This window comes from Paraprevotella clara YIT 11840, assembly GCF_000233955.1.
Classification (GTDB): domain Bacteria; phylum Bacteroidota; class Bacteroidia; order Bacteroidales; family Bacteroidaceae; genus Paraprevotella; species Paraprevotella clara.
In genome coordinates this window covers 1-230,686 of the sequence record NZ_JH376591.1, presented here as the reverse complement: position 1 = coordinate 230,686, position 230,686 = coordinate 1, and the positions used below count along the sequence as shown (strand labels likewise).

146 protein-coding genes, 3 tRNA genes, 1 pseudogene and 1 riboswitch (1 of these 151 cut by a window edge) are annotated in these 230,686 nt (G+C 47.0%); of the genes and pseudogenes, 62 read left to right on the top strand and 88 right to left on the bottom strand.

The window, feature by feature from the left end:
- The 12 genes from argH to HMPREF9441_RS04095 form a co-directional block, all read left to right on the top strand.
- On the top strand, positions 1-485 hold the final stretch of the coding sequence (gene argH, locus HMPREF9441_RS04150) for an argininosuccinate lyase (RefSeq protein WP_008618356.1). It extends 856 nt beyond the left edge of the window; 485 of the gene's 1,341 nt are visible here — the last part of the coding sequence; the start codon falls outside the window, past its left edge; its stop codon occupies positions 483-485.
- 41 nt (positions 486-526) lie between these two features.
- Positions 527-1,078 (top strand): hypothetical protein, encoded by a 552-nt coding sequence (locus tag HMPREF9441_RS18565; protein ID WP_050806172.1) that lies wholly within the window; start codon positions 527-529, stop codon positions 1,076-1,078.
- A gap of 70 nt (positions 1,079-1,148) precedes the next feature.
- A tRNA-Gly gene (locus tag HMPREF9441_RS04140) sits at positions 1,149-1,224 on the top strand.
- A 5-nt stretch (positions 1,225-1,229) separates the two neighbouring features.
- Positions 1,230-1,314, top strand: a tRNA-Leu gene (locus HMPREF9441_RS04135).
- Between the two features lie 86 nt (positions 1,315-1,400).
- Positions 1,401-2,411 carry an alpha/beta hydrolase gene (locus HMPREF9441_RS04130; protein WP_008618354.1) on the top strand — a complete coding sequence of 337 codons (1,011 nt, stop codon included), beginning with the start codon at positions 1,401-1,403 and terminating at the stop codon, positions 2,409-2,411.
- Positions 2,412-2,583: 172 nt separating this feature from the next.
- Entirely contained in the window at positions 2,584-5,415 is a 2,832-nt protein-coding gene (locus HMPREF9441_RS04125) for a TonB-dependent receptor (RefSeq protein ID WP_008618353.1), read from the top strand.
- A 38-nt stretch (positions 5,416-5,453) separates the two neighbouring features.
- Positions 5,454-6,671, top strand: a complete 1,218-nt coding sequence (locus HMPREF9441_RS04120; RefSeq protein WP_008618352.1) for a DUF4876 domain-containing protein — start codon at positions 5,454-5,456, stop codon at positions 6,669-6,671.
- 58 nt (positions 6,672-6,729) lie between these two features.
- Positions 6,730-8,325, top strand: a complete 1,596-nt coding sequence (locus HMPREF9441_RS04115) for a DUF6850 family outer membrane beta-barrel protein (RefSeq protein WP_008618350.1) — start codon at positions 6,730-6,732, stop codon at positions 8,323-8,325.
- 11 nt (positions 8,326-8,336) lie between these two features.
- Positions 8,337-10,520, top strand: coding sequence for a HEAT repeat domain-containing protein (locus HMPREF9441_RS04110; protein ID WP_008618348.1), 2,184 nt, complete (start codon positions 8,337-8,339; stop codon positions 10,518-10,520).
- A gap of 22 nt (positions 10,521-10,542) precedes the next feature.
- A complete protein-coding gene (locus HMPREF9441_RS04105; RefSeq protein ID WP_008618346.1) occupies positions 10,543-12,717 on the top strand; it encodes a HEAT repeat domain-containing protein in 2,175 nt (724 codons plus the stop codon).
- Positions 12,707-14,179 (top strand): C1 family peptidase, encoded by a 1,473-nt coding sequence (locus tag HMPREF9441_RS04100; RefSeq protein ID WP_008618336.1) that lies wholly within the window; start codon positions 12,707-12,709, stop codon positions 14,177-14,179. Before HMPREF9441_RS04105 ends, HMPREF9441_RS04100 begins: the two co-directional genes overlap by 11 nt.
- A gap of 27 nt (positions 14,180-14,206) precedes the next feature.
- Complete coding sequence (locus HMPREF9441_RS04095) at positions 14,207-14,575, top strand: HmuY family protein (protein ID WP_008618335.1); 369 nt, start codon at positions 14,207-14,209, stop codon at positions 14,573-14,575.
- Between the two features lie 327 nt (positions 14,576-14,902).
- On the opposite strand, the gene HMPREF9441_RS04090 is transcribed toward HMPREF9441_RS04095, so the two are convergent.
- The 7 genes from HMPREF9441_RS04090 to HMPREF9441_RS04060 are packed head-to-tail and all read right to left on the bottom strand — an operon-like array spanning position 14,903 to position 22,359.
- The gene (locus HMPREF9441_RS04090) at positions 14,903-15,322 is read right to left on the bottom strand and encodes an ATPase (RefSeq protein ID WP_008618333.1); all 420 of its coding nucleotides are present in this window, start codon (positions 15,320-15,322) and stop codon (positions 14,903-14,905) included.
- 31 nt (positions 15,323-15,353) lie between these two features.
- Positions 15,354-17,201: a V-type ATP synthase subunit I gene (locus tag HMPREF9441_RS04085; protein WP_008618332.1), complete on the bottom strand. Its 1,848-nt coding sequence runs from the start codon at positions 17,199-17,201 to the stop codon at positions 15,354-15,356.
- Positions 17,198-17,803 carry a V-type ATP synthase subunit D gene (locus tag HMPREF9441_RS04080; protein ID WP_008618331.1) on the bottom strand — a complete coding sequence of 202 codons (606 nt, stop codon included), beginning with the start codon at positions 17,801-17,803 and terminating at the stop codon, positions 17,198-17,200. Before HMPREF9441_RS04080 ends, HMPREF9441_RS04085 begins: the two co-directional genes overlap by 4 nt.
- An 11-nt stretch (positions 17,804-17,814) precedes the next feature.
- Positions 17,815-19,134: a V-type ATP synthase subunit B gene (locus HMPREF9441_RS04075; RefSeq protein WP_008618330.1), complete on the bottom strand. Its 1,320-nt coding sequence runs from the start codon at positions 19,132-19,134 to the stop codon at positions 17,815-17,817.
- A gap of 15 nt (positions 19,135-19,149) precedes the next feature.
- Positions 19,150-20,901: a V-type ATP synthase subunit A gene (locus HMPREF9441_RS04070; protein WP_008618329.1), complete on the bottom strand. Its 1,752-nt coding sequence runs from the start codon at positions 20,899-20,901 to the stop codon at positions 19,150-19,152.
- A 17-nt stretch (positions 20,902-20,918) separates the two neighbouring features.
- A complete protein-coding gene (locus HMPREF9441_RS04065) occupies positions 20,919-21,761 on the bottom strand; it encodes a DUF2764 family protein (protein WP_008618328.1) in 843 nt (280 codons plus the stop codon).
- A 10-nt stretch (positions 21,762-21,771) separates the two neighbouring features.
- Entirely contained in the window at positions 21,772-22,359 is a 588-nt protein-coding gene (locus HMPREF9441_RS04060) for a hypothetical protein (protein WP_008618327.1), read from the bottom strand.
- Between the two features lie 234 nt (positions 22,360-22,593).
- On the opposite strand from HMPREF9441_RS04060, the gene HMPREF9441_RS04055 reads away from it, so the two are divergent.
- Together HMPREF9441_RS04055 and HMPREF9441_RS04050 are read left to right on the top strand one after the other, a co-directional pair.
- Positions 22,594-23,610 (top strand): hypothetical protein, encoded by a 1,017-nt coding sequence (locus tag HMPREF9441_RS04055; protein WP_008618326.1) that lies wholly within the window; start codon positions 22,594-22,596, stop codon positions 23,608-23,610.
- A 1-nt stretch (position 23,611) separates the two neighbouring features.
- On the top strand, positions 23,612-25,087 hold the full coding sequence (locus tag HMPREF9441_RS04050; protein ID WP_008618325.1) for a lipopolysaccharide biosynthesis protein: 1,476 nt from the start codon (positions 23,612-23,614) through the stop codon (positions 25,085-25,087).
- A 31-nt stretch (positions 25,088-25,118) separates the two neighbouring features.
- On the opposite strand, the gene HMPREF9441_RS19285 is transcribed toward HMPREF9441_RS04050, so the two are convergent.
- The 14 genes and pseudogenes from HMPREF9441_RS19285 to HMPREF9441_RS03990 all read right to left on the bottom strand — a co-directional run bounded on the left by HMPREF9441_RS19285 (position 25,119) and on the right by HMPREF9441_RS03990 (position 43,634).
- Positions 25,119-25,829, bottom strand: coding sequence for a leucine-rich repeat protein (locus tag HMPREF9441_RS19285; RefSeq protein ID WP_407946605.1), 711 nt, complete (start codon positions 25,827-25,829; stop codon positions 25,119-25,121).
- A 267-nt stretch (positions 25,830-26,096) separates the two neighbouring features.
- A pseudogene (locus tag HMPREF9441_RS19280) lies at positions 26,097-27,296 on the bottom strand (leucine-rich repeat protein); the annotation flags it as partial.
- A gap of 275 nt (positions 27,297-27,571) precedes the next feature.
- Positions 27,572-29,077, bottom strand: a complete 1,506-nt coding sequence (locus HMPREF9441_RS04040; RefSeq protein ID WP_008618323.1) for a hypothetical protein — start codon at positions 29,075-29,077, stop codon at positions 27,572-27,574.
- 31 nt (positions 29,078-29,108) lie between these two features.
- Positions 29,109-30,506, bottom strand: coding sequence for a T9SS type A sorting domain-containing protein (locus tag HMPREF9441_RS04035; RefSeq protein WP_008618311.1), 1,398 nt, complete (start codon positions 30,504-30,506; stop codon positions 29,109-29,111).
- 24 nt (positions 30,507-30,530) lie between these two features.
- Entirely contained in the window at positions 30,531-31,892 is a 1,362-nt protein-coding gene (locus HMPREF9441_RS04030) for a DUF4302 domain-containing protein (RefSeq protein WP_008618309.1), read from the bottom strand.
- Positions 31,893-31,908: 16 nt separating this feature from the next.
- The gene (locus tag HMPREF9441_RS04025) at positions 31,909-32,763 is read right to left on the bottom strand and encodes a putative zinc-binding metallopeptidase (RefSeq protein WP_008618307.1); all 855 of its coding nucleotides are present in this window, start codon (positions 32,761-32,763) and stop codon (positions 31,909-31,911) included.
- 39 nt (positions 32,764-32,802) lie between these two features.
- Positions 32,803-34,323: a RagB/SusD family nutrient uptake outer membrane protein gene (locus HMPREF9441_RS04020; RefSeq protein WP_008618306.1), complete on the bottom strand. Its 1,521-nt coding sequence runs from the start codon at positions 34,321-34,323 to the stop codon at positions 32,803-32,805.
- A gap of 21 nt (positions 34,324-34,344) precedes the next feature.
- Positions 34,345-37,905, bottom strand: a complete 3,561-nt coding sequence (locus HMPREF9441_RS04015; protein WP_008618305.1) for a SusC/RagA family TonB-linked outer membrane protein — start codon at positions 37,903-37,905, stop codon at positions 34,345-34,347.
- 30 nt (positions 37,906-37,935) lie between these two features.
- Positions 37,936-39,033: a FecR family protein gene (locus HMPREF9441_RS04010; RefSeq protein WP_008618304.1), complete on the bottom strand. Its 1,098-nt coding sequence runs from the start codon at positions 39,031-39,033 to the stop codon at positions 37,936-37,938.
- Between the two features lie 173 nt (positions 39,034-39,206).
- Entirely contained in the window at positions 39,207-39,821 is a 615-nt protein-coding gene (locus HMPREF9441_RS04005; protein ID WP_008618303.1) for an RNA polymerase sigma-70 factor, read from the bottom strand.
- A gap of 117 nt (positions 39,822-39,938) precedes the next feature.
- Positions 39,939-40,145 carry a hypothetical protein gene (locus HMPREF9441_RS18320; RefSeq protein ID WP_009391936.1) on the bottom strand — a complete coding sequence of 69 codons (207 nt, stop codon included), beginning with the start codon at positions 40,143-40,145 and terminating at the stop codon, positions 39,939-39,941.
- A 91-nt stretch (positions 40,146-40,236) separates the two neighbouring features.
- Positions 40,237-41,826, bottom strand: a complete 1,590-nt coding sequence (locus HMPREF9441_RS04000; RefSeq protein WP_008618302.1) for a Fic family protein — start codon at positions 41,824-41,826, stop codon at positions 40,237-40,239.
- Between the two features lie 135 nt (positions 41,827-41,961).
- The gene (locus tag HMPREF9441_RS03995; protein ID WP_008618301.1) at positions 41,962-42,372 is read right to left on the bottom strand and encodes a hypothetical protein; all 411 of its coding nucleotides are present in this window, start codon (positions 42,370-42,372) and stop codon (positions 41,962-41,964) included.
- 14 nt (positions 42,373-42,386) lie between these two features.
- Positions 42,387-43,634: a T9SS type A sorting domain-containing protein gene (locus HMPREF9441_RS03990; protein WP_244949605.1), complete on the bottom strand. Its 1,248-nt coding sequence runs from the start codon at positions 43,632-43,634 to the stop codon at positions 42,387-42,389.
- 181 nt (positions 43,635-43,815) lie between these two features.
- Here HMPREF9441_RS03990 and HMPREF9441_RS03985 point away from each other — a divergent pair, with 181 nt between their 5' ends.
- From HMPREF9441_RS03985 to HMPREF9441_RS03965, 4 genes are all read left to right on the top strand, one after another.
- Entirely contained in the window at positions 43,816-44,154 is a 339-nt protein-coding gene (locus HMPREF9441_RS03985) for a glycosyltransferase (protein ID WP_008618298.1), read from the top strand.
- Between the two features lie 511 nt (positions 44,155-44,665).
- A complete protein-coding gene (locus HMPREF9441_RS03975) occupies positions 44,666-45,655 on the top strand; it encodes a glycosyltransferase family 8 protein (RefSeq protein WP_008618294.1) in 990 nt (329 codons plus the stop codon).
- The gene (locus tag HMPREF9441_RS03970; protein ID WP_008618293.1) at positions 45,652-46,314 is read left to right on the top strand and encodes a DapH/DapD/GlmU-related protein; all 663 of its coding nucleotides are present in this window, start codon (positions 45,652-45,654) and stop codon (positions 46,312-46,314) included. Before HMPREF9441_RS03975 ends, HMPREF9441_RS03970 begins: the two co-directional genes overlap by 4 nt.
- Entirely contained in the window at positions 46,304-47,419 is a 1,116-nt protein-coding gene (locus HMPREF9441_RS03965; RefSeq protein ID WP_008618291.1) for a glycosyltransferase WbsX family protein, read from the top strand. The genes HMPREF9441_RS03970 and HMPREF9441_RS03965 overlap by 11 nt, the downstream gene beginning before the upstream one ends.
- A gap of 547 nt (positions 47,420-47,966) precedes the next feature.
- Here the strand turns inward: HMPREF9441_RS03965 and HMPREF9441_RS03960 are convergent.
- Positions 47,967-48,803, bottom strand: coding sequence for an Rpn family recombination-promoting nuclease/putative transposase (locus HMPREF9441_RS03960; RefSeq protein ID WP_008618289.1), 837 nt, complete (start codon positions 48,801-48,803; stop codon positions 47,967-47,969).
- 353 nt (positions 48,804-49,156) lie between these two features.
- Between HMPREF9441_RS03960 and HMPREF9441_RS03955 the strand changes: the two genes are divergently transcribed.
- The 7 genes from HMPREF9441_RS03955 to HMPREF9441_RS03925 all read left to right on the top strand — a co-directional run bounded on the left by HMPREF9441_RS03955 (position 49,157) and on the right by HMPREF9441_RS03925 (position 58,236).
- A complete protein-coding gene (locus HMPREF9441_RS03955; RefSeq protein ID WP_008618282.1) occupies positions 49,157-50,224 on the top strand; it encodes a glycosyltransferase family 4 protein in 1,068 nt (355 codons plus the stop codon).
- Positions 50,225-50,406: 182 nt separating this feature from the next.
- Positions 50,407-51,318 carry a glycosyltransferase family protein gene (locus HMPREF9441_RS03950; protein WP_008618278.1) on the top strand — a complete coding sequence of 304 codons (912 nt, stop codon included), beginning with the start codon at positions 50,407-50,409 and terminating at the stop codon, positions 51,316-51,318.
- A gap of 84 nt (positions 51,319-51,402) precedes the next feature.
- Positions 51,403-52,665 (top strand): glycosyltransferase family 4 protein, encoded by a 1,263-nt coding sequence (locus HMPREF9441_RS03945; protein ID WP_008618277.1) that lies wholly within the window; start codon positions 51,403-51,405, stop codon positions 52,663-52,665.
- 20 nt (positions 52,666-52,685) lie between these two features.
- The gene (locus HMPREF9441_RS03940; protein WP_008618274.1) at positions 52,686-53,477 is read left to right on the top strand and encodes a glycosyltransferase family 2 protein; all 792 of its coding nucleotides are present in this window, start codon (positions 52,686-52,688) and stop codon (positions 53,475-53,477) included.
- A gap of 99 nt (positions 53,478-53,576) precedes the next feature.
- Entirely contained in the window at positions 53,577-55,340 is a 1,764-nt protein-coding gene (locus HMPREF9441_RS03935) for a glycoside hydrolase family 43 protein (protein WP_407946601.1), read from the top strand.
- Between the two features lie 6 nt (positions 55,341-55,346).
- Positions 55,347-57,059 (top strand): FG-GAP repeat domain-containing protein, encoded by a 1,713-nt coding sequence (locus tag HMPREF9441_RS03930; protein ID WP_008618270.1) that lies wholly within the window; start codon positions 55,347-55,349, stop codon positions 57,057-57,059.
- Between the two features lie 82 nt (positions 57,060-57,141).
- Complete coding sequence (locus tag HMPREF9441_RS03925; RefSeq protein WP_008618268.1) at positions 57,142-58,236, top strand: acyltransferase; 1,095 nt, start codon at positions 57,142-57,144, stop codon at positions 58,234-58,236.
- 303 nt (positions 58,237-58,539) lie between these two features.
- Here the strand turns inward: HMPREF9441_RS03925 and HMPREF9441_RS03920 are convergent, their stop codons facing one another.
- The 24 genes from HMPREF9441_RS03920 to HMPREF9441_RS03795 all read right to left on the bottom strand — a co-directional run bounded on the left by HMPREF9441_RS03920 (position 58,540) and on the right by HMPREF9441_RS03795 (position 114,960).
- The gene (locus tag HMPREF9441_RS03920; protein ID WP_244949604.1) at positions 58,540-60,957 is read right to left on the bottom strand and encodes an alpha-galactosidase; all 2,418 of its coding nucleotides are present in this window, start codon (positions 60,955-60,957) and stop codon (positions 58,540-58,542) included.
- Positions 60,958-61,100: 143 nt separating this feature from the next.
- Positions 61,101-63,458, bottom strand: a complete 2,358-nt coding sequence (locus HMPREF9441_RS03915; RefSeq protein ID WP_008618264.1) for an FG-GAP repeat domain-containing protein — start codon at positions 63,456-63,458, stop codon at positions 61,101-61,103.
- A 41-nt stretch (positions 63,459-63,499) separates the two neighbouring features.
- Complete coding sequence (locus tag HMPREF9441_RS03910) at positions 63,500-65,056, bottom strand: RagB/SusD family nutrient uptake outer membrane protein (protein WP_008618262.1); 1,557 nt, start codon at positions 65,054-65,056, stop codon at positions 63,500-63,502.
- Positions 65,057-65,237: 181 nt separating this feature from the next.
- Positions 65,238-68,420 (bottom strand): SusC/RagA family TonB-linked outer membrane protein, encoded by a 3,183-nt coding sequence (locus HMPREF9441_RS03905; protein WP_008618259.1) that lies wholly within the window; start codon positions 68,418-68,420, stop codon positions 65,238-65,240.
- A 20-nt stretch (positions 68,421-68,440) separates the two neighbouring features.
- Complete coding sequence (locus HMPREF9441_RS03900) at positions 68,441-70,021, bottom strand: fasciclin domain-containing protein (protein ID WP_008618257.1); 1,581 nt, start codon at positions 70,019-70,021, stop codon at positions 68,441-68,443.
- A gap of 16 nt (positions 70,022-70,037) precedes the next feature.
- Positions 70,038-71,900, bottom strand: coding sequence for a fasciclin domain-containing protein (locus tag HMPREF9441_RS03895; protein ID WP_244949603.1), 1,863 nt, complete (start codon positions 71,898-71,900; stop codon positions 70,038-70,040).
- Between the two features lie 11 nt (positions 71,901-71,911).
- Positions 71,912-73,456: a RagB/SusD family nutrient uptake outer membrane protein gene (locus HMPREF9441_RS03890; protein WP_008618253.1), complete on the bottom strand. Its 1,545-nt coding sequence runs from the start codon at positions 73,454-73,456 to the stop codon at positions 71,912-71,914.
- An 8-nt stretch (positions 73,457-73,464) separates the two neighbouring features.
- Entirely contained in the window at positions 73,465-76,764 is a 3,300-nt protein-coding gene (locus tag HMPREF9441_RS03885; protein WP_008618251.1) for a SusC/RagA family TonB-linked outer membrane protein, read from the bottom strand.
- A gap of 17 nt (positions 76,765-76,781) precedes the next feature.
- Positions 76,782-79,439, bottom strand: a complete 2,658-nt coding sequence (locus HMPREF9441_RS03880) for a hypothetical protein (protein ID WP_008618249.1) — start codon at positions 79,437-79,439, stop codon at positions 76,782-76,784.
- A 1,086-nt stretch (positions 79,440-80,525) separates the two neighbouring features.
- Positions 80,526-81,212, bottom strand: coding sequence for an SGNH/GDSL hydrolase family protein (locus HMPREF9441_RS03870; RefSeq protein ID WP_008618237.1), 687 nt, complete (start codon positions 81,210-81,212; stop codon positions 80,526-80,528).
- A 7-nt stretch (positions 81,213-81,219) separates the two neighbouring features.
- Positions 81,220-83,334 carry an alpha-galactosidase gene (locus HMPREF9441_RS03865; RefSeq protein WP_244949602.1) on the bottom strand — a complete coding sequence of 705 codons (2,115 nt, stop codon included), beginning with the start codon at positions 83,332-83,334 and terminating at the stop codon, positions 81,220-81,222.
- A gap of 25 nt (positions 83,335-83,359) precedes the next feature.
- Positions 83,360-85,762: an alpha-galactosidase gene (locus HMPREF9441_RS03860; protein ID WP_244949601.1), complete on the bottom strand. Its 2,403-nt coding sequence runs from the start codon at positions 85,760-85,762 to the stop codon at positions 83,360-83,362.
- A 152-nt stretch (positions 85,763-85,914) separates the two neighbouring features.
- Complete coding sequence (locus HMPREF9441_RS03855) at positions 85,915-88,185, bottom strand: glycoside hydrolase family 3 N-terminal domain-containing protein (protein ID WP_008618234.1); 2,271 nt, start codon at positions 88,183-88,185, stop codon at positions 85,915-85,917.
- Between the two features lie 257 nt (positions 88,186-88,442).
- A complete protein-coding gene (locus tag HMPREF9441_RS03850) occupies positions 88,443-90,770 on the bottom strand; it encodes an FG-GAP-like repeat-containing protein (protein WP_008618233.1) in 2,328 nt (775 codons plus the stop codon).
- Between the two features lie 105 nt (positions 90,771-90,875).
- The gene (locus tag HMPREF9441_RS03845; protein ID WP_008618232.1) at positions 90,876-93,209 is read right to left on the bottom strand and encodes an FG-GAP repeat domain-containing protein; all 2,334 of its coding nucleotides are present in this window, start codon (positions 93,207-93,209) and stop codon (positions 90,876-90,878) included.
- Between the two features lie 56 nt (positions 93,210-93,265).
- Positions 93,266-95,053: a RagB/SusD family nutrient uptake outer membrane protein gene (locus HMPREF9441_RS03840; RefSeq protein ID WP_244949600.1), complete on the bottom strand. Its 1,788-nt coding sequence runs from the start codon at positions 95,051-95,053 to the stop codon at positions 93,266-93,268.
- 20 nt (positions 95,054-95,073) lie between these two features.
- Positions 95,074-98,262, bottom strand: a complete 3,189-nt coding sequence (locus HMPREF9441_RS03835) for a SusC/RagA family TonB-linked outer membrane protein (protein ID WP_008618230.1) — start codon at positions 98,260-98,262, stop codon at positions 95,074-95,076.
- Positions 98,263-98,290: 28 nt separating this feature from the next.
- Positions 98,291-99,862: a fasciclin domain-containing protein gene (locus HMPREF9441_RS03830; RefSeq protein ID WP_008618229.1), complete on the bottom strand. Its 1,572-nt coding sequence runs from the start codon at positions 99,860-99,862 to the stop codon at positions 98,291-98,293.
- 24 nt (positions 99,863-99,886) lie between these two features.
- On the bottom strand, positions 99,887-101,758 hold the full coding sequence (locus tag HMPREF9441_RS03825) for a fasciclin domain-containing protein (protein WP_008618228.1): 1,872 nt from the start codon (positions 101,756-101,758) through the stop codon (positions 99,887-99,889).
- Between the two features lie 5 nt (positions 101,759-101,763).
- Complete coding sequence (locus tag HMPREF9441_RS03820; protein WP_008618226.1) at positions 101,764-103,326, bottom strand: RagB/SusD family nutrient uptake outer membrane protein; 1,563 nt, start codon at positions 103,324-103,326, stop codon at positions 101,764-101,766.
- Positions 103,327-103,345: 19 nt separating this feature from the next.
- Entirely contained in the window at positions 103,346-106,663 is a 3,318-nt protein-coding gene (locus tag HMPREF9441_RS03815) for a SusC/RagA family TonB-linked outer membrane protein (RefSeq protein ID WP_008618225.1), read from the bottom strand.
- 22 nt (positions 106,664-106,685) lie between these two features.
- The gene (locus HMPREF9441_RS03810) at positions 106,686-109,307 is read right to left on the bottom strand and encodes a fasciclin domain-containing protein (RefSeq protein WP_008618223.1); all 2,622 of its coding nucleotides are present in this window, start codon (positions 109,305-109,307) and stop codon (positions 106,686-106,688) included.
- A gap of 1,031 nt (positions 109,308-110,338) precedes the next feature.
- Entirely contained in the window at positions 110,339-112,564 is a 2,226-nt protein-coding gene (locus HMPREF9441_RS03800; RefSeq protein WP_008618220.1) for a GH92 family glycosyl hydrolase, read from the bottom strand.
- Entirely contained in the window at positions 112,564-114,960 is a 2,397-nt protein-coding gene (locus HMPREF9441_RS03795) for a glycoside hydrolase family 95 protein (protein ID WP_008618219.1), read from the bottom strand. The genes HMPREF9441_RS03800 and HMPREF9441_RS03795 overlap by 1 nt, the downstream gene beginning before the upstream one ends.
- Before the next feature lie 311 nt (positions 114,961-115,271).
- On the opposite strand from HMPREF9441_RS03795, the gene HMPREF9441_RS03790 reads away from it, so the two are divergent.
- The 7 genes from HMPREF9441_RS03790 (at position 115,272) to HMPREF9441_RS03760 (ending at position 130,925) form a co-directional block, all read left to right on the top strand.
- Positions 115,272-119,345 (top strand): hybrid sensor histidine kinase/response regulator transcription factor, encoded by a 4,074-nt coding sequence (locus HMPREF9441_RS03790; protein WP_407946600.1) that lies wholly within the window; start codon positions 115,272-115,274, stop codon positions 119,343-119,345.
- Between the two features lie 168 nt (positions 119,346-119,513).
- Complete coding sequence (locus HMPREF9441_RS03785) at positions 119,514-122,465, top strand: discoidin domain-containing protein (RefSeq protein WP_008618216.1); 2,952 nt, start codon at positions 119,514-119,516, stop codon at positions 122,463-122,465.
- A 61-nt stretch (positions 122,466-122,526) separates the two neighbouring features.
- Positions 122,527-124,518, top strand: coding sequence for a sialate O-acetylesterase (locus HMPREF9441_RS03780; RefSeq protein WP_008618215.1), 1,992 nt, complete (start codon positions 122,527-122,529; stop codon positions 124,516-124,518).
- 34 nt (positions 124,519-124,552) lie between these two features.
- Positions 124,553-126,709 carry an alpha-galactosidase gene (locus HMPREF9441_RS03775; RefSeq protein ID WP_008618214.1) on the top strand — a complete coding sequence of 719 codons (2,157 nt, stop codon included), beginning with the start codon at positions 124,553-124,555 and terminating at the stop codon, positions 126,707-126,709.
- Positions 126,710-126,725: 16 nt separating this feature from the next.
- A complete protein-coding gene (locus HMPREF9441_RS03770; protein WP_008618213.1) occupies positions 126,726-128,930 on the top strand; it encodes an alpha-galactosidase in 2,205 nt (734 codons plus the stop codon).
- A gap of 115 nt (positions 128,931-129,045) precedes the next feature.
- A complete protein-coding gene (locus tag HMPREF9441_RS03765) occupies positions 129,046-129,771 on the top strand; it encodes a DUF1016 N-terminal domain-containing protein (RefSeq protein ID WP_244949599.1) in 726 nt (241 codons plus the stop codon).
- A gap of 131 nt (positions 129,772-129,902) precedes the next feature.
- Positions 129,903-130,925: a porin gene (locus HMPREF9441_RS03760; RefSeq protein WP_008618211.1), complete on the top strand. Its 1,023-nt coding sequence runs from the start codon at positions 129,903-129,905 to the stop codon at positions 130,923-130,925.
- Positions 130,926-131,051: 126 nt separating this feature from the next.
- Here the strand turns inward: HMPREF9441_RS03760 and HMPREF9441_RS03755 are convergent, their stop codons facing one another.
- Positions 131,052-132,581, bottom strand: coding sequence for a bifunctional GNAT family N-acetyltransferase/carbon-nitrogen hydrolase family protein (locus HMPREF9441_RS03755; protein WP_039864912.1), 1,530 nt, complete (start codon positions 132,579-132,581; stop codon positions 131,052-131,054).
- Positions 132,582-132,743: 162 nt separating this feature from the next.
- On the opposite strand from HMPREF9441_RS03755, the gene HMPREF9441_RS17585 reads away from it, so the two are divergent.
- The gene (locus HMPREF9441_RS17585; RefSeq protein WP_008618209.1) at positions 132,744-133,691 is read left to right on the top strand and encodes a LysO family transporter; all 948 of its coding nucleotides are present in this window, start codon (positions 132,744-132,746) and stop codon (positions 133,689-133,691) included.
- 74 nt (positions 133,692-133,765) lie between these two features.
- Here the strand turns inward: HMPREF9441_RS17585 and HMPREF9441_RS03745 are convergent, their stop codons facing one another.
- From HMPREF9441_RS03745 to HMPREF9441_RS03725, 5 genes are read right to left on the bottom strand one after another with little or no spacing between them, the layout of a single operon-like run.
- Positions 133,766-135,613 (bottom strand): T9SS type A sorting domain-containing protein, encoded by a 1,848-nt coding sequence (locus HMPREF9441_RS03745; RefSeq protein ID WP_244949598.1) that lies wholly within the window; start codon positions 135,611-135,613, stop codon positions 133,766-133,768.
- A 28-nt stretch (positions 135,614-135,641) separates the two neighbouring features.
- Positions 135,642-136,361 (bottom strand): T9SS type A sorting domain-containing protein, encoded by a 720-nt coding sequence (locus HMPREF9441_RS03740; RefSeq protein ID WP_008618207.1) that lies wholly within the window; start codon positions 136,359-136,361, stop codon positions 135,642-135,644.
- A 33-nt stretch (positions 136,362-136,394) separates the two neighbouring features.
- Positions 136,395-137,186: an Omp28 family outer membrane lipoprotein gene (locus HMPREF9441_RS03735; protein WP_008618206.1), complete on the bottom strand. Its 792-nt coding sequence runs from the start codon at positions 137,184-137,186 to the stop codon at positions 136,395-136,397.
- Positions 137,187-137,195: 9 nt separating this feature from the next.
- A complete protein-coding gene (locus HMPREF9441_RS03730) occupies positions 137,196-138,860 on the bottom strand; it encodes a DUF6029 family protein (protein WP_008618204.1) in 1,665 nt (554 codons plus the stop codon).
- A gap of 27 nt (positions 138,861-138,887) precedes the next feature.
- On the bottom strand, positions 138,888-139,385 hold the full coding sequence (locus HMPREF9441_RS03725; RefSeq protein ID WP_008618202.1) for a TlpA family protein disulfide reductase: 498 nt from the start codon (positions 139,383-139,385) through the stop codon (positions 138,888-138,890).
- 170 nt (positions 139,386-139,555) lie between these two features.
- Here HMPREF9441_RS03725 and HMPREF9441_RS03720 point away from each other — a divergent pair, with 170 nt between their 5' ends.
- The 6 genes from HMPREF9441_RS03720 to HMPREF9441_RS03695 all read left to right on the top strand — a co-directional run bounded on the left by HMPREF9441_RS03720 (position 139,556) and on the right by HMPREF9441_RS03695 (position 151,726).
- A complete protein-coding gene (locus tag HMPREF9441_RS03720; RefSeq protein WP_008618198.1) occupies positions 139,556-143,347 on the top strand; it encodes an Omp28-related outer membrane protein in 3,792 nt (1,263 codons plus the stop codon).
- Between the two features lie 123 nt (positions 143,348-143,470).
- Complete coding sequence (locus HMPREF9441_RS03715) at positions 143,471-146,806, top strand: SusC/RagA family TonB-linked outer membrane protein (protein WP_008618197.1); 3,336 nt, start codon at positions 143,471-143,473, stop codon at positions 146,804-146,806.
- A gap of 28 nt (positions 146,807-146,834) precedes the next feature.
- Positions 146,835-148,409, top strand: a complete 1,575-nt coding sequence (locus HMPREF9441_RS03710) for a RagB/SusD family nutrient uptake outer membrane protein (protein WP_008618195.1) — start codon at positions 146,835-146,837, stop codon at positions 148,407-148,409.
- Positions 148,410-148,433: 24 nt separating this feature from the next.
- On the top strand, positions 148,434-149,312 hold the full coding sequence (locus HMPREF9441_RS03705; protein ID WP_008618193.1) for a zinc-binding metallopeptidase: 879 nt from the start codon (positions 148,434-148,436) through the stop codon (positions 149,310-149,312).
- Between the two features lie 12 nt (positions 149,313-149,324).
- A complete protein-coding gene (locus tag HMPREF9441_RS03700) occupies positions 149,325-150,683 on the top strand; it encodes a DUF4302 domain-containing protein (RefSeq protein WP_008618192.1) in 1,359 nt (452 codons plus the stop codon).
- 8 nt (positions 150,684-150,691) lie between these two features.
- The gene (locus HMPREF9441_RS03695) at positions 150,692-151,726 is read left to right on the top strand and encodes a BACON domain-containing protein (protein ID WP_244949597.1); all 1,035 of its coding nucleotides are present in this window, start codon (positions 150,692-150,694) and stop codon (positions 151,724-151,726) included.
- 90 nt (positions 151,727-151,816) lie between these two features.
- On the opposite strand, the gene HMPREF9441_RS03690 is transcribed toward HMPREF9441_RS03695, so the two are convergent.
- From HMPREF9441_RS03690 to rpsO, 4 genes are all read right to left on the bottom strand, one after another.
- Positions 151,817-153,598 (bottom strand): M6 family metalloprotease domain-containing protein, encoded by a 1,782-nt coding sequence (locus tag HMPREF9441_RS03690; RefSeq protein ID WP_008618190.1) that lies wholly within the window; start codon positions 153,596-153,598, stop codon positions 151,817-151,819.
- A gap of 157 nt (positions 153,599-153,755) precedes the next feature.
- On the bottom strand, positions 153,756-156,839 hold the full coding sequence (locus HMPREF9441_RS03685; protein WP_008618188.1) for a hypothetical protein: 3,084 nt from the start codon (positions 156,837-156,839) through the stop codon (positions 153,756-153,758).
- 337 nt (positions 156,840-157,176) lie between these two features.
- Complete coding sequence (locus HMPREF9441_RS03680) at positions 157,177-159,717, bottom strand: YfhO family protein (protein WP_008618186.1); 2,541 nt, start codon at positions 159,715-159,717, stop codon at positions 157,177-157,179.
- Between the two features lie 109 nt (positions 159,718-159,826).
- On the bottom strand, positions 159,827-160,096 hold the full coding sequence (rpsO, locus tag HMPREF9441_RS03675; protein WP_008618178.1) for a 30S ribosomal protein S15: 270 nt from the start codon (positions 160,094-160,096) through the stop codon (positions 159,827-159,829).
- A gap of 153 nt (positions 160,097-160,249) precedes the next feature.
- Here rpsO and typA point away from each other — a divergent pair, with 153 nt between their 5' ends.
- Positions 160,250-162,052 (top strand): translational GTPase TypA, encoded by a 1,803-nt coding sequence (gene typA / locus HMPREF9441_RS03670; RefSeq protein ID WP_008618176.1) that lies wholly within the window; start codon positions 160,250-160,252, stop codon positions 162,050-162,052.
- A 262-nt stretch (positions 162,053-162,314) separates the two neighbouring features.
- A complete protein-coding gene (locus tag HMPREF9441_RS03665; RefSeq protein WP_008618172.1) occupies positions 162,315-164,033 on the top strand; it encodes an endonuclease in 1,719 nt (572 codons plus the stop codon).
- A gap of 98 nt (positions 164,034-164,131) precedes the next feature.
- Here HMPREF9441_RS03665 and nrdG read toward each other — a convergent pair whose 3' ends face one another.
- The 7 genes from nrdG to pckA all read right to left on the bottom strand — a co-directional run bounded on the left by nrdG (position 164,132) and on the right by pckA (position 174,006).
- Entirely contained in the window at positions 164,132-164,620 is a 489-nt protein-coding gene (gene nrdG, locus HMPREF9441_RS03660) for an anaerobic ribonucleoside-triphosphate reductase activating protein (protein ID WP_008618171.1), read from the bottom strand.
- A 6-nt stretch (positions 164,621-164,626) separates the two neighbouring features.
- On the bottom strand, positions 164,627-166,840 hold the full coding sequence (locus HMPREF9441_RS03655) for an anaerobic ribonucleoside triphosphate reductase (RefSeq protein ID WP_008618169.1): 2,214 nt from the start codon (positions 166,838-166,840) through the stop codon (positions 164,627-164,629).
- Between the two features lie 129 nt (positions 166,841-166,969).
- Positions 166,970-167,172, bottom strand: a riboswitch (cobalamin riboswitch).
- Between the two features lie 204 nt (positions 167,173-167,376).
- Entirely contained in the window at positions 167,377-168,621 is a 1,245-nt protein-coding gene (locus tag HMPREF9441_RS03645; RefSeq protein ID WP_008618165.1) for a porin family protein, read from the bottom strand.
- The gene (locus HMPREF9441_RS03640; RefSeq protein WP_008618164.1) at positions 168,611-169,177 is read right to left on the bottom strand and encodes an RNA polymerase sigma factor; all 567 of its coding nucleotides are present in this window, start codon (positions 169,175-169,177) and stop codon (positions 168,611-168,613) included. Before HMPREF9441_RS03640 ends, HMPREF9441_RS03645 begins: the two co-directional genes overlap by 11 nt.
- 30 nt (positions 169,178-169,207) lie before the next feature.
- Entirely contained in the window at positions 169,208-169,957 is a 750-nt protein-coding gene (locus HMPREF9441_RS03635; protein ID WP_008618150.1) for a NigD1/NigD2 family lipoprotein, read from the bottom strand.
- Between the two features lie 157 nt (positions 169,958-170,114).
- Positions 170,115-172,223, bottom strand: coding sequence for a protein-disulfide reductase DsbD family protein (locus HMPREF9441_RS03630; protein ID WP_407946604.1), 2,109 nt, complete (start codon positions 172,221-172,223; stop codon positions 170,115-170,117).
- Positions 172,224-172,401: 178 nt separating this feature from the next.
- On the bottom strand, positions 172,402-174,006 hold the full coding sequence (gene pckA / locus HMPREF9441_RS03625; protein ID WP_008618146.1) for a phosphoenolpyruvate carboxykinase (ATP): 1,605 nt from the start codon (positions 174,004-174,006) through the stop codon (positions 172,402-172,404).
- Positions 174,007-174,250: 244 nt separating this feature from the next.
- Between pckA and upp the strand changes: the two genes are divergently transcribed.
- Entirely contained in the window at positions 174,251-174,910 is a 660-nt protein-coding gene (gene upp, locus HMPREF9441_RS03620) for a uracil phosphoribosyltransferase (protein WP_008618145.1), read from the top strand.
- Positions 174,911-175,217: 307 nt separating this feature from the next.
- Here upp and HMPREF9441_RS03615 read toward each other — a convergent pair whose 3' ends face one another.
- Positions 175,218-176,225, bottom strand: a complete 1,008-nt coding sequence (locus HMPREF9441_RS03615) for a 2-oxoacid:ferredoxin oxidoreductase subunit beta (RefSeq protein ID WP_008618138.1) — start codon at positions 176,223-176,225, stop codon at positions 175,218-175,220.
- A 24-nt stretch (positions 176,226-176,249) separates the two neighbouring features.
- Positions 176,250-178,097, bottom strand: a complete 1,848-nt coding sequence (locus HMPREF9441_RS03610; RefSeq protein ID WP_008618136.1) for a 2-oxoacid:acceptor oxidoreductase subunit alpha — start codon at positions 178,095-178,097, stop codon at positions 176,250-176,252.
- Positions 178,098-178,426: 329 nt separating this feature from the next.
- On the opposite strand from HMPREF9441_RS03610, the gene HMPREF9441_RS03605 reads away from it, so the two are divergent.
- A tRNA-Arg gene (locus HMPREF9441_RS03605) sits at positions 178,427-178,498 on the top strand.
- Between the two features lie 6 nt (positions 178,499-178,504).
- On the opposite strand, the gene HMPREF9441_RS03600 is transcribed toward HMPREF9441_RS03605, so the two are convergent.
- The 4 genes from HMPREF9441_RS03600 to HMPREF9441_RS03585 form a co-directional block, all read right to left on the bottom strand.
- A complete protein-coding gene (locus HMPREF9441_RS03600) occupies positions 178,505-180,013 on the bottom strand; it encodes an MGH1-like glycoside hydrolase domain-containing protein (protein WP_008618133.1) in 1,509 nt (502 codons plus the stop codon).
- A 177-nt stretch (positions 180,014-180,190) separates the two neighbouring features.
- Complete coding sequence (gene secDF / locus HMPREF9441_RS03595) at positions 180,191-183,238, bottom strand: protein translocase subunit SecDF (RefSeq protein ID WP_008618132.1); 3,048 nt, start codon at positions 183,236-183,238, stop codon at positions 180,191-180,193.
- 109 nt (positions 183,239-183,347) lie between these two features.
- Positions 183,348-184,436: an endonuclease/exonuclease/phosphatase family protein gene (locus HMPREF9441_RS03590; protein ID WP_008618131.1), complete on the bottom strand. Its 1,089-nt coding sequence runs from the start codon at positions 184,434-184,436 to the stop codon at positions 183,348-183,350.
- 2 nt (positions 184,437-184,438) lie between these two features.
- Complete coding sequence (locus tag HMPREF9441_RS03585) at positions 184,439-185,359, bottom strand: rhomboid family intramembrane serine protease (RefSeq protein WP_008618130.1); 921 nt, start codon at positions 185,357-185,359, stop codon at positions 184,439-184,441.
- 207 nt (positions 185,360-185,566) lie between these two features.
- Here HMPREF9441_RS03585 and HMPREF9441_RS03580 point away from each other — a divergent pair, with 207 nt between their 5' ends.
- From HMPREF9441_RS03580 to HMPREF9441_RS03565, 4 genes are all read left to right on the top strand, one after another.
- Positions 185,567-185,839, top strand: a complete 273-nt coding sequence (locus tag HMPREF9441_RS03580; RefSeq protein ID WP_021979413.1) for an HU family DNA-binding protein — start codon at positions 185,567-185,569, stop codon at positions 185,837-185,839.
- A gap of 102 nt (positions 185,840-185,941) precedes the next feature.
- Positions 185,942-187,741, top strand: a complete 1,800-nt coding sequence (argS, locus tag HMPREF9441_RS03575; RefSeq protein ID WP_008618128.1) for an arginine--tRNA ligase — start codon at positions 185,942-185,944, stop codon at positions 187,739-187,741.
- Positions 187,742-187,757: 16 nt separating this feature from the next.
- Positions 187,758-188,426, top strand: a complete 669-nt coding sequence (locus HMPREF9441_RS03570) for a ribonuclease H1 domain-containing protein (protein WP_008618126.1) — start codon at positions 187,758-187,760, stop codon at positions 188,424-188,426.
- Between the two features lie 35 nt (positions 188,427-188,461).
- Complete coding sequence (locus HMPREF9441_RS03565; RefSeq protein WP_008618118.1) at positions 188,462-190,279, top strand: LTA synthase family protein; 1,818 nt, start codon at positions 188,462-188,464, stop codon at positions 190,277-190,279.
- A 29-nt stretch (positions 190,280-190,308) separates the two neighbouring features.
- Here the strand turns inward: HMPREF9441_RS03565 and HMPREF9441_RS03560 are convergent, their stop codons facing one another.
- The 12 genes from HMPREF9441_RS03560 to HMPREF9441_RS03500 form a co-directional block, all read right to left on the bottom strand.
- Complete coding sequence (locus HMPREF9441_RS03560) at positions 190,309-191,325, bottom strand: inorganic phosphate transporter (RefSeq protein ID WP_008618117.1); 1,017 nt, start codon at positions 191,323-191,325, stop codon at positions 190,309-190,311.
- Positions 191,326-191,341: 16 nt separating this feature from the next.
- A complete protein-coding gene (locus tag HMPREF9441_RS03555) occupies positions 191,342-191,989 on the bottom strand; it encodes a DUF47 domain-containing protein (RefSeq protein ID WP_008618116.1) in 648 nt (215 codons plus the stop codon).
- A 19-nt stretch (positions 191,990-192,008) separates the two neighbouring features.
- Complete coding sequence (locus HMPREF9441_RS03550) at positions 192,009-192,650, bottom strand: DedA family protein (RefSeq protein WP_008618115.1); 642 nt, start codon at positions 192,648-192,650, stop codon at positions 192,009-192,011.
- A 93-nt stretch (positions 192,651-192,743) separates the two neighbouring features.
- A complete protein-coding gene (locus HMPREF9441_RS03545; RefSeq protein ID WP_244949596.1) occupies positions 192,744-193,148 on the bottom strand; it encodes a hypothetical protein in 405 nt (134 codons plus the stop codon).
- A 135-nt stretch (positions 193,149-193,283) separates the two neighbouring features.
- Positions 193,284-194,387: a glycosyltransferase family 2 protein gene (locus tag HMPREF9441_RS03540; protein WP_008618113.1), complete on the bottom strand. Its 1,104-nt coding sequence runs from the start codon at positions 194,385-194,387 to the stop codon at positions 193,284-193,286.
- A 12-nt stretch (positions 194,388-194,399) separates the two neighbouring features.
- The gene (locus tag HMPREF9441_RS03535) at positions 194,400-195,443 is read right to left on the bottom strand and encodes a glycosyltransferase family 2 protein (RefSeq protein ID WP_008618112.1); all 1,044 of its coding nucleotides are present in this window, start codon (positions 195,441-195,443) and stop codon (positions 194,400-194,402) included.
- A 75-nt stretch (positions 195,444-195,518) separates the two neighbouring features.
- On the bottom strand, positions 195,519-197,354 hold the full coding sequence (locus HMPREF9441_RS03530) for an ABC transporter ATP-binding protein (protein ID WP_008618111.1): 1,836 nt from the start codon (positions 197,352-197,354) through the stop codon (positions 195,519-195,521).
- A 749-nt stretch (positions 197,355-198,103) separates the two neighbouring features.
- On the bottom strand, positions 198,104-199,072 hold the full coding sequence (locus HMPREF9441_RS03520; RefSeq protein ID WP_008618109.1) for a glycosyltransferase family 8 protein: 969 nt from the start codon (positions 199,070-199,072) through the stop codon (positions 198,104-198,106).
- Between the two features lie 31 nt (positions 199,073-199,103).
- Positions 199,104-200,180: a glycosyltransferase family 2 protein gene (locus HMPREF9441_RS03515; RefSeq protein WP_008618107.1), complete on the bottom strand. Its 1,077-nt coding sequence runs from the start codon at positions 200,178-200,180 to the stop codon at positions 199,104-199,106.
- 24 nt (positions 200,181-200,204) lie between these two features.
- Positions 200,205-202,118 carry a glycosyltransferase gene (locus tag HMPREF9441_RS03510; RefSeq protein ID WP_008618106.1) on the bottom strand — a complete coding sequence of 638 codons (1,914 nt, stop codon included), beginning with the start codon at positions 202,116-202,118 and terminating at the stop codon, positions 200,205-200,207.
- An 8-nt stretch (positions 202,119-202,126) separates the two neighbouring features.
- On the bottom strand, positions 202,127-203,041 hold the full coding sequence (locus HMPREF9441_RS03505; protein ID WP_407946599.1) for a glycosyltransferase family 2 protein: 915 nt from the start codon (positions 203,039-203,041) through the stop codon (positions 202,127-202,129).
- 9 nt (positions 203,042-203,050) lie between these two features.
- Positions 203,051-203,893 (bottom strand): alpha-1,2-fucosyltransferase, encoded by an 843-nt coding sequence (locus tag HMPREF9441_RS03500; RefSeq protein ID WP_008618094.1) that lies wholly within the window; start codon positions 203,891-203,893, stop codon positions 203,051-203,053.
- Positions 203,894-204,166: 273 nt separating this feature from the next.
- Between HMPREF9441_RS03500 and HMPREF9441_RS03495 the strand changes: the two genes are divergently transcribed.
- Genes HMPREF9441_RS03495 through HMPREF9441_RS03475 form a run of 5 tightly spaced genes read left to right on the top strand, consistent with a single transcriptional unit; the run spans position 204,167 to position 209,017 of the window.
- Positions 204,167-205,177: a glycosyl transferase family 90 gene (locus HMPREF9441_RS03495; RefSeq protein ID WP_008618092.1), complete on the top strand. Its 1,011-nt coding sequence runs from the start codon at positions 204,167-204,169 to the stop codon at positions 205,175-205,177.
- Between the two features lie 16 nt (positions 205,178-205,193).
- Positions 205,194-206,123 carry a glycosyltransferase family 8 protein gene (locus HMPREF9441_RS03490; protein WP_008618091.1) on the top strand — a complete coding sequence of 310 codons (930 nt, stop codon included), beginning with the start codon at positions 205,194-205,196 and terminating at the stop codon, positions 206,121-206,123.
- Positions 206,124-206,154: 31 nt separating this feature from the next.
- On the top strand, positions 206,155-207,042 hold the full coding sequence (locus HMPREF9441_RS03485; RefSeq protein ID WP_008618089.1) for a capsular polysaccharide synthesis protein: 888 nt from the start codon (positions 206,155-206,157) through the stop codon (positions 207,040-207,042).
- 11 nt (positions 207,043-207,053) lie between these two features.
- Positions 207,054-207,950 carry a glycosyltransferase family 2 protein gene (locus HMPREF9441_RS03480; RefSeq protein WP_008618086.1) on the top strand — a complete coding sequence of 299 codons (897 nt, stop codon included), beginning with the start codon at positions 207,054-207,056 and terminating at the stop codon, positions 207,948-207,950.
- Between the two features lie 20 nt (positions 207,951-207,970).
- Positions 207,971-209,017, top strand: a complete 1,047-nt coding sequence (locus tag HMPREF9441_RS03475) for a glycosyltransferase family 2 protein (protein ID WP_008618077.1) — start codon at positions 207,971-207,973, stop codon at positions 209,015-209,017.
- A 12-nt stretch (positions 209,018-209,029) separates the two neighbouring features.
- On the opposite strand, the gene HMPREF9441_RS03470 is transcribed toward HMPREF9441_RS03475, so the two are convergent.
- From HMPREF9441_RS03470 to HMPREF9441_RS03450, 5 genes are read right to left on the bottom strand one after another with little or no spacing between them, the layout of a single operon-like run.
- Positions 209,030-209,929: a glycosyltransferase family 2 protein gene (locus HMPREF9441_RS03470; protein WP_008618075.1), complete on the bottom strand. Its 900-nt coding sequence runs from the start codon at positions 209,927-209,929 to the stop codon at positions 209,030-209,032.
- Positions 209,930-209,937: 8 nt separating this feature from the next.
- Positions 209,938-210,702 carry a lipopolysaccharide kinase InaA family protein gene (locus HMPREF9441_RS03465; RefSeq protein WP_008618074.1) on the bottom strand — a complete coding sequence of 255 codons (765 nt, stop codon included), beginning with the start codon at positions 210,700-210,702 and terminating at the stop codon, positions 209,938-209,940.
- 5 nt (positions 210,703-210,707) lie between these two features.
- A complete protein-coding gene (locus HMPREF9441_RS03460) occupies positions 210,708-211,424 on the bottom strand; it encodes a hypothetical protein (protein ID WP_008618067.1) in 717 nt (238 codons plus the stop codon).
- A gap of 17 nt (positions 211,425-211,441) precedes the next feature.
- Positions 211,442-212,548, bottom strand: coding sequence for a UDP-galactopyranose mutase (gene glf / locus HMPREF9441_RS03455; protein ID WP_008618066.1), 1,107 nt, complete (start codon positions 212,546-212,548; stop codon positions 211,442-211,444).
- Between the two features lie 16 nt (positions 212,549-212,564).
- A complete protein-coding gene (locus tag HMPREF9441_RS03450; protein WP_008618065.1) occupies positions 212,565-213,503 on the bottom strand; it encodes a lysophospholipid acyltransferase family protein in 939 nt (312 codons plus the stop codon).
- 125 nt (positions 213,504-213,628) lie between these two features.
- Here HMPREF9441_RS03450 and HMPREF9441_RS03440 point away from each other — a divergent pair, with 125 nt between their 5' ends.
- The 7 genes from HMPREF9441_RS03440 to HMPREF9441_RS03410 all read left to right on the top strand — a co-directional run bounded on the left by HMPREF9441_RS03440 (position 213,629) and on the right by HMPREF9441_RS03410 (position 221,686).
- The gene (locus tag HMPREF9441_RS03440) at positions 213,629-214,675 is read left to right on the top strand and encodes an NAD(P)-dependent oxidoreductase (RefSeq protein ID WP_172634912.1); all 1,047 of its coding nucleotides are present in this window, start codon (positions 213,629-213,631) and stop codon (positions 214,673-214,675) included.
- 155 nt (positions 214,676-214,830) lie between these two features.
- The gene (locus tag HMPREF9441_RS03435) at positions 214,831-215,067 is read left to right on the top strand and encodes an acyl carrier protein (RefSeq protein ID WP_021979430.1); all 237 of its coding nucleotides are present in this window, start codon (positions 214,831-214,833) and stop codon (positions 215,065-215,067) included.
- Positions 215,068-215,088: 21 nt separating this feature from the next.
- A complete protein-coding gene (fabF, locus tag HMPREF9441_RS03430; RefSeq protein ID WP_008618061.1) occupies positions 215,089-216,354 on the top strand; it encodes a beta-ketoacyl-ACP synthase II in 1,266 nt (421 codons plus the stop codon).
- A 3-nt stretch (positions 216,355-216,357) separates the two neighbouring features.
- A complete protein-coding gene (gene rnc, locus HMPREF9441_RS03425) occupies positions 216,358-217,251 on the top strand; it encodes a ribonuclease III (RefSeq protein WP_008618060.1) in 894 nt (297 codons plus the stop codon).
- 125 nt (positions 217,252-217,376) lie between these two features.
- Positions 217,377-218,906: a GH3 auxin-responsive promoter family protein gene (locus tag HMPREF9441_RS03420; protein ID WP_008618059.1), complete on the top strand. Its 1,530-nt coding sequence runs from the start codon at positions 217,377-217,379 to the stop codon at positions 218,904-218,906.
- A 20-nt stretch (positions 218,907-218,926) separates the two neighbouring features.
- Complete coding sequence (locus HMPREF9441_RS03415) at positions 218,927-220,855, top strand: Ig-like domain-containing protein (RefSeq protein ID WP_008618057.1); 1,929 nt, start codon at positions 218,927-218,929, stop codon at positions 220,853-220,855.
- A 12-nt stretch (positions 220,856-220,867) separates the two neighbouring features.
- Positions 220,868-221,686, top strand: coding sequence for a DUF3108 domain-containing protein (locus HMPREF9441_RS03410; RefSeq protein ID WP_008618056.1), 819 nt, complete (start codon positions 220,868-220,870; stop codon positions 221,684-221,686).
- 89 nt (positions 221,687-221,775) lie between these two features.
- Here HMPREF9441_RS03410 and HMPREF9441_RS03405 read toward each other — a convergent pair whose 3' ends face one another.
- Positions 221,776-222,378, bottom strand: coding sequence for a nitroreductase family protein (locus HMPREF9441_RS03405; protein ID WP_008618054.1), 603 nt, complete (start codon positions 222,376-222,378; stop codon positions 221,776-221,778).
- Positions 222,375-222,995 carry a Crp/Fnr family transcriptional regulator gene (locus HMPREF9441_RS03400; RefSeq protein WP_230315552.1) on the bottom strand — a complete coding sequence of 207 codons (621 nt, stop codon included), beginning with the start codon at positions 222,993-222,995 and terminating at the stop codon, positions 222,375-222,377. The genes HMPREF9441_RS03405 and HMPREF9441_RS03400 overlap by 4 nt, the downstream gene beginning before the upstream one ends.
- 217 nt (positions 222,996-223,212) lie before the next feature.
- Here HMPREF9441_RS03400 and HMPREF9441_RS03395 point away from each other — a divergent pair, with 217 nt between their 5' ends.
- From HMPREF9441_RS03395 to HMPREF9441_RS03380, 3 genes are all read left to right on the top strand, one after another.
- Entirely contained in the window at positions 223,213-224,763 is a 1,551-nt protein-coding gene (locus HMPREF9441_RS03395) for a xylulokinase (protein WP_008618049.1), read from the top strand.
- Positions 224,764-224,807: 44 nt separating this feature from the next.
- Complete coding sequence (gene xylA / locus HMPREF9441_RS03390; RefSeq protein ID WP_008618038.1) at positions 224,808-226,124, top strand: xylose isomerase; 1,317 nt, start codon at positions 224,808-224,810, stop codon at positions 226,122-226,124.
- Positions 226,125-227,228: 1,104 nt separating this feature from the next.
- A complete protein-coding gene (locus HMPREF9441_RS03380) occupies positions 227,229-230,603 on the top strand; it encodes a hypothetical protein (RefSeq protein WP_008618024.1) in 3,375 nt (1,124 codons plus the stop codon).
- Positions 230,604-230,686: the final 83 nt, after the last annotated feature.

The following is a 230,686-nucleotide window of genomic DNA, read 5'->3' as shown; positions in this document are numbered from 1 at the left end:
AAAACCCGGACGTATTCGAACTGACGCGTGCCAAATGCAATAAAATCCAGGCACTGCCCCAACAGATTATACTCATTATGAACAATCTGCCGTGCGGCTACTTCCGCGACCTGCAAATCATCAAGGAAGTCTTCCTGCCCGCTTTCGAAGAACTGAAGGACTGCCTGCGCATGACGGCCTACATTATCAATAAGATACAAGTGAACGAGCATATCCTTGACGACCCGAAATACGACAACATGTTCAGCGTGGAAGAGGTGAACCGGTTGGCCACGGGCGGCATGCCGTTCCGCGATGCTTACAAGAAAGTGGGACTGGACATCGAAGCCGGAAACTTTACCCCCGACAAACGCGTGCACCATACCCACGAAGGAAGTATCGGCAACTTATGCAACGACAAGATACATGAGCTGATGGAACAAGTGTGGAGCGGTTTTAACTTCGCCCGCACCCGTGAAGCGGAAAACCGTCTGCTCGGAAGATAAGAAATACCACAATAAAAGGCAAAAAACTCCGTTTCTTTGATATGAAAAGAATACGGAGTTTTTTTATATTCACGGCATTGCTATGCCTCACGGCCTGCAAGGAGGACGTACAAAACACCTACTCCAACTATCCGGCCTATTTCGTGTACAAAAACGTCAATACTGTACCGCAACTCAACGCGGCCTTGAACAGTTTGGGAGTCTATACGACCATCCGCCGCGACCGCGACCGTTTCCTGTTCACAGACGAAAGCGGACACACCACTCCGGTCAATGCCACTGCCATTGCCGGCAACTCTTCCATTCAAATGGGTATCGCCGGTTTTATTGCCGGCCTGCCCAACATCCCCGAACTGGGCAGCACGACTTCCCTGCCCGTCTGCTACGATTTGGCCTGCCCCAACTGTTATTCCGCCTACAATATATCCCGCGCCCTGCAACTGAAAGAAGGCGGTTATGCCGCATGCGTATCCTGCGGCCGAACTTACAACCTGAACAATCAGGGACAAATCAGTATCGGTGAGGAAGGGGTAAGCCTGTTCCGTTATCGCATCACGTATTCCGGTAACACGATGGTCATCAACAACCGATAAAAAATAAAAGAAAAATTTGGTGTAAACCCCGAAATACGCTATCTTTGCAGCCGTAATACACAAGTCCCCTGCGGAAATAGCTCAGTTGGTAGAGCACGACCTTGCCAAGGTCGGGGTCGCGAGTTCGAGTCTCGTTTTCCGCTCCAAGGTTGCTCGAATGGTGGAATCGGTAGACACGAGGGACTTAAAATCCCTTGGCCATTACGGCTGTGCGGGTTCAAGTCCCGCTTCGAGTACGAAAAAAATCGCAATCATCCGGCAAAGGAATGGTTGCGATTTTTATTTTATACGATAAATAGTAACAAGTCGTTCAAAACAAAAAATGAGAACTATACTTCTGATATGCTTTAGTCTGTTAGGTACTTTACCTACTGTTTACGGCCAAAGCTCCATAGAAAAAGACCGTGATGCGTTCCGTCGCGAAGCCGACCGGTTCTTGTCGGCCATGCCCGACGGGTTACAGGAACAACAGACCCAAGCCATACTGCAAGCCATACAAGGCGACACCGTACCCCTCACTCGTATCCGGGCATCACGTAATATTCCTACTCCTTTACCAACCGACGTGAATGCCATCTATATCACTCCGGCTCTGCGCCTGTACACTCCCGTAAAAAAGAATCAAAGTCCTCTGCCTCTTCTCATTTACCTGCATGGAGGAGGATGGACATTCGGAAGCATTAACAGTTGCGCCCGGTTTTGCCAGACATTAGCCGCCACAGGCAATGTCATCGTGTTGGCAGTAGACTATCGTCTGGCTCCCGAACATCCGTTTCCGGACGGACTGGAGGACTGTATACGTGCCGTAAAATTGGCTCGCAAAAAAGCTTTGGAATGGGGCAGCTCACCGGAACTCATTTCCGTCGGGGGAGACAGTTCGGGAGGCAACTTAGCTTTGTCCGTCTGTCTGCATAACCTGCAAAACGGGATGCCGCCTCTTCGCTCTCTCCTGCTTTTCTACCCGGTGGTATCTGCTTGGAACGATGCATCGCCTTCTTGGAAAACCTATCAAAAGGGAGCGGCATTAGACGGTTCGTTGATGGAGGCCTTCAATCAAGCCTACACGCGCGGTCAGGCCAAACATCCTTTCATATCTCCCTCCCTTTGCCCGGACAGCCTGCTCTCACGTCTGCCCCGACTGCTTCTCGTGGCTGCCGAACGCGACATCTTATGCGACCAAGGGAAAGAATTCACCGACCACGTGAAACGCCTCGGCGTGACAGCGCACCGTGAAGTATTGCCAGGCACTGTCCATCTGTTCATCACCGTACCGGGACAGGATACGGCTTTCCGACATGCCGTGTCTTTGGCTGAAGATTTCCTTCGGCCTTAACGGACTCCCGTTTAAAGATATTTAGCAAATATACTTATTATAAGTTATTCCTGCGTAACGGAATGACTTATATCCGAACAATCCCCCCGATACACAACAAAATATACCGATATTTAAGTATTGACGAACATTCTCGAATGGGATAATTTTGTAACCTCAAAAATTAAACGTCATGTTACAAGGAAAAAATCCCATTCTCGGCATCATCCTACTCTTTTTCTTCTCTCTCCCGTCTTTTGCTCAAAATGCTTCAAATATATTGGAAGGAACCGTGCGCGACATAAAGGGAAAACCTATAGAGTTAGCTACGGTAAGCCTAAACAACGTCATAGGTTCCCATACCGACCGGAACGGACACTATAAGCTGACCCGACTGAAAGAAGGTACCTACCAGTACCGTGTTTCTTTTGTAGGTTATGAAACGGTGATGGGCACGGTGCATATCCAATCCTCAAAAACAAGACTGGATGTCACACTCAAAGAGCTGAGCCTCAACCTTAAGAATGTAACAGTGACGGCACGGCAAGAACAAATGGGTTCTAAATCGCTTATCGGAGAGGACGCCATACGCCACGTACAACCCAAAAGCCTGAACGATTTGTTGCAGCTCGTACCGGGCAACCTGATTGAAAATCCGAATTTGAACAATCTGGGGCAGGCACACATACGCGAAATAGAAGATGACGACAACAATGCCTTAGGCACCTTGGTGGTAGTAGACGGCACCCCTTTAAGCAACGAATCGAACCTGCAAGTGGTATCGCCCAGCAAATTCGGCGCCAATTCCGGCATGCAAAGCGACGGGATGAGCGAACAGACGACAGCCGGAAGAGGCGTGGACCTACGCACCGTCAGTGCCGGAAATATAGAATCAATGGAGGTGATACGCGGTATCCCCTCTGTGGAATACGGTAATCTGACGTCGGGCGTAGTGGTAGTCAAAACCAAGGCGGGACACACGCCTTGGGAAGCCAAGTTCCAAACGGACCCAAACTCCAAACAAGTCTTCGCCGGCAAGGGATTCAACCTCAAAAGGGGCGGAGCTGCAAACTTCAGCGTAGACTGGTCGCAGTCGTGGGCCGATACGCGCAAGCACTACATGGGATACGACCGCATTACGGCCTCAGCCGGATACTCCGCCCAATTCGGGCCGCTTTCCCTTAACGTAAAAGGAGCCTTTTACTCTAACGTGAACAACCGTAAAGACGATCCCCAGTTCGAGGAACAACAAATACATTACAAAAACACCAACGTGGGCGGACGGCTTTCCGTGAGTGGGCGTTACAAGCCTGCCGGAGGCTTTCTCTCTTCGCTGGACTATAATCTCTCAGCTCAAATGTCACGCACGGTAGACAGCCACGACAATTGGGTGAACAATCCCGACGGACTGGTCACGACAGCCCGCGAACCGGGTGTACACGTAGCTCAGATACGTAATGTGGGGTACACATCGGCTTACCGCATCGAGGGCATCCCCGTCAACCTGTATGCCCAAGCTGTGGCAAACAAATACTTGCAAATCTCGGAAAACGACTATGCCAACCTGAAACTCGGCGCAGAATACACTTACGATGCCAACCGGGGTGAAGGATTCACTTACGACGAAAATAACCCACCGCAAGCTCAAGGGGCACAGACTCTCCGTCCACGGAGCTACAAGGACATACCTGCCCAAAGCACCTTGTCGGGTTTTGCCAGCAGCCGTCTGCGTAAGGGGTTGGGCTCCATGGGGCTTATGCTGGAAGCCGGAGTACGCGTCAGCAACATGTTTGTAGACCGGAAACAAAGCGGAGGTATCAGCCACTTCCTCGTAGCCGAGCCTCGTGTCAACGCCACGCTAAACCTGTTGGACAGCCGGAACAATCCTGTTTTCGACCTGCTGGCCCTGACCGGAGGTTTCGGCATCTCCAACAAGATGCCCACACTGATGTACCTCTATCCCGACTATGCCTATTTCGACAATGCCAGCCTGTCTAAATACGGGACGGAAACAAAGGACCGTTTGGGATTGATCACGACGGACGTAGTAAAGAATACGGCTAACCCCGACCTGCGTCCTGCACGCTCCACGAAATGGGAAGCGGGCCTGTCTTTCCGCATCAACAGGATAAAGGGTTTTGCCACCTTCTTCCATGAATTCCACCGGCACGAACTGGGCTTTACGTCGCAACTCATCTGGCAAAACTATGACAAGTACACCGTGCCGGCCACGGCAACCGACCCCGTATTCGATGCCGCAAGCGGCGACGTGACTTACCGCGTGGATGGGACGGAGCATACAGCCCTGCGGACGAAGACCACCGAAATGTACACCTGGAGCCGGGCGGCCAACAGCACGACCACGCACAAGCACGGCATCGAGTACGGACTGGACTTCGGTGAAATCAAGCCCTTGCACACCTCGCTGAACATCAGCGGGGCATGGTTCCATATCAAGCGCAAAAATGAGAACATGCCCCTGAACTATATCAATTCTTCGTTCGACTACGTAGGCGTGCTCCCTTCGGGCGGAGGGAACCTGCGAGACCGGTTCAATTCCACGTTCCGGCTCATCACCCACATCCCGGCCATCAAAATGGTATTCACCACATCGGTACAGGTCGTATGGTACGAAAGCACCCAAACCATCTACGAAGACGAGAACGGAAACAGCCGCTACTATCTCAAGTCTTACGAAGACAAGGATTACTTGGTAGTCGACCCCGTGGGATACTACGACAAACAGGGCCACTACACGGCGTGGAGCCAGGCCGATGCCGACGACGCGGACAAGTCGCGCATCATGTACCGCACACAACCTTACTTGTACGAAAAGGATGTCATCAAGCCTTGGGCGTTGCTGAGCTTCCGTTTTACCAAAGAAATAGGCCGTGTGGCCGAACTGTCCGTCATCGCCAACAACTTCACCAATACCAAGAAGTGGCACACCAATCCGCACAGCCTGGCCAAAACGCAACTATACCCGGACATGTACTTCGGAGCGGAACTGAAGCTGAAACTTTGAGAACACACCTATATATAAACATTTAACAAACAGAAAACATGAGAAAGAAGTTTCTTAAAAATGGCGTCATAGCCATGATGGCCGTATGCGGCCTTGCCTTCGTGTCTTGTAGCGAAGATAACGACGAGGGTATGAAGAGTTACAAACTGACGGTCAGCTATTCCCTTCCGTCGGACGTGGAAGCGTCTAACGTGGAAGAGCTTAAGCTCATTTTGGGTTCGACTGCCAAAAACGACACGTTGTCCTTGGACGCTAACCCGAAAGAGATAGAACTTCCGCAGGGACAGTACAAAGTGACGGTCTCCGGCAAGGTAGCCGATGAAGCCAAGGCCTACCTCAGCGGCAGCACGTCAGTGGACCTTTATGCCAATACCCCGGTGACGGTCAATCTACAGAAAGTCATGCAGTCTTCCTTGATTTTCAAAACGATTCATAACTCTGGCAGTAAACAATATTACATGCACGAGAGTTATTTCGAAATCGTCAACAACTCAGACGAAGTACAGTATCTGGACAATCTCATCCTGACCGCACCTACCGGCAACCAACAAACAGCGAATGCATGGCAGGCCAACGGTTACGAAGACCTCTACGCCTGCGGACAAGGTTCCGTAGTGGCATTCCCCGGAAACGGGCACGACTATCCCCTCCAGCCGGGTGAGAGCGTCCTGATTGCCAACGATGCCACGAACCACAAACTGGCATACGGCGAGGATGCGTCGCAAGCGGCAGACTACGCAAGCTGTCCAGACTTGAGCAATGCCGATTGGGAAATTTATCTGGACTATAATGCCAATGACGTAGATTACGCTGCTCCCAACTTGAAAACAATCTTCTACAACAACCAGTATATGTTTGCCTTCGGTCTGGGCGTATCGGGACGGTCTTACGTACTGGCCAAGTTACCGGAAGGCATGACACCGGAAGCTTATGCGGCATTGGAGTCGAGCGTAATGTACGAACCGGGAACCTCTTCCACTTCTATGAGCTATCTAGTCATCCCCAGCAAATATGTGCTTGACGCAGTAGACATATACGATCCGGAAACCGAGAGCCACTACCCCACATTCTTGCCGCAAGATGATGCCACCGGTGTGAAAGGTAACCCGATGTATTCGGCAAAATGTATCCGCCGGAAAGTGACTAAAATCGAAAACGGACGGCCTTACTATCAGGACACCAACAATTCTGCCGCCGATTTCCTGCGCGACCAGCCGTTGACTCCGGGTGAGACTCCTACAAGTGTTGATGAATAATTATGAAAACTGACAGGGACGGGAGCGAATCCCATCCCTGTTTTAATCCGAAAAGAAAATGAAACGTTACGTCCTGTTACTGTCGTTGAGTTTGGGTTCTCTTGTCCAAATGCATGCGCAATCTTTAGAAGAGTGCCGAAGCGAATGGAATGAAAGTTCGGCTAATGTGTCGGACAATATCCGGTATACCAGCCTGAACCCCTCGCGCATCTCTTTCAATTCCTACAAAAACAAGGGTGTGGCCAAACTGGACTATACGATTGGACGTGGAAGTTACCGACCGGTGGATGAAGGCAGACTATCGAATCACCTCAAGTTTTATATGGGGGGAATTAAAAATCTGGGCAAGGTAGACGTGTCGGGCTTCATCAGTTACCGCAATTTACAAGAGAAAGACAAGAAGTGGAACTCCACCCTTTTTCTCAACCCCGATAACCCATTTGTGCTTTGCGATTCAGTGGCAAGCGACGCTACCACGGAATCTTTTGAAATGGGCATGACGGCCTCTTATGCATGGAATGAATCCTGGAAAGGGGGAATCTCTATCGGATTGACATTAGGAAGCCTGTCCGACCAGACAGACCCTCGCCCCAAAACCAATACCACCGTCCTGCCTATTTACGTAGGAGCAGAGCATCGGTTGAGTTCCCAATGGGCACTGGGTGCTACGGCCGGCATTTCCTTTTATAATTCGGACATCGCCTATACGTTGGTCAATCCACTCAACAGCCACCGCTATTTCCTGATGAAAGGTATGGGGGACTATTACCGAATCTCGTCGAACGACGTGTCGGGCTACCAACGCGCATATAAGGGACTGAATTATACCGGTGCCTTGCAACTTGTATGGGAACCGGAACACAAAAAATACGGGAATTTCACGGAAGTCCGTTATACGCATGTTTCGGAAGAAGCTACAGACGGAGGTTCTTCCTATAAATTTTACGGAGGAGACTACACTTCGGATGAATGGATGCTTCAGAACCGTTTCCTTCTCTCCCCTCACCGTCAGACACGTCACCATCTGGTATTGACGGCATCCTACCATTCCGGAAAAGGTATATGGCGGGACCAGAAAATGATGACAGACACCGAACACGGAAATCTGGTATATTACGAGACGCTCAGCAAATATAAAATTCAGGACGACCAGCGAATGACCGCCGGACTGGAATATCGCTTCGAACGATTGAAAGATGACAAGCAGGATTTCTTCGTAGACGCTTTGGCCGCATTCACATCATCTGCCTACAATCACCAGTTGTCCACCGGAAAAGCCAAACAAACATCTACCTTACTAACCACACAACTGTCTGCAGGCAAGTTCCTGAACATCAAATCCGCAGGTTTGGACTTGTCTGTCCATGGCGGTTACCGTATACCGTTGAGCCGCACTTACGGCAATGGAAACACCAGAACGGCCGATGAAGACATTTCTGCCGTATACACCCGTCCCCAATTCGAGTATGCCACTTCCGGACACGCCTTGATAGGGGCTTTGGCACAAGTAGCTATCCCCCTTCCTAAGAAAATAACTTTAGGCATTTATATATCCACGGATTTCAAGTTCTATACGGACAAGAATGAATATGATGATACTTTCGACGGTACGAACCGTTCGCTTTCTACCGCAGGAGTATATTTGCAATTTTAAGGATTAGTTTTATGAGAAAAAGAAACATCTACTCTATTATCAGCCTGTGGTGCGTGCTCTTCTTTTGCCCTACACTGCACGCCGAACGAAAAGGCTTTGCCGTCGTCATCGACTCCATCAGCTACCAACAGGCTCAACACGAACTGGCTGAATACATCCGGGCATTGGAATCCAAACAACATTTCAAAGTCTATACTGTAGTCGACCGGTGGGGGGTACCGGATTCTATCCGTGCTACTCTCAAAGGTCTGCACGCCCAGCCTCACGAAGCCATCATAGGCGCCGTTTTTATCGGTGACATCCCCATTCCCATGATTCGCGACGCACAGCATCTTTGCAGTGCGTTCAAGATGAGCCAAAAAATGCCTTGGCAAGAATCCTCTGTCCCGTCAGACCGTTATTATGACGACTTCTCGTTGCAATTCGACTTTCTGAAACGCGACAGTACAGCTCCATATTATTACTATTCATTATCGGCACGGGGAAGTCAGCAAGTACACCCCGATTTGTTTTCCGGACGCATCCGTCCCACCGACGGCGATACACCCGGTTCACGTTATACCAAGCTCAAAGCTTACTTGCAGAAAGCAACGGAAGCAAAATTGCATCCCGAACGTATGATGTCCGTCTTTGTCTATACAGGCAGCGGCAGTCTGTCAGAATCCAAAACGGCCCATATTGACGAAATGGCTTCCATGCATGCCCACTTCCCTTCGCTCGCACACCGTCCCAATGCCTACCGCTACATGGACTATTCCGACGAGAAACTCATCAAACAAAAATTGATGAACGCGCTCATGTCGCCGGATCTGAGCGTGGCTTTCATGCACCATCATGGCGATTACGACACACAGTACCTCAGTGCTTGGCCCAAACCCTCAACTGCGGAAGAAGCACGTGAGTACTTGCTGCATTGCTACCGCTCCTCCCTGAACCGTGCCTGGCATTTCGGATACGATACGGACAGTATCAGACGAAATTTACAAAGCCGCGACCAGTTGCCCGATGCTTGGATGGCAGAGCTGGACGACAGCGCTTTGGCAAAGGACGACTCTTTGGAAAGCGCCATGACCAACATTGTGTTGTCTGATTTCGCCCGCTACGCTTTCCGGCCGAATTGCAGAGTAGCCTTCTGGGACGCCTGTTACAACGGTTCCTGGCATCGTGAGAACTGCATTGCCAACGAATACATATTCCAACCGGGAAAGACAATCTGCGGACTGGGAGGTTCTGTCAACGTACTTCAGGACAAGTGGCCGGACCGCTTTGCCGGTCTGCTGGAACAGGGTGTTATGATAGGATTCCTGAACCAACTCAATCCCGATTTGGAAATGCACGTGGTAGGCGACCCGACTTTTGCATTCTTTCCGGAACAAGATCACTCTCTTAATGACCTCATCAGTTCCGGCAAGCAGAAAGATTGGAAAAGGTTGCTCCGCCACAGTCCCCATCCGGATATACAGGCATTGGCCTTGCACCAGTTGCAAGAAAGCAAGGAACTCTCCGACCAACACCTGTTGGAATATCTGAAAACGTCACCCTACGAAAGTGTCCGCCTGGAAGCGTTCTTGCTCCTCCAACAACGGCATTCCGACGACTTTGTCTCTGCCATTGAAAACGCAGCATACGACAATTTCGAATTGCTGCAGCGTTTTGCAGTCAATGCGCTTATCAAAAACGGTGATCCTCGTCTGGCAAATACGTTGGCCGGGAAACTCTGCGACGTAAATACATCGGCGCGAGTGGCATTCAATGCCCTGCAAGGCGCACAGTTCTTTTCCCGACAGAATCTGCTCCCCGCCGTAGAGGACAGACTCCGGCAAGTGGCTCCCTACGTGGTCCAACCCGAAACCTATGCCAAAGGCGTATTGAAAAACGCCGAAAACTATGCCGGAAGATGGGACGAAGAGATTGAAAAGCTGTGTAAAGGAGAAATGTCGCACAAACGTGCTTTGACACAAATCAATTTCATGCGAATCTATTGCCCGCCTTACCTCTTGCCCCAAGTAGCCGGTTATACCGCCACGCTAAAAGACGACGAACTGCTGTTACCGTTGCTCGAGGCTTTGGGATGGCACCGCCAGGCCTATACTTCGGCACAGGTACTCCCCGTAGTGGAAAAACTCATGAAAGACACTTCCCACTCGGAACAAGTGCGCCAAGAAGCTCTGAAAACCTACAAACGATTGAAATAACCCTCATAGAACAAGAAACATAATGAAAAAACTATTATTATCCGTCCTTACTTGTCTGGCTTTTACGGTTCAAATTGCGGCACGTAACGGATTTGCCATCGTCATCGACTCGGTGAGTTATCAGGAAGCACGGCCTGAAGTAGACGCTTATGCCCGCGCCATAGAGCGCCTGCATGGCCTTAAAGTATACACGGTCATCGACCGGTGGCAGGTGCCCGACTCCATCCGTGCCACCCTGAAACATTTGCACGAACAGAAATCCGAACCTATCGTAGGGACTGTTTTCGTGGGCGACATCCCCATCGTCATGGTTCGCGACGCACAGCACCTGACCAGTGCCTTTAAGATGAACCAAAAGAATGACCGCCGCGAGTCGTCTGTCCCTTCAGACCGGTTCTACGATGACTTCGGCCTACAATTCAAGTTTCAGGGTAAGGATGAAGACAAGCCCTATTTTTATTATTCCCTCACTCCCCAAAGCAGCCAGAAAATCTATCCGGACTTGTACAGCGGACGTATCCGGCCTACCGACACGCCCGAAAGCTCCCGCTACCAGAAGCTCAGGGAATATCTGACCAAGGCTGTAAGGGAGAAAGAAAGACAACGGGCGCTCGGACAACTGTTTTTCTTCAGCGGCCACGGGTATATCTCCGAATCCAAAACCGCCCGCATGGACGAGAAAGCGGCTTATTTCGAACATTTTCCCTCATTGGCCGGACGCACCAACCGCATCAGCTATATGGACCACACCGACCACAATCCGGTAAAAGAACATCTGATGAACGAAATGATGCGTACCGACCTGGACCTGGCCATCCTGCACCACCACGGCTATTTCGACACGGAATACCTGAACGGTACGGCTCCCATCCGTACGGTGCGCGAGGCTAAGGAGTTTATCATCCGCAACGTGAGGATGCACGTGGAGGAAGCCCGCGAAAGAGGACGTAATTACGACTCCCTGCGCGTGGTACTGGAGAAACGTTTCGACCTGCCGTCCACCTGGCTCGGCGACAACCCGCTGGCCGACAGCCTGCGCATTGCCGACTCTACTCTTGTAGCTAACGAAGACCTGCATCTGGAGGATTTCAAAATATTCGGCTATCGTCCCAATGTACCCGTCGTAGTGATTGATGCCTGCTTCTGCGGCTCCTTCCACCAGGATGACTGCATAGCGAACGAATACATCTTCCAGCCAGGCTCTACGGTGGCTGTCATAGCCAATACGGTCAATGCCTTGCAAGACAAATGGTACGATCGTTTCATCGGACTGACAGCCCAAGGCGGTTGCGTAGGAGACGTAGTACGCTTTTCCAATCTCCTGGAGTCCCATGTCATCGGCGATCCCACGTTCCGCTTTGCCCCCGTACCCGGAAGTGTGGATGTGGACGGCCTGCTGTTGCAAAATAAGGTTTCTTCTTGGAAAAAGCTGTTGAAAAGCCCTTTGCCGGACGTGCAGTCATTGGCCATCGAACAGTTGAGAAGAGCCGGTGCGCTCTCGTCGGCCGACCTGCTCCGCATCTATCGTGAATCTCCTTACGGCGTAGTCCGCTTAGAAGCGCTGATGGCCCTCTCCGCCACCCCCGACGACCATTTCATTACAGCCGTGACGGAAGCCTCGCAGGATGCCTATGAACTGGTACAGCGCCAAGCGATACGCTTCATCGCCAAAAACGGCGACCGGCGTCTTATTCCGGCCCTCATCCGGCTGTCTATCGCCAATAATACCAGCGACCGTTGCAACTTTAATGTCATGACGGCTCTCGCCTGCTTCCCCAAAGAAGACCTGCTCGCCGAATTCGACCGGCAGTTCGATGCGCCATCCGTACAATACCTCGACAAGAACAACCTCCGCGGTAAAATCAGAAATACCATAGCCCACAGTGCCGACCGTCTGACCACCGACATCGACAAGGTGGTAAAGGGCGAAGCCTCAGAAAAAGACCGGACCTTCACCATCCGTGCCCTGCGCAACACCTTGCCGCACCACAAAGTTCCGGAGTTGTTGGTTTACCTGCAGGACTGCGGAGACGGGAACACTCAAATCTTGCTGCTCGAAGCCTTAGGATGGCACACCGTTTCCTGCCATGCCGCCGACATCGCGGCGACAGCCTTGAAAATGAGTGAAGACGCATCGCTCCCCGATACCGTCCGACAGGAAGCCCTGAAAACCTACCGCCGCATCCATGAAAAGTAAACTCATACCTCTTTTATACATAACCTTGCACCTATGCGCCCAAGGCGCATGGGCGCAAGTCCCCGACGGAAGCGACATGCACCTGCCGCGCACACCTTTCTGCCTGCAAAGCCGGGCAGAAGTACAGTTACCGCCTGCGGTGGACAATTCCACACGGAAATTCTTTCCGCCCATATTGGACCAGATGGGCGGTTCCTGTGCCCAGGCTTCCGGCATAGGTTACATGTTCACTTACGAAATCAACCGCCTGCTCGACCGCGACGCACATGCTTCTGCCGACCATCGCTTCAGCTATCAGTTTTCGTGGAACCTGCTCAATGACGGACAGGACCAGGGCGACTTTGTAGACCAGGGCCTCTACCTGTCTGAGCGTTACGGCATCATGACCGAACAGGACTACGGCATCTCCGGCACCTACCAATTCAAATGGGCCACGGGATATGACAAATACTACAAGGCCCTGCAATACCGCACGCAGGAGGTGCTGACGTTTGCCGACAGTATCCCCCTGATGAAACGCTGGCTCTACGATGCCGGCGACGGCAGCGCGGTGGGCGGTGTACTCACCTTCTCGGCCATGAGCCGCGGATGGGAAATCGACGACGACTACCAGGGTCCCTCGCTCACCGGCTACCGCTCCTTGCTCAAAGGCCTTGCCACGGACGGGGCACACGCCCTCACCATAGCCGGATACGACGACACGGTCGTCTACACCGACGCACAGGGGACACCGCACACGGGAGCCTTCATCGTGGTCAACTCCTGGGGCACCCATAGCCACGACCGCGGACGCTTCTATCTCCCCTACGACTTTTTCCGTGATACCCGCGTGCCCGAACAGCAACTGGGCAGCACGGTGGAAGCCATCCGCGTGCGCATCCACCGCCCCCTCGTAGTCTTCCGCCTCGCGCTCGACTTCTCTTCACGCAACGACCTCTCTTTCGGTCTGGCCACGGAAAGCGACGTAGACGAACGGGGCATCATCGGCTACCACACCTGCCGGGCTTTCTACAACCAAGGGGGAGACTACCCCATGCAGGGGCAATACATGCCCGGAAATATCGAAATAGCCCTGGACCTGACCGAATACATGACGGAAGAAGGGCGCGGCGGCGAAACATTCTACCTCAATATCCTGCGTGGTTTCAGGGGTAAGGTGAAGGGCACGGGGCGCGTCACGGCCCTCTCCATCGTGGACTACCGTGGGGCGCAGCCCGTGGAATACCCCTACCGTGGCACTCTACCAGTGGAGCTGCGCGACGGCAGCAATCCTTTCAGCATCCGAGCCGCAGAAGACGCTCCCGTCTCCGCCTCGGCCTTTCGTTACACCGACGAGGCAGGCAACGTGACCGACCGTACCTTCCTCCTGCGCACGGCCGAAGGCCGGCAGGCCAAGATACGCTTCGCCAACCCCGACACCGGCAGCCAGACCATCACCCTGCGCTACCGAACAACGGAATAACCGGAATAACTTAAAAAGACAGAACGAATGAAAAAACAACTCGCACGCCTGGCGTGCCTCTCCCTTCTCGCGGCAGCCTGTTCCGCCGAGCACCCCCTCGCCACCGGCGGCCCTGCGGCAGACCGCATGGCCGTCATCCCCAACGTAAAGGGCCAATGGACTTACTTTTCGATGGTGACGCATACCGTGGTAGGCACCTGTGCCGTGACCGACACCCTCGCCCAACAGGCCTACGTTGCACGCACGGACTGGGACATCGCCATCGCCGACGGGCGCATACGTACCAACAGCGGTACCTCGGGACCCGGAGACGGAGGCATAGCCCCCTCGCCCTACGACTATGAACATACCGAGCCGGACATGCCGGCCATTTTCCAAACCGATTCAATCCGGTAAATGGAGGACAGAAAAAGGGATTTATAAACAACTCGTATACAACGAGTTGAGAATAGGGAAAAATTGTGCGCCAAAACGAAAATCAATCTGCGGCAAACGAAAAATCAATCTCAAGAGATTGATTTTTCGTTTGCCGCAGGTGGCTGAATTGACTTCCTCCACCTTCTATTCTATCTGGTTTTACACGTTTTGAATCCAAGAGCAGACAAGCGTTACGTCCCGAGCATGGCTCCGGAACCGTATCGCCGCTTTCGAAGTGTTCTAAAAGACATCAGGCCGCGTTCTCAACGAACGCGGCCTGACAATCTTTATCAAATGCTTATTAATTTACACCATCAATGCTGCTACCAAAGCCAAGATGGCATAAAATTCCGGAAGGGCGGCATAAATCATCGTATTGGTCTGCACGTCATGTCCTTGAGCAATGCCCACAATACCGTTCGCACAAATCTGCCCCTGACGGATGCCGGAAATCATACATACCAAACCGACTCCCAAACCGATACCTAACATCAACGGTCCCTCCGTCGTAAAATCACGCCCCATGGACATCAGGAAAGCCACAAAGCCATACAATCCCTGTGTGGCCGGAAGGGCAGACAAAATCATGTAACTGGAAGATTTGGAAGGATTCTTCTTCAACGCCCCTTCGGCAGCATTTCCCGCAATAGTCGTACCGTAACAACTGCCGATACCGGCCAAGGCAAACATCAAGCCCAAACCGATGTAACCTAAAATTTCATTCATAATGTTCTAAATTTTATTTGTGATTAATTGATTATTTGTTTTTTACTATACTGAAAGGCTCGTATACCTCTCCTTTTCCGTCGTAGCCGGAGTTCTTAAAATATTCCACAAAAGTCAGACGAAGCGGGTGCACGAAAGCACTCAAGCAAGACATGGCGATGTTCAACGTATGACCGAACACCAGAATCAGTCCGCAACCCAACCAACCGGGAACTCCGTACAAGGTGTCTCCCGCTCCGTCGCGCACCATAAAGGCCAACTGGTTGAACACACCGCCCAACATACCGCCGGCCAACCCGAGAGCATACAGACGGATATAGGAAAGTACGTCGCCCATCAGCCCAGTAGCCATGTTATACGTGTCCCACAATCCGGCACCGATATTGGCAAAAACATTGCGGTGGAGATTATTCAGCAAATAGATACCGATGGCCGCCACGCTGCCGATCACAAGAAAAGACGTACCCGCCACATTCTCCGAAATCACTTTCATAAAAGAAAGGCCGCCCGTACAGATGAAACCGACGACAAGCAGCAGCCATCCCCAATCAGAGAGCGACTCCTTGAAACCGTAGCGTACCGTAGCACCGATGGCTTTCACCGTCATGGCAATGCAAATGTGCACCACGCCGATAATCAAGGCTAATAGCATTTGTTTGTCATAGCTCGTATCGCCTATCTTACCCACGATCATGAATTGTTTCATCCACTCAGGCACATCTACGTCGAAGAGGCTCACCCCGAAGAACGTACCCAAAACGGCACCGAACACGGTGGTGGCCGCTCCCAGTGTAATCACTAAGTTCATGATACCCTTCAAAGATGGAGAAAGCTTGTGTTTCAGGAAAAATCCCAAAGCAATCAGCACCAATCCGTAACCGGCATCGCCCATGCAGAAAGCAAAGAATAACGTGAAAAACGGGGCGACCAATGGTGTGGGGTCGAACTCCGCATAGTCGGGCATGCCGTACATCTTCGTCAGCACCTCGTACATACGTACGAATGCATTGTTCTTCAATTTAATCGGAGCGTTATCTTCCCTGCGCGCCGCACGTATCTCATAATAGACCTCCTGAGTGGAAAGGAAAGATTTCACTTCGGCTTCTTTGTCTTCCGGAATCCATCCCTGCAACACCATCAAGTGGTTATCGGCCACTTGTTCCGTACCCAAAACCACGCGTTCGAAAGCAATGGAGGTGCGCAATTCATCTTCATAACCACGAAGTCGGCTCACATAGCCTTGCGCCAGCCTACCCATTTCATGTTCTATAGCGGCTATTCCTTCTTCCTTTTCACGTATTTGCTTCCGCAAATCCGCCAATGAGACATGAGGCAGACGCAACCGTTCGGCATCGAGTACCACCTCCTCACCCACCGGCGTAAGGGTCGCGAAATAGACCTTGCCTTTTTCACGGGTTACTTCAGTAGCATAATACAGTTCCGCCCACTCTTCATTGAACGAACGTTCGGGACATACAAAAAATCCCATGGCATAACCGATGTCCGACAACCCCTCGACACGCACCGGATCGAAATCGCCCCAAGGCAACAGCGCAGCCTCATCCTTACGCAAACGCTGGAGTTCCGTTTCCTTCACCCGGCGGGCTTCGTCCATCTCATCCAAATGCAAAAGGATATCTGCCGCACTCCGGTCAGAGGCCAACGGTACATCCGTCGCTTCCATGGCCTCCAGACGGTTTATCCATGCTTTCACATGCTCTGTCTGTTTGAGTTTGGCCTCCAATTCGGATGTAGGCTCTACGGAACCCTCCTGTGCAGTCTGCACGTGCAATACCCCCAGCTCCTGCATCCGCTTCAAGAAAGCTTCATACTCCTTATAGTAAATAAGGAAAGTAAGTTTCTTCATCTTCGTAATCATGCCTCGGCCTCCTTTCTCTTCTCCTGAAGGGTCTTTAATATTTTCTGGGAAGACTTGGACAAGTTTTCCTCATCCTCCATGAAACGTTTGATTTTTCGTAACGCATCCTCATAACCGGGTATCTGCACCTTCTCGAAAAGGTTCACCTTCTGGGTCGTCTTCTTGCGCGAATACTCCAACAGGTCGAGCTTGGCCTGCACGAATTCCCTTTCTATAGCCGTCCGCGCCAGACCGCGCAACAAAGAAATCCCGTCATAATACCACTTAGGACTGCTGAACATACTGAACGGACGCACCTCCAATTCCACACTGTTCAGCACCGGCACCCGTACCCCGGCTATCTTTTTCACGCCCAAATCCACGTCTTTGACCCCAACTATCGTCGGGTCAAATTCGCTCCATAATGCAAACATCGCCTCGTAAGCCTGAATCTGCGCCTCCAGGTTGCGTGCCAGTTCCGCCGCTTCCGCCTTGCACTTCTTCACCTCCATGCGCAACGCACTCTCCTTGTTCTTGATGATAGGCAACGTACGTACGCGCATCTTGAGTTGTTTTTCAAGCTGCTGCAACGATGTTTTGTTATATTGAAATTTTATGGCCATATCCCTCCGATTTATTTCGTCCAGAACTCATCCACCAGTTCCTTCTTGATGTTCACCTCTTCGGGCTTGAAGTACTTGGCAAACAGCCCCCAGGTCACATCGAGCATCTCCGTCGTATTCAGGTTCACGTCGATGGCCAACAGCTTGTCTGCATAATCCTTGGCAAAAGAGAGCGTACGGTTATCGTAGTCCGTCAAGTCGAACCCGTTTTCCATCTTGGTCTTGGCGTTGGCGGCATCCGCATACAAACGTACGGCCGCATTCATCACCTGAGGATGGTCCTTACGGGTTTTCTTACCGGCCACCAACTGTTTCAGGCGGGACAACGAACGGAACGGGTCCACGATGACCTTACCGATATCGCTGTCGCGACGCAAGAAAAGCTGCCCTTCGGTAATATATCCCGTATTGTCCGGCACGGCATGCGTGATGTCGCCCCCGCTCAACGTTGTCACGGCGATAATGGTAATGGAACCACCCGAAGGGAATTGTACGGCTTTCTCGTAAATCTTGGCCAAATCGGAATACAAAGAACCGGGCATGGAGTCCTTCGACGGAATCTGATCCATACGGTTGGACACGATGGCCAACGAGTCGGCGTATGAAGTCATGTCGGTGAGCAACACCAATACCTTTTCATTCTTTTCCACAGCGAAATACTCGGCTGCCGTCAAGGCCATGTCGGGCACCAACAGACGCTCCACCGCAGGGTCTTCGGTCGTATTCATGAAACTGACGATACGGTCGAGCGCACCGGCATTCGAGAACACGTTTTTGAAATAAAGATAGTCGTCGTTCGTCATTCCCATACCGCCCAAAATAATCTTATCGGTCTGTGCACGCAAGGCTACCATGGCCATTACCTGATTGAAAGGTTGATCCGGGTCGGCAAAGAACGGTATCTTCTGGCCGGACACCAACGTGTTGTTCAGGTCGATACCGGCAATACCCGTCGCAATCAGTTCGGACGGCTGCTTGCGGCGCACCGGATTCACCGACGGACCGCCGATTTCCACTTCCACCCCTTCCACTTCCGGTCCTCCGTCGATGGGATTGCCATAGGCATTGAAAAAGCGACCAGCCAGTTGTTCACTCACTTTCAGGGTGGGTGCCTTGCCCATGAACACAACTTCCGCATCCGTAGGGATGCCGCCCGTACCCTCGAAAACTTGCAGCGTCACTTCGTCACCGGCAATCTTCACCACCTGGGCCAGCTTGCCGTCTACCATAGCCAATTCGTCGGCTCCCACGCCCGTAGCCTTCAAGGTACAAGTGGCCTTCGTGATTTGACTGATCTTCGTATATATCTTTTGAAATGCTTTTGTTGCCATAACTTTCCTGATTAATTATTGCCTTTCCGCCACCATCTCACGAATCTGGCGTTTATAGTCTTCGAACTTCTCACTCTTGAATTCCGCGTAGTTCATCTGCTTACACAGGTTGATGAGTTTCTTGAAATAATCCATGACTTCAAGGAAACCGTCGAACTTGTACTCGGCACGGCAAATGTCCACCACCAGATTCAGGATGTCTTCTTGCCGTTCCATCGGTGTCACGGCATCCACCTCGTCGAAAGCATCCTGCTGCAGAATCACGTAGTCGATGACTTCCGACTTCCAGAATATCACGTGATACTCCACAGGTACGCCATCGTCACCCAAGATATTAATCTGCTCGGCAATCTCCTTTCCTCTCAAAAGGCGTGTCTTGAGTTCGTTCACTTTCGCTGTCCATTCGCCATTAATGCGCTTCGATATATATTCTTCAAACTCGGGATATTCGATATACTTGGAATAAGAATCTATCGGGTTCACGGCCGGATAACGTTTCTTGTCCGCACGGTCCTGCTCCAACGCATAAAAGCAACGCGCCACCTTCTTTGTATTTTCCGTCACCGGTTCCTTCAAGTTACCGCCGGCCGGCGACACCGTACCGATGAACGTAATGGAGCCCACTTCGCCGTTGTTCAAGTACACATAGCCTGCACGACCGTAGAAGTTGGAAATGATAGCGGACAAATCCATCGGGAAGGCATCCGGTCCCGGCAGTTCCTCCATACGGTTGGACATCTCGCGCAAAGCCTGTGCCCAACGTGAAGTGGAATCGGCCATCAAGAGGACACGCAATCCCATGGAACGATAGAACTCGGCAATCGTCATGGCCGTATATACCGATGCCTCACGGGCAGCCACAGGCATGTTGGACGTGTTGGCGATAATGATGGTACGTTCCATCAACTTGCGTCCCGTATGCGGGTCCACCAGTTCGGGGAACTCCGTAAAGATCTCCACCACCTCGTTGGCACGCTCCCCGCAGGCGGCAATGATCACGATATCGGCCTCGGCCTGCTTGGAGATGGCGTGCTGAAGCACCGTCTTGCCCGTACCGAACGGCCCCGGAATAAATCCCGTGCCACCCTCTACAATAGGATTCATCGTATCAATGGTACGTACGCCCGTCTCCAACAGTTTGAAAGGACGCGGCTTTTCCTTATAATTGGTCATGGCCACTTTCACCGGCCATTTCTGCACCATGGTTACGGCAATGTCCTCACCGTCCTCTCCCGTCAACACGGCTATCGTGTCTTCGCACAAGTAGTCGCCTTCCGGAACGATGCTTTTCACCGTAGCCATCCCCTCCATGGCTATCGGTGCCATGATTTTCAGGGGCTGGTAGTTTTCCTCCACCTCGCCCAACCAAGCGGAAGCCCCAACCTTGTCTCCGGGTTTCGCAATGGGCTTAAAATGCCATTTTTTGTCTTTATCCAACGGATAAGTGTACTGTCCGCGACGCAGGAATACTCCCTCCATCTTGTCCAAGTCGTTCTGCAAACCGTCGTAGTTCTTGGAAAGCATACCCGGCCCCAGCGTCACCTCGAGCATGTGCCCGGTAAATTCAGCCTCAGCTCCGACTTTCATACCCCGGGTGCTTTCAAACACCTGCACGTATGCGTTCCTACCGACCACCTTAATCACTTCGGCCATCAGACGGTCTCCGCCTGTCGTGATGTAGCAGATCTCATTCTGCGCCACCGGGCCGTCCACTTGAATGGTCACGATATTGGAGATGACTCCAATCACTGTACCTCTTGTTGCCATATCATTATTTTCTTTTTTTATTTCTTAAATTCTTGGGGAATCTCCACCTCGTTCTTCAACTGCTCCACCAGACTGCGGAAGACTTTCCCGCCCCGCTCCTTGTCGATATGCGTCCACCGCTCTATGATGTCCAGCTTAATGAGAAAGGCAAACAGGCGTTCTACTGAAAAATAACAGAAGAAAGTCCTATCTTCCAACCATTCCCATTTCAACAAATCCAGTTTACGTTCTTTCTCTACCGGGTCGGACATCTCATGGATGCGTATCACATCGTCCATATAATCCAGTTCCGTACCCAAACCGAAATCCCGTGCTCCCGAAACGGCCAAAGCTTTCGTCACTACATCGTCGCCTACCAAATAAAAGGCCGGATTGAATCCATACTTCCGGGCCGTAAGGGCTATCAGGATATTGTTCACATTCCGGTTGAATGCAAACCAATCCGCTGTAAAACGATTCTTGAACGTGCCCGCATAACGATAATATGCCGCCAAAAGGACATCTTCCGGCAAGCGTTCCTGTACTTCTTTCAAGGAAGCATACTCTGCCATGAACTCGTAAAAATAAGCAGGCAACACACGGCCTTGCTCATCACCGGTCTTCACCTTCTCCATAGCTTCGGGCCACGCTTCACGCGGAAACATCGCCCGTTCGTCGAACGCCGCCCCGTCTCCTTCGGCCAACCATGCCAACAAATTGCGATGGTCATAACGCAAGAAAAACAAAGCCACCAACTTTTTATCTGTCTCGGAAAGTTGCGGCCAATAGTCCTCTTTGAAGTCTGCCACCGTAAAATTCAGTTTGGCATCATCGGGAGACACATCGGGCATACTTGCCACCAAACCATAATAATTTTTCATGCAGATGGATTTAGAAAAGCATTTCTACCAACTTCGGACGGAGGAATTCCTTGAAATAAGCTGCAAATTCCTCTTCACCGAAATTCACCTTATAAGAACCGTCGGACGGAGATACCGAAAACGCGGCCGCTTTTCCGTTCACTTTCTCTATCTTCACTCCTTTATCCAACAAGTCTTTCGCATGGGCACGGAAGTAAGCGGTAAGCCCGTCGGCATCCGAAGCGGAAATCACCAAATCTTCGCCCGAAGCCCAATTCTTGGCCACAGCCACCATAAAGTTACCCATGAAATCCTTATTGCCCATAAGCTCCTTCACCGTATCCTTTACCAGTTTGTCGGAAACGACATTCACAATCTCCGATTTCAATGCATTCAAAGCCTGCCCCGCATACAGTTTCAATTCTGATTTCGTATTGGCATCCAGCTCCTGAGCCTGCTTACGCGCCTTATCCACGATTTCATCCGCCTCTTTTCGAGCATCCGCCACTAATTTATCGGCTTCGGCCTTTGCTTTTTCCACCAGGCGCATACCTTCGGCATTCCCTTTTTCCACCCCTTCGCGATAAAGCTTATCGGTCAATTCTTGAATCTTTTCCATTGTATTTCTCCGTTTATCTATTCGCTATTTTTTATTTTGTGCACTAAAAGTAGACATATTTTCCGGTATAGCAAAGCCAAGAGAAAGAACATTTTCATCTATTTAAGAAAAACATGTTGAATAGCATAGAAATAGCGAGAAAAAAGACATTACTATTAAATATTATCCACCTTTTTAGGGCTTATACGCAAATAAAGCCTTATCTTAGCTGTATGTTTTTCATAAAGACTGTGCATGAAGCCGTTTAAAAATTACATCGCTACGTGGTTTTACCGCGAGTCACACGAGGAAGCCAGTTACTATCCGCAAGCAGGCGGAAGAGGTGACTCTGCTCTGCTCCATTCTGTGTATATGCAGATACAAGTACCATTTTTCACCACTTTCCGGCATTATAACCCGGAAGCCGAACTGTTATTCTTCACCAACCTTGAAGCAGACCAGCTTCCGCCATTTCTTACGGAACTGTTCCAAAGGACGAGAACGGAAGTCGTCACCCTCCCCTACCGGAACCGTCCCCCAAAAGGATGGTACAAAGCCTGGATGAACCAATTCTATGTATACGACATCTTCAAGGAAATGGAGAGACGCATGCAACCTGGCGACACGTTGTTGGTCTGTGATGCGGACTGCTTATGCCGCACGCCACTGCACAGCCTCTTCCAAAGCATACGCACAGATGGTAGTGCCCTATATGACTTGGGCTGTCCTCAGGGATTCTCCATCAACGGTACCACATTAGCACAAATGGAGGAATTCTACACGTCATGCTATGGCGAACGCCCTTCTTCTCCTATGGCATATTACGGAGGAGAATTCATCGGCTTAAGAACTGACGCTGTGCACGGCGTCAATCGGGAATTTCCGGTTGTATGGCAATTTAACTTCAACTTGCCGGCCGATACGGCACGCCTCCACGAAGAGGCTCATATCTTCAGTGTTTTGGCCGAACGCCTACATCTGCGTTATGCCACAGCCAACCGCTATGTAAAACGTCTTTGGACCACTCCGATATATAATAATGTGTCGCCTGGCGATGAAAAACTGTCCGTATGGCACTTACCGTCCGAGAAGAAATTCGGATTATATCGACTATACCGGATACTCGAACGAGACAAAGGAATCCTCGACGAACAACGTTTTTGGGCAAAAGCAGGAACATACTGCGGTATTCCGCACATCGGCTGGGGGAAAAAAGCATGTGATTTCATCCTTACTCTGAAAGAGAAACTCAAATACCACCCAACTCATTGATATGCCAGAAAAGACGCTCAAAGAAAAGACAGCAAAAGGCCTGATGTGGGGCACCATCAGTAATGGGGCACAATTGGTATTAGGTACTTTGTTCGGTATCTTTCTTGCCCGCATTCTCTCACCGTCGGATTATGGTATGGTGGGTTTGCTAACCGTTTTCTCACAAATTGCTTCCGTATTGCAGGACAGCGGTTTCCGCACAGCTTTGGCCAATCGAAGAGAAATCGTACATGAAGACTACAACGCCGTATTCTGGTTTAACGTAGGAACCAGTTGTGTCATGTACTTGTTACTATTCTTCCTAGCACCCTTAATTACGGAATTTTACCAGCACTCAGATGCTGCGGCTAATCAAGACTTGTCCGAACTTACCCCATTGGCACGTTTCTCGTTCCTTGGCTTCGTGATTGCCAGTTTAGGCACTGCGCATTACGCATACCTATTCCGTACATTGCAAGTCAAGCAGAAAGCGATTATCACAGTGATCAGCCTCACTACGTCCAGCACCATCGGCCTCACTATGGCCTTGAAGGGTTACGCATACTGGGGCTTGGCCACCCAAGGTATAGCTTTCACAACTTGCAACACCATCCTTTTCTGGTATTTCTCAAAATGGCGTCCCACTTTACCGGTATCTTTCCATCCGTTAAAAGAAATGTTCGGTTTCAGCAGTAAGCTGCTGGCCAACGACATTTGCAACAATATCAACGGTAATATCTTATCTGTCATGTTAGGACGTTTCTATGCTGTACACGACGTAGGACTTTACAACCAAGCTAACAAATGGACCAGTATGGTAAGCACAATGGTGCTTGGCACCATAAAAGACGTTGCCCAACCCGTACTGCGTAATGTGGAAACGGAACGAGAGCGCCATAAGCGGGTTTTCCGTAAAATGCTACGTTTCAATGCCTTCATGGTTTTTCCCGCCCTCTTCGGATTAGCCTTGATTTCGCGTGAACTTATCCTCATCACCGTCACAGAGAAATGGTTAGATTGCGTACCCCTCATGCAGATCCTGTGCGCCGGTGCGTTCACCGTACCTATACAATATCTATGTGCCAACCTGGTCATCACCAAAGAGCGCTCGGACTTAGTGCTATGGAACACCGTCGGAATGGGCTTGACACAGATTAGTGCCATATTCTTTTCTTACCCCTATGGCATCCATACCATGGTATGTGTCTATACAGCCATCAATATCGCATGGCTTACGATATGGTTTTATTTCGTCCACCGCGAAATCGGATTACGCCTATGGGAAGCCGTCCTCGATTTGTTTCCTTATGCAGCACTGGCCGCATTGGCAATGGTTGTTACGGCTTTCGTCACCTCACCTATAGAAAATATTTACTTGCTGTTGGGGCTGAAAATCTTCATAGCCGCCTTGCTTTATGGAGGACTGATGTGGTTGTTCGGTTCTGTCACATTCAAGGAATGTATCAGCTACTTATTGAATAAAAAAAGAGCCAGATAAATCCGGCTCTTTTTACATACGAAATATTTTCTTATTTTTTCATCATCTTCTTACCGTTTACAATGTACACACCACGTGGCAAACTTACCTGCCAATCCGTTTCGGGAACATACGTACCCACGTAGCGTCCATCTACGGTATAAACCGTAATCGGCTTTGTCTTGTCATTAACCTTCATCCCCAAAACGCCGCTAGTATCATATTCTATATCGAATTCCGACCATATTTTATGAGCCTCGAACAGTTCATGATTTCGGTCGTTCACTTTCAATGTGACCGACTTCAAATCATCAATACCGCTAAACGTGTTGTTTTTAACAGCCGGTACATCTTGCGTATCGGTATAAGCCGTATAATCAATGAGCTTCAGTCCGGTACAGTCGGCAAACGTATAATTTGCCGGCACAAAACAAGACGGAAGAATCACCTCCTGTAAGGCCGCACATCCTTCAAACGCACTCACCGTACTGCCTAACGACGTACAGCCGCTCAGGTCTGCTTTCTCTATGGCTGTTCCCTTGAAAGCCGCCTCGATGTCTGTTGCCCCAGTCAAGAGGCTCAGGTCGATATCCCTCAATGCTGTACAGCCCTCGAAAGCCTTATTCAGTTTCGTGAAATGTCCCGCTTCTTCTGCTGTTGGCATTATCACTTTCTCCAATGCCGTACAGTTATTAAAGATACCATATTCCTTAAGTCCCTGTCTCCAAAGTGGAGTATTCTCCGCAACCTTAATCCGGCTCATATCCAAAGTAACCAATGTGGCATTCGTCGTGACAAAAAGTCCTCCGTTATTCCCCAATGCCATAGAAAGCAGATTGAATGCATCGCTATCCCATTCTCCAGTCAACGTAACCGTCACGGCCTTCTTCAGGCTCGACGGGATATCCGAAGCGTCCACTACGAAGTCCGTCACCTTCTCCGGTTCCGTGTTGTAGAGATTCAGTTCGCTCCAGTCCTCATCGGCCGAGAACAACTTATAAGCTTCATATTTCAACGAGAGCGTCACGGCCTTCAGGTCATCAATCCCCATAAAGAAAGTTTTGCTCATCTCGGGAACCTCTGTCCCGGCAAAAGCCGTCCAATCAACGTCTTTCAAAGCGGAACAATAAGCAAAAGTATTCTTTCCCATGGGGAAAACCTCCGGCAATATTACCGTGGTCAACGCCTCACATGACTCAAAGGCATCATCCACCGATTCCAGATGGGAAGAAGAGGACAAATCCACTTTCTCCAAAGAAGTGCATCCCTGGAAGGCTTTCTCCAGAGAAACCAGTCCGGCACAACCGCTCAGGTCTATCGTAACCAACTGATCACAGTTTTGAAATGCCATTCCGAAATCCGTAAAGTGTGCAGCTTCTTCCGCCACCGGCATCTTCACTTCCTTCAAAGCCTTGAAGTTACGGAAGATACCATACGCAGACAAGCCTTGCCAGCGCAATGACGTACCTTCTGCAATCCAGGCCGCACTCATGTCCACTTTTTGCAACACCGTATTCTCACTGGTACCGAAAGCAGGATTATCCATCATCGCCATACACAGCAGATTAAAAGCGTTGCTGTCCCATGTTCCTGTCAGAGTCACGGCCGTGGCTTTTTTTAACGAAGACGGAATGTCGGACGCATCCACAGTAAATTCCGTAGACGGTTCAGGATTCAAATCCAATAGGTTCAACTGACTCCATCCCTCATCCGTTTTAAAAAGCACATACTGTGGATGGTTCAATTTCAAAGTCACGCCGGACAGTTCTACTCCGTCCCACATATCTGCATAGAAGACCGGCACTTCGGTTGCCGTACATGCACTCCAATCTATCTCCTGCAAAGCCACACAACCGGAAAAGACCTTAGAAGTAGTTACAAATCCGGCGGGCAACTTCACCTGTGCCAAAGCCGTACAAGCTTCAAATGCCGAAGCCCAAGCATTACTTTTCACCGCTGCTACATTAGTAGAAAGGTCAGCCCCTTTCAGGCTCTCACAAGCATAAAAAGCATTGCTGAATGTAGATACGTTCACGCAACCCGTCAGATCCACCGTCTCTAAAGCATTACAGTTAGCAAAAGCCTTTTCCATAGAAACCAAATGAGCCGCCTCTTCCGCAACGGGCATCACCACTTCTTTCAGAGCCTTGCAACTGCTGAACACCCCATTCGAAGTAAATCCGGCACTCACATACCAAGAAGTTCCGTCTTCAATCACGGCTTCTCCCATATCCACTCGGGTCAGCACCATATTGGAACCTCCAATCGCATTCGTACCCAATGCCATCTTCAATTCGGCAAAAGCAGAAGTCCCCCACGTACCGGTCAACTTCAACGACGCAGCATCCCTTAGCGATGAAGGTATCTCGTCCGCCGGAACGACAATGGCATCTTGTGCGCCCATACCGAGCGCATAAGATGCCATCATAATAAAGGATAAGAATCCCTTTGTCAATCTTTTCATCGTATTTCCATTTTTAATCAACAAAAGATTTCACAGTGCTTTTATTTCACCGCGAACTTATAAGTCACGGGAGCACCATCTATCATAAATTCAGCCACATATACGCCTTGGGATAACGTGGCGACATTCCATGACGTTTCGGAAGCAGCCAAAATCATCACCGCCGCGCCATTCATATCGTATATTCTTCCCGAAGTCAACAGCCCGTCGCTCTGCAAAGCCAGCACTTGACCGTCGAAAGAAACAGCCGCATCCACTTTACCATCTTTCAGGCTTCCCACGCTGGAAACCTCATCCTGCGGACAGTTAATGACGATAGGTTTCAGTTTATAGGCCACTTGCAACTGGTCGTTCGGTGTTTCATCGCCCAATTGTCCTCCACGGTTGCATCCCCAACCCCAAATATCACCGTCGTCGGTCAACATCATCGTATAATTTTGTCCACTGGACATACTCGTAAACTTCAGACTGGATTTCAAAGAAGGATTAACCGGAACCGTCGCAAAAGGAATGTCTTTATTTCCATTTCCCAAACCTTTTCCATCACCCAATGCACCGTCTGCATTGGAACCGAACATCCAGACTTTCTCAATAATACCATCTGTACCGGTAGCCACACTCAACGTATTTTCGCACCCCGATACAGCAAGAACCTCACCCTCGACGGCAGTCACTTGCGTAGGTTTTGTAATCTGAGGCTCTGTTACAACCTCTACCGGATTGCCCTCAGATGTAGATTCCTCTTCTGTCGGAGTATTGAATCCCAACAGGTTGCGAGAATTATCACCCCAAGCCCACAATGTACCGTCTTTCTTCACGGCATAAGCCCGGAACTCGATCACAAGTACTTTTTCCCAATCCGTTTCACTTCCCAAACGAACCGGTGACGATTGCCGACCTTCGTATCCAAACAATTCACCATTCATATTGAGTCCCCAGCCCCACAATGAGCCATCGGTCTTCAATGCCAACACAGACGAAACACCGGCTGCAACCTGTTTCCAATCTGTATCCGTACCTACTTGTACCGGCAGGGTCTGTGCCTGCGTATTACCAATCCCCAACTGTCCGGCAGAGTTCTCGCCCCAAGACCACAACGTTCCGTTTGTTTTGATAGCAAAGGCACTGTAACCCCAAAAACGGGAACAAGCCATATCGGCCCAGTCATTATCCGTACCGATCCGCGTCAATACCTTATGGTCTACACCATCATTTGTTCCTTGCACTCCGTTTGTTGCAGTTCCGGCAGCCCACAAAGAGCCGTCTTCTGCCAAAAAGAAGCCGTATGCTTTCCCGCCAACAGTCTTTTTCCACACACGGTTTCCATCAGCCAAAGTCGGAGTGGCCGTACGTTCCGACACGCCATTTCCGCTCTGCCCCTTTTCGTTCCATCCCCAGGACCATAACGACCCGTCGGAACGGATGCCGTATGTCGTCGCATCACCTGCCGTTACAGATTTCCAAACATAATCCTCTGCACTCACCGTCGCAGTTCCGGCAAACAACGCACAAGCGGCAACGGCACACATTTTAGTAAACTTTTTCATTTTCTCTCCAATTTAATATTAAACATAAACATTACTCGTTACACAACAATTTGGCTGCGCCAGAAACTTTTCCACCCTTCATAAAACGTACCAGATAGATACCTTTAGCCAAATGAACATGCACGTCAGCTTGTCCATTGTCCAACGCGGCGTTCACCACTTTCTCGCCACCTACATTGTACACAACAGCTTGCTCCGCACCTTCCGAACTGAGCGACAAGACACCGTCCTCATATTGGGCTTGTGCCGGTTTCAAGGCTTCCACACCGTGAATACCCACTCCTTCTTCCGTATGTGTGTCTATCACCGGACAAATCATGAAAGACTCACCTAACTGACCACCGTAATAATTAATCGGACGAAGATAATCGTCCTCTCCTTTCAAACGGCAATATGAATTGTGCGCCAACAGATTACCTGCCATAGCTTCATCCATTTCTACCGGTTTCACGTCGATGTACAAGCGGAAATTTTCTTTGGAAGGATCCGTTCCAAAGCCTTCTATCGTCACCAAGAAGAAAGGTTTATCGGAAATCTTCAGCGGCTCGGACAGTTTGAATTCAGCTACAGCAGCCTTTTTCAGTTTCGTATCCGTTGTCTCTTGGATATCATCCATAGATAGCGTAACGGCCTCTAAAGGCAACCCCATCAACTGAACACTACTTTCTCCCGTCAATGGATACCAAATCTGCATCAGCAATTTCGCTCCCTCCTCGTGTTTGGGTATCTCCGGCAGATAAGCCCGTACGCTGGTAATGGAAGCATCCGGATGAGCAATCATGAACAAGTTGCCATACCCCACCAGATTCAGGCTATTGGTTCCTCCTAAATATCCCGTTCCTTCTTGTCCGAACGGACGTTGACCGATTACAGCCGTTGTAGCCGGATCTTTGGCATCCGTACCCAATTGCAACATATTAGAGGTACAAATCTCTCCTTTCCCTCCGACCTTAAGTTTACCAGGTGCCGTATAAGTATAAGTTTGCCCCGCTCCGTCCTTCACTGTCATAGTCGGGAACGGATAGATACCGGACGTATTGTAAACCGCATCAGCATCCTGAGTTTCCAACTCCGTAGCATCCGCACCGGGAATAAACCAATGATAGTCTACAGCCTGCACGGAAGAATTGTCGATATAAGATACGGTTTCCCCTATCGGAGCCCACATATAAGCATCACGGTTAATGACCTTATTAAAAGAAAGGAAATTACAACAGGCATTGTCATCCTGACTAATCATACCCAAATTACGCAAACCGACCGGATAACCATATTCGGCACTTTCGGCACTCCACACCGACGAACGTTTCGCAACCGGAACATTTTCCGGTTCCGCCACGATGGCACGGGTCTTATAATCCACCTGAGCCGAAGCCGGAACAGCCAGCATTCCAGTCAAAGCCCATAATACAAATGTTTGTTTCTTCATATTTTTACTGATAAATTAAATTGATTATTGCTTGATTAAGGTAGGAATCACCATAGCCGGTGAAGGCAAGCCCTGAGGTTCGAGCACCAACCACATTTTTGCATCCGAAGTCGACACGACATAGAACATCCCCTTCCGGGATACCACCGTCACGCCTTTGGAATCGAACAAAATACCCTTGATTTTCTTACAATATATGTTTTTGTTCAATGTATTGGCTGGAGCACCATTACGGATGCCTTCCACAAACTTCACCTCATCAGCATCTTTTATCTCATTCCGTTTCACGGTAAAGTTCCCCCATTCAGGCAAACCGTATTGGTTATTCACCACAAAACTCATGGCATTGAGTACGGTCTGTCCATGTGTACGACCTATTTCCGTCACCGTTTCCTGCGTGTCCACCTGATATTTCAACGTATCTACCGTAGCCTCGGCATTGAAGAAAAACTCCGTACGCTGCCACTCCGGAAAATCTTTTGAAAATTGCAGCAACTGTAAAGTGGCCGCCGCACTCGCACCTTTCATAAGACAATAAGGAACTGCCAACAGTTGTTCTACCGTCTGCCCCAGATTGAAGGGGCTGGAAGCCGCTTCTGTCAATATCACATTACCATCCGTCGTCATAAAAGTCTTTCGCGTATTATCCCATTTCATCTCTGAAACCGCCACTCCGGCAGCTACAACCGGCGAAGCAAAACGAAAACCGTCTGCCGTAAAATCCACCGGCACGTTAAGGGTTTGCTCGTCTGCCGTCATCACATCCAGGCTACGTTTGTCGTTCCCTAAAAACAAAGTAGCGGCATCCTGTCCCCCTACCTGCAAGGTGTGGAAGAAAGTAATATCCTTCCCTCCGTCGATATCCAAGGCCGTTTCCAAACGGACATGCTGAATCTCCCCTTCGGCCGCACGCGAAAGTTTGAAATCATTTCCTGACTTGCGTCCCCTCACGTAAATCGTGTCTTCTGTCACTCGGCACACTATGAATTCAAACTCTCCGCCCTTGCCCGTCCCCAACGGGTACTCCGACGGGTCAGCCAAGTCATGCAGTATGGAATAAGTATCGAATGAAAGCACCGGACCTTCGGCATTGGCTATTTTATAGGTCGATTCGGAAGTCTCCCCTTCGGCATTTTCCATCGTTACACGTCCGTCCTTAAAACGCATTACAAAATTCACCATCGCACTGTTGGTAGGCGTATAATCGAAACGCCAACCATACTCCGAACTCTGCAACATGTCTTCACACTCGGTGATTACCGCTTCGATACGCGATGTCGCATCCCGGTCGAACACGTCATCCACCTCATTCTTGCAACTACCGCACACACAAGCAGCCCATACGACCATCATCATGGACCATCCATGTCTCCTCATTTTCTTCATCGTTCAAGTTTCTTATTTAATTACGTACCGCAGCCTCGATCGCGGCTACCACTTCTTTCTGGAAATCTTTCATATCGACGCCCCAGTTATTTTTCATATAAGCCACCACGATGGCTTCCTTCTTACGCAAAGCTTCTACTGCCGTCGCATTCCCCGCACTCTCTATCATATTGTCCCAGTCCTCCGGAGAATTCGTCAACATGATAGACACCATCTCCGCAAAATCCTCGTCTGCACTTGAAGAAGCATAAGCCGTAATGAAACCTTTGGTCCGCGCCGTTTCGTCGTTCATCTGCATCCATGAAGAAGAATAAGAGGGAGTGATTTTCTCAAACTCTGCATCATATTCTACATTCTGGTGCAAAATATGGGCAAACTCATGGTGCATCACATGGGCATACGACTGAATCTGTTCCAACGTAAAGTTGAAATCGTTCACCGAATACAACACAATCTGCCGTCCGCCTTCGGCCGTACCTTCCGTCGTACTTCCGTCATCATTATAACTGGCACTCCCCACCAAAAGGATTTGCTTGGGTATGTAAGAACGTAAAGTCTGTTGTCCGACTTCCGCCGTGTAAGTATCCACCCACACTTTTTCGATCATCTCCAAAAACGGTTCCACCTGAGATTCACGGGGCGGTACCAAATTCTTCCGCATGTCGTCGGACGACACATCGCCTTGATTCCAACGATACACGACCTCCACATTGTATGGCACCGTATAATGGTCATAAATATACTTGTCCGTCTCGCTCAGCGCATTATAATCGAACTCCGGTACATGTATATTCGACCCACCGAGGTCTTCTTTATCGCAAGCCGTCAGGAAGGACAGGCACAATGCTGCAAATATGATAATCTTTTTCATCTGTTAGCTTTTTTAAATTATAGTTACTACCAAAGTTCCTTACCGGGGATTAGGAACCACCCCATACGAAATAACCTCTTCAGGTATCTGCACTGCACGACGAAGGTCGCGACGTGCCAACACATCCGTGGCTCCCGTCTGATAAGCTTCGTGGGTAATTTCAATATCAAAACGCTTGATGTCGAACCAGCGTCCGCCTTCCATCAGCAACTCCCTGCGACGGAAATCTACCGCACAGTTGACAAAAGCCATTTGCTTCTCACTCATCTGGTTTTCATAGAAAGGATGCAATGGGGCAAACTTCTTATAATAAGTTTCCACCATTAACGAAGTGACAGGCTGAGCTATCGAATCGTAGTTCTTCACCTTATTCGTCAAAAACAACTCGATGTCTTCGCAAGCCTCATCGTAACGTCCGGCCATAGCCAAAGCCTCGATGCGGTCGCACACCACCTCGTCAGTGGTGAAAAGCGGATCCATTACATAATAAATACCACTGTTGGAATTCACTCCGTCGCTCTTCAAATAGGGCTTCCACTTCATCATGGTCAAAGCCTCGCTGGACACATTATATGCTTCGGCACGATAAGCCCAAACCCCGTTCACCACATTATCATTTTGCTGAAATAGCGAGTTATTGACTGTAGTAGAATATCCGTAACGATAGAACGACTGATCCACGGCAAACTGAGATACAGTGGATGCCAACAGCAAATTCGCACTCTCCTGTACCGAAGTGTAGTTTTTCTCCCGATTGGCCGTAGACATCTGAATATATTCATTCCAATTCCGCAACGTCGGGTTATCCCCCAAAGCTTCGTCTGCTGCATCGATAGCTTTCTGCCACTCTCCGACATATAGATAGAAACGGCAGGCAAAAGCCTGGGCAGCCTCACGGGTAAAATGATATTTCGGTGTGTCACCGTATGCCTTATTGGAAATCAGAGGCAAGCCTTCTTCCAAGTCCTTGCGGATTTTGTCGTATGTTTCTTTCACCGACACACGCTCGTAATGCCCGAACACTTCTTTTTCCGGTTCCGTCACGTAAGCCACTCCCATATCGATAGCGGCAAACGCAGGATTATAATGTTGCGCAAACACATTCACCAGCATAAAATGATTGTAGGCCCGGCATAACAACGCCTCTCCTTTCTGTGCGGAACAATCCACGCCTTTGGCCTCCAATTCCGCAATGGCTTCAAGTGCATGATTGGCCGCCGCAATAGCCTGGTAACTGGCCATCCAGAAATAATTCGGGCTGTCCTGATAAGTCATGTCGATGTCCTCCCAATAGAACGCCTGACGGTTAGCCCGATTCCAATCCGGCTGTACATAAGGATCCAATGTATTGCCCCGGTCAGTCACATTGTCCGACATGGATTCGGTGAAAAAGACACAATTGGCATCGGGATAGGCAGAAACCAACAACTCCGATACAGCCTCGGGCGTGTCGATGACCGTACGGTTGTCGGGCACCTCATCCAAAAAGTCGTTACAAGCCGTAGAAAACAAACCGGCACAGAACGCAGCTACATAGCATGATATATATTTATTTCTCATTTTCTTCTGTCTTGCAAATCATTAAAAACTGGTTCGTATAGATAAAGTCAACTGGCGTGGCAAAGGCATGGACACACCTCCGCTCTGGAAGAATTCCGGGTCCTGCCCATTCAGTTTCTTATCGGCATAGATGAGCCACAAATTGGAAGCCACCAACCGTAACTGCAAACGGTTCATGCCGATTGTTTTCATCCACTCCCCATTGAAATCATAAGAAAGAGTGAGTTCCTTCAACCGCAGGAAACCACCGTTGGCTACACGGATATCCGAATAGTTATAGGCATTATAGGCTATATCGAGATTCTCGATGTTGGCATACTGATAGGATGAAGGAATGGCCGGCACATTCGTGTAATGCTCATCGCCCGGCTTCATCCAACGGTTCTTCAGATCCTTCGGCATGGCACTGTAATCACCGTATGAAGCCGAGAAGTCCGGATCCAGGCGCAACTTATTGCCGGCCTGGAAAGTGAAATACAATCCCAACGTCCAAGCTTTATACTTAAATTGGTTATCGAAACCTCCCGTCACGGTTGGGTCCACCGAACCTTCATATTTCAGATAAGCAGGATCTGTACTTTGAAAGTTGATACCCGTAGAAGTCAGTTCGCCTTTCTCGTTGATGAACTGGGGAATCCCTTGTCCATTCAAACCTTTATACTGCAAAGAGAACAGTCCCCGTACAGGATAACCTTCCAACGGGGCACCTTCGGCCACCATCAAGTCGAAAATGCTGGAAGTAGACTCCAGGTTGGTAATCTCGTTATGATTATAAGCGAACGTAAGGTTCGAAGTCCACGAGAAATCCTTGCGCTGAATATTCTTCGTGTTGAGCGTAAATTCCACACCCCACGATTTCATGTCGGCATAATTGGCATATTTCCATTTTTGGCCTCCCATGCCACTGGTACGTATCAAACCGATAAGGTCGAATCCCCGGCGACTGTAAATATCCGTACTCAGACTGATGCGATTGCGCAACACTCCGAAATCGAAACCAAAGTTGAACTCATATTGTTTCTCCCACGTCAAATCCTTATTCTGCAAAGACTCGATATAAATCTGCGATTCTTTATATCCGTCATCGCCGCGGTAAGTAGTAGAGTTACGGAATACAGCCAAAGCGTTGTCTGCAGGTCCCATTGTAGCTGTCAATCCGTATGTGGCACGCAAAGAGAGGGTAGAAACCACATCCTGATGTTTCATAAATTCTTCTTCCAGCATATTCCACGAACCCGACACGTTCCACGTAGGCAACCAACGGGCATCACGCGAACGCCCCAAGCGGTTGGAACCATCCATACGCCCCGTCAGGTTGAATGTGTAACGTCCTTTATAAGAAAAACTTCCGGTAGCAAAGAATGCTACAAAACGGTCATAATACTGTGAAAGACCATAATAGTTATCACCCCCTAACAGCAATTGCTGGATGATGCGATAGTCTACGAAAGGCGTACCGCCACGATCCCATTGGAACCCGTATCCGTTGTTAAAACCGGACTGGCGGTCGGCCGATTTCACTTCGGAACCGGCCATGATATTAAAAGGATGCTCATTGGCAATGAGACGATTATAATTACCAGACACCCTGAAATAGTAACTCTTCAGGATATTGTTCGTCGTGTTGTAGAAACCGCCTTTCGGCATCACGACTTCGGGCACGGCATCCGGATTATCCGGATCACGGTAGAGGAACTTGTTCTTTTCACGGATGGTCGCATCTCCCGCCGCACGGTAAGCCATGGCCAAATTGGAATTCCCCGTAATCTTATGCTCCTGAGTAGATTTTACATAACGGAATGCTCCGATGGCACTCAAGTCCAGCCCCTTGACCGGCTTATAAGTCAGTTCCATCTGATATTTCATGTCGGCCATATCCAAATCTATATAATTGTTCTTGGCCTCATTCAGAATATTGAACGGCGCATAATTCATGATATACGTCTCGTCAGGACTCATCGTACGACTGGTGTTCAGGGCGTAACTGAAAGGGTTGATATCGAAATCGCGCGAATACTCACCGCTCACAGGATCTGCCGTACGGTCCAAAGTACCCGGCGCACGCTGGTTACGTACCGAACCGTTCAGGCTCACCCCTAACGTGAGCCACTTACTGATATCATAACTGGCATTCACATTGGCTGTATAACGACGGACCTTGTCAGACACGCTCCATCCCGGATCGTCGAGAAAGCTCATCGACACGTAATAACGGCTACGGTCGGTTCCCGAAGAAATGCTCACAGAATTGTTGCTTTGGATAGTAGGCCGGAACAATTCCTTAAACCAGTTCGTGTTGCGCATCTCGGCTTTCTGCAAATAAGCCAGACGAGCCGCCTCCGTATTCATAAGTTCTCCCCGGTATATCAAGTCGTTCATCAAATAAAATACCCCGCCGTTCTCCGTACGCGCCATCTTGGAATGGTTGAACCATCCTTTATCTTCCAACTCCATCAGAACAGACATCTGGTCTTTGGAATTCATAATATTATACTGGCGGTAAGAGGGACGAGTACGTACGGTGAACTCACCCGTATAACTGATACTGGCATGACCGTTCTTTCCTTTCTTAGTGTTCACCACAATCACTCCGTTCATGGCACGCGCACCGTACAATGCCGTGGCCGAAGCGTCTTTCAATATCTGGAAATTGTCGATGTCGTCGGGATTCAATCCGGCCACAGCGGAACTGATCAGCGTGGCGGCATTACCGGAAGAAAGATCATCGGCAGAAATCTCCACCACATCCTCCAGCACGACACCGTCCACAACCCAGAGAGGCGTTTGGTTACCATAGATGGAAGAAGCGCCACGCACACGAATCTTCGGCGCGGCACCGAACGTACCGGACACAGACTGTACGCCCACACCGGCCGCCTTACCTTGCAACATCTGGCTCACATCGCCCACACCATCCACTTTCGCTTCCTCACCGGAAATACGGCTGGCCGCACCGGTAAACAGCTTGCGATCGATTTTCTGATAACCGGTCACCACAACCTCATCCAATTTCTTTTCCTTATCACTCATCACGACTTTCATCGGTGTATCTGCCACTGCCAATTCCTGCGGAGCCATACCGACGAAAGTAAATTGTAGCGTTTTGCCGTCCGCTGGTACATTCAGTGTAAATTTACCGTCTATGTCCGTAGCACACATGGCATCCGGATACTCTTTACAACGCACGGCCACTCCCGGAAGCGGTTCGCCCAAGTCGTCCAGCACTACGCCTTCCACTTTTTTCCTCGCCTTCTCACCGTCTTTCTTCGCAGGATATATATTTATCGTCCGATCTTTCACCTCGTATGACAACGGCTGACCGGCCAAAATTTTAGCCAACACTTCATCGACACTCCCGTTCGTTACGTTCAGACTGATTCTTCGCGATAAATCCACATCGCCCACATTCAGCCACAAAGAATAAGACGTCTGGGTATTCAATTGCTCCAAAGCCTCTTTGACGGTCACGTTATTCAGATTCAGCGTCACAGTACCTTGCTGTGCCCAAACCGTTCCCGAACTGCAAAACAGGCTTAAAATCAGAAATCTTTCAAGTAGTTTTTTACGTTTCGCGTTAAACATTTCTCTATTTACTATAATTATTATAAATGATTATTCTCCGATAAAGACCGTGTCGCCTTTGATCTGATAGGAAACCTGTTCGCCTCTCAACATCACGTCCAATATGGCAAAAATGTCTTTCCGGTTCCGGAAATCGCCATAGTATTTTTCCTGCAATATGCCAGGTTTCTTCACTACGATATTCACATGAAACACCCGTTCCAACTCCTGCACAATCTGTTCCATAGACATCTCATCGAAAAACAAGGCTTCCGCTCCTCCCGCATGCTCCGTCATTTCCGTTTCCGCCGTATCCTCGGATATACCCTCATCCCTTTGTCCCACACAAGTCCAAGCTACGTCCGGTGCCGTTTCCACCACCTTCTTCTCCATCACATCCCGATTACGGTCCAACACGACCTGTTCGCACGGCTTCAAGGTTACGGTATGGGGCACACAGCCCGTCACACTCGACACATCCAGACTACCGCGTACCAAAGTGACCTTGGCAAAACGCTCCTCCGGATAGGACTTGAAATTAAAGACCGTCCCCGTCACCCGGACACGAATATCACCGGAACGAATAATAAAAGGTTTATGCTTATCCTTAGCCACTTCAAACATTCCTTCTCCTTCCAACTGAAGTTCGCGGTCGGCCTGCCCGAATCCCGGACTCAGTGTCAGACAACTCCCGGAATTCAGCCAAACTTTGGTTCCATCGGCCAGTATGATCCGTTCTTTCATTCCCTTCGGCACTTTTATCTCTCGCGCACCTCCCTGCACCACTTGTTCTTCTGCCGCTTTATCTTGCTGTTGCCATACAGCCAGTCCGCCTCCCAAAAAGACGACTACCATTGCCGCACAGGCCACTAATTTCCGACTGAAAATCTTGTGAACGAAAAAAAACGGCATATTCTCTCCCTTTATGCTTCTCAGGAAACGCCCGTATGCTTTCTTCCTTTCTTTTTCAAATATAGGTATACGTTGCTGAATGCCCATCCACCGATACAAAAGTATACGGCGCTCGTAATACTTACGGTGCTCTTCATTTGCCGAAACCCATTCGCGCAACACGTCTTCCGCCTCCGGAGACAAGCCTTCCGACCATTGCTTCTCTATCAATAAATCTATATCTCTATTTGTTTCCACTTTGACGCTTTTTTCTTCTAAGACGAAACAAATAGATACAATGGGTAGTATAAAAACAGAAATAATTTATTTATGCTTCAAAAAACAGCATAAACCGCCAAACTTTTCACCGAAAAAGCCATGAAAATTATGATTTAAAACTACAAACCATATTATTCTGACACGCACATTCTTCAATTCAAAGAATGAAGCAGTCTTGAAAGTAACATAAAAGACAATATTTGTAGCAAAATGTAAGCACTCAACTTATCCTGTAACTCCGCATGTGCCCTCTTCAGATGATATTTCACGGTATTCACCGAGATGTGTAACATATCGGCAGCCTCCTGGTAAGTCTTATTCTCCATGCGCACCAGTATAAAAACCCGCCTCCGCTCCTCCGGCATCTCATCAATCGCCCGGTCCAGCAACTCAGCCAATTCATCCGAAATCAATTGCTCGAACAAGTCCTTTTCGTCTGCCATTGCCCCTCCGAACATTCCGTCCAAGGAATCATAATACCCTAAAAAATCCGAATTCTGACGCTGCGTCCTGAGATAGTCGATACATTTGTTGCGCACGGCACGTAAAAGATAAGCACGCAAAGAAGTCGTAATCACCAGTTCGTTTTTCTTTTCCCAAAGGTTCAACAAAACATCCTCCGTCAAAGTCTGGCACATGGCGGAATCGTTCACATAATCCATGGCCACACTGCACATCAAAGCATAATAATCCTTAAAGACTTTCTCAAAAGCCTTTAAATCACCTTCTTTGATGCACTTGATTAACTCATTATCCCCTGTGTCCATGAACAGCTTAATTAAATAAGTCAAATACAAAGATAAAACAAATGATTTTATTTTCCTTATATCTAATTCACAAAAAGTGACTATATACGACAATACCCTAAATTCCACTACACCAAATCATCCTACCTCAGAGGTGGTTACGTGGCAATGTTTGGGCATGCCACGCCTTTCCAATAGTTGTATGAGATAAGGATAACGGTGGGTGACGGAGGGGGGGGGAGAAGACAAATGGAGCGGTAGAGTGGCGTGTATCTTGGAAAACTGATTGACCACCTTATTGAAAGCGGAACGGGCAAAGAGGAATATACCCGTATCTGTAAACATTATTGTTCTGATACGAAAACAAGAAGTCCTTCATAAAGTTTGAGGGGCTTCTTGTTTGATTATAAATACTCCAAATATAATCCCAGTCGAACTATTTTGCTTTCTCGATATTTTTTGCCGCAACATACATTTGGTTACGACTTGTCGGGCTGTCTGGTTCCGTCATTTCCAACAGTCCCGCTTCAATCATCGGGGTGATATAGACATTCATCACGTTCTTCCGGGCTTTCAGCCCCAGATGTTGCATGATGTCAAGCAAAGGCTTGGGTTCTGTACAGAATCTCAGGATTTTCGCTTTTTTCTGCTCCTGCCCGCGGGAAGGTCTTGTACCTTTTTCTTGGGTTGTTTTCTTGGGATGTTTTCTTGGGTTGTTTTCTTGGGTTGTTTTCTTGGGATGTTTCGGTGAATCCTGTTTTCCCAGTCGTAAAGTCAGCACCACATAATCCGGACGTGTCTCCTCTGCAACGGTAGGTAACGGCCAGCCCAGCGATTTCCACCCGCTTACTATCTTATCCACTCCGCTGCCTGCTTTCTCGGCACGGCCAAGCATCATGAACATCTTCTGTAATATAGGATTGCGGCAAATGCTGCGCCCTCCTTCGAAGTATTGCTGTCTGGAAACCAGCATTATGCCCTGGTTCATGAAAACAAGGCTGTCATCAGTACGTTCCACTATGATATGTCCTTGGGCATTTATATCCTGATGGACTATGCAGTTGATAAGAGCTTCTCTTACAGCATCATGAGCGGGCGTTTCTTCCTGGCGTATTCCGTCTTTCATCATGAACGGACGGGGCAGGGGTTGGATTAGACGGTTATATACCCTCATATAGAATTGGTACAGGTTGGCCTCCCACATTCCGTCTGGGTAGATGCGGTGCGTCCATCTTATATTGGGATCATCTGTGGCGATACACTCACGATAGTCCACAAAATAAGTCGGGACACCAGAATTATTGATGATGCTGTCGTATTTACCGAACATTAGGATTCCGGCCAGTGTGAATCCCTCTTTTCCTGTTTCATATTCAGTTGCGTAGGCTCCGACCTTTTTCAGGAAATCCATGTCGCTGATACCTGTCCACGGATGGGTGGGCTGCAGGCTGGCAAGGGTCTGGCGGTACTGGTGCAGGGTTTCAATATCTATATCCCTTTCAAAATTATACCCCACAAGAATACGCCCGTCCTGTGGATGACGATCGTGCTCTGCATCTGCAAACATACGCCTTACTTCTACATCCGTACAGACATAATCACCTTCATGGTTTCTCCTGTAAGTATTGCCGAGCGGATTGTTGTTGATATAGACCGGACGAAGCTCGTAGCTTGCCCGGGGAATCTCACATATAAGGATATACGAGCCGTCAATTTGCTCAATCCTTACGTCAGATTCGTGGGGCAGACATACGCTTACCTTTCCTTTATTGTGGGCACAGTCCCAAAAGTTCTTTTTGTATCGGACGATGGTTTCTTCCGTTAGTCCGTCGAAAAAGAAACGGTTATTTTTTTCCACGACGCCAAATACGATTGTTCCCCCATTGGTATTGGCGAAAGCCGAATAGCTTTCCCAAAAGCTACCGGGAAGACCTCCGCGTGCTGATTTGAACTCAACTTCCGAGGTTTCTCCTTTGCCTATCAGTTCTCTGATAGTATCCTTTGTGTCTGTTAAATTTTTCTCCATAACAAGATTGGATTGGTTTAAGGGCGCAACAGTTCCCTGCGGTTCATGTTCAGTACTTCCGTTATACGGGATATTCCGCTAAAAACGCAAAATACCCCGTCTATTTCATCCGGTTTCCCGAACCGCCAAACATGGTCATAGTGGAGCGATTTCCAACACGCCTCCTTTCTCGCATTCAAAGCCGGCTTCCAATGTGGTCGTATCAGAAGCTTTCATCGTCACGTTTGCTCCAGACTTCACCACGACCTTTCCCTGCGGCTGCGCAGTCGTCACCTTCTCTCCGGCCATAATATTTTCGCCCGTAACGGTATGCGTGGAAGTAAACGTCCGGTTTTGTACATAAACCACCCCGCTATCCTGCACACGAGCCACGTAGGGCCTATAATTATGCTTGTCCACCGAGATATAGCAATCCGACGGGATGTTTTCAAAAGTAGCCGCAGACGCGTTTTCCACGGACGAGAAATAAGTACCATCTTCGGTAGTGGCCGTAATGGTACAAGCCGTCCCCCATAACAAAAAGAACAGATTCATCCAACGTTTCATAAGCACCTCCTTCCTTATTGGGTAATGATCATACGTTTGGTGTCGATCACCTTGCCATCGGCCACCAAAGCATAAAGATACATTCCGGGGGCGAGGCTTCCGGCTTCAAGCGTCACGGAAGACTTGCCACGGCTCTGTAACATCTTTTGATCTATCTGCGTACCGTTCAAATCATAAATGTATAGGAATGCAGACCTCACACTTTCCGGCAACGTATAGCGCACCACTGTCGTTTGCATAAAAGGATTCGGGTCGTTTTGCTCCAATGTCGGGACATCCAATACGTTGCCACCGACACCTGTTTCGCTTCCGTTCCGAGCACGCACATTATAGGTCTGCGTCCCCTGCAATGACACCACCTGGGCACGAAGCTCATTGACAGACTGCACTAAAAGCGGAATCATCTCCGTGTAGTTGATACAAAGGTCGCCTTCCTGACTTTCATAAACCAAGTCTGGATAGACTTCTTTCAGCACCTCGGCATCCAGTCCGTAATGCGTTTTCTCCAATGCTTGTATGTCCGTTACGGAACAGGGAGCGGCAGCCACGGTATCGCCCGACGCAGCAAAAGCCTGCGCCGCTTGTGGTTCGGACAGGTTATACTGCACGGCGGTCAACTGAGAAAGTTTCTCGCCCACCGACATGCTGTTCTCTCCATCGCTTTCCGCTGACAAGGGCACCACCGCCGAACGCCCCATCAAGGCGGAACGGGAAGCGGAAGGTGTCAACACCGTACCATAAAAATTTCCTGTAGTACGGACATCGCCTTGAAAATAACCGGCATAACGTCCGGGAACATTAAGATCTATATTATCCAAAACTCCTACCACAGCCGCACCATTCTGACTGCCTCGCAGATTGCCAAAAACCGCATAATTATAACCACTGGTCGAATTTCCGGATTCACCAAATACACCCCACGCTCGACCTCTACTCAAAGAATTGGATGTATACGCCCTTCCTTTCACCCCCATATAAAACTTCATCCCATCAATTACGTTCTCACCATAAATAGCCATAAGGTCATTAATAGTAACCCCCGTAGTACCATTACGCTTCACATAAACGCCTTGATCATTAGACCGAAAAGCGGCCTTCCATCCCCCGCTTCCAGTAACGCTTTGGTCTCCACCTACCAATAGTGCAGACTGTGCTACTACCGAAGATTGAATTCCCACATTCCCATTGGAATGTACTTTCAACTGTGCAGACATATTGGTAATAGCGAAAACAACGCTTACCAATGCAATTAACTTTTTCATAAGCATTCTTTTTTAAGATTAATACTCGACATCAAATATAACAATATTAACATTAGAGTCCAAGTGAAATTTCATTTTTTTGCAAGACATGTTCAAAAAAACACATTTTCTAAATAAAAAGCATTCAAAACCATCATAAAAACAAAATATTTCATATTTTTGCCCCAGACAAATAAGCCCTATGGGAAAAAAGACAGTATCAGTCGTAATGTGTACATACAATAGAGAAAAATACCTGCGCGAACAAATGGATTCCATCCTCGCGCAAACCTACCCTATCCATGAAATCATCGTTTGCGACGATTGTTCCACAGACGGTACAATGAACATTTTACAAGAATACGCTACAAAATTTCCATTCATCAAAGTACACCGAAATACACGAAATAAAGGATGCAATCAAAACTTTCATGATATATTAGTAGACTATATAGCAATATCCGACCAAGATGATATTTGGTTCCCAAAGAAAATAGGAACGGAAGAAAATTGTCCAAGCATAAGCCACATTCCCCTATAGCTCCTTATGTATATGGAACATATAACTTCTTCAAACTTAGAAACACGGAAAGTTTCAAATGTTTTTACAACAATATTTATGAAAAAACATCTCCAACACACCATCCCATCTTACACCAAATAACTAAGCTATTCAATAGCCACAACCCTTTGGATCTTTTACGGCTTTGTTTCGTTTGTATGAAACATCGCAAACAAATATATCCCCATCCTCACAAGGGTAAAGGGTCTATTTTTGCGCTTCGTGGCTTTTTCTCTCCATTCATTTGTACTTATTATAATATACAATTCTACAATACGGAAACTGAGCACAACTCCCAGTTGAATAAAAAACAGAAATGAAACCTTAGGTTCGTTTCTTACAAAAACGTATATCATATAAAAAAGATACTCCAAAAACTTGGGAAGACAAAAAAGTTTCCATATTTTTGCAAAAGAATGAATCCTAATAACAAAAGGACAAAACATAAAATGGAACAAAGTATTATCCGTTTTTTCTAATAATTCCACAAATGGACAATATGCAAAAAATACCTGTGTTCTTTACTTTTGACGCTAATTACTTGTTAGCAGCAAAGGTTGCCATTCACTCCATGATGAAACATGCCTCACGGCAATATTGGTATGAATTATATGTATTCCATACAACTTTGTCCCCAAAAGCCCAGCAATCTTTACGGAACAGCCTAAAAGAATTTACACATACCGAATTACACTTCATCGATGTCACACAATACAATGAAAAAATCAAAAATTTCGGGACTAAAGCACATTACTCCAAAGAAATTTTCTATAAACTTATTGCAACAGACGTCCTTCCGCAATATGACAGGATTATATGTTCGGACGTAGACGTAGTTTTTACCGGTGATTTCTCTCCCGTATTTTTCATGTTCCCGAACGAAAAATTTTATTATGCCGGTGTCGGACCAGTGGAAAACAGTCGTATGCCTTACTACCGGAAAGACTTCAGTACGACGGAAATGGAAATACTTGAACATGAAATTGCTGCAGGATTCTTACTCATCAACCTTAAAGAATTGCGCAACGACCATAAGCAAGAAGAAATTATCAACTTTTATGTCAACAACTATCCACGACTACGTTTGCCGGAACAAGACTGCATTATTTTAACCTGTTGGCCCTACATCAAATATTTACCGATCGATTATAGCTTGCCTATCTCCTTCTATCGGTTAAACATGAACCAAAGAGATTTTTATCAAGGCAATACCGAATTTGCAGGAGACAAAGCCACTGCACTCGCCAAGTTTAATAAAGGATTGGCACATCCCGTACAAATTCATTATGCAGGTTTCGACAAACCGTGGAATTGTTTCCGGCTCACCCGACGGCAAGACTGGATAAAGGCTATGAAATCCACCCCGGGAGGAATGGTATTATACCTCAAATCGTTACCGCGGAATTTATTGATGCGAACTAAGCGATATAGCCTGAAACGATTCTTACGAAAAACTTATAAAAGAATAACCAACAGATGAATTTCGCCTCAAAAATACCTGTATTACGAAGTTTTGCCCGCGCCTATGCACTTACTAAATTCAAAAAAGAATGGCGCAAACGCAATAAGCAAAACCAAACCGTACCAATGAATACCTTTCCCATGGAATGTGTTGAAGTAGGCAACGGTACATACGGAGAGTTGCATATCTTGAGCTATTTTCCTCCAATAGAGAAATTGACAATAGGAAACTATGTATCATTAGCTTCAAACGTACATTTCATTTTAAGCGGTAACCATCAGACCGAAACGCTATTCACTTATCCCATACGCTCAACCCTTGAAGGCAAACACTGCCAGACAGACAGCCGTAGTAAAGGTCCTATCATAGTTGAGGATGAAGTTTGGATTGGCTACGGAGCAACAATACTATCCGGTGTTACGATTGGCAAAGGAAGTATCATAGCAGCCGGAGCCATTGTGACATCCGACATTCCTCCCTATGCAATTGCTGGAGGCAACCCGGCCCGAATCATCCGTTACCGAGTGCCCGAAGAAATAATTCCAATTATCAAGGATGTCTATTTAAATGATTTGCACCCAACGCAAATAACAACGCTTTTAGATGAGTTATATCGTCCGCTAAAGACCACAGAGGACGCATTACGTATCATAAAATTACTTCAACATGAAACCTAACAATAATCAAAAAGTAAGGGTTATCGCCTTTTATCTGCCGCAGTTCCATCCCACCCCGGAAAACGACAGATGGTGGGGCAAAGGATTCACGGAATGGACCAACGTGGGCAAAGCCAAACCTTTATTCAAAGGACATTACCAGCCACGTGTGCCGGCAGATTTAGGCTACTATGACCTTCGTTTGCCGGAAACACGTCAAGCCCAAGCCGATATGGCACGTGAATATGGCATAGAAGGTTTCTGTTACTGGCATTATTGGTTTGGAAATGGCAAGCAACTATTACAAAGACCATTCAATGAAGTGCTAAATAGCGGGAAACCGGATTTTCCCTTTTGTTTGGCATGGGCCAATCACAGTTGGGAGGACAAACAATTCAACAAAGATGGGGGACATAAAATGTTAATGGAACAACTCTATCCCGGGGATGAAGACTACATTGCACATTTCAATGCTGTGTTACCCGCTTTCCAAGACCCAAGATATATTCGCATACACGGAAATCCAATATTTGTAGTCTACTCTCCTAAAGAAATCCCCAATCCTCCCCACTTTATCGAACTGTGGCAAAAGCTTGCCTCCCAACACGGTTTCCGCATTCACTTTGTAGGACATACCTCTAAAATTGAAGATTTGGCTATGTTTCGCCAATGGGGATTTGATGCTAACGTTTTAATAAGGCTATTTGATGTATTCAAAAAGGATTTTTCTTTGTGGGAGCGCATAAATGCCAAGTTCCAACGTATTGCATTAAAAAAAGGACGTCGTATTGAATATAGCCGTGCCTCTCAATACTTTCAAGGACCTGAGGAACAAGCTAACGACTGTTATCCTACTCTCATTCCTAATTGGGATCACTCTCCCCGATCGGGCCGCTCCGGACATATCCTCATCAACTCAACCCCTGAAAAATTTAAAAAACACATTATAAAATCATTCAACAACATATCACATAAAACAAGAGAAGATCGTATTGTATTCCTCAAATCCTGGAATGAATGGGCTGAAGGGAACTATATGGAACCTGATCTGAAATTCGGAAGAGGATATCTTGAAGCATTAAAAGACGCTATTCAAGATGTATTTTATCTATTGAAAGACAAATGAAAACGGTTTATCTACCATTTCTGTCACAACCTATAAAATTCATCCAAAGCCCCTATATCAATACTTATCGTTTCTATCGGAACAGATCAGGACTCCACCTGAAACCGTACGACACAGACACAATATCCACAGTTGACAGGCCCCAAAGACTCCCAAAAACACTACAACAACTACAGCAGAACGATTTTCCGTTTGGCTGTAAACGATTTCTCATTTTGCGGCAAACGAGAAAAAGAACAGAGGAAGGGCGGATAACACTTCCCTGCCCACCCTTCAAGAAGTTTTCTCGGAAAAGGGTTCGCATCCTTCATATTATTTGTATACCAATAAATTACGGTGAACTTTCTTCTATAACGTCCTTCACCAAAGCTTCACCTCTCCTTCACTCAAAGAGGTATTGTGCACAACCGAATAAACTATAAAACAAGCCATTAAGGTGAACCCTATTGTTTTTGTGCGAAAAAATGAGCTCAAACCATTTTGAAACGGTATATCCATCAACCGAACAACCATATTCACGTCATGAAAACGGAATGAGTTCATCCTATCACAACCCGGCAATCTCGTCCAAGGACAAGCCTGTGGCAAGGCTTATCGTCTCTACCGGAATCAACATCGCTTTCATCCTCCGAGCTACGTCCAACGTTCCTTCCACAAAACCTTCTGCACGACCTTTCTGTTCGGCGAAATCCAACGTGGCCAACTGGTCACGGTACACCTTGATGCTTTCGTCGTATTTCATACGCTCTTCTTTCGACAAAGACGCGATGTCCACTATCTGCTCCAACTTCTCGAACACAGACTTACGAGCCTTGAAAGGCAACCTCTGCAATGTCTCCATATTTTTCAATACATATATCCAACGTTCAAAGTCATTCTCACACTCCGATTCCTCCTTCTTAAAACAAGGCAACTGCAGGAACACGAAACGGAGCTTATCGGAAAACGGCACGTGCGTGTCACGATCCGACAGCACCACGTCCGTACGGAAATTGCCCTCGGAATCCTTCATCTCGAAATTCAGGAAAAAAATACCGTAAACGGCTTTTAAATTGAATTTCCAATTCGCACCGCGTTCGCCCTGCCGCGACATCGCACGACACAAATAATAAATCGCACGCTCACGGATATAAGCCTGCTCGCAGTTCTGCATCTCAACGATGAACTCCTCGCCCGACTCCGTCGTGCAATAAATGTCGTAAATCGTACCACGGTCTCCTTGGAATTCCGGCAACAGCTCCTTGTCTAAGAAACTGATGTCCTTTATTTGCTTCTCGCCTTCCAACAGATTGTTCAGGAAGTCTATCAATAAGTCTTTATGGACGGACTGACCGAAAATCCGCTTGAAGCCCACGTCTGTGAAAGGATTGATGAACCTGCCCATAACACCATGTTTTAACTTTCACAAAGATAAAGAAATATCCTATCTTCCAAGCATAAAAACGGGAAACGAACACATAATTTTTGTTAAGCTTCCATTACCAACAAAAGACAAAGAATGTTAATGCCGACAAACTGAAACTTGTCGCAACAAGAGATTTTATTTATTTTTGTAAACTCTTATAATCGTTGACTGCAAATACATTAGCAGCAGACAGTGATGCGAGGCACTTCTTTGTACAAAAAACAACGGTCTTGGCAGCAACGAATCTATTTGGAAACGGGAATCTGTATAATACAGTTTATGGCAAAGGCCATACGTAGAATCAAACGCACATTGAAAGGGGATTTCGGAACATGAAGATCTATTATTACCACACACGTCCCATAGAGGAAGCATTGAAGGAATGGGAGAAGCATTTGCACCCCGGACATATCCTGTATGGACTTACCCATTTCAACAAATATGGCATCACGCCGATACTCCATCCTTTCCGCCGTTTTTCATCCCGCCTCAAATTATCATTCTACAACTTCTTCGAAATTATACGTTGCAAGGAAACATACGATTTGCTATATGGTACTTCTTTTTACGGTTTAGAGCTTATTATATTTTGCCGCGCTTTGGGATTGTTCCGCAAACCTATCGCCATTTGGCATCACCAAGCCGTAGTCCGCAACCCCAACCCAATAAAGAACATGATTTCACGCTTCTACTACAAAGGTATTGACCAAATGTTCTTTTTCAGCCGAACCTTGATAAACGATTCCCTGCAATCGGGCAAGGTTACTGCCGACCGGTTGCACCTGATACATTGGGGAGCCGACATCGACTTCTATGACTACCTACGCCAACATCTTCCTGCCACAGGCAGTGGGAAACAGGAAAAGGCATTCATCACGACTGGCAAAGAACATCGTGACTTCGCCACATTGCTTAAGGCATTTGCCGAAACAGGGCTTCCCGTCGAAATCTTCACCACTCCGGATCCGGAATATCAAACCCTGCTGAAAGCATACAAGGCATATTCCAATATACAGGTACATTTCACGGTGGGTATTCTCCCCCACATGCTAGCCACGGAAGTTTGCCGTTCAAGATTCGTAGTAATTTGTTGCCAAGACTTTCCTTACACCGTCGGACTGACCACTCTGGTCGAGGCTTTTGCGTTAGGCCTCCCCGTAGTCTGCACCCGTAATCCCAAATTTGAAATGGACATAGAGAAAGAAGGCGTGGGAATCTACGTGGACTACAATGATGTGGAAGGATGGAAACAAGCCATTACATATTTATACACTCACCCCGAAGAAGCCCGACAGATGGGGCATAACGGCCGTAATCTGGCTGAACGGGAATTTAATTTAGAACATTATACTTACGAATTATCTGTGATATTAAAAAATATGGCAAAAACGTATGGTTAATGAATAACATTCACAATGTTTCCTGCCTCCCAAATTGCCATGGTAGGCAACAGCAAACGACAGTCCGCCACTTTACCACAAAAACGAAGGCTCACGATCGGTAAAAATCCGGCCTCCGCACGGCATGAAATCGAAAATAAAACCTTATCTTTGTTTTCAGACTAACACAGGAGGATTAAGTCATGGACACAGCACCGATATTATTATTCGTCTACAACCGCCCCGCACACACCCGGCAAGCCTTAGAGGCCTTGTCGCGCAACACGTTGGCCGCTGCCAGCGACTTGTTCGTCTACTCCGATGCCGCACGTTCGGAAGCCGACTGCGCAGCCGTGGAAGAAGTGAGGCACATCGTAAGGGAAGCCAAAGGTTTCCGGCAAGTACACGTCACGGAACGTGAACAGAATTGGGGACTGGCAAGGAACATCATAGACGGTGTCACCACAATGGTAAACCGGTACGGACGGGTCATCGTATTGGAAGACGACTTGGTCGTGGCTCCGCATTTCCTCCGGTTCATGAACGACGCACTGGATATTTACGCTGACGTCCCCCAAGTAGGACACATACAAGCCTGCGACTTTACCAATGACCCGAGTTTGCCTGACACGTTCCTTATCAAATGGACCGGAAGTTGGGGGTGGGCCACTTGGAAACGCGCCTGGCAGTTCTTTAATCCCGACGGGAAAGCCTTATTGGAAGAGCTCAAACGGAAGAAGCTGACCTACACATTCGACTTTAACGGAAAATACGGATATACACGCATGCTCCGCCGACAAACCGAAGGAAAGAATAATTCTTGGGCCATCAGATGGAATGCCTCTCTTTTTCTCAATGACATCCTGTCGCTCAATGTGGGAAAATCACTTGTACAAAACATCGGGTTCGACGGTAGCGGAACGAATTGCGGTGGCGGAAACCTATACCGGTCAGGGCTTTATATGGAGCCATTACCGGTGGTAAAAATAGAACCGATAGAAGAATGCGCCGAGGCAAGGAAAGCCTACTCACGTTATTATGCCAAGACCAATTCATTCATGGCCAAAGCCATAAGACGAATAAAACGGACATTAAAGGGAGACTTCGGTGCATAAGTCCATGCCTCGAAAAGAATCATAAGATTTATATGACATATATCAGCCATAATCCCTAAATTTGCAGAAACGATTGAAAAACGTATGAGAGTCCTCATTATCAATACATCCGAAAACATAGGAGGGGCGGCCATCGCAGCCAACCGTCTCATGGAAGCCCTGAAAAACAACGGGGTCAAAGCCAAAATGCTGGTGCGCGACAAACGGACGGACCAAATCACGGTGGCCAGCCTGCCCCAGTCTCCCCTGCTGAAAGCCAAATTCGTATGGGAACGCGTCTGTATCTGGAAAGCCAACCGGTTCAAGAAGCACAACCTGTTTCAAGTGGACCTGGCCAACACCGGTACGGACATCACCCCATTACCGGAATTCAAAGAAGCCGATGTCATCCACCTGCATTGGGTAAACCAAGGCTTCCTTTCCCTGAAAGACATACGCCGCATCATAGACAGCGGAAAACCGATCGTGTGGACGATGCACGACCAATGGCCGTTTACCGGCATCTGCCACTACAGCGGAGAGTGCACGAAATACCAAACCGAGTGCCACCACTGCCCCCTGCTTCTGCACGGAGGCGGCACGCATGACCTGTCGGCCAAGGTGTTCCGGCGAAAACAGCAAATGTTGCGCGGAGCACATATCATTTTCGTGGCTTGCAGCCGATGGTTGGAAGGCCTGGCACGCCAAAGTGCGCTTCTGGTCGGGCAGGAGGTGACCTCTATCCCCAATACCATCAACGCTAACATTTTCCACCCGGCCGAACAGGTCAAGGTGCGCCTACAATGCAACCTGCCCATCGACAAGAAGCTGCTGCTTTTCGGTTCGCTCAAGGCCACCGACCCGCGCAAAGGCATAGATTATCTGATGGAAGCCTGCCGCATATTGAAAGAAAAGCATCCCGATTTGGCCACACGCATCGGTATCGTGGTAGTCGGCAACCGTGCCGACCAAATTCGTGCGCTCTTCCCATTCCCGGTCTATGCCATCGACTACGTAAGCGACGAAAAACAAATGGCACGCCTATATAATGCGGTGGACGCATACGTCACGCCTTCGCTGGAGGACAACCTGCCCAATACCATCGTGGAGGCCCTGTCCTGCGGGGTTCCTTGCGTAGGATTCAACGTCGGAGGCATACCGGAAATGATAGACCACCGTAAAAACGGTTATCTGGCCGAAGCACGGAACGCCGAAGACCTGGCCGAAGGCATACGTTTCATACTGGAAACCGCCTCGCGGGAGGAATTGTCCGCCCACGCCGTACACTCGGCCTTGGCGAACTACGGCGAGACCAACGTGGCCTCCAAATATATAGCCGTTTACAAACGTGCATCCGAGAAAAGATAAACCCAGCTCACACAAAAGACATGAACAAAGTTCCTTTCCCAACCGTCACCATTGCCACAGTCACCTACAATGCGGAAAAGACACTGCCATGCACCTTGGAAAGCGTGGCATCCCAGACTTTCTCCCATATCGAACATCTGATTATCGACGGATGTTCCAAAGACCAGACCATGGAACTGATTCACCGGTACGTGGATGCCAATACGGGTAAAACATGCCCGCATGACATCCGGGTCGTCCGCGAACCGGACAAAGGACTTTACGACGCGATGAACAAGGCTCTGGAACATGCCACCGGAGACTATATCGTCTTCCTGAATGCCGGCGACCGGTTGCACAGCCCTGACACCTTACAACAGGTTTTCGGCCATATAGACATGAACGCTTCTCTCCCCGCCATCCTCTACGGCGAAACGGATTGGGTGGACGGGCAAGGACGCTTCATCCGCCACCGCCGTCTGCAAGCACCGAAACAACTGACCTGGAAAAAGTTCCGACACGGCATGTTGGTTTGCCACCAATCGTTTTATGTACGAACGGATTTGGCCCGGCAGGAACTTTACGACCTGAACTTTCGCTTTTCTGCCGACTACGACTGGTGCATACGTTTGTTGAAACGGGCGGAACGTATCAAACAACCGATATATAACACAAGGCTTATCCTTACCGATTACCTGAGTGAAGGACTGACCACACAGCACCATCAGGAATCACTGCGGGAACGTTTCCGCATCATGGCCTCACACTTCGGTTGGACGACTACCCTCATCCAACACGGTTGGTTCGTTATCCGAGCCGCCCTGAAAAGATAAGGATAGATGCCAACCTTACATTTTATGACGTATTTGTAATAGTACGCCCCGGCTCTTGATTGTATTTTTGTGCATTCATTCATAAATTATTATCAACGCATGAAAAATACAATCGCATTTTCTTTATTGTGCTGCAACTTGGCTTTCATGCCGCTCACGGCACAGCAAATGACAGCGTTTGAGAAAGTAGGACAAGGGGAAGAATCCGTACAGGAGTTTTTCCCGGGGGAACACCGGGCACGCCCTGTCATGGGAGCTTACACGGACAGCGAACGCATGGGGCTGTTCTCGGGAGGACAGGATTTAGGCGGATCCTCGGGATGGTACACAGACACACGCTGGGGCGACTTGGGAGACGGGACGTTTGCCAACCCGATACTGAACGGCGACTATTCAGACCCTGATGTCATCCGCGTGGGCCGCAAATACTACATGACATGTTCGGAGTTCCACTTCATGGGCATGAACATTCTGGAATCCGACGACATGGTGAACTGGAAAATCATAGGCCGTATCTTCGACCGGATGGATTTAGACGGCTATTCGGGCATGGACAAATACGGCAATGGAAGTTGGGCACCGGCCTTACGTTATCACGACGGCAAATTCTGGATGTACGTATGTACGCCGAACGAAGGGCTGTTCATGTCCACGGCCACCGACCCGGCAGGCCCGTGGAGTCCGCTCTACCAAGTAAAGAATGTATCGGGCTGGGAAGACCCGTGCCCATTATGGGACGAAGACGGGCAAGCCTACATCGGACGAAGCCAGTTGGGCGGAGGCCCCATCATCATCCATAAAATGAGCGCGGACGGCAAGACATTGCTCGACAATGGCCGGAAAGTGTACGAAGGCCCGACAGCCGAAGGTACGAAACTGTTCCTCAAAGACGGATATTACTACATCAGCATCCCGGAAGGCGGAGTGGGTACGGGATGGCAGACTGTGATGCGTTCCAAAAATATCTACGGTCCTTACGAACAGAAACGCGTACTGGAAATGGGCTCGACCAAAGTGAACGGGCCGCATCAAGGTGCCTTGGTCGACACGCCCGAGGGGGAATGGTGGTTCTACCACTTCCAGTCCACCGAACCGCAGGGACGCGTAGTACACCTCCAACCCGTCACTTGGAAAGACGGATTCCCTGAAATGGGTACGGACTACGACAAGAACGGCATCGGCGAGCCCATGAAAGTCTGCCGCAAGCCTTCCACCGGTGTGGAAACGAAAGCCTATGCTCCGCAAGCCAGCGACGACTTCGAAGCTAAGGAGTTGGGATTGCAATGGCAATTCAACCATAACCCGCACGATGAATACTGGTCGCTGACGGAAAAACCGGGCTGGCTGGCCATCAAATCGCAAAAGGCAGAGAAACTGCGCACGGCCTTCAACCAGTTTACGCAAAAGACCATGGGATACAAAGGCGTGGTCACCGTAAAAATAGACTTCGCGCAACTGACGCCCGGCGGACGGGCCGGTATAGAATGTATCGGCAACAAATTCGTGGGCGGCGGTATCATCATGGAAGACAAGGACGGAACGGCTACTCCCCGGCTTTACATGGAAACGGACGGGACTGCCAAAACCACCTCTTTCAATATATCCTCGGTCATGAACAAGGGCATCTATATCCGTCTGGAAATCGACGCAGTGAACAACAAACATAAATTCTATTACAGCGTGAACAACGAAACATTCATTGAGTTCGGCGACACGTTCGAATCCGGTTCAGGCGACTGGAAAGGCAGCCGTATCGGCCTGTACAGCTACAATACGCAGGAGACCTCCGGCACGGTTTATTTCGATGAGTTTACTTATTTGTTCGACGGCCCCGGCGGGCTTACGTCCACCCAGACAAAATAAAAAGACATGAAAAAGCAATGGTTTATCGGAATGATGGCATGGGTAATGGGATTACCCGCCATAGCCCACGTATGGGATGAACTGGCCATTCTGGCACGTCCCAACAACGAAGGCACATTCACGTTGGAAAAATATAGTTTCCTGCAACCCACGACTTACACGAATGCCGTGTTCTTCGATTTCGACAATGACGAAAACCTCGACTTGCTGATTATGGGGCAGGGAGGAGACTGGAATATCAGCGGAGACATCAAGTTCGTCACGCTCTACCACAACTTGGGTGCCGATGAAGACTTCCGTTTTGAACGCGTACCGGACGCCGGTTTCCTGCAACGCCGCGACGAAGGTTTCTACAATCCGATTTCCACAGGGGATTTCAATCACGACGGCTACACGGACGTGCTCATCATGAGCAACCAAAACGGACGGCACATCGATTTGTATCTCAACGACAAAGGGACGGGGCGCTTCATCCGTCAGGAAATCGACTTTGAAGCTGCCACCAACGGTTCGGTCATGTTCGGAGATTTGAATAACGACGGTTGGCTGGATATCGAGTACTCCGGCTACAGTGACAAGACTTCCACGGCCTTGAAGACCTACATCAACCAACAAAACGGGAGTTTTGCCGACCTCACGCCCGACAATCTCACCGGAGCATTCCAAGGACAATCCACCTTGGCAGACATCAACGGAGACGGGACACTGGACATCATCAGCACCGGAAACGGCGACAACTGGGTCTGTCTGGCTCCCATCTATTATAATACGACAGACGGTTCCGGACATCTGTCTTTCCGCCACGTCCCGGAAACGGAAAGCGGCATTCTCGGCGTAAGCCGTGCCAATCCTCTCGTGGCGGATTTCAATGCAGACGGACGGATGGACATGATTATCAATGGTGAACCGAGCGACGGCAGCGGATTCCGTAACCGGATTTATTACCAAAACGAGGAAGGAAAGTTCACCATGGACACCTCCTACCCCATCGTTCCCGTGAACCAAGACGGCGGTATCAATATGGGAGATTGGAACGGAGACGGCAATATGGATATCATCGTGGGCGGCTACATCGGGACACGCGACGCCAACGCACCAGCCTGTTACTCCTCCCCGTTGCGCGTCTACGAGAACAAACCGGAAAAGAACGGGTTGAAAGGTAATACATTCCCGGATGCCCCGGGCGATGTATCGGCAGAAATGCAAAGTGCCGAACTGGTTATCCGTTGGGGAGACGGTTCGGACAACGAATCGCCGGTTTCGGCCTTGCGTTACAACCTGTTCGTCCGGAACGAAACGACCGGAGAAACGTACTGCCTCATCCCCGCAAACCGGAACACCGGAAAGCTCAAAGTTGGCACGGACTTGCAAACCTCGCTGTCCTCCCGGGTCAAGACCTACCGCATCAAACCCTTCGGAGACGGGAAATATACCGTAGGCGTACAAACCCTGGACCAGTCGTATGCCGGAAGCACTTTCCGGACATGCACCTTGGAAGTTGACACCAGGGTAGCATCCGCATCCCTTCCCGAGCAGTTTAAAATTATCAAGAACGGACACAATATAGAAGTGAAAAGCCCGTTACACGAACAAGTGAAAGTCTACGGCACGGACGGATGCCTCGTCGCGCACGGAACCACAAACGAGACGATAGTGCTTCCGACACACGGCACTTTCCTGGTTTCGGCAGGGACGTACAAAGAAAAAGTCTTATTCTAAGAAACAAACATTATGAACACGGTCCGTATCCGTTCATTCCGGACGGGTACGGGCTTCATTGTCACATTAAAAGCCATAAATCATGAACCACAATGCCACAAGAGCGGAAACCACCCGCATCGTTTTCCTCGATTATCTGCGTGTCCTAGCCTGTCTGATGGTCATTGCCACGCACAGTTGCGACTCTTTCTACATCGGCCCGGGCGGCGTATGGCAATGCGCTTCGGAGAGCGACCGTTTGTGGATCAGTATCATCGACAGCATCATGCGTGCAGCAGTGCCATTATTCGTAATGACCTCTTCCTACTTGCTGTTGCCCCTGAAGGATGACAACACCACTTTCTTCAAACGGCGTTTCATCCGCGTGCTCGTCCCTTTTGCCGTATGGTCGTGCATCTACGCCTTCTGGCCTGTCCTGATGGGAGACCTGCCTGCATCCGAGCTTCCCATGCGCCTGCTCCATCCCATCTGGAACTTTAATGACGACAGCGGACATCTATGGTACATTTACATGCTCATCGGCCTATATCTGTTCATGCCCGTCCTGTCTCCTTGGCTCAAGCAAAGCGGAAAAAAGGCTGAGCTCGCTTTCCTTGCCGTATGGTTTGTATCGTCCTTCCTTGCATATTTAAAAGAAATCGGGGCAGGCGACATGTTCGGCGAATGCTACTGGAACGAGTTCCACAGCTTTTGGTATTTCTCCGGTTTCATCGGCTATCTGGTATTGGCGCATTACATCCGCCACCACCTGCACTGGAATGCCTCGCGAAGCCTCGGCATCGGCCTGCTCTGTTTTCTGGCAGGTTACGCTGTTACCGCAATCCCGTTCTACTACCGCTCGTTCTCCCATGAACTCGTGCAGGAAGTGGAACTGACGTGGCTGTACTGTTCCCCTAACGTCATACTGATGACTTTCGGCGTTTTCATGATGTGCAAAGCCATCCCCGGGCAGAAAGCCCCGTGCTACGGTTTCGTCAACCGGTTGTCGCGCCTGAGTTATGGCGTTTACCTGCTGCACATCATCGTGCTCTACTCCGTCTTTTTCGACATACTGAAGGCCATGGAACTGGGCACACCTTGGTTCATCCTGACGCTGACCCTCTGTACCTTCGCATTGAGCAACCTCATCACATGGCTGCTGTCCAAGCTTCCTTTCGGGAAATACCTTGTAGGATAAATATTCTCTCCATAAGAAAATCAAAGGAGATACGGCGCAATGCCGCATCTCCTTTTTTAATTCTTTTAATGCCATTCAATAGGGTCTTACGAAAATATTGTTTATAAAATCCTGAAAACAATCTTCCCCTTAAATCAAATACCTATTAAACCAATCATTAACCTAATCTCAATATTAACTAACTGCAATGCAAAGAAAGGAAAGATTTAGGAGATTACATAGAAAAAATGGCGCAAAAAATAGCAAAAACACGTATTTTAGCATAAGGTGATGCATATTAAACATTTATACGCCTCTCTTCCCTCAATGAACCATAGCTTTGGCCAACAGCACCTGCCCTTCTTGCAGACAGGCACGCAACAACAGCAGCCCTTTCACCGGAGATAATGCCACGCAAGCATTATATAATCCCCGTACATTCTGAGACTTCAGCAACCGTCCCTGAAGATCGAAAACATCTATTTTTCTCAATGGAGCCGAAGAATCTATATTCATTTCCAATCCACCGTTACTTCCAGGCAGAATATGCACGTCCAACCGGGCATCCTTACCTCCCTCCGACATGGCATCCGCAATCCCGGATCCGGGTTTCTTATGAAAACGGAACACTTTCACATCTTTTGCCGGCACCTTGTAAGAAAGTTCCTCACCGTCCACAACCACAGTTTCACCACTCCACAGTTCCTTCACCGTATCGAAGTCTCCAAGAGCGATATCGAGGCCGGACAAAGGAATACTTCCGGACGACTCCCCGTCGGTATAATTAAATACGGCCACATACAGGTATTCCTCCGTATGATGCATAAAGCAGGTTTCCGCCGCATCCGCATTCCCGTTATGCTCCTTATGTCCATACACAGGCATGAACGAGCGTCCTAAATCGGCCATCTCATTGATATCCTTATTCATCATGATTTCTTGCGCACGGGCACGCGACAAGGCTGCATCTCCATTTCCCGAATCATCATTCAAGGCGAAATTGTCCGCCACCATCATCATTCCGGTTACCGCCCCGCTCGTGAAACGGGCACGGTTCTCTCCCAACGTACAGTTTTTAGGACTTCCCCAGCCCCCGCTACCGACCATGACCAAGTGATCCGGGTCATTATACTGATAAAGCAAGTCGGTCCACCAACCGCCGGAAATGGCATTCATACAGTACTCCGTCTGACCGATATCAGCCCATGTGTCACACCCTACACGGCGGGAATTCCCGTAATGATAAGGGAAAAGAGGCGAAATGGAGAAAGAAAGGAACATCGGCTCGTCTCCCTCATCGACCACCTTCGTCAGATAGCTCAACCCATTATTATAGGCTTCCATGGCCGTCGTCACGCCTTTTGCATAATAAGAATCAGCCTGCACCATACCGTGACTGGTAAAATCCAGTTTCAGGAACCGGAATCCTTGCTTCTTCATTTCCTGAATACGGGTAGAAATCCATGATTTCGTGCCCGGATGGGTCGGGTCCAGACATATGGCTCCTCCCAGACTATAAGGTTCACCGTTCACTTTCAGGAAACAGTCTTCTGCCGTGTACTGGGTGCTTCCCATTTTGTCGCTCCATCCCCACCACCAAGAGAACGGAGTGAAATACAATCCCACCGTCTGACCGTTTTCTCCGCCTTCCTTGCACAACTTTATCCTCTCATCGGTTGACAGATTGTCCCAAGAGTCTATACCGATTATTTGCATGCCTTGACTGTTCACGAAACCATTAGGTTTCAAGACCTCATGATAATAATCCGCTATTTCCACATCCGCGTCGAAAGAATTCTTTTTTTCCAGTACGCCCCAACTTTGCCAACCGAAAGGCGTTCCCTTATCCCACGTATCACGCATCGGCTGGACCATCGTATTGGCACGGGCAAAAGTCTCCATGCCCGTACGCCAATCGTCTGCAAAACCGACAAACATACGGGCTGATGATATTTTAGGCCCTTTCAGCTTACCGTGAGGCAAGACGTCCCGCGTCTCCGACGTAGAAGCACCGGAATAGACTTTCAAGACATTGACCCGCCCATTGTCCGAAGCTTCTACCGATATGGCGTTCTTCCAATGGTCATGGTCTACCGCACCGATTACTATCCCCTCCTTGGTTTCTCCATTGAACCAGGCCGTCACTTCGTAGGAAGTCATCGAAGTGTTCATCTTATACTTATTATAACGTGTCCAGCCGTCATTGTCGAAAGGCACTTTAAGCATACGGTTGTCTTCACTTTCGGAGAAGAGGACATACATCTGACTGACCGATACCGGAGCCAGATAATTGGAACGTATAGCCTCGTCCCCCTCTATGGACAAGTCTGTAATTAAAAAGTCGTTTTCTTCATATACACAAAACCGCTGCACCATCTGCACGTCGTCCCCGTTGTCCGGACGGGTAAAGGTAAACGTATAACTGGTCCCTGTCCCGAACTCGTCATTTACCTTTTCCTCGGTCTGTTTTATGTCGGCAAAAGATGCAGGCGTCACAGTACGCGACTCTCCCGCCACATTGTCGTAGACCGCTTCTGAAGCGGAACGCGTGAAAAGACATTTTCGAGCCGAACCGTCCTCATTTAAAACATTCACCCGGAAAGCGTGGTCGTTTTCGATATATGAAATTTTCCACAAACCGTCCACAATCACAATATCCTCCGCATATCCTTGCGTGAAGTATCCACCAGCTCCCATCAATACCGATAAGCTAAGAATCGGCTTTAATAAAGTATTTCTCATATTTACAAAGTTTAATAATTACATTCAACCGGTCTCTTCTATTTAAATCGGAATAGAGAGAAAAAACGTCCCGGCTATTTTCACAAACGACCGGAACGCACAATCTAAACTAATCTAATGTTAATCAAAAGAAACTATTTTTATTACTTCACGATCTTAACCGCTTTATGGTTTGTCTTTACAACAAACACCCCTCTGCCATTTACTGTAATAGGAGTATTTGTCATTCCCGTAGCCACCTCGGCACCTTGCATATTGTAGATGGCTACCGCAGCAGACTCTGAACTATTCACCGTGATTACATTGCCTTCAATGGCAACCTTCACATCTGTCTGCTTCTCCGGAGCTTGGATACCGGTCTCATACCCGTCTGTCACGGTCACTTCCGTCGTCGTGAAACCACTGGCCAAATAAGCATAGTTCACGGCCTGCACACCCACGGTATAGCTACCGGCCGGCAATTTCTCGAACACATAGAAGCATAAACCTTCATCCATGGAATAGTTTACGGCATACGCGCCGAACATGCTATAAGCCAACTGCTTGCCGGTTTCCGTATTGGCCGGGACCAGCATCCGGACGGCACCCGTCTCGTTGTTGCAGATATACACATTGTGGACTGCCACATTGCCATTGCTCAAATAAGAAGCAGGCCATTTCACCGTCACTTGGCCGTTTTCTGCAGCCTCAGCCGTCACTTCTGTAGGCGCATCCGGATAAACCGGCTCATAATCGGTCTCATTGTAACTGATGATGAAGTTATCCGTGCCGCCTTCATAACCTCCAGCCATGATATCCAGCTTGCCATCATTGTCCACATCACCGAAGTTACCCGGAACAGGATCCGAATCATCCCAAATCCATGTGAAGCCTCCGAAAATGTCGTTACTCCAATAACCTAAATCATACGATGTATAAAGACCTACGCTTCCGCCTTCACTCACTTCAAAAACTCGACACCAATCCCATTTGTTGCCATCGGGTTTCAAGGCGTCGGAATGTCCGCGGTGATATAAGTCCGGCACATCATCACCATTGAAATCCGCATAGAAGAATCCCCGGTTTCCGGCATCCGTCATGCCCACCATAGGCACTGTCTCTTCAACGAAACTGAACACACTACCCTCAGTCGGAGTATTGATAAGGCAGAAAGTCTCATGAATGTCGCCTCTTTTCTTCCCACTGATCCAAAGGTCCAACAAACCGTCCTGATTATAGTCCGTGGCCATCATCACCGTATTGTTAGATCCCCAAGCCGTAAATACATCTGACACTGTCCCCGTAGTCTCGAGTCCCAAATTGGCCAAAACTTCCTGAGCAGCCGGAATCAACTGGTCTGTCACGTCCTTAAACGTACCGTCTTTCTGGTTGTGATAGAAACGGATTTCATCTCCATCTGGTTCTACCCCGACATCCCCCATGGCTGTGCCATCCGCATATCCGGAAACCACGATGTCCAACCAACCGTCATTGTCCATATCGAAAAAGACCACGGAACCATGACTCAAAGGTTTGGCTTTCATGGTAGGCTGATCCTGGAAATACACGCTCTCGATAGGATCGCCTGTTTCCGGATCTTCGCCGGCACCGCTTTCTTCCCACAGCCCGTGACGGTTCACTTCTACATCAAAAGGCAATGGTTCGAACACGTTCATTTCTTCAAAACGTTCGCCGTTTACGTTACGAAGCAACTTCACAAAACGTCCGTCGTATGCATTGCCGGTTATCAAAAGGTCCACATATCCGTCTTTGTCATAATCACCCGTTACGACCGAAGTATAAGCGTTGTCTTCATTAAACCGGTTGTAATCGCCTTTTTTCGGGCTCTCGGAAAATTTAATGGAACTAAGCACTTCGTCTTCCACCACTTCAAATTTACCGTTTCCTAAATTCTTTACCAATATATACCCCTGAAGGTCACCTACTTTTCCGGGATGGAGAATCAGGTAGTCCACTAAACCGTCGGCATTGAAATCAATGGGTTGCGACCCGACGCTCCAAGCCGTCTGCGGCAGACCGTTCTGTGTGCCGACATAGACCTCATTTTTCGTCACAATCGTATCATTCACCGGCTTACCTTCATCATCTACCACCGGTATGATTTCTTCTACAATCTTATTGCCTTCGCCGTCCAATACGAAATCACCACTTTCATCCGTTTTCCATATCGTATCGGTCTTCTGTACGATAGTAGAATCCAACTCGGTTTCCATTATAGGTTCAAAGTCGGCCTGGAACGTCCTTTCTCCCAATCCTTTGGCAAACACAGTACGGGTTTGCCAACTATACGATTGACGCTGGCCGTCCAACCATAAATCATTGACTCCGTCATTATCGAAATCGCCGATTTTGGGAGTACACATACTATTCGCCCAACCATAGTTTTCCCTAAACGTCATATCACGTGTAAATGTGATCGGGTTGTCTTGGGCCTGCACTTCAAAAACTGAAGTCAACAAAGCCGCACTGAACAACATTTGTTTGAAAGTCTCCTTTTTCATAATTACATTTTTTAATTAAACACTGATTATTCTTACATACACTATTTCATGTACCAACGCTCTTCTTCCATCAAGGCCTGCTCCATTCTTTCCGCATTTTCTCCGAAACGTTTGGAAACCTTTTTAGCCATATAAGCCGGATATTGGTTACGATGACGAGCCACCCTCAGCAAATCAAAGAACCTGTTGCCTTCAAAACATGTCTCCGCCGCCATTTCATCCACGATACAGTCTTCCACAAACAAGATGGAATCTTCCAACGTTCCAGTTGAAGTTTCCGTATTGAAATCCGGGATGATATAAAATTCATTATCGTATGGAATACCGTTTCCCCGTCCACGAGTAGCCGTACCTACGTTGTCTGCAAAGATGTCTTCCGTGAAATCCGTGTATATTTCCCCTTTGCGTTCACTCTGTTTAACCCGATTAGGATTTTCAAGCGTCGTGGCATTCAATCCATATTTTAAAACCGCAAAAGCCATCGTCGGTTTTTCCAAACGGTTCAAGGCTTCAGCCAAACGGAGGTAAACATGAGAAACCCGATATAAAGGCAAAGTCCGCTGCAGGTACAATCCCCCCAAAGCCTCATTTTCGGGGTCGCTTCCCGACACTGAAGTATTGTCCATGTTGAAAAATTTACATATATATGTAGCTGCAACATTGTTCAGTGTCATTGAACCATAGGCTGAAGGATAAACCTGACCTCCGGCAAGAATAGCTTGCCCCCGCATGTCTCCATCACAATATCCGGACACCGTCGGCTTTCCTTCTACGCCTACCACATATAAAGCGTTTGACATTTCGTCCACAAAAGATTGCGCCGGAGCAATAAAAGCCTTGTCGTTGTAAGACATGCGGAGCAACAAAGGATGGTAAGCCTTTGCGTCCGAACTGTAAACAAAGGATGATACAACCTCGCTGCTAGCATAAGACAGCCCCGATGTATGTGTAAAATACGAAAAGCCCCTACGGGATATGTCAAGCCATGAATTACGATACATCGATGTCACCATCAGTTCCCGTTCCTTTATCAGCCTGTAATATGCGGTGGCCGCATTCGCATATTGGTTCAAGAACAGGTATAAATCGCCCAAAAGCATGTCCACCGGAATAAATACCTTATCAAGGTTCAAACCATCCACGGAACCGTAGTTCAAATCCCTGACTCCGATATATGGTTTCAAGTCTTCTATCAGAAGCTCTGCCAACTGTTCTTGGTTTTTCTGTGGATAATCCTTCAAACTGGCTTCCAAATCCAAAATCGGAGTTTCAATCCAACTGACTTCGCCACAAAGCAACGCCAATTGCCAATAAGTCCATGCCCTTAACACTTTGATTTGTGCGAATTCAGGTATCATAACTTTATCTTCGTAATCAACCAAAGTCGTATCCATGTGGGCTATCGCGTAATTACAATTATTAATGACCTGATAATAATCATTCATCATCTTATACTGGTTGGAAGCAGAAACCTCAAATTTGGATATTTCCTGAAGGTCCACATCTGCATTGACCGTGGTCTCCATTAAATCGCCACGTAGTTCCCCCATCAGTACATACCTATCTCCTAACTTCTGAATTTGAGCCAGTATCCCCATGATGGAATACAGCGAATCATTGGGAGAATCCAAGCGATTCCCCGACTCAAAAACGACCGAAGTCGAATCTGTCTCAAACATGTCGGAACAAGCCGTAGGTACTAATAACCCTAAGCAAATCCATGCTCCCCAAACCGTCTTCATGTTCTTTATATTCATCTTCATAACCGACATTTTTACATTATAAATTGATATTCACACCCAACTGAAACGATCTGGACTGGGGGGTCAACCCTCCATCAATGCCCTGTTCCAATACAGATGTACTATAAGAAAACTCCGGGTCGACACCCAAATACTTCGTCAACGTACAAACATTGTTCACGGCAGCCCAAACAGAAAGGCTTTGAATAAAATTCTGCCTCATCGGAACATGATAAGTAAGCATCAAACGTTTGAACTTCAGGTAAGAAGCATCTTCGATCCAACGATCCGAGAAACGTGAATTTCCCATAGGGTCGTCATACGTGGCACGAGGAATATCCGTTTGCTGCCCGTTGCCCATCCATCTGTTTTCCATGGAGGAAGACTGGTTATACAAACTCTTTCCCGACTCCAAACTGGCACGCAAAGCATTATAAGCATCATTCCCCAACGAATAAGTAAACAACGCTCCCAGCTCCAGATTCTTCCATTGGAAAGTCAGATCGAAGTTTCCGTAAATGTCCGGATTCGGGTCTCCTATTACCACTCGGTCCTCTTCATTGATAATTCCATCCTTTTTCACATCCACAAAGCGCATATCGCCGGCTTGGAAGGGCACGCGTTGCCCTGAAGAAGAAAGGATGGCCAGACCAGCTTCGGTCGCTTCTTGCGAAGTGGAGTAGACCCCGTCCGTAAGATAACCATAAAATACACCCACCGGGCGACCAACCTCGGTCAGCACTTGTCCGTCACATACTTCGGTAATGAAACTTCCATTTTCCAAGGACGTCACCTCGTTTTTGTAATGTCCGACTGTTGCCCCGATGTTTAATTTAAAGTCACGCATATCCAATGCCCGAACCTTCACGGCGACTTCCAAACCATTATTTTTCATTTCTCCGTCATTGTCCCAGAAATATTCCAGCCCAGCTTCATCATTCAGCGGCCTACGCGTTACCAAATCTTTAGTACGAGAGAAAAAGACATCGGCATTCACAGCCAAACGATTTGAAAACATACTAAAATCCAAGCCGATATTGGTTCTTGCCGTAGTTTCCCATTTCAATTTCTCATTGCCGATATTAGCCAAAACCAAGCCCGTAGCATCCTTAACGAAAGACGTAGAAGTAAAATAACTTCTATTGGCGAAAAGCGGAAGGTTATCGTTGCCCGACATCGTATAAGCCACACGGACTTTGAGATTGTTGATAAAATCCACATTTCGCATGAACTTTTCCGATGAAACCAACCAAGCCCCGGAGACAGACGGGAAATACCCCCAGGAAACACCACATAAATCTAATCCTCCTGCTTCACGGCCAAAACGCGAAGACGTTTCCAAAGACATGCCGACATTGAAAAAGTAACGGTGCCGGTAAGCATAATCCGCATTAAAATACCAGGCCGCATTCCGATCCGTATACTCATATCCGGTCAATGTACGGAGGTCGCTGTTTGTATTGGAAAGCGCAGTCATATAGTCGCTTCCCGTATTATACCCCTGTCCCATGGTATAACGATAATAGGTATTGTAAAAGCGGCCTCCGACACGTGCATTCAAGTCATGCCGCCAGTCCTTCAGAATCTGCCATGCCAAATAACCATCTACAGACATGGATGTCTGCCGGGCCATGAAATTACGCACCTCATTCAACGCCGTTTCGTAAATCTCTCCCCTGTCGGTATACAACGGCTCATTGGAAACACCGTAATCTGGTATAAATAGGTTTTCATTCTCTTTGTCATAAGAAATCCCGAATAAAGCAGCAACCTCCAAGCGGTCCGTTATCTGATAACTCGGCCTTAGGTTCAAATTAAAACGATATTTATCCAACTCGGGAACGTCTTCGCCTGTCAACGCCAAGGGGTTACCGATATTCAATTCGTCGACATCCGTCAAACGCCCGCTGAATGTCCCATTGTCGTTGTACTGCCACGGAGCATACAACGGGGACTTTACCAATGATAGGAAATAAGGTGAACGCATGCCGTCCAACCCTTCAAAAACAGTCCTGCGCCCTGTTTGCGCATAAGAGATGTCGGTCTGGATTTTAAAATCCTCCGTCAATTTGATGTCTGAATTAAAACGTACGTTCAAACGGTTGAAACTCGTCCCGTCTATGTTTCCGTCGTTCTTGGCATATCCCAAGGAGAAACGATAAAGCGCAATATCATCCCCACCGGCAACCGAAATGCCATAGTTTTGGATAAATGACGTCTTGTTGATTTTATCCGTCCATTTCGTATCGTTGTGTACCGCACGGTAAAACGAACGGGTCGGGTCGTCATTGGTAAACTGGAAACCTTCAACTTCATTGCGGTCCATACCGGACATAATATCTGTCGCATAACGCCGATAGGCCGCCGCACCCATCAGAGGCAGACTTCCAAAAGGTGTCTGAAATCCCATAGAAATATTCGCTTCAATCTGGGTGGCCATTTCACGTGCACGTTTCGTGTCTATCAGTACCACACCATTGGCACCCTTAGCTCCCCAGACCGCAGAACCGTTCTTTAAAATCGTGACTTTTTCAATATCCGACGGGTCAAGCAAGGTCAAAGGGTTATTATAATAATTATCCACAGCACTGGCTACTTGATCCTGCATCTGCCATATCACACCGTCCACCACAAACAAAGGTTGGGCAGAAAGGTTCACGGAATTATATCCCCTGATAAAGAACGAGGAACTGCTACCGGGATCCCCCGAGTGGGAAATAGCACGCAACTGACCGTTTAGCAACGACGTCATATCATCGGTCATGCTCAAAGTTCCGGATGTAAACCCATCCACCACGGCTTCACCGTCCGACACAGACATCCCGTCGTCATAGTACGCATGTCCGGATACCGTAAACAATGATACATTGACTTCATTGCGCCCTTTCACCGGTACGACCTGTCTTGAATATCCGGGTGCCTCTACATAAAGCGCCACCGACAAGTCCGGCACTCCAATCTCATAATTTCCGTTCTCATCCGTCATGGCAGAAACATTCAAATTAGGAGTCGTCACACGGGCACCGGCAAATCCTTTTTTCGTCACAGCATCTATTATCCGTCCTTTCACTTTATAGGGCATATCCGTTTTCTCCGTCCTCACCGCAACACTATCATTTTTTCCCATATCCTGTGCTACGGCAAGCTCTGACAACACGATAAATCCCATCACGGCACTTATCACTTTTACTGAATGGTATTTTGATATATTAGTCATCATACTTATGCTTTAATGAGTTTCTAATTATTTTTTGCAGGAACGAATCTGATCCGATCTATCCTAAACCGCCGTACATACTTTACATTCAACTCCGCATTTGTCACATTCGTTTTTATTTCCAACGTCGTTTTCGGTGATATCTCATTCACTTTATCGGCATTGCCTTCATCTAAATACCACATTGCATCGTAAAAATCAGAAGTCGGGAATTGATATGCGCTCCATACTTTCACCGTTTTCATATAGACATCTCCCACGCTGTCTCCTCCGACAATCAGTTCTTCATCATTTTTCCCCTGACGGTTTTCATATTTAGTTCTACCATTTTCTTGTTCCACCTTCATTTTATAAGACAGACAAGTCTTTTCAGTCGCACGACTGTTGCCGTCGATTGCAGGAGGAACGAAATCGACATAAATATCATATTTGGTAGCCAGCACATTGGGAATATCGAATGTCACGCCCGGATTCAATGAAGAACCGGAAACTTCCAAATAACTGTTTTCACTAATCCCCTTTACCACACTGGTTCCGTCAACATCCCGTACATAAGCTGAAGTACCTGAAGCCGTAACCAAACGTCGGTCAAGATCTTCACCTTCCACTATTATAGGCTGATTCCACACACACGTATCATCCAGATGGAGATTCCCGTCAGCCAAAAACATCAAGCCGTTGGAAGCCAACTCCTGCCGGTATCCGGCAAAATAATCTTTTGTACTACGTATGACATTTCCGGTTACAGTGACCAAAGTATCAGCACTTCCGGGGTCTGTTATCCGACCGCCGAAAGTCAATCCATATACAATGGCCTGCCCTGTCTGCACTTTCGTGATAGAATCCGCCACAGCTTCATCGGCATTATAGACTTTGAAATAGGGACTGACTTGCTCATACGCTTTATCCCAAGCCTCATTGTCCGGTAAGATCATGGTATACACAGAATCTTCATCGTGAATCCATCCTATTCCATAATAATAATTCTGCAACAGGCGATTATAGTCCTTAAAAACAGAGTCCTTCTTATTGCTCCCTCCCGAAACATAGATTTTCTCCGAGAACTGGTTTATAAAGTCATATATCTTTGAATAATTCTCTTGAGTGGAAATATACTCCCAGAAATTATAACGATAAGGTATGGTGTCATTCAACTTATGCAAAATTCCGTTTTGTGCCAATATATCCTTCTGCACAATGGATATGCCGTTGAATACATCTGCCGATTCATACGACATGACTTTCCCATCCAACATGTATATGGACTTCCCGACTTCTGTTGCAGTCGAATTGGAATAACGGGCTATATGATTCTTTACCATTCGTTGCAACGCAGCCTCGTCATCCATATCCACAGAAGACAGCGCTTCATCGACTGGAGCCCAAACCGTATAAGTCTGTGTCGAGGTCAGCAAAGAGTCCGCACCTGTCTTCATCAGGATTTGACTAAACTTGGTCAACTGACTATCATTAAGAATCATATCCATTAAACTTACCTCAGGGATGCTTCCGTTCCGGCTGTAATGTTCATCCCAGTCATCGTTACAAGAAACGATTGAACCTCCGATGCCTAATATCAGGCAAATTATACCTTTATATCTCATACGTTCATTTCCTTATTTAATCACGTCCTTCATCCCTAATCATATCCGTAGGAATAAATTCAATATAGTCTAATTGAAAACCACGCCCCTTAAAGTCCACACTCCTTGCACGGAACGTATGTGCTCCATACTCCTCAAAATGGAATTGTCCCACGATGTAACGCAAAGCAAAACTTACATCGCGCATGGGCACATTATCCCATCCTCCATGCCAATACCATAAAGCTTCCGGTGCTTTCATGTATCCCCGGTTGCGCATCATCTTGTCATTCTCGACCCCATCGTCATTGGTTTCACTATCCTTTACCCAACCCACGCGAGGATCGTCTCCGTTGATTCTCAAGTCCACAGGAGTACCTGCAATATTTCCATCCACATACATTTGTCCCATTCCACGCGTACCGCCGGAGTTATAACCGATACGCATTTCATAGTCACCGGGAGGCAGCGGAATCATACGCAATGTAAAATCATAGCTTTCCTGCATCACCAATTCATCTCCTTGGAAATCGGCCCAAGCATCATCCGCTTGAAAAACACAGACTCCGGCATCGTTATAGGTAAAATACTCGCCGCAGAATTCCGGCGTCACCGTATATCCGTTCGTACCTTCCGGACGCGTACTGCCATAGCACTTCCAACGTATATTGTTGTTCGTCAGATGAGGTATGCAAGCAAAGAAGTCGAAACGGATTCTTTCATGCAACACGTCTTTCTCCATGACTTCTTCGTCATATACCAATATGCCGTCTAAAGTATGTATGAAACCGTTGATCGCATCTACGTTACTTTCCTTCTCAATCACCCTTAACGAAGTATTATCGCTGTTTTTGGCATTAAGCCTGTTGCCGGCCTTGATTTTTATCAAACGATAAGTGTACATCGTTTCATAATATTCCGTCCGTTCATCGGCATAATCGGGATTAGTCGTTTCCCCCGTGTATAAAAACGAGTTGGTAGCCATTTGGCGATTCAGCATGTGATAGGCTATAAAACGGTTCAAAGGGTTGTTTTTACTTTTGTAGTTCCCCAAATCTTCCGAACCATAATACGTTCTGGCATAGTTCTCCATGCTGGGAAGATCCGTGATACCGTTCGCTTTCAGAAGCTCATCCGTTTCGCAAAACAGCGTATAACCTAACTTCAGTTTTTCGGGAACAGCCAAGACCAACCCTATGATCTGGTACTTGTCCGTATTAAAGGAATTCACATAATCTTCGTCATAAAGTTCCGTCATTTCATCTGCCCAGCCGGAAGCCTCGTATGCTTCGGCCCAAAGTTCAAATCCACCGTGCGCTCTCAGTGTCTCCAACAAAGTTTTCTCGGAAGGTTCGATAACTTCATCTACAATATGGACTACTCCGTTATGCACTTCGTGATCCCCGCTGATAAGCGTAGACTTCTCATTGACGTAAATACGCCGTTCTTCCCCTTCCTTACCAAAAGAGATAAGCAAATACCGGTCCGACAACGTGGGTTCAGACAATGCGCCTTCTTCAAATTCATCCACCAAGATTTCTTTGGTCGCATTACGTATTACACTATTGTAGACAATCTTTTGCTTCTGCTCCAGACTCATGCCGTCCCATGACAAGCCCTTTTCTGCCAGATATTTATTAATCGCATCATTCGTAGGTGCAAAACAGGTAAAGTGGCCGTACACTTCCAACAAAGCCGTTTCCCCACACTCATCCATCAGTTTATAAAAGAGGGACAACTCTGGAGTCTTCTCACAAAATGAAGCCACAGTCTCTCCCGTAAAGGTGTACATCGCATCTTCCTTGATATCATCGCTGTTGCAGGATGACAATCCGCCGACACCAACAAGCAGCAAACTTAGTGCGCATGCTTTAATGACTGACAAATATCTTTTATCCATATCCATAATTTTCAGTTTTTAGAAATATCTTCAGAAGCCATATAAAACCTATTCTGTACCAATAATGGATTTACCCGAAGTTCCTCTTCATGAATAGGAAGATAAATAGCGTCCTTATCGTCAAGTTTACTTCTCACTGTCGTCTCATCCAAACTCATAGACGTATATTTGCGCATCAAATAAGTATTTACGATATTCGTGGGAGAACCTTCCCTGCGCATACGGCGTACAAGGTCGAAATAGCGTTTCCCTTCAAAAAGGAATTCACGCTGACGTTCGTCGAAGACCAGATTACGGACTTCGGACTGGTTCGTGTATTTTCCTTTCAAACTGCCTTCCTCCAAGTCCGGATGTGCCCGGTCGTAAGTATATGAAACCAAGTCCACAGCCTCCTCCAGATTAGCGGCCCCACCGATTTCAGCCAATGCTTCGGCCTTCATCAAATAAACATCCGGCAGCCTGTAAATAATCCAATTGTTCGACCCGTCGCCGTAACCGAAAATCGGATTTTCATAATCCTGCGCACTACAATAGGCCACATATTTTTTTATGGCATACAAGCCATCGCCAACATATCCTTGTACGTGCCTTAAATCCAATCCGCCGAAGAAATCCGAACCGGCACTCAAATCGTAGGCCGACAACAAGGCATTCACGTCCGTTCCTCCGTAAAAAGTCCGGACCGCTCCGTTCTGCGTATTATTATCGAACTGTAACTCCCAAATGCTTTCATCCGAGTTTCCACTGTAAAACACAGCATTAGAAAAATTGGACGAGGGCAACAAGGTCAGAGGATTATCCCTCGATGCCAATATTTTATCACAGTATGCTATGCAGTTCTCATAATCATTCAACCACAAATACATGTCGGCCAATAAAGCCCAAACAGCCTTCTGCGTCACCCGTCCTTTAGTATAATCGATATTATCCGGATATTCTTTCACCGCAAAGTCTTCTATGGACTTCAAATCGGTAATCAAAGTATCCAAAATACTTTCACACGTAGATTGTGCCACCTCGTAAGTACGCGTATCGTCAAGGTAAGGCTCCTCTACATACGGGACATCATTAAACGCCCGCACCAAAGTAAAATAACAAAAAGCACGTATGGTCTTGGCTTCCGCCAGATACTGTTTCAAATGTTCTTCCGTGAAGTCAGAATCATATTCACGTACCATGGGAGCGTTCTTGATTAACGTATTGCAGATATTAATCACGGTATATACCTCGCTCCATTTTACGTATCCGTTAGCGGCGTTGATATTGGCATTTAAGATATACCCCAAATCGGTATCCGATCCCGTCCCCGGCACAACATTGTCCGAACGAACCTCGCCCCACACGATAAGCCGCCTCATAAAGCCGTCTTCGTTCATCGCCCTGTAACAAGCTCCGACTCCACTCAGTACGTCCTGCTCATCTTTCCAAAAATCCTCTGCCACCATTTCCGACTGAGGCAGCAAAGTAAACCAATCGTCACAAGCCACCGTCATTCCCAAAACAGGAAGCAAGAATAAAGCACGTATTTTCAAAAAAAACTTTTTCATTTCTACCATTTTTTAAGTTAAATGCCCACCGTTAAACCGAAGGTAAAGTAACGAGAACGCGGAGTCCTGTTCTTATCCTCACTCACTCCTATATTATTAGGTGATATTTCCGGGTCTGCTCCCGTATATTTGGTCACGGTCAAGAGATTATTCAAGGTCAAAGACAAGTTCAACGTATTCAGATGAGCCTTTTTCAACATCTTCGGGTCGAAAGAATAGCTCAACGTCAACTGTTTGAAACGTAAGAACGAACCATCTTCCACAAAACGGTCACTGCCCAGATAGTTATAACCGTACTGATAAAGCGCACGAGGAATCTCCGTCATATCGCCATCCTTACGCCAACGCCAGTTCGTAGCGATCGACTGGTTATTGGTGGAGTACATGTTTTCTGCATCCATACGTCCGTAATTGATGATTTTTCCACCTACACGGTAATTGAAAAACATGTTCAATGTCAGGCGTTTCCAACGCAGCGTCGCACCGAATCCTCCGTCAAACTTCGGGTTGGAATTACCCAAGTACACGATGTCCAGTTCGTCGATGGTACCGTCATGATTGATGTCCTCATAAATGGCATCTCCTCCACGGAAACGGTAAGCATTCGAAGTCCCGTAAGCAAAATACATGGGAATGGTTTCTCCCTTGCCGTCCAAGACCACATTTCCATTCTCGTCGCGTACGACCGGAGCCGTGGCGTCCGGATTATCAGGCTGATATTTATCATATTGATATACGCCTTTATACCTGAAGCCATATATGGAACCGAAAGAGTTGTTAATTTGCAACCGGGTCAAGTATCCTCCGTTGGTATAGTTGAAATCCGGGTTATAATTATTCAGCACATTCTCGTCCAATTCAATGATGGTATTCACATAATTGGAGAAGTTCAGGCTTAAGTCCAAAGTCCAGTCTCCACGCTTCACCATGTTATTGGTACTGAATTCCAATTCCCAGCCGTCGTTATCCATCGTTCCCGCATTGACATACGACACCGACCCGAATCCGGTGGAAGAAGGAATCTTCTGGTCCTTAAACAACAAGTCTTCCGTACGGCGATGGTAGACATTGGCCACCAGTTTGTAACGCCAGTCGAACAAGGTCAAGTCCACGCCCAAGTTATAAGAGGTAGAACGCTCCCATTTCAGGTTCGTCAGTTGCAACGAAGAGGGCTTGATAGCGGGCAAATCAATATAATTCGAACCGTAACTGTTATAGCGGCTTAAATATAAATACTCATAATCCGGCCGGTTACCCGTCACACCCCAACCCAAGCGTAAGGCGAACTCAGACATCCAGTTGTCGGCAAAGTCCATGAACTTTTCTTCAGAAATAAGCCACTTTCCGGAAACAGCCGGGAAAAATCCCCACCGGTTGCCGGGACCGAAGCGAGAACTGCCATCCCAACGGGCGGTCAAGTCCAGAATATAACGGTCCAACAGGAAATAATGCCCGCGGAACAGAAACGCCATATTGCGCCCTTCGCTCTTCCCACTGTTAAACGTAGTCAAATGTCCCTCGGAAGTCACATCCGTCCCCACAGTAGAGGCCAAACCATACCGCTCGAACTCCTGATATTGAGAGTTTGATATATCCATCTGCCAACCGGCATACAGCATCAAAGACTGCCGCTCCCCGAGGTCCGGTTGCCAAGTGATATTATGGTCTGTATAAATGGATACGGCCTCAGACTCTTTGCTGTAAGACTTGTTCACGCTTCCGTCATTCCAGTTCTTGGATGTGGTTTCACGTGGCAGGAACTTCGTATCCTTCACGTTCTCCGAGTCGAACTTGACATAACCGGCATAACGCAACTTGGCGGTTTCCGCCGGATCCAGGAAATCATACTGCAAACGCAATGTCGGCATAATACGCATATTCGTCTGTTGGTACGAAGCCAAGTATGCCATCGCTACAGGGTTCTTCAAGTTCTTCTGGTCGTCATTCAACTGCGAGTTTTGTGCGATATTGAAATACACATCCGTGTTGTTCCCATTCTTGTCTTGCCGGAAGACGGATGCGTTCGGCATCTTCTTACGGGCGATGTCCAACAAGTTTCCACCCTCCTCATTGTTCTTGTCATTATCCGTATAAGTGATGGCAAATTCCGTAAAGAACTTCAAACGGGAAGACACGGCATACTCCAAGTTCATCCGGTTGGAAAAACGGTGCAGCTCCTGCCCGATGATGGTACCCGTCTGCTTATAGTATCCGAAAGAAGCCCTGAACTTCGCCTTTTCACCTCCTCCGCTGACCGAAAGGTTATGGTCGTGCGTAAACCCGTATTTGGAAACCTCATCCACCCAATCCGTATTATTGTTGAAGTTCTCGAAGTCCTGGGCTGTTCCGTATGCATCCACAAACTGCGCCTTGTCGTAACTATATTCCGGGATATTGCAATCTTCCTGGTTCCGGTTGAAGTAAGCCTGCTTCATCAGCATCGTATAATCGTCGCCATTCAACAATTTAGTGCCTTCAGGCTGCTCCGACCCGGAGAAACGATAAGAATAACTCACCCGTGTAGGCCCCGTCACACCCTTCTTCGTCGTAATATCAATCACACCATTGGCTCCGCGAGAGCCCCAAATAGCCGCTGCCGCACCGTCTTTCAACACCGTAATCTCTTCTATATCGTCCGGACTGATACACAGCAATGAAGCAAATTGTTCCTGGTCGGCCGAAGCGAAATCAAAAGAAGCGTCGATATTGCTTTCAAACGGGATGCCATTCAACAGAATCAAAGGTTGCGAATTGGAATTGATAGAAGTGATACCCCGGATACGCATCACGGAACCACTGCCCAAGTCTCCTGAGTTCGCCACGATGTCCAGTCCGGCAATACGCCCTTGCAAGGCATCGTCGATGGAAGCCACAGACACCCCTTCGATAGCTTTCGTATTGAACTTCTGCATGGCTCCGGAATATTCCCGTTCCGGTATGGCCAAACCGCCTCCTCCCACGAGTTTGGAGGCTTTTACAGTAACCTCCTTCATGACATTCTGGGATTCCAGTTTCACATCGAATTTGCGTTTGTTCCCTATGGACACAGTCAATTTCTTATACCCGACAAAAGAAAAATTCAAGGAGTTGTTGGGATTCTTGATTTTCAGAGAGAAGTTTCCGTTGAAGTCAGTCAAAGCCGAAGAATAAATACGGCCATTCTTGTCTTGTTCTATCACGGTCGCCCCGATAAACCCCTCGGGTTCGTCTTCTGCATATACCTTTCCGGTCACTATCACACCTCCATTTTGGGCAAGCAGTCCATTGTGACAGAAAAGCAATGCAAACCACAATAATATAGCATATACCTTATTCATAATCTTTTATTTAAAGTCTATTTTTGATAATTAATCGCATGGTCCACCAAATGCAATACGGCTTTTGACGAAGACAAGATTTGAGTGGCCAACGTATAGTCGTTGTTGTTCACGATATAGTCACGGGTCAATACATTATAATCCTCTTGATTCGATGTGATGACTTTGGCCTGCTGTGGACCTCCGCTCCCGTTTTCCGGCTCAAAAGTGATACTGCTGCCGTCACTGCTCGCTTTGACATACACAAAGATTCCCTTATCATCCCGCGCGGCCGTCGGATAAGCCTTGTCTTGGTAAGAAACTCCGCTCACCGGCAACATGCCGTCTATAAAATGGAAGCGCAGGAAATTCAACAAATAGCGTGTCCAATCTGCTTTCACATCCAAATCCGTCTGGGCACTGATTTCGTCCCACGTATGCAGGTCGGGGTCGTCACGGAAAGTCTCTTCCAACGCTGCACGCGTAGGCACCAGCACGGTATAACGGAAATTATTAAAGGAAGTCACTACCGGTCCTATGCCGGACATCTTGCTGTTCTCCCCCTCGGAAGTTTCAAAAATCGGTTCTATATCTTTATAGTCTTCGTTATCGGCCAGGGACAAAAAGACATCGTCATTCCCGACCAACAAATCAAAAAATGCGCGATAATCTTCATTGGCACTCATTGTATAGTAGACCGACTTGAAAGGATCCTGCAAAATCCGGTCTATAAAGAATGTACGGCCATTGTCCATCTCATAGCGTGCCTTTCTATGGTCTTTCTCTAAAGTAACAACCTCTGCCTCAGGCAATCCCATTTCCTGGTCACCTCCTCCTTGGACTTTCACCTGTTCGCCCGTTCCGGAAACCGCAAGCACGGAGCCGCCCTTTGTCAGCACATACGGCAAAGTACCCTCATCGATGAAACCGGAAAGAGGTTCATCGTCATTATCGGCCACCACAATATGCATGTCCAATATGTCTTGCAAGCGGTTAGCGACCTCTTCGGCCCCTTCCGTATCCAGGGCATCCGCCCCGACCGTCCGCAAAAGCGCGCCTTTCGAGCCGTCTTCGTTCGTATCATATACGTCTGCAACCACTTTTCCCATCTTCACATAAAAAGACCAGATTTCCCGCTTGTCAACTCCTTCATTCGCCCAAAGTGCCCATGTGATGGGATCCCGGTAATTCGCCATGGCATCGTCTGTCGGGACAAGCAAGTTATATTGGTTATCCATAGAACGCAGGTAAAGGTGGTATTTCAGGTTGTTCACGTCATCCATATCATCGTTTTTAATGGCTGCGGACATGGTGGTTGTCGTGTCGGCCGTCAACACCGGACCGTACACGGCCTGATAATCCACGGGCGGATAGACTTTGTCCGTCATATACACGATACCGTTGCATGCGATGTATGCCTTTTGTACATCCTCCTCCTTTACAGACATCTCAAAACCGGCATTATCCGTCATGATATCCCAATTATGAGGCAAAGAAGTCAAGAAAGACAAACGCTGATGGTTTTGCAGGAAAACTGAAATCACATTCGTAGGCACCTCGTCCCAGTCTCCGTAAGAATCCCGTAAGAACTGTCCGCGCGACGACTCCCAATAATCTTCCATGGCCGCATCGGAAGGGACGAACATGACTCCCATGTCCGTATTCCCGCCATAAACATTATTCGACGGGTCGAAAGCCAACGTCCCGTAGCCCATAATATCCACTTTTTCATCCGGGTCGGAAGAAAAATCTGTTTGGTTAAAATAACGCTTTACAAACACGGAATCCTCGATACTCCCCGCCCCGTAATAAGCTTTCACGGCATCGTCCACACTCCCGTCATAATACGGATAAGCAAACTTTTCCATCAGACCGGCAAAAGTGTTCATCTCCGCCGTCGAATTGATAACTTCCGACATATTGGGAGCGGGAGCCACTACGTCGTCCGCAATATGCAAATAACCGTTCTTGCAGGTCACATCCTTCCGATTGGACTCCACATGAGCGTCATTCACATAAAATCCCTGAGTATCATAGGGCTTGTCCGTCTCTCCTTTCATGATTACCGCCCAATCGGCTTCTGTCAGGCCGGAAGTCGAAAAGAATTCCGGTGTCCAATATAATACCATTTTAGAACCGTTGTCAGCCAAATAAGCCCCCTTGCGCTCGCGAAAACGGTTCCAAAAAGCAGTCTTCGGCAACGCGGCCGGCTTCACAAAAGAAATACTGTCTAAATAAGAAGCAGACGTTGCACGCCTTAAAGCGATGCCTTCCCCAATCCCCTGGTCGTTTGAAGAAACATTAGCCAGCATGTGACTCAAGTAAGTCATATTCAGCATAGAGGAATTAAATAAATAACGCTTTTCCGAAGCGGACATATTGTGAATCAGTGTCGGCCCGTCGCCTGTAAGTCCCTTTGAAAGGAAGTAACGGGAAAAGGCCTCGTCATTAGCCGGAAACATGGTCTTACTCCCCGTAAGCCTCAAGGTCTCCTTATATCCTAAATCGTTCACCAACGCCAAATAGCAGTCAAACTGTCCGCTCGACTCCAAATATTCATAAATATTGGCACCCAACCAACTCGGTTCCTCATTATCATAAATATAGTCATCCTTGCATGAATTCAACAAAGGAAAGCCTAACACGATGTATAGGCACCACCTCACGACCTGCTTTACATTTCTTTCCGCATGCATCTGTTTAGTATTAGAGATTTATACTTTTTAATATTTCACACCGCCTACTTTTCTTCATTTCGGCAATACAAATTTAGCGGATATTTGGTCATTTGGAAATAGAAAGTTGCATCAAAATTTAAAAAATACAGTTCATAGCAACAACAATCACCCGTATTGGCCCCGTCATAACGCAAATAATACCGTATGAGCATTAAATGTTTCTCTTTTAGTTCTCATGAGTGTGTCATTTACACTTTGCAACAAAAGAGACAGAATCGTTTAACTCTTTTAACGATTCCGTCTCTTTTCATTTTCTTCCGCTCCGGCAAATATATGCGCCGTCTCCTTTATAATCCGCCAGGAAACGCCGGCCATCCACTTTTGATAAAAGCAGAATGGCGGCACTCAAACTTACCCGCCTCCGCGAGGAAGGCAAGCCGTTCGTTTACCGAACGCCCCAGTCCATTCATATCATAACGTCGGATTTTCCGGATTTGGGCAGACAAAAAGAAAGGTAAATTCGATTTATTTACAGCAAGAGAAGCCCGTCATGGAAGCGTTCCACGCATTTTTCAGCATGTTTTAAATACATATTTTGGCATTTCAGCCTGTTTTTCCACCGTTTTTAACTCCAAACGCGTTTCAATCTCAGCCGAACGAAAAATCGCTTGGCTGAAGAAACACTTTTTTTCTCCGCACATCATTCCGGCAACCTCTGTACATCGGCTGAAAAACGGCCTGAAAACGGAAAACGAACGTACCCTCTCGGGACGTTTTTTCTCTATTTGGAACGTTTTCCCCGACAAAAACAAAATATCAGATTGACGGGAAAACATCGACATATACTTGCACTTCAACCGTCCGCATACAGTAAGACCTATCTTCCGACAGACTTCGTGACAGGTCAAATCCGCATATCGCTGACAATACGTTTCCGCCTCCCTACATGAGAATCGCATATTTCCGGAAATCTTCGGAAGAGGGGACGAATACCGAAATCTCGCGCACCGGACATTGACATTCTGACAAAATGAAAATCCGGCCCTTATGCCCCTGAAAGGACATAAGAACCGGACTTTTATAAAAAACGCTTTTAAGACCGTTCTACTTCGTCTTCGGCAAAGCCTCCTCCACGACTTTGGCCACTTGCCGGGCCAAGGCATCGAATCCGGCCTCTACAGGATGCGTGCCGTCTCCCCCGGCATAATATTCGGGATGGTCTGCCACAACGCCCCACAAGTCGTTGACCTCGATACCCTGCGACTTCACATATTCCGTCGCGATGGCATTACGGGCCTTCATACGCTCCGTGATTGGAGCAAAGTCCTTCATCCCTTCACCTTGCCGTACCGGCGTAATCGTGGCCCAAATCAGTTTGGCATCAGGCGCGTACTTCCTGATCAACGCCACATACTCCGGAAAGGCCTCCGCATACTCTTCCTCCGTATAATCGAAGCCATGCAAACCATTGTTGAAATGAATCACGTCGAAATGATTGTGCTTCAGTATGGCCGCCACTTCATCGAGCAAGGCAGGGTCGCCCACACTCTTCGAACCGGAAAGCCGCCCCACGTAGGCTTTGCCTTCCAACAACTTTTCGACTTTGGGGTGATACCCTCTCGTGATGGAATTGCCGAGCAACAGGACGTGAGGCTTGTCCGTCTGGTTGGCCCCCGTCAACCAGACATCGGACCATTCGATGTATTCGCGGGCAATATGTTCCTGTGCCCCGGCGGGAGCACAGAAACCTATAAAACCGAATAGAACGGCCGAAAAAAGTACTTCTCTCATGACGTCCCTACTTTTTTAAGAAACGGTATATCTTGGCGTCTTTTCCGGGTACGGTGTAAGAAAGGCCGTCCTTGCCGACCTTCACATCGTCTCCGCTCCACAATTCCTTGACAGAAGAGAAAGAAGACGGGGAAAGCCCCAAACGCTCCAAAGCCACCTTACCGGCAATCTGGTTGTCTTTATAATTCACAACAGACACATACAAATACTTTTCCGTATCCAAGACGAAACAGTTCTCCGCTCCGTCGCCCTTGTCGTTGTACTCACGATAGCCATACACCGGACGGGCCGAACGGCCGAAATCCGCCATTTCGTTTACGTCCTTGTTCATCAAAATCTTTTGGGCGCGTTCGCGGGAAAGTTTGGCATCCCCACGTCCGGACTTGTCCTCCAAGTTGTAATTGTCCGACACCAATACCATCCCCGACACGGCACCATTGGTGATACGGGCACGGTTCTCGCCTTCCGTTTCCTTATCGGCATCGTTTCCTACCAGCACGAGATGGTCCGGGTCGTTATATTGGTAGAACTCATTCGTCCACCAACCGCCCGACACGGCGTTCAGGCTGTATTCCGACTGTCCGATCTTGCCCCAAGTGTCGCAAGCGATACGGCGTGAGTTCCCGTACTGATAAGGGAATATCGGAGCGATTGAAAGGGCGATGAACATCGGTTCGCCTTTGTCCACCTCGCTGATGAAGTGGGAGAAACCTTCGTTATAAGCCTCCACAGCCGTGGTCACGTCCTTATTATAATAGGAGTCGGCCTGCACCATGCCGTTGCTGGTAAAGTCCACTTTCAAGTATTCAAACCCCTCTTTTTTCTTGTTCTGCACTTCACGGCTGATAAATTCTTTCGTTCCGGGATGCGTGGGGTCGAGGCAATACGCACCGTCCAGCTTGGCCGGTTTACCGTTCACCTTAATCACACATTCATACCCTGTATATTGACTTCCTTCGCAAATCTTCTGATACAACATTGCCTCGTTCCACCACAGACAGAAAGGCGTGACGTACGAGCCAGGCACCTGACCGTTCTTCTTCGCCACTTCCGTGAACTTGGTGCGTTGCTCGCTGTTCATGCCGTCCCAAGCATCGATACTCATGATGTTGATGCCTTGGCTGTTGCAAAATCCATTCGGTTTCAATGTCTCCTTGAAGTATTCGGAAACAGCCACGTCCACATCATAGCTGTTCTTGTCCGACATCACACCCCAGCTCTGCCAGCCAAAGGGTGTACCACGCTTCCATGTCTTACGCATGGGTTGCACCAAAGTATTGGCCCGGGCATACTCCTCCATTCCATTACGCCAATCAGCAAAAGCTCCGATGAACATCAATGCCGAACGCACCTCCGGTCCCCACACCTTCCCGTGCGGCAGCTCGTCGCGCGTTTCTTGGTTCGACACACCGGAGAACACCTTCAACGCTTCCACGCGACTGTCGCCCGAAGCTTTCACCTCCACCGCACTCTTCCAGCGGTTATGCTCCACCGAACCCAGCACGATGCCCCGGCGACTCTCTCCTGCGTAAAGCGCGGAAACCTCGTAAGAGGTCATATCGCCCGTCAAACGGTTCTTATGGTAACGTACGAAACCATCATTGTCGAAAGGCACTTTCAACATGCGGTTCGTCTGCGCCGGAGCGTACAGGTCGTAGGGCGTAGCCACCGCTACGGGCGCAAGGTAGTTGGAACGAAGGGAAGCATCCCCCTTCAATACGACATCCGTCAACACGTAATCCCGTCCCTCATATACGTAAAACTCTTGCGTAAGGGTCACGTCGTCGCCACTGGCAGGCGATGAGAAGACAAACGTATGGCACGTCCCCTTTCCAAAGGCATCGTTCACCGTCCGCTTTTGGTAGTCGGCCTCTGCGCACGAAGCCGAACTGATACGGAAACCGTCCTTACCATGGATGTCGTACGTAGCCTCCGGCACCGACCTCATGAATACGGGCCGGTAAGCCTTCCCGCCGTTATACTCCACATTGAATTGTTTTCCATTCTCTACGTACGTGATGCGCAAATCGCCCGCCTTGATGACCACATCTTCCGCCATAGCCGCCACAGCCGGGAACAGGCATGCGCACCACATTGTGCAAATCACTCCTTTCTTACTCATTTTCATATAATTATATCACAATCTTTTAATATACCAAAGTTTTGCAGACTTCTTTCGTTCCATCAGCATAGTGAATCCTCACCAGAGCCATACCGTTGAAATGTGGCAAGTCCAATTCCACTTGGGTACGACCTGACAAGTCCCTCGTACCGTTCAGACGTCCCTGCATATCATAGACCTCTATGCGATTCATATCTTTACCGGAATAAACCATCAAACGCTTTCCTCCGAGGGGTACGACTTTCGTTCGAGCCATTGCTTCATCTTCCATGTCTTTCACTCCACTGCCTCCCGTTTTCTTAAAGCGGTACACACGTACATCTTTCTCTGGAACACTATACGGTAAGCTCCCGTCCACTTTTACTAATTCATTCGTCCAAAGCTCACGCACTTCGGAAAAAGCATCGGAAGAAATATCCAGTAAATCCAACGGTATACTACCCGAAAGCTCATTTTCCTGATAATTAAACGCCGCTACGTACAGATATTTATCGTTATCGAACATGAAGAAGTTTTCCGCTCCGTCGTAATTTCCATTATATTCCTTACAACCATATACAGGTTTGAAAGAACGTCCCATATCCGCCATCTCGTTAATGTCTTTATTCATCATGACCGTCTGCGCCACTTCACGCGACCGTTCTGCCCAACCTCGACCAGAACGGTCATTCAAACTGAAATTATCAGCCACAAGCAACATGCCCGTCACAGCCCCGGTAGTGAAACGCGCACGGTTTTCACCAATCGTATTGTTCAACTGGTCACCAGTCCCTATAAGCACCAAATGGTCTGGGTCATTGTATTGGAAAAGACGATCGGTCCACCATCCGCCGGATATGGCATTCATACAATATTCCGAATGGCCGATAGCCCCCCACGTGTCACAAGCGACACGCCTTGAATTAGCATACTGATAAGGGAAAAGCGGCGCGATAGAAAAGGCAGCAAACATTGCATATTTATCCATCTGACGCCGAATGTAGTCCATACCCTCGTTATAAGCCGCCACCGCTGTAGTTACTTCGGGATTATAATAAGAGTCTGCCTGTACAATACCACAGTTCACGAAGTCCATTTTCACGTATTTAAAACCGTATGTGGCCTGCGTACGCAAGAAATTTGCCATAGCACTCTTCGTATATGGATGTGTGGGGTCCATACAATAAGCACCATCATACCAAATGGGTTTACCATCCGCTTTGAGTACAACATCCCAACGCGTCCACTTTGTCCCGTCGGCAGCCTGCCCCAAGACATCGTCCCAGTTAGGATTCTCTCCGCTCCACATGGAGAAAGGCGTACTGTAACAACCCACCACTTGGTTCTTCTCCTTGCATTGGTTTATAAAGTTCAAATGTTCAGTATTGCTCATGCCGTCCCCTGCGTCAAGGCTGAATACGATATTCCCTTGATTATTGCAAAAGCCGCCTGGAACCAGCACTTCATGATAATAATCTGAAATCTCCACATCGGTAGCGTATGAGTTTTTCTCAGCCAATACTCCCCAACTCTGCCAACCGAAAGGCGTGCCAAGCGTCCAGCTTTCCGTACGCGGTGCCACAAGATTGTTGGCATCTGCAAATGTCTCCATTCCTGTACGCCAATCATCGAAATAGCCAATCAGCATACGGGCAGAAGTAATCACCGGTCCGTTCACCTTACCATGAGGAATAACATCACGCGTTTCTGAAGTTGACGCACCAGAATATACATGAAGTTCATTCACAGCCCCGTTATTCGACAAGTTGGCAGTGATGGCACTTTTCCACAAATTATGGTCTACTGAGCCCAACACCAAACCTTCCCGACTGCTTCCTTCATACAGAACCGACACCTCGTATGAAGTGACTTCTCCACTCATCTTATATTTTCCATAACGTCCGAAACCGTCATTATCAAACGGCACTTTCAGCATCCGGTTTCCGTCATTGGACATATAAAGCGTATAAGCCGTTCCGACCGAGATCGGAGCCAAATAATTGCTTCGGATAGCAGCATCCCCTTCCAAGGAAAGGTCTGTCAACATATAGTCCTGTCCGGGATAAATATAAAAACGTTGTTTCATCGTCACCCCGTCACCATTCTCAGGAAGACTGAAAGTAAAAGTATAGCACTTGCCCGTTCCAAATTCATCATCCACTGCAGCCTCATCATAAGAGACCTCGGCAAAGGAAGCTGTGGTCACCTCACGCGCCTCCCCTTCGGTATTATCATAACGAGCGGCAGAAGCCGAATGATTCACTACGCACTTCCGCGCAGCACCCTCTTCATTCAGAGCATTAATACGAAAGGCTTTCTCACCTTCCATATAAGTGACTTTCCACATCCCGTCCGTCACGACGATATCGTCGGCTTGCACAGCCATCGGCACAGTCCATAAGGACAATATGAACATTTTCTTTGAAATACGTATCCAATCTATTTTCATTGCTATTCGTTTAAGAGTTAATTTTCCAAGCATTATATTCACGGTCACAAAGAGACTAAAAAAAACAGAAAAACCGCAAGAATTACGGCGCAAAAAATAGAAAAAATGCTTCAGGCCGCTTCCTCAATGGAAAAAGCGGCCTGAAAAGGGAATTATTTCACTACTATCGTCTTCCGGAACACGATATCGTCTGAAGCATGTCCGACTTGTATTTCAAATTCGCCCGGCTCTACCAGACGGTGCAAAGTCTCGTTGTAGAATGCCAATTCATCGATAGGCATCTCCAAACGAACTTCAACCTCACCGCCCGCCGGCACTTCCACTTTCTTGAAAGCCTTCAGTTGCTGAATGGGCATGACCACCGAGCTGAATTTATCACGTACATACAATTGTACGACTTCCTTTCCGTCTCTCCGACCGGTATTCTTCACTTTCAACGTCACACTCAGCTTGCCTTGGCCTGAAAATACCGTATCGCTCAGGTGCACATCGGTATATTCGAAGTCGGTGTAACTCAAACCACGGCCGAAATTCCACAATGCGTAAGGCTTCTCGAAAATATAGTGGCCGTTTGGTTCCTCATAACTTCCACCTTGGTCGAACACTTGCTCGCGGTCGGAAGGATAATAATTATAATAACACGGTGTGTTACCCGTACTGCGAGGGAACGATACATTCAGACGTCCTGAGGGGTTCACTTTGCCCAACAAGACATCGGCCATGGCATTTCCCTGCTGTTCACCGCCATAGAACTGCAATACTACGGCATCGGCATGCTCTTTGGCCCAAGTCATAACCAAGGGTTTACCGGTAATGAGCACTACGACAACAGGCTTACCGGTAGCTTTCACCGCCTTCAGCAGGTCCAACTGCTTGCCGGGCAAATCCAGCGAGGAGAGGTCGAATCCCTCGCCCGAAGTCACGTTCTTTCCTTTCGCGCCCCGACCCAGCCAAACACTACGCGTACCGACTGCCACAATGGCAATATCGCTTTTCCGAGCCAATTCCACTGCTGCGGCAATACCGTCATCCTTTTGACTCCACCAATCGCAACCGTCCAACTGGTTTACCTGCACATCCTTGCCTACGGCCTGTTTCAACCCATCGAAAAGCGTAACACATTCACGATTGTCAAATTCCACCCAACCGTAATCACCTGCCACGCCGTAATTACTATTCGGTCCTAACACGGCAATGGATTTGTATTTTTTCAGGTCGAGCGGCAAAATATCATTCTTATTCTCCAAAAGCACGATGCTTTCGTCTGCCACCTTCTTGGCCAATGCCACATGTGCTTTGCTGCGCACCACCTTGTCCACTTTATCCGGGTCGCCGTAAGGGTCATCGAAAACACCAAGGCGGAACTTGGCAGCCAACACGCGGCGACAAGCGCGGTCTACGTATGCTTCATCCAATATGCCTTTGTTCACTTGGTCTTCCAATGTCTGATAAGCCCAGTCGTACACATCCATATCTATACCTGCTATCAAAGCCTTACGGGCAGCCTCTTCCGAAGTCTCTGCAGCAAAATGGAACGACTTCAGGCGGTCTACCGAGCCCCAATCGGAATATACAAAGCCTTTGAAACCTAATTCCCCACGCAACAAGTCGGTCATGAAATGGGCTGAATGCGCCACGGGTATCCCGTCGTATGCACTATAACATCCCATGATGGACACCGGATCGGCATTCTGGATGACTTTGGCAAACGGATAGGCATAAAGGTTACGCAACTCACGCTCCCCCCCCGGCACGGAGGCACAGTTTAATCCGCCCGTAGGCGTACCGTGCGCCACGAAATGCTTCGGCATGGCTCCTACACCCTCGGCCTGCGAACCACGTACGAAAGCCGTTCCCATCTCACCGATTAGAAAAGGATCCTCGCCAAAGGTTTCCTCTACACGTCCCCAACGCAAATCCCGTGCGATGTCCAACACGGGGCATTGCAACTGGCGAATACCGATGACATGGGATTCACGCCCGATGGCACGGGACATTTCTTCCACTAATTCCGGGTTAAACGTCGAACCCTGTGCAATAGCCTGCGGAAATATCGTGCACCCGTTTTGTGTCACCCCATTGATGCCTTCCACCGTTACCAAGGCCGGAATCCCCAAACGATTCTGCGTAAGCAAATATTCTTGCATTTTATTGAACAATAACGCAGCCTCCTTGGCCGACTTGCTCATTTCATGTACGCTCCCCGGACTTCCTCCCTTATAAGTATTTTCAATGGCATTAATGTCACTCGTAGAGTTGTTCTGCAATTGCAATACTTTTTCATGAAGGGTCATCCGGCGCAGCAAGTCCTCTACCCGTTCCTCTACAGGCAACGAAGCATCTTTGTACCTGGGCTTCTCTTCGGCCACGGACGAAATCGCACCGCATATCAAGAAAGCGGCAAATAAAAACTTCTTTTTCATTCCTTATTCTTTAAAAACTCAAACTATATAATTTTATTCAATATCTTCCGACTACAAAAATAACTCTCACGGAACGTCCCTATGAAATCCATTTACTCCAAAAAACAGCGGTATTGACGCAGGACTGACTTAACAAACAGGACTCCTCGGGCACAATCCGAACTTCCGATAGAAGAAAAGACCCGGAATACCTTCACAGGCGTCCCGGGCCAAACAACCTAACCTAATTCACAGTTAATCACTTAAACTGTGCTTCTTTATTTTACAATCTTAGCAACCTTACTGCCGGATTTCACAACGAACACACCCTTACCGTTTACGGTAATAGCCTCATTCGTCATGCCCCGACCCACCTCGGCACCTTGCATATTGTAAATATTCACTCGTATATCATCGTCAGCCACTACCGTCAGCGCATCGCCATCCAGAGTCACCTTCAAAGCCGCAGAAATAGATATAGATTTTACACCATCCACACCTTCTTCGAGCGTAACATCCGTCGTAACAAACGAAGTAGCCGCATAAGCATAGTTCACGGCTTGCACACCCACTGTATAATCACCTGCCGGTAATTTGTCGAAAGTGTAATATTGATAATCTTCTGCATAAGTAGTAGCATACGTTCCGAACATCTGATAAGCCAACTGTTTACCCGTTTCAAGATTAGCCGGAACCAAAATACGGAACACGCTCCCGTCTTTACTCCGTGCATACACATTGTACATGGCTTTATTTCCATTCCCCATTTCCGAGCGATCCCATTTCAAGGTAATGTAACCTTTTCCTGTTTCCGCTTTTATGATTTCCGGCTCATCGGGCATAATGATTTCCACCCCGTCCGTCACATTATAACTGGGAACCACATCATCGGCTTTGTCTGTCCAATCCGTGCACATAATATCCAGCAGGCCATCTCCGTTCACATCGCCAAAGGCCACATCCATTGTTTGTGTATCACCATCACTTTGAGGTATTCGTGCTCCCCAACATTCTGCCGTCCAATAATCGGCATATTGCGGATTACCGTAAGCACCAACCTGCCCTTCACTCACACTAAACAAACGACTCCATGAATAAGCTTGACCGAATTTTTCGGGAATAGACTCGTCTTGGCAAATTTCGTCACAACAACCACGTTGGTAGAAATCGGGAATGTCATCCCCATTGAAATCGGCATACATAACTCCCAATTTCGCCACCGTATGCGCCGGAAGAATACCTGTAGGCCATTCTTCCACCGAAGCATAATCCTCTCCTAAACCAAACACCAGATAATTCGAGAAACGTGGTCTACCCCCAGCAACAGCCCCATGTATCCATAAATCCATCTTACCATCCTGGTCAAAGTCGGTCGCCAACATCAAACCGGAATCCATTCCCCAAGCCGAAAACACATCCCTCACCTCATATTTAGAATCATGTGCAATACCGACTATATCTAATATATTTTGAGCTGCTTTGACAAATTTGTCCGTCACATCTTGAAATTCCCCGTTTTGTAAGTTACGGTAGAAACGAATTTCATCACCACCGACCTCGACACCGACAGAGGTCTTGTCTTCCGTCCCGTCTGCCCAACCTGTAGCCACGATATCCAACCAACCATCGTTATCGAAATCAATAAACGCCACGGAGCCATGAGATAAGGGCTTAGCTTTCATCGTCGGTTCCTGAGTATAATCCCCCGGAGTTGTTACTCCTGTTTCCGGATCATATACGCCTTCAGACACCTTATAAAGTCCATTCCGATTGGGTTCTATATCAAAAGGAAGAGGATGAAACACATCCATATTCTCAAACCGTTCCCCATTAATGTTGCGGAACAGTTTGACAAAACGTCCTTCAGAAGCCTGACCTGTAACCAGCACATCGGTATAACCGTCACGGTCATAGTCTCCCGTAACCAAAGAAGCATACTGAGAGCCTTCATTAAAAAGAAAATTATCATCCCCAGTATAATTAAAAGCAGCTAAAGCCGCATCTTCCACAATTTCAAACTGCCCGCCGCCTAAGTTTTTTACTAACGTATAACGAGGATTCAACCCAGACATGTTTCCACCTTGATTCAAGGTAATGAAATCTACCAACCCATCGGAATTGAAATCAAAAGGCTGGCTCCCAAAGCCACGAAGCGAAACAGGCAATCCGTTCTTCATGCCTACAAAAGTTTCCGTCACTACGGTATCCATGACGACTTTACCATCTATTATAGAGTCTTTCAATTCATACTTACCGTTTTCTTTGTCAATCCAAACCGTATCTTTAGAATACAGTTTGTTGTACGTAGTGTCATTCTCAAAAATGGCTTCCAAATTACCAGAAAAAGTACCATCCCCATTGGAGCGAGCATACACACCACGGCATGCCCAACCATTCTCACAAGACGTTCCACCGTAATATACATCCATAAAACCGTCATTATCGAAATCAGCCACAATCGGGCATCCCCGATGTACTGGCCATCCTACTTGATCACGAAAATCCCGGTTCTGTTCGAACGTCACAACATCTTGCCCTTGTGTTGCCATCACTCCCCCTATCCAACACAACAAGGCCATCATTCTAAAAAAAGTAGCATTTTTCATGTTTTCTGTATTTTTATTCGTTTAAAGTTATATTCAAAAGCCCCGGACAGCCCTATTCAGGCCGCCCGGGCCTTCACTCACAAAAATCACTATAACCTTGTTCCTTTACTTTACAATCTTAACTGCCTTGCCACCGGCTTTCACTACGAACACACCTTTACCATTTACGATAATAGTTTTATTCGTCATTCCTGAAGCTACCTCAGCACCTTGCATATTATACACATTCACTTGCATATCGTCAACACTCGTCACGACAATGGCATCACCGTTGACTACAACTTGCATACCCCGTGCCACAGCCTGTGAAGCCACACCATCATAATCACTCTCAGACACTGTCACTTCTGTCGTGTTCCATGCCGTAGCCTGATAAGCGTAATTCACAGCCTGTACACCCACAATATATTCACCCATAGGAAGTTTGTCGAACAAATAGGACGCCTCACCATCCTCATTGCCAGTGTTCACATAGCAACCGAACATAGCATAGGACAACTGTTTACCTGTCTCGATATTAGCCGGTACAACCATACGCATCGCACCTGTCTCCTTATTCTGAATATAAACATTGAACATCGCGTCATTACCATTGTTCATCTCTGAAGCTTCCCATTTTACCAATACACGCCCCTTCTCAGCCGTAGCCGTGATTTCACCTATTTCATTAGGAGCCGTAAACTCCACACCTGAGTTATTCCAACTGATGACCTGCTGATCATTACGCCCGTTGTCCGGGCTACCGGTATAATCCGAAGTAAGGAGTTCCATGTTATTGTCATTATCGAAATCTCCGAAATTATTCACACTCGGTTCACTTTTAGCCAAATAACCGCCAAACACCTCATTACTTTCATCATTAAAGAAATAAGTATTATAAGTCGTACTATTATCACTTAAATCCACAAAACGTCCCCAACCGGCAGCTTCCCCCGTGGCAGGATTGACTTTAGAAGTCCATCCATTTGTCATATAATCGGGATAATCATCCCCATTGAGATCAACCCAAATAAAACGATAACAAGAAGCCATCGCGGCTGGAGTTATATCAGTCGGAATTTCCTCCAAACGGAAACCATCCCCATCCGATATGTTTCGCAAACAGTTGGCTTGCTTCAAATCACGCTGGCCTCCCCAACCGTTGGAACAGCCTTGTGTACCTAATTGCATCAAATCTGTACGTCCATCCTGATCGAAGTCCACAGCTACGGTAATACCTTCTTCACATCCCCAGGCACGGAAAACATCAGCCACAGTACCGTCTTTGGTCATACCATAAGCATCCAAGACTTGACTGGCCGCTTCAATTAAAGATGGCGAATTGGTCACATCTTGAAACTCACCATTCTGTAAATTGTGGTAGAAACGGATTTGGTTTCCGCCTTGTTCCACACCCGTAGCCGTCATGTTGTCGCGACCGTCACAATAACCGGTGGTCACAATATCCAACCAACCGTCTCCGTCCAAGTCAATGAATACCACCGACCCGTGAGACATCTGTTTCGGCCGCTTCGTAGGCACTTCCGTATATTCTCCGTCAACTTCGAGCCCCGTATCAGGATCTATCCCTCCTTCCGTCTCTTCAAAAAGCCCCATCTTTGTTGGTTCCTCGTCAAATGGCAACGGATTAAACACTCGCGCTTCTTCGAAATGGTCACCGTTCACATTACGCAACAGCATCGTATAACGTCCTGCAGGACCATTACCACAAAGCAATACGTCCGTAAAGCCATCCTTGTCATAATCACCTGTCACCAATGAACCGTAAGGGGTATTTTCATTAAATTTGTCACCACTCGTATTGGAAGACAAGCCCCCGATAGTCGCAAGCAAAGAATCTTCCAAAACCTCAAATTGCCAATTCCCCTTATTAATCACTAACACATAACCCTGAGATGTACCGGTATCGTTTCCACCAGTATTAAGAATAATGAAGTCCACTAAACCGTCATTATTAAAATCAATAGGCTGACTGCCTTGGCCGAATGCAGTACGCGGTAACCCGTTAGCCATACCCACAAAAGTCTCGTTGACCACCGTATCCATGACCACCTTACCATCGAAAATAGAATCTTGCAATTCATATTCGTTGTTGTCCTTATCTATCCAAATTGTATCCTTGGAATAAACCTTATTATACGTTGTGTCATTCTCAAAGATAGCATCATATACGCCTTCAAACTGACGGTCTCCCAAATTCTTGACCAATACACCACGTGACGACCAACCTTTGTTTTCGGATGTACCGTTTAGATACATATCCATTAATCCGTCGTTGTTAAAGTCGGCCACAAACGCCCGACTCCTGTGGCTTGGCCATCCCCCCATGTCACCCAAAGTGAAATCCGTCTTGAACGACAAAGGGTCTTGTGCTTGCACCTCTTGAAAACTTCCCAATACGGCACAGCCTAATACCATTTTAACTACAAGTTTTTTCATATATATTCTTCTCCTATATTTATAATTCATTTTTTAATGACAAATATACCCCGTCTTTATTTCAGGAACCATACGCTCTCATCCATAAGCCGATCCTGTATGTTACTTCCGCCGTCTTTGAAACGAGCGGCTACTTTTTCGGCCGCATAAGCTGGCCACTGTCCACGATGACGTGCAATACGCATCAAATCGAAGAAACGACTGCCCTCAAAAGCCGTCTCAGCGGCCATCTCATCAATGATACAGTTTTCTACATATTCAATAGAATCAGCTTTGGCAGCAGCTAAACGGACAGGATCTGTAGAAATCGCTTTTCTTTCTACTTCCTCACCCGTTTCCTCATCTGTTTCCGTTACTATATCATACGGTGTATAATCCGGAATGAGATAATCCGAACCGGTATAGCCAATAGCCCGGCCACGACCACGAGTGGCAGTCCCCACATTATTATCATACGTATCTGATGTAAAATCCAAGAACATCTCCCCTGTACGTTCACCTACAGGAATTCTCGAAGCATTGACCAACGTCGTCTTGTTCAACCCGTAAGCCAATATAGCAAAAGCCGTTGCCGGACGACCATAACGGTTAATAGCCTCAGCCAAACGTAAATAAACTTGTGACGCACGGTATACCGGCAAATTACGCACATAACGCAAACCTCCCAAAACCTCATTTTCCGGATCTTCTACCCCACCGGATACGGACAAAGAATAGAATTTATCAATAAGCGCACCCTTATAATCTCCTACACCATTGGTACTGTAAGAGATGGATGCAATAGCACCGTTCGGGGATTCAATCTGTCCACGCAAATCCCCCGTAAAGAATCCCTGTATACGAGTTGCATTCTCGGCAGCATAAAAATGTGACACACGTGACATCCAATTCACAAAAGAAATTGCCGGCACAATCGACGGGACTTCATTGTATGACCAACGTACCAATTGCGGATGGTAAGAATCCGGACGGGAACTGTAAACCAAAGAAGAAAGCAATTCGTTGGAGCCCATATCTATATAAGTTGAAATCCACGCCCCAGATGCACTCCCACGAGCGGCATTATCCCAATAGTAACCATTAGCACCGGTCAGAGTCAATTTACGCTTATCAATAAGGCGATAGTAAGCTGTAGCAGCATCTGCATAACGCCCCAAGAACAAGTATAAATCCCCCAACACCATATCTACCGGGAAAAACATTTTGCGAGAATCAAAATTGTCAATCGTTCCATAATCCAATGCACGGGCACCCACATACGGAGTCAGATCGTCAATGAGCAACTGTGCCAAATCTTCAAGCCCCTTCTGCGGATACTCCTTGAGTGCGGCCTCCAAGCTCAACACGGGTTCTTCAATCCAACTGACTTTCCCAGCAGCCAAGGCCAGTTGCCAATACGTCCAAGCACGGATGACTTTGATTTGCGCATATTCGGGAATCATAACCTTATCTTCGTAAAACACAATATTCGTGTCCATCTTCGCAATGGCATAATTACAATTATTAATGACATTGTAATAATCATAAAACGAGGCATATTCATTACCCGACGAAACACTAAAATTGGAAATCTCCTGAATGTCTACATTGGCATCCGCAGTAGCTTCCATCAAGTCGCCACGTAACTCTCCCAACAACACATAACGGTCGCCCAAACGTTGCACCTGCGAAAGGATACCCAACACAGAATAGAGGGAATCATTTGGAGAATCCAAACGGTTGTCCTCCTCAAAACCCACCGTAGTAGAATCTGTCTCCATCATATCCGTACAGGCCGGGAAAGCTGCCATACAAGCACAAACGACACCCACAGCTTTCATATAGTTTTTGATAAACGTCTTCATATTCACTTTCTTATTTTGCATTATAAATTCAATTTCACCCCAATCTGAAACGAACGAGATTGTGGTGTCAACCCGGCATCCACACCTTGGTAAAGCACAGACTGGTTGTATGAAAATTCAGGATCCGTACCCAAATACTTCGTCAGCGTGCAAAGATTGTTCACTGCAGCCCATACCGATACTCCTTGCAGGAATGAAGTGGAACGTACCGGAACACGGTATGACAACATCAGGCGTTTAAATTTCAAATAGGATGCATCCTCAATCCAACGGTCTGAGAAACGGGCATTCCCCATCGGGTCGTCATAAGTGGCACGAGGAATATCTGTCATTTGGCCATCTGCCATCCAACGGTTCTCCATGGCTATACTTTGGTTGGACAAACTGTTGCCCGACTCCAAGTTGGCACGTAAGGCATTGTAGGCATCATTACCCAAAGAATAAGTAAAAAGTGCTCCCAGTTCCAAATCACGCCAGCGGAAGTTCAAGTTAAAGTTACCATAAATATCCGGATTCGGGTCACCGATGACCACGCGGTCATCTTCCCCGATGATACCGTCTTTGGAATGATCCACAAAACGCATGTCGCCAGCCGAGAACGGAATACGCTGACCCGAAGAAGAAAGAATAGCAAGTCCGGCATCCGCAGCTTCCTGCGCTGTGACATACACCCCGTCGGTCTGATAACCATAAAACACACCTGCCGGCTGTCCTTCCGTAGTCAATACCGTTCCTCCGGCTACTTCCGTAGTGAAACTGCCATTGGGCAAGGACGTAATTTTATTCTTATAATGGCCTACGGTCAACCCTGCATTGAACTTGAAATCTTTCGTATCCACGATACGAGCATTGGCTGCAATCTCAAAGCCCCGGTTCTCCATTTCACCATTATTGTCATAATAATACTGTAAACCAGCTTCTTCGTTCAAAGAGCGGAGCGTCACCAAATCTTTCGTTTTGGAATAGAAATAGTCGATATTCATGTTCAAACGGTTCGCCAAAATGCTAAAATCAAATCCTACGTTAGCCCGGCCAGTGGTTTCCCATCTCAACTTTTCATTCCCGATATTGCTCAATACCACGCCCACAGCATCATTAGCCACCAAAGAAGAAGTGAAATAAGTACGGTTGGCATAAACAGGCAAATTACCGTTACCCGTCATCGTATAGGCCACACGCAACTTCAAATTGTTGATAAAATCCACATTACGCATGAATTTCTCGGAAGAAATGAGCCAAGCTCCACTGACCGACGGGAAATATCCCCACGACACACCGCATAAGTCTATTCCTCCGGCTTCGTTACCGAAACGAGAAGAAGTCTCCATCGACATTCCGATATTCAGGAAATACTTGTTCATAAAACCATAATCCGCATTCAAATACCAAGACATGTTACGATCCATGTATTCCGTCCCGAAAAGATAACGCAAGTCACTCGTCGTATTGGACAAAGCTGTCATATAGTCAGAACCCGTATTGTAGCCCTGACCGTATGTATACTTGAAATAGTCGTTATAAAAACGATAACCCAAGGCTGCGAACAGATTGTGCCGGTATCCTTTCAAAATATCCCATTTCAAATAAGCGTCCAACGAAAGGGAAGTCTGCCGAGCCATAGAACTGCGAACTTCGTTCAATGCCGTAGCATACACTTCACCCAAATCATTGTAAAGCGGCTCATTCGCTACGCCTGCATCCGGAATGAACAAATCTTCATTCTCCTTATCATAAGAGAAACCGAAAAGAGCAGCAGCTTCCAAACGGTCGGTAATCTGGTAAGTCGGACGCAAGTTCAGCGTGAAACGATATTTATCGAGCGTCGGCATATTATCTTTCTCCAACAAAGCCAACGGGTTACCATAATTCAACTCGTCCACATCCGTCAAACGACCGCTTAAAGAACCACTCTCATTATATTGATAAGGAGAATAAAGTGGCGACTTTACCAATGCAAGATAATACGGTGAGCGCATTCGATCCAATCCATCAAAAGTCACCTTATGTCCGGTCTGCGTATAAGCGATGTCGAACAATATCTTAAATTCGTCCGTCAACTTGATGTCTGAATTGAAGCGTACATTCAGGCGATCAAACTTTGTTCCATCTATGTTTCCATTATTTTGAGCATACCCCAAAGAGAAACGGTAAAGAGCTATGTCGTCACCACCCGACACAGAGATACCATAATTTTGGATAAAAGCTGTTTTGTTGATTTCATCCATCCAATCAGTATTATTATGTACAGCACGGTAAAAAGACCGCGAAGGGTCATCATTCGTGAACTGGAAATCTTCCACTTCATGCCGATCCATACCAGACATAACATCAGTGGCATAACGACGGTAGGCATCAGCTCCCATTACTGGCAATGTCTCAAAGGGTGTCTGAAATCCAAAAGAAATGTTAGCATCGATCTTCGTCGCCATCTCTCCGGCACGCTTAGTTTGAATCAACACAACGCCATTTGCTCCTCGTGTGCCCCAAATAGCCGAACCATTCTTCAATACCGTTACCTTATCTATATCTGACGGGTCAAGCAAAGTCAAAGGGTTATTGTAATAACCATCCACAATAGAGATTCCCTCATCCTGCATCTGCCAGACTACACCATCCACCACAAACAAAGGTTGGGAAGAAAGATTTAAAGAATTGTAACCACGCACAAAATAGGAAGCACTTGCCCCAGGCTCACCCGAACGGGCAGACGTACGCATCTGACCGGCCAATAAAGAATTCATATCTTCCGTCATGCTTAACGCGCTTGCCGTAAAACCGTCCACCACAACCCGTCCGTCCGACACGGACATTTCATCGTCATAATAAGAATGCCCCGGTACGGTATAGAGCGACACATTCACTTCTGTACGCCCTTTAACGGCTACCACTTGTCGGGAATATCCCGGCGCATCTACATAAAGCGGTACCCGCAAATCGGGCAATCCTATCTCGTAGTCACCATTTTCATCAGTCATCGCTGATACGTTTACATCAGGAGTTGTAATACGAGCACCGGCAAAGCCCAGCCCCGTCACGGCATCTACTACTCGCCCCTTCACATGGTAAGGCATCTGAACCTTTTCAGTCTGCCCGGTTTTTATCGAGTCTACGTGAGCCGTCTCCTGGCCCTTTAAGGCAAAAGAGAAAAAAGCTAAACCGGCCACAGTTCCCGTAAGTTTCAACAAATAAGAATTAAATATAGAATACATAACTCATCATGCTTTAAGGATTAACAAATCAAGGTACAGGCACAAAACGAATACGGTCTACTCGAAAACGACGACGATATTTCACATTTACCTCCGAAGCTTTCACATTGGTACGAATACGAAGCGTTGTACGCACCTTTACGTCATCTGTGGAATTATTCTCATCCATAAACCACATTCCATCATAATAATTGGCTGCGGGCAACTCCAATGCACTCCAAACTTTCAAAGTCTTCACTTTGTTATCGCCAACGCTGTCCCCGCCGATAATCAAATCCGGATCATCATCATCGTCACGCGATATATTAGAAGTACCATTTCTGTCTGCACGTGGATAAACCAAACGGAACTCCAGCCGCGTTTTTTCCTCGGCCAAAGCAACTCCGTCAATGACAGGTGGAACAAAATCCACATATACGTCATATTTGCCAGCCAAAATCTGAGGAATTTCGAAAGTGACTTCCGCCGTACCTGTAGCATTGGTCACCTCCAAATAACTATTGTTGCTCACGCCTTGCACGGCACTATTTACATCAGTATTGCGCACGTAAGCGCTCGTACTGGTACTCGTAGTCCGCCCATTCAAATACTCAGCTTCCACTAGAATTTCTTTATTCCAAGTACAAGTATCATCCAAAATCAAATCCCCCTCCGCTAAGTACATCAGCCCGTTGGAAGCATCCAGTTTCGTATAAGGTGCAAAATAACGGCTCGTCTGATAAATCACATTTCCAGTAACCGTTACTAAAGAATCCTTTGATGCCGGATCATCGACCTTTCCTCTGAATGTTAAGCCATTCAGAATAGCTTGCCCTGTCTGCACATCGCGAATGGAGTCTGCCACAGCTTCGTTTGCATTATATGTCGTAAAATAAGGACTGATATGAGCATAAGCTTTATCCCAAGCCGCGTTATCCGGCAAAATCATAGTATAGAGCGAGTCCTCATCATCGATATGCCCAATACCATAATAATAAGAATAAAGCATCGGGTTATAATCCACAAACACCGAGTCCGTTCCTACACTAGCTGACGCATCATACCTTTTTTCCACGAAGCGATTGATGAACTCATACACTTTGGAATACTCAGGATAGACAGACAAATATTCATAGAAATTATAACGGTAAGGAATAGTGTCCCTCAACTTATGCAAAACACCATTAATCGCCCGTTCATTACCATCCTCCAAAGATGTTCCATTGAACGACTCTGCATCATCATATGCCATACGCTTACCATTAAGCATATAAATATACTTTCCAGGCTGCGTAGAAGTAGGGTTAGTGTAACGAGCAATATGGTTTTTCACCAAACGTTCCAAGGCAGCTCGGTCTGTCATATCCACATTTATTAGAGCCTCATTTACTGGTGCCCATACCGTGTAGGTTTGATTGGATACAAGCAAACTATCAGTCCCCGTTACCTCCACTATTTGCGTGAAAGTACTTAACGATGCATCATTACGGAGTAAGTCCATCAAGCTGACCTGAGGCACACTACCATTCCGGTCATAGTGCGCATCCCACTCGTCATTACAGGAAACGAACAACGCCATCCCCGATAACAAACAGATGATTCCTTTATTTATTTGTTTCATTTGTTCTTACTTTCTTAATAGTTATTACAAGCGATCCTCATCACGAATCATATCCACCGGGATAAACTCGAAATAGTCAATGGAAAATTCACGACCTGCGAAATCCACACTACGCATACGCAACTTATGTGCCCCATAATCTTGGAAACTATACTGGTTTACAATGTAACGCAAAGCTTTATACCAATCCCTAAGCGGAATGTTATCATGTGCATACCAACAAGATTCTGGTGCCTTCATGTATCCCAAATTACGCATCATCTTATCATTTTCCACTCCATCGTCCGCAGTAGATTCATCGGCCACCCATCCCGTACGGGCATCGCCTTGCACGTCTCCGATTTTTAAATCAACAGGCGTCCCTGTGATAACCCCATCAAAATAGATTTGTCCCATACCACGCCATCCTTCGGCATTATAGCCGATACGGAACTCCCAATTTCCAGGCGGAACTGGCAACAAGCGCAAAGTGAAGTCATAATTGTCCTTCATATTGATTTCGTCACCTTGGAAAGCCGCCCACCCTTGACTTCCCCACATCAGACACGAGCAAGCATCGTTAAATGTAAAATACTCCCCACAATAATCCGGAGTGACCGTATATCCATTTGCATCGGAAATATCCACATTATGCCAACGAATATTATTGTTAGTCAACTGTGGAGGTAATGACATGGCATCGAAACGGATACGTTTGTGCAATACATCATTACGCATTACCGCGTCGTCATACACCAATATATTCTTCAGTGTATGGATGTAACCGTTCAATGCTTCGATGTTGCTATTCGCCTCGTCTATGCCCACATAATCTCCATTGGATTGCTGGTTAATCTTATTACCGGCCTTGATTTCCATGATGCGATAAGTGTACATGGTTTCATAATATTCTACCAATTTATCCGCATACGTCGGATTAATCAATGCTGCCGGCGTATCGAACACCATGTCATTCGTGGCCATCTGACGGTTCAGCAAGTGATAAGCGACGAAACGATGTAACGGATTCTTCTCGCTCCTATAATTACCCAAATCCTCAGAACCGTAATACGTACGAGCATAGTTCTCCAAACTTACCAAAATCTCTTCGCGAGTATTACCCGTAATTCCTGCCTGCCTCAACAATTCATCCGGCTCGCAAAAAGCAGTCCAACCATAACGGCGGCTCGTCGGCACATGCAACTTATAGTCGCCATATTGATACATATCCGACCCATAAGTATTCACATAACTTTCATCATAAAGTTTCTCCATCCCTTCATTCAAACCGGAAGCCTCATAAGCCATAGCCCATATAGTCAGGTTCTCATTATTTTGCATCACCTCCAAAAGAGTCATTTCTGAAGGTTGGATAACCTTGTTCACCACATGGATTACTCCGTTGTGCACTTCCTGATCTAAACGTTCCACACGAGCCTGTCCATTTACCCAAATCTCCCGTCTGTTATCCGTTGAAGTAGTAAACGAAAGAATCAAATGACGCTCAGACAAAGTCATAGAAGACAAAGAACCAGCAACAAACTCCTGTGAAGTATATTCCGCAGTACCTCTGATAACACAGTTGTACACAATCTTTTGCGCTTCCTCGACCGTGATGTCATCCAAGGACCTATTGTTCTCCGATAAATAAGCGGCAATGGCATCATTATTGGGTATAAAACAAGTATAGTGGCCATAAACCTCCAATAAAGCATCTGCCCCACACTTGGTTATCAGTTGGTAAAAGTCCGACAACTCCGGATCGTTCTGGCAAAACGATGCCACCGTCTCGCCCGTAAACGTGTACATGGCATCAGCATCAATATCATCGCTATTGCAAGACATCTGCATGCCAGAGAGGCACAAAACCGCCACCGACCACAGTCCCCACTTGAATAATCTATGTATTTTGTTCATAATCGTCAATTTTTAGAGATATCTTCCGAAGTTTTATAAAATGCATTCTGTTCTAACAAGGAATTCAAACGCAATTCATCCTGATGGATAGGCATATAAATGGCATCAATATCGTTAATTTTGCTGAGCACCGTAGTTTGATTCAAACTCATAGCCACATATTTGCGCAACAAGTACGTATTAACCAAGGCCGTCACACTACCTTCACGACGCGCACGACGTACAATATCGAAATAACGCTTGCCTTCAAAAAGGAATTCACGCTGACGCTCATCGAAAACCAAATCACGAATTACCGATTGCGAAGTGGATGCCGGATACTGAGCCTTCAAACTTCCAGTCTCCAAATCCGGATGTGCCCTATCATAGGTATAAGAAACCATGTCAACAGCCCCGGCAATGTCACCAAGTTCAGCTAAAGCTTCGGCTTTCATCAAATACACATCAGCCAAACGATAAATTATCCAATTGGATTCATTATTTCCATACTGAAAATCATTGGCCTTCACATCCTCAAAATCCGTAGCATAACAATAAGAAGTATATTTCTTAATCATATACAACCCATCCTCTACGTAAGACTGGGCGTGGCGCATATCCAAGCCCCCCCACCAATCCTCTCCATTCTGTCCATCGAAATCAAGTGAAGACAGCAACGGAGAAAGGTTATTGGAACTCCCGTAAAACGTGCTGACCGCCCCATTAGTCGTATTGGGATCGAACTGCAACTCCCAAATACTTTCATCAGAATTTCCCCTTGCAGGCCCAAACACCGTATTAAAATAGGTATCAGCAGGAAGAAGGCTCAACGGATTTGTCGCCGTTGTCAGAATCTTATTACAGTAGTCTACACACTGACGATAGTTCCCCCTCCACAAACTCATGTCAGCCACCAAGGCCCAAATGGCTTTCTGTGTTATGCGTCCGCGATTATATGCTTCGGTATCACCGTAGTCTGACACGGCCACATCCTCCACGGTCTTCAAATCACTTATCAAAGTGTCCAACACATTTTCAAATGAAGTCTGCTCAACTTGAAATCTTTGCGTATCGTCCACATAAGGAGTTTCCATATAAGGTATGTCTTTAAATGTACGTGCCAACGTAAAATAACAGAATGCACGGATACCCTTGGCCTCTGCCAAATAGTGATTCAAGTCCTCCTCCGTAAAATCCGCATCGCGTTCCCTCACCATCGGTGCGTTTTGAATCATGGTATTGCAGTAGTTAATGACCGTATAAAAATCATTCCACTTGCAATAACTATTAGCCTCGTTCAGGTTTGCATTCAATATATACCCTATTTCCGTATCAGTCCCCAAGCCATTTATCACATTGTCTGAACGCAATTCACCCCATACAATCAAACGACGCATAAAGCCGTCTTCTAGCATAGCCCTGTAACAAGCACCTACAGCACTTTTCACATCTTGCTCATCTTTCCAAAAATCCTCAGCCACCATCTCAGACTGCGGCATAATGCCAAACCAGTCATCACAGGAAGCCGTGACACCTAAAAAAGGCAAACTTAGGAAGAAGGCACCTATTTTATATATATACTTTTTCATCTCACATTTATTTTAAAAGTTAAATACCTATGGTCAGGCCAAACGTAAAGTAACGCGAACGTGGCGTACGGTTTTTATCCTCACTCACTCCGATATTATTCGGTGAAATCTCAGGATCCGCCCCTGTATATTTAGTCACAGTAAACATGTTATTCAACGTCAAAGAGAGATTAAGAGTATTCAGATGCGCCTTCTTCAACAATTTAGGATCGAAAGAGTAATTCAATGTCAACTGTTTCAAACGCAAGAAAGAACCATCTTCTACAAAGCGATCACTTCCCAACCAATTATATCCACTCTGGAAAAGAGCACGCGGAATTTCCGTCACATCGCCATCCTTGCGCCAACGCCAGTTCGTGGACACTGATTGATTCTCCGTATTATACATACTCTCGGAATACATTCGTCCGTAATTAATAATCTTACCTCCCACGCGATAGTTGAAGAACACGTTCAATGAAAGACGCTTCCAACGGATGGTCGTCCCGAAACCACCATCAAACTTCGGATTGGAGTTACCCAAATACACGATGTCCAACTCGTCTATCGTACCATCATGGTTAATATCCTCATAGATTGCATCCCCTCCACGGAAACGATACTCATTCGTCGTTCCGTATGCGAAATACATCGGAATGGGGTCACCGGAACCATCTAACACCACGTTACCATTTGCATCACGCACCACTGGTGCCGTAGCATCCGGTTTGTCTGGTTGGTAAGTATCGTATTGGTACACTCCTTTATAACGGAAACCGTAAATGGAACCGAAAGAGTTATTCACCTGGAAACGGTTCAGGTAAGAGCCGTTAGAGTAATTAAAGTCTGCATTGTAATTATGCAACACATTTTCATCCAGATCGATGATGGTATTCACATAGTTCGAGAAGTTCAAGCTCAAATCTACGGACCAATCTCCACGTTTTATCATATTGTTCGTACTGAACTCTATTTCCCAACCATCATTATCCATCGTACCTCCATTAATATAGGATATGGAACCAAATCCTGTTGAAGATGGGATAGACTGGTCTTTAAATAACAAGTCGTCCGTACGACGATGGTACACGTTCGCCACCAAACGGTAACGCCAATCGAAAAGGCTCAAATCCACACCCAGATTGTATGACGTGGAACGTTCCCATTTCAAATCGGTCAATTGCAGAGACGAAGGTTTAATAGCCGGAATGTCGATGTAACTCGTCCCGAAACTACTGTAACGGGCATAATGCAAGTACTCGTAATCAGGACGGTTACCAGTTACACCATAACTTAAACGCAAAGCAAACTCATCCATCCAATCATCTGCAAAATCAAAGAACTTCTCTTCCGAGATAAGCCATTTCACTGATGCAGAAGGGAAGAAGCCCCAACGATTTCCCGGTCCAAAGCGCGTACTACCGTCCCAACGTGCCGTCACATCGAACACGTAACGGTCAAGCAGAAAATAGTGGCCCTGCAAAAGAAAAGCCATATTACGCCCTTCGCTCCGCTCACTCTTGAAAGTGTTCAGGTGTCCCAAGTTCGTAACGTCCGTAGCAGATGTGGAAGCCAGTCCGTAACGTTCAAACTCCTGATTTCTGGAATTGGCCATGTCCATTTCCCACTTGCCATAGAGCATCAAGGAATGTGCATCAGGGAGCTTGGGTTGCCATGTCAAATCATGAGCAGTATAGATAGAAGAAGCTTCACTCTCTTTTCCGTATGCCTTATTCACACTTCCGTCGTTCCAATTCTTTGAAGTAGTTTCACGAGGCAAGAACTTGGTATCTTTCACATTCTCAGAATCGAACTTAATATAACCCGAATAACGAAGCTTGGCTTCTCCAGCCGGGTCTAAGAAATCATATTGTAAGCGTAATGTCGGCATGATACGCATACTTGTCTGCTGATAGGAAGCCAGGTTACCGATAGCTACAGGATTACGCAAATTCTTCTGCGCGTCATCCAATTGAGAATTCTGCGCGATATTGAAGTATACATCCGTATTTTTTCCATTGGCATCCTGTCGGAAAACCGATGCATTCGGCATACGCTTACGGGCGATGTTCAATAAATTATCCTCACCGTACGGATCGTCCGTATAATTCTTGTCATTATCCGTATAAGTGATAGCAAATTCCGCAGAAAACATCATCCGTGAACTTACGTTGTAGTCCAGATTCATACGATTGGAAAAACGGGTCATCTCCTGACCGATAATGGTACCCGTCTGATTATAATAACCGAATGAAGCACGGAATTTGGCCTTATCACCACCACCGCTCACAGAAAGATTGTGGTCGTGGGTAAAACCATGCTTGATCACCTCATCCACCCAGTCTGTATTATTATTAAAGTTCTCAAAATCCTGGGCCGTTCCGTATGCAGAAATAAACTGTGAACGGTCATAGCTGAACTCCGGGATATTACAATCTTGCTGGGCACGATTAAAATAAGCCTGTTTCATGAGCATCGTATAATCATCGCCATTAAGCAATTCCGTACCTTTAGGCTGAGTATAACCTGAAAAACGATAGGAATAGCTTACACGTGTAGGTCCTGTTGCACCCTTCTTTGTCCTGATGTCAATCACACCATTGGCGCCGCGGCTTCCCCAAATAGCAGCCGCCGCACCGTCTTTCAAAACCGTGATTTCCTCGATGTCATCCGGACTGATACATAACAAGGAGGCAAACTCTTCCTGGTCGGCTGAAGCGAAATCAAACGAATCGTCGATATTGCTTTCAAAAGGAATACCGTTCAGCAAGATAAGCGGCTGTGAATTGGAATTGATAGAAGTAATACCACGGATACGCATCACCGTGCCACTACCCAAGTCACCGGAATTGGCCACAATATCCAAACCTGCAATACGTCCCTGCAAGGCATCATCGATAGAAGGTACGGACACCCCTTCGATAGCCTTTGTATTAAACTTCTGCATCGCCCCAGAGTATTCTCGTTCGGGAATAGCCAACGCACCGCCCCCCGTCACTAACTTTGACGCCTTAACCTGTACCTCTTTCAGCACATTCTGTGTCTCTAATTTCACATCAAACTTCCTCTGCGCCCCTATGGGTAGAGTTTTACGTTTATAACCCACAAACGAGAAGTTCAAAGAATGCGACGGGTCTTTCACCTTTAATGAAAAGTTTCCGTTAAAATCCGTCAGGGCAGATGAATATATACGTCCGTTCTTGTCCTGCTCCACAACGGTGGCTCCGATGAAACCATCCGGTTCATCATCGGCATAAACCTTACCGGTGACAATCACGCCACCGCTTTGGGCATAGGCTACCCCGGCCAAAATGCAGAAAGCCAACCACAACACCACTGATTTTATCTTATTTTCCATAACCTGTCTGATTATTATTTGATTAACGATAATCTACTACATGATCTACCAGATGAATGACAGCATGTGAGGAGGCTATGATTTGAGTAGCCGCCTTGTAGTCGCTATTATTTACGATATAATCACGCGTAAACACATTATAATTGCTCTCATCCTCTGTTACCACATGAGCCTGTGTTCCCGTATTTTCAGAAGTAAATGTCAGTTGACTGCCATTTCCCGATACATTCAAATATACAAAATGGTTGTTTTCATCGCGAGCCGCCGTAGCATACGAACCGTTATAAGAAATACCCTCCCCCAAAGGAAGAATGCCATCCACGAAATGGTAACGCAGGAAGTTCAGCAGATAAAGTGTCTTTTCTTTCTTCTTACCCGCATCGGTTTCGGCAGCAATCTGCTCCCAAGTCCACAATTCCGGATCTTCTGCAAAAGCCCTGTCCAAAGCCTCCTTGGTCGGGACTAACACCGTATAACGGAAATTATTAAACGAAGTCACAATAGGACCAAGCCCTGACGAAGAAGTCGTGGCATTCAAATCAAAAATAGGCTCCACATCGTCATCTTCTTCAAAATAAGTCCATACGCGTTCGTCACCTTGCAACAACTGATAGAAAGCCGCATAAGCTTCATGCGTTTCAACATCAGCCATCGTGTAATATACCGACTTATAAGAGTCTTGCAAAATACGGTTTATAAAAAACGTACGCCCATTGGTCATCTCATAACGTGCAGGATCACCATTTTCCAACGCAATTACATGAGCCGAGGGCCATCCCATTTCCACATCTCCAAGCCCTTTGACTGACAGCGCACCGCCAACGCCTTCTGCCTGCAACACGGCACCGCCTTTAGTCAGGAAATAAGGTTGAACACCTTCGTCCAGATAACCGGAAAGAGGCTCCGCCTCATCATTGGCCACAACAATGTGCATGTCTAGCAAATCTTGCAACCGGTCATTTACTTGATTCCGCTCATCCCCCGTTTCATCATCCAACGTACGAAGGAGTTCACCCTTGGCTCCGTCTTCATTCACGGCATACACATCGGCTACGACACGCCCCATGTATACCCGGAACGACCATATTTCGCGATTATCTATTTGTTCATTCGCCCAAATGGCCCATGTGATGGGGTCACGATAGTCCGCCAAGGCTTGATCCGTGGGTACCAACAGATTGTAACGACTGTCAAGCGAACGGAGATAGAAATGGTATTTCAAGTTGTAATCATTATCCACATCATTCTTAATAGCAGGAGACATGATCGTCGTGGAATCGGAAATCAACACCGGTGCATACACGCTTTGGTAATCCACAGGTGCGAAGACCTTGTTGGTCACATAAATCAATCCGTTGTTTGCCGGTATGGTTTTTACTATGTCATTTTCGGTAATGCCCAACTCATAACCCGCATTATCAGCCACGATGTCCCAATTGTGCGGTAATGCACCGCTGAACGAACGTTGTTGGTGATTCTGCAAAAACGCAGAAATTACTTTCGTGTACACACTATCCCACTGCGGAAACTTATCAGCAAGAAATTTACCTTCCTCCGATGTCCAATATTCCTGCATGGCTTCATTCGTAGGAACAAGCATCATGGCCATGTCTGTATTCCCACCGTATGCATGCGAAGCTGGGTCATAAAGCAACGTGCCATAGCCATTGATATCGACCTTTCCCTCCGGATCGGAATTAAAATCCGTTTGGTTGAAATAACGTTTGACAAATACAGTGGAATCCTCGTTAAAAACGCCACCATAGGCGGCTGCCAAGTTAGATTGGACCATGCCGTCATAATAAGGGAAAGAGAACATGTTCAACAATTCAGCAAATTGCGAAACCTCTGGCGTGGAGGTAATAGCTTCCGCCATATTCGGCAAAGGCGTCACCACACCGTCGGCCAGATGCAAATAACCATTCTTACAAGTCACGTCCTTGTTTTGAGCCTGCACATGGATACCATTCACATAGAAACCACTTGCGTCCCAAGGCATCCCCCACCCTTTGGAAATCACGTTCCAATCGGATTCCGTCAAATTTATTCTGGAAAAATACTGTGGCGTAAAGAATACAGACATTCGATTACCGTTATCTGCCAAAAAAGAACCTCCTTTTCTCTCAAAACGCTTCCAGAAACTTGTCTTTGGCATGTCTGCATAAGAAACATAAGGGACAGTGTCAAGGAGAGTCGCTGAGGAAGTCCTACGCACAGCAGTACCTTCGCTCAAACCATCAGCATCAGAAGTAACGTTTGCCAACATATTGCTTAAATATGCCATATTAAGCATCGTAGTATTGAACAAATAGCGTTTTTGTGAGGCCGGAAGACCATGCACAAATTCCGCTCCACTACCATTCATCCCATTGGCTCGGAAATAATTAGCAAACGCCTCGTCTGTGGCAGGGAACAAAGTCTTGCTGCCCGTACGACGCAATGTTTCTTCATAACCCAAATCCTTCACGAGTGCCAAATAATTCGTGTATTGGCCATTCTGTTCCAAATACTCATAGATATTATTACCCAGCCAAGTTGGAGCTTCATCGTCATAGATGTAGTCATCCTTACACGAACCGAGCAAGGACAAGCACACTGCAGCGCAAAGACAAACATTCAGGTCATTAATCTTATGTTTTCTCATATCTCATTATTATTAAACTGCGTATTTATTACTCATTCCTTTTATTCACATCCGTAACAAAAGCACTTAAACTTTCCATGATATCTTCGTTTTAACATTTCAAAACTCTACGATATACACCTATTCAATTTTATCGCAATACAAAAGTAAGCACAAAGAAGCCATACGAATGATAGGAATGCGTCAAAAAAAGAAATTCATGCTTCAAAGCGGCTCATAAAGCACGACGATACACGATTTTATCATTTTTACATGCACAAATAACACTGCACTTTCCTGCCACAGACGTAAAGTGTTTCTTTGACACTTTATAACAAAACCTACAATCGTTTTCGGCTATCTTAACATACTACAATCGTCATGTCGTTGAAGCCACCCTATAGTCCCAAGAAACGTCTGTAGCTTTCCGGCCTCTGAATATAAGTGTCAAAATGCCAAATCTAACGTGCCGAGATTCGCGTATTTCCGTCCGTCGCCGGGAATAAACGGAAATAACGTATTCTCGCGCATTGGCATTTTATCATTTTGGAAACCACAGAGGCGTCTTGACGACATTCTGAAACGTTTCAGGAATATTTGTCCGCACACAAACAAAATAATGAAAGCATCCAAGTGATTCCATAAACATTTTGCATTACTTTTCTTACCGTTTTTTTTCGTCAATTAGATGAAAAAAGGGCGATAACCGAGGGGATATCCTCCATTTTCCAAAGGAAATCTTCATATTCTGCAAAGAGAGTCGAAAAGTTATGCGGCAAATGATTTTTCAATCTAAGCCAAACGAAAAATCATTCGCAGCAGAAAAGTGGTCCGAAAAAAGGAAAAAAGACCGGAATCAGGAGGTTTTGACCCTTATTTTTTGCAATAAAGTCACTTTATCTGACCGTAATTTGAACTTCTCAAGACGAAAAAAACGGCTATCTGACTAACTTTTTGCAATAAAAATGCTGCATCCCGCTACAAAAAGACAGGACGCAGCATTCATACGTTTCAGATGCCCCCACCGCAAGGAAGAGCGCACACCTGTTACACTATCGCAAATTCAACACTTTCCCTTTGGGCCGGGCCACCATCTCAAACTCCAGCGTGCCCCCCTTCATGATGTCGGCATGTTTCAGCACATAACCATCCAATTTATGTCCGTTCAACTTCACGGATTTCACGTAGGCCGCACCGGCTCCGCCTTTACGCTTCACCACGATGGTGAACTTCTTTCCACCGGGCAGCATGACTTCCGCATGATCCACCGTAGGGCTTCCTATCACATACTCTCCCGATGCCGGATTTACCGGATAGAAACCGAGGGCTGAGAAGACATACCAGGCCGACATCTCGCCGCAGTCGTCGTTGCCCGCATAACCGGAAGAAGAGGTATTGTATAAGGTACGCTTGATGTGCTCCACCAACTGTTGGGTCTTGGCCGGCTGACCGGCCATGGCATAAAGATAGGCCACATGATGGCTGGGTTCATTGCCATGGGCATACAGGCCGACAAACCCCGAGGCATTGTCATTTTTCGCCCCGCTCGTTTCGTCCGATGTAAAGAACTCGTCCAAACGCTTGCAGAAAGCGTCTTCACCCCCCGTCAGTTCAATCAAATCCGGAATGTTTTGCGGCACATACCAATAATATTGCCATCCGTTTCCTTCCGTAAAAGGATATCCTCCGTTTGCCCCATATTTATAAGGATCGAAAGGCAATATCCATTCGCCCTTGCTGTTTTTAGGCTGGAAGAATTTCGTCTCGGGATGATGCAGGTTGCGGTAGTAGGCCGAACGCTTCATAAAGAACTCATAGTCCTTGGCCTTATTCAAATGCTTGGCCAACTGCGCCGCACACCAGTCGTCGAAGCTCTGTTCCAACGTGATAGACACCGATTGCGTCTGCAAGTCCTCCGGCATGTAACCGTATTGGTCCCAAACCTCGAAAGGGGAATTGAGATGGGGAGTTGTCAGGCTCATTTTCACAGCCTCATACGCTTTGTCCACGTCGATACCCGGCAGCCCTTTCAAGATGGCATCTACCACGACGGGCACGGCATGGTTGCCAATCATGCAATAATTGTCCTGCCCCCACAACTGCCAAATCGGCAGATACCCGTAATAGTCATATTGGCGTATCATACTGTTCACAAAATCCGTGGAGCGTTCCGGTTCCAGCATCGTGTAAAGCGGATGGGCGGCACGGAAAGTGTCCCACAAAGAAAAAGTGCTGTAATGCACCTGCCCCACGGGCAGGCGGCGCACGGAATAATCCGCAGCCATATACTCCCCATTCGCGTCGGACATCACATTCGGCTGAATCATGGTATGGTAGAGCGCCGTATAGAATATCTCCTTCTCATGCTCCCCGCTTTCTACCTGCATTTTCCCAAGCTCCTTGTTCCAAGCTTCGTATGCCTGCGACTTGATGGCATCGAAAGACTTTCCGTCGGCCTCCGTACGCAGGTTCAGACGGGCATTTTCTATCGAAACCGGTGAGATGGCCAGTTTGCATTCCACCACGTCCTGCCGGCCAAAATCGAAAACAGCCTTAAGGTTCGTGCCGTTCACCACCGCGATATTCTGGTGCGTCCGGTTGTCATTCATCATTTTCGAAGCCACGATGGGTTGGGAGAACTCCGCATAGAAGTAGATTTTACGCAATTTGCCCCAACCGGTGATGATGCGGTAACCCTCGATGGCCGACGGTCCTACCTGCCGTATCTGCGCATTGATGACGCGCCGTCCCCAACTGCCTTTGTTGGCCGAGTGGTCCAGGTCGAGGAATACCTTGGAGGCTTTCTCCTTATTATAATAGGTATAGCGGTGTACGCCTACACGTTGCGTGGCCGTCAACTCGGCATTGATGCTGTCGTCCTGCAGCAGCACACGGTAATAGCCCGGCACGGCATCCTCTTTCTCGTGCGTGAACCTCGACTCCTTACGGTTCTCGTTCATGGGGAGCATGAGGATGTCGATGAAATCCGAAGCACCCGTCCCGCTCAACCGCGTATGCGAAAAGCCGAAAATCGTCTTGTCGTTATAGTCATATCCCGAAGCCTGCCCCCAGTCCGGCGCTTCGCGGGTATCCGGCGAGAGCTGCACCATCCCGAAAGGTACGGTGGCACCCGGATAATTGTTTCCACTCAGGCTCTGCGCCACCGCGCCCGTTCCGATAAAAGGATCCACATAACGGGCCACGTCTTGCGCCGAAACGGCATGCCCCAATCCACAGAGGGCCAAAGCCCACAAATATTGTTTCTTCATAATTTCCATTATTTAAGTTCTATCACATCACCTTTCTTTAAATACGCCACGACGCAACGGTTCCCGTCCAAGTTAGCCGCGAACTTTTTCCCGTTCAGGCGCACCGTATAGTCCTTTCCCGCAGGCACTTGCAAACGGAACAGGTTGTCTGCCGTGGCTTTCAATGAAGCCTTCACCACCCGGCTGTCTTTCCACTCTGCCGACACTTCGGCACCGCCTTTCACACAAAGTCCGGAGAAGCTGCCGTCCTTCCATTCCACCGGCAAGCAAGGCAAAAGCTCCACGTAGCCCTCCTGCGCCTGTACCAGCATCTCGGCCATTCCGGCGGCACCTGCCGCGTTGCCGTCGAAGATGAACACATCGAACGGCGCACCGGCAATGCCTTCGGGCGATATGGTCAGCAAGTTCTCGCGCGCAAAATCCGTCATGAGGATGTTCAGGCTTTCTTCCGCTTTCGCCGCATCTTTCAGACGGGCATAAAAACACACCATATTGGCCCGGCTCCATTCCACGTCTTCCCAGCCTTCGGCTGCCAGACGGTGCTCTATCGTCGTCCTCACCGCTTCGGTCAATTCCGGGTCTTTCTCTTTCGTGATTTGGGCGTATGGATAGAAAGACAACAGGTGTGATGTATGGCGGTGGTTGGGATGAGCCTCTTCGTAGTCCTCATACCATTCGCACAAACCACCGAAACTATTGATGCGGAACGGAGGAAACTTGGCCAAAGCCAGACGCAGGGAGTCGGCAAAAGCCTTGTCCACGCCCAAAATGTCGGAAGCCTGCACGCAAGCCGACATGATTTCATGAGCCAGCACCTTGTCGCAGGTCGTCATCATGGAGGCTCCAAGCTCCCACCCCTGATAGCGGAAAGAATTTTCGGGAGACACGCAGGGACCTGTCACCATATAGCCCGTGTTGGGGTCTTCCACCATGTAGTCCAACAGAAATTCCGCATTGCCTTTCAACAAAGGATAGGCCGTGCGGCGCAGGTAATCCTTGTCCAAAGTGTACTCATATTGCGTCCATAAATGGGTCGCCATCCATGAACCGGCCAACGGGAAGAGTCCCCAGCCCATGCCTTCAGACGGCGCGGTGAATCCCCAAACGTTTGCCACGGTATGTGCCGTCCAACCCTTGCAGCCGTAAACCGTGCGGACGGTCTTGGCACCGTGGTGAGCCAGGTCGGCAATATAGGTAAACAGCGGAGCATTACACTCGGCCAAGTTGCCGACATTGGTCAACCAATAGTTTTGTTCCGTGTTGATATCCAAATGATAATCGCTCGTCCAACACATGTTGCAAGCCAAGTTATCATTGAAGAAACCTTGCAGGGCAATGGGCAACGGCGAGTTTTCACGCGAAGAAGCAATGGTCAGGTAACGACCGTATTGGAAGAACAGGGCCTGCAATCCGGCATCCTTGTTTCCTTCGCAAAGAGCCTTCCACCTGCGGTCCACCGGAATGGATTTTTTGGAATCGTCGGCCAATTTCAATGACACGCGGGCAAACAACGGCGCATAATCCGCCACATGCTCCTCCTTCATCGTCTCGAACGGACGGGCAATGGCTTTCTCTACGGTCTTCTCGCACAATGATTCATATTGTCCGTTCTTGTAATCGGTACGCACATCGGCTACGATGGTCACGGCATCCGCATGCTTCACGCGCACCGTCTCGCCCGTAGCCTCCACCTCGCCGCGGTCTACCTTCACCACGACACGCCCTTGGAAATGCACGCCGCCCGTACCTAATTTGGGGAACAAAGCCTGTCCGTCGAAAACCAGTAGGTTTCCTTCCGTACGCACCTGGGCGGCCGTAATCATCTTCATCCTCATATCAAAAGAAACAGACTGTTTCTTGTCCGCAGTAAAGTGCATCACCACGGCATCCTGAGGGTTGGAGGAGATAAACTCACGTTTGTACTTCGTCCCCCCTTTCTTAAAAGAAACCGTCACCACGGCATTCGTCAGGTCCAACTCACGGCGATAGTCCTCCACGCCTCCCTCTTTTCCGGTATAATCAAACTTGATTTTTAAATCTCCAATCGGCAAATGGGTGCCGAAAGAATGCGGTGTTCCTACCAGTTCTCGACCGGCAATCCCGTTTCCTTCAATCAGTTTGCCCTCGAAAAACAGTTTCCGCAATTCGTCAAGTTTCTCCCTGCCGAAAGGCTTCTCCTGATTCGGGTCATATTCCCCGGCCCACATGCTGGACTCGTTCAGTGCCACCGTCTCTTCGTTCACACCACCAAAGACCATGGCACCCACGCGGCCGTTACCGACAGGCAATGACTTCATCCATTCATCCGCAGGAGCATCATACCATAAACTTGTTTCCTGAGCAGGCGACTGTACCACAGTGACACATGACAGGACACCTAAAATAAATTTCAGTTTCTTTTGCATATCATCGGATTGTTTAGTATTCACAAAAATACGCACTTCATTCCAAATACGTTTTATCCCGTTCTCCTTATTCTAAAAAAAACAGTTCCGCGAAGTCTCAATAAAGCATGACTTATAATGTTTGAAGCATTTGTATCAATCTTTTCTACAAATACTACCTTCCGCAACAAAATCTGTCCGTCCCGAAAAAAGCCACCGTCTTTTATCTCTTACTCTCAACCCAAGAAAAATAAAACGATAAAATATAGAGCTTTTTATCAGGTTTAATCCATATTTTTATTAAATTTGCACGAAATCTAATAGTTCACATCATGAAAAGAACCCTATTTTTATTGTACACTCTTTGCTTATTTTGTATAACACCCGCATTTTCACAAGATTCGCAAGGAAGTTCTTTCATGCACATCAACAGCGAAACCGGATTATCACAAAGCAACGTAAAAACCATCATACAAGACAGTTATGGTTTTATATGGTTCGGGACTAAAAACGGGCTGAACCGTTACGACGGTCAGCGAGTCGTTCAATTCGATTGCAAAGACTATGCCCTTCAGCGTAGCAACCAGAACATTTCAGCCCTATTCGAAGATGACCGGCACATCCTATGGATAGGTACCGACGAAGGAGTCTTTCAATACGATCCGGCAGCCGACGTATTTACGTTCCTGGACGCTCAAACCGATAAAGGGGAGACCATCACCACCTGGATTTCCACCATATTGAAAGACGAGAAAGGAAACATTTGGATATGCGCCCCAAGCCAAGGCGTGTTCCGTTATGATGAAAAGAAACTTTACCGCTATTCCGATTTCCCCAACGGATCTTATCCCCATAACCTCTGTATCTGCGACAATGGGGACATTTATGCCGTGTCATGGTATACCGGACTTCTTAAGTATGATGCCCACAACCAGCACTTCGTCCAGATAAAAGAAGATGCAAAGGGACGCTCGCTGCTGAACCTGGAAATCAACACGCTGAGCCAGCAAGGAGACTTCTTGATTATGAGCATACAAAACGGCGACCTTAAAAAATACGATATCCGGAGAAATACTTTGGAAGACATTACGTTGCAAAGCCTGCGACATACCTTCACACGATTTGCCACCGTATATGGAGATGAGATTTATGCCGGTACGTACGACGGCTTATATGTCATCAATGAAAAAACACAATCCGTCAAGCATTTCAGTCAAGACCTGCTCAACCCTTCCGGTCTGGCCGACAATATCGTGTATTCCGCTTACCGCGACCGCGAAGGAGGTTTGTGGATCGGTACGATGTACGGCGGAGTCAACTATTTGCCCAACAACACTTTCGCCTTTCGTAAGTATCTGCCCGGTTATCAGGAGAATTCCCTGTCCAGCAAGAGGATTCGGGAACTGACCGAAGACGGGCACGGGAACCTTTGGATCGGGACAGAAGATGCCGGACTCAACGTCATGTCGCTCAACGACCATAAAATTTGGCGTTATCCTCTCCCTCAGGCCAACTTCAACACCCACATTACGATTGTAGTCAGTGCTTATGGCGACAATATATATTGCAGTCTCTACAAAGACGGACTGGTAGTCATCGACGACAAAGGTAAATCGACATTCTATAACTACAACGAACTTCACGTAGGCTCTGGCGGATGCAGCATTTACGCGCTTTACATGGACCGTGAAGGAACGCTTTGGGCCGGTTCGGACTTCGGCGTATTTTATGCTCCCAAAGGAACCTTTAAGTTTATAGCCCTCCCGGAACTGAAAGACCAATGGGTGTTCGATATCTTACAGGAAAAGAACGGTACGTTCTGGTTTGCCACGATGGGGAAAGGTGCCTGGAAGTATAATCCCCAAGACAATACATTCAAACATTACACGAATAAGGACGGGGCTTCCAACAAGACCCAATCCCATTCCATCAGTTCCAATTCCATCAGCTCGCTGATGCAGGACAGCAAAGGGAATGTCTGGCTCTCCACCGACCGGGGTGGCCTTTGCCGTTACAATCCGAAGGAAGACAACTTCACAAGATTCTCTGTAGAAGAAGGCATGCCGGACGATGTAGCCTACAAGGTATTGGAAGACGATTACGGCTATCTATGGTTCGGAACCAACAGGGGATTGGTCCGCTTTAAACCCGAAACGAAAGAAATCCGTGTCTTCACCGTACACGACGGCCTGTGCGGCAATCAGTTCAATTACAAGTCGGCGGTAAAAGGCAGCGACGGCAATTTCTATTTCGGCAGTATAGAAGGTTTGATTTCCTTTAATCCCAATATTAAGGAACAGACAGCCCCCGTACCTCCTATTTATATCACGCGCTTCTCCATCTTCAACGAAGAAGTGACGGTGCATACTCCCGACTCTCCTCTCAAACAGAGCATCATCGGGACGGATAAGATTGTATTGCCTTACAATCAGGCCAATATCAGCTTCGATATAGCTTTGCTTTCTTACTCTACGTCACAGACCAATGAATACTTCTATAAACTGGAACCTATCGATAAACAATGGATACGTACGAGAACAGAAAACAGTATATCCTACGCCAATTTGTCGCCGGGCAAATATATTCTGCACCTACGTGCCACCACGAACGAAGGCACACCGGAAAGTACCCAATATGCAACCCGTTCGCTGACCATTGTCATCTTGCCACCCTGGTATGCTTCCACATGGGCATACATCATTTATGCCATATTAGGAATTTGTGCGTTCGGCGGCTGGTTCTACTGGTACCGGAAACACAAGAACGAACAATTCTCCGAACAACAGAAACTGTTTGAAATAGAAAAGGAGAAAGAACTCAATCAGAATAAGGTAGAGTTCTTCACGGAAATAGCACATGAAATCAGAACGCCGTTGACTCTAATCAACGGACCGTTGGAAATCATACAGGAAATGCACATTCAGGACGAAAAACTGAATAAGAACCTGAATGTCATTGCCACAAACACGAAACGGTTGCTTAACTTGGCTTCGCAGTTGCTCGACTTCCAGAAGATGGGCGCCAATAAACTGACCTTAAATTACGAAGTCGTGAACATATCCGAATTACTGCAAGAGACAGTCAACCGTTTCGAGCCGACTTTCACCCATCAACATAAAGAACTGAAAGTAGAGAAGTTCGAAAACGATATCATCGCTTGTATCGACAAGGAGGGTATAACCAAAATCCTGAGCAACCTGCTCAACAACGCCTTGAAATACGGCAACCAGCAGATTTCGGTCAATTTGAGTAAATATGACGGCAACTTCTCGGTCAGCGTATGTAGCGACGGAGCTAAAATACCCGAAGAGAAAGCGGAGCAGATATTCGAGCCGTTCTTCCAAGAGGCAGAGAAAAAGAAAGAAAAACAAGGTGTTGGCATCGGCCTGGCTTTGGCGCGTTCTTTGGCTTTGCTGCATAAGGGGACGCTTATGCTCGACACACGTCAACCCAACAATACGTTCGTTTTGACTATACCTCTCAATATGGAGGATATGATGGCCAACGGAAACAAACCGTTCAGCCAAGCCGACCTTCCGCTCAACGAAACCACTTCGGCTGATGAATACACCAAAGGCAATGTCATCCTCATCGTAGAAGACGAGGAAAGCATACGCAATTTCATGAAAGAAAGGCTTTCGCCGCTCTTCATCGTGGAAACAGCATCTAATGGCAAGGAAGCCCTCGACATCATACGAAAAGAACATATAGACCTCGTCATCAGCGACGTAATGATGCCGGAAATGAACGGTTACGAACTCTGTACCGCCATCAAATCGGACATCAACCTATGCCATATACCTATTATATTCCTTACGGCCAAGAATGACATAGATAGCAAAGTCAAGGGACTGAAGGTAGGTGCCGAAGCCTATATCGAGAAACCGTTCTCCTACGATTATTTGAAGGCACAGATCCTGTCCCTCCTCAATAACCGACAGAAAGAACGCGAGGCTTTCTCCAAACGGCCGTTCTTCCCCGTACAGAATATGCAAATGAGCAAAGAAGACGAAGAGTTCATGAACAAAGTCATCGAAGTCATCAATGCCAACTTGAAAGACGAAACGTTCAACGTAGAACGTATGGCGGAGGAATTGTGCCTAAGCCGTTCAAGCCTGCTACGTAAAATCAAGACACTATTCAACTTGTCTCCGATAGACTTCATCCGACTGATTCGTCTTAAAAAAGCAGCCGAACTCATTCAGGACGGAAAATACCGGGTAGGAGAAATCTGTTATATGGTAGGATTCAGTTCACACTCCTATTTCAGTAAACTTTTCTTCAAACAGTTCGGCATGACGCCTAAGGATTTCGAGAAGCAAATCTCGAATACCCGCAGCAAAGTCCGGAATTCACAAGAAATAAATATAGAAGATTTAATCCAAGGCAATAAGACAAACTCATAAAAAAAGTGGAATGCGTCAAACGTAGTATTTTATGAAGTACTACTTTTAGTCGGATTATTTTTCATCCTTTACATTTGCATGGTTAACTTAATAGTTACAATGCAGTCGATGGAAAATAATCCGACTTTTTTATAAGTAGTCACTAAATAAAATATTCACTGATCTATTATGAGAACAAAAGAACTATTCGGCCTGTTGCTGTGGAGCACGTTCGGCTCATTGCAAGCCTTCGCACAAGTAAGCTATCTGCATAGCGATACTCAGAATGCAGCCTGGACCGTAATGCCCGAAGAAGAAGTAGGAAAAGACATCGGGCCACTTATTCAAAACGGCTATCAACATCCTAAAGCCGTCAAAGCCATCGTGCCGGGCACGGTTTTTACGTCATACGTGACAGCCGGACTGGAAAAAGACCCTAATTTCGGAGACAACATACAGAAAGTCGACCGAAAGAAATACGACCGCAGCTTCTGGTATCGTACGGAATTTAAGATTCCGGCCGATTTCGACAAAGAAATCATCTGGTTAAACTTCGACGGAATTAACCGCAAAGGTCAAATTTACCTGAATGGTAACCATTTAGGAGATTTGGACGGTTTCATGCACCGCGGACATTTCAACGTAACCCAATTAGTAGACCGCAACGGTTCCAACACATTGGCCGTACTGGTCGATATTCCCCGCACTCCTTTGGCCAATCAGGGAAGCCCCAATTACCTTTCCAGCGGCGGATGGGACTGGATGCCCTACGTTCCGGGGCTTAATTCCGGCATCACCGACAAGGTTTGGTTGGAAAATACGGGAAAAAGCACGATTACCGACCCTTGGATGAGGTCGAAACTCGTCTCCCGTTCTCTCGCAGAACTTACCCTTCAAACAGAAGTTACCAATAATGGCGCCTCCCAAAGCAAAACTATGGTAAAAGGTACCATCACTCCGGGTAACATTACTTTCAGTCAGGAAGTAGATTTGCAAGCCGGAGAGACCAAAACCGTCAAATTCGACAAGCGCTACTTTCCCCAAATGGTCGTGAACAACCCTAAACTTTGGTGGCCTAACGGGTACGGCGAGCCTCATCTCTACACTTGCCGTCTGGAGGTAGTCCACGAAGGCAAGACTTCTGAAACCGAAGAATTCCGTTTCGGCATACGCCAATATTCATACGATAAAAAGGATGGCGTATTTCATTTATACATCAACGGCGTCCCGGTCTTCGTAAAAGGGTCTGACTGGGGTATGAGCGAATATATGCTACGCAGCAATCCCGAACATATCCGCACTTGGGTCAAGCTGAATCAAGAAATGAACTTCAACATGATACGAAACTGGCTCGGCTCGGTCACGGAGAAACAGTTCTACGAAAGCTGTGACGAACTCGGCATCATGGTGTGGGATGATTTTTGGATCAACTCCAATCCTAACCTGCCATACGACCTGAATGTCTTCAACAACAACATGATGGAGAAAATCAAACGTTTCCGCAATCATGCCTGTATTGCTGTTTGGTGTGGCGACAACGAAGGCACGCCCGAACCTCCCCTTACGGGATGGATGGCTGAAAACATACGCACGTTCGACGGTGGCGACCGACATTTCCAACCTTGCTCCAACAATGGCGGCCTAAGTGGAAGCGGCCCATGGGATGCCAAAGACCAACGTTGGTACTTCACAGCTTATCCGGACTGCAAGTCGGGTAGCGGCTTCACACGCGGATGGGGCTTCCGCACGGAAATCGGTACGGCAGCAGTCCCCAATTACGAAAGCCTCGTGAAATTCATGCCCGAAAAAGATTTATGGCCCATCAACGACATGTGGAACCTCCACTATTTCGGTCAGATGGCTTTCAACGCCGGACCGGAGCGCCATACGGCGGTCATCGAGAACAGCTACGGCGGAGCGAAGGATGCAAAGGAATTCTGTATGAAGTCACAATGGGTAAGCTATGAAAGCAACAAAGCCCTCTATGAAGGCTGGCTCGACCACATGTGGAACGATGCCACAGGGGTCATGCTTTGGATGAGCGGTGCATCTTATCCCAGCATGGTATGGCAGACTTACGACTACTATTATGACCTGACGGGAGCGTACTTCGGATGCAAACAAGCTTGTGAGCCGGTGCATATCTACTGGAATCCCGTAACCGAAGAAGTGAAAGTGGCCAACACGACCACAAAAGACTACGACGGACTGACGGCCGAAGCCACCGTGTACAACATGGACGGCAAACCTGTAGCCCGCTACAGCGAAAAGGCCACCATCAATTCTACGTCCAACGCCGTAGCACAATGTTTCAAACTCAAATTCAATACCGACCGTGATATTCTCTCATTGGGATGTCCGGCATACGCCTCTTCGACCAACCAAGGCGAACCGGCTTTTGTGACCGATGGCAAAGACGATACCCGTTGGGCAGCAGTCCGTGCCGACAACGAATGGATTTACGTAGACCTCGGCAGTGAAAAGCCGGTAGGCGGCGTGCGTCTGAACTGGGAAGCCGCATACGGCAAATCCTATAAAATACAAGTTTCCAACGACGCTAAGAGCTGGACAGAAGTCTACAAGACCGAAGAAGGACGTGAAGGTATCAACGAAGTGTTTTTCCCGGAAGAAATCAAAGCCCGTTACGTACGTATGTTGGGCATAGAATTAGGCTGGTGGTTCGGTTACTCTTTGTGGAGCATGGATGTATTGAGCGGCACGAAACCGTCTGAAGGGTTGAGCGACGTGCATTTCCTCCGCCTGACCTTAAAAGACAAAGACGGAAAGGTGATTTCCGAAAACAATTACTGGAGAGGTAACGAACGTACGAATTTCAAGGCACTCAACCAACTCCCCGGTGTAAAACTGAACGTATCCTCCAAACTGGCACGAAAAGACGGAAAGGCAACGATACAAGCCACGGTCGGACTGCCCAAATCAGCAGACGCAGTAGCTTTCGGTGTACGTGTACAAGCCGTACGCGCTTCCGACGGCGAACGCTTGCTTCCCGCCCTCATGAACGACAACTATTTCACATTGATGCCGGGCGAGAAGAAGGACATCCAAATCACCTTCGACGAGTCGCTCTTGCAAAACGATTCGTACAAACTGATTGTTGAACCTTACAACAAAAAACTATAAACATTATCCGGGCGGAAGGACATCCTGAAAGACTTCCGTCCGGGTATTTAAACTAAAAAAAATGAAAACGTTTCAAAACATTACACGTCGCATCGGCTTCTGTGCCGTGTTGGCCTGCACGGGTTTGCAAACCCCGTTACAGGCTAAAATCACACTACCTGCCTTTTTCACGGACAACATGATTATCCAGCAGCAGACTACCATGACTTTGTTCGGAAAAGCCAAACCGAACAAGAAGGTTAGCATCGAAACAAGCTGGAACAATCAGCATTATGAAACGAAAGCCGACGCACAAGGAAACTGGCGAGTTGCTGTCTCCACTCCGACAGCCGGAGGTCCTTACCGCATCACATTATCCGACGGGAAAAAGACCGTATTGGAAAATGTCATGGCAGGCGAAGTCTGGTTCTGCTCCGGACAGTCCAACATGGAGATGCCGATAGCGGGATGGGGAAAAATAAAGAACTACGAACAGGAAATCGCTGCTGCCGACTATCCCGGTATCCGGCTGTTTCAGGTGAAGAAACGCACTTCCGTGGCTCCTCTCGATGCTTACCAAGTGGAATCCACCATGGGCGGGTGGAAAGAATGCTCACCGTCCACGGTTCCGGAGTTTTCCGCCGTGGCCTACCTTTATGCCCGTGAACTGCACCAGAAACTGAATGTCCCCGTCGGAGTCATCGACTGTACTTGGGGAGGGACTCCGGCCGAAGCCTGGACTTCTTCCGAATCCCTCAAACAAGTCATGGGATATCAAAAGAAAGTCGGAAAGTTGGAAGCATTAGGTTTCGACCGGGACAAAATCATGGCTGAGTACGGAAAAGAACAAGCATCGTGGAAAGCCGAAATCAGCAAAATAGACAAAGGATACCAAAACGGTAAAGCTTGTTGGGTCGGGGAAAACGTGAACGACAACGACTGGCAGCAAATGGAGCTTCCGGGTTACTGGGAAGGCAAAGGATTACCCAATTTCGACGGCGTGGTTTGGTTCCGCAAGCAAATCGAGGTCCCCGCAGACTGGGCCGGAAAGGACCTACAGTTGAACCCGGGCACCATAGACGATGAAGACATTGTGTATTGGAACGGAGAACAAATCGCCAGTGGCGCAGGCTATAACGTACAGCGTCATTACACCGTACCGGCCCGTCTGGTCAAAGCCGGCAGGAACACCTTGGCCATCAAAGTCAGCGACAACGGCGGCGAAGGCGGCATTGCCGGAAAAGCAGAAGACATGAATCTCAAACTTTCCGACCAGGCTTCCCTGTCTTTGGCCGGAAGCTGGAAATACCGTGTAGGATGCTCCTTGGCCGACATGCCACCGGCACCGATATATCCAGAGCACTCATCTTTCCCGTCCGTACTTTTCAACGGGATGGTTCACCCGTGTCTGGAGTATCCCGTCAAAGGTGTCATCTGGTATCAGGGATGCAACAACGTGGGACGTGCAGAAGAGTATGAAAGCCTATTCCAGACACTTATCACCGACTGGCGCAAGCAGTTCGGACAACCCGACATGCCATTCTATTTCGTACAGTTGGCCAACTATCTGGACCGCAAGCTTGTACAGGCAGACTCACCCTGGGCTGCCCTCCGTGAGGCGCAATCCCAAGCACAACATCTGGCTCACACCGGTATGGCCGCCAATATAGACATCGGCGAAGCACACGACATCCACCCGAAGAACAAGCAAGAAGTGGCACGCCGTCTGGCCGTCATCTCACTGGCCGATACCTACGGACAGAAAATACCCGCCCAAGCACCGGTGTACGACAACTATACGGTAGAAAACGGCAAGGTACGCATTTCGTTCACCATCCCTGCTATCGGCGAACGCTTCGAACAAAACAAAGACATCAAAGGCTTCACCATTGCCGGGCCCGACCATGTGTTCTACCCCGCCGAGGCCTATACGGACGGCGACGAAGTGGTGGTCTACTCACACTATGTCAAAGTGCCGGTAGCCGTCCGTTACGGATGGGCCGACAATCCGGAGTGTACCCTGCGTACACCGACCAACCTTCCGGCAGCACCTTTCCGTACCGACAACTGGTAAATCATCATTCAACAATAAACAAATCTTACAGCTTATGAGAATTAAAGCTATTTTATCTTTATGTCTGTTCACGCTGGCCACAGCAGTTTCAGCAGACGAGTTCATCAAAATCAACACGGACCAAGTCGGTTTGGTACTCCGCGCCGCAGACAACGGCAGGCTTTACCAATCCTATTTGGGCAAACGCCTGGCTAACGAAAGCGATTTGCAGCATTTGCCCAAAGGCAACGAGGCTTATCTGACCCACGGCATGGAGGACTATTTTGAACCGGCCATCGAAGTACACCACAACGATGCCAACCCGTCATTGCTGCTCAAATACGTGTCGCACACGTCCAAGAACGTACAGCCGGGAGTGGACGAAACGGTCATCACCTTGCAGGACGACAAATACCCCGTCACCGTGAAGTTGCATTATGTGGCCTATGCCAAAGAAAACATTATCAAAACCTTCACCGAAATCAGCCATCAGGAAAAGAAACCGCTGAAACTGGAACGCTATGCTTCTGCCATGCTGCACTTCAGCCGGCCGGCCTATTATCTGACGGAGTTTTCAGGAGACTGGATTTATGAGGCCACGATGAGCACCACTCCGCTGAACTTCGGCAAGAAAGTGCTCGACACGAAGTTGGGTGCACGTGCCAACATGTTCACTCCTCCCATGTTCATATTGTCTTTGGACAAAGAATCTTCGGAGAACGAAGGCGAAGTGATTTTAGGAACTTTGGGATGGACGGGCAACTTCCGTTTCACATTCGAAGTGGACAACAAGAAAGACCTTCGCGTCATTGCCGGTATCAACCCGTATTTCTCGGAATACTCGTTGCCCAAAGGCGAAACGTTCCGTACTCCGGACTTCTACTTCACTTACAGCGACTGCGGACGCGGACAGGCCAGCCGCAACTTCCACGACTGGGCACGCAAATACCAGCTCAAGGACGGCCAGGAAGACCGCATGACCCTGCTCAACAACTGGGAAGCCACCTACTTCGACTTCAACGAGGACAAGTTGGTAGAACTGATGGGCGATGCCGTAAAATTGGGCGTGGACATGTTCCTGCTCGACGACGGATGGTTCGGAAACAAATACGAACGCCACAGCGACACCCAAGGATTGGGAGACTGGGACGAGACACAGCACAAGCTGCCTCATGGCATCCAGAAACTGGTGGACGAAGCAGCCAAACGCAACATCAAGTTCGGTATTTGGATAGAGCCGGAAATGGTGAGCCCCAAAAGCGAACTTTACGAAAAGCATAAAGATTGGGTGATTCACCTGCCCAACCGCGATGAGTATTATTTCCGCAACCAGATGGTACTCGACCTGAGCAACCCCGAAGTGCAGGATTTCGTCTTCGGTGTAGTAGACGGGCTGATGACCAAATATCCGGGCATCGCTTATTTCAAGTGGGACTGCAACAGTCCGATTACCAATATCTACTCTCCGTATCTGAAAGACAAGCAGACTCATCTCTATGTGGACTATGTGCGTGGACTGTACAAGGTGCTCGACCGCATCAAGGCCAAATATCCCAAACTGCCGATGATGCTTTGCTCCGGCGGTAGCGGCCGTATCGACTACGAGGCATTGCAGTACTTCACAGAGTTCTGGGCCAGCGACAACACCGACCCCATACAACGCCTGTTCATCCAATACGGTTACTCGTTCTTCTATCCGGCCAAGTCCATGAGCGCCCACGTGACCACATGGAACAAGAACGCGAGCATCAAATTCCGCACGGACGTGGCCATGATGGGCAAGCTCGGTTTCGACATCAAGCTCAGCGACATGAGCGGCGACGACCTTACCTATTGCCAAAGTGCCGTGAAGAACTACAAACGCTTGCGTCCGGCCATCATGGAAGGCGACCTCTACCGTCTGGTATCTCCGTACGACGGTACGCGCAGCCATGCAGCCAACCAGTTTGTCAGCAAAGACAAGAACAAGGCCGTAGTCTTCGCATTCGACGTATATCCCGGCTACGGCGAGAAGATTCTACCCGTACGTCTGGAAGGATTGGATGCCGGCAAACAGTATCGCGTGAAAGAAATCAACCTGATGCCGAACCAAGGCTCATCGCTCGAAGGTAACGACCGTGTATTCTCCGGCGATTACCTGATGAAAGTCGGACTGAACCTCCTCACCGGCAACAAGCTTTACAGCCGCGTGGTGGAAATCACAGCCGAATAAATCTTGAGACAGAAAAATGGAAATCAGAAGTTATATCATAGGGGTAGCCGCTGCGACATGCAGCGCGCTACCTTTTGCGCATAGCCTGGCATGGGAAGGAAATGTGTTGGTCTCCACGCCGCACACGTCCCTGCTTCTGCATGCCGGTGAAGGGCAAGACCTGCGCTTCGCCTACTTCGGCGACCGCATCGAAGAGAGCCAGATACACCAGATTCACGACGCATGGGACGGGCTGAACCGCACGGCATACCCGACTTTCGGCCAGCCGCCCCACCAGATTTTTGCTTTGCAGGCCGTACATGCCGACGGGAACTGGACTACCGACCTGACTGTGGACAAGGTGGAAACCTCTACCCTCGACAACGCCAGACTCACGGCCATCACGCTGAAGGACAAGGTTTATCCTTTCCAAGTGAAACTCTACTACAAAGCTTACAACGACATCGACATGATTGAGACGTGGAGCGAGATTTCACACACGGAAAAGAAAACCGTGGTGCTGAAACGTTTCGACTCCGGACATTTTCTGATACGGCGCGGTGACGTATGGATTTCGCATCTCCATGGCTCATGGGCTTCCGAAACGCACGTGACCACCGAACCGCTCACACCGGGCATCAAAATGATAGAAAACGTAGACGGTGCCCGTAACGGCCATCTCGACCACCCCGAAGTCATGTTCTCGCTCGACGGGAAGCCGCACGAGAACGAAGGGCGTGTCATCGGAGCAGCCCTCTGTTGGAGTGGAAACTACTCCATCCGCATGGTGACGGACAATAATTTCGTACACCGTGTCTTTGCCGGCATCGACAACGAAAGCTCGGAATACAAACTGGCTCCGAAAGAGGTATTCACTACTCCGAAACTGGCTCTCACCTATTCCGGAGAGGGTCTGAGCGGTGCCAGCCGCAACTTCCATCACTGGGCACGCCACGCCGGCATGCTGCACCATGGCGACCAGGTACGTCCCGTGTTGCTCAACAGTTGGGAAGGTGTGTACCTCGATGTCAACGAACCGGCCATGGCCGAGATGATGAAAGACATCGCCGCATTAGGCGGCGAACTGTTCGTCATGGACGACGGATGGTTCGGCGACAAATACCGCCGCGTACAAGACAATTCTTCCTTGGGAGACTGGGTAGTAGACCGGAAGAAACTGCCGAACGGACTTGAGAACCTCATCCAAACGGCTGATCGGAACGGCATCAAATTCGGCATCTGGATAGAGCCGGAAGCCGTAAACAGCAAGAGCGAACTCTTCGAAAAGCATCCCGACTGGGCTTTGCAAGTCAAAGGACGGCCCTTGCAATACGGACGGGGCGGTACACAAATGTTGCTCGACGTATGTAATCCCGAAGTCCAGGATTTCATGTTCGGCATCGTAGACAATTTGCTCGGCAAGCATCCGCAGATTGCCTATATCAAATGGGATGCCAATGTGGAGTTGAAAAACTATGGCTCGACCTATTTGCCCCAAGACAAACAGTCGCACATATACATTGAATACCATCGCGGCTTGAACAAAGTGCTCGAACGCATCCGCGCCAAGTATCCCGACGTGCTGATTCAGGCCTGCGGCGGAGGAGGAGGACGTGCCAGTTACGGTGTCCTGCCCTACTTCGATGAGTTTTGGGTGAGCGACAACACGGATGCCCTCCAGCGTATCTACATGCAATGGGGTACCTCGTACTTCTATCCGTCCAACGCCATGGCACAGCATATCAGTGCCTCGCCCAACCACCAGACGGGACGTATCATCCCTATCAAGTTCCGTTGCGACGTGGCCATGAGCGGGCGGTTGGGTATGGAATTGCAACCCAGCAAGATGACGAAAGAAGAATACCAGCAAACGGCACAAGCCATCAAGGACTACAAGTCCGTACGCGACGTCATCCAGTTAGGCAATCTGTACCGTCTGGTATCCCCGTACGACGACAAAGGCATCGCTTCACTGATGTACACCGACGATACGGAAAACAAAGCCGTATTCTTCGCCTACAAGATGGAACATTTCAATAACCAGGTGATACCTCGCGTTTGCCTTCGGGGATTGGACCCGTCTAAAAACTACCGCGTACGCGAATTGAACGTCAAGACCGGCGGACAACCTTGTTTCCTGAACGGCAAAACGTTCTCCGGTACCCTACTGATGAACACCGGTATCGAGATGCCGCTCGGCAGCGATTACGCCAGTTGCGTACTGGAACTCACTGCGGAGTAAACATTACATCCTTCCACACAGAAGGCTTTCTAAATCTGGAGTTTGTACTTTTCTCAGGGTACAAACTCCTTTTTCATGGCACAACAGGAAAGGAAGACGAAAAATAACGCTATATTTGCAAGTACATCAACATAAGGATGCCATGGACTACAAAGAACTAAGGAACCCAAGCCAACCGGCCGACACACCAGACGGATTTGTCAGCGAAATACGCTCCATCATCGACCAAGCCCGATCTAATGCCGTGCGCAGTGTGGACTTTTGCAGAGTCAGAATGTATTGGAACATCGGTAAACGTATCTTCGAAGAAGAACAGCACGGAAAAGAACGTGCCGATTATGGAACCTACCTCATCAGGAATCTGGCCAAACGCCTCGAACCGGAATATGGCAGTGGGTTTTCGGTGCGGCAACTGGAACGTAGCAGACAATTTTACAGACTTTATCCGATTGCGTCCACAGTGCGGACGCAATTAAACTGGTCGCAATATAAGATGCTAATAGCCATTGCAGATGCAGATAAACGGGAATATTACGAACTCGAAGCTATAAATAACGGTTGGACCGGCCGCGAACTGGAACGCCAAATCAATTCCATGCTCTACGAACGTTTGCTATTGAGCAACGACAAGGAAGCCGTGTTGGCCGTAGCACGTAAGGAACGCATTCCGGAATCTCCCATGGAAATCATCAAAGACCCGATGGTCCTGGAGTTCCTCGGATTGGAACGCCAACCTGCATATTACGAAAAAAACCTTGAGAAAGCCATCATAACCAAACCATACTCGCCAGCCAATATCAGCTCTATTTACCCTCTCAGGAACAACTTATCCGTGAAGTGAACGAAGCCAAGCAACATGTATATTCGGCATCGCAAAGGAAATAAAGCATTAAATATTGTAACACTATCGTAACACGTATGACATCTTGAGTTCATATCGAATACCTACCTTTGTCGCCAAATCAGCACATCATGAAACAAATATCTATTTTAGCTTTAAGCATGCTGCTTGCCCTACCTGCCGCAGCCGACGAAGGAAAAGAAGGAAAAGCCAAAACGGATTACCGACCGGTCGTCCACGGTACGCTACGTGGCAAATACGAGTACCAACCGGAAGAAAAGGCCGGACGCTTTCAAGTGCGCACCGCCCGGGTCAGCATCGAAGGAAAAGTCGCACCTGTGGTGGCCTATAAAGCCGAAATCGACTTGTCCGACGAAGGCAAAATCAAAATGCTGGATGCCTACACCCGGCTTAGCCCGCTGAAAGGCTTCGATTTCACCATCGGACAGATGCGCGTCCCGTTCACTATCGATGCCCACCGTTCACCCCACCAGCAATACTTTGCCAACCGTTCATTCATAGCCAAGCAAGTGGGCAACGTGCGCGACGTGGGAGCCACGCTGGGCTACAAGATAGGAGGTCCGCTGCCCCTCACCCTGCAAGCGGGAATGTTCAACGGTTCGGGCCTGACCGACCAGAAAGATTTCTGGACCAATAACATCAACTATTCCGCCAAAGCACAATGGCAACTGCCCAAAGGCTTTTCCGTCACGCTGAGCGCACAGAAAATCAGACCGGAACACATTTCGGTCAACATGTACGACGGCGGCATTACTTACCAGGCCGGAAGATGGATGATAGAAGCGGAATACTTGTATAAACACTACACCAAAGATGCCTTTCAGGACGTGAACGCCTTCGACGGGTTCATTTGCTATGACCTGCCACTGAAAAAAGTATTCAGCAAAATCTCATTCCTCGGACGCTTCGATTACATGGGCGACCATAGCGACGGTACGGCCAACGAGAACGGACATCTCACACTGACCGATGCCGAACGCAAACGTATCACCGGCGGCATCACCCTGAGCATCGCCAAACCGTTCATTTCGGACATCCGTATCAATTATGAGAAATATTTCTACAACGAGGGTGCCACCCCCAAGGTTTCCGAGCAAGACAAATTCGTCATCGAATTCATGACTCGTTTTTAGCTGTTTATCAACATCTTATAAAGTACAAATCGTTTGGCGCAGAATGAAAAATCATTCTGCGCCAAACGATTTATCAATCTCAGGAGATTGATTTTCCGTTCTCAGCCAATCGTTTTTTCGAGTTCCTTACCTCTTGAAACGTACCTCATAAAGGTCACGCCGGCGGTCTTTCAAATTCCTTACACCACCGTAAGTATGCAACTCGCTCAGAAGGTCCAAATCGACATCGGACACAAGAATCATTTCCGTGTTCGGCGTAGCCTCCGCCCGGCGTCCGTCGGTGGGGAAAGCAAAATCGCACGGAGTAAACACCCCGGATTGCGCATACTGTATATCCATGTTGTGCACGCGCGGCAGGTTGCCTACGCTACCGGCTATCACCACAAAGCACTCGTTCTCGATGGCACGGGCCTGGGCGCAAACCCGTACGCGCGAATAAGCGTTCTGCGTATCCGTCAGATAAGGTACGAAGAGGATTTGCATCCCTTGGTCGGCCATAATGCGCGACAGTTCGGGGAACTCCACATCGTAACAGATCAACACGCCGATTTTGGCACAATCCGTATCGAACGTCTTCAGCATACTGCCCCCAGACAGTCCCCAGCTCTTGGTCTCGTCGGGCGTGACATGTATCTTCTCATACATCTCATAACTGCCGTCGCGACGGCACAGGAAGCCTACGTTATAGAGGTTGCCGTCACGCTGCAAAGGCATACTCCCTGTGATGATATTGATGTTGTAGCTGATGGCCAACTGTAAGAAACGGTCGCGTATCTCATCGGTGTAACCGGCCAATCCGCGAATGGCCTGCGACTCGCTCAGGTTGTTGAACTCCGCCATCAACGGTGCATTGAAATATTCGGGGAAAAGGATGAAATCGCTTTTGTAACCGGAAACGGCGTCTACGAAGAACTCTATCTGTTCGAACAAGTCGTCGATAGTGCGATAGCCACGCATCTGCCATTGCACCAGTCCGACCCTGACCGTGGTTTTGGCCGGAAGCGTCTCTGAGGTTTCGGGCTGATAATAGATATTGTCCCACTGGAGCAGGCAAGCGTAATGTTTGGACTCCTCGTCGTTGGGCAAGTAGTTGGTCATGACCTTACGCACGTGGAAGTCGTTGGAAAGCTGGAAGGTCAGCACGGGGTCGTATATCTCACGTTTGCGCACCTGTTCGATATACTCCTTCGGCCTCATCTTGTCGGCGTATTTATGATAGTTCGGAATACGGCCGCCGAACATGATGGCCTTCAGGTTCAGCTTTTCGCACAGTTCCTTGCGATACTCATACATACGGCGTGCCAAGCGCAGGCCGCGGTAGTCGGGATGGATGAACACCTCGATGCCGTAGAGGATATTCCCCTTGGGATTATGCGTGCTGAACGTCTCATTTCCCGTAACCTTAGCGTATGTATGGTCTCCCTTCACCAAATCATAATCCACGATAATGGAAAGGGCACAACCGATAATCTTGTCATCGGCTACCGTCACCACCTGCCCTTCGGGGAAGATGCGTAACAACGTCTCTATTTGTTCATGGGTCCAAAACACATCGCTGCCGTCCGAATATACACGACGGAACGACTGGGCCAACTGTCCGTAGTCTTCTATCTGGAGCGGGCGTACCTGAATTTTTGTGATACTTTGATTTTCCATTTGTTCGTCATATTTCACGCCCGCAAAGTTACAGCTTATTTCAAGGCCTTGTTCTCCATCCGACGGAAAAGTAAGCCGTTCCTTCATTTTTTATGCGTCCGAAAGCCTGTCACGGAAGAAAACAGCTCTCTTTTTCGGAAAAAATAGCGAACTTTGCAGTCTATGTTTACCGTCATATTCATTTTATGGGGCAGCGCTACGGTGGGATACCTCCTGCGCCGCCACCCAATACCCGGCCTCGAACGGCTGATGACCTATACCGTATGGGGATTGCTCTTCCTGATGGGCGTGGAAGTCGGAGGAAATCCGACGCTGATGCAGGCCTTGGACCGCTTGGGATGGGAAGCCCTTATCCTCACGTTGTGCACAGCCTTAGGGTGTGCCTTGGCAGCGGCAGCATTATGGAGCGAAAGCAGGAGAACGACACCGGCCACCCAAACTCCTACAGTGGAAAAGGATGCCGGCAAAGAACTGCTTTCGCACAAGCACCGCCTCGTGGCATTATGGCATCAACTGGCCGGAAGCTTCACCATCGTAGCGTTTTTCGCGCTCGGATGTGCCTTAGGCGTTTCTCACCGGATACCTTCCCTCCCCGCTGAAGCCGGATTCTACGCCCTGTGTCTCTTACTCATCTGCGTCGGGCTTACCGTCGGGCAAAGCAACGAGATACGCCAAAGCTTACGCCGCATAGACAAACGTCTGATGTGGCTACCGGTTCTGACGATAGTCGGGACATGGGCCGGAGCCGTAGCGACAGCCTGCCTGCTGCAAGGGCGTAGCTTTACCGACTGGCTGGCCATCAGTTCCGGATTCGGTTACTATTCCTTGTCGAGTATCCTCATCACGGAGGCACGCAATGCGGAAATGGGTACCGTTGCCCTTATCTATAATATCCTGAGGGAACTCATGGCCTTGCTCTGCGCTCCGCTGTTCCGGCAGTTTTTCGGTCCGTTGGCTCCCATCAGTGTAGGAGGAGCCACAACGGGGGACACCACTCTTCCGATAATATCCCGCACGTGCGGACAGACCTTCATCCCCCTTTCCATTTATCATGGTCTGACGATCGACTTCACCGTTCCGTTCCTCGTCCCGTTCTTCTGTTCATTATAGTCCACAAAAAACCGGAGGCATATTTCTCAAATGGAAATATGCCTCCGGTTTTTATATGAAATCCGCCAAGCGGGTTATTTCATCACTTTCACGGTCTGGGTATCCTTACCCACAAACTGCAACAGATAAACTCCGTCTGTCAAAGCCGCTGCCGAAATTTCTTCCTTACCGTTACCGGAAAGAACATGACTATCCACTTGCTGACCGGACAAGGTGTACACTTTCACTTGCACGTAGTCCGTAGGATAAGTTACCGTAAACTTACCGTTCGCATAAGAAGCATTGACTTTTCCGGCCGCATTAATCTCACTGATGCTCAAAGCGTCATCGGCTGCGTCACGGTCACCTTGGTAAACCACAATATCACGAGAGAAACCGCGGTCGTCCTTCAAGGTCAGAGTAGCTCTGCGCCCTTCGAGCAACCAGTCCTTGCTCGTGGCTTTCAGACTCATGCTGAAATAGTTCTTGCGGTTAGCATCCGTCCCGGCTTGCACCGGTTGGGTTACGGTAAGCCAGTCACCGTCTGTAGACTCGGAAATTGAAGCGGAAATGGTTGTTCCGGAAGAAGCCGTTCCAAACCAGTCCATCAACAAGTAATTATGGGTCTCACCGTCGATATTGAGTTCCAATTCATCTTGCTGAACGATTGTGGCAGTGGCATCATCTTCGCTCATAATAATATAAGGTGTGGCCACAAACATGTGAATGTCCAAGGACGTGTTGTAGGTAAACTCATATTCTTTTCCTTCGGTGTCCGTAGCGATAAAAACATACTGGCAGAGCTTTCCGGCAAATTCACCGGTAGTCGGTACGTAATAAGCAGTGTTTTTGTCGGGATTCGTGAGTTCCGCACGATTCAACTGATGCATCAAAGCCCACTTTGTCCCGTCTTGCGGGCCGGTAATCATCACATAAAACTCATTCTTCACCAAAGTGGTCGGAGTCTCAGTATTGACATTGATATCCCACAGTCTTAACGAAGAAGTAGACTGATTCAACTCCGGCTTAGCCTGAAAGCTTCGAAGCTTTTTATCTTCTTCGCCCACAACTTCGACCCAGTCGATTTGGAATGTCTTATTCGACAAATCGACCGAAGCCGGTGTCATGACATAAAAGTGTGTACCCCACAACATGATTCCCCCCTCGGTCGGCGCGTCGAACCACTCGACATAGGAAGACTTATACATATTGTCCGCACCGAACAGTACGTTATTCCAAGGATCCGTAGAACTCATTGTCGTATAATAAGTATCCACAAACGGTGTGGCATCGGCATCTACATTGTAGACATAAGCCATCAGAGATGCAGCCACCATTCCGGGTACCTTTTTATGGGTCGTGGCGTCGATATGAGCTCCCAACTGATAGGTTGAATCCGCAGAACCAAGCGTGGCAGTCAGCACCGGCGTATCGAAATAAAAACCGTTGTTCGGGAAGTAAGGACGCATGCTTAAAGAATCTTCCGTATAAGTAGAGCCTCCGAAAGCCCATGAGAATTCGTCGCACAAAGGCGTCGTATTGTGGAACGTCAGTGGACGGTCGATGTAAGCCAACACACCGCCTTCGGCATAGACTGCCTGTCCGTTGCCGTCTTGTCCTAAAGCAATACCGGATACCAAGTTATACACACCCTTATTTACGGCATAGCTCGTGCCGGGTTTCTGATTGTTCGTACCGGAAATACGGGCATTCTTCTGAAAGCGTTGTGAGGACGTAGCATTCATGTGGTTCACATTGACTACTTTTCCTGCCTGCGCTTTGAACGTAGGTAGATTACGGGATGCCACCTGAAGGGGTGAAATTTCTGATTCGGCCTGCATCCGAGTTGATAAAGGAGCTACTTGTTGCAATGACTGAGCCTGTACCGACAATGCTACACAAGCGCAAGCCACAGCCCAACTTCCTTTGAATATTTTATTCATATACATATTGATAATGATTTTTAGCGTTTTACTTGATAATGAATTTGCCGTTCATCTTAGCCTTGCCCTCAACCTGATAAACATACAAACCGGCAGAAAGTTCGTCCAATGCCAAAGTTCCTTCCTGACCGGCCAAAGCAAAGCTCATTACCTTCGCACCGTTCGTTGTATAAATAGAAAGCGTATGGGCTGTATGGTCGGCAAAAACGTAACTCAAAACATTACCTTGTACAGAAATACTTTCAGACTTGCCCTTTGTCTGTTGAACAGACAATGCCGGATCGTTAGTCATGACCAAAGTGAAACTAACCTTATTGGCTTCCTGTCCTTCATACCATGCGGAAACCACAACGTGGGTGGTAGCAATAGCACCAGCCTGCAAAGAACCCGCATTCCAATGGATCTGCATATCTACAACCTCATTCGCTGTCCATTCGCCATTCTTCTGAGCGACATACCCCTTATCGGCATCCGTTGTAACACAAGTGCCATCAATGGCGCAAAGTTCAACGGAAACTTCATCTAAAGACTGAATACTTACATAAACGTTAGCAGCCACATCGCTTGACAGGTCAATCTCCGGTTCGAACTTAGTGACTCCAAAACCCGCCAAAATCTCATTAATATCCCGTGAATAGAATGTCGAACCGTTTTCGATGGCAACCCCATCATGTGAAAAAGTCAACGTTTGAGCCATTCCTGCCATTGCGCAGAAAACAGCCACCAAAGAAGTAAAGAGTTTTTTCATACTTTTATTCCTAATTAAATTAATATTATTTTCTTATTTTACTTCACATTCAGCCGCTTGCATTACACCTTCGGCATCATTATAAACAAAAGCCACCACGGAAAGATTCTCTTTCACCCAGTTGGACTTCACCCTTATACCTCGTTCCAGCGTCTGATGAACATTCTCTTGCAAGGCGACATCTTCACCCCACGTCCCGTTTACACAAGCGCGGAACACATGATTATGCACATAATTCACATCCAGGTTCGGCCCGTTTTGCTGCAAAGCCGTAATGTTACTTTCCGTAATCCAAAGCTGCAACTTACCGTACACCATGGCAGAAGGATTCAACTCTACGGCAATGGCAATACTGTCTTTACCGGGAACCGTATCAGCCGAAAGCTCAATGGCCACCTTAGTATCTTTAGCCAAAGCCTCGCGCACTACCGTTCCCCATTTATCATAATTGCAAAGCCCTCCGCTACGATTGATAATCCCGGTTGGCAAATCGGAAGCTCCCCATTTAGCTGCATAGACGTTTCCTTCCGGTTGCATCAAACCTACGATAGTGGGATATTGCCCCTCCATAATACCGAACACGTCCGTAGCGTGCACACTTACAGCAATCAAAGAGCTGCCGTATTGCGCCTTCAGGCTGTTGATCGTGGCATGTGCTGTGGGACAATTTGAACAAAATTGCCCCGTAAAATCTTCCAAAAGGACATTTCGCTTGGTTTCTACCTGAGGCAAAGAAATATAACGCTCTCCTTCGGACACCTCATCGCAGGCTGTAAACAAGGCGGCAAAGCCTAAAAAGGCTGTATACAATATACTTTTCTTCATGTCTCTTGCTTAAAAATTATAATTGTAAGATACCTGGAAACCACGGCTTGCCGGCACATAACGGCAAACCCCTCCCGAACAGTTGTAGCCCGCCCGCGTACGCCCGTAACCGGCCATTAAACGGTGTGCTTTGTAATTGAATGTCACAGAACCCATATAATAATGAAGGTTCGTTGCTCCATTGTTCCACATGTCGCTCACCGTAAACATGAAGTAAGGCAGAACGGAAAGTTCCAGCAGTCCGTAGGTCCAGTCGCCTTCATCTTGCTTGGTAGCCAGATACTGAGCCTCGGCACGCAAAGTCAGCTTTTTGTTAAACTGGTATTTACCTTCGGCCACAGCAATATTAGACTTAATCGTACCGCCGTGTCCTTCTACCACATCTTTATTGTAACGCTGGTTCATGTACATCAAGTTCAATTTAAAAGCTTTGGTCAGTTTCTTTTCCATCTGCAAATTGATGTCTTGATAGTAAGTTTCTCCACCCACTTTGAAGAATTTGGATTTATAACCGTCCGTTCCGTAAGTGGAGCCATTGAATTCCTCAACCGGGTCTTTGTCCAACGAACGAATATGACTGACATTCAATTTCAATTTAGTTCCATACTTACCGCCTAACGCCGTATTACGCTTGAAACTGTAACCGAATTCACCCTGAAAAGCCCATTCTCCTTTCGCCGCTTGTGTGGCGTAGGGATAAAGAGCAGCCAAAGCATAGGTATGTTGATAGGCAAAGGCCGGCATATTGTTGATAAACACCGAGGTTCCGACCATGGAACGCTGACTGCGGTAAGACATATCCTCGCTGCGCTTCACTTGCACCAAGGCACTGGCTCCTCGTTTGGAATAAGAAGCCGAAAGCATCAGGGCATTACCACGGTGGTAAATATATCCGTTATCGAAAGAAGGGTCCTGGCTTTTCCAGGCATACTCGGCCAACACACTATAGTTTCCTTTTTGGAAGCGCGAACGTACATCGAAAGCACCGACAGTCGTAGGCAAATCCAAGCGATAATTAGTACCGGATACAATGATATCCTCATCTCCTTCCTGTTTGAGGACTCCAGACGCCCCTACCATCCACGTAATACCTTTATCACGCATCTTGCTACTGTATTGCTCCAGATTCATTTCCAAATCGGCACCGCCGACCCAAGCGCCATGTTTCCAATCCCAATACCGACGCTGCAAACCACCGAGAACCTTAAACTGTACTCCCTTCCACGCCGTCACGTTCAACCTCGCTCCACGAAGGGAATTGTCGATACCCAAACTGCGTTCCTCGTAAGTACGGAATATGAAACCGCTTCCGAACTGGTCGTAAAAATCACCGACGGTCACATCAAAACCGAAATCACTTATTCCCTTTAAATAAAGATGAGGTACTCCCCAACCTTTGAAGTCGGCTTCAAAACCGGGCAAGGGGTATTCCGTAAACTCCAAACGGGCACCTGCCTCTACGTTTTTGCTCATCAAACCTAAATCTACATAAGTGTTGGTTAACGCCCAATCGTCATAGCTGCCTGTACCAATCTTTTCATCCTCCTCGGGAACCAGCACATCGCTCTGTATGCTCCCGTGCAAAACGACTTTTCTTTCATGCTCCTGCGCATGTGAAGTAAAGGCCAACAGCCCTGCGCAGAACAAGGCTATCGGCTTTCCATATCCTTTCATTTATACCTTATATATTATAGGTGAAAATCACTTCTCTCCAATCAATTCACGTACCTTTTCAATTAAATGGCTCTCGGCTCCGTCGGTGTAACCGCTACGTGATTCAGCTATTTTGCCCTTACCGTCTATAATAAACACATGGGGAATCATCTGCACACCCATTGCCCGGCGAAACTCACTGTTAGGATCCAACAAAACTTCATATTCCCAGCCTTCTCCATCGACCATCGGCTTCACTTTGTTGATATTCTGTGCCTGGTCGATCGAAACGGCTATCACTTTCATTCCCGTCTCCTCCTGCCAATCGGCATATTGCTCATGTATAGCTTTCAACTCACGGTTACACGGCTTACACCATGTTGCAAAGAAACTGATAACGAAAGGTTTTCCATTATTACTTAATTCTGCAGTATTTACAGTTTTTCCCTCCAAATCTTTCAACTGTACGGAGGGTAACTGTGCATAAGCCCCCAGGCTAACCAAACACAGTGCAACGGCACTCATGAGTTTACTTAATCTCATCATATCCTTATATTTTTTTGCAAAAGTACGTTTTTTCTATAATATAGCCATCTTTTTGCAAGAAAAATATTCTTTTTATACTAAAAAAACGGAATATTTATTGTACTTTTGCGCGTCCTTAGTACAAGTTTATTAAAAAAAATCAAATTATAGTCTATCTAAAATTAGTATTTATGAAAAAAAAATCTTGTTTGGTGTTCCTCTTTCTATTGGGAATACTATGGAATGTACAAGTCCACGCTGACGGCGTGAGCCAACCTACGTTCCATACCTTCAAGTTCACAGACCAAGCTACACTCCAAAACATGTCCGACAATGGGAAATGGGCTGTAGCTTTCGGTACGAACGGTAACAGTGTGGAAGATTTTCCGAAGCTCATAGACTTGGCTACGGACAAGGCTACCGAACTTTTGAGCGAAAGCGGAACCGCATTAGGCAACGGCGCCTACGATGTCAATAACGAGGGAACTCTCGTAGTAGGACGATATGAAGGCAATCCGGCCGTTTGGACCAAAACCAATAACAAATGGACAGTACTTCCTGTTCCTACGGGATGGGACGGTGGTTTAGTTAACGCCATTACTCCCGACGGAAAGTGGGCCATAGGTAGGGCCACCAAAGGTCAGTATGACGAAACTCCCGTACTGTGGGATATGAGTAAAGGCGGTATAATCACAGAAACGCCTAATATCCCGGTAAAAGACATGACCGGACTAGACCAGCACCAAAGCCGCTTTGTAGGCATTTCCGCTGACGGACGTTATATCGTAGGTTGCCTGTCTTTCAGCTATATCCAGCCTATCGCTTGTTGTTATTACGTCTATGATCGGGATAAGCAAACATATAAATTCATCGGATTCGATGTAGATGAGAATTACAAATGGACTCCGTTGGCTCAGAATCTGGCCTTTATCGATGATGCACGTATCAGCAACAACGGAAAGTATATAACGGGTACTGCTTATATGGTAAAAGAAGGAAATGCCGAATACAAAACTCCTTTTCTTTATGACGTCGAAGCCGGTTCTTTCTCTATTTACGACCAGAATCAGGATCAAGGTCTCATCGGACTATGTTGTGATAACGAGGGTCATGTGTTCGGTGCTTCACCTTCAGACAGTCCGGCACGTGAATGGAGCATACGCGTAGGCCAATACTGGTACAGCCTAACCCAAATCCTGAAACAGCATTACAATATAGACTTCAATACAGCTTCGGGGTTTGAAAATAGCGGCACTCCGATTGCCCTTAATGTAGAAGGGACTAAAATCGCCGTTTTCGTCTATAAAGGTGAAAGTTATATACTGGAGATGCCTCAATCGCTCGTTGAACTGACCAATGAAATTGATTTATTGGCCAACTATTCCGTCAGCCCGGAGGAAGGTTCACAATTCTCTGCCCTGAAATCACTAAGCCTCACTTTTGACCGCGACATTGAAGTGACAGGAAAGAGCAGTGCCGTAATCTTAAAAGACGAAAACGGGAACAAAGTAACAAGTTCAGTAACGTTCAAACGTAACGCCAATAACAGCAAAATCGTCGATATTAGTTTCCGTGGCGCAAACCTCGAAGACGGTAAAAAATATACTGTTTCTGTCCCGGCTGGTTCCATCGTTATTAATGGTGATGCCGAGAAGGCCTGCAAGGAAATTAACATTAGCTACACCGGACGGGCCAATAAGCCAGTCGCACCTACTAGCATTGCACCGGTTGACAACTCAACCCTATCATTGTTGAACTTCTCTACGAACCCTATCATCATTAATTTTGATGCAGGAATCGCCTTGACCGACACGGCTTACGCCGCAGTTTACCGCAATAACGAAACAGAGCCGATGTGCGAACTGAAAATGGCTGTGTCCTCTCTCGACAGTAAACAATTAGGCGTGTACCCGTCTGCCGGACAATATTTGTATAAGGGTAATGAGTATTACGTAAAAATCAAGGCAGGATCAGTCACGGACGTTTTAGGTAGCAATCCGAACGAAGCCATCAACCTGCACTACACGGGTAACTATGAACGTGAAATCAACTACGACGATGTAACATTGTTCAAAGACGATTTTAACAACGGTTTGGGCCAATTCCTCTTCTATGAAGGAGATAAACGCGAACCGGTGGAAAGCATGGCCCAATGGGGATTCACTGCGACTACAACTCCTTGGAGCATCGTATGGGATGAGGACAACACCAGCGATTTGGCAGCAGCTTCACATTCCATGTACTCTCCGGCAGGAAAGTCTGACGACTGGATGGTAACAACGCAAATTTTCATTCCGTCTAACCAATGCTATTTAAGATGGGAGTCACAGAGTTATCTCAAGAGTAAAGGAGACCGTTTGAAAATAATGGTTTGGGAATACGACCCCGTATTGAATGCTCTGAACGACGATCTTATCGCTAAATTCAAGAATGAAGGAAAGGTTATTTACGACGAATTTGAAAAACCTGGTGAAGACGAAAACAAATTAGCAGGAGAATGGACTTCCCACATCGTAAAACTGGAAGAGTTTAAAGGCAAAAACGTATATATTGCTTTCGTGAACGAGAACGAAGATCAAAGTGCCATCTTTATAGATAATGTGGAAGTAACCAACGACCAGAAGTTTTTGGTGGGTTTGACCAACGAAACCTCCGTGGTAAACCAAAAAGAAATTAAAATCAGTGGCCGTATCAGTATCAATGCTTTGGAAGATACTTATCAGAGCGTACACATTATCATGAAAGACGCTAATGGTAACGCCATAGATGAAATCAGCGAATCTGGTCTCTCTTTAAAGAATGGTGACAAGTATGACTTTGCTTTCCAAAAAGCTCTCCCGCTAAGCGTAGGCATCGCAAACAAGTTCACATTGGATATCACTTTAGATGATGAAGAAAAAACAACAGGATATTCTATCAAGAATCTGGCTTTCGCACCGACCAAGCGTTTGGTGATAGAAGAATTTACAGGTACGGATTGCCCGAACTGTCCGCTCGGAATTCTGGCTTTGGGCAACATGGAGAAAATGTTTGGCGACCAAATCATCCCCATGGCTATCCACACTTACGATGGCGACATCTACTCGACCAAAGAACTTGAAGAGTATTCCGCGTTCCTGAACTTCAGTGGTGCTCCCAGTGGCGTGGTTAACCGTCAGGGCGGAGCTACCCCCGTTCCTTCTTATCCAATGGCCAGCGTTAAAAACACAGAAGGAAAAGTGAATTATATATTCACAAACGGTTCGGATTTATGGTTAGACCAGGCCGAGAAAGAATTCAAAGTGGCTGCAGATGCCGAACTGAACATCACGGCGAAGTATCAGGACGGCAAAATCGTAGTGCCTTGTACCTATAAATATGCACTGAATGCGACAGATCTAAACGTAAGTTTGTTCATGGCTATTCTGGAAGATAACTTAACCCGTTATCAATGTAACAACTTGGGAGGTACTTCTGACCCGAATCTCGGAGAATGGGGATTGGGCGGCCAGTACGCTGCCAGTGTTGTGGCACCTTACACGTTCAACGATGTAGTTCGCAGCATACCCAGTGCTTACTATGGTGTAAGCGGTCTGATTCCTTCTTCCGTAACAGCCGGTGAGGAGAATACAACTAGCCTGGACTTAAATATCCCGGAAAATGTCATTGACCTCACGAACTGTAAAGTTGTATGTATGATGATCGATGCCAACACGGGAAACATCATCAATGCAGCCAGAGCTGACATCAATACAGACGATTATAATTCCATCGAACAAACAAAAGCAGACGAAAGTATCTCCGTGAATGCTGACAACAACACCATCCACATTAATGCCGGCACAACGGCACAAGTTACAGTGTACAGTGTAGACGGAAGTGTTCTCGACCAAGTTGTTATCGAAGGAGAAGGCAGCCTGAAGCTGCAAGGCCATAAGGGTATCGTCTTGGTTGAGGTAACGACCGAGAATACTCGTGTTGTGAAGAAAGTATTCGTAAAATAACAGCATTCATTTGCTGGTGAAATCAAAAGAGGAGTGTGGTATTAGTGAATGCCACACCCTCTTTTCACCATGTTTTTAATGTGAATTTTCATAATCAATTTATTAAAATAAGTATTTCTTTTCATGAGACAAAAATTACTCATGCTCAGCCTATGGCTGTGCTTTACGGCCAATGCGGTCATGGCGCAAGTAAAAAGTGCGTCTGGAGTAGTTTACTCCGCCGAAGATGGTGAACCGCTCATCGGAGCCAGCGTAAAAGTAAAAGGAACGACCACAGGAATGTCAACTGACTTCGACGGTAAATTTTCGCTAAAGGACCTCCCTGCTGATGCCAAGTTCCTGGAAATTTCCTACATCGGGTTCCTATCTCAAACCGTTGCTATCAAACCGAATCTGAAAATTACTCTGAAGCCAGATAGCAAAGAAATGGAACAAGTGGTCGTTACCGGTATGCAGAAGATGGATAAACGACTTTTCTCGGGAGCCACCGTCAAATTGGATGCAGAGAAAATGAAAATCGACGGTATGGCCGACATCAGTCGGTCGTTGGAAGGCCGTGCCGCCGGTGTATCTGTACAAAACGTATCCGGAACTTTTGGTACTGCACCCAAAATCCGTGTACGCGGTGCTACATCCATTTACGGTAGTAGCAAACCACTGTGGGTCGTGGACGGTGTCATTCAAGAAGATGCAGTTGATGTCGGTGCTGACGCTTTGGCTACCGGAGATGTGGAAACACTCATTAGTTCTTCTATCTCAGGACTGAATGCCGATGATATCGAAAGCTTCCAGATATTGAAAGACGGATCCGCTACTTCTATCTATGGTGCACGTGCTATGGCGGGTGTGATTGTAGTCACGACCAAAAAGGGCAAAGCCGGACAGAGTCGTATCAATTATACCGGTGAATTCACAATGCGAATGAAGCCTAGCTACAAGAACTATAATATCATGAACTCGCAAGACCAAATGGGCGTGTACAAAGAATTGTCTGACAAAGGTTGGTTGAATTTCTCTGGCGACAGTTCCAACGGATTGTACAACGCACCCAACAGTGGTGTATACGGCAAGATGTGGCATTTGATTAATACCTACAATCCCACAACAGGACAGTTTGCACTGGCTAACACTCCGGAAGCCCGCAACGCTTATTTGCAAACAGCGGAAAGACGTAATACCGACTGGTTTGACGAACTGTTCAACACCAATGTCATGCAAAACCACTCTATCAGTGTTTCTTCCGGTACGGAAAAAGCTACTTACTATGCATCTTTGAGCATTATGAACGACCCGGGATGGTATAAACAAAGTAAGGTAAACCGCTATACGGCAAATTTAAATACGACTTTCAATATCAGCAAACAACTTTCGTTGAACCTGCTGAGCAATGCTTCCTATCGCAAGCAGCGTGCTCCCGGTACGGCAGACCAAACCGTAGATGTCGTAAACGGTGAAATAAGCCGTGACTTCGATATCAACCCCTACTCTTACGCCCTGAATACTTCGCGCACTCTTGATCCGAATGAATACTACACGCGTAACTATGCGGATTTCAACATATTCCACGAACTAAACAACAACTATATTGAATTGAACGTTGTGGATCTGAAATTCCAAGGCGAATTGAAATGGAAACCGTTGTCCGAATTGGAGTTCAGCGCATTGGGAGCCATCAAATACAGTACCATTGCTAACGAACAATTCATCAAGGATGATTCAAATCAGGCCAATGCATATCGTGCCATGGGTAATTCCGTTATCCGCGACGAAAACGATAAACTATACACCGACCCAGATAATCCGTATTCATTACCTATCAGTGTATTGCCAGAGGGGGGTATATACAAACGTACCGACTACAAGACCAGAGGTGTAGACTTCCGTGCATCAGCTTCTTGGAACCGTTTGTGGAACGACATTCATTTGACGAATGTATATGCCGGAATGGAAACAAACTCCACAGACTATGACCGCTCTAATTTCAATGGTTGGGGTATGCAGTATGCTATGGGAGAAACTCCATTCTACATCTACCAGTTCTTTAAGCAAGGCATTGAACAAGGAACAAACTATTATTCATTAGGACGTAGTCACTTACGCAGTGCTGCCTTCTTCCTGAATGCCAACTACTCTTATAAATCACGTTATTCAGTTAACGGAACCGTCCGTTACGAAGGTACAAACAGCATGGGTAAAAGCCGTAACGCACGTTGGTTGCCCACATGGAATATATCCGGACGATGGAACTTGGATGAAGAAGTATTCTTCCAGCCCATCAAAAAAATCGTATCTCATGCAGCCCTTAAATTATCTTACTCGTTAACGGGTGACCGCGGACCGGGTTTGTCCAACTCAACGGCCATCATTGCCAGCAGTAGTCCGTTCCGTCCGTTTACTTCCGTACAGGAAAGCGGACTTATACTTTCCACTTTAGGTAATGATGAACTGACGTATGAGAAGAAAACTGAATTCAACCTCGGTATAGATTTAGGATTCCTTGAGAATCGTATCAACGTAGCAATGGACGTATACACACGTGATAACCACGATTTGATCGGAACAACCAGAACACAGGGTGTAGGTGGTGAAATCGCCAAATTCGCAAATATCGCCTCCATGAAGTCACATGGTTTCGAATTAAGCGTTTCCTCAAACAACATCAAAACAAAAGATTTCAGTTGGAACACCGACTTCATCTATTCTATCTATAAAAATGAAGTAACTGATCTCAATGCCATTGCCACAACGATGGACTACGTAAGCGGAACCGGTTTCACAATGGTCGGTTATCCTCACCGTGGATTATTCTCTATCCCATTTGCAGGCTTGGACAGTAACGGTATTCCCATGTTTTATAATGAAAAAGGTGAAATCACCAGTACCGATCTCAGTTTCCAAAGTAGCGATGACTTCTCATGGTTGAAGTATGAAGGACCAACGGAGCCGACTTTTACAGGAAGTCTGGGTAACTCCTTTACTTACAAAAATGTACATTTGAATGTATTCTTTACCTACTCCGGTGGAAATGTCGTTCGTTTAGACCCGGTATTCAGCTACCGTTACAGCGATCTCACGGCCACAACTCGTGAATTCAAGAACCGTTGGATGGTACCGGGAGATGAGAACCGTACTAACGTTCCAACTATTTTAAGCTACCGTCAGTATTATGAAAATGCCGAGTTAAGAAATGCCTACAGTGCCTATAATTACTCTACGGAACGCGTAGCCAAAGGTGGATTCATCCGCTTAAAGGAAATATCCGTAGCTTATGATTTCCCAAAAAAATGGTTGAGTGCACTGAAAGTTTCCAATGTCTCGCTGAAGCTCCAGGCCACAAACTTATGCCTGTTGTACGCCGACAAAAAACTTAACGGCCAGGATCCGGAATTCGTAAATTCTGGCGGTGTTGCCTCACCTGTCCCCAGACAGTTTACCATGACACTCAGATTAGGTTTATAATAACGCATAATTAATAAAAGGAAAGACAATGAAATTCAAATATACAGCAGTTGCATTAACCGCACTGTCACTGACCGTATCTTCTTGTAACGATTTCCTCGACACTATGCCCGACAACCGCACGGAACTAGATACTCCGGAGAAGATCACTAAGATACTGGTCACTGCTTATCCCACTACGAACTGGAACATGATAGCGGAATTCTCATCGGACAACACCGATGACAATGGATCGAAATATACTGATGGACTTACTCCCGTATTAAGTCGGGAAATCTACCAATGGAAAGATACCAAAGAAAGTGGAAATGACTGTCCCAGTGTTCTTTGGAGCAGTTGTTACAAAGCTATTGCTACAGCCAACCATGCTCTGGAAGCCATCGAAAAGCTGGAAAGCGAGAACAATACCGTCAACCTCTCTGCACAACGCGGCGAAGCCCTTTTATGCCGGGCTTACGGGCATTTCGTTTTGAGTTACATATTCTGCGAAGCCTGGAGTGAAAGTAATAAGGATAAAGCTTTAGGAATTCCTTATGCTACGAAACCTGAAACGACTGTAGCCCCGCATTACGAGCGTGGAACGATCGGCGAAACGTACAAAAACATCGAAAAAGACTTGGAAGAAGGACTTCAACTTATAGATGACAATAATTATACGGTTCCCAAATATCATTTCAATCGTAAAGCTGCTTACGCCTTTGCCGCTCGCTTTTATTTGTATTATCAAAAGTATGATCAGGCTATCGAATGCGCCAATATCGCTTTAGGAGACAATGCTGCACTGGTAACACGAGATTGGGGGGCTTTAGGAAAACTTACTCTAAATGACAACTTGCAGCCCGACGCTTATGTAGATGCTGCCAATAAAGCCAATTTGCTCCTCATCACATCACGTTCCTTCTGGGGGTTATACAACGGGCCGCTAACCACGACCAACCGCTATACCCACAATCCTACGATTGCTAAAAACGAGACGTGTATGTCTACTGGCATTTGGGGGGACTGTAGCACTACACTCAAGCAACAAGCAGCCGATTACACCTCCATTCCGAAAGTCATTTTCCGTAAATACCCATTATTTTATATGGAATATACGGATATCAACGCACAAGTAGGATACTATAACGTCGTATCATCCGTATTCAATACCGATGAAACCTTATTGGTACGTGCCGAAGCATATGCTATGAAGAAAGAGTATGCAAAAGCAATTGCTGATATGCAAATCTGGCAAGATGCCTATACTACCTCTAAAGTGCATCTTACCGAAGAGGCTATCAACAAATTCTACGGTAATGTAGCTTACTACACTCCGACCCAACCAACGGTAAAAAAAGAACTGCATCCGGACTTCACGGTCGAAGCAGGTACACAAGAAAACATGATTCATTTCATTCTGCATGCACGACGGATTCAAACACTTCACGACGGATTACGATGGGGAGACATTAAACGTTACGGCATCACAGTTTATCGACGTACGGTAGAAAATCGGGATATCACAGTTACCGACACATTACTGCCCGATGACCCACGTCGCGCGATACAACTTCCAAGTGATGTCATCAGCGCCGATTTACAACCCAATCCGAGAAACAAATAGAAACGACTAAAAAACAAAATAAAAATGAAAAAGTATATAGGTTATCTGTTATTGGCGGGACTGACCCTGACAACGGTGTCGTGTAATGATGACGACCTCGACTCCAACAGCATCTTCAATACAACACCTCCGGCAAGGAACGAATTTGATAATTGGTTGTTGACTAATTATGTAGCTCCTTATAATATAGAAGTAAAATACAAATGGGAAGATATCGAGAGCAATCTGACATACGACTTGGTTCCAGCAGGAATGAAGGAATCCATCAAATTGGCTAAAGTCGTTAAATACGTTTGGCTTGAATCTTACGATGAAGTGGCCGGTATCGAATTCTTACGTACTTATGTGCCTAAACAGATTCTCATGATTGGTTCTGCCGCCTACGATGCCGACACACAAACCGTCATGCTGGGCACAGCCGAAGGCGGTATGAAAGTCATTCTATACAATGTGAATAATATAGACAACTATCTTAATGACCCGGAGCAGTTAAACGCCAGCTATTTCCATGTCATGCACCATGAGTTTACTCACGTCTTGCATCAGACCAAGCCCTATGACCCCGATTTCGAAAAAATCACTGAATCAGACTACATAGGTTCGCAGTGGGCAGAAACTGCCGATACCACGGCTAATAAAAAGGGATTCGTGACAGCTTACGCTATGGATCAACCGGATGAGGATTTTGCAGAAACAATATCCTGCTACATCACTAACGACCAAACTTGGTGGGATAATCTCCTGAAAGGTGCCGGTGAAAAAGGTGCTTCTTTAATTACCCAAAAGTTCGAGATCGCAAAAACTTATCTGCGTGATTCTTGGAATATCGACATCAATCAATTACGCGCCACAGTTCTTCGTCGCTGTAATGAAATTCCGGAACTTGATTTGGAAACCCTTTAATAAAACAAAAGAATGAAAAGATTTAGCATATTGAGTATAGTGGGCTTACTCACCCTTTCGTTGCAATCTTGTTTCTTCAGCGAAGATGACATCTTCGAAGAATCTTCAAATCAACGTATCGAGTCTGCCTTGTCAGAATATCAAACCTTATTAACCGGCGCCTCCAACGGTTGGAAGCTGGAATACTATCCGGGCGGAGAAAATCATGATATAGGAGGGGTTGTACTCCTACTCCGTTTCGAAGGAGAGAACGTAACTATAATGTCCGACAAATCGGTAAAAGGAATGGACGACCCTGATTCTATCCGGGCCGGTGAACAGGTCACATCCAAATTCTCTCTTTTGGCCGATCAAAGCACAGTTCTGTCATTCAGTACCTACAATTCGTTGATTCATTACTGGTCGGAACCTAAAGGCGTTCTTGACGCAGATGGATACGAAGGTGATTTCGAGTTCGTCATTACTGCAGCCACACAAAATGACATTACGCTTAAAGGCAAAAAACACGGTGCTGTGATGCACATGATTCGCATAGCTGATAATGCAGATTGGAATACTTATATATCCAATTGCAACCTCATCCGCAACGAAAGTGCGGAATATGCAACGTTGGTCGGTTTCCGGAATGGCAGCACTGTTATCCCCTCGGCTTATTCTCAAGAAAATGTAATTACGTTCAGCGAGACGGATGCAAACGGTAAAATCAACAAGCGCAAAGTCTCTTTCGCTTATACGGACAAAGGTATACGGCTTTATGCCCCAACAACGGTAAACGGCATAACTTGCGACGAATTCATCTGGAACAACGCAGACAAGTCGTTTACTAGTACCGAAGACACCAATATCCAACTAAAATATGTCCAGCCGACAGATTACATACCCATAGAGTTTTATACCGAACATCAATGGGATTTATCTTACACCTATAACTTCGGGCGAAAAGACACTACCGAAACCGTTACTTTCAGTCGTGTAGGACAAAGCGATACACTACAAACTAAAGTTACATGCGGTGGACTTCAGATCAAACTAAATGCTTTATATAACCATATTACAGGCATGATTGAGTTCCGGACCCAGTATCTGACAGAGGTCGTCCTCACCCTAGAAACAGGAGAATCTATTAATTCTTTCCTGCATTTGTGCCCTTGGAACGATGAAGCCGGTACGATGTATTTGATAGAAAAAGCCGGTATCGTTAGTACAACCACACAAATGGAACCACGAATACTTTCATTTACAGATAACGGACGTACATCTGGTTCAGACTTGAACGGTTTTGTCTTCTATGCTTTCAAGGGAGAAAACCGCGACAGCGAGAAGATAGGCGTATTAGAAACCTACAATAACATCATTCTTACTCAAAAATGACATTTACAATGAAGAAATACATTGCATATTTGCTCATTCCGGTAGCCTGTTTGACAGGTACCGGATGTAGCAACGATGACGAAACAGAAGCTTTCACAGTAATCAAATCTGAAGTCATCTTCCGTGCGACCCCATCCACCGGTTACATCGTAGTATCAAACTCTGGCGACTTTACCGCTGAATCTTCAGCAACTTGGTGTACAACCGAATGCCGAAATGACAGTGTAATCATCAACGCTTCTATCAACAAGAATCTGGAGGGCCGTACTGCCGTCATTACTATCACTTCTGCTAAGGGCGGAGTACAAAAAGTTCCAGTAACGCAATACGGTGCTTATTTCCGGGTAGACAACAACAACGTCTTATATGCCACCGATGAAGAAGTAACTCTGTCTTATACCGTAGAATCAGCCTTTAATTATCATGTGACTCCCTCAGCACAATGGATTAGTTACACATTCACAGACAAAGGTATCAACTTCATTCTGGCTCCTAATACTACGGGACAACCCCGCCGTGCCTATGCAACAATCTATTGCGAAGAAATGGACAAACAATACAAGGTTGAACTGCGCCAATACGATATTGATGACTTCATAGGACAATGGACGGCAACTTACCTCAATCGACGAGGCGAAACAGTAAGTCAACCCATTAATATTACACGAAATGGAAATCAGGTCAGCCTGACTGGATTATATGAAGGAGTGACCATTAATGCTAACACAGACGGACAGACATTCAGTATCCCGACCCATCAGGATTTAGGTACACATGCACTAAACGGTGCCTCTTACCGCTTCTATCTTTTCGGAATGAATGAAGATAAAACTATTTATAGTTCTGAAAATGAAGATAAAATATTGAATTATACATGTACTCCAGATTGGAATGAAGAAGAAGCATTTGTATGCAGATTCGAAGGAGACAGTACTTTTACAGACGGCAAGATAATGAAAGGCATTGCTTTTACCGCTTATACCTTATCCGGAGAGAAAAAGGGAACAGTGGAACAGTTCTATGATCTTAATCTGAAACGCTAAACTATTTCTGTACTTCGAAAAAAATAATATAATAAATCCCGTGCAGTATAGACTGTACGGGATTCATTTGTATTCTGATACTGTGATTTGTTATCTTTCGACAATAATCTTTCTCATTTCGCCATGTACATCCCGCTGTAAATAAATTCCAGGAATCTCAGGCTTCTCTGTTCCCAACCATACTCCATCCAGACGATAATATCCCTCCGAAACGGTTGCAGTATTCTTCGCGGCGACAACACCTGTCAAAATATTATCCTCACTTCCTCCCATAAAATCAAATGATACCGTACCTTTTGCCCGATCGTATGAAATATGAGTCAATGGTTTTTGCAAACCCAAGAAACCCACTTGAACCGTAGCTGCCGGTGTAGAAGAATCTGTAAATTCATCGTTTCCGTTAGGGGAAGGATAAGTATCCCCCGCCAAACTTGAATAATACTTATCTTCATTTACACCAGTTATCAAAGTCGTCAAATCATTATCTGCTCCAACAATCGACACTCGGGGAGGATTCGTATTGTTTACCGTATTATTATACCAAGGCTCCATAGACCTCAAAAAAACATAACTAATCAACAAACCGTGTCCAAAAGCTCCTTTATTCCACCCGCTTTCATCTATTGTCTCCACTATGTAATATTCGGAACTCTCTACATTATTTACTATTTTCAATCCAGTCCCTCCGCGATCCGTACTCTTCCAGTCTTTTACCGTCGTAGCCTCCGTCAATTCTATCGGTGTAATCCAACCCATATAAGCCTTTTCCAACGCACGATAGCCAATAGGCCTGAAGCTATCATCGGTATACGACCCATAATCCATCAACGACCAGGATTCCATTGTGAACACCGAAGAAGACTGCCCATCAGTACGATAAAAGTCCGGCAATCCCAAACAATGACTGAACTCATGGCAAAAGGTTCCGAATCCTTCCACTTTTCCTCTCATCATCTCACTGCTGCATGAATATTGATTAAACTTTACTCCATCTGCTTCCGGAAGTTCCAATCCCCGATTCTCAATTTGGAAAGTATGAGGCCAAATTAAATCTGTCTGCATGGGAAGCGCATGCTGGCCTTCTCCTGCATAAATCACATAAACAGCATCCACCAAACCGTCTTTGTCATTATCGAACACAGACCAATCGGATATTTCGTCTGTCGCCACAGCCTTTTGTATCGCCTCTACAATCATCTGACCGACATTTGCATCTTGACCATTCACATCTGTTCCATACACAGCATACCCTGATTCCAAGGTAACCGGACCAATCACAACAAAATTAGGAGTAAACTTTCCTAAGCTCTGATCTACAAAATACTGATAAGCAGATCCTTTTCCAACTTCCACCTCTTCTTGGGTAGCTGGACGACACAAACGCTCTTCATATCCGGTTTTAGGGTCTGTCTCTGTTAATTTGGTATCGGCAAACTGTACTAATATCACCGGAATCGAAGGAGCCCCCGTATGTGTTGTCATCTCTCCGATACGTTGTTGTGCATTTGATTGATTCCGAATTTCAAAGGCACGAGTATGTATCTTTTCCTGCTCATCTTTCGGATAATTCTTCAGAAATTCCCTTTCTTCCACCTCGCGGCTTAAAGGGTCGTGCGCTATGATTCTCGTCGGCAACGCACTCTTACCATCCGCTCCCCATAAGGTATACACATAGTTTCCTGCCTCATCCTTTATAACCCGAAAACCATCTGTAGTCTCAAAATAAGAAAACCATTCGTCTCCGCGCGGATTCAATGTCAATATCGTACCATCAGCCTGTTGTACCTGAAAAGGTTCCGGCCAAACCGGAATAGCCTGCAATGTCCCGGACAAGGACAAAGCTAAATACATCGAACATAAAAACTTCTTCATAAGATATTTTTTAGCAATAAGTAATTTATTTCTATTAACAAAGACACAACAATTTTCCGAATCTCACTGTGAAAGAATAGAAAAGGAGAAAACAGACGTTCGCCTCTTCTCTCCCTTTCCATATTTACAATGATTTTCTTAAATCGTCGGCTTTAGATTATTTTACCATCATCTTCTTACCGTTCACAATGTACAAACCTTTCTTCAGATTCTTCACGTCTTTGGCATCGCTCGACTTTAAGATAAATTTACCGTCTACAGTATAAACGACTACTCCCTTAGACTCAGTACCAATCGAATGAATACCACTGGCATTAATCGAATAAGTAAACGTCATTTCGTCCGAATTTTCATAGTTTTCACCCAAATAGAAGAATCCTTCAGGAATAACCAACTTATATGTACCTTTCTCTGTCACCTCTTGATCCAATTTAATTGTCACACCAGTATAAGGATCCCAAGGACCGGCACCTTCGGGTAACAACAATTCGCAATCCTCACCCGTTGCCGAAGCTACCACCTCATTCTGAGCATTCAATAATTGAATTGTACCCATACTCGGCACATCTATACCTGATTCACATTCGATAGTAATTTCTTTCAGGCTTTCTACCGTAGAGTTATTCTCTGGCGTAACCGTTATCTTAATCGGCTGGTCGATAGTATACAGCACACTTGTTTCTTTACTGTTTACATTAGACATACCTGTTCCCAATATAAAGTAGTTGGCAGGAATGTGCAAACGATAATTACCGTTATCTGTAATTTCAGTATCCAATGTTAATTTCATTTCCACAGGAACATAGAAGTAATTATCCTCTTGGTCCTCCGGTATAATAGGTTCGATACTCGTTACCGTTGCAACCGGCTCACGTCCGTTCTTATACAAAATGATCTTTTCGGCCGCCATATAAGATTCGCTGATACCACCTTGAAATATCACCTCACCATTGTCGTCCATGATATCTTTACATCCTACTATGATCTCTTTCAAACTTTCCACTTTAGAACCGCTTTCCGGACTCACTTGCAAATCTGGTATACCAATCGTACAATCATAGGCAAAATTCAAATAACTTGTCGCATCTTTACCGGCATTACCTTCAACTAACATTCCGTCTTTATCCACCGGCATAAAGCTCATAGACAATCGAGGCATCATACCCATTTCCATTAATTTTTCCAAGGATGCCTTTACCGTCCATTCCGTACCGTCTTCATTCGACTCGATACTTTCAAATGGATAATTCATTCCCTGACCGTATACTACAAAAGCATTTTCATGATTCAATACTACAGGACCGTCAAAAGTCAACGTAAATTCATTCTGGCTTACGTCTGAAATTACAGTATAATCAGGATCCGGCGTTATTCCTACAAACTTAACCGGACTAAACTTAAATTCCGGAGTTGTACCAGTGTAAGTCACAGTCATAACACCAAGAGCATCTGCACCGTGCTGATAATCGCTCTCCGAAGCATAAGCATTGAAAGTAACTTTATAAGTATGCCCTTCAAAGAAAGTCACACTACGAATTATTTCTGTCCGGAAAGAAACTTTTCCCTCAACCGTCTCTTTCTTCATCGATGTCATCGTCTTAACACAAGCCTGATCAGGATCCTTCGGGTTCTGGTCATCTATTCTAAACCATACATATCCTACACGATCATTCATATTGGTAGACAATTCCAGAAACGAACCAGCTTCTAAAGCCGCGATAGCTGCTCCATCAGCAGGAGACACAGATTCTATCTCAAGCCCTGCCATACTCTTTCCTGACGTTTTATATATTATCGTAAAATCTTCTGAATAATCCGCACCATCGGCCGCTTTCAAATTATTCAAAGAAACTACGACATCTGAATTCTCATCCGCCGCTTTATTCGGCACCGGAATCGTCAATAGTACACCATCTCCGTCTGGAGAGTCTTTTTTCGTAATCTGGCTGATGGGTACAAATACCGTCTCAGGTTTTCCATTCACGCTATAAGTGAAATCTACACCCTCATAAGTAAACGAATCGTCTTCCCGAATCCAAAGTTCTATTGTCGGATAATCATCCAAAGATGTGCCTTCATCTGGTGTAAACTGACGAGCGATATCAAACTCAACAGCTTCTATTGTATAATTAAAAGCATACGAACCTGTGGTACCCTGAGAGGTAGACATGGCATAATTTCCTTCCGCGTCCCTCACATTGCTAACCTTTAAGGAAATGGTTTTATACTGTTCCCACACATCAGCACTGGCATTCGGTAACATATCAGATGGCAAACGACGTTTTCCACGGAGGTCTACAATCAACTGAGTATCTTTCACCTTCACCGGAAGACTTTCCGTATAGACATTTGAACCTTCTATATCGCCATAGAATAATTTTGCCGTAGCATCTTCGCCCATCGAACGGTTGAAAGTCAAAGTAACCAACCCCCTTTCATCAGTAGGCAGGTAATAAGACAGGAAATTCATCTCTTCGGGTGAGTTCGCAACGCTAACCAGCTCGGCAGGCAACGCTCCTGCAATATATTTCACCGTCAGCACGCCATTACCATTGTATTTGTCGCTCTCGTCATTGGCATTACATAATCCAGTTACAGTCAAAACGACTTCATCTCCGGCTTTTACATTACCCTCCTTCAACCATTTATACAACACATCTTTAATGGAAACGGTGAAACCATAATCATGCGTCGAAGCGGTCAAGTTTCCGATTACCGACCCGGAAGACAATGTGCAATTTCCTACTTTTACCATTCTATTGAAAGTGAAGCCTAAGAGGGTATCAATAGAAAGATTCAATGTCGTTCCCTCTTCTTTGGAGAGCGAAAGTAATTCAAGTGGAGTTGCTTTTTCTCCGAAAGTAACGGTCAGTTCTCCTTTACTTAAACCTCGAGTCAAGAAATAATAAGTCTTACCTGACTCAACCTTCACTTCTACAAGTTTTCCCTCATTAACATACTGAGGGGTAGAAGGCAATTCCGTTTCAAAAGTGTTATCTGTATACTGACGACAAAAGTCTCCACCGGTTTGATACAATGATAATTGTCCGTTAGCCGTGGCTACATAAGTAAGATAATAACTGTTGAAAGCTTCAAATTCATACGTCTTACCATTTTCAATGGTTAAATGTAAATCTTCACCAACGGCCCATGACTGAACCGTAGTCCAACAAAAACACATAAGAAGAAAACAAAGCCTATTCAGGCCTCCCTTCCATTTCGTGTAAAGTTTCTCTCTCATACGATCAATTTTAAAATGAATATATTAATAAATTAACTCTTTTCTTTAATCTTGCAAGCTTTTCAGGATTAAAATTATCCTTGAACTGAGTTGCAAAATTATATTTAAATTTTATAAAAACAAAAGAATATGCAGTTTTTTGCTTAAGATGATGTATATTCAGTATAAATATACAATTTATAATCTTGGATATTTCACAAACATGCAGAATTGCAATAATACACATAAAAATATAGCAGGGCACCCAATATAACATTCAGCATTTGTCTATTCACAAGTCGGGCCTGCGAAATATTGGTTTCGCAGGCCCGACCGATAGAAATTATACCCACCGAAGTTAAACTTCGCGATGCTCCCGTCTACGGTTACGCACTATGGCACATCCGGCCAAGCCCAAAAACACCAGCATCAATACCACTAACGACACATTAGCTACTGTCTCTGTCACATGCAGACTCTTCGGATCGAATTTGAAATCCACCGTATGTTTCCCGGGACCGACTTTGATGGCACGCAAGATGTAATCGGCACAAGCTATTTCTACAGGCTGACCGTCTACCGTAGCCTGCCAACCGGGATAATAAATTTCCGAGAATACAACGACTCCGCCGTTTGGTGAATTGACTTCATACGTCAAAGCATTAGCATCGTAAGCAGTCAATTTCACCGTTGACAGTGAGTCTACCGGCTGTCGGCCTTCCGTCCCCCCCAATACATCTTTATATTTTTCAGCCACCAAAGCCGTTTCTTTCGGATTCACCTGATGCAAGCCTAAAATCTCCTCGTCTGCATTGGCTACATAACGCACGTCTTTTACAAACCACCCGTTACCGTAAGCATGGGGGTTAGGCACCGGGAAAGTCTCTCCGCCTTCTTGCCCCATTATGGCATATTTTACATTAAGCATATTCAACACCGGAAAGATCGTATCGCCGTCCACCCGAGTCAAATCGCCCTGCGTAGCTGCGGCAGCACGGGCAAAGCGTCCCATTTCCGGAGCGATATGTTCTTCTATCATCTCCTGATAACGCCGAAGTTTGGCTGCATGATAACCTCCGATACTCTTATGATAATAAGATGTTCTGTTTTCGTTGAACGGGCTTCCCGCCAAATTCATCACACGATAATACTTATCCGGGTCTTGCAGAATCATTTCATCGGTCTGGGTCTTAGCCACCGTATTCACCGTCTGTAGCGGTTCGCTGAACATTCCGTCGTTCAGATAACGCTTATCCACTTGCCACAAATCAAACAGACAAAGCACAAACACGGCACAAACCAACACTCCTCCACCGATTTTCCGAGCATTATAAGCCAACAACAACAACAGCCCTATCGCCACGATGATGAAACTGCGCCAAGAATCGGCCACAACCACCGCCTTACGCATATCATGCAAATTACCGAGGATACCGCCCAACATATCCTGTGGAATATAGCCTTTTCCTGCCGCATCCTGTAACATCGCCATCTCGGACGACGAAATATAGTTTCCGAAAAAGACATCGGGCATCAAAGCAAACAGCAATGCAAAGCCACCGGTCAGGGCAAAGCTTATATACACATATTTCAACTTGGCTTTCAATACTTCCGGTTGTTCCAAAACCGTTTTCAATCCCAGCATGGCCAACAACGGAATCGTAAACTCTGCCACCACCAATATGGACGCCACGGCACGGAACTTGTCATACATCGGAACATAGTCGAGAAAGAAATCCGTAAGTCCCATGAAATTACGCCCCCACGACAACATAACGGAAAAGACGGTAAGCACCAACAGGCACCATTTCATCGGTCCTTTCACCACGAACAAACTCAAGACAAACAGCATCAGTACGAAGGCGCCTACATACACCGGCCCACTCGTTCCCGGCTGTTCGCCCCAATATTGAGTCAGAGCCTGATAGACTGGCGTGTACTGCGGATTAGCTTTCTCCATAGCTTTCTCACTGGCAGTCAATGGTAAAGAAGCCCCTCCCTTTACATTGGGCACAAGCAACGACCATGTCTCCCCGATACCGTAGCTCCACTGCGTGATGTAATCGCGCTCCAGTCCGTCTTTCGTCTGGTTTCCGGGATTCTGTTTGTTCTTGTACGTCAATTCGCTCTTTCCCCGCATGCTTTCCTTACTATATTGGTAAGTATGATAAAGATTGGACGAATTGATGGACACTCCGATGAGACCGGCCACAATCAACATTCCGGTAGCCTTACACCAACCGGCCAATTTCTTTTCCTTCACAGCCCGAATCAGATAAGCCAAAGCCATCAATCCCATTACCGGCAAGAAGTAGTAACTCATCTGCACATGGTTGGACATGATTTGCAAAGCCAGGAAGAAAGCCGTTACTACCCCACCCCACAAATATTTACCACGGTAACATAACACCAAACCGGCTATCGTGGGCGGAATGTAAGCTAAAGCCATGACTTTCCAAATATGCCCGGCACCTATTATAATAAAGAAGTAAGAAGAAAAGGCCCACAGCACAGCGCCCAACGCCGCCATCCAAACCTTGAAATCGAATGCACGAAGCAAGATGTAGAAGCCCAGCAGCATGACGAAGACATACATAACCACACCGGTCATACCCAACTGGTAGATTTTCTGTAATCCCACCAACGTGTCGATAGAATCATAACTCGGCGCCATCTGATAAGTAGGCATTCCTGAAAACAGAGCATTCGTCCAACGGGTGCGTTCTCCCGTGCGTTTCTGATATTCTTGCATCTCTACTCCCGCACCGATACCTCCGCTATGATCATGTCCCGTAAGAACCAGTCCCTCGGTCACCGGCTGGAAAAAATACAAAAAGCCTATCGCGATGAACAACACCACGGCCAACGCATCCGGCAAATAATTCTTTATTTTATTCATGTCTGATATAATAATATAAAATTTAAACTCTGGTTTGCGTGCAAAAATAATAAAAAAAAACCGCCTCCCTATCAGGAAGGCGGTTAAATCTTCAGTGCGGACCGCGAAATTACTTACGCAAGCCCAAAGCCTTGACGATGGCACGATATCTTTCGATATCACGGTCTTTCAGGTAGTTCAACAAAGCGCGACGCTTACCTACCATCATAGTCAAAGCTCTTTCAGTACTATAATCTTTACGGTTCTGCTTCATGTGCTCCGTCAAGTGGGAAATACGGTATGAAAACAATGCAATCTGGCTCTCTGCAGAACCAGTATCAGTGTTAGACTTCCCGTACTGTCCAAAGATTTCTTGCTTTTTAGCTGAGTCTAAATACATAAAATCAAGTTTTTAAAACCATTAATACTCTTAGCGGTTGCAAAGGTACTACATTTTCCTTTCACACCAAAAGTTTTTCCTCTTTTTTTGCCCCTACTCCGCACTTTTCCAATTATTTGTAGTAACTTTGTCCCGTTATTTTAGGTAAAAAGTATGCAGAACATTAGAAACATTGCTATTATTGCCCACGTAGACCATGGAAAGACTACGTTGGTGGACAAGATGCTGCTGGCGGGCAACCTGTTCCGCGAAAATCAGCAGACCGGTGAATTGATGCTGGATAACAACGAACTGGAGCGCGAACGCGGTATCACCATTCTATCCAAGAATGTTTCCATTAATTATAAAGGTACGAAAATCAATATTATCGACACACCGGGACACTCCGACTTCGGCGGCGAAGTGGAACGTGTGCTGAATATGGCCGACGGCTGTATCCTATTAGTAGACGCATTCGAAGGCCCGATGCCTCAGACGCGTTTTGTGTTGCAAAAAGCACTCGAAATAGGTCTGAAGCCCATCGTGGTCATCAACAAAGTGGATAAACCGAACTGCCGTCCCGAAGAAGTGTACGAAATGGTGTTCGACCTCATGTGCGATCTGGACGCGACAGAAGAACAGCTCGATTTCCCCGTGATATACGGGTCGGCTAAAAACAACTGGATGGGCGAGGATTGGAAAACACCGACCGGCGACATCCTCTACCTGCTCGACCAGATTGTAGAGCATATCCCGGCTCCCCAACAATTAGAAGGAACACCGCAGATGCTCATCACCTCGTTGGATTATTCTAACTATACCGGACGTATCGCTGTGGGACGCGTACATCGCGGCACCCTGAAAGAGGGCATGAACATCACCATCTGCCACCGCGACGGTAGTCGGGAGAAAACCAAAATCAAAGAACTGCATACTTTTACCGGTATGGGACGCCAAAGAACAGCCGAAGTTTCTTCGGGAGACATCTGCGCCATCGTCGGTTTGGAAAACTTTGAAATCGGCGATACCCTCTGCGATTATGAAAACCCGGAGCCGTTGCCGACCATTACCATCGACGAACCGACCATGAGTATGCTCTTCACCATCAACGACTCGCCGTTCTTCGGAAAAGAAGGCAAGTTCTGCACCAGCCGCCACATCAACGAACGATTGGAAAAAGAATTGGAAAAGAACCTCGCCTTACGTGTCTCCATGCCAGACGGATACACCGACCGTTGGATCGTGGCAGGACGCGGTGTGCTCCATCTTTCGGTGCTCATCGAAACCATGCGCCGCGAAGGATATGAATTGCAAGTAGGACAACCCCAAGTCATCTACAAGGAAATAGACGGACAGCGTTGCGAACCGATTGAAGAGCTGACCATCAACGTACCCGAAGAGTTCTCCAGCAAGATGATCGATATGGTGACGCGCCGCAAAGGCGAAATGACCTCTATGGAGACACGGGGTGACCGCGTAGACATCGAATTCGACATTCCTTCGCGTGGTATCATCGGTCTACGTACCAATGTACTCACGGCCAGTCAGGGCGAAGCCATCATGGCCCACCGCTTTAAAGAGTACCAACCTTATAAAGGCGACATCAGCCGCCGAAGCAACGGAGTAATGATTGCTCTCGAAAGCGGAACGGCTTTCGCCTACGCCATCAATAACCTGCAAGACCGAGGCAAATTCTTCATCGAACCGCAGGATGCGGTCTACGCCGGGCAAATCGTAGGAGAACATATCCACGAAAACGACTTGGTGGTGAACGTTACCAAGAGCAAACAGTTGACCAACATGCGTGCCTCCGGCTCCGATGAGAAGGCCCGTATCGTTCCGGCCACCATCCTCTCGTTGGAGGAAGCCTTGGAATATATTCGCGAAGACGAGTACGTGGAAGTAACGCCCAAAAGTATGCGCATGCGTAAAATTATTCTCGACCATACGGAACGTAAGCGCGCCAACCGCGACTAAAAAACAAGACCGGACCTCTTCCGGTTAATTCATTATGTGCAAAACGGCTTTTTCAATCCGTTTTGCACATTTTATATGATAGAGCTACAGACAGATTTTCCAAGACTTCACATTCTTAAAAATACCGTTTCAAATAATAGAAATGAAATCTGGGGAAGATTTTCCATACAGCATTTCCTTAAATCATAAAATTTATACGCTCCAAATCCATTCGAAAAGGATAATTTCTGTAAATTAGCAAGCTAATATAAAACAACAAGTCATGAAAAGACTCCTATCTTCCTGGACGCTCCTCTGCGTCCTGTTCCAGTTATGGGCACAAATTCCTGCTGGTTATTACGAGTTTGCGACAGGCACTCACGGTTCCGGACTGAAAACCGCTCTCTTCTCCATTATTACCGAACACACGGAGCGAAGTTACAAAGAGCTCTGGACGGACATGCAAAAAACAGATGTACGTGAAGACGGCAGAGTTTGGGATATGTATTCTTCCAGCTCCGACTTCATCTTCATAGACGACCAATGCGGAACTTATAAAAAGGAAGAGGACTGCTATAACCGGGAACACTCATTCCCCAAAAGCTGGTTCAATGATGACTATCCTATGTATACAGACTTATTCCACTTGTACCCCACAGACGGATATGTGAACAACCAAAGAGGAAACTACCCTTTTGGTGAAACCAATGGCGAGAAATACAAATCGAACGGAGGATTCAGCAAACTCGGGAAAAGCACCGTCAGCGGCTACAGCGACATCGTGTTCGAACCGGCTGATGAATACAAAGGAGATTTCGCACGCTCCTATTTCTATATGGTCACCTGTTACGAAAACCGGATAGCCACTTGGAACAGCGACATGCTGGACGGCAAAAGCTATCCGGGTTTTGCCCAATGGGCACTCGACATGCTGCTGCGTTGGGCTGCGGAAGACCCTGTCAGCGAAAAAGAAACAGCCCGTAACAATAAGGTATATGGCATACAAGGCAACCGCAACCCTTACATCGACTTTCCGGGACTGGAACAATACGTTTGGGGCGAGAAGACCCACGTGGATTTCGATCCGGACAATTATGAAGGCGGCGAAGTGAATCCTCCAGCCACAGACGTGGAAAGCCCCACCTTTACCCCTACATCCGGCAGCGTGGACAAGGGAACCATTGTCACAATCAATACGGCCACGGTGGGCGCTTATATCGTCTACTCCCTGAACGGCGGTAACCTACGTACGGAAGAACCACCCGTCTATGTGGAAATCACCGAACCTACCACCATCGAAGCTTACGCTATGAAAGATGATAAAACGAGCGGGACGGTGAATGCCTCCTACACCCTCATCGACACCACACCGGACGAGGGCATACAAATTTTCCGTAAAGTCACATCGGCGGAAGAACTCCAAACCGGAAACCGTTACTTGATTGTATGCGAGGACAAGTCTACCGCCATGGGAGCCATCCAAAAGGACTTCAGAAGTTCTTGCGGCATTACTTTCGAAGCCAACAAGATACACACAGAGGTAGACCATGAAGGATTGCCTTACCAAATGATTCTCGGCGGAACGGAAGGAGCCTACACCTTGTATGACGCCGCATCGCAAGTTTACCTGTCGCTGACCTCGAACGACAACAAGCTGCACGGCGCGGAATCAACTGAAAGCGACAACGCACAGTGGACCATCACCGTAAGCGGCGAACAAGCTTCCATCCAAAACAACGCTTACAAGAACCGCACCATCCAATACAATGCCTCATCGCCCCGTTTCGCTTGCTACAAAAGCGGACAACAACCGGTGTCCCTCTACGTGAACACGACCTCCGGCAGCGGCATCCCGAACATTACCGCCACAGGTGACTCCCTGGTAGACGTATACACCCTTAATGGACAACTCGTACGCCAAAACGTGCAAGCATCCCAAGCTCTGAAAGGACTGAAAAGAGGCATGTACGTCATCAAAGGAAACAAAGTACTGATAAAGTAAACAACTGTTCTCATACCCATCTATAAACAACCACATCCCGCCACGCTTCCGATAAGAGCGTGGCGGGATGTGTATTAAAATGCAGCCCTATTATTATCTCATTGCGCGTACAAAACGACTTCGCCCTCGCGTAAAGAAGCCTGCACGTCAATCAGACGTTGGTTGCGACTACCGCGAAACAACACGTCACGGTCGCGTAAGGATTCCACGTATGGCCCGTCCACCAACACGTCGATGTATTGCAACAGTTCAGCCTGCCGCCTGTCATGCCGCAACCGTTCGAACTTATAACCGGTATAACACCAGATGTTTTTCCCGGTCTCCCGTTTCACGGCTTCCGCCAGTTCGGCAAACCCTTCAGGCTGGAACATCGGGTCGCCGCCGCTGAACGTCACGTCCGCAAACTCGTCGGCCCGGATGACCTGCATGATTTCTTCCGTCGTCATCAGGGTTCCGGCCTCGATGTCCCACGACTGCGGATTATGGCAGCCGGGACAGGCATTGGGACAACCGGCGGCATACACCGTCGTGCGAAACCCCGGTCCGTCCACCGTCGTGTCCTCAACAATCTTTATGACTGAAATCATCGTCGTTTATCGGTTTTCATGCACTACACGGTCATTCAGTTCAGCCAACTTGGCCTTATTCCAACGGTCGGTCGTCCCGACCAAGTAACCGGTAATGCGTTGCAGACGGTCGATATGCTCACTGCCGCATTTGGGACACACTTTCATCTCCGGTTCGGCATTTTCGTATCCGCAGGCCATGCAACGGTTACGGTTGTGGTTCACCGAGCCATAGCCGATATTATACTTGTCCATCATGTCTACCACGCGCATGATGACTTCCGGATTGTGAGTGGCATCCCCGTCGATTTCCACGTAGAAGATATGGCCGCCCCGCGTCAGGTCGTGATACGGAGCCTCAACTTCGGCCTTATGACGGGCACTGCACTTGTAATACACCGGTACATGATTGGAATTGGTATAATACTCACGGTCGGTAATACCCGGCAAGACACCGAACTGTTTGCGGTCGCCTCGGGTAAACCTTCCGGCCAACCCTTCAGCCGGAGTGGCCAACACGCTGTAATTATGCTGGTAGAGTTCCGAGAACTCGTTGGCACGGTCGCGCATATAGGTCACGATCTTCAGGCCGAGCTGCTGTGCCTCTTCCGACTCTCCATGATGCTTGCCGGTCAAAGCGACCAAGCATTCGGCCAAACCGATGAAACCGATGCCCAACGTCCCTTGGTTAATCACCGGAGCTATCGTATCGTTGGGCTTCAACTTCTCGCATCCCAACCAAAGCGCGCTCATCACCAACGGGAATTGCTTGGCAAAGGCTGTCTTCTGGAACTCCATGCGCTCATGCAACTGACGGGCCGTGATCTCCAGCATGTGGTCGAGCTTGGCAAAGAAACAGGCGATACGTTCTTCTTCATCTGCAATCTCCATGCACTCGATAGCCAGACGCACGATGTTGATGGTTGAAAAAGAAATATTTCCCCGTCCGATAGAGGTCTTCGGCCCGAAACGGTTTTCAAAGACGCGGGTGCGGCAACCCATTGTAGCCGTTTCATACAAGTAACGTTTCGGGTCGTCGGCACGCCACAGTTCATGCCGGTTGAACGTGGCGTCCAAATTGATGAAATTCGGAAAAAAACGACGGGCCGTCACCTTGCAGGCATATTGGTAAAGGTCGTAGTTGCGGTCGGTAGGCAAATAGCTCACCCCCCGCTTCTTTTTCCAGATTTGAATCGGGAAGATAGCCGTTTCGCCGTTGCCCACCCCTTCGTAAGTACTACGCAGGATTTCGCGGATGATGCAACGCCCCTCGGCCGAGGTATCCGTACCGTAGTTCACGGAACTGAACACCACTTGGTTCCCGCCACGGGAATGAATGGTATTCATATTGTGGATAAAGGCTTCCATAGCCTGATGCACCCGGGCCACAGTCTTGTTCATCGCATGCTGGAGGATACGTGCGTCGCCGGTCAGACCGTCCAGAGGACGAGTGACAAAGTCGTCCACTTCCTTATGATATAAATGAGAGTAGTCTTCGGCATTCAACTCCTCCAAGACCTTCACTTCTTCGATGAAACTGGCACGCACGAAAGGAGCCAGATAAAAATCAAGCGCAGGAATAGCCTGACCGCCGTGCATCTCATTCTGTGCCGTTTCCATAGAAATACAGGCCAAAATACTGGCCGTCTCGATACGTTTGGCAGGACGGGACTCCCCGTGTCCGGCAGAGAAACCATGCTTCAGGATGTGGTCGAGCGGATGTTGTACGCACGTCAAGCTTTTGGTGGGATAATAATCCTTGTCATGAATGTGCAGATAGTTGTGCTTGACCGCCTCTTTCACCTCTTCGCTCAACAGGTAGTCGTCTACGAAAGGTTTGGTGGTCTCGCTGGCAAACTTCATCATCATGCCGGCCGGCGTGTCGGCATTCATGTTGGCATTCTCGCGGGTCACGTCGTTGGACTTGATATTGATGATCTCCAAGAACATGTCACGCGTTTTAGCCTTGCGGGCAATGCTGCGCTGGTTACGGTAAGCGATATATTTCTGCGCCACATCCTTACGGCGGCTCTTCATCAGCTCCACCTCCACGGCATCCTGAATCTCTTCCACCGTCATCTGTACCTTTCCACGGTTAGCCACGTGTTCGCATATCAAATGAATCAGCTCTTCATTCTCACCGGCCTCAGTATGTACCATGGCCTTACGTACGGCATCACCGATTTTCCGGGCATTGAACCCCACAATGCGCCCGTCCCTTTTCACAACTGTCTGTATCATATTGCATTTATTTTTCAGGCCGAAAAAATCCCTGCCTCCTTTTCCTAAAAGAAGCCCCGTATCTTCGACACTTAAAAGTTTGTATCTTTCTTATTACGTTCCCGCCGTCGTTCCCTTATCCCCGGAGTCCGTACGGCTATGTCACAGGCAGGTCTTCTGACTTACTCTCGTTTCATGTCCTTCCCGTTTCGCCCGACGAAACAGTGGATGCAGTATGTCATGAAACGCATAAAAGAGTTCACAGCAGCGGGTCTGTCGGGGACTCTCACCCCGTTCCCTTTTCACTCTGTCGGCCGACCGGCAAACAGGGCACCTGAACAATGACAAAGGTACACCTTTTCCTTTTTTCGTGCAAGAGTTTTTGCGGTTTTTATTCTAAAGTTTTCCAATTCAAGAATCCACAAAACAATCAATAATCTAATAAACAGAAGATTATAAACTAAACCCTCGCCCACAAGAAGGCCAAAAGTTTTCCAAAATAAAAACCGAACGTACAAGATTATCAGGCCCAACCTCCGGAAAGGAGAAGCTTTATGTCACAAACCGAGAGAAAACCTAAGTCCGAATTCCAAATTAAAATTCAATGGTTTCTCCTTATAAATATTAGAAACAGAACTTCCATTATCAAAATAGTAACTCACTCCCGGCTCCACATACAAACCTACCACCGACGACAAGTTAAACTGCATCCCGGCACTCGCATTTACAGAACATTGCCAAGGTTTTTCCCTCACAGCCTTATGTGTAGACGACTTTATCCTTCCTCGCCACATATAATCCGTTTCCGAATCTCCATCCACGCACTTCTCAGCCATTCCTCCGGCCGACAGATACAAATCCATCCACCGTTTCTTCCACAAGCTGGCCTTAAAGTTCAAGGGAATCCCTACGTATTGTAAGGATTGCCGTACCTTATAACTATAATCTTCTCCCGAAGAAGAAAGACTTGACGAAAGATAAGTATAAGAAAGACCGCTTTCTATGCCGAATCTTTCATTCAAGGCATAACAAACGGACACACCGAACCTGACGGGTTGTTTATGTTTCATCGGGACAAAGTCATCCACATACGGGTGGGCGGACTTTATACCCGCCACCGGATATTTTCCATATCCCATGGTCTCGGGGTGTTCCCAAGAGGGAATAGCTCCCATCAGGGCAACCCCTCCGTTCCCGTGATTCATCACCGATTTTCCGGGTGTATTGGATGCAAAAAGACTTATGGTCAGTAAATGCGAGCTTTCATTCTTAACCTTCCCGACGTTTGCAACCCACTTAGTATGCCGGTCTATCCCGTCAGGATAAGCTTTCTCCATATACTCAAGAGTGTCTTCAGAAACCGTTTTTTCCCTTTCGGCTACAAGTTCTTTCCTCTCTTCCGTTAAAATCTCCTGACCTTCCTCTGATACGATGGGACGGTCGCAGAAAGTCACCGTATCTTTCCCGAACGGTTTACCACGATATGATTCCTTTTTCACTCTCCGGACTTTTGCCCAAAAGACATCCGACGGCTCCGGAAAAATGTCTTCGGTTTGAATGCGCTTTTCTACAAGAGACGTAAAAACCGGCCGGCATACGTTTCTTCCCAAGGGCACAACGATCGCCAATGCCGCCGCTATCCCGGCCAGGCGAAGCCATACGGTACGCTTTCCACGAGAGGAGGAGAGGGACAGGCGTCGCTCTTCCAAAGCCTTGTTTATCCCGTCCCACAGCCCGTCGGGAGGGGTGGCCTCGTAACCGTCCAGTTTCTTTTGCCATTCATTCAACCATTTATCTTCCATTGACCTGAGCTTTATATCTTTGAACTTCCTTTGCCAACACCGCCTTTGCCCGATGCAGTTGCGAAGCCGATGTACTCTCTTTTATATTCAGCATCGCCGCAATCTCTTTATGGCTTTTCTTTTCGAATACATACAAATTGAAAACAGCCCTATACCCTGCCGGTAAACGGCAAATCATTTCCTGAAGAACTTCAGAAGGAATGTCCTCCGCATCCGGCTCATCCTCTACCGTATCCGGTACGTCCCACCCATCGTCAAGAGATTCCAACTGCCGGTTGCGCTTCAAGAATTTCAATGACTCGTTCACCACAATACGTACCATCCATCCCCGGAGAGAGCCTTCACCCCTCCACTCGAAACCGTGAATGGAAGTGAATATCTTCACGAAACAATCCTGAAGGACGTCTCTCACATCGTCCATACAAGCCACATAACGGGAACATACGGCTGTGAGGCAACCCGCATAGCGACAATATAATAATTTCATCGCTACACGGTCGCCCCGCTGTATATCTCGAACCAAATCCTGTTCGCCTCCGTTTCCGATACGCGTCATTCTGAACGAACGGTTATCTGTCCTCCAACACTATCGTAACATACCTCCTCTTTGCATTTGCTCTATTTGTCTGGCTACGTTTCCTGTCTTTTTTCGGGTACAATAATCGAATTCCGCTGTTCTCCTCCCCCGGAACGACTGCCAAACCAACGTCAGTTTGACCGTACGACCTCCGGTATCGGGAAGCTTCCCTAAATCAAAGGCCACAAGCGCATCGCTTCGCCAACTCCCCGCATCTCCGCAAGCATCGTGACGAAACTCCACCTCATAAGGATTCTCCGGATTACCTCCGGTCAATAAATTCACCTTATGGGCAATCCCCCTATTGCCCCACAAAGTAGAAAAACGCAGCGTCAGATAACCGTCTTCCGCCACAGTCACCCAATCGTCTACGATATCCACCGGGTCATTCCCATACAGCGAATCGTTCACCAAAGCAGAATCCGGAACCGTTTTTTTCGTCAGAATGCTGTCCATCCAGTTTACATAGACCGCACGCGTACAGAAATGCTTTTCCCCATCTACGTCCGTAAAATGAACCAAAGCCCTCACTTCCTTTTCTCCGAAAGGGGAAGAGGACAGATTTACCGGCCAAAGCGTAGTCTCATCGTCCAACTGCAAGAAACAGGAATCCGTTCCGCCCTTGACCGTCACCAAAGCATTCGGACTGAGATAAGGATACCATACATAAACCTCGTCATCATCGTCCGAACAAGACTGAAACAAAACCGGAGCCGCCAACAGGCAGGCCAACACCCATAAGACATGTACTTTCTTCATTTTTCATCCAATTTAAAAATCCGACATTCTGTTTATCAAACCGCGAACCGGCCAAATCCTTGCTCATTCCGATGAAAAATAACGTTAAAAACCAGCCATAAAAATAGGGATGTACCATTTGCATCTGATACATCCCCTGATATTCTCCATACAAGAACTACTTGTTCTTATAATTCTTTAAGCCGGTCTGCAAGAAATCTATATACTTATTGACATCCTCGTCGTACGAATATGACTTGTTCAACGGCTTACCTTCGTTGTCGAGCAATACATAGAACGGCTGGGCATTGGCCCCGAACTTACTGCGTTGCAAATAGCTCCATTTGTCACCTACCGTACGCAAAGTACGTTCCTGACCGTTCTCTGTCACTTTAATAGGTTCCGGCAGCTTGGTCTTCTCATCCACATACAACGTGATTAGCACGTAATCGTTCTGCATGATATCCGCAACCTTCTGGTCGGCCCACACAGCCAGCTCCATCTTGCGGCAGTTCACGCAACCGTATCCGGTAAAGTCTATCATCACGGGCTTACCTTGCCTGCGCGCATATTCCATCCCGGCATCATAATCCATGAACTGAGCCTTCACCTCGTTCTCATAAAGGTTGAAGTCTTGCGTGCTCATCGGAGGCGAAAAGGCACTGATAGCCTTCAGCGGCGCTCCCCACAAACCGGGAACCATGTAAATGGCAAAAGAGAAGGAAACCAAAGCCATAAAGAAACGGGTGACCGACGTACGATGATTGACCACGACATTGCCGGACTCATCATATTCATCTTCATCGTGCGGGAAACGCAGCCAACCGATAAGATAAGCGCCCAACAAAGCAAAAATCACAATCCACAAACTCAGGAAAGCCTCGCGGTCGAGGATATGCCAACCGTAAGCCAAATCTGCCACCGACAAGAACTTCAAGGCAAAAGCCAATTCCAAGAAACCGAGCGTCACCTTCACACAATTCATCCAATTACCGGATTTCGGCATCGTCTTCAGCCAAGCCGGGAACATGGCAAAGAGGGTGAAAGGCAAGGCCAAGGCAATGGCAAAACCCAACATACCGATAGTCGGGGCAAGAATACTGCCCGACGTGGACACTTCTACCAACAGAAAACCGATAATCGGCCCCGTACAAGAAAAAGAAACCAAAGCGAGGGTAAAAGCCATCAGGAAGATGCTCAACAAACCTGTGGTAGATTCGGCCTTATTGTCTACCGCATTGCTCCACGAAGAAGGCAACGTAATTTCAAAAGCACCGAAGAAACTGGCGGCAAACACCAGCAACATCAGGCAGAAAAAGATGTTGAATACCGCATTCGTGGACAGGGCATTCAGGGCACTGGCCCCGAAAATACCGGTAATCACTAAGCCCAAAAGCACATAAATGACCACAATGCTCACACCATACGTCGCCGCATCGCGAATACCTTTTCGTTTGTCTCCCGAACGTTTCAGGAAAAAACTCACGGTCATCGGGATGATCGGCCAGACACAAGGAGTAAGCAAAGCAACCAAACCGCCGAGGAATCCCAACAGAAATATCTTCCACCACGTCTGGCTGGCTGCATTGGAGGCATCTTCACCGAAAGCTGCCAACTCATCAATAACGGGCGTCCAATAGTCGCTTGCCGCCACAGCAGCATTACTACCGGCCACCGCAGAAGGTACGGAATCCGTCACGACCAAACCCGTGGCAACCGTATCGACCCCTCCGATTACGGGCGCATCTGCTTTTTCCTCTTTCTCCACCACCGGCGTATCCGCAGTTTTCTCTTTCTGCTTCTGAGGCTCTGCCACAGCATTGCCGGCCGCAGGCTTTCCGCTTCCGGAGAAAGTAAACTCCACATTGGTGGGAGGCATGCAATTCTCATCGTTACAAGCCCCATAGTTCAGATACCCTTTCACGGAATAAGTAGCGTCCGTAATACGCATTTTCTGCGCGAAAACAGCCGTATTTTCCATATAGCTGACTTCCATCCCGAAAAGATTGTCGTACGCCTTATGCACCTTTCCACGTGCCGTCAGCTTGCCTACCGGCTCCACTCCTTTCTGTTCATCGAAATTAATGGTAGCCGGAGTAGGGCCGCCGTCCGGAATGTCCGTAGAATAGACATGCCAACCCGCTTCCGCCTTTCCGGTAAAAACAATCTCGAATTCAGAGTCAGACAGTTTCTTTTGGGAAACAGAAAAACTTACCGGGTCGTGAAACTGTGCCCAAAGCGGCAAGACCATGACCCATAATAACAGTAATGAGGTTATTTTCTTCATCATCAAGAATAAAGTTTTTAATTGCAAAGATAAAAAAAGTGGGAGGGGTTTAAAAACGAACCGTAAAGAATCTACCTGTTTTTACAGTTTTTTAGTTTTACAACATTCATGCGCCGAAACAAAAAAAGTCTGCCTGAAGAATCCAGACAGACTTTCAATGTTATGCTTTACTGTAAAATTACAACTTCGGACCTGCTGCAACCAAAGCCTTACCGGCTTCGTTACCCGTGAACTTCGCAAAGTTCTTGATGAAACGGGCAGCCAAATCCTCAGCCTTCTTCGTCCACTCTGCAGCGTCAGCGTAAGTGTCGCGAGGATCGAGAATCTTCGGATCAACACCCGGCAACTCCGTAGGAACAACGAAATCGAAGTAAGGAATAGTCTTCGTAGGAGCCTTGTCAATAGAACCGTCCAAGATGGCATCGATGATACCACGAGTATCGCGGATGGAAATACGCTTGCCCGTACCGTTCCAACCCGTGTTCACCAAGTATGCCTTGGCACCTACCTTGTTCATCTTCTTCACGAGCTCTTCTGCATATTTCGTAGGATGCAAGCTCAAGAAAGCAGCACCGAAACAAGCTGAGAACGTCGGAGTCGGTTCAGTGATACCACGTTCCGTACCGGCCAACTTGGCAGTAAAACCAGACAAGAAGTAGTATTGAGCCTGCTGGTCGTTCAAGATAGAAACGGGAGGCAATACACCGAAGGCATCAGCAGACAGGAAGATTACCTGCTTTGCGTGAGGACCCTTGGAAATAGGCTTCACGATATTCTCGATGTGGTAAATAGGATAAGATACACGTGTATTTTCCGTTACGCTCTTATCTGCAAAATCAATCTTGCCGTTAGCATCTACCGTTACATTCTCCAACAAAGCGTCACGTTTGATAGCCTTGTAGATATCGGGCTCGGATTCTTTATCCAGATTGATAACTTTAGCATAGCAACCGCCTTCGTAGTTGAATACGCCTTCGTCGTCCCATCCGTGCTCGTCGTCACCGATTAACTTACGTTTCGGGTCGGTAGACAAAGTCGTCTTACCGGTACCGGACAAACCGAAGAAGATAGCAGAGCTGGTGCCGTCCATGCTGGTGTTGGCAGAGCAGTGCATAGAAGCGATACCGCGCAAAGGATTGAAATAGTTCATCATAGAGAACATACCCTTCTTCATTTCACCACCGTACCAAGTGTTGATGATGACTTGCTCTTTTGAAGTCAAGTTGAAGACTACGGCTGTTTCTGAGTTCAAGCCCAGTTCCTTGTAGTTTTCAACCTTAGTCTTAGAAGCGTTGTAAACCACGAAATCAGGTTCGAAATCCTTCAAATCTTCTTCCGTAGCACGGATAAACATGTTCGTTACGAAGTGAGCCTGCCATGCAACTTCCACGATGAAACGCACTTTCAGGCAAGTAGCCTTGTTAGCGCCGCAGAAACCGTCGACAACAAACAATTTCTTATTTGAAAGCTCCTTCACAGCCAAATCCTTCAATACCTTCCAAGCCTCAGGAGTTACAGGCTTGTTGTCATTCTTATATTCTTCAGAAGTCCACCATACGGTGTTCTCAGAAGTAGCGTCTTTTACGATAAACTTGTCCTTGGGAGAACGACCGGTATAAATACCTGTCATCACATTCACTGCACCCAATTCCGTTACCTGACCTTTTTCAAAACCTTCCAAACCAGCTTTGGTTTCTTCCTGGAACAATACGTCGTATGACGGATTGTGGAGAACCTCAACAGTACCGGTAATACCGTACTTACTCAAATCTAAATTTGCCATTTTCTAAAATAATATTTGGTTAGAAATCAATTCACTATAAAAAAACTTCCTTTTTGCGCTGACAAAATTACAAAGAAATGCGTGCATCTGAAACTTTCGGCATATTATTTTTCTTAATTCAAAAACATTCTTCCGTTAAATTTCCCAAAACCTAAGAACCAAAGCTATATTTGCTACACGGAGTTTACATTTTCAAGAAGTTTTTGTTACTTTTGTTCTCAAGTATATTTAAATCCATCCAAATATGAAAGTAATTAACTTTGCAGAGCAACAAACGGTTGTCAACAGATACATGTCGGAACTCCGGGACGTATGCATACAGAAAGACAGGGCGCGGTTCCGCCGCAATCTGGAAAGAATCGGGGAAGTAATGGCTTACGAAATCAGTAAAACGCTGGATTATTCCGTCAAAGACATACAAACCCCGTTGGGCACGGCGCCCACGCTGTTGTACAACGACCCTATCGTACTGGGAACCATCTTCCGGGCCGGCCTCCCTTTCCATCAAGGCTTCCTGAATGTGTTTGAGGAGGCCGACAACGCATTCGTGTCGGCCTACCGCTTCTACAAAGACAAAGAATGCCACGAAGTGGGCATACATATCGAATATCTGGCCACGCCGGACCTGAACGGCAAAACGCTTATCATCGCCGATCCCATGCTGGCCACGGGCGGAAGCATGGAATTGGGGCTCAAGGCATTCGAGACCAAAGGCATACCGGGAAAAGTGCATTTATGTAGTGCGATAGCCAGCCGGAAGGGCGTGGACTACCTGACGGAAACATTCAAAGACACGGACTATACCTTGTGGTGCGGAGCTATCGACCCGGAGCTGAACGACCACATGTACATCGTCCCGGGACTTGGCGATGCAGGCGATTTGGCCTACGGCGGAAAACTGTAAGAAGTAAAAAAGCATGACGGACGGGGCCTGGCAGAAAGCTGCGCACCGTTCTGCGCCAAACGGTAAATCAATCTCAGGCGAACGATTTTCCAATCTCCTGAGATTGATTTTTCATTTGACGGACAAAAATTTCCGACCTATTGCAGATTGAAAACCAGCACCTTACATAAAAGCAAGCAGATATAACGGATTTTGACAACCGACAGCCCGCCGCCCGCCTATCGAAACAGAAAGACGGAACAAAAAAGGCGGCTGCCCCACGATAAGGAACAGCCGCCTTTTCTTTCCTTTCCCTTTCACGGGGAACTTACTCCTTTACCTCCCAAATATCGTTCGTATAGAGCAGTTCCGTGAAATTGTGATAGGCTTTCTTTTCTTTCACTTCTTCTATCTGCCGGTTGACCGCCTCGTCGTATGTCGGAGCTTCCACATCACGAATCACGCCCAATGCCACCGGAAAATCAGGCCCTTCCATCAGAGCCAACTTCAAGTGCAAGGTGTTGTCCTGGCAATGCGCATCATGCACGAGGATGTCTTTTTCCGTCACGCCGTTCTCTCCTATCTTCACGACCTTCAACCCGAAACCTTCCTGCATCAAGCCGAATTCCTTATTTTCACCGAACAACATCGGCTGGCCGTGTTCCAGATAAATGGCATGCTTGGCACGTCCTTCTTTGGTGTAAACGGTATCGTGCGTCCCGTCGTTGAATATCACGCAGTTTTGCAATATCTCGCACACGGCGGCTCCCTTGTGGGCGTATGCCGCTTTCAGGATTTCCACCGTCCCGGCGGCATCCGTAGCCACGGCACGGGCAAAGAAATGACCACGCGCTCCGAAACATAATTCTGCCGGATTGAACGGGTCTTCCACCGTCCCATAAGGAGAGGATTTACTGACGAATCCTCTCGGAGACGTCGGAGAATACTGCCCTTTCGTGAGACCATAAATCCGGTTGTTCAGCAGAATCATATTGATGTCCACGTTGCGGCGGACGGCATGGATGAAATGGTTACCGCCAATGGCCAGACCGTCGCCGTCACCGGAAATCTGCCACACGGTGATATCCGGATTGGCCACCTTGAAACCGGTGGCAATGGCGGCGGCACGTCCGTGAATCGTCTGCATGGCATACGTATTCATATAATAAGGCAGACGGCTGGAGCAACCGATACCTGAAATCACGGCTGTCTCGTAGGGAGGCACTCCGATTTCGGCCATAGCCTTGTGCAAAGAAGCCAGAAAAAAATGGTCTCCACACCCGGGACACCAACGCGGCAATCCCTTTTTATAATCTTTTGCTGTATATTCGCTCATTTTCTTTTATTCTTCTAAGTTTGACTATTTGTTGTAAATCTCGGTAAAGGCTGCCACCAACTCGCTCACGACAAAAGGCTGGCCTTTCACCTGATTGAACTGATAGGGCACGAAACCGTCTACTTTCATACGCAGATATGCGGCAAATTGCCCTAAGTTCTGCTCGGCTACCACGACTTTCTTATACCGCTTCAGCACTTCCGCCGTATTGGCAGGCAAGGGGTTCAGGTAAGAGAAATGAGCCAAAGCCACTTTCTTGCCTGTAGCCACCATTTCATCCATGGCCGAATGCAAATGGCCGTAAGTACCGCCAAAGCCTACTATCAGCAGTTCGGCATCGTCCACGCATCCCTGCACCTCCACATCAGGCACCGGAATTCGGGCCACTTTCTCTGCACGCAAACGACACATCTTGTCGTGGTTCTCGGGATCGGTGCTGATGGCTCCTGTCCGGCCGTCCTTCTCCAACCCACCGAGAATATGCATATACCCTTCTTGTCCGGGTATGGCCCAGTAACGCACTTGCGTGTCGGGATTACGCATGTACGGCGTGTAGCTCCCGGCCATTTCCGGAGTGACGTAAGGGGGACAAATATCGGGATAATCGTTCAAATCGGGCAGTTTGAAAGCACCGGAACCGTTGGCCACAAAGGCATCGGTGAGCAACACCACCGGCGTCATGTGCTCCAAAGCCATCTTCGAGGCATAATAGGCCGCATCGAAACAATTCGTAGGCGAAGTGGCTGCAATGACCGGCATCGGCGATTCGCCGTTGCGTCCGAAGAGGGCTTGCAACAAATCCGTCTGCTCGCTCTTCGTGGGCAAGCCCGTGGACGGGCCTCCGCGCTGCACGTTCAGTATCACCAACGGCAATTCCGTAATCACGGCCAGATTCATGGCTTCCGATTTCAAACATACGCCAGGTCCCGAAGTAGAAGTCACTGCCAATGCACCGGCAAAAGAAGCACCGATGGAGGAGGCACAACCGGCAATCTCATCCTCGCACTGCACCGTGGTCACGCCCAAACTTTTATGTTTGGACAATTCATGCAGCACGTCCGTAGCCGGCGTAATGGGATACGACCCCAAGAAAAGCCGCTTGCCGGCTTTCTCGGCCGCAGCGATAAATCCGTATGCAGTAGCCTTATTGCCCATGATGTCCATATACTTACCGGGCTTTTTCGTCTTGGATTCCACTTTATAAGTATGGGCCACAGAGGCATGCGTATTTGCCCCGTAATCATATCCGGCCTGGATAACCTTTATATTGGCTTCTGCCACGGCGGGCTTTTTGGCAAATTTCTCACGCAACATATTGAACGCTATCTCCAGGTCGCGGTTGAACAACCAGCACACCAGTCCGAGCGCAAACATGTTACGGCATTTCAAAATAGCTTTGTTTTCCATGCCCGAGTCAGCCAGGCAGGCTTTGACCATCTGGGTGATAGGGGCAGCAATCACATCGTTTTTGATGCCCAACTCTTCTATCGGATTATCCGTCGTGAAAGCGGCCTTCTGCAAATCTTTGGCCTGGAAACAATCGGTGTCGATAATAATACATGCTGTAGATTTGGCATATCTGTACTGGGTCTTTAATGCTGCCGCATTCATCGCCACCAACACATCGCACTTATCGCCCGGTGTGTACACGCGCTGGGCACCAATGTGTACCTGAAAACCGGAAACTCCTGTCAACGACCCCTGCGGAGCCCGGATATCAGCCGGATAATCGGGAAACGTACAAATGTCATTTCCTACCGTCGCCGAGACCGTAGAGAAAATATTCCCGGCCAACTGCATACCGTCGCCGGAATCACCAGAGAAACGGACCACTACCTGGTCCAGCTCTTTTACTTCTAATCTATCAGCCATACTTTTTGTAGCATTTATATGATTACTGTATATTCTTTCTACCTTAGGAATGCAAATATCGCAAAGATATGTTTAAAAACAAAATATTTTGCTGTTAAAAGCATTCCGGAATACAGATTATACTATAAAATCGTAATCTAAAAGCTTATTTATATAGCATTTCATCGTACTTCTCTCACTTTTCAAAAGCATAAAGTTCGCAAAAGCACAGGAAAATGCATAAATATGCAAAGAGAGAAAGGCCGAACCTTTCCCTCTACCTTATGAAAGTTTTGTCCCAAGTATTCGACTTTTTAAGCAGAAACTGTTAACTTTGCAAAACAGAAAGCGCCCCTGTAGTTCAATGGATAGAACTACGGTTTCCTAAACCGCCAATCCGGGTTCGATTCCCGGCGGGGGTACACGGTCTATTTCAAGGTAAAAGCTTGTGTTCCGGCTTTCACTTTGTATTTCTTCCCATTCACTTTCAATACATATTCCTTATCAGACACCACGCGTACGGTATCCCCGTCCGCCACGATGTCAGTATGCACATCGCCGAACCTCAAATTCCGGATACCTTGCTCGCCCCAACCTGTCTTACGCCATTCCACGAGCCGAGCCGTGGCATCTATATTATAAAACCCCAACACGTTCTCAATAAACAAAGAAATAGGCCCCAAGGCAGACCATCCGCAAAAGTCTTGAGCCACCAACGTCAAATTCTCATCGTCCACCCGCTGTCCGGGACGAGCTGCCGACGGAGAATAACATTCCCAAATGGAGTGGGGCTCGAAAGTCTTATAGGTTTCGGACATTTGCGCCAACAAACGGCACGCATTCTCATGTGCCACATCATGATAACCGTAAGTCTCAAGTGCCTTGGTTGACATGTAAGCCAAAGGCAGCCATACACCGCCCCTCCAATAATCTCCTACCGTCCCATTGTAGTCTGCGTCACTCCGCGACACGGACGGCCAAGGGTATTGACCACCGAACTCATCCTCGTCCTGTGCATACTCCACCAAACGCACCGCCTGTTTCCGCCCTGGAACTTCTGCCAACATAGCCCAATACACAGCCGGTGTCCGCACTTTCACAAAGTCGCCCGTGGCCTCCTCTATGTCATAATAAAAACCATCCTCCGCATCCCAATAATACTTATTGAGCAAGTCCTTCTTCACTGCATACTCCCCGGCAAACTCCTTGGCCGTAGACGAGTCGTCCAAGACCTCGGCAATCCTTTCGATATAAAGTGCAGCCAAAGCCTGTTGGGCCAAGGCATCCATCCACAGCATATCCCCGTTGCATCCCCGGCCACGCGGAGTATTGTCCATACCGCTCTGCACGTCGCCCCACAAATACCCTTTCTCCCTCCGTTCCAACATGACCGGCATCTTGGAAAAACGGCTACCGCCCCTCTTCAGTTTCTCAAACCAATAAAAATGGCGTTGTAGGTAACGATTGTCCTCTAATACATATTCCAAACGCCTTTTGTCGCCTGTCATCTTATAGTACTCATACTCCACCCACGCGAAAAAAGGAGGGTTGTCCGGATGCCAAATCTTTAAAGAGACCGGCTCTCCATCCAATATCGTCTTATAGAAGTTATCCAAGCTCTGTATGCCAGGGAATAGCGAAGGCGCATAGCGACAAAAAAGCACCATGAACTCGGTATCCCAAATCCAAATCGTGTCATCCCACAGGTTCTCATCCATATAGGGCGACTGGGGAATCCCGTCCTGATGTTTCACCCGCCCCCAAGCCAAATCCCAAGCTGCCCAATATAAATCCACCAAACCCGGTTCGGGGGAATAAACCGGTTGGGGCAACAAAGACTTGTCCAACCCGCTTCCGGTTTCAGGCTTGGCCTGCACACCCACTGCCATAGCAGACAAAAGGATACCGGAAAACAAAACACTCTTTAATCCCATCATATCACATCTTTTATTTTGAAGGCAAAGAAACCGCCCTTCCGGAACATTACCAAAAAGCTTTGCACCAAAAACAGACGGATATACTCCAGTATCATATACTGAAGACTGTCCGGGCACAAAACAATACAGGGCAAGCCTAAGCCTGCCCTGCATCCAAATAACTTATAAACGAAATCTTTATTTCATTTCCGAATCGTTCTCCTTGATGCGTTGCCCCATAGTCAGGAAAGCTACCGGAGCCGCCATGAAGATGGAAGAACAGGTTCCGATTACCACACCGAGAATCATGGCAAAAGCAAAACTGCGGATACTTTCTCCACCCAAGAAGAAGATACACAACAATACGACCAACGTGGTCAACGAAGTATTGATGGTACGCGTCAATGTCGTATTCAAAGAATCATTGAACAAACGCTGACGGTCGCGGTTCGGATACAGATGGAGGAACTCGCGGATACGGTCGAATACTACCACCTTATCATTAATAGAATAACCGATAGCCGTCAAAATCGCACCGATAAAGGTTTGGTCGATTTCCAAAGAGAATGGCACCCATCCCCAACAAATCGAATACGCTCCGATAATCAACAAGGTATCTACCGTCAAGGCCACAACAGCACCGACCGAGAAAGCCACATTGCGGAAACGCAACAATATGTAAAGGAAGATAGCTATCAAGGCCAATACCACAGAAACAATAGCCCCATAGGTTATGTCTTCTGCCACAGAAGGACCTACCTTTTCCGAACTGATAATAGAACCTCCGGCACGCTCGTCACGGTTGATGAAAGTTTGCAAATCCAAATCCGATGACAACAAACCGCCGCCTTTGAGCGTTTCGAACAGCGTTGCTTCTATCTCGGAATCCACCTCCGTACCTTCTTCGTCAATCCGATAGTTTGTGGATATACGTACCGTCTGATGGTCTGTACCCAAGGCTATAACCTGGATATTGGCATCCCCGAACTTGTTTTGCAATAAGGTGCGGACAGTTTCCGGCTCCACCTGCTTTTCGAACACAACTACGAAGTTACGTCCACCGGTGAAATCAATACCTTTGCTCAAACCGCGTACAAACAAAGATGCGATACCTACCACCAACAAGACCCCGAATATCGTGAAGGATTTCTTATAAGAGCTCATGAACTTGTAATGTGTATCATGCAAGAACTTACGTGAAAGAGACGTCGTAAACGTCAAGTTCATCCATTTCTCCTTATTCAGGAAGTGCTCGTACACGATACGGGTCAGATATACAGCCGTAAAGAAGGATACCAAAATACCGATAATCAACGTCGTGGCAAATCCACGGATAGGACCTGTTCCGAAATTATACAGGATGATACCCGTAATGATAGAAGTCAAGTTGGAGTCGAAGATGGCCGAGAATGCATTGGAATAACCGTCCGAGAGAGCCGCACGCACAGTCTTACCCGCACGCAACTCTTCTTTGGTACGTTCATATATCAACACGTTCGCATCTACCGCCATACCCAAAGAAAGCACCATACCGGCAATACCGGACATGGTCAATGCAGCCTGGAATGAAGTCAAAACCCCCAACGTAAAGAAGAAGTTCAATATCAAAGCGCCGTTGGCTACCATACCGGGGATAAGACCATACATGCCACACATATAGATCATCAACAGGATGAAAGCTATCACAAATGAAGTAATACCTTGGTTGATGGACTCTTGTCCCAACGTAGGACCTACAAACTGTTCGGAAACGATATGTGCAGGAGCCGGCATCTTACCCGTGTTCAGCACGTTGGCAAGGTCACGCGTATCTTCGAGCGTGAAATGTCCCGTAATAGAGGAAACACCACCGGTAATCTCATTCTGCACCGTAGGAGCACTATATACATATCCGTCGAGCACAATGGCGATGGCGCGCTTCACATTTTTCTTGGTCAAAGCTGCCCAACGACGGGCACCATCGGAATTCATCGTCATGCTTACGCACGGACGGCCGTTCTGTTCGTAATCATCCTTGGCTTCTGTCACGACATCACCTTCCAAAGGCGCACGACCATTGCGTTCCGTAATCTTAATCGCATATAACTCGAAAATGTCTCCCATATTACCGCTACCTACAGGCTTCACTCCCCAATAAAGCTTCAGGTCACTGGGCAAGACTTCTTTTGCCACGGCAGAAGTGATATAGCGATTGACGGTAGCCGTATCACGCCAACTGGCATAACCCACTACACATCCCATAGGGCCTTGAGCAAATTGCAGCACAGAAGCCAAAGGATGGTTCTTCATAGCCTGTTCGTCCACAGCAGCCCCAGCCTTCTCTGCCGGAGTTCCGCTATTTCCCTTCAGAGCCGCAGCCAAATCCTTCACAGGAGCTTTCTTCGTAGAATCCGTAGCGTCCACTTTTTCAGCCGGTGTCAATTCAGCCATTGCCGTAGTGTCTGCCTTAGCCGTATCGTTTTCTGCAATCGCAGCATGCTCTGCCGCCAAACGTGTATCCAATGTAGCCAGGAATGGGATAATCTCTTCCGTATTATAGGTTTCCCAAAACTCCAGATTTGCACTACCTTGCAACAATTTACGCACACGTTCCGGTTCTTTCACACCCGGCATCTCCACCATAATACGCCCCATCTGTCCTTCCAATGTCTGGATATTGGGCTGTACCACACCGAAACGGTCGATACGTGTACGGAGCACATTATAAGAATTGTCGATGGCAGACTGCACTTCGGCACGCAACACTTTCTCTACTTCAGAGTCGGAACTCTTGGTCGTTACTTTACCTTTCAACTGCTGCGTAGCAAACAATTCCGCCAAATTTCCATCCGGCGCCAATGCTTTGTACTCTTTCACAAATAAGGTAATAAAATCACTCTGGCTATTCTTAGCCCCTTCCGCAGCCTTCGCTACCGCCTTGTTGAATGCCGGGTCTTCTTTATGGTCGGCCAAAGCCTTTACCACTTCAGGAACAGACACCTCCAGAATGACATTCATACCACCTTTCAGGTCCAAACCCAGACTAATCTCCATTTCGCGACAGTCCTTCAGCGAATAAGCGCCCAACCACACCGGATTGTTCATCACGGAATCCAGATAGTGTGCGCCGGCTTCCTCTCCTTGCGTTTTCGTAATCTCATCCACCTTATTCATTTGATAAGTAGTTACAAATGAAAAAGATAAATAGAACACGCACACAAGGGTCAACAGTAAAGCGAAAACTTTAACAAATCCTTTGTTTTGCATTTTAATTTATTATTATGATGTTATTATTTAATAGCTAATCAGACTACAAAGGCGCAAATATAACGTTTTTTTCACATTAACGCCGCAAGTTAACAGATTTATTTATGCCCTAATCCTCTTTTTTGTGTTTTTTCAAGTAAGTAATCATCGGATAATGGTCAGACCACGGAGCTGTCTTGTCCACATGCGTCTCGTATGTCTGCCAATAGTCGGAAACGAAGATATGATCGATGCGAAAATAGAATCCTTTCTGATTATAAGACAAGCCCAGTCCGTTACCCGATTGACGGAATGCACTTTTCAACCGGGAAGACAGGCGATGGCAAGAATAGGATATGGGAGAGTCATTCAAATCACCGCAAACAATCACAGCCCTTCTCCCTGATTTTTCGACATAGTTCAAAACCGAATCAACCTGCGGTCCGCGCAAACGACTCGCCCCGGCCATCTTCCGAACCAGTTCTCTGGAATTACTTTCCGCATGCCCATTCTCCGGATCTTTAATGATTTCCTTATATTTCATCTTATCCTCTGGTGTCAGCTTATAAGACTCCAAATGGTTGTTCACCAACAATACAGTATCCTGACCGTATAGTAATTCTACGGCAAGACTGCCATTGGTCGTACTTTCATAGGCTATCCGATGTACGGACAATATAGGCAAACGACTATAGACGAATTGAGGCTCAGCCTTTCCATCATGCAGACGACGAATATGATAACCTGCCTTTGCCATGATGCTATCCACATACTCAGATTTAAGATTCTTAGGTGCAACTCCTTCCTGAAGACAGATAATGTCGGCCTCAGAAGCCGCAAGATAATCCAAGATCGGGTACCGTCCTTCTGCATTCTTCTCTCCCCGGGCAAGGAACTCTGTATTATAAGTAAGCAATTTAAGCGCGTCTTCCGGGTGCTTCTCAGGCCAGTTCACCGGACAATAGTCATATATATAGGAAACAGACAGCAACATTCCGACAAAAGGCAACCAAACGTAACGAATGGAAAAAACCAGCCAAAAAAAGATAAAAGCTATATTAAGCAACAATAGCAGCGGAAATCCCAACCCGAATAAAGCCACATGAGAATGAATCGCCGGATTCAATCCGGAACTCAGTCCGCAGGCCCACAACATGAAAGCCGCCATTATGTTTGCACCGATTGACAACTGTATCAATATACGTTTCAATGTATTCATCTTCAACGCTGACTGGCATCAAACAACTTACGTTTTTCTTCCTCTGTCAAACTTGTGTATCCGGATTTACGTACCTTCTCTAAAATATGGTCTATCTCTTCTGCCTCTGCCTTTTTACGGGCGTTATACTCATAATCATCCTTTCGCTCCCCCATAGAGACATTCATTTTAGGCTTCCGATAAGAAGAAAACCGGTCTCGTCCTCCGGCAAACCATTTCTTCAAGCGTTCTGCAGCGGATGTCCGATTGCCATAATATCCTCCACCGCTGTTTCTCCTCCAATACAAGATGAGCAACAAACCGAATATCATTCCTCCGAGATGGGCGAAATGAGCGACTCCGTCACCGGAGTTCCCCAAAGCGGAAAGCAACTCTATGACGGCATAACCTATCACAAAAAACTTGGCTTTAATAGGTACGGGAAGCGGAAAAATAAACAGGCGTTCATTAGGAAACGACATGCCGAAAGCCAACAAAATTCCATAGACTGCACCAGAGGCTCCGATAGTGGTCCAACGATTCAAATAGTCGCCCATGGAAATCACGGTATAGCCGATATTAACCGTATCATACGCTCCCAAGCCTTGCCACAGATACTGTATATATTGCACTCCTTCCTGAACCAAACCGGCACCCAAGCCGCACACGACATAATAAAGCAGGAAGCGACGACCGCCCCAATAAGACTCCATCACCCGACCGAACATCCACACGGCGAACATATTAAAAAGGATATGCGTGACGCCACCATGCATGAACATATACGTAAAGAACTGGTAGAAGTTGAAATCGGGAGCTAAAAAGAAGTGTAGTCCCAGCAAATTATCCAAATCCACACCATAGCGCACTGCTACCAATTTAGCCAAGAAGAACAAAAGATTGATTATAATCAGATTCTTCGTTACGGGAGGCATATTCATCATATTCACACTCTATTTTCATTATTCATTGAGACCGCAAAAATACTAATTTTATTCCATTTCATTTTAAATAATCCCTTCAAGCTTGTGCTTTTTCATAAAAAGAAATATTTTTTCAATGAAAAAGTTTGTTTTAACGGCTAATTTACATACATTTGCATGATAGGATACAAAATAAGCGAATTATTATCTACTAAATTATTTCATCAAATGAACAAAACAGAACTTATCAACGCCATTGCAGAGAACGCAGGCTTGAACAAGGCAGATGCCAAGAAAGCTTTAGACGCAACAATCAGTGCTATCTCTGAAGCATTAAAGAAGGGTGACAAAATCGCACTTGTAGGTTTCGGAACATTCTCCGTGAATGAAAGACCGGCCCGCACGGGTATTAACCCCAGAACGAAAGAGCAAATCACCATTGCAGCCAAGAAAATAGCTAAATTCAAAGCTGGTGCGGAATTAGCTGACGCACTCCAGTAATCAGAATAAATCTATTATGCGGAAAAAAGGGAGAAGCAAACTTTTGCTTCTCCCTTTTATTATGTATCTTTGCAGCCTGAATGATAAGGTAAAAACAAGGTTATGGAGATAGAAAATAAAATCGTATCAGCCGTAGTTCTCGGCATCAAAACTTTATACGGACAGGACATAGCTCCCGAAACGGTGCAACTCCAAAAGACAAAAAAAGAATTTGCAGGGCATCTGACATTAGTCGTTTTCCCTTTTTTAAAAATATCTCGTAAGAAACCGGAAGACACAGCCCAGGAGCTTGGCCATTTCTTGAAAACGGAAATCCCTTCCGTCGTAGCCGATTTCAATGCCGTCAAAGGCTTTCTGAACCTTGTAATCGCTCCGGCCAGTTGGATCGGTCTGCTCACCGATATCCATCAAGATGCACAGTTCGGCCTGACCGAAGCGACCGACCATTCGCCGTTAGTCATGATAGAATACTCTTCCCCCAACACCAACAAGCCTTTGCATTTAGGACATGTCCGCAACAATCTGTTAGGATGCGCCTTGGCCAACATCATGGCAGCCAATGGCAATCGCGTGGTGAAGACCAATATCGTGAACGACCGCGGCATACATATCTGCAAAAGCATGTTGGCGTGGTTGAAATACGGGAACGGTGCCACTCCGGAAAGTACCGGCATCAAAGGCGACCACCTCATCGGAGACTACTATGTGGCTTTTGACAAACACTATAAAGAACAAATCAAGGAGCTTATGGAAGAGGGTATGAGCGAGGAGGAAGCCAAAAATGAAGCCCCGCTCATCAAGGAAGCCCGCGAAATGTTGGTAAAATGGGAAAACAATGATCCGGAAGTCCGTGCCCTTTGGCGTAAAATGAATGAATGGGTCTATGCCGGTTTCGATGTCACCTATAAAGCCCTTGGCGTAAGTTTCGACAAGATATATTATGAATCGGAGACTTACCTCGAAGGTAAAGAGAAAGTTTTGGAAGGGCTTGACAAAGGACTGTTTTTCCGCAAAGAAGACGGTTCCGTATGGGCCGACCTGACTCCGGAAGGATTGGACGAGAAGCTTCTGCTCCGTTCCGACGGAACATCCGTCTACATGACACAAGATATCGGTACAGCCAAACTGCGATTCCGCGACTATCCCATAGACAAAATGATTTACGTGGTAGGTAACGAACAAAACTACCACTTCCAAGTGCTTTCCATCCTGTTGGACAAACTCGGTTTCGAGTGGGGCAAAGACCTTGTACATTTCTCATACGGCATGGTGGAATTACCTAACGGTAAGATGAAAAGCCGCGAAGGTACGGTCGTGGATGCCGACGACCTGGTGGCAGAGATGATAGGCAGCGCACGCAAGATGTCGGAAGACAAAATCAACAAGCTTACGGATTTGAGCGAGGACGAAGCCAATGAGATTGCACGGATTGTCGGTTTGGGAGCCTTGAAATACTTTATATTAAAGGTGGACGCACGAAAGAACATGTTGTTCAATCCGGCTGAAAGCATCGATTTCAACGGAAATACCGGACCGTTCATCCAATATACGTACGCACGTATCCGTTCCATCCTGCGCAAAGCCTCCGAAGCGGGCATCTCCATCCCCGAAACGCTGTCAGCCCAAACGGATTTGAGCGAGAAAGAAATCAGCTTGATTCAAATGCTGGCCGACTTCCCGAACGTAGTAAAACAAGCAGGTTCCGACTATAATCCAAGCTGCATTGCCAACTATTGCTACGACTTGGTGAAAGAATACAACCAATTCTATCACGATTTCAGCATCTTGCATGAAGAGAACGAAAACAAGAAAACGTTCCGTCTGGTACTGTCTGCCGAAATCAGCAAAATCATACGTACGGGCATGGGCTTGTTGGGCATAGAAGTGCCTGAACGCATGTAAAAAAACTCCTCTTGCGATGGGGAAAAAGAAATTCTATGTAGTTTGGCATGGAGTCAGTCCGGGCATTTACACATCCTGGACTGACTGCAAACTGCAAATCAATGGCTTCGAAGGGGCCATTTATAAATCTTTCGACACCCAAGAGGAAGCCGAAAGAGCTTACAACACCTCTCCTTATCTTTATATCCAGAAAAAAAAGACTACCGCTCCGGCAGTTTCCGGAAACACACCGACAGACGTGCCGTCTTATCGGCACGACACCGTGTTACCCCTTCCGCCCGAAGTCCCGGCCGAAGCTTTGGCAGTCGACGCGGCATGCAGTGGTAACCCGGGTCCGATGGAATACCGAGGCGTTTATCTCCGTACGGGCGAAACCGTCTTCCATTTCGGACCGGTGTATGGCACCAATAATATCGGTGAATTTCTGGCCATTGTACATGCCTTGGCTCTGATGGAACAGAAAAATATCCGGATGCCGGTTTTCTCAGACAGCCGAAACGCCATCGGTTGGGTCAAGCAAAAGCGTTGCAAGACCAAGTTGGAACGCAGCCCCCGTACAGAAGCTCTCTATCAAATGATAGAACGGGCTGAAACCTGGCTCAAGACCCACAAAACAGACATCCCCATCCTGAAATGGGAGACGGAACGATGGGGTGAAGTCCCGGCCGATTTCGGCAGAAAATAATCATCTCTACTTGTGTATCCTAAAAAAGAAAAACGATGAAACAACGTATATCTTACCTTATTAATTTGTTTTTAGCCTTCCTGCTGTTCTTTGTGTTGCAGAAAATCGTATTCGTCTATTTGAACGAGCCCTTGCCGGCAGGCGATCTGTTCCAGGTCATCGTCCACGGGTTGGGGTTGGATGCTTCTACAACGGGATACTTGCTCATCTTTCCATTCCTCATCGTATGGCTCAGCATTTGGATGCGTCGCATGAAGACCAAAGCCGTATTACGCCCTTATTTCATCCTTATTGCCATTCTGCTCTCGCTGATTTGTGTGGCAGACACATCACTCTACACATTCTGGAAATTCAAGCTCGACGCCACAATCTTCAATTACATGGATGCTCCCAAACAGGCTATGGCCAGTGTCTCCACCGGCTATGTCGTCATGCGCCTGTTTTGGATTACGGTCTTCTCCGTTCTCTTGTCATGGACTTGCATCCGCCTTACGCCCAAATCATTCCCAGTTTTGCCCATAAACCTGAAAATGCTGCTTCACAATTTCACATACGTACTATTAGGCGGCCTTATCTTTTTGGCCATACGGGGAGGGGTAGGACGTTCTACCATGAATATCGGCAACGCTTATTTCAGTGAAAACACCTACATGAACCATGCCGCCGTAAACCCGGCTTTCAGCCTGATGTACTCTTGGAATAAATCCGAAAACTTCGCCGAGAAATACAATTACTTAGACGAACATAAACGGGCCGCCTGCTATGCACCGCTTTATCCGGCCTCGACAGAAGACTGTACCCGGCAATTGCTACGCGCCACACGTCCCAATATACTCATCATCATCCTTGAAGGATTCGGAGGAGAATATATAGAAGAACTGGGCGGAGCTAAAAACGTGTCACCGAATATAAGCCGACTCATTCGCGAAGGCATCTTTTTCGACAACGTATATGCCAACAGTTTCCGCACCGACCGCGGACTGGTCAGCACGTTAAGCGGGCATATCAGTTACCCCACCACCTCCATTATGAAACTCCCGGCCAAGTCACGCCTTTTGCCCGGTATAGCCCGTACGTTGCAACAAGCAGGATACCAGACGGACTTCCTCTACGGCGGCGACATTAACTTTACCAACATGAGAAGTTATTTCACAACTACGGGCTACCAACATCTGACCAGTGACACGGACTTCAGCCTACAGGAGCGCACTTCAAGTTCCTGGGGCGCGCACGACGAATACACATTCGACCGGCTGTATGAAATGCTCGAATCCCGACCGGCCGACCGACTGTGGCATACCGGATTCCTGACTCTCAGCAGCCACGAACCGTTCGAAGTCCCCTACAACCGGTTAAAAGACAAACGGCAAAACTCTTTTGCCTATACCGATCATTGCTTGGGTGAATTTATCGACCGTCTGAAACAACTTCCGGTGTGGAACAACCTGCTGGTCATCTGCCTGCCCGACCACGGCAGCTCACCCACTTTCAATGTCACGTCGCCCACCTTCTACCACATTCCCATGCTATGGTTAGGCGGAGCCATAAAAGCACCGGCCGTCATCCATACCTTAATGAACCAAAGCGACATGCCCGCCACATTGCTCGGACAACTTGGTTTGCCACATCAAGACTTCAAATACAGCCGCAATATCTTTTCGACATCCTACACCTATCCCTTCGCTTACTCCACGTTCAGCGACGGATTCATGTTCAAGGACAGTACCGGTGTGACCATTTTTGACAATGCAGCCCGAAAACCGGTCTACAACGAACCTGCTCCCGATGGTGCACGTGAAGAAAAAGGTATGGCTATCCTGCAAACCTCATACGACCAATTGGGGGAAAACTGACACGTTTCCCCCAATTGGCAATCCCGCATTTACAGCCATAAAGTCACGCTCCAATAGACAGCAGCAGCCAACAAAGCACTCACGGGAATCGTCAACACCCAAGCTGTCATCAAACTCCTTGTCACGCCCCACCGCACAGCAGAAAGCCTCTTAGTGGCTCCAACGCCGATGATGGCTCCCGTTATCGTATGAGTCGTACTTACCGGAATTTTCAGGTATTCCGTCAGATAAAGCGTAAAAGCACCGGCTGTTTCCGCAATAACCCCTTCAAAAGGTGTCACCTTGGTGATACGCGTTCCCATAGTCCGCACGATTTTCCATCCCCCAGACATAGTACCCAACGAGATGGCCGTGAAACAAGAAAAAGCTACCCAGTCGGGCAAATCTTCTATACTGCGTATTCCCATTCCCAACCCTTCGGAATGACCGGCAATCATGGCTGCCGCAATAATACCCATCACCTTTTGGGAATCGTTCAACCCATGTCCGATGCTGAACAAGGCCGAAGACACGAGTTGCAACTTCTTAAACCACACCTCGGCCGTATGTGGATGCGCTTTCCGGCATGCGTGCAATACGAGAATCGTGAATCCCAATGCCACTATCATACCAATCAAAGGAGCCAGAAAAATAAAAGCCGCAATCTTCAATATGATATCCAACTGTATAGAGCCGAAACCGCTGGCCATGATAGCCGCACCGGCAAAACCACCAATCAACGTATGGGAAGAGGAAGAAGGAATACCTTTCCACCATGTAAACAAATTCCATATAATAGCGGCAATCACACCAGACAGGATAATCGGCAAAGTGATATATTCCTCCATGACCGTCTTCGATACGGTATTGGCTATCCCGAAACCACCGATAACATACTTGGCAATGAAGAAAGCCACAAAATTGAAAGCGGCAGCCCACAACACAGCTTGAAAAGGAGTCAACACCTTAGTAGACACAATGGTAGCAATCGAATTGGCTGCATCATGAAACCCATTGATATAGTCGAACAAGAGAGACAGTACAATGATAATCAATAATAACTCCATGGTTCTTGCCTTTCATTTATACATACTTCACGATCAGATTCTTCAGAATCTTTCCCACATGCTCGGCCGCATCGGTTGTCCGCTCCAGTTCCTGCATGATTTCTTTGATCTTTATCAACTCTATGCTGTCCTTCTCTTCTTCAAAAAGCCTTCGGATAAAAAACTCATAGACATCGTCTGCCTGATTCTCCAAATCATGAAGTTCGACACAAAGCCCCCGCAAACGAGCCGGATTCTTCCGGAACACATTCAATTCTTCCACCGCCTTGCAAATACAAGCTGCCTCTTGCTGTATGAAATGACATAATTCTCTTGCACTATCGCCCAAAACACGGGGATTATAAATATTGATACGCTTGGCACAACTGTTCACGCAGTCTATCACATCATCTATGCCAGAGGCCAGGGCATTGATGTCCTCGCGGTCAAGAGGAGTAATGAACGTCGTTTCCAGTTCGTCAAGCACCTGATGGGTCACCATATCCCCCTTACGTTCGACTTCTTTCACCCGTCTGTAATAAGTCTCCCGTTCTTCCGGTTTGCCCTGTTCCACACTCTCCGTCAGCACATCGGCTGCCTCAGACAGAATATCAGCAAGCTGTTTCAGCAAACAGAAAAAATTAGGTTGCTTCGGTACGAAGCTGTTAAAAAAGGAATTTTTCATAAAATCAAGTGTTTAAATTCTATTTCGTCTTCTTCATTTTCTCTCGCAATACCTCCACTACGGCCGGCAAAATCGAAATTACAATAATAGCCACAATGAGAATTTTCAGATTGCCTTGTACGAAAGGCAAGTCTCCGAAAAAGTAACCCGCATAGCAAAACGATGCCACCCAAAGCCCTCCTCCGACGACATTATACATCATGAAATAGTAATAATGCATACGCCCCATTCCGGCCACAAAAGGAGCAAACGTACGGACAATAGGAACGAAACGGGCTATGATGATTGTTTTCCCTCCGTATTTTTTATAAAATTCATGAGTCTTGTCCAAATAACTTTGCTTGAATATTCTGGAATCCGGATTATGAAACAGTCGTTTTCCCAAAAAGCGCCCTATCATATAATTGCAGGAATCTCCTAAGACCGCAGCTACAAACAATATCAGGAACAATAAATTGACATCGAGCGGAACGGAGGGAACAGCGGCAATGGCGCCCCCCACAAAAAGCAAGGAATCGCCCGGCAAAAAGGGCGTGACCACCAGTCCCGTCTCACAAAAAATAACAGCAAACAATATGGCATAAGTCCACGTATGATACTGCTGCACCATCTCCACCATATAATGGTCGATGTGCAGGATAAAATCTATTATAAAATCCATTACTTTATATCCTTATTACTAATAAAATGAAAACCAGCAGCCGAAAAGCTACCATAAAAAAAGACTTTCTCTGCAATCTCTTACAGGAAAGTCTTAAATAAGGATACGCCTTAACGTATATACAAAATATAATTTGGCATTGCCGGAAAACGATGTATCCGGGAGTTTCTCTCCTCTCTCCGGCAGCCACAAGGCTGCAACCTGCCACACACCATTTTTCCATCCGGCAAAAGCTGTATGTCCTTTGAAAGAACGCGTAGCCTGAATCGAGTGCCCGGTTGGACACGAAAGAAGTGCATAACCGATATCACCCCATCCAAATCCTGCACGTATCTCCTTATCCTGTCCGCAGTATTTCGTATCTGTCTCTCCACCGTCTCCCGCCTCCATTATGGTAGTAGAAGGCATGCAAGCCATATCTCCCTCCGCTGTGGAAAAAGAAAAGTCCCACAGAAAGAGACACAAAGCAAATACCAAATAGGATAAACATTTTGCCATAACCGCTGCAAAGATAGGGATTATTTTTTCATCCGGCAAACGATATGAAGAAAAGGCACACTCAAAATCCGCAGACTGAAAAATCATTCTTCTGCCCCCCGACGATACTTCCTTTTCATGCCAAGAACTTTCGAATCAAACCTTCCGAAACCGATTCACCAAAGAACGGATTGCAAAATAAACATCCAACAGACCAAACAAACGATAGGTAATCAATATGGCCTGAAACTTCTTACTGAATGAAGAGTACTTGACCCGAAGCAGTTCCCTTCCATACAAAGAAGACAAGGCTTTAGCCAACAATCGCCCCCTCACCCTATGCCTTCTGACGATATATTCTTTCTTAATACAAGAAATGAAACGCAAAATAGGACTCGCAATACGGTCGTTGTAAAAGACCGAACGGTCCACATTTCCTTTCACCTCTACATACAAATGGTACAGTTCATCGTCACTCCCTTGCCTTAAAATCCGTTCCAACGGATAATGCTCAATAAAATCAAAGATAAATGCAGGACGCCAACAATGGAATTTATGAGCCAACCGCTCCAACCTGTCATCGACAAGCGCATAAATCTTCCTAATTTCGTCCGGCAAAAGCGCATATTTCTCCTGAATCATCTTTCCGGGAGGATCCATATAAAGATACAAGCACGAAGGCACCAACTTGATGCTGTTGCACTGTAGAATATAATCCAAATTGAACAACAAGTCCTCATACACGACCAAATCGGTACGGAACATAATGCGGTGCTCCCTTAGAATCGAGGTTTTGTAGAATTTTCCCCAAACATACCCATTCCATAAATGCCGAGCGATGAAATCACCCATTGTATCGTCCTTAAAATCCCCCTCGAAATTATAATATATCTCCCCCTTCGGAAGAGTCTTGTATCCTCCTATCACCAAATCGTAACCGAGCCCCTCTTTCAAGACGTCGAAAAAGCCCTCGTCCACGGAGTCGTCCGCGTCGACAAAAGCAGTCCACTCTCCGCACGCCACTTCAAGTCCCAAATTACGTGCTGTACTCACTCCACCATTTTCTTTATGCCACACCCGGACACGGGCATCCTTTGCGGCATAAGTGTCGCAAATTTCCCTGCAACTATCCGGGCTGCCGTCATCTATGAGCAACAACTCAAAATCACGGTTTGTCTGCTTCAAGATACTATCCACACAGTTTCTCAAAGTATCCTCGGCCTTATATACAGGAACAATTACAGATATTAATGGCGCCATTGATACTAATAGTTATTTTACACTGACAAAAGAATGAAATCTAAGTGCATAATCCAACACCACAGCCTTTTCTGTAACCCACCATAACTTTAAATACCATTTTTTAAATAATTTATGGCGTACACGATAGGTTTTTATATGTTTTATCAGCTTCTCGAACTCCGAGTAATCCGAAGAAGAGATTCTCGACTGCATTTTCAGACTGAGGAGGCAGAAATTTACGGCTCCATCAACAAAATAAGCCTGATTCTTTCTCACATGCTTCCCCACGTTTTCCTCGTCCATCTTTTCAAACATAGCCTCTACCATGTGAACGATCTGCATCAGATTCTTTTTCTGGCTCTCCGTATCTACCGACTGCCCCTCCCTTCCCATACGGTAATGGTAAAGATACAAGTCATACACAATAAAGTCTTTCACACGGGAATAGGGCAGAAAACAATACAACGTATCCGTATAATTTATCCCTTCCAGCAAACGGAAATTCATTTCTTTAAGAAGGGATGTCTTATAAGCCATGCCATTCATGCCAAATTCAGCCTCATAGGCATGCGTACGGATATAAAATTCATCCGTCCGATAGACATGATCCTTAAACACGGAGCAGAAAGAATGCTTGATCTCATCCACCTTCTTGTCTTTGTCAAAGATCTCATCCACCCTTAACGTTATCACCAAATCGGTATCACAAGTCTCCAACTTCTGCAAAAACTCCACTAACGCCGAAGTATCGAACCAATCGTCAGCATCCAATATTTTGAAATACTTTCCGGTTGCAATTCCTAATCCGGCATTCACACAAGAGCCATAATGTCCGTTGGCCTTGTCTATGACTTTAATCAAATCAGGCCGTTTCTGTTCATATCGACGAATAATGTCCAAAGACCCGTCCGTGCTGCCGTCATTCACCACTATGACTTCAAGTCTATCACTGACAAGCTCATCGGTCACAGAATCCAGACAGACAGGCAGATATTTTTCCATATTATAGGTTGGTATTACTATGGAAAGTATTTTCCCGCTCCCAGCCTCTTGAACCACCTTATCATTCACCATCTTTTTCACAATAAATTAAAATACAACCTCTTTTTATCCCGACAGCCGCCGCTCTCACGAGTTGAGCCGGATGTGTCAGAGACTTTGCATATCGTTTAGTTTCTTGTAATAGCCGTTCAAGGCTATGAGTTCTTCATGCGTCCCGCGCTCTACAATCTCTCCTTCGTAAAGCACACATATTTCATCCGCATTCTTAATCGTACTAAGCCGGTGCGCAATCGCAATGGTCGTACGCGATTTCATCAAGCGTTCCAACGCCTCTTGTACCAACCGCTCCGACTCCGTATCCAATGCGGAAGTCGCCTCATCCAGTATCAATATCGGCGGATTCTTCAGGATGGCACGGGCTATGCTGACACGCTGCCGCTGCCCGCCCGACAAACGGCCTCCACGGTCGCCGATCATCGTATCATACCCTTTCTCGGATTCCATGATGAAATCGTGCGCGTTGGCTATTTTGGCAGCCTCGATAACCTGCTCCATCGTCGCATTCTCCACGCCGAACGTAATATTATTATAGAACGTATCGTTGAACAGAATGGCTTCTTGGTTCACATTACCGATCAGAGAACGCAAAGCCGGAATAGATACATCCTTCACGTTCTTCCCGTCTATAAGCAAGGCTCCTTCACCCACATCATGATAACGAGGCACTAAATCAACTAAAGTAGACTTTCCGGAACCGGACTGTCCCACCAAGGCCACCGTCTTTCCTTTCTGCACCTTCAGGTTTACATGCTTCAAGACCTGCCGGCCTTCAATATAACTAAAGGAAACGTCACGGAACTCCAGCTCATGCTCAAAGTCTGTCAAAGGCAAGGGCCTTTCCGGCTCCTTGATATGGTTCTCCGCCTTCAAGATCATATCAATACGCTCCATGCTGGCCAAACCCAAAGGAATATTATAAAAAGCCTTGGAGAATTCTTTCAGAGGATTGATGATGCTGTAAAGAATCACCAGATAGAAAATAAACATAGCGGCATCTATCGGGGAATACTGATTCAAAATCAATGCGCCGCCAAACCATAATACGATCACAATCACGCAAGTACCCAAAAACTCGCTCATCGGATGAGCAGAACTCTGACGGATAACCATCGCATTCATGGCATCCCGGAATCCATTGTTGATTTTAGCAAACCGTTCCGACATCTTACGCTCTGCAATGAAGGCCTTGATAATCCGAAGGCCCCCCAAGGTTTCATCCAACTGAGACATGATGTCTCCCCATTGTCCCTGAGCCACCACCGACTGACTTTTCAATTTACGGCTTACCGATCCCATAACCCAACCGGCCAAAGGAAGAATGACAAGCACGAACAATGTCAGTTGCCAACTTACGGTAAACAGCGTAATAAAACAAACGACCAAAGCTATCGGGTTGCGAATCAACATATCAAGCGAACTCGTCAGCGAATTCTCCACCACAGACACATCCGCACTCATTCTGGCGATGATATCCCCCTTGCGTTCCTCCGAGAAAAAGCTCAACGGTAACCTCAACACCTTATTATACACTTCAATACGGATATCACGTACAATTCCTGTACGAAGAGGCACCATCACAGCCGCGGAAGCAAAATACCCGGTAGTTTTCAGTAATGTCATCACAATCAGAATAAGCCCCATGAATATCAACGTAACGAAAGCCCCATTCTGTTCAATAATATAATTAATGAAATAATACCCGTTATTGATTAAGACATCCTTATTCAGATGATGGATATCCATCGGCATATATTCATACTTTGTCGTATCGATCTTAAACAAGATATTCAAAATCGGCACCAAGGCTGCAAACGAAAAAACGTTAAGCCATTGCGATAAAAAATTCAATATGACAGCCCAAGTCAGATATTTACGATAAGGTTTCATATACCGCTTGAGCAAGGAGAAAAATTCTTTAATCATATATATTTCAAATGAATGGATTGGTGCAAAGGTAGGCATTTCTCTCCAAGTGACCAACCACGACGTTATTTTTTATCATATTTTACTCACATTCATCCGGTCTGCATGGCCTATGCGCCACCACCGCCCCACAGCCGGACAACCTAATCCGTGCATCAAGTTTGCAAAATGTCAAAATGACAATCTCACTATCATGAGAATCGCTCATTTCCGTCCGTCGGTCGCCCTGACGGCAAATAACGCAGTCTCACGCGTCCGGCTTTTGACTTTTTGATGCCTTTCGGAAGGAAAACACCGCTTTGCGACATTGCCTCCAACCATTTGCCCGCACGCCTCCCGACTACGTGTCAGAAAATATGCAGCATAAGGTTACATCGTGCTTCCCGTTTTTGGAGCACTACAGCCTGTCAACCAGCATAAAAATCAGCTCCAGACCGTACGTGAACTCCCGTTTTACGCCCGAACATTTCACCATCAACAGACGTCTTCGCCCCGATATGAGGAGAAAAAAAGTGTTTTCTGCGCCAAGTGATTTTTTTCTTTCATGAGATTAATCTTCTGTTATGCCCTTTCTTGCATGAAAAAATATAAAGAAAGATTAAAATATGTCATTACAAGGGGCTCAAAAACATACAGATCACATCTTTTCATTCCGGCCTTGCTACTTTTCTTTGTCATTTTGCTACATTTCGGAATCTTATAAGTATTATCCGGAGCTTTAGAACTTACATTTCGCGCAATAAATACCATCACCTCATCGAGCAGAACCAATACACGACAAAAGCTATTGTTTCGATGACAAAAACAGCCAAAAGGCGGTTGAATCTCCGGATATATTTATGTGAGGTCTTGGAACTTCCTCCGTACAAAGGTGTACATTCTTCCCTCACTTTCTTATAACAGGCTACCGTCCATTTCGTCTTAGCCAAACACTCCAAATAATATGCCGTGAAAGGATGATTGCAATCCTTTTTCCACGGTTTGCCCCCACCTGCAAAATGCACCACAACCGGATGCTCTTTCCATCGCTCCACTTCCTTGAATTTAGAGGCGTGCAACCTGATCCATTGATAATCTCGCGTATACCACAAATCTTGAAAATTATATCCGTATGGGAGGTATTTCACCGTTCCGTGCAGCACCACGTTCAAAGCATCCTGATCCGGAAAAAGGCACTTCTCCGGATGTTCCCGGATGAACTCCACCAACCGACATGCCACATTATGCTTCCGCCAATAGTCCATATTGACCAACAGTACCCCCGAGTTAAAATAAGGCGCACCATACACTCCAATCCTGTTTTGCAAAGTAATGTCATCAGCCTCCTGATCCTCCACCACCGCGCACGCATAGCCTTCAATGTCCGTCCTCCAAAGTTCCTGCAACGAATCGTTTACCAGAATATCGCAATCCATATAAAGCATCTTCTCCTCGTCCGGAAACAAATCCGGCAAAAGGAAACGGTAGTATATGGACTCTCTGAACCTATCGCTCACTTTCAGGCCTTGCAGAATCTCCGGATGAATAGTCTTGACCGTCAGACGTCCGCCATACCTGGCGGCAATCTGTTCCAAACCCTCTACATCTACTTGCGGCAACGATTTCGTTATCACGTAAATATGACAAGGCTGCTCACGGTGGTGCTCAAAAATCGAAACCACACAAGGACCACAGGCCATCATATAATAAGTATCCGTACACAAAGCTATCTTTATCATTCCACTATCTTTTTTGCTTTTATCTATTCCTTCATAATCCTTTCTGAAATACCTCCATCGTCTGCAATGAATACTTGTGGCACACTTTCTCCATCTTACGTTTCCGAAACGTAGCTACAAACTTTCGGTTCAATTCCAAATACCTCCACAAACGTTTATAAACACAACGCCTTGCAATCAAATCCTTACCCCCCAGCTCCATATCTGAGACATAGTCGAATTCATGCAAACACTCCAGCACCCCCCGACAAGCTTCCGAAACGTCGGCTGTTTGCCCCAACAGCCCAAACTCCCGCAAAAGCTTCAGCCCTTTCCGGATATAATAGAGGGCTATTCCGGTTTCCAATCTTTCCGTTCCCCTGATAGCCTTGTCTTTTAATATTTCCAGCTTATATCGGGCAAAAGCTTTATAAGGCGTATAATCGGTATGCATGAGCGACCCGTCGCGTTGGTAGTAATAATAAAGTGGGACACAACACAAAGCCACACTCTCCGCTTCCGGAATGTATTTGTATAACACGAAGGCGTCCTCGAACGGAAAAGTCTCCATCCTATGCCTTACGACGATTTCACGCCTACACAACTTGTTCCACAGTCCTTCATCCATTTGATCATAACTCTTCATCTTACGCATGGCCTCACAAGGCGATAGGCACACAATTTTATCGTCATAAGCCCATGGCGTAGTCAAACGCTGGTGCGCCTCATCATAAAAGTAATGCTGGCAACACGCTACATCCGCCCCCGTCTTTATTATGAGTCCATAAAGCAGTGCTACAAAATCCACATCTACATAATCGTCTGCATCTACGAAACCGACGAATTCACCGGAGGACTTTTCTATAGCCGCCTGCCGCGCATCGCCAGCTCCAGAGTTCCGGGGCATACTGAAAACCTTAAAACGCATGTCTGACGCAGCCATCTTACTGGCTATATCCAGACTCCCGTCTGTGGAACAGTCATCCATAATTATAACCTCTATGTTCCGATAAGTCTGCCTTTCCAATGAACGCAAACAACGCTCCAAATAGGGGGCTACGTTGTACATGGGTACAACCAATGTCACCAACGGCCCTTCCGTGACCGCAAACGAAGGTGTATTTTCCATCCTGATTCCAATAACAATAAATGATTATTTCTTTTTAAACTTCGCGAAAAATAAGGTGGCACCCTTATATAAATCAAAATGATGCAAGCAAAGGAAGCGGCGAAAAGCCAAATAAGGAGACTTCGTCAACAACGGAACGCCGCTTACATTCTTTCTCAAATACTCCATCAAAACCTTTCGCTTCTTGTCGCTCCCGTCTTCGCTTAAAGAACGATCCAGAATGCGTAAATACATGTTGGCCAGAAAGCGGTCGGAATCCTTCCAAAGCCCTAAAGCCTTGGCACGGCTGTGTTTGACATCCAACGCATATAAATAATCATCCCATTGGTTTTGTCGGAAAGCTTTGGTGACAATACTTTTGTGGCGCTCTACATAATGATAGGTTATATCTCCGGCCACATAAACCGTCTTCGCACGTCCGAACACCTCAGGCAACGTCAAAATATCCTCAAACGTCCTGCCCACAGGAAACGAAACTCCGTCGAAAAGCTTCCTCTTATAAAGTTTGTTCCATAAATAATTCTTGATGAGCCGGTCTTGGAATAAAAGTTCCAAAGCCTCCCGCGTACCCCAACATTCATTCTTTCCCACAGCACACTTCTGAATATTTCCACTCTGTAAATGCAAATAATAGCCGCACTGCACAATATCCGCCCCTGAAACAACATAAGCATCGTACAAAAGCGCATACATATCCTGCTCTATCCAATCGTCCGGATCCACAAAACCCAAGAGTTCTCCCGTTGCCACAGATAGACCCAGATTACGCGCCCCGGCAACTCCCTGATTGACAGGATGACGAATCAGCTTGAAACGCGAATCCCCTCCTATTGCAGCTTTACACATGTCATAAGAACCGTCCGTAGAAGCATCGTCCACGAGAATAACTTCTATGTGGCCGTATGTCTGTCCTTGCAAAGAACGGATACATTTCTCTACATATCGTTCCACATTGTAAACCGGTACGACAATACTGATTAACGGAGCGGACCGAGTCTCACTTGTTTTTTCGCCCGAACTACAGTAACGTATATCTATATATTTCTCGCTTTTTATCCCCAAGGTATAAGGCAGGAAGTGGACAAAACGATGCAAACGCACCGCCCACCCGTCATTTTTCTTCTCCACACCGGGAAGCAGGCTCTCGTATTCGAAATACAACTGTCGCAAAGGATGCATGCAGTGGTATTGCCAAGGCTTGCGCCCGGAATAATGCAAAATGGCCGGACGGGTAATCGTTTCGACATAGGGAGGAACCCAACTGGCCGGCTTACCCTTTGGCCTACGGTAGGCGCCCTCTTGGACATTCCATTTCATATCCAACAGCCTTTTACGTTCGTGAAGCAAACTGTTCAGCAAGTCTTGGTCATTATAGACAATCCTGTCCGAATACATGCGATAATGTTCCGCACACAGACGTTCCACCTCATGTGCTCTCCAATACTCCAGATTCAGCAACAAGACCCCTCCGTTGAAATAGTTATAAGACGGTGCATAATGCAAACGACGACAATGCACCGGATTGACGGTAAAGCTATCCGGAACTCCGGCCAAAGCAACTCCCGTAAGGTCTGTCTCCCATAAACCATACAATGAAGATAAAACCAACACATCACAATCCAAATACAAGACCTTGGACACGGACATCGGCAATATGGAAGATAACAGACAACGGAAAAACACGACTTTCGACAAGCGCTGCTTCTCCCATGTCACTTCATAAGCCTTCATCTTTTCTTCCGCCACTTCATAAAAGAACACTTTCGCACCATAAGAGTCGCACAACGCAGAGAAAAAAGCCACATCCTCTTGATGTAGATTCAATCCTATGACATGAAATACTATTTCATACGGGACATTGTTCCGTAAAACCGATACCATCGTTACCGCACAAGGACGAACGAACCGGTTGTCTATGGTAAATGCTATATGCATCATATTAAAAATCAGTTTATCGAATTGAAAACATCACGAATCGTCTCGTCCGCATAAATATATCCACATTTGCACAATTCCTCAAAATGCGGCTTCCCTATCACCCGGTCGTACTCTTCTTCCAGCAAACCTTCTTTATAAAGTCGGTAAAAATACCTCCAATGACGACCGCCATGTCTGCCCTTATGTTCTTTCAATTGTACACCGCCATTCACCATTTTATCCATAAACTGACGACGGCCGCGCACATTATAATGATAAACACGAATCGCCGAGGACTTTGCATATTGAGGCAACATCCTCACCTTATGGTTTCCCATGGATATTTGCAGGTAACCGTCAGTCCGGTGAATTACCTTACGGTTCTGGCGTTCGAACAAGGAATACAACGACAAATCATACGCTTCCAGATCGGTTACAGGCCGCACGGCCTTAGACCATTGCCAAAAAGGTTTGTCTTCTTCGGGATACATGCTTCTCACCTCGCAAGTCAGCACATTGGCACGAGACTTGCTTAACTCTTTTTTCAACGACCCGGAGGGAGCATACCAGAATTCATCCGCGTCTGCATTAATCACCCAATCCGCCCCGAAAGACGTCTTGGCCCTCCATATCATCCGGTCTACCCACTCTTTTTGTTCATAGCCCGTAGCAGTTTCCCTTATCACGTCCACCACCCATCCTTTCCGACGATACTTTTCGATAATTCCGTAGGTTCCGTCTGCCGAATTGTTATCTGTTACAATAAAAGCATCCACTCCCATAGCCTTATGGAACAACAGATTCTTTTCCAATAACTCTTCTTCATTTTTCACCAAAAGCGTCATTATCAACCGGGGAGTGGGAAGTCTCCGGAATGTCCTCGGCAAATCCCGTACGGCACAGACTATTTTATGAAAAATATATCGGTTCACTTTACTCGTCATTTCATTCACTTAACCAATCGAGACCTTCAACCAGCTTTCCGGCACCACGTCCGCACTATCTGTCGTCTGCGTCCAGCGTTCCGGGGCAATCACTATTTTGTCCGGCAACGGATTCAACCACGCTCCCCACCAACTGAAAGTACTATTGCATATAATATGGTGGCGGCAATGGCTCATCAGCATCATGTCCTGCCAACTGTCCTCCCCTTTGTTCCAATCAATGAATTCGGCTTTTATCAATGGCAAATTCTGACGTACCCAATTCAGATCTTCCGAAAAAACATAATAGTGAGGATGTTTCACTCTCTTCTCCAATTCTGCCAACGCATTGAGATAATAAGAACTTTGACAAATACACCCTAACGCCTTCCAGTGTTTTTCCAAAAGATAATCTCCTCTCCTGACATGTATGGACACGGCATGCGGGTCGGCTTTAATCTCCTGCATCGCTCGAAGGCTCCTTCTGCTTGCCCTGCGAATATCGAATACAAAGGCTTCGCGCACTTCCTTTTCTATACCGGCAAAATATTTCTCAGACTGATAAAAGCCTTTAAAATAAATCCATGGCCAATGATACTTACGGGTGTAAGGCACAAGCGAACCACCCTGTTTCCGTTCCAATATAGTCTTAAACAACAAAAACTCTATGATTTTCTTTAAACTCCGGTTGATACAAAATTCCGTTCGGGGAAGATGAAATACTTTATTCATTTCATAACCATAATGAACTTGATAATGAACCATATCCGAAAGGTCTATCCTAACATCCGGAAAAATTGTCTTCATCTTCAAGTACATGGCATAAATGAACATTTGGTTTCCCAAACCACCTGTCATTTTTATCAACCTCATAACCACCTTTATTAAAACTTCATATACTAATAATCGCTCTCTTTTGAAGAGATAAACCGAATATCGTTATCCATTGTTAATCAAAAGATTGGTGTCATTCCGTAACATATTTATCCTCAACAAAAGGCAAAAAAAGCTACCCTCGTATACTTTTTATCCTTTTACTTCTTTGTAATTATCAATTAATTATGTAATTTTGCCGATATTCGGTTTATCTCTTCAAAAGAGATAAACCGTAATTATACCATATTCAAGCAAATGCCTACTTAATGTATGGGAGACAGCATCATTTATAAACTAAAAAGCGGGAAGCCCAACAAATTCCTTAATTTCCTTTCCGGTTTTGCCGGATTAGCCATTCCGGACGCCTTTTTCCGGCAGCGGTTACAAGGACTTCTTGCCCAAGCGCCCAAACATCCCGATTACGACTATATTCGCAAACGCGTGGACTATTACATCAAAACGAACCAACCATTCCACGTCTCAGACACAAACAGGCTCACTCGTGAACGTAGTTGGATTTATTATACCGGACGAATAGGAGACTATACCCGTAAAATGTTCCATACAGCTTACTTTTTCGACCAACACGACGTAACCCGGTGGTTCCCCAAATGTTTCCGTTGGAATTTCTGTCCGGGAGATGTATATTTCACTCCAGACACACCCACGGTTGTCAAAAGTCGGTTGTTGACCGGCGACAATAGTAACTCCGTGATACTAAAGTTGGATAAACTACGCCATTTCATGTTCGTGCGTGACACCATACCCTTCCGGCAGAAGAAAGACATGGCAATCTTTCGGGGAAAAATCCGCCAAAGCCGGGTACGTACAAAATTCTTGGAGATGTTCTTCCACCATCCGATGTTCGACTGCGGCGTGGTAGGACGGAATGAAGGCTGTCCGGATGAATGGATGAGGGAAAAGAAAACCATCCGTGAACATTTGGATTATAAATTCATTATGGCCCTGGAAGGAAACGACGTGGCTTCAAACCTGAAATGGGTCATGTCGTCCAACTCACTGGCCGTCATGACACGTCCGACTTGCGAGACTTGGTTCATGGAAGGGACGCTCGTTGCCGGATACCATTATGTAGAAGTGAAGGAGGATTTCTCGGACTTACCGGAGAAACTGCAATATTATATCGAACATCCGGAACAAGCGGAAGACATTATCCGCCACGCCCATGAATACGTCAGGCAGTTCCAAGACAAAGAACGGGAAAACCTGATTTCGCTGATGGTACTGGACAAATACTTCCGGCTTTCGGGACAACAATAAAATATGAGGAGAGGATATGATGATTCACATAGCTTGCAATATAGACCACAATTATGTGCGACATTGTGCCGTTACTTTGGTCTCTTTATTTGAAAACAACCCGAAAGAGACTTTCACCGTACATATTATTGCACGGGAATTATCGGAAACAGACCGGAACATTTTAACAGCTTTGGCCGGAAAATATAATAATAAAGCCTGTTATTATACACCGGACGCACAAATGCTGGAGGGATTCACCATCCGGGCTACCCACAATCGTTTGTCGCTGGCTGCCTATTACAGATGTTTCCTGTCCGCCCTATTGCCTGAAGACATAGACCGCGTACTGTATTTGGACTGTGATATTGTAATATTAGGAGACATCACCCCACTATGGCGTACGCCTTTAGACGCTCATACGGGAGTAGCCGTAGTGGAAGACACTGGGTGCAAGGAACTGCAGCGTTATGAAATCCTGCAATATCCGGCCGAGGACTCGTATTTCAATTCCGGTGTTCTTCTTATCAACCTCGTATATTGGCGAGAACACCATATCGCCCAAGCTTGCGTCGATTATTACCGCACATATCCGGAACGTATCATATTCAACGACCAAGACCTGTTGAACTGTGTGTTGCATCGGCATAAAACATTAGTGGGCCTGCAATGGAACGTGCAAGACGGATTTTATCGCAACCACCCGGCCATAAGCCCGGAATGGCACAGAACTCATGCCGAAATATTAAGGCATCCGGTCATCCTGCATTACACCAACCGGAAGCCGTGGAACTACGACAGCCAACACCCTTTACGGGATGTTTATTTCCAATATCTGGATCTGACCCCGTGGAAAGGAGAACGCCCGTGGCATAGCGTGAAGAACAGATTCAAACGCTTTTTCCGTTTATTACCTTTTTATATTGGAATGAGAAAAGCCAAATATATCCGATTAGCATCCTTGTAAACCTGAAACCGTCATCCAAAAGACCACCATTATGGGGAAAATAAAAAGATTTTTCAAACATATCGAAAAGTTCTTCGTCAGGCGTAAGCAACAACTCATCATGCACCATCTGCTCTACCACGCAGGAGGTAAGGAATTGATTGCCCGATACACCCGGGATTACCAGCCCGTATACGAACCCATCACAGAAACTTCACCGATATGGACATGCTGGTGGCAGGGCGAAAACGCAATGCCGGATATCGTAAAAGCCTGCTACAACGCCATGCACCGGTTTTCCGACGGGCACCCGGTCATTCTCATTACGGAAAAGAATTATAAGGACTACGTGAACATGCCCGACTATATTATCCGAAAACAACAATCGGGCGAAATTGACCTTACCCACTTCTCGGATATCCTACGCATGATGCTGTTGGCTCAACACGGAGGAATCTGGATGGACAGTACGCTATTGATACCGTCCAAACACCTCGGCACATTTATCCGTCCAGAAGATAAATTCTGGAGCTGCCACCATCATACCCGTTACTACAACATCTCGCAAGGCGGATGGGTCAGCTTTTTCTTGGCTTGCGGAAAAGGTAATATTTTACCCTCATTTATTGCAGATATGCATCTCTGTTATTGGAAGAAACATAAAAAGTTGATTGATTATCTACTCTTAGATTATACATTCGCCATGGCTCGTAAATACATTCCGGCCGTACACGACATGATCGAAAAAGTGCCTATCACAGAAATGGGGCCGTTAGGCAAGTGCCTGAACGAAGAATTCTCGGAAGAAAAATGGAACGAATTCTGTACCCGATATGATTTCCATAAGGTAACTTATAAAATACCTCTTCGCAAAACCACGGCCGAAGGTAAGAAGACCTATTACGGACATATTCTCGAAACTTATCTCTCCCAACCTTAAAAACAATAAACATGAAAGTCAACTGCGTAATAGTCACATATAACCGCCTGGCCTTACTTAAAGAATGCCTGGCAGCCATAGAGAAGCAAACCTATCCGATACACAAGGTAATTGTGATAGACAATTGTTCTACAGACGGTACGGAAGAATACCTGAAAGCATACGCTGTACACCCCCAATTCCAAGTCATCCGTACGGAACAGAATATCGGAGGAGCCGGTGGTTTCTCTTTAGGCGTAAAAACATCTGTTTTAGGTGGAGGAGATTACACATGGATGATGGATGATGACACTATCCCCTCTCCGAAGGCTTTGGAAGCTCTTATGCAAACAGCCACACAGTCCAATGACATCGGATTCGTTTGCAGCAAAGTACTTTGGACCGACAATACCCTTCATCCCCGCAATATACCCGGAGGACTAAAAAAGGACACCATCGAAAACAACGGTATCACGGCCTGCCGCTGCGAAGTCTGTACTTTCGTATCTGTTTTGGTCAGCAGTCGTGCGGTCTACAAGGTTGGCTTGCCCATCAAAGAGTTCTTTATCTGGTTCGATGATATCGAATACACGCTCAGAATCACAAAAGCCGGATTCAAAAATTACTATACAGAACAAAGCATTGTCGTACACAAGACTCCGGACGTGTACGACCCGAATATCGAACAGGCACCGGTCAATATGGCCAAACGTTTTTACTATCAAACACGCAACACCTGCTACTTTAAGCACCGAGAACAACCGAACAAACTCCTGTTCAGACTGTCGATATGGAATAAGCTCCGTATCCTGAAACGAAGAATCAACCGCCGTAAAGACGGACACAAACAAGAATTCTTAGATGCCGTAAAGAAAGGATGCCATGACGGACTGACTTTCTACCCCAAAATAGAATATTTACCTCTATAAGTATACAAAATACAACATAAATGTCACAAGAGCCATATAAACTCCTCACATTGGTGATTCCGACCTACAACATGGAAAAGTATCTCACCAAATGTTTAGAATCCGTAACCGCCCCTTGTATACCTCCGACATTGGAGGTCATTGTTGTAAATGACGGTAGCAAAGACCGTTCCCTGGACATTATGAAAGCCTTTCAGCAAAAAAGGCCGGATATAATCCGCATCATCGACAAAGAAAACGGTCACTACGGTTCGTGCATTAATGCAGGGTTACAAATGGCAAAAGGGAAATATTTCAGACCCTTGGACGCAGACGACTGGATGGATACGGAGGTTTTATCCAAACTTTTAAATGTATTAAAGAATTGCGATACGGACTTGTTTATTACACTCCGTACGGAATATAAGATCGATAAAAATAATCGTCATATCGTGACACATTTCCCCTTCCGCAATGTAGAATACAATAAGATTTATGATATTTCGTCTTTCAACATAAGCGAACATACCTATGGCGATGAATTCAACATGCATAGTATGACCTACAAAACAGAAATCCTAAGACAGGTAAATCTACGCCATATAGAAGGTATATGTTATACCGACTTCCAGTACTGTTTTCTGCCGATAGACCACATCAAGGACTTCATTATATTCGATTTATATCTCTATTATTATTTCATAGGAAGAGAAGAACAATCTACCAGTGTGCAGTCTATAAAGGGGAACTTATCGCACATTTGTAAAGTAATCAATTCCATGATTCATCACTTGGACAGTCAAATTCATCAAAACCCGACCATATTGGCCAACCAAATACATTTTATCGACAAGGCTCTGAATATCTATGTCATCAGTCTCAGATGGCAAAGAAAAATCACAGAACAGAATTATCCGGAAATTTTCAACGTTATCGATGCCGTAGACCGATACCATATCCAAAACCGAATCTTGAACAAACCATATTTCCGCCTTTGGCGGAAGCTGAAAACCCGCAAGGTACTCAACCTAACCCTTACTTTGTACCGCTGGGCGCATATCAGGAAATTCAGAAAGATGGGAATGTAAAAACAAACATCCCTACAAACGTCCCAACCTTTCCCTTATGCCGTCAGTATACGCTTTCCAAAACATCGGAATATCAGTCCACCGATAAGCACCCGAGAAAGGTGCCGAGAAAAAAGCTATTAAAATATAACCGATGACTCCGTTAAAACCTCGAAGATATTTCACAGCCCAATTCTTCCCATAATGATGATTCAAATAAGAAGAATTACGTATCTGATAAAACCGTTTCCATTTTTTCTTCTTATTACGTTCTCCCCACGAGTCGTCCGAGAAAAACTTTTCTTTATCCATCAGAGCCGTAGGAACATACAATATCTTATAACCGGCTGCCACCGTACGCAGACAATAATCCGTATCATCACAGAAAATAAACAAATCTTTGTTGGGAAGCCCGACTAGCCTCACAACCTCACCGCGGACAAACAAACCTTCGAAAGCCGTACCACTGATTTCGACCGGACTATTCACTTCCATCTTGGACAATCGTCCTGAATACATGGATGAAAACGGACGAGTCAAGTTGAAAGATAGAAAATCATTCGTATAAATTCGGCCCTCCAACAGGCGGCGAGGTGCCAAAATCCCTACACCTTCATATCCGGCGTACGCCAATAGCTGCTCCAGACAATCCGGACGCGGAAAAACATCGTCATCCATGCACCAGATCCAATCGGCATCGGCAAGGCGAGCATACTCCATTCCGGTATAAAAACCTCCGGCTCCCCCGACATTGGTCTGATGAATCGTTTTCACATCCTCCTGCTCATCCAACCACGCTCCCGTCCCGTCCGTACTACCGTTGTCCACCACTACAAGGGTTGTAAGCGGTACGGTCTGCCGACGCAAACAAGAGAGATTCCGTTTGAGAAGCTCCAGACGATTATAAGTTACGACAACAGCAATCACATTCATGATACATACTAATATAAGTCGTTTATTTTTCCAGGCTGGGTACTCCGGAAAGCTTGCATCAACTTAAAGCATTCCTCCGCATCGAATCCACGTACAGCAGCATATTCTTCAGCCAACAAACGATGCATGTGCGGCGTAGCCGGAAGACGCTCGAAATTCTTGCATCCTTTTCTCATATCAATCGGACCGATATACATCCGGTTCAAGTCCACTATCTCAATCCGAACCCCTTTGTCTGTCTTTTGGAACAGAATGTTCCCACGTCCGTAATCCTTATGCGCATACCCATGTTCATGCAAAACGGCCGTCACTCTCCCTACCGTACGAACAACCTCGTCTGCATAATCAAAATGCTGATAGAATAAATCATTATAGACGTATGGACAAGTCGATGCCAACGTTACATAATAACTACGGTCGAAAAGCAGTCCTTTGCGTACATTAAGATAACCGACCGGAGCGGGGGTCCCTACCCCGATTTCTTGATACATCCTCGCATGATCGTAAGAACGTTTGGCTTTTGAGGGCCGGAAAACGCCATAAACGAAACGATTGATCAGATTGGGACGGTGAAAAGACTTCACCACCAAGTCAAGTCCTCCATATGTCATTTTCCTCAATTCATTGCGCCCCTTATAAACCACCGTACCTTCACCGGCTGCAAAACGTTCGGGAATGGAGTACATAAAATCCTCCATATTCTGATAATCCGGACAGAGCTCCAACGTCCGATGAGCCAATAAATGACAAAGACCATGCTTAACCCATTTCATCCTATTCAAATTTTATCCAGCCCTTTAGTAAATTTCAACCAATAATATTTCAACGGATTCTTATACTTTAACTGTTTCCACGGACGACTGCCGTGAGGACGATGCCACACTGGAAGGGTCGTAAAAAGGTAATTGCGAAAACCGGCTCTCAATGCCTCATGCGAGATGGTCACGTCATACCAATTCTTTGTCGGGTCAAGCTGCCCAAAATCAAATTGTCCCAAAAACTTCGGTGTCAGCAAAGAACAACAAAAACTACAATGTTTTTTCTCCGGATAAACCTGATTCTCCCGTCCTCGTGCATGAAGATAGGGATAATTAATCAAACCGTCTTCATCCGTAGTCACCGCTGCGGCAATGGCACAATCCGGGCGTTGCACAGCCCCGTCAAACAACCCCTGCAAAGTATTACTCTTCACAACGACATCCGACTCTACAATCAACAGACCGGCATCTACAGCTAAAGCCTCGCGTCGGGCTGTCTGCAACACCAATAAATAATTAGGAGACGGATGATTTGTCAAATCAGACAAGTTAACCAAATTAAAGCCAAGTTCCTTGGACGCCTGTTCCAAACGTAGCGTATTCTCAACTGTACTGAAATCATTATAGACGGTATACGTAAAAGGAACGCTGGTCTCCGAAGACAATACGGCCCTTATCGTTTCAAGCGTGAAATCGATGGAATCCTTTACCGGCGTAATAACCTGCAAACTTTTCATATCATGGTCTCCCGTAATTAACAAAACTGCTGCTTAGCTAATGCCAAAGCTGCAGCTACTGTATCATCCATATCCGCATAGGTGTACTGAGCCAAACGTCCGCCAAATAAAACATTCTCACGCGATACCGCCAGTTCACGATAGGATTTGAATATTTCAGAGTTACGGGCATCATTCACCGGATAATAAGGCTCTTTACCCGGAGCAAATGTATCAGGATATTCGTATGTAATCACCGTAGTGGGCTGAGTTCCGTATTCAAAATGTTTATGCTCAATCACACGTGTATAAGGTACATCCCCGGCCGTATAGTTCACCACAGCATTACCTTGATAGTCCTCTATGTCCAAATGACGATGGTCAAAACGCAGGCTACGGTATTCCAAACGTCCGCATTGATAATTGAAAAATTCATCAATGCAACCGGTGAAAAGAATTTTATCGGCCATAGCATCCCAAGCCTCACGGTTCTCAAAATAGTTCGTGTCCAACCGAACTTCTATACCTTCCAACAAGGCATCTATCAATACGTTATATCCACCTTTCGGTATCCCCTGATAAGCATCGTTAAAATAGTTATTATCGAAAATAAAACGAAAAGGTACGCGCTTAATGATAAAGGCCGGAAGTTCTGTAGCCGGACGTCCCCACTGCTTCTCGGTATACCCTTTGATTAGACAGGTATATATATCTTTTCCACACAATTTCAGAGCTTGTTCTTCCAGATTCGCCGGTTCAGAGATAAATTCATACGCCTTACGCTGTTCAGCTATCTTAGCCTTAGCTTCAGCCGGTGTTTTCACTCCCCACAACTGATAAAAGGTATTCATATTGAAAGGCAAGTTATACAATTTGCCTTCATAATATGCCAATGGAGAATTGGTATAACGATTAAATTCCACCAAACGGTTCACATAATCCCAAACATCTTTATTGTCCGTATGAAAGATATGAGCCCCATACTTATGTACACGAATACCTTCTACATCCTCGCAATATATATTCCCGCCACGATGGGCACGCTTGTCTATCACCAAACAACGTTTCCCTGCCAATTTGGCTTCATGGGCAAATACAGCACCGAATAATCCCGCGCCTACTATCAAATAATCATATCTTTCCATGTATGGTCATATTTAATCATTTTATTGTCGAATCTTGCTGGCGTCTCAGCCATTCTTCCTTGGTACGCTTCCATCTTTTATGCGTCCACAGCCAATATTGCGGAGCTTTCCTGATCATTTGCTCCAATTGTTCCATGAACATAGCTGTCATATCATATTCCGTACGATTTACCTCCGGTATCTCCATCCGTCTGAACGTACACTCATAATAACCTCTGCGGGGACGAATGATATCGGCAAAAAAATAGACCGCTTTTACCTGCCGCCCTATCTGCTCCGCTCCGGTAAAAACAGCGGTTTCACGGTGCAGGAACGGAACAAAGAAATGCATGCTATTCCACTTGGGAAGTTGATCGGATATAAAGCCAATCATGGTAGGACGCTTTTCCCGTTTCAGTTCAATCACACGCCTCAATGTATTTTTCATCGGAATACATTCCCCACCAAACTGGTTTCTCAACTTCAAAAAGAATCTATCCACGGCCTTATTATACAAAGGATGGTAAATCTGCGCACAATGAATAGAAGGAGATATGGTATAGGGTAACGATGCTATCCACTCCCAATTACAATAATGCCCAAGATAAAGGAATATGAAATTATGTCCCTCTTCGTGCACGGCCTGTTCCACCTGCTCCACTCCACGAAATACCATCCGCTTCCTCATTTCCTTTTTCGAGATGGAAGTCAGCTTCAAAGTTTCTACAAAATAATCGCAAAAAAAGTGATAAAATTTCTTTTCTATCCGGATGAGCTCATCCAATGACTTTTCCGGAAAAGATTTCAATAAGTTATCTCTTACTACATCACGCCGATATTTGATACAATAATACATTAACAAATACAGACCATCTGACAGAAAATATAAAATGCAAAAAGGAAGCAAGGATAGCAAATGGCTCAAGCCAAACACTACGTAATACATCAAGTTGGTCCATTTGTCTTGTTTCTCCATACAAATTCCGTATCGACTTTAATGACACAATAAAAAAGTGCCTCTATTTAAAGAATATTGCAAAGCTAAACAAACTTTTTTGAATCGGCAATAATTCTATAATAAAAACTCATTAACTTTGCATCATGAAAATAGTTGTTGACGACAAAATCCCATTTATCCGAGAGGCTATCTCCCAAATCTCCACCGATGTGATTTACAAACCCGGAATAGCCATCAGCCCCGACGACATACATGATGCCGATGCCCTGATTATCAGAACCCGCACTCGTTGCGACGAAGCCCTTCTGAAAAGGAGTAAAGTTTCTTTCATCGCTACCGCTACTATCGGATATGATCACCTTGACATTGAATACCTGAAACGCACTCATATCACATGGACCAACTGTCCCGGTTGCAATGCCAACTCCGTAGGGCAATATATCCATTCATGCCTTTTGCTCTTGGAAAAAGAAAAAGGATACGACCTATCGAAGACTACGGTCGGATTAGTAGGAGTAGGACATGTGGGCCATGCCGTTATCGAAGCTATACGCCCTTTGGGGGTACAAATCCTCCTCAATGACCCACCACAAAAAGAAGCCTTGCGTAAAGCAGGAAAGCCTCATGAGTTTTTTCTGAAAATGGAAGAGCTACAGGAGAAGTGCGACATCATCTCGTTTCATACTCCATTAATCACAAAAGGTCCCTATCCGACTTTCCATTTAGCGAACAAAACATTCTTCAACGCATTGAAAAAGCAACCCATCATTATCAATACAAGCCGGGGGGCTGTCGTGGATAATACGGATGTACTTCAAGCCTTAAAAGATGGTATTATCCGAGATGCTATTATCGATACTTGGGAAAATGAACCGAATATCAATCAAGAACTTCTCAACCTTATATATATAGGAACCCCGCATATCGCAGGTTACTCCGCCGACGGAAAAGCCAATGCCACCCGTATGGCACTCACAGCATTGTGTAACCATTTCCACCTTCCGGTCACTTTCCAAATTCGTGTTCCTCAACTTCCTGAGGAAGAGCTACCGGCCCCCAATCTCACGGAAACAGAACGGGCATTAGTTTTATATAATCCACACGCGGATAGTTTGAAACTCAAGTCCCATCCCACCATGTTTGAAGAATTGAGAGGTAACTACCCATTAAGAAGAGAATTCATAGAATAGGTCTCGTAAAAGAGTATAAATACTGCACATTACATATACTTTTGTGCAAAAAAGAGCAATTTATTTACTTAATTGCTTGCATAAGTGGGAAAAAAAAAGTTCCTTTGCACTTGGATTTACAGAATTACATTAATAATAATCAAAAAATTACAATTATGTCTGAAATTGAATCAAAAGTAAAAGCTATCATCGTTGATAAGTTGGGTGTTGACGAAGCAGAAGTAGTAGCCACAGCAAGTTTCACAAACGATTTAGGTGCTGATTCATTGGATACAGTAGAATTGATCATGGAATTTGAAAAGGAATTCGGTATCAATATTCCCGATGATCAAGCTGAGAAGATCACGACTGTAGGTGACGCTATTAGCTATATCGAAGCTAACGCAAAATAATATTTTCTCTAAACGAAGATAATGGAATTAAAAAGAGTTGTGGTAACAGGTATGGGTGCCGTTACTCCATTGGGAAATACGACCGAGGAAACTTGGAAGAATTTGATTGAGGGAGTAAGTGGTGCCGGACCTATTACACATTTCGATGCTTCCTTGTTCAAGACTCAATTTGCTTGCGAGGTGAAAGATTTCAATGTAGGCAACTACATTGACCGCAAAGAAGCACGCAGAATGGACTTGTACACCCAATATGCCTTGGCTGCAGCCAAAATGGCCGTAGACGATTCCGGCATGGATTTGGAAGCTGTGAACAAAGACCGTATAGGTGTAGTCTTCGGAGTGGGAATCGGTGGAATACACACTTTTGAAGAAGAAGCCGGGGCGTATGCACTCACAGGAAAAGAATTGGGACCAAAATACAATCCTTTCTTCATCCCGAAAATGATTGCAGACATTGCAAGCGGTCATATTTCTATTATGTATGGTTTCCATGGGCCGAACTACACGACCACTTCGGCATGCGCATCTTCTACCAACGCTTTGGCTGACGCATTCAACCTTATCCGTTTGGGCAAGGCTGACATGATCCTCAGCGGCGGCGCGGAAGCAGCTATATGGCCGGCTGGTGTAGGTGGTTTTAATGCCATGAAAGCCCTTTCTACCCGGAATGACGACCCTGAACATGCTTCTCGCCCATTCAGCGCAAGTCGCGACGGTTTCGTTATGGGCGAGGGTGCCGGATGTCTGATTTTGGAAGAATTGGAACACGCCAAAGCACGTGGAGCTAAAATTTACGCTGAAATGGCCGGTGCAGGCATGTCTGCCGATGCCCACCACATTACGGCTTCCCACCCGGAAGGTTTAGGGGCCAAACTGGTTATGGAAAGAGCTCTCGAAGACGCAGAAATGAAACCGGAAGATATTGATTATATCAATGTACACGGTACTTCAACCCATGTCGGAGACATTTCGGAAGCCAAAGCTATCAAAGATGTTTTCGGCTCACACGCTTACGAATTGAATATCAGTTCCACTAAGTCTATGACGGGACATCTGCTCGGTGCTGCCGGTGCTGTAGAAGCAATGGCCAGTGTGATGGCAGTAAAAGAAGATATCATACCTCCCACTATCAACCATGAGGAAGATGACAAAGATGAAGAAATCGACTATAATCTGAACTTCACCTTTAACACTGCTCAGAAACGTACCGTACGTGCCGCTCTAAGCAACACTTTCGGTTTTGGTGGGCACAATGCATGTGTAATCTTTAAGAAATACGCTGAATAAGTTGTGTATCCCAAAGATATCATAGAAAGAATAAAGCTCCCTTTCAGAAAAGATAAGGAGCTTTATTCTTCTTTTTATAAGATATTAGGATTCTACCCGCACCATATCCAATATTACGAACAGGCTTTGCATCATAAGTCCTCATCCATAAAAAAGCAAGGAAGTTGGATTAATAACGAACGGCTGGAATTTTTGGGCGACGCCATTTTGGACGCCGTCGTGGGGGACATTGTCTTCCGCCACTTCAAAGGTAAACGTGAAGGTTTTCTCACTAACACCCGCAGTAAAATCGTACAACGTGAAACATTGAACAGATTGGCTGTGGAGATCGGTTTGGATAAACTTATCATTTCATCCACACATTCTTCCACTCACAACAGTTATATGTGCGGCAATGCTTTTGAGGCCATGGTCGGTGCGATTTATTTGGATCGGGGATATTCCTATTGCATGCGTTTTATTGGCAAACGTATCATGACCCAGTTAATCAATATCGACAAACTGGCCTATAAAGAAGTCAATTTCAAAAGCAAATTGATCGAATGGGGACAAAAGAGGCGAGTTGAAATCACCTTCGACCTGATAGACCAGGCACGGGAAGGAAGCAGTACGCCCGTCTTTACCACCCAAATCACAATCGAAGGAGTAACATGCTGCAAAGGAAGAGGCTATTCTAAAAAAGAGAGCCAGCAATTGGCTGCAAAAGACACGCTGGCACTATTGAGGAAATCCCCCAAACTGGTCGAAAGAATCCTGTCCAACAAAAGACAAAAAGAGGCTTTATCCGAAATGAGCATACAAGACAACGAACAGCAGACCATAACGGTAGTTGCTTCCCCGAAGCTTCAGGTCTCTGTCACGGAATCCCCCGAGTTCAGTATGGTTGGCCGAAGATAATGCAGGCTGAACATAAGGACATAGATAGCGACACACAGTCCATTAAAATCTGTATAAAGTTCGTTATTCTGATAACTTTAAATTATTTTTGCAGAAGAATAAAATGATTCCTGCGGAAATACGACATGAATAAGACGAAGTTAGTCAACTGCTTTCTTTCAGGCAGACGAAAAAGCATATCCAAATATGAAAACCAAACGGAAGAACTGCAATCAAAAGTTCTTCAAAAACTTATCCGTCAAACTATTCATACGGAATGGGGACAGACACATGGATTTGCACAAGTCAATGACTACAACTCATTTACGAAAACCTCTCCGATAAACACTTACGAAGAACTCAAAGGCTACATCGACCGTATGCGACGGGGAGAAAAAGATGTGTTATGGAGCGGAAAGGTTCGGTGGTATGCCAAATCATCCGGAACGACCAATGACAAAAGTAAATTTATTCCGGTCAGTAAAGAATGCCTGCAAGATACACATTACCGTGGCGGAACGGATGCCGTAGCCTTATACCTGGGCCAGAATCCCCGGAGCAGGATGTTCGACGGCAAGGCATTAATACTTGGAGGCAGCCATTCGCCCAATTACAATCTCCCCCATAGCCTGGTGGGAGACCTAAGTGCCATATTAATCGAAAACGTCAGTCCGTTTGTCAACCATTTCCGTATTCCCTCCAAAGAAATCGCATTATTAGGAGACTTCGAAGAGAAACGTGAAAAGATAGCCCGGGCTGCCATCAGAGAAAACGTAACGAACCTGAGTGGTGTTCCGTCGTGGATGTTGTCCGTATTGACTCGCGTCATGGACATTTCCGGCAAAACCCATCTGGAGGACGTATGGCCGGGCATTGAAGTATTCTTTCATGGAGGTGTATCTTTCACGCCTTACCGTGAACAATACCGGCAACTCATCACGCAACCCGGCATGCACTACATGGAAACCTACAATGCCAGCGAGGGATTCTTCGGACTGCAAACGGATTTACAGGACCGTGCCATGCTCTTGATGATTGATTACGGTATCTTCTATGAGTTCATCCCGATGGACGAAATCGACCGCGAAACTCCGAACGTTGTACCGTTATGGGGAGTTGAAACCGGCAAGAACTATGCCGTGGTCATCAGCACTTCGGCCGGTCTATGGAGGTACATGATTGGCGATACCGTGAAATTCACGCAGAAGAACCCTTATAAGTTCATCATCACCGGACGTACAAAATTCTTTATCAACGCTTTCGGTGAAGAACTGATCGTAGACAATGCCGAAAATGGATTGAAAGCTGCTTGCGAAGCCACCAGTGCGCAAATACGGGAATATACGGCAGCCCCCGTTTATATGGATGCCCACGGTAAATGCCGACACCAATGGCTGATAGAATTTGCGAAAGAACCGGAATCGCTCACTGACTTTGCACACATTCTGGATTTGAAATTACAAGAAATCAACTCCGACTATGAGGCCAAACGTTACAAGGACATCACGCTACAGCATCTGGAAATTATCCCGGCGCGTAAGCATCTCTTCGATGACTGGCTGAAATCCAAAGGCAAATTGGGAGGACAGCATAAGATTCCGCGCCTGAGCAATACACGCACATACATCGACGAAATGTTATCCATGAATGATTCCGCAAAACTGGAAGATTTTTAAAAACTCAAAAGAAGCGTAATATGCAAAAAAGACTCACACCATACCCCCTCATCGCTCTCCTCTGCATCCTCATTCTGGCCGCTTGCGCCAGCATCGGAAGCCCGGACGGAGGCCCACGTGACTTCACCCCTCCCAAGGTTGTCAGGTGCCAACCGGCCAATATGTCGGTAAACAACCGGGATAAGAAACTGACGCTCACATTCGACGAGTTTATCGTGCTTGAGAATGCTTCGGAAAAGGTTGTGGTCTCTCCTCCCCAAAAAGAAATGCCGGAAATCAGGACTTCGGGGAAGAGGATACACATCACCCTGAACGACAGCCTTAAAGAAAACACGACTTATACGGTAGACTTCTCCGATGCCATCGTAGACAATAATGAGGGAAATCCCATGGGTAACTTTACATACGCTTTCTCCACCGGTACGGAAATCGATACGATGGAAGTCTCCGGTACATTGTTGGAAGCCGAAAACCTTGAGCCTATCAAAGGCATGTTGGTGGGATTGTATGCCGATTTATCCGACAGTGCTTTTACGACACAATCTTTCACTCGCGTGTCCCGCACCAACAGCCGCGGGCAATTCACCATCAAAGGCGTCGCACCGGGAAAATATCGTATCTACGGTCTGCAGGATATGGACGGAGATTTCCGTTTCAGCCAAAAGGCCGAAAAGATTGCTTTCGATTCCGTCATCATCGAACCGACATGTGCTCCCGATACGCGTCAGGACACGGTTTGGATAGATAGCACGCACATCGACACCATCAAGACCATACCTTACACCCACTTCTATCCGGACAATGTCATTCTCCGGGGATTCACGGAAGACTATCAGGATTTACATCTTTTAAAGACAGAACGTCCCATTCCGGATATGTTCACCATCTATTTTACCGGCCCTTCAGACACCCTGCCGACTTTGAAAGGATTGAATTTCGAAGGCACGGAAGATATGATACTGGAACGTTCCTCAAACAATGACACATTGACCTATTGGATTACGGATACTTTGGTTTCCAATAAAGATACACTCACTTTTAGCCTGACCTATCTGGATACCGATACTTTGGGACAATTAACTTACCGCACGGATACGCTTGATTTGATACCCAAGGTTACCCGTACGCAACAGGTCAAAGAACGACAAAAGAAAATCGAGGAGTGGGAAGACCAGCAAAAGAAGGCCAAACGTCGTCAAAAGGAAAAGTATGTTGCCAAACCCAATCCGTTCTTACGTGAAGACCTCACTTACAAAATGCAGCCGACGGGCGGTATTGCCCCTACACAAAACATCAAGTTCACATTTGCCGAGCCGATAGCCGGGATAGACACCACCGCACTGCATTTCTATAAACAAAAAGACAGTTTATGGCTTGAAGAGCCTTACCTCTTTCTTCCAGTGGAAGGAGACATGCGCAGCTATATGCTGTACGCAGAGTGGCACCCTGGAGACAAATACAAGTTCGAGGCGGACAGCAACGCAGTAACGAGTGTTTTGGGAAAAGTCAGTACAGCCATAAAAAAAGAAATCCCCGTCACTCCGGAAGAAGAATTCAGCTCGCTGTTCATCCGTCTTATCCTGCCAGACACTGCCGCTATCGTACAACTCATGGACAACAGCGACAAGGTAGTACGAAGCGCCAAAGCCGTAAACAACCGGGCAGACTTCTTCTATCTGAAACCGGGCGAATACTACCTGCGCCTTTTCATAGACCGAAACAACGACGGAAAATGGACCACCGGAGACTATACCGCAAACCGTCAGCCGGAAGAAGTTTTCTACTTCCCCAAGCCTTTGACGCTAAGAGCCCGTTGGGAAGTAGAACAAGACTGGGACGTGAAAGGCATTCCATTGAATAAACAGAAGCCGGAAGCCATCACCAAACAAAAACCGGATGCAGACAAAACGGCCAAACTACGTGAAGCTGAAAGAGAACGAAACAGATAAAAATAGGAAACAATGAAAAAAACAACCATACTATGGCTACTATTCTCTTTGATGGGAATCATAGCACTTCCGGCCAGCGCACAATGCACCGCAGAGAATAACGCATTCTCTGCGGGAGAGGACCTTTCATACAAATTATATTTCAACTGGAAATTCATTTGGGTGACTGTCGGAACAGCCAATATGAGCATTAAAAACACAAACTACCAAGACCAAGAAGCTTATCGCTGCCATCTCATCACAAAAGGTAATAAAATGGCAGATAAACTCTTTGTACTACGCGACACCTTGGTCAGTATTGTCAATGACGAGCTGGTTCCTTTTTACTACCGTAAAGGAGCATTAGAAGGCGACCGCTACACAGTAGACGAAGCATGGTACAGTTACCCCGACGGCAAGAATCACATCAAGCAACGCTTCAAAACCCACAAAGACGAAATCCGTCTGAACGACCAGAAAAGCAACGTATGCGTCTACGACATGCTCAGCATGATGCTCCGGGCACGCTCATTCGATGCCTCCGACTACAAAGTAGGACAGAAAATCAAATTCCCTATGGCCGACGGTGGTAAGGTGGAAGAACAAACACTCATCTACCGTGGGAAAAAGAATTTCAAAATGGAAGAAAGTAAAACCAAATACCGCTGCCTCGTATTCTCATTTGTGGAGTACGAAGACGGCAAGGAAAAAGAAGTGGTCACATTCTACATCACCGACGACAAGAACCACTTGCCCGTACGCCTGGACATGTACTTACGTTTCGGAAGCGCCAAAGCTTTCCTCACGGAAGCCAAAGGAGTACGTAATCCGCAAACGGCTATTATTAAATAAACCACTCAAAAACGTTTTGCCCCCTTAAAGAGAAATTAGAAAACCGATAAGATTCTGTAGAACCTTATCGGTTTTTAATTTATATTTCCTCAGCGGAAAACCTTCATGCGATTGTCCACGTCTCCAAAATCCTTGTCTCCCGGTTCACCGGTCGGGACCCCGAAAGGCATTTCCGCTATCAGCATCCAATCTTCAGGCAACTCCCATGTACGGCGGACTTCCTCGTCTATCAAAGGATTATAATGTTGAAGGGAAGCTCCCAATCCCCGTTCTTCCAACATCGCCCAAATGGCAAACTGGTGCATTGCAGAAGTATGTTGGGCCCACGTCGGAAAATTATCCTTGTAAGAAGGAAAAGCATCCTGCAACCCTCTTACCACAGACATGTCTTCAAAATATAACACCGTGCCGTGGCCACTCGCAAAACAACCGTCAATCTTAGCCTCCGTCTTGACAAAAGCCTCGGCCGGAATACGCGCTTTCAAGGTATCTTTCACGATATCCCAAAGTTTTTTGTGCTCGTCGCCCAACAACAACACGATTCTCGTCGATTGTGAGTTGAATGCCGACGGAACGTGTTTCACAGCCTGACGGACCACACGTATGAGCTCTTCGTCCGACACGGGCGAACTGCTTCCTATGGAGTAATAACTACGGCGATGCTCCAACGCCTCTTCAAATGTTCTTTTCATTCTTCTTCTATTTTTTGAATATAACCCGATTTCTTCCCTGCCACATTCGACACCGCCGAACGTACCCGGCTCAACGACTCGGGAGTCATCAGCAGGTAAGACGCCATGTCGTTGACCGAGGCCCTGCCTGCCACCGTAGGGAATTCTCTCAAAAAGCGTTCGTAGCGTTCGCGGGCCGATTCGAAACGCCATGAATCGGCTTTCACCTGATGCAGAATCAGATTGTTTTCCAGAAAATGACGCAACCATTCGGCTATACCTTTATATAATAAGGAAAGCTCCACCAGACCGGCGTACGGTATAAGGCACAACTCGCTGTTTTCCAATGCTTCCATCATCAAGTGCGACGGTTTGTTCTTGAAAATGCTTTCTATACAATAGGCGATGTTGCCCTCGCAAGTGAAATGCTCCGTGATTTCACGCCCGTTTTTGAAATAGAACTGGCGCAACAATCCTTTGCACACATAAAACATGTAATGACATACCTGCCCGTCTTTCACTACCATCTGTTTCTTCCGGACTTTCTGCACGACCAGAATATCCGACAACGCCCGGCGTTCCTCGTCGGACAATGTGGCAAAAGACGGTATCTTGTCTGCGGTCAAACCCTTTTCCATATCCAGCTCTGCATCTTTACAATCCGTATGACGAAGATACGGTTTTTTCATTCAAGTACAAAACGCCCGAAGCCTATAAATCTGATATAAATCAGAAAAACCGCTTTTCCCGTCCCGACACAAGATTTTTTTAACCTCCGGACGAACCGCCGACGGGAAAACTCACTTATATTTGCACCTATCAACAATACCGTTAAACAAAAACACATCTGTTGTTATGTATTTGATAGGATATGACATAGGCAGCTCTTCGGTCAAGGCTTGTGTGGTGGACGCGCAAACCGGAAAGACGTTGAGCACAGCCTTTTACCCCAAGCAGGAAGCTCCCATCCTGAGCCTGAAGGCCGGGTGGGCGGAACAAGAACCCGAATCGTGGTGGAACTACCTGAAAAGTGCCACGGCCGAAGCCATGGCCGCTGCCGCCGAAAAGGCCGGCCGGCCGGTATCTGCCCTGAAAGAAGGGTTGGCCGCCATCGGTATCAGTTACCAGATGCACGGCTTGGTATGCGTAGACCGCACACAAAAAGCCCTACGCCCGGCCATCATTTGGTGCGACTCCCGGGCTGTTCCCTACGGGCAAAAAGCCATGGAAACGTTGGGCGCAGACTTTTGCCTGAGCCACCTGCTGAACTCACCGGGCAACTTCACCGCCAGCAAACTGGCATGGGTGAAGGAACACGAACCGGAGGTATATGAGAAAATAGACAAGGTCATGCTGCCCGGCGACTACATTGCCATGAGGCTGACGGGTACGGCGTGCACCACCGTCTCCGGACTCTCGGAAGGCATGTTCTGGGACTTCAAGCACAACTGCATCTGCAAGGAGCTGATGGAATACTACGGCTTCAGCATGGACCTGATTCCCGAAATACGTCCCACCTTCAGCGAACAGGGACGAGTGACGGAGACCGTAGCCGAAGAGTTAGGCATCAAGTCCGGCATACCCGTGACTTACCGTGCGGGCGACCAACCAAACAATGCCCTTTCGCTCAACGTGTTCAATCCCGGTGAAATCGCTTCTACGGCCGGCACTTCGGGCGTAGTATATGGCGTGAACGGAATGGTGAATTACGACCCGCTCTCGCGTGTCAACACTTTCGCCCACGTCAACCACGCCGCAGGGACTTACAACCGTGCGGCATTCCCCGCTACGGAACAGACGCGCCTCGGCGTATTGCTTTGCATCAACGGCACCGGTATCCTGAATTCATGGGTGCGCCGCAATGTCGTACCCGAAGGATGCAGCTACGAAGAGATGAACCGCATGGCCGAGAGCGTGCCCGTGGGCAGCGAAGGCCTCAGCATCATTCCTTTCGGCAACGGAGCCGAGCGTGTCATGCAAAACAAGGAAACGGGCTGCGCCGTGCATGGCATCAATTTCAATATCCATGGCCGCAACCACATCGTGCGCGCCGCCCAGGAAGGCATTGTCTTCTCTTTCCGCTACGGCATCGACGTGATGAAAGGCATGGGCATGGATGTGAACAAAATCCACGCCGGACAAGCCAACATGTTCCTCAGTCCCCTCTTCCGCAACACATTGGCAGGAGTGACGGGTGCCGTCATCGAGCTGTATGAGACAGACGGCTCCGTAGGTGCGGCCAAAGGAGCGGGCATAGGCGCAGGCATCTACAAAGACAACCGCGAGGCGTTCTCCTCGCTCGAACGGCTGAAGGTCATCGAGCCGGATACCGCCTTGCAACCAGCCTACGAAGAGGCTTACCAACGTTGGTTAAACGTACTCCAAAGCATCGAACAAATCCATTAAATTCAAAATTATTTTCATAAACCTTATTTTAAACGAAGAAAATTATGGCACAGAAAGAGTATTTTCCGGGTATCGGAAAGATTAAATTCGAAGGAAAAGAGAGCAAAAACCCATTGGCATACCGCTATTATGATGCCGAAAAGGTCATCATGGGTAAGAAGATGAAAGACTGGTTGAAATTTGCCATGGCTTGGTGGCACACCCTTTGCGCAGAAGGCGGCGACCAATTCGGTGGCGGCACGAAGACGTTCCCCTGGAACCAGGGTGCCGATGCCCTGACCGTTGCCAAACAGAAGGCTGACGCCGGTTTTGAAATCATGGAGAAACTGGGTATCGAATATTTCTGCTTCCACGACGTGGACCTCATCTCCGAAGGCAATTCCATCGAGGAATATGAAGCCAACATGAAGGCCATCGTGGCTTATATCAAGGAAAAGATGCAGGCTACGGGCATCAAGAACCTTTGGGGTACGGCCAACGTATTCGGACACGAACGCTATATGAACGGTGCAGCCACCAACCCGGATTTCAACGTGGTGGCACGCGCAGCCGTACAAATCAAGAATGCCATCGACGCCACCATCGAACTGGGCGGAAGCAACTACGTGTTCTGGGGCGGACGCGAAGGCTACATGAGCTTGCTGAATACCGACATGAAGCGTGAAAAGGAACATCTGGCACAGATGCTGAAGGCCGCCCGCGACTACGCCCGTGCCAAAGGCTTCAAAGGCACGTTCCTCATCGAGCCGAAACCGATGGAACCGACCAAGCACCAGTACGATGTGGACACGGAAACGGTTATCGGTTTCTTGCGTGCACACGGCTTGGAGAAGGACTTCAAGGTGAACATCGAGGTGAACCATGCCACATTGGCCGGGCACACGTTCGAACACGAACTGGCGTGCGCCGTAGACGCAGGCATGTTGGGTTCCATTGACGCCAACCGTGGTGACTACCAGAACGGATGGGATACCGACCAGTTCCCTATCGACAATTACGAACTTATCCAAGCCATGATGCAAATCATCCGCAACGGCGGCTTCGGCAACGGCGGTACGAACTTCGACGCCAAGACCCGTCGTAACTCTACCGACTTGGAAGACATCTTCATCGCCCACATCGCCGGTATGGATGCCATGGCACGTGCCTTGGAGAACGCCGCCGAACTGTTGGAGAAATCACCCATCAAACAAATGGTAGCCGACCGTTATGCCAGCTTCGATACCGGCAAGGGCAAGGAGTTCGAAGAAGGTAAGCTTTCGCTCGAAGACGTAGTGACATACGCCAAGACCCAAGGCGAACCGGCCCAGACCAGCGGCAAGCAGGAACTCTACGAGGCCATCGTGAATATGTATTGCTAACCCCCGTCCGGGATTTTCCCGCAAACGGACGTTCCACGCGGATGGTTGCCCTGCACCATAGGGCAGTCATCCGCACCTTTTTGCCTTCACCCCAACGGATGCTTAAACATTCATTTTGATTATACATTCCCGTAACGCCGTGCAAAATGATAGTTTTCAGATGTTTTATCCGCACGGCAAAGACAGATGGAATGGACTATTTAAAACGGTATTCCTTAAAAAGGAATTGACGGAACTGCCATATGGGATCATTTCTACCCCATTTTCCCGATTTTTCTCAGCCGAATAGTTTTTCGTTAGGCTGAAAGAGAAATTCTAATCTGCGGCGAACGATTTCTCAGTCCCTGTTTTTTGCCCTGAAAACGCTCTGAAAGTGTCTGTCCGGCCTGTCGAAAACGGCTTTTTCTTTCCCGTTGCTCCATTCCCGAAACGTTAAAACCGGAATCAAAAAGTAAGCGTTTTCCCCGCTGCACTAACTTGAGAGTCCGTTTTGTAAACCGTGTACCGCATACTGCCCCGTGCCTTGTAAGCCATTATGACCGAAACCGTCCCGAATGTCAATACCCCGCCCCCGAAATACTCGTGTTTTCCGCGCTCCCCTCCACCTTGTCCACAAATACGCGAATCTCGCACCTGCCTCTTTAACATTCTGTCAATTTATAAATCCCGGACTTATCGCCTACTCTCTAAAACGGTATTCAATAGCCGAAAGAAGACATTTCATTTCGTGAACATGCCCCTACATGGCTAAATATTTTCAAGCAGAGATGAAAACGGTTTATCTCTTAGGGAGAGATAAACCGATATTGGCAAGAATTTAAGTGTCACCGCTGCAAATGTATGGATTTACAATGATATAAGCAATAAATCGGGACATTTTTTTCGTATTTCTCCTCATAATTTTGTTTTCGTTTGCGTACACAATGTTTGATGATACAATACTCTCTTCTTTATAATTCATTATATATAAACATATTAACACAGACGGTTTATCTCTCCCTAAGAGAGCGACTGAAAAACACGCCGGAAAAACAGCCTCATCACAACCTAAAACGAATACCTATAGAGAGTTTCATATAAAACATTAACTAATTTCTAAATCAAATGAAAAAACAAGTACTAAGTGCATTGGCTTTCTGCTCTGCATTGGGCATCGCACAAGCCCAGACTGATGTCACTAAAGAGTATCTCGTCAATCCGTCTTTTGAGACTTTAAAAGCTGCGGACGGAACAACTGAGGTGGCGGTAAAAACAAAGTTGGAAAACGGTCTGCAAGGATGGGAAGTCGCGACAATGAGTGATTATCAAGTGGAAAGCGAGGCAAGCGGTTCTTCCACAGGTTTCCCCGCCGAGGGCTCACGCAAAATTAAACCGACAGAAGGCACCTATTATTACTTTAACCGCCAAGGTTGGGGCAACAAGGACTCTGAATTGAAAACCACCACTTCGAAAGAATTGCCTGCCGGAACTTATTATGCCGTCATCGACTATAAAGCGGCAGACTATTCCAACAACAACAATGCGAACACTAACGGTACGACCATCGGTATCAAAGTAAACGATGCCGCCTCGAACCTTTTGGGTGAAAATCCTGCCGTCAGACGGGCTTATTCCATGGCAAATGGGGATTCTAATCCGAAGAGCGATGCCTATATGGTCAACGCAGCATGGAATGAATTAGGCACGATGTTCACCGTGACGGAACCCACCATCGTAACCATTTCTCTTGTACAGAATATGAGAAACAACGGACGTTCGGACATCGCTTGGGACAACCTGCGCCTCTATCAAATAGAGAACGTAAGCGAAAACAAGCCCATGGATGTGAGCGGGCTGATTACTACTTCCAACTATTATGCCCTCGGTGGTTGGCATATCGAAGGAGGAAACACATTCCAAGTCAACACTTGGTCTACAGAAGGTGAAGATGACGGAAGCGGCATGACGACTCCTTTCATCCAAGACCACGTAGGAAAAGAAAACAAGGCTGCAAACGCCACCATCAGCCATACAGTCAGCCATCTGATACCGGGTATTTACGAAGTAAGCGGCTTGATTCGTGTACTGAACGAAGCCGGAGGAGATACCCCATCCGGAGCCACACTTTATGCCAACGAAGGTAGCACGAATGCTTGCAACGGAGAGCCTTGTACTAACGGTGTTTACGGCACATACACAGTGAAAGGCACGGTAGGAACAGACGGTGTACTGACTTTCGGTATAAAAGTGGCCAATGCCAATTTCAACTGGGTGTCTTTCAAGAACTTCAAATTGCAATACTTGGGAGCTGCCAGTATAGAACAACTGCAAGCCACACTGAAAGAAAAGATAGAGGAGGCTAAGGCATACGTGGAGAACTGCCCCAAAGGCATTGCAGCCATCGTAAATGCAGCCATCACCCAAGGAAATGATGCCCAAAACAGCGATTCGGAAGACGTGCTGAACAAAGCTATCGCCGCACTGACCCAAGCCATTGCGTTGGCAGAAGAAACAGCACCGGCAACCGAAGCATTCAAAACCCTCATGGCAACCTGCCAAGGCTATGCCAGCCACTCAAGCGCAGAAGAAAACGTAAAACAGGCATTCCAAAAGGCCATGACCGATGCCCAGGCTGCCTTAGATGCGGCCACCAAGACTGAAGCCATCCAAGATGCCACCCAGACCTTGCAGGTAGCATGTGAAACTTACATACTGAATGCGGCACCGGAAGAGGGTTATCCTTTCGACTACACATTCCTCATGAACGAGGCTAATAACTCTGCCAACGGATGGACCAAAAACGTAACCGGAGGTAACATCTATAACTTCCAGTACAAAGAATCTGCAGAAAAGAACAACGGTAACTTGCAGAAGACCGGATTCATGGAAGCTTGGGACGGCAAAAACTACACGGCCACTATCGCCTATACACGCAACGAGCTCCCCAACGGACACTACAAGGTTTCAGCATACGCCTTCACTACGGTTAATGGAAACACCAGTTTCACGGCCAACGACAAGGAAGCAAAAATGGACAATAGTACTGCCTTGTTCACGAATCCTACGATAGAAGATGTCATCGTGGACGAAGGCAAACTGACTGTCGGCTTGAACACAACAGATGCGAATTGGACCGGAATCACCAACATCCAACTGCAATACCTCTCCAAACTGACCGACGCAGAAGCTTCTGCCAAAGCCAAAGAAGCACTCCATGCCAAATTAGAGGAAGCCGGCAGCATGGATACCGAAACCAACGTGGGCACGGAAGCTTTCCAAATCCCGAAAACGGCCATAGATGCATTCGACAAAGTCTTTGAAGAAGCTAACGACATCTACGAATCATCAGAAAAAGTCGATGAGATAGAAGCTGCCACCAAGGCCCTGGAAGAAGCGATGCAAGCTTTGAAGAACCCGACACTCAATGCCCCGAAGGAAGGTGAACTCTTCTGCATCGCCAACATCTCGGAAGGTTTCGGATATAAGAACAACGCCGTGTCTCCGGTTTACAACGAAGCCAAGGCTGAAGACGGAGAATATGACCTGAAATGGTACCACATCGTGGATGCCAACTACGCTCAGGCTCTCAAGTTTACTCCGGTGGAGGGACAAAAGAACCAATACACGATCAGCTTCATCGACGAAGAGGGCAACACCCGCTACTTTAGTACACAAGCCTTAGCCGGATATATGGACGGGGGCAACGTGAGCACACGGCATGATCGCATCCGCGCAACGAAAGAAGCCGAAAAGGCACTACCGTTCGAAATCAGCCTGGCTGGTGAAAGTGTGTACAAACTGAAAAATACCCTCCATGGCAGCAACATCGGAAGTACAAGCGATGACGGCTTCTTCACCACGAACAATCTTTCCGACCTGTCTCTCGTGAAAGCGGAAAAAGCCAACGTGCCCTTGTCCATCACGGCTGCGGGTTGGTGTACACTCATCCTGCCGTTCGACGCAGAAATCCCGGAAGGCTTCGAAGTGTACAGTTGCACGGGTACAGAAGTTCCGGTAGGAACATCCACGGCATTGGTCTTGGAGAAAGCTGAAAGCATCGAGGCACACACGCCGTACATCGTAAAAGGCAAGGACGGGGACACTCACGACTTCTCCGACTACGGTATGGCCCTGCAAGACCAATATGCAGCCGGACTGATGACGGGTACCTTCACACAGCAAAAAGCCGTTGCCAACACTTACGTACTCCAGAACCAAGAGGGTAAAGTAGGATTCTACAAGGTGGCCGCGGGCAGCGAACCCACCATCAAGCCTTACCGTGCCTACATCAATGCCGACGTGGCCGAAGCCAACATCGTGGCTCTGCTTCTCCCGGGCATCGAAACCGGCATCAACGGAATCGTGGCAGAAGACGCCTTGGTGAACGTGTACGACCTCAACGGCATACTTGTACGCGAGAATGTGAAGTTAGGTCAGGCTCTCGAAGGCCTTTCCAAAGGCATCTACATCGTAAACGGTACAAAGAAAGCCGTAAAATAAACCGAACATCTGAAAAACAAAAAACAATGGAAAAGATTATGGAAAAGAGCCAATGTTGTCCTAAACGATTTATAGGTACGATG

Excerpts from the sequence above, each read along its gene's own strand:
- HMPREF9441_RS18565 (WP_050806172.1), top strand. The coding sequence starts at position 527 with ATGAAAAGAATACGGAGTTTTTTTATATTCACGGCATTGCTATGCCTC.
- HMPREF9441_RS04130 (WP_008618354.1), top strand. The coding sequence starts at position 1,401 with ATGAGAACTATACTTCTGATATGCTTTAGTCTGTTAGGTACTTTACCT.
- HMPREF9441_RS04125 (WP_008618353.1), top strand. The coding sequence starts at position 2,584 with ATGTTACAAGGAAAAAATCCCATTCTCGGCATCATCCTACTCTTTTTC.
- HMPREF9441_RS04120 (WP_008618352.1), top strand. The coding sequence starts at position 5,454 with ATGAGAAAGAAGTTTCTTAAAAATGGCGTCATAGCCATGATGGCCGTA.
- HMPREF9441_RS04115 (WP_008618350.1), top strand. The coding sequence starts at position 6,730 with ATGAAACGTTACGTCCTGTTACTGTCGTTGAGTTTGGGTTCTCTTGTC.
- HMPREF9441_RS04110 (WP_008618348.1), top strand. The coding sequence starts at position 8,337 with ATGAGAAAAAGAAACATCTACTCTATTATCAGCCTGTGGTGCGTGCTC.
- HMPREF9441_RS04105 (WP_008618346.1), top strand. The coding sequence starts at position 10,543 with ATGAAAAAACTATTATTATCCGTCCTTACTTGTCTGGCTTTTACGGTT.
- HMPREF9441_RS04100 (WP_008618336.1), top strand. The coding sequence starts at position 12,707 with ATGAAAAGTAAACTCATACCTCTTTTATACATAACCTTGCACCTATGC.
- HMPREF9441_RS04095 (WP_008618335.1), top strand. The coding sequence starts at position 14,207 with ATGAAAAAACAACTCGCACGCCTGGCGTGCCTCTCCCTTCTCGCGGCA.
- HMPREF9441_RS04090 (WP_008618333.1), bottom strand. The coding sequence starts at position 15,322 with ATGAATGAAATTTTAGGTTACATCGGTTTGGGCTTGATGTTTGCCTTG.
- HMPREF9441_RS04085 (WP_008618332.1), bottom strand. The coding sequence starts at position 17,201 with ATGATTACGAAGATGAAGAAACTTACTTTCCTTATTTACTATAAGGAG.
- HMPREF9441_RS04080 (WP_008618331.1), bottom strand. The coding sequence starts at position 17,803 with ATGGCCATAAAATTTCAATATAACAAAACATCGTTGCAGCAGCTTGAA.
- HMPREF9441_RS04075 (WP_008618330.1), bottom strand. The coding sequence starts at position 19,134 with ATGGCAACAAAAGCATTTCAAAAGATATATACGAAGATCAGTCAAATC.
- HMPREF9441_RS04070 (WP_008618329.1), bottom strand. The coding sequence starts at position 20,901 with ATGGCAACAAGAGGTACAGTGATTGGAGTCATCTCCAATATCGTGACC.
- HMPREF9441_RS04065 (WP_008618328.1), bottom strand. The coding sequence starts at position 21,761 with ATGAAAAATTATTATGGTTTGGTGGCAAGTATGCCCGATGTGTCTCCC.
- HMPREF9441_RS04060 (WP_008618327.1), bottom strand. The coding sequence starts at position 22,359 with ATGGAAAAGATTCAAGAATTGACCGATAAGCTTTATCGCGAAGGGGTG.
- HMPREF9441_RS04055 (WP_008618326.1), top strand. The coding sequence starts at position 22,594 with ATGAAGCCGTTTAAAAATTACATCGCTACGTGGTTTTACCGCGAGTCA.
- HMPREF9441_RS04050 (WP_008618325.1), top strand. The coding sequence starts at position 23,612 with ATGCCAGAAAAGACGCTCAAAGAAAAGACAGCAAAAGGCCTGATGTGG.
- HMPREF9441_RS19285 (WP_407946605.1), bottom strand. The coding sequence starts at position 25,829 with ATGAGCCGGATTAAGGTTGCGGAGAATACTCCACTTTGGAGACAGGGA.
- HMPREF9441_RS04040 (WP_008618323.1), bottom strand. The coding sequence starts at position 29,077 with ATGAAAAAGTTTACTAAAATGTGTGCCGTTGCCGCTTGTGCGTTGTTT.
- HMPREF9441_RS04035 (WP_008618311.1), bottom strand. The coding sequence starts at position 30,506 with ATGAAGAAACAAACATTTGTATTATGGGCTTTGACTGGAATGCTGGCT.
- HMPREF9441_RS04030 (WP_008618309.1), bottom strand. The coding sequence starts at position 31,892 with ATGAAGAAAATGAGGAGACATGGATGGTCCATGATGATGGTCGTATGG.
- HMPREF9441_RS04025 (WP_008618307.1), bottom strand. The coding sequence starts at position 32,763 with ATGAAAAAGATTATCATATTTGCAGCATTGTGCCTGTCCTTCCTGACG.
- HMPREF9441_RS04020 (WP_008618306.1), bottom strand. The coding sequence starts at position 34,323 with ATGAGAAATAAATATATATCATGCTATGTAGCTGCGTTCTGTGCCGGT.
- HMPREF9441_RS04015 (WP_008618305.1), bottom strand. The coding sequence starts at position 37,905 with ATGTTTAACGCGAAACGTAAAAAACTACTTGAAAGATTTCTGATTTTA.
- HMPREF9441_RS04005 (WP_008618303.1), bottom strand. The coding sequence starts at position 39,821 with ATGGACACAGGGGATAATGAGTTAATCAAGTGCATCAAAGAAGGTGAT.
- HMPREF9441_RS18320 (WP_009391936.1), bottom strand. The coding sequence starts at position 40,145 with ATGTTTACAGATACGGGTATATTCCTCTTTGCCCGTTCCGCTTTCAAT.
- HMPREF9441_RS04000 (WP_008618302.1), bottom strand. The coding sequence starts at position 41,826 with ATGGAGAAAAATTTAACAGACACAAAGGATACTATCAGAGAACTGATA.
- HMPREF9441_RS03995 (WP_008618301.1), bottom strand. The coding sequence starts at position 42,372 with ATGAAACGTTGGATGAATCTGTTCTTTTTGTTATGGGGGACGGCTTGT.
- HMPREF9441_RS03990 (WP_244949605.1), bottom strand. The coding sequence starts at position 43,634 with ATGAAAAAGTTAATTGCATTGGTAAGCGTTGTTTTCGCTATTACCAAT.
- HMPREF9441_RS03985 (WP_008618298.1), top strand. The coding sequence starts at position 43,816 with ATGGGAAAAAAGACAGTATCAGTCGTAATGTGTACATACAATAGAGAA.
- HMPREF9441_RS03975 (WP_008618294.1), top strand. The coding sequence starts at position 44,666 with ATGGACAATATGCAAAAAATACCTGTGTTCTTTACTTTTGACGCTAAT.
- HMPREF9441_RS03970 (WP_008618293.1), top strand. The coding sequence starts at position 45,652 with ATGAATTTCGCCTCAAAAATACCTGTATTACGAAGTTTTGCCCGCGCC.
- HMPREF9441_RS03965 (WP_008618291.1), top strand. The coding sequence starts at position 46,304 with ATGAAACCTAACAATAATCAAAAAGTAAGGGTTATCGCCTTTTATCTG.
- HMPREF9441_RS03960 (WP_008618289.1), bottom strand. The coding sequence starts at position 48,803 with ATGGGCAGGTTCATCAATCCTTTCACAGACGTGGGCTTCAAGCGGATT.
- HMPREF9441_RS03955 (WP_008618282.1), top strand. The coding sequence starts at position 49,157 with ATGAAGATCTATTATTACCACACACGTCCCATAGAGGAAGCATTGAAG.
- HMPREF9441_RS03950 (WP_008618278.1), top strand. The coding sequence starts at position 50,407 with ATGGACACAGCACCGATATTATTATTCGTCTACAACCGCCCCGCACAC.
- HMPREF9441_RS03945 (WP_008618277.1), top strand. The coding sequence starts at position 51,403 with ATGAGAGTCCTCATTATCAATACATCCGAAAACATAGGAGGGGCGGCC.
- HMPREF9441_RS03940 (WP_008618274.1), top strand. The coding sequence starts at position 52,686 with ATGAACAAAGTTCCTTTCCCAACCGTCACCATTGCCACAGTCACCTAC.
- HMPREF9441_RS03935 (WP_407946601.1), top strand. The coding sequence starts at position 53,577 with ATGAAAAATACAATCGCATTTTCTTTATTGTGCTGCAACTTGGCTTTC.
- HMPREF9441_RS03930 (WP_008618270.1), top strand. The coding sequence starts at position 55,347 with ATGAAAAAGCAATGGTTTATCGGAATGATGGCATGGGTAATGGGATTA.
- HMPREF9441_RS03925 (WP_008618268.1), top strand. The coding sequence starts at position 57,142 with ATGAACCACAATGCCACAAGAGCGGAAACCACCCGCATCGTTTTCCTC.
- HMPREF9441_RS03920 (WP_244949604.1), bottom strand. The coding sequence starts at position 60,957 with ATGAGAAATACTTTATTAAAGCCGATTCTTAGCTTATCGGTATTGATG.
- HMPREF9441_RS03915 (WP_008618264.1), bottom strand. The coding sequence starts at position 63,458 with ATGAAAAAGGAGACTTTCAAACAAATGTTGTTCAGTGCGGCTTTGTTG.
- HMPREF9441_RS03910 (WP_008618262.1), bottom strand. The coding sequence starts at position 65,056 with ATGGGGATACTGGCTCAAATTCAGAAGTTAGGAGATAGGTATGTACTG.
- HMPREF9441_RS03905 (WP_008618259.1), bottom strand. The coding sequence starts at position 68,420 with ATGATGACTAATATATCAAAATACCATTCAGTAAAAGTGATAAGTGCC.
- HMPREF9441_RS03900 (WP_008618257.1), bottom strand. The coding sequence starts at position 70,021 with ATGAGATATAAAGGTATAATTTGCCTGATATTAGGCATCGGAGGTTCA.
- HMPREF9441_RS03895 (WP_244949603.1), bottom strand. The coding sequence starts at position 71,900 with ATGGATAAAAGATATTTGTCAGTCATTAAAGCATGCGCACTAAGTTTG.
- HMPREF9441_RS03890 (WP_008618253.1), bottom strand. The coding sequence starts at position 73,456 with ATGGTAGAAATGAAAAAGTTTTTTTTGAAAATACGTGCTTTATTCTTG.
- HMPREF9441_RS03885 (WP_008618251.1), bottom strand. The coding sequence starts at position 76,764 with ATGAATAAGGTATATGCTATATTATTGTGGTTTGCATTGCTTTTCTGT.
- HMPREF9441_RS03880 (WP_008618249.1), bottom strand. The coding sequence starts at position 79,439 with ATGCATGCGGAAAGAAATGTAAAGCAGGTCGTGAGGTGGTGCCTATAC.
- HMPREF9441_RS03870 (WP_008618237.1), bottom strand. The coding sequence starts at position 81,212 with ATGAGAGAAGTACTTTTTTCGGCCGTTCTATTCGGTTTTATAGGTTTC.
- HMPREF9441_RS03865 (WP_244949602.1), bottom strand. The coding sequence starts at position 83,334 with ATGAGTAAGAAAGGAGTGATTTGCACAATGTGGTGCGCATGCCTGTTC.
- HMPREF9441_RS03860 (WP_244949601.1), bottom strand. The coding sequence starts at position 85,762 with ATGAAAATAGATTGGATACGTATTTCAAAGAAAATGTTCATATTGTCC.
- HMPREF9441_RS03855 (WP_008618234.1), bottom strand. The coding sequence starts at position 88,185 with ATGAAAAAGAAGTTTTTATTTGCCGCTTTCTTGATATGCGGTGCGATT.
- HMPREF9441_RS03850 (WP_008618233.1), bottom strand. The coding sequence starts at position 90,770 with ATGAAAAATGCTACTTTTTTTAGAATGATGGCCTTGTTGTGTTGGATA.
- HMPREF9441_RS03845 (WP_008618232.1), bottom strand. The coding sequence starts at position 93,209 with ATGAAAAAACTTGTAGTTAAAATGGTATTAGGCTGTGCCGTATTGGGA.
- HMPREF9441_RS03840 (WP_244949600.1), bottom strand. The coding sequence starts at position 95,053 with ATGAAGACGTTTATCAAAAACTATATGAAAGCTGTGGGTGTCGTTTGT.
- HMPREF9441_RS03835 (WP_008618230.1), bottom strand. The coding sequence starts at position 98,262 with ATGTATTCTATATTTAATTCTTATTTGTTGAAACTTACGGGAACTGTG.
- HMPREF9441_RS03830 (WP_008618229.1), bottom strand. The coding sequence starts at position 99,862 with ATGAAACAAATAAATAAAGGAATCATCTGTTTGTTATCGGGGATGGCG.
- HMPREF9441_RS03825 (WP_008618228.1), bottom strand. The coding sequence starts at position 101,758 with ATGAACAAAATACATAGATTATTCAAGTGGGGACTGTGGTCGGTGGCG.
- HMPREF9441_RS03820 (WP_008618226.1), bottom strand. The coding sequence starts at position 103,326 with ATGAAAAAGTATATATATAAAATAGGTGCCTTCTTCCTAAGTTTGCCT.
- HMPREF9441_RS03815 (WP_008618225.1), bottom strand. The coding sequence starts at position 106,663 with ATGGAAAATAAGATAAAATCAGTGGTGTTGTGGTTGGCTTTCTGCATT.
- HMPREF9441_RS03810 (WP_008618223.1), bottom strand. The coding sequence starts at position 109,307 with ATGAGAAAACATAAGATTAATGACCTGAATGTTTGTCTTTGCGCTGCA.
- HMPREF9441_RS03800 (WP_008618220.1), bottom strand. The coding sequence starts at position 112,564 with ATGGAAATTATGAAGAAACAATATTTGTGGGCTTTGGCCCTCTGTGGA.
- HMPREF9441_RS03795 (WP_008618219.1), bottom strand. The coding sequence starts at position 114,960 with ATGCAAAAGAAACTGAAATTTATTTTAGGTGTCCTGTCATGTGTCACT.
- HMPREF9441_RS03790 (WP_407946600.1), top strand. The coding sequence starts at position 115,272 with ATGAAAAGAACCCTATTTTTATTGTACACTCTTTGCTTATTTTGTATA.
- HMPREF9441_RS03785 (WP_008618216.1), top strand. The coding sequence starts at position 119,514 with ATGAGAACAAAAGAACTATTCGGCCTGTTGCTGTGGAGCACGTTCGGC.
- HMPREF9441_RS03780 (WP_008618215.1), top strand. The coding sequence starts at position 122,527 with ATGAAAACGTTTCAAAACATTACACGTCGCATCGGCTTCTGTGCCGTG.
- HMPREF9441_RS03775 (WP_008618214.1), top strand. The coding sequence starts at position 124,553 with ATGAGAATTAAAGCTATTTTATCTTTATGTCTGTTCACGCTGGCCACA.
- HMPREF9441_RS03770 (WP_008618213.1), top strand. The coding sequence starts at position 126,726 with ATGGAAATCAGAAGTTATATCATAGGGGTAGCCGCTGCGACATGCAGC.
- HMPREF9441_RS03760 (WP_008618211.1), top strand. The coding sequence starts at position 129,903 with ATGAAACAAATATCTATTTTAGCTTTAAGCATGCTGCTTGCCCTACCT.
- HMPREF9441_RS03755 (WP_039864912.1), bottom strand. The coding sequence starts at position 132,581 with ATGGAAAATCAAAGTATCACAAAAATTCAGGTACGCCCGCTCCAGATA.
- HMPREF9441_RS17585 (WP_008618209.1), top strand. The coding sequence starts at position 132,744 with ATGTTTACCGTCATATTCATTTTATGGGGCAGCGCTACGGTGGGATAC.
- HMPREF9441_RS03745 (WP_244949598.1), bottom strand. The coding sequence starts at position 135,613 with ATGAATAAAATATTCAAAGGAAGTTGGGCTGTGGCTTGCGCTTGTGTA.
- HMPREF9441_RS03740 (WP_008618207.1), bottom strand. The coding sequence starts at position 136,361 with ATGAAAAAACTCTTTACTTCTTTGGTGGCTGTTTTCTGCGCAATGGCA.
- HMPREF9441_RS03735 (WP_008618206.1), bottom strand. The coding sequence starts at position 137,186 with ATGAAGAAAAGTATATTGTATACAGCCTTTTTAGGCTTTGCCGCCTTG.
- HMPREF9441_RS03730 (WP_008618204.1), bottom strand. The coding sequence starts at position 138,860 with ATGAAAGGATATGGAAAGCCGATAGCCTTGTTCTGCGCAGGGCTGTTG.
- HMPREF9441_RS03725 (WP_008618202.1), bottom strand. The coding sequence starts at position 139,385 with ATGATGAGATTAAGTAAACTCATGAGTGCCGTTGCACTGTGTTTGGTT.
- HMPREF9441_RS03720 (WP_008618198.1), top strand. The coding sequence starts at position 139,556 with ATGAAAAAAAAATCTTGTTTGGTGTTCCTCTTTCTATTGGGAATACTA.
- HMPREF9441_RS03715 (WP_008618197.1), top strand. The coding sequence starts at position 143,471 with ATGAGACAAAAATTACTCATGCTCAGCCTATGGCTGTGCTTTACGGCC.
- HMPREF9441_RS03710 (WP_008618195.1), top strand. The coding sequence starts at position 146,835 with ATGAAATTCAAATATACAGCAGTTGCATTAACCGCACTGTCACTGACC.
- HMPREF9441_RS03705 (WP_008618193.1), top strand. The coding sequence starts at position 148,434 with ATGAAAAAGTATATAGGTTATCTGTTATTGGCGGGACTGACCCTGACA.
- HMPREF9441_RS03700 (WP_008618192.1), top strand. The coding sequence starts at position 149,325 with ATGAAAAGATTTAGCATATTGAGTATAGTGGGCTTACTCACCCTTTCG.
- HMPREF9441_RS03695 (WP_244949597.1), top strand. The coding sequence starts at position 150,692 with ATGAAGAAATACATTGCATATTTGCTCATTCCGGTAGCCTGTTTGACA.
- HMPREF9441_RS03690 (WP_008618190.1), bottom strand. The coding sequence starts at position 153,598 with ATGAAGAAGTTTTTATGTTCGATGTATTTAGCTTTGTCCTTGTCCGGG.
- HMPREF9441_RS03685 (WP_008618188.1), bottom strand. The coding sequence starts at position 156,839 with ATGAGAGAGAAACTTTACACGAAATGGAAGGGAGGCCTGAATAGGCTT.
- HMPREF9441_RS03680 (WP_008618186.1), bottom strand. The coding sequence starts at position 159,717 with ATGAATAAAATAAAGAATTATTTGCCGGATGCGTTGGCCGTGGTGTTG.
- rpsO (WP_008618178.1), bottom strand. The coding sequence starts at position 160,096 with ATGTATTTAGACTCAGCTAAAAAGCAAGAAATCTTTGGACAGTACGGG.
- typA (WP_008618176.1), top strand. The coding sequence starts at position 160,250 with ATGCAGAACATTAGAAACATTGCTATTATTGCCCACGTAGACCATGGA.
- HMPREF9441_RS03665 (WP_008618172.1), top strand. The coding sequence starts at position 162,315 with ATGAAAAGACTCCTATCTTCCTGGACGCTCCTCTGCGTCCTGTTCCAG.
- nrdG (WP_008618171.1), bottom strand. The coding sequence starts at position 164,620 with ATGATTTCAGTCATAAAGATTGTTGAGGACACGACGGTGGACGGACCG.
- HMPREF9441_RS03655 (WP_008618169.1), bottom strand. The coding sequence starts at position 166,840 with ATGATACAGACAGTTGTGAAAAGGGACGGGCGCATTGTGGGGTTCAAT.
- HMPREF9441_RS03645 (WP_008618165.1), bottom strand. The coding sequence starts at position 168,621 with ATGGAAGATAAATGGTTGAATGAATGGCAAAAGAAACTGGACGGTTAC.
- HMPREF9441_RS03640 (WP_008618164.1), bottom strand. The coding sequence starts at position 169,177 with ATGACGCGTATCGGAAACGGAGGCGAACAGGATTTGGTTCGAGATATA.
- HMPREF9441_RS03635 (WP_008618150.1), bottom strand. The coding sequence starts at position 169,957 with ATGAAGAAAGTACATGTCTTATGGGTGTTGGCCTGCCTGTTGGCGGCT.
- HMPREF9441_RS03630 (WP_407946604.1), bottom strand. The coding sequence starts at position 172,223 with ATGAAGAAAATAACCTCATTACTGTTATTATGGGTCATGGTCTTGCCG.
- pckA (WP_008618146.1), bottom strand. The coding sequence starts at position 174,006 with ATGGCAAATTTAGATTTGAGTAAGTACGGTATTACCGGTACTGTTGAG.
- upp (WP_008618145.1), top strand. The coding sequence starts at position 174,251 with ATGAAAGTAATTAACTTTGCAGAGCAACAAACGGTTGTCAACAGATAC.
- HMPREF9441_RS03615 (WP_008618138.1), bottom strand. The coding sequence starts at position 176,225 with ATGAGCGAATATACAGCAAAAGATTATAAAAAGGGATTGCCGCGTTGG.
- HMPREF9441_RS03610 (WP_008618136.1), bottom strand. The coding sequence starts at position 178,097 with ATGGCTGATAGATTAGAAGTAAAAGAGCTGGACCAGGTAGTGGTCCGT.
- HMPREF9441_RS03600 (WP_008618133.1), bottom strand. The coding sequence starts at position 180,013 with ATGATGGGATTAAAGAGTGTTTTGTTTTCCGGTATCCTTTTGTCTGCT.
- secDF (WP_008618132.1), bottom strand. The coding sequence starts at position 183,238 with ATGCAAAACAAAGGATTTGTTAAAGTTTTCGCTTTACTGTTGACCCTT.
- HMPREF9441_RS03590 (WP_008618131.1), bottom strand. The coding sequence starts at position 184,436 with ATGAATACATTGAAACGTATATTGATACAGTTGTCAATCGGTGCAAAC.
- HMPREF9441_RS03585 (WP_008618130.1), bottom strand. The coding sequence starts at position 185,359 with ATGATGAATATGCCTCCCGTAACGAAGAATCTGATTATAATCAATCTT.
- HMPREF9441_RS03580 (WP_021979413.1), top strand. The coding sequence starts at position 185,567 with ATGAACAAAACAGAACTTATCAACGCCATTGCAGAGAACGCAGGCTTG.
- argS (WP_008618128.1), top strand. The coding sequence starts at position 185,942 with ATGGAGATAGAAAATAAAATCGTATCAGCCGTAGTTCTCGGCATCAAA.
- HMPREF9441_RS03570 (WP_008618126.1), top strand. The coding sequence starts at position 187,758 with ATGGGGAAAAAGAAATTCTATGTAGTTTGGCATGGAGTCAGTCCGGGC.
- HMPREF9441_RS03565 (WP_008618118.1), top strand. The coding sequence starts at position 188,462 with ATGAAACAACGTATATCTTACCTTATTAATTTGTTTTTAGCCTTCCTG.
- HMPREF9441_RS03560 (WP_008618117.1), bottom strand. The coding sequence starts at position 191,325 with ATGGAGTTATTATTGATTATCATTGTACTGTCTCTCTTGTTCGACTAT.
- HMPREF9441_RS03555 (WP_008618116.1), bottom strand. The coding sequence starts at position 191,989 with ATGAAAAATTCCTTTTTTAACAGCTTCGTACCGAAGCAACCTAATTTT.
- HMPREF9441_RS03550 (WP_008618115.1), bottom strand. The coding sequence starts at position 192,650 with ATGGATTTTATAATAGATTTTATCCTGCACATCGACCATTATATGGTG.
- HMPREF9441_RS03545 (WP_244949596.1), bottom strand. The coding sequence starts at position 193,148 with ATGGCAAAATGTTTATCCTATTTGGTATTTGCTTTGTGTCTCTTTCTG.
- HMPREF9441_RS03540 (WP_008618113.1), bottom strand. The coding sequence starts at position 194,387 with ATGGCGCCATTAATATCTGTAATTGTTCCTGTATATAAGGCCGAGGAT.
- HMPREF9441_RS03535 (WP_008618112.1), bottom strand. The coding sequence starts at position 195,443 with ATGGTGAATGATAAGGTGGTTCAAGAGGCTGGGAGCGGGAAAATACTT.
- HMPREF9441_RS03530 (WP_008618111.1), bottom strand. The coding sequence starts at position 197,354 with ATGATTAAAGAATTTTTCTCCTTGCTCAAGCGGTATATGAAACCTTAT.
- HMPREF9441_RS03520 (WP_008618109.1), bottom strand. The coding sequence starts at position 199,072 with ATGATAAAGATAGCTTTGTGTACGGATACTTATTATATGATGGCCTGT.
- HMPREF9441_RS03515 (WP_008618107.1), bottom strand. The coding sequence starts at position 200,180 with ATGGAAAATACACCTTCGTTTGCGGTCACGGAAGGGCCGTTGGTGACA.
- HMPREF9441_RS03510 (WP_008618106.1), bottom strand. The coding sequence starts at position 202,118 with ATGATGCATATAGCATTTACCATAGACAACCGGTTCGTTCGTCCTTGT.
- HMPREF9441_RS03505 (WP_407946599.1), bottom strand. The coding sequence starts at position 203,041 with ATGACGAGTAAAGTGAACCGATATATTTTTCATAAAATAGTCTGTGCC.
- HMPREF9441_RS03500 (WP_008618094.1), bottom strand. The coding sequence starts at position 203,893 with ATGAGGTTGATAAAAATGACAGGTGGTTTGGGAAACCAAATGTTCATT.
- HMPREF9441_RS03495 (WP_008618092.1), top strand. The coding sequence starts at position 204,167 with ATGGGAGACAGCATCATTTATAAACTAAAAAGCGGGAAGCCCAACAAA.
- HMPREF9441_RS03490 (WP_008618091.1), top strand. The coding sequence starts at position 205,194 with ATGATGATTCACATAGCTTGCAATATAGACCACAATTATGTGCGACAT.
- HMPREF9441_RS03485 (WP_008618089.1), top strand. The coding sequence starts at position 206,155 with ATGGGGAAAATAAAAAGATTTTTCAAACATATCGAAAAGTTCTTCGTC.
- HMPREF9441_RS03480 (WP_008618086.1), top strand. The coding sequence starts at position 207,054 with ATGAAAGTCAACTGCGTAATAGTCACATATAACCGCCTGGCCTTACTT.
- HMPREF9441_RS03475 (WP_008618077.1), top strand. The coding sequence starts at position 207,971 with ATGTCACAAGAGCCATATAAACTCCTCACATTGGTGATTCCGACCTAC.
- HMPREF9441_RS03470 (WP_008618075.1), bottom strand. The coding sequence starts at position 209,929 with ATGAATGTGATTGCTGTTGTCGTAACTTATAATCGTCTGGAGCTTCTC.
- HMPREF9441_RS03465 (WP_008618074.1), bottom strand. The coding sequence starts at position 210,702 with ATGAAATGGGTTAAGCATGGTCTTTGTCATTTATTGGCTCATCGGACG.
- HMPREF9441_RS03460 (WP_008618067.1), bottom strand. The coding sequence starts at position 211,424 with ATGAAAAGTTTGCAGGTTATTACGCCGGTAAAGGATTCCATCGATTTC.
- glf (WP_008618066.1), bottom strand. The coding sequence starts at position 212,548 with ATGGAAAGATATGATTATTTGATAGTAGGCGCGGGATTATTCGGTGCT.
- HMPREF9441_RS03450 (WP_008618065.1), bottom strand. The coding sequence starts at position 213,503 with ATGGAGAAACAAGACAAATGGACCAACTTGATGTATTACGTAGTGTTT.
- HMPREF9441_RS03440 (WP_172634912.1), top strand. The coding sequence starts at position 213,629 with ATGAAAATAGTTGTTGACGACAAAATCCCATTTATCCGAGAGGCTATC.
- HMPREF9441_RS03435 (WP_021979430.1), top strand. The coding sequence starts at position 214,831 with ATGTCTGAAATTGAATCAAAAGTAAAAGCTATCATCGTTGATAAGTTG.
- fabF (WP_008618061.1), top strand. The coding sequence starts at position 215,089 with ATGGAATTAAAAAGAGTTGTGGTAACAGGTATGGGTGCCGTTACTCCA.
- HMPREF9441_RS03420 (WP_008618059.1), top strand. The coding sequence starts at position 217,377 with ATGAATAAGACGAAGTTAGTCAACTGCTTTCTTTCAGGCAGACGAAAA.
- HMPREF9441_RS03415 (WP_008618057.1), top strand. The coding sequence starts at position 218,927 with ATGCAAAAAAGACTCACACCATACCCCCTCATCGCTCTCCTCTGCATC.
- HMPREF9441_RS03410 (WP_008618056.1), top strand. The coding sequence starts at position 220,868 with ATGAAAAAAACAACCATACTATGGCTACTATTCTCTTTGATGGGAATC.
- HMPREF9441_RS03405 (WP_008618054.1), bottom strand. The coding sequence starts at position 222,378 with ATGAAAAGAACATTTGAAGAGGCGTTGGAGCATCGCCGTAGTTATTAC.
- HMPREF9441_RS03400 (WP_230315552.1), bottom strand. The coding sequence starts at position 222,995 with ATGGAAAAGGGTTTGACCGCAGACAAGATACCGTCTTTTGCCACATTG.
- HMPREF9441_RS03395 (WP_008618049.1), top strand. The coding sequence starts at position 223,213 with ATGTATTTGATAGGATATGACATAGGCAGCTCTTCGGTCAAGGCTTGT.
- xylA (WP_008618038.1), top strand. The coding sequence starts at position 224,808 with ATGGCACAGAAAGAGTATTTTCCGGGTATCGGAAAGATTAAATTCGAA.
- HMPREF9441_RS03380 (WP_008618024.1), top strand. The coding sequence starts at position 227,229 with ATGAAAAAACAAGTACTAAGTGCATTGGCTTTCTGCTCTGCATTGGGC.